We start from the raw sequence: 230,686 nt of genomic DNA, 5'->3' as shown, positions 1-230,686 counted from the left end.
GGGTGTAGTATGTCCTGCTGGCCTTGCCGAGTGAGTCGGTGTTGCTGGTCGGCCGGCCCAGCGCGTCGAAGGCCGCCCGCGTGGTCACCGTGTACTGCGGCACGCCGTTGCGCCACTCGTCGAGCGTGTCGACTCGGGTCGCCTTGCCCTTGCTGGGCACCGCGCCGTGTGTGTCCGAACCGTCGTAGTAGGTCTTGACGTCGGCGACGACGTCGGCCGGCCTGGACACGGTCGCGCCACAGGCCTTGGACACGGTCTCGCTCCGCGACACCAGCCCGCGCAACCACAGGCCGTCGTTCCGCACGTACGTGTTACGGGTGCACGACTCGTCGCCGGTCTTGCCTGTGTCGCCGAGTTCGTACGCGACCTCGGCGTAGCCCTCGTCGTCGTACGTCGTCCGGGTCTCGCTCTGCTCCCAGGTTCCGGGTGCGAGCAGCCGGCGCTCCTTCTTCACCGACGGGGCGATCTTGTACGCCCGGTCCGATCCGCCGGTACGCGTGCGGGTCGCGGTCTGCTTGACCCAGTACGACGTGATCGACGACTCGACGACCGCTGTGCCGTCGAGCGAGGCCACCTCGAGCGTCGAGCCGGCCAGCGCGGGCTGGTCGACGTAGCTGTTGCCGGCCGAGTCGGTGACCTGCACGCTGCGGGTCGTGTCGCCGGGCAGCGGCTGGTCGTCGAGGCCACGGAAGAACTGCTTGCGGGTGACCAACGGGGCCTGCGTGCCGCCCACCGTGGCGGTCACCCTGGAGTAGCCGCGCCACTGACCGTACGTGCGGTGCTTCTTCTTGGTGAACTCGCCGTCGTCCCAGCCCCAGAGCACGTTGGTGTTGGTGCCCTCGTTCGAGTACGCGTAGCGGGTGGTCACCGGCGGCTGGTCGGCGGTGCGCTCGTACGTGGTGACCGCCTTGACCACGTACTTGCGGAACCAATCCCTGGTCGGCTCCCAGTAGCCGTCTGGGGTCCAGTACACCGGGTAGCAGAGCCGGCTGTTGTTCTCCACGGCCGGCAGGTCGTTCGCGTCGCAGTCGGCGTCCGAGTAGTTGACGAAGATGTCCGCGCCGGACTCGGTACGGATGTTCTGGATCCGCCAGCGGGAGAAGAACTCGGTGCCGGCGATCGCGTTGACCTGGTTAGCCAGCTCGACGCCGGTGAAGACCACCGGCGGATCGGTGACGGTGCCACCGACGTGCCCCGCGTGCGTGATCGACTTGAGCCACAACGACGCGGAGCGCGCCGACTTGGGCGCCTTGAACTCTTGATCGAGCGTCCATGACTCGACCGGGTCATATCCCGTCGCGCTGGTGCGGATCTCCGTGGTGATCTTGGTGAGCCGCTTGATGGAGTAGAAGACCGGTGCGAGCTTGTCGGTGCACGGCTCGGCGGCGCACTCCTTGTCCCACGGCACGTCCGGCCAGTTCGCGGCGACCGGCTTGCCGTCGGAGTAGCATTCGCTCGCAAAGCACCGGTTCGCCGTACTGAACAGGATCCGGCCGGTGGCCGCGACGTCTGGGTGCGCCGTGTGCAGGCCGTACTCGATGCGCTCGAGGTTGCCGCCACGGTCGAACGAGACGCGGTTGTTCTTGTCGTCGGCCGCGCCGTAGTGCCCGGTCTCCTTCTTGTAGAAGTAGCGGGTCATGTTGCCGTGGACGTCGATCTGCTTGTCCAGCAGCCAACGCCAGACCTGCTGACAGGACGAGTCCTTGAAGGTTGCGGCGTGGCAGTCCTCGCCGTCGTGGTTGCCGAAGACCGGCACCGACCACCGCGAGTTGGACGTGCCGACCTCGGCGGCGAAGAAGTTACGGGTGCCGTCCGGGGTCGTGATGATCCACCGCTCGGTGGCCGCGGTGCCCTTTGTGGCGGTCGAGCCCTCCAGCTGGACCTTCCAGTTGGCGTCCGCGGCGGGCCGCCAGGTGTCCGTCGCGTCGTCCTTGACCAGCGCCGTGTTCGTGCCGCTCAGCGAGACGGTGATGTTCGGCGACTTGTCCTTCCAGCACTGGTCGAGGGTCTTCTTGTCCTTGTTGTTCGGGTCCTTGCCGGCGACCTTGTCCACGTCGTCCTGGCAGGTGACGTAGCTGCGCTCGATGTAGCCGGGGGTGTAGTCCCAGCCGTCGCCGGCCCAGGACGCCTGGTTGTTGTTGCCCGCCATCCGACCGTCGACCATCTGCGACGAGTAGTTCAGCGCGACGGCCGGCACCGGGCCGGGCGCCGGCGGCACCTTGATGGCGTTCGAGTAGTTGAATGCCCCGGAACTGTCGCCGGCCGTCCACGAGCCGGACGCCTGCAGGTCGCTGGCCTTGTAGTCGCCCTCACCGGACTCGGTGTCCGCGACCAGAGCGAGCATGGTCGGCCCCGCCGCCGTCAGCGTCATCGGCGCCGCCAGCGTCGTCGCCTGCTTCGCCGTGTTCAGCGGCACCGCGTCCTGACACTCCGCCTTCTGTGGGGTCGTCGCTGCGCACGCCGGCAAGCTGCTCAGGTTGAGCCGGCTCGCCCAGCCGCCGCCGTACAGCTGGCTGAAGCTGTCGGTGTCGACTTCGGTTTCCACGTCGCCGGGCCGGTCGCCCTCGACCGCGAGCACCGGGCCGCTCAACCCCAGCTTGGTGGACTGCTCCTCGGGCAGGGTCGTGACCCGCACCCGGTCCGGCGCTTTCGTGCCGGGTACGGCCTTGACCCGTACCTTGATCGAGCCCGCCCTGCCCTCGACCGCCCGGCCGGCGGCGCCGGCCAGGACGATCTCGGTGGAGCCGGCGGCGGGCCAGCGGCCCTTCTCCGGTCCCTTCCAGGCGCCACCGTCGGTGGGCAGCGGGACCGGGTCGACCTTCACAGTGCCGAAGTTGGTGGCGGCGACGGACTGGCTGTCCCGCTCGCCGTCCAGCATCTCGGCGACCCGGTTGTAGGTCAGGAACGAGGTCAGCATCAGAGCCGAGGCACCGAGGGCGAACCCGCGCCGGCCCGATGAGAAAAACTTCTTCTTCTCAGTCATGAACGTTCTCCGGTCAGGCGTGGGCGAAGGTGCCGAAGAGGTCGGGGTCGACCGTGGAGGTCCAGACGCGGACGTCATCGACGATGCCGCCCAAGTAGTTGGAGCGGGGGCCGCCCGTCAGGGCGAGACAACCGACTCGCAACGGGGAGGACCCGGGCCACAGCGGGCCGGTCAGCGTGGCGCCCTCACCCTGCGGCTCACCGTCCACATAGAAGGTCAGCTCGTTGGTCAGTCCGTCGAAGACCGCCGCCACGTGCGTCCAGACGCCGGCTACCGGGGCGGCCAGTGAGCGCACCTCCGCGGTCGATGCGCTCGCGGAGTCACCGCCGGTCATCACCACCCGCAACCGGCCGATGCCGGCCGCGTACTCGATGAGGAAGCGGTGCCTGACGCTGCCCGACTGCGACAGCACGGTGCGGTTTCCGGTCAGGTCGTCCAGGGATACCCAGGCGGCGACCGAGAAGGACTCGTTCGCCTGGATCACCGGCGCACCGGTCTCGGCACACGAGCCATCGTCGAGGGCCAGCCCCAGCGCGCCGTTGCGGCTGGCGAACCGGTCCTGCTCCCAGTGCGGCACGCCAGCGGCCATCGAGAGGTGCCGGGCGTTGCCGGAGCGGTCGTCCAGGTTGGTCGGCTCCGCGGCCCGTGGCCCCTCCAGCGGGTACCAGGCCTGCACGCTGACCGGCGGGTTGGCGTTCTTCACGGCGGCTGCTGCGGCATCGGTGAGCGCGCCGCGCCACACCTTCACGTCGGTGATCGCGCCCCGGAAGAAGTCCGTGTGCGTGCCGGCGTACTTGGCGCAGCCGAGGCTGAACGCACCGGACGCGCTCCAGTTCGCGCCGGTCGACCGCACCACGGACGCCACCTTCGCGCCGTTCACGAACAGCGACATCGTCTTGGTGGTGGCGTTGTAGGTCGCGGTCAGGTGCGTCCACTTGCGGACGGTCGCGGCGAACGCGTCGGTGCTGCCACCCGCCCACTCCGAGGCCGAGGTCTCGGAGTCTGAGGCCTTCATCATGAACGACCAGAACGGTTCGCCGGCAGCATTCGTGCGGGCACCGAGGTACCAGCCGCTGACCCGATTGCCGTCGGTGCCGATGATCGTCTGGTTCATCGCGCTCGTGTCGTCCAGGCGGGCCCAGACGGCGAGCGTGAACGACTCGTCGCTGCGGATCACGTTCTGCTGCGTGGTGGCGCACCGGTCACCGCTGACGTACCAGGCGGAGTCCGGCCGGCCGTACGCGTCGTCGGTCCACTCCATCGGAACCGTCGGTGCCGGGGTCGGCTCGGGCGTCGGTTCCTCGGACGGATCCGGCAACGGCTCCTCGGGCACCTCGGGGCTGCCGGTCGGATCCGGCTCGTTCGGGTCGCCGGTCTCGGTCGGCTCGGGCGCCGGCTCCTCGCCCGGCGGCGTGGTCGGGACACCGCCCGGATCGGGTGCCGGGTCGTCGGTGACCTCGGGCTCCGGGGTCGGCTCGGGCGTCGGCGGCGTCGCCGGGGCGGGCACGGTCAGCGTGTGGCCGTGGTCGCTGGCGTCGTCACCGGTGCCGCGCAACTTCCAGGCCGCAGCGACACCGGCGGCCGGTAGCTCGTCGCGCGCCGTGGCGATCTGCGCGTCGCTGAGCAGACCACTCCACACCGCGACGTGGTCCACCGCACCGATGAACTGCGCGTTGGTCACGCCAGCGGTGCCGCCGCAGCCGATCAGGGTGCGGGCGGTGCCGCGCCACGGCAGGGCGCTGATCGCGGTGGTCGACTGCACCGCGCCGTCCACGTAGAGCCGCAACGTCTTGCCGATCGGGTCGACCGTGGCCGCCACGTGATGCCAGCCGTTCAGCGTCGGGGAGGTGGTGCCGCGGGCGATCGTCCAGGTCGCCGTCGCCGAGTCAGCGTTGGTGATCGCCGTCTCCCAGCGGTCGCTGGCCTGGTGGTAGGAGAGCACGAAGGCCGGCGCGTTGGTGCCGGCGATGGCGAGCACGGTTCGGTTCGAACCGGCCGCCTTGCTGGTCAGCTTGACCCAGGCCACTGCGGTGAATGGCGCGTCACTGCGCACCACCGGGATGGTGGTGGCGCAGCCCGTGCCGGTGAGGTTGAGCGCGGTGCTGCCGCGGTTCAGCCGGTCCGCCGAGTATGTCGGCGTGCCGGAGACCGTCCACCGCAGGTCCTTCTCGGTAGCCGACTCGCTGATGTTGCCCTCGTCGTCGATGGTGCCGGAGTCGTCACGCAGGTTGCTGGTCATCCGCCAGACGGCCATCGGCTCGATCGGTGTGATCCGCCCGGTGAAGATGTTGTAGATCGCCCGCGACGAGTAGTTGAGGGCGACGTCCCGGGCCCACACGTAGATCTGCGTCCTGCCGCTGTCCGCGGTGAAGGTCACCTCCGCCTTGCCGGCCGACGCCGCGACGTTCGACGACTTCGCGTCGACGCCAATGCCGTAGTCGAAGCGCCCGACGCCGGAGAGCGCGTCGGTCGACGAGAAGGTGAGGGTCACCGGCTTGCCCAGCTCGGGCGTCGGGGTGCCGGTCTTGCGGGCGATCACCGGCAGGGTGGGCGGCGTGTGGTCCTGCCGGAAGTAGCAGGTCTTGCTCCAGCCGGTCTTGTCCGTGCCGTCGGTGGCGTGGACCTTCCAGTTGTAGCTGCCGTCCTTGAGCACCGGGGTGGTCCAGGTCGCCTCCTTGCCTGAGGCCACCGCATCGGAGGTGTGGTCGGCCGGAACGGTCGGGCCGTTCACGTCGAAGACGAGCCGCACCGAGTTGTCGGCGTCGGTCGCCTTGGCGTACAGGGCCGGGGTGCTGTCGTTGATCCACGGACCGGGCGACGTGGCGCAGTTACCACCCGGCGCGGTGCGCACCGGCACCGGTGAGGTCGGCTTCGACTGGTACTCGACGACCAGCTTAATCTTGCCGCGCTCGGCCTTGACCCAGTGGCCGCCGCTCTCGGTCGGCACCCGCAGGCCGAACGTGATGCTGCTGTAGTCCATGTCGGCATGCCGCTGTACGTGGGTCTTCACACCGCTCGCGTTGAACTTGACCCAGGCCGGCTTCTGGCCGCTGCAACCGCTGTTCACCTTGACCGTCTTGGTGTGGATCGCCTTGCCGTGCAGCCACTTGCCCTTCATGCCGTTCCAGGTCGGGGTGTTGCCGTCGATGGCATTGGTCTGCCAGAGCGCCAGCGACTCACCGCCGCACCAGGCGCTGTGCGTCAGGTAGGCGTCGACGCTGGGCGTCTTGATGACCCGCTTGCCCTTGAGCGCGCTGACGTCGAACTGCATGTGCGCGCGCCACACGTCACCGTAGTTGTCGTAGTTGGACCCGATCCGGATAACCTCACGCGGCCAGTCGTTGCCGGATACCCACTTGGTGTCCGGACGAGAGTCGTTGACCGGTATCCACTTCGCGTAGTACTTGGAATAGGTCGGGTCGATGTAGACGGGAAATGTCGACCGCGCGGACAGCAGGTTCTCGTCGACGCTCACCGTCAGCGTCTCGTCGGAAACCCGTACATCCAGGACGGACCGGCGGGCGAACTCGCTCGGTGCCTCGGCGGTGGACGGCTCGGCCACCCGCAGCGGGGCGAGGCCGCCGGGATCCAGCCGGCGCAGCGCGGCGGTCTGCGGCTCGCGGATCTGCCGGGTCGAGTCCCAGGCCATCGCCTTGGGAGCGCCGGCAATCACACCGGCCGGGCCCTTCACGACGATCCCATCGTTGGTCTCGGTCACGGTCGCCGAGCCGCCGATGACGTACGCGGTCTCGCGCACCTCGGGGTTCGCGGCAGCCTCGGCGTTCTTCACCACGAGCACGTGCGAGAAGCCGCCAGGCACGGCACGCACCACCAGGTCCGCGCCCGGGTGGACCTCCGGGTACGTGACCGAGTCCCCGCGGACGACGCCGAACGGCAGCGGCGCCGGCCAGGTCAGCGTGAAGTCGGCGCCACCCTCGCGATAAGTCGCCAACGGGCCGGTGCCACCGGCCGAGAACGACACGTCGGCCGCGGCCCTGGGCCGGAACCGGCCGTCCGCACCGCGCTCGAGATTCGTGTCCAGCGCGATCCAGCGGTCGTCCCGCTTGACGCGCTGCGGCTCCAGATAGGTCTCGAGAGCGAAGTCACCGCTGGGCAGGGCGACGACCTTGGTGGTCTCGTCGGCTTCATCGAGGACCTCGACGGGCTTGTCACAGAGTTCCGCGAGATGCTTTGCCGCCGCCTCGGTCTCGGCGGCCGGCTCGTTCTCGGCGGCCACTCCGGACGGACAACCTGCGGCATGAGCGGTGCCAGGTAGTGATGTAGGAATTGAGAGTAACGTCGCCAGGGTTGCCAGAACGGCGCCCTGCGCGATGCGGGCATGCGCCATCGTCACTTGTGTTGCCCCCCGTGAACCATGCGATGAATCGTTTTCGCGCAGGGTTCGACGGCTGCCCATCTGCCCCCGTATAGCAAAGCGCGTGGACGGGACGATAGGCGACAATGGCGACCTTAGTCAATACTGAAGACCATCAAACTTTCAGCAATCGCTCATCGGCACCACGAGAACCGCCTCGGTGCCACCGCCCGGTCGATTGCGCAGCTCGATGCTGCCGCGAAGCTCGCCAGTGGCGAGCGCGCGGACGATCTGCAGGCCGAACGCTCCGGCTGGCAGGCGTACGACACCGCCGAACACGGCATCGCCCAGCGATACCTCACCCTCGCCCTGGACTTCGCCCACACCGCCACAGACGACGGCCTCGGCGCGGAGATCCTCGCCGCCATGAGTTACCAAGCCACCTACCTCGGCCACACCACCACCGGCCTCGACCTCGCCCACGCCGCCGGCCAAACCGCACGCCGCGCCGGAATCACCGTCCTGACCGCCGAAGCCCACGTCATGGAGGCCCGCGCCCTGGCCAGAGCCCGCGACGAACGGGCCTGCGCCGCCGCCCTACACCAGGCAGAACAGGCCCTCGACCGGGCCGACCGCAGCAGCGACCCGCAATGGCTCAGCTACTTCGACGAGGCATACCTGTCCGCCAAATTCGGCCACTGCTTCCACGCCCTCGGCCGCAACACCCACGCCGAACGCTTCGCCACCCGATCCCTGCACATGAACAACCACCCTCCCGAATCGGCGCTTGGCTGCGCGAAGCGCGGCAATCCGCCTACCGTGCCGCGCATAGGCTGCACCGGTGTCGGAGGGACTGCACCCGGTTTGGTTGACTCCTGACCTGTGAGGATGTGTTCCTCGCAGGAAGGATGTCTGTCATGCCGAAAGCGTTTCCGCCGGAGTTCCGTCGTGACGTGGTCGCGGTCGCCCGCAAAGGGTGAGGCACCGTTGCGGCAGATCGCGAAGGACTTCGGGATCTCCGAGGGCTGTCTGCACCGCTGGCTCAAGCTCGCCGACGTCGAGGACGGTGTCCGTTCCGGGACCACCAGTTCCGAGTCGGCGGAGCTGCGGGAGTTGCGTCGGCGTGACAAGCTTCTGGAGCAGGAGAACGAGATCCTGCGGCGGGCGGCGGCGTTCTTCGCTCGGGATATCTCCCCAAAATTATGTACCCGCTGGTCGGTGACCTGGCCGCGGACGGGATCCCCGTCGCGGTGACCTGCCGGGTGTTGGGGTTCAGTAGGCAGGCCTACTACGCGTGGCGCGCCGAGCCGGTGTCGCGACGTGACGTCGACGACGCGTATCTGATCAACGTCGCTCTGGACATCCACCACGATGATCCGGCGTTCGGGTACCGGTTCATCGCCGACGAACTCCCCGCCCACGGCATCACCGCCGGCCGGAACCGGGTCTCCCGGCTGTGCTCACAGCAGCGCATCTGGTCGGTGTTCGCCACGCGTAAGGGGCTCACGCGGCGGGCCGGACCGCCGGTGCACGACGACCTGGTGCACCGCCGCTTCACCGCCGACGCCCCGAACCGGCTGTGGTCGACCGACATCACCGAACACCCCACCGCCGAAGGCAAGCTCTACCTCTGCGCGATCAAGGACGTGTACTCCGGCCGGATCGTCGGCTACTCCATCGACACCCGGATGAAAGCCTCTCTGGCCGTCGCGGCGCTATCCAACGCCACTCGGCTGCGGAACCCGGCCGCGACGATCGTGCACTCCGACCGGGGCAGGCAATTCCGGTCCAGGAAATTCGTAAAGGCATTGCACCACAACGGTTTGATCGACTCGATGGGCCGCGTAGGCGCCTGCGGCGACAACGCCGCGATGGAATCGTTCTTCGCCCTACTACAACGCAACGTCCTGGACCGCCAACGCTGGACCACCCGCCACGACCTACGCCTAGCAATCGTGACCTGGATCGAACGGACCTACCACCGCCGACGCCGGCAACAACGCCTCGGCCGCCTCACGCCCATCGAGTTTGAGACAATCAACCAGCCCACACACACGCCCTGAACCACTCAACCCCCCGAGTCAACCAAACCCGGGGCAGTCCCCAATAGGTTCGAAAAGGCCGCTGAAGTCGCCAGTGGTGGCGGAGGGAGCTACACGTGTTAAGGGTGCGAGTGGTTATCCTTTCGATAGGGATTTCGCTACTGATGGCCAGCTGTGGTGTCCTGCTGCCCAGCCATGACTACTATGCCGTCGGCGTAGCGCGGATCGGCGATCGAATCCACATCTACGCGCCGCTCTGCGACGGTGAGCAGGTGGTGGGGGTCGAGGCGATCGACAACCAGGCGGCTGCGAAGGTGCCGGACTTTGATCCTACGTCAATGCGGTTTACCTACTGGAAGGTCGCGGATCCAACGGAGGCGCCCATCGCCGAGGGGTGGATCACGCTTGGCGACAGCAGCGGCTATCGTACGACGACCATCGAAGCGGGCTCGAACATCGGACTCCCCGAGTTCGTTGGTATCACTCTGCGTCTCAACGTGAAGGGGGGGGGCAGCACACGGTGGCGGACGTGATAGTGATCTCCCAGGCGCCCGAATACCCGGCTGATGCTGACCCTCAAGTTGTCAAATACACCTATCGCGATGAGAGCGGCGGAGAGGGTCCGCGTAACGCACAGGAGATCCGTGAGGATTCCGGGTGCGCTGCAAACTATCCAGCGTGACGTGAGTGACCCGCCTGACCGGGGAAATCGCCGAGGTCAGGACCGCAGCGACCAACCTGGGGCAGTGGCTACAGGCAGGAAGGGAACTCGCCGACGCCCACCGGGAGGCGCAGCACCACCTGCACCTGTCGGAGTTCGCCGACACCGTGGCAGCGCGGGCCGCAGCCCTGACCGACCCCGAGATCGTCGACCTGCAGGAGCGTATCGACGCTTTCGACGGCGAGTACCACCAGGCCGCAGGACGAGCACAGGACCCCACCCTGCTCGCCGCCGCACACCAACCATCACCGGACGTTGAGGGCAGCGAACAGACCTACCAAGCCGCCCGACTGCGGGCCACGGAGCTGCACGCCCAGCATGGCCTCGCCGTCGAGCAACACGACCGGCTGAAGCAGCTGGGCCCGGATCTGGTCAACGCCCTCGCTCAGTGGAGACCCATCCGCGCCGAGTACGAGATCGCCAACCGCCTCGCCCAACTCGTCGAGGGCAAGAGCAGCGACAGCGGTACCCGGATGACCCTCTCTACCTATGTGCTGACCCACCGGTTCCGGCACGTCGTCACGGCGGCGAACACCCGACTCGGGCAGGTCACCCACAACCGCTACCTGCTGCGCCATGTCACCGAGTCGGACACCGGCCGCCGAGCCGGCCGCAATGGGCTCGGCTTGTCCGTCGTAGACGCCTGGACCGGCCAGGAACGCCGCCCGGCCACCCTCTCCGGCGGGGAAACCTTTCTGGTCTCGCTGTGCCTGGCGCTCGGCCTCAGCGATGTCGTCCTGGCTGAGGCTGGCGGCACCCAACTCGGCAGCCTCTTCGTCGACGAAGGCTTCGGGACTCTCGACCAAGAGGCACTCGACCAGGTACTCGACGCCCTCGACGGCCTGCGCTCAGGTGGCCGTACCGTCGGACTGGTCAGCCACGTCGCGGAACTACGTCGGCGGATTCCATCCCGCCTCTACGTCCGTAAGACAGCCACCGGCTCCACCGTGGCCGTCGAAACCCAAGCAATCGACTGAGGACACTTTGTCTACGCCTGTTCCTTCCGGTCAAGCTCAGCTACCAGGGCTTTAACGACTCCGGTTGGTCAAGCCACTACCACCAAACAACGATCGACCTGTAGGGGTCGGCAGTAGCCCCGCCGCCGGTGCTTGCCGGGCGGCGTTGCCCTGTCCTGCGGCGGGCGGCACAAGCAAAGCGCGGTGTACCTCCGCGCACGATGATCAGCAACCGGCCGTGCCAGCCATTCCGACGGCGTGCTCAGCGAGGAGATCGGCGTGGATGTCGACGTCCACGGTGTCGTAGTGGCAGCGCGCAAGGAGCCGGTAGAGTCGCTGGGCGATCTCGTCCGAGGCGAGGTCGAGGCGTTCACACAGGTCGCGGTGCGCGCCTACGAGCGGCTCGGCGATCTCCTGCGGTTCGGTGCGGGTGATGTCGTAGGCGTCGCGGAGATGACCGGACAAGTCGTCCCAGACGAGGATTGCTTCCTCGACCAGGTCGAGCGCGGCAGGGGTAGCGGGGTGGGCGCAGAGGATCTCGACTTCGGCGGCCAGGCGGTGCCCCGTGGTTTCCACGTCGGAGATCTGCCACTTGCTGCCGGCGGTCACGGTCGACGCGTCCCGGACCGCAGTGCGCAAGTCGGCGAGGCCGGAGGTGTCGGCGGCGCCGAGCATGCCGGCCTCGCTCAGCAGCAGGGTGGCGAAGAGGCGGTCCCGGGCCGCGTGCCGCGCCACCAGTTCGGCGAGTTGGCGGGGCGACAGCCGCTGCACGGCTTGAAGGTAGCGGGCGTGTTTGGGCGCGCCGGGAGCGGCGTCGGGCGGGGTGGCGGCGCCGGAGAAGTCCGAAAACTCCGCGATCACCCACTCCCTGAACGGGAAGATCCTCCGCATCGCCACCGAGGGCTCCATCCCCGAGGACAACCCCGGCGACTCCCCGGTCTACTCCAGCGGCCACCACAACGTCCAAGGCATCGCCTTCGGGCCAGTGGGCGGGCCGTCAGGCGCGGCGTCGCGAGCGAAGTCGCATGCAGGCCCGGGGGCTCTGACCGGAGCGATGTGGCCTCGTGGCGAGATCAGCTGAGCGTCGTGAAGGCCGTGACAGTGAGGAACTGCAGCGCCTCGGCGTCTGCGGACCCGGCGGGTGCCGTATATGTGACGACACGGAGGTCAGCGCCGGGGACGGTCAGAACGTCGCAGTCGAGGGTGAGCGGGCCGGCGGCCGGATGCTGGATGGTCTTTCGCTCAGACCGATGCTCGGAGACCGCACCACTGTTCCAGGCCGCGTCGAAGGCGGGACTGGTCGTGCGCAGATCAGCGATGAGGGTCGTCAAGTCCGGGTCGTGGGGGTATCGACCGCGCACGGCTCGCAGGTCGGCGACGAACGCGGCGGCCACGTCTTCGGGAGCGCGATCGGATGTGATGGGCCAGGGCGTCAGGTCCCCGTCGGCGAAGATCGCACGCAGGACATTGCTGTCCACGCGCCGATCCTCCTGATCGCCCACGAGCGCCCGCCACGGCCGGTTGGTGACCAGCAAGGTCCAGTGCGCCGTGAACACGGCGACCGGGATCTCCCCGAGACGGGCGATCAGGCGCTGCACCCCGGGAGGCACATGCCGCGGGATCCGATCGTGGGTAATCTGCGCGAGGCCCGCCACACGGAACAGGTGTTCGCGCTCGGGTCCGGTGAGCTGGAGCGCGCGGGCGAGGGTCTCGACAACCTGCGGTGACGGGCGGGTAGCGCGGCCTTGTTCAAGCCGGACCAGATAGTCCACGGACAGGCCGGCCAGCTCAGCGACCTCCTCGCGCCGCAGTCCGAGCGTACGACGTCGACCGCCTACCGGCAGGCCGGCGTCGCGCGGGGAGAGCCGATCCCGCCAGGCACGCAACGCGGCTCCGAGCTCCGGATCGTCGTTCGTCTGCCGCGGGTGTCTGCTCCCTGAATCGCGGCGAGGGCTGTTCATGCGCGTTCTGCTGCCTCGACGATGTTGGCGATCGTGCGCCGCATGAAGGCACGCCACAATGGCGTGAACGGCCCAGCCAGGATCCAGCGCCGACCCCGCTTCGGCTGGAACTCATAGGTCCAGCGGATCATGGTCCCGGCTCCGTCCGGGGTGAAGGTCCATTCCCCACGGATGCCGATCGTGAGCCGGCGTAGGAGGTTGGTGAACTCCGTGAGTTGATAGGCGAAGCTGTGCCCGGTGGTGTACTCGGTGAGCTGCTCGAACGCCTGCGACCCGTCGCTGAACTGCGGGTACCGTGAGGCTCCCGCGTGGTCCCAGACACCTGACTGCTGCTCGACGCCCGTGATGGACGGGACACCGGGGATGCGCGGGAAGACGCTGGCCAGGTCGATCGGCACGACGATGGCGAACGCCTCCGCAGGTGTGAGCGAGCTTCGCTGCTGAACGGTGACGGGCACCGAACGATCATCGCGAGTAATCAAGGGGGCTGTGGTCATGTTTCGATTCTCCGCCCGGAGCGAGTGCCTATCCAGAGACTGCAAGTACCAGGCAGCACTGACCTGATTTCAGCGACGCAAGTGTGTTGATTGGCGCGACAGGGACGAAGCCGGTGAAGTCGGGCGATACTGGACGAGGACGTGGGGCCCTCGGTAGGCAGTTCTCACCACAAGATTCACCCACCAGCGAGGACCCCACGTGATCACCTATCGTGCCACCCTCGACCCCTCGAGGGGACTCGTGCAGTACCTCGCCCTACTACTCGCCGCCGACGGCTGGTCCCACGCCATCCTCGACGGCTAACTGTTCGACTGCGACCGTCTCACCGGCCCGGCGATGCCCGGACACCTGCACGACGGGACCATCTGACCCACTTCGAATAGAACACCTACCCGAAAGTCAGTGATCATTGGCTGTCCTTGCGTAGCTGGTCGCGGGCGTCCATGAGCGCGAAGCCGAGCAGGTTGTGGCCCTGCCACCGTGCTGGGTCGCCGGCGCGTGGATCGTCGGCGGCCATTCCGATGCCCCAGATCCGGTCCACCGGGCTGGCCTCCACCAGTACCCGGTTGCCGGTACCGAGCAGGCACGAGCGTAGGCCGGGATGCTGTCCGAACTTGGCCATGTTGCCGGCGACCACGATCGCGTACCGGCGGGCCTCCCAGATGGTCTGGTCGAAGCCGCGGACCTGTCGCCCCAGTGTCTTCGCGCGATGCGGATGTGACGCGGCAAGGATCTGCCCGGCGACCTCGGTGTCCCCGAACAGCATCGCCTTGGACCACATCATGTAGTGCTCGGCGGTGGCGAACGTGCGTCTGTCGACGGTGAACACGGCCTGCCACCACTGGCTCAAGCAGCCAGTGCCGACGCTGCCATCCGGCTGCGGCTGATGCCCCCAGAAGTGCAGGAACTTGACCTTCTCGCCGGAGGCAACGAGGTCGACCACGTCGGCGATTGTACGGGCGAACACGCGGCTACTCTGTCCGTCCGGTCCACGCCCGCGCCACCGATATGTCGCTCGTGGCAGCCGGTCATTCCACCCGCAGGGTCCCCCTGGACGGGCCCGTGTCGAGGTGCTGAACTCGTCGAGCACCGATCTCACCGGCTGTCAGGATGGGAGTCCGGCCCGGGGCCGGGGCCGGTGCTGTGCCGAGGTCGCCCGAATCGCGCTTCACGACGATCGCGGCCGCGCACCCCTACCTCTGTCATGGCACGGGTGCGCGGGTGTCGGCGGCCTCGCCTCGCCTGCTCGACCTGCCGCAGCTTGGACTGTCCGGAACTCGTTTGCTTCAGTCGTGATAACCGCCAACACGCCCAGAGGCCGGACAGCGGGAGACACATCATGCGGATGAGCACAGCGATGGCCTCACGCTCACCACACTCGCAGTTGCCGGAGCCGTGCTTGTCAGCGGTCCCTGCGGACCTCGTGGGCCTGCACGGACCGAATCACTGGACAAGGTCATCATCGTGATCGAGCCATCCACGCAGATGCCACCGCCGAGCCTGGACGAGCCTTCCCACCGGTCGGCATCGATGGGCGTGTGCACGGGCACCGTCTCCGCCGGGCATCGGTCCAACTCGCCGCCTCCCGCTCTCGGACAGGAGTGATACGCCGGCACCTCCGACTGCGGATACCTGCCCGCCGACGGCTTTTGCTTGTTCTTGCCGGGCAGCGCAGACAACCACTCAGACTGACCATAGCCGGCGGCAGGGTCGGTCACCTCGACCGAGACTTCCCACAGCTCAGTCGACAGACGAGGCGGTACGGGACCTGGAGCCGGACCGCCTCTTCTGTCCGTAGGGTGGTGGGAGTCGCCCCCGCAGCGGGCCGGCTGTCCGTTCCTCGTTCACGCCGTGGGAGAGACAGCATGACATCCACGTCTGTCCGACGGTTGACGGGTGCGGTCGGCCAGGTCGTGTTGGGTGTGATGCTGCTCGTTGCCGGCGCCGCCCACCTGACCGTCGCGCGCGAGGAGTTCCGGGCGCAGGTGCCTTCCTGGCTCCCGCTCGATGCCGAACTCGTCGTCGTCGCCTCCGGAGTGGTCGAGATCTGTCTGGGGCTGGCCCTGCTCGCCGCTTGGAGGCAGCCCGTGCGTGGCCTCACCGGAGCGGTCGTAGCGGCCTTCTTCGTCGCGGTCTTCCCGGGCAACATCGCTCAGTTCGCTGAAGGGCGTGACGGATTCGGCCTGGACACCGACGCGGCACGGGCGGTCCGCCTGCTCTTTCAGCCGCTGCTCGTGCTCTGGGCGCTCGCCGCCACCGACGCGGTTCCCGCGCTGCGTTCACTGCGCCGTCGCCCCGAATCCTGACGTCCCGACCAGGTCGAGGGCTGACCCGAGCCTCGGGCCAGCCCTCGACGCTGTAGCGGCCGAGTCGCCTTCGGTGGGGTGGAGGTCCGGGAGCGTAGGCCGGTAGCTGGATCGCGGTCAGCTGTGGCCGAACGACGATTGGGGCGTGTATGTGGTGGCTGACGCGGGTGTTGAGGATGCCCAGATCAGGAATACCGGCGTACGCCCTGAGCGGTCCGCGGCGGCAGTCCGCGCCTATGCTAGCATTGCTCTCATTGCCTGAGGTGAGGAGGAGTGATGGCAGCGCTCAGCATCAGGGATCTCGACGATGCGGTGCGGGAGAAGTTGCGCCGCCGCGCTGCGCAGCATGGCCGATCCATGGAAGCCGAGATCCGCGACATCCTCACCAGAGCAGTCGCCGAGGATGCGCCGACAAGCGACCTATTCAGCGCACTCACTGATCGATTCGCCAGACTCGGCGGCGTCGAACTGGAGCTGCCGTCTCGGTCGACGTCACCCCGCGCAGCGAGCCTGCCCGAATGATCATCGTCCTGGACACCAACGTCGTTTCCGAACTCATGCGGGCCGAGCCCGCACCGGTGGTACTCGCGTGGATCCAGCAGAACTCGCGTGCCGGCCTCTACACCACGGCGATCACTGTCGCTGAGATCCGCTACGGCATCGCGCGGCTGCCGGCAGGGCAGCGCCGGGAGTCACTGCATCAGGCTGCCAACGAGATCTTTGCCGCCTTTCCCCGCCAAGTGCTGCCCTTTGACCTCGGCGCAGCCAGCGCCTACGCCGACGTCGTCGCCGGGCGGGACAGACTCGGCCGCCCGATCGACGGGTTCGACGCCCAGATCGCCGCCATCTGCCGCGCCCAAGCTGCCACCCTCGCCACCCGTAACACCAAGGACTTCACCGACACGGGGATCGGCGTCGTCGATCCCTGGCAGGAAGCGACCACCTGAAACCACCACTTCGCCTGCCGCCGTCAGCGGTCCGCGTTCAATCCTGAGTTTCGTCTCGTGTCTCTCTCATGCGTCCACGCGAGGTAGCGGTGCGGGTGAAATATGCGGGCCGACGGCCAGAGGGCGTGTCCCACCAGGGGGTCGATGCTCTGTCGGTAGGACGCGAGTACGCGGTGCTTGAAGTATCATCGCTTGCCGATCGACCCTCCTACTTTCGAATTGAGGTCGTCAGCGGTGAGCCTCCAGCTCTATTCGATGTACGCCTATTCGAAGTCACATCGCCAGTAATTCCCCCAAACTGGATGTGTTCGCTCGATGAGTCCGGGCTGCTGACAATCGGGCCTAAGGCTTGGAGGGGGCGCGATTTTTGGGAGGCGTATCTAGAACGACGGGAGTGGGCAGTGGCCGTATACGAGAGAGAGTGCGAGGCGATTCTGTCAGCGCGGACGGAATGATGCTGTGGGAATCGGTCACTTGGTCGCGTCTGGCGCAGTATTCTGCTGCGCGCAGCTTGAGTGGGTCTGGTCACCGACCGTGACTGCTGGATGTGCGGGTCGGTGGTCGTCAACTCGGGTTGCCGTCACGGTTGCCATTAGAGAGCAAGACGCATGGTAATAGACCGATCAGTGTCGGGCGGACGCAGCGGGTAAGTGGCTACGCGGTGCGGCACCGATCCCCGGAAGCATTCGCCGTGGGTGGTTGGTGAAGGGATCGTCACGGCCTCGGCCGGTGGATCGGTCGGGCTCGGGACTGGATGGTTCGGTGTTCGTGGGCGTGCGCGCGGGGCCGTAGGCTGTAGCGCCTGCGCGCGGCCAGGCTCTGCCGGACCGTACTTGATCCTGTAGAGCAGTTTTGAGCCAGTCGAATCTTGGTCGAGCGCCTTGATCCGGCTGGCTTACTGCTTGGGGTGCGCTTAGATCGCGGGTCGCTGGCGGTCGACACCGATGGCTGCCGATGAGCGATAAGGTTCGGCGGTGTCTGCCAGCGAGGGCCTGTTGATCTTTGTCGACATCGACGGCGTGCTTATCCCGTTCCGGGCCCGGCCGTCTGATTCCAATTGTCAGCACGGCGGCAGCGTGGGAGACCGTCCTGACTGCTCTGGCAATCCTCTGCTGGATCGTCTTGATCCCGATGATGGTCGCCGGCTGCTGGCCTTGCCGGGTGACCCGGTGTGGGCGAGTACGTGGATGGCCGAGGCGAACGAGGTGGTGGCACCTCGACTCGGCCTTCCTGCGCTGCCGGTGGTCGACTGGATCGACGGTGATGAGGAACCACCACGTGGCGTGCACTGGAAGACCGCCTCGTTGGCGCGGTGGGCGGTAGGTCGCCCGTTCGTCTGGCTCGATGACGAGATTACCGACGTCGACCGGCGATGGGTCGCCGCGCACCATCCGAACCCGGCGCTGCTGCACCGCGTCGATCCGCTCGTGGGACTGGCCGACATCGACCTCACGGCGGTGCGTCGGTGGCTCGACCACCAGAACGAAGGCGCTTGAGTCGCTGCGCCATCCATCACGGGATCGGCTGGTGCGCTCTTGGCCGCCCTGTGCAGTGTCGGCCTGCTGGCGTTCGTGGTCGAGACGGGTGAGTCGGCGGGGTGGGATGATCCTGCGGTGGTGACGGGGTCGGGCTGGTCGATCGGGAATTGGGTCGGTGTGGTTGATCGGCCGGAACTGGTCGACGATCTTATCGATCGGGGCGACCGGTACGCGGCGGCTGCCCTGCTGGCTTTGACGCTGCACCACGATGACCCCGGCCACCCTGCGCCGGGCGAGGATCGCAACCGCATCTCCTACTGGGGTGACGCGGACGGCAGCAGGGGCTGCGCCCGGCCACTGCGCCGGGCGAGGATCGCAACGAGGCAGGCGAATCCCCGGCCCGACACCCTCCGACCAGCTGCGCCCGGCCACCGCGCCGGGCGAGAAGCGCAACTGCCTGGTCAGAGCGGCCACGGGGGAGCCGCTCTGACCAGCAAGGTCCGTACGGTACGTGCCGCTGTGGTTACTGGCAATGGGTCAGGGGTGTCACCGCCGTGCAGACGCTGTCGCGGCGTAACCGCACCCACTGCACTGCCAGTGGTGAGCAGAAACGCAAGACGTTCGTCATCGACTTCGTGAACAAGCCTGAGGACATCCGGACTGCGGTCGAGCCGTACTTCACCAACGCCACCCTGGGGACCGAGACCGACCCGTACATCGTCGTTCACCTCTTCAACAGGCTCGCCCAGATCGACAAGACGTCTCGGATGCGGCTGCTGGACACCGTGGGCGGTCCTCACTTGGTGGCCGCCTGGGGGCTGCTCGCGCCCGGTGGGGTGCTGCACAGCACCGGCTGGGCTTCCGGCGAGTGGGCCGTCTTTTCGGTGAACGCCACCTTCGCACCGGACGCTGCGGCCCTTCGGTGACGCCAGCGCGTCGGCCGCTGATCTGGCACTGCTGGTGGACCTCGTGGCCCGAGGGGCGCTGCGGGCGCAGATCGGCTGGCGCGGCTCGTGGCATCGTCTCGGGGAGGCGATCGAGGCGCCGCGTGCCGGGCAGGGCCGTGCTCGATGTGGACTGAGCCGGCGACCGGCGACGTGCCCGGCGGGTCGATCCCGGCCCGGTACGAGTCCCGGTCGACCCACCGGACAGGATCCCTTCAAACCCTATAGCCTTAGTAGGGATTGCGTCAATGAATCGATGGCCTTGCGTGCGATAGCCGACATCCCTCAGCCGATTCGTTGACACTGCGGGGCGGGAGAGGTGGACTCGGCGCATGTCCAGCGGGCTGCGGCTGACGATCCGCGGCCACATCGACTTCGGTCGGGTGTGGTCGAGTTCCTGTCTGGCCTGACCGGCACCCGGCCACCCGGCCTGCCGTACCGGTAAGCCGGGGTGGGGCTCACTGCCGAGCCGACCGCCGAGCCATCAGCACCGACACCGCGACCGACCCACGCCACCCGCGCCGGGCCGGGTGTCGGCGTACCCGAACCGCCTGCCTGGACGGGAGACACCGCCATGCCCGCCGACCGTCTGCGAACTCTCGCCACCCTGGCGCTCGCCCCGCTGCTCGCCGTCGCCGCCGGCTGCTCCACCAGCACCACGCCGGCCGCCGACGCCGCCGGTCAGCCGCGCTTCGGCGGCAGCCTCACCTGGGCAGTGGAGACCGAGCCGATCACCCTCAACCCGCACCAGTACGCCCAAGCCAAGGCGCGCCTGCTGGTCTGGAACACCTTCGAGTCCCTGCTCACCTACGACAAGCAGGGCAAACTGGCGCCGTGGCTGGCCACCGGCTGGCAGGTCGCCCCGGACGGGCTGTCGTACACCCTGACACTGCGCGACGACGTCACCTTCTCCGACGGCACACCCCTGGACGCGACGGCTGTGCAGGCGAACATCGACAAACTGCGCGAACCCGGGTACGCCCCCGCCGTCGCCGCCGTGCAACTGCGTAACCTCAAGGCCGTCGAGGTCGTCGACCCGCGCACCGTACGACTCACCCTCACCGCACCCGACGTGCTCATCCTCGACTTCCTCGCTTCCCCACAGGGTGCCCAGGTCTCCCCGAAGTCGTTGCGCGAGGCGAAGAACCTCAAGGCCGGCGGCGTCGACGTGGTCGGCACCGGACCGTTCGTGCTGGACCGTTACGTCGCCGGACAGGAACTGCACTACCGGCGCAACCCCGCCTACGACTGGGCGCCGCCCACCGCGACCCACACGGGCCCGGCCTACCTCGACGAGGTCACCTACCGCTTCCTGAAGGAGTCGGCGGTGCGCGTCGGCGCCCTCACGTCGGGCCAGGTGCAGGTCATAGAGGGGGTGCCCGCGACCGACCAGCCGTTGGTCACCGGCAACCGGGCGCTGCGCCTGAGCCGGGAGCTCAACTCCGGCTCCGCCTACTCCTACTACTTCAACACCTCCCATCCACCCGTCGACGACCTGCGGGTCCGCCAGGCGTTCCGCGAGGCCGTCGATGTCGACACCGTGCTGCGCTCGGTCTACCGGGACACCGCTACCCGCGCCTGGAGTGTGATCAGCCCGTCCAGCCCGCTCTACGACAAGCGACTCGACGGCAACGAGTACAGCGGCGACGCCACCAGGGCGAACAGCCTGCTCGACCAGGCCGGCTGGACCGCCCGCGACGCCGACGGCTATCGAGTGAAGGGCGGCAAGAGACTCACCCTGCGGCTCGTGCAGTCGGCGCCCTTCGTTCGAGACCGACGCGACGTGCTGGCTCAGGCCGTGCAGGCGGCCGTCAAGCAGAGCGCCGGCATCGACCTGAAGGTGTCGCTCGTCGACCAGGGCACCGCCACCGACGCCATCCAGCGCAACGAGTACGAGGTCTTCGACAACTCACGGGCCGACACCGACGCCGGTGCGGCGCTGAACCTGCTGCTGCACTCGAAGGGCGGCATCAACCGCACCCAGATCAACGACCCCCGGATCGACCAACTCCTGGAGGCCGGTCAGGCCACGGTGGACCCGACCAAGCGGGCAGGCATCTACGCCGACCTGCAACAACGGGTCGTCGTCGAGCAGGCCCTGCTACTGCCGCTGTACGCGCCGGCCGACCAGATCGCCGCCAGCACCCGAGTCGGCGGGGTGCGCTTCGAACCCACCGCCGGAGTGCCCGCGAGCGCGTACGACCTGTGGATCAGCGAGTGACATGAGCAGACCAACCGTGCGTGCCGTAGCCCGTCGACTCGGCGCCGGCCTGGTCGTCCTGTGGGTCGCCGCCACCGCCGCCTACCTGGCGCTGCTCGCCGCCCCCGGTGACACCGTGGACAACATCGTCGGCGACGGCGCGGACACCCCACAGATCCGCGCCGCCATCATCGCCGAGTGGGGCCTGGACCGGCCGGCCGTCCTGCAGTACCTCGACTACCTCGGGCGCTTGGGCGGCGGGGATCTCGGCCGTTCGTACCTCCTGCAACGTCCCGTCAGCGAGGTGATCGGGGAACAGGTCGCCCCCACCCTGCGGCTCGCGGTCGCCGCCGCCGGGCTCGGTGTGCTGCTCGCCCTGGTCATCGCGGTCGCGACCGCCGGGAACCGGCGACCGTGGCTGCGCCGTCTCAGTTCGGGCACCGAGTTGCTGCTGGTATCCACCCCCTCGTTCCTGATCGGGCTTCTGCTGCTCAGTGTGTTGTCGTTCCGGTTCGGCCTCTTCCCCGTCTCGGGCGACCGGGGCATCGCCGCGCTGGTGCTCCCCGCCGTCACCCTCGCGCTGCCCGTCGCCGGGCTGCTCGCACAGGTGCTGCGCGACGGCATCGACAAGGCCCTCGACGAGCCGTTCGTGCTCACCGCCCGATCCCGAGGCGTACGGGAACGAACGGTGTTGGCGCGCCACGCGTTGCGGCACGCCCTCCTGCCAGCGGTCAGCCTGGCCGGCTGGATCTTCGGCATCGTCGTCAGCGGCGCCGTCATCGTGGAGCAGGTCTTCGGCCGCCCCGGCCTCGGCCAGGTCACCCTCTCCGCGGTCACCACCCGGGACATGCCGGTGGTGCTGGCCGTGGTCACCCTCTCCGCCGCCGGCTACGTCGTGGTCAACACCACCGCCGACCTGGCGTATCTCCTGGTCGACCCTCGTCTGCGAAGGAGCTGACCGATGACCGTCACCCTTGGCCCCCCGATCACCGACGCGCCCGCCCGGATCCTCGTCGACCCCACCGGGCCCGTCGTACGCCGACGGTCCCGGCCGGGACCTGGCTTGCTCGCCGCCGGGGCGTACCTCATCCTTCTGGTCGGCGCGGCGGCCTGGCCGGCGGTGCTGGCCCCCGCCGACCCGCTCGCCGCCGACCCGCTCGCGGTGCTGACTCCGCCCGGGGCCGGACACTGGTTCGGTACCGACCACCTCGGCCGCGACGTGTTGACCCGGGTGGTGCACGGCGCCGGTCACTCGCTCACCATCGGTGTCGCCGCCACCGCGATCGCGGTGACCGGTGGTGTACTGCTCGGCCTGCTCGCCGGCCTCACGCACCGGGTCGCCGACGAGGCGCTCAGCCGGACGTTCGACGCGCTGTCGGCGTTTCCCATGCTGTTGCTGGCCCTGCTGTTCATCGCCATCGCCGGCCCCGGCACCACCAGTCTGATCGTGGCCATCGGTATCGCCACGCTGCCGCACCACGCCCGGGTGGTCCGTGGTCAGACGCTGGTCGTGCGCCGCTCCGGCTACGTCGAACAGGCTGTCACCTTCGGGCAGTCCCGACTTCGGGTGGTGCTGCGGCACGTGCTGCCCAACGTCGTCGGTCCGGTGCCGGTACTCGCCGTGATCGGGCTCGGTGAGGCGATCCTGGCCGCCGCCGGCCTCAGTTTCCTCGGCATGGGTCCGCAGCCACCCTCGCCGGAGTGGGGGGCGATGCTCTCCGAGGGACGCAGCTACCTCCAGGTGGCCTGGTGGATCAGCATCCTGCCCGGCCTGGCTGTCACCGCCACCGTGGTCTCGCTGACCGTGCTCGGCCGGCACTGGCAGGCCCGCTTCGACGGACGGCGCCGCTGATGGCGCCGCTGGTCACGGTCGAGGACCTGCACGTCGACTTCGAGGCGCCGACCGGTCGGGTCGCCGCAGTGCGCGGGATCAGCTTCACCGTCGAGCGTGGCGAGTGCGTGGCCGTGGTCGGGGAGTCCGGCTCCGGCAAGAGCGTCACCGCCCGTACCCTGGTCGGTCTTGCCGGCCAGGACGCACGGGTGCGCGCCGCACGGCTGGATGTGGCGGGCGAGGACGTGCGTGCGTACCGCCCACGGGACTGGCGGCGGGTCCGGGGCCGCATCGCCGGGCTGGTCCTGCAGGACGCGCTGGTCTCCCTCGATCCGCTGCGGTCGGTGGGTGCCGAGGTCGGCGAGGTGCTCACCACACACGGCATCGTCAGCCGCCGGGAGCGGGCCGGTCGGGTCGCCCACCTGCTCGACCTGGTCCACCTGCCGGAGCCGGAGCGCCGGGCCCGGCAGTACCCGCACCAGCTCTCCGGCGGGCTGCGGCAGCGTGCGTTGATCGCCTCGGCGATCGCCGGAGAACCGGCGCTGCTCATCGCGGACGAACCGACCACCGCGCTGGACGTCACCGTGCAGGCGCAGATCCTGCGGCTGCTCGCCGAGCGGCGGGCCAGCGGTGTGGGCCTGCTGCTGATCAGCCACGACCTGGCGGTGGTTGCCCAGGTCGCCGACCGGGTCCTGGTCATGCGCGACGGCCGCATCGTCGAGCGGGGGCCCACCGGCCGCCTGCTGCGGGCCCCGGAGCATCCGTACACCCGGCAGTTGCTGGCCGCCGTGCCGTCGGCGTCGTCCCGGGGTCGCCGGCTCGCCGCGCCGCCCCCGGCCGCGGGTGTCCGGGCGGCCCTGCCCGTCCGCGACGAGGTCCGCCCGGACGACCGGGTACTCGACGCGCGTGGCCTGACCAAGAGGTACGGCGAGCACACCGTCGTCGACGACGTCTCCTTCTCCGTGGCACGTGGCGAGACGCTCGGGCTGGTGGGGGAGTCGGGCTCCGGCAAGAGCACGGTGGCGCGGATCGTCGCCGGTCTACTCGATCCCGACGCCGGCACCGTCACCTTCGAGGGCACGCCGTGGTCCGCCACCCGTGAACGGACCCGTCGCCCGATGCGCCGCCGGCTGCAACTGATCTCGCAGGACCCGCTGAGCTCCTTCGATCCCCGCTACACCGTGGGCCAGGTGATCGGCGAGAACGTCGATCGGGACGTCGCCCGGCGGGACCGGCCTGCTCGCGTCGTCGACCTGCTTCGCCGGGTCGGCCTCGGCCCGGATCTGCTGGACCGGCACCCGCGACAGCTCTCCGGCGGGCAACGGCAACGGGTCGCCATCGCCCGCGCGATCGCCCCGCGACCGAGTCTGATCGTCTGCGACGAGCCGGTCTCCGCTCTCGACGTATCCGTCCAGGCGCAGGTCCTCGACCTGCTGGCCGAGCTACGCGCCGCCGACGGCACCGCGCTGCTGTTCATCTCCCACGACCTGGGCGTGGTGCACCACCTCAGCGACCGGGTCCTGGTGATGAACGACGGCACGGTGGTCGAGCAGGGGCCGGTCGGCGACGTCTTCACGTACCCCCGGCACGACTACACCCGATCCCTGCTCGACGCGCTGCCCACGCTCGTCGTCGCCGGCCCACCGCAGGAGGAACGTTCATGACCGAGAAGACCCTGCACCTGGCAGTCGCCCTCGACGGCCTCGGCTGGCACCCGGCGGCCTGGCGGCTGTCCCGCGCCGGCGCGGCGGCGCCGCTGACCGCCCGCTACTGGGCCGCCCTCGCCGGCGAGGCCGAACGCGCGGCCCTGGACCTGCTCACCCTCGAGGACAGTCTGGACCTTCAGTCGACGCTTCCGGACGGCCCCGACGGCCGGGTCGACCTGCTCCGCGGACGCCTCGACGCGGTGCAGATCGCGGCCCGGTTGGCCCCGCTGACCCGGCACATCGGGCTGGTGCCGACCACCAGCACCACCCACACCGAGCCGTTCCACCTCGCCACGGCGGTGGCCACGCTCGACCACGTGAGCGGCGGTCGGGCGGGCTGGCGGCCCCGGGTCTCCGCCCGGCGCGCCGAGGCCGATCACTTCGGCCGCCGGGAGATCCCCGCGCTGGATCCGGCACGGCTCGACGATCCGGAGGTCGTCCGGCTCGTCGGTGACCTCTTCGCGGAGGCCGGCGACGCGGTGGAGGTGGTCCGCCGGCTGTGGGACAGCTGGCAGGACGACGCCGAGATCCGGGACGTCGCCAGCGGGCGCTTCGTCGACCGGGACCGGCTGCACTACATCGACTTCGTCGGCCGATGGTTCTCGGTCAAGGGTCCCTCCATCGTGCCTCGCTCCCCGCAGGGCCAGCCGGTGGTGGCTGCGCTGGCCCACTCGTCGGTGCCGTACACCTTCGCCGCACGGCACGCCGACGTCGTCTTCGTCACCCCGACCGGCGCCGCGCACGCCGCCGCGATCGTCGCCGAGATCCGGGCCGCCGAGGCGACCATCGGCCGGACCGACCCGCCGCTGCGAGTGCTCGCCGACCTGGGGGTCCTGCTCGACGAATCGCCGACCCCGGCCCGTCGGCGCCGCGCCCGCCTCGACGATCTGCACGGCGGCGAGTCCAACTCGGACGCGGCCACCTTCACCGGGACGTCGGCCGATCTGGCCGACCTGCTGGCCGAATGGCACCGCGCGGGCGTCGACGGCTTCCGGTTGCGACCCGCCGTGCTGCCCCACGACCTGACCCTCATCACCCGCGCGTTGGTTCCGGCGCTGCGGAGTCGGGGTCTGTTCCGCGTCGGCTATCCCGGTGGAACGCTGCGTGACCTGCTCGGCCTGCCCCGACCGGCCAGCCGGTACGCCGTCGCGGCGACCGCCTGAACCCTGGAGACCGTCATGCCCAAGCAGATCATCCTGGCGGCACACTTCCCCGGCGTGAACAACACGACCGTGTGGAGCGACCCAGACTCTGGCAGCCAGATCGACTTCTCCTCGTTCGTGCACCTGGCCCACACCGCCGAGCGCGGCAAGTTCGACTTCTTCTTCCTGGCCGAAGGGCTGCGCCTGCGCGAGCAGCGCGGCCGCATCCACGACCTCGACGTGGTGGGCCGTCCGGACACGTTGACCCTGCTGGCCGCCCTCGCGAGCGTCACCAGCCATCTCGGGCTGGCCGGCACCCTCAACACCACCTTCCGCGAGCCGTACGAGTTGGCCCGCCAGTTGGCCACCCTCGACCACCTCTCCGGCGGTCGCGCCGCCTGGAACGTCGTGACCACGTCCGACGCGTTCACCGGGGAGAACTTCCGCCGGGGCGGCTACCTCGACCGCTCCCTGCGGTACGAGCGGGCCGCCGAGTTCGTCCGCACCGCCCGCGAGTTGTGGGAGTCCTGGCCGGCGGAGGCGATCGTGGGGAACCGCGACGGCGGACGGTACGTGACGGACGCGGACCCGGGCGCGTTCGCCCACCACGGCGACCAGTTCGACATCGCCGGGCACTTCACCGTGCCGCGCAGCCCGCAGGTACACCCGGTGATCCTGCAGGCCGGCGACTCGCCCGACGGACGCGAGTTCGCCGCGTCCAGCGCCGACGCGATCTTCTCCCGGCACGGCACTTTCGAGGACGGCCAGGAGTTCTACCGCGACGTCAAGTCCCGGCTCGCCCGACACGGCCGCCACCCGGATGACCTGAAGATCATCCCCGGTGTCACCTCCGTGCTCGGCGACACCGACGCCGAGGCACAGGAACGCGCCCATCACATCCGTCGCCAGCAAGTCAGCCCGCAGACCGCGATCCTGCTGCTGGAACAACTGTGGAACCGGGACCTGTCCGCCTACGACCCAGACGGCCCGTTGCCCGCCGAGGACCCGGACGTCACTACCGACGCGATCAGCCGGGGCCGGACCGACATGTACCCGGATCCGGTCGGCACCGCCCGCCGGTGGCGCGCCCTGGCCGAGGAGAAGGGCCTCGGGATCCGTGACCTGATCATCGAGGTGACCGGCCGGCAGTCGTTCGTCGGGACGCCGCAGCAGGTCGCGGACCGGATGGACCACTTCGTCCAGTCCGACGCCGCCGACGGCTTCATCCTGGTGCCACACCTGACCCCCGGCGGTCTCGACGAGTTCGTCGACCGGGTCGTCCCGCTGCTGCAGGAGCGCGGGGTCTTCCGCACCGAGTACACGGGTACCACCCTGCGCGACCATCTCGGTCTCGGCCCCGCCTGCCCGGTCGGCCACTTCGGTGCGGCGTGAGCATGCCCGTCACGGTCTGCCGCCGGCGCTGGGACGATCCGGACGCCGTCGCCCTACGGGCGGCAATGACCACCGAGTTGCGCCACCGTTACGCCGACCGGCCCGCCGACCCGATCCACCTGCCCACCGCCCAGGTGCTCGTCGCGACCTCGGTGGCCTGGACCGGGGTGGCGTACACCGTCGGGGCCACGCCGGTCGGGCACGCCGCCATGCGGTGGCACGGTCCCGACCTGGAGCTCAAGCGGATGTACGTACCACCGGCCTACCGTGGGCACGGCATCGCCGGAAGCCTGCTCGACGCGGCCCGGGAGGCCGCCGGCCAGCTCGGCGCGGTACGGATCGTGCTACAGACCGGCGACCGCCAAGCCAACGCGATCCGCCGGTACGAGCAGGCGGGTTACCGGCCGATACCGGTCTTCGCCCCCTACGACACGCTGCCGTACTCGCGCTGCTTCGCCCTGGCGGTACGCCGCCCATGACCCCTGCGCCGGAAGTGACGGTTTCCGCATGAAGTTCCTGCTGATCACGCTGATCGCCCACCTACCCGACCCGGTCACCGGTCGACGGCGCAGCACCAGCGAGCGGTTCCGGGAGGTGGTCGACACGGCGGTGCTCGCCGAGGAACTCGGCTTCGACGGATACGGCGTCGGCGAGCGGCACGAGCGGCCGTTCATCTCCTCCTCGCCCCCGGTGGTGCTGAGCCACATCGCGGCCCGCACGTCCACCATCCGCCTCTTCACCGCCGTCACCACCCTCAGCCTGCTCGACCCGGTCCGCGCGTACGAGGACTACGCCACCCTCGACCACCTCGCCGGTGGGCGGCTCGAACTGATCATCGGCAAGGGCAACGGTGCCGCGCAGGCCCAACTGTTCCACGTCACCGCCGATGACCAGTGGGACCGCAACCGGGAGGGCTACGAGCTGTTCCGCCGCCTGTGGCGCGAGGACCGGGTCACCTGGACGGGAAAGTACCGGCCGTCGCTGAACGAGGCCGAAACTTGGCCCCGCCCGCTGCAGCAACCGATCCGGGTCTGGCACGGCAGCGCCACCAGCCGGGAGTCGGTCGACCTGGCCGCCCGCTACGGCGACCCACTCTTCTCCGCGAACGTCACCAACCCCATCGAGCCATACGCCGAGCTCATCCGCCACTATCGGGACCGCTGGGCGCACTACGGACACGACCCTGCCGCCGCCCTCGTCGGCGCCGGCTCGGCCGGCTTCCACGTGACGCGCACGTCGCAGGAGGCGATCGAGCGCTACCGACCGATCTTCGACGCCCGGGTCGCCGCGTTCGCGCGGCTCGGCGTTCCCACCGTCTTTCCCACCTTGGAGGACGCCATCGAACGCAGCTCCATCCTGGTGGGCAGTCCACAGCAGATCACCGAGAAGGTGCTGCGCTACCACGAGCAGTTCGGCCACGAGGTCATGCACCTCCAAGCCGACCACGACGGGCTGACCGACAGGCAGCACCGCGAGAGCCTGGAGCTGTTCCAGGCCGAGGTGGCGCCGGTGCTGCGTCGCGAAATCCCCAGTCGCCCCTTCACCCCGGCGGTGACCGCCGCAGCCACGGTCTGAGCAGAAACGGGATCCCACCATGCCATCGACGCCACTGTCCGTCCTCGACCTGTCGCCGGTGCCCGCCGGAGGCAGCGTCGCCGACGCCCTGCGCAACACCGTCGACCTGGCCCGCCGGGTCGAACAGTCCGGTTACCACCGCTACTGGCTGGCCGAGCACCACCTCGCCGCAGGCGTCGCCAGCTCGGCCCCGGCGGTGCTCATCGGACAGGTCGCCGCCGCCACCAGCGTGCTGCGCGTCGGCTGCGGCGCCGTCCAGGTCGGTCACCGCACCGCCCTCTCGGTGGTCGAGGAGTTCGGCACCCTCGCCGCGCTGTACCCCGGGCGGATCGACCTCGGGCTGGGCCGTTCCGGACAATGGCGCGTCGAGGCGGCGCGGGCACTCACCGCTCCCACGACCGCTCCGCCCGTCGAGGCCCGGGTCGTCGACGGACTGCTGATCCCGCGGCCGTTCTCCTACGCCAGCGTGCTCGCCTCACCGCGCTTCGCGCTGGCCAGCGCGCTGCTGCACCAACCGGGCGCGCAGCCGCCGGCCTTCGCCGACCAGTTGGCCGACATCCTCGCTCTCCTGCGCGGCGACTACACCGACGAGAACGGGCTGGACGCCCACGCCGTACCGGGGGAGGGCACCGACCTCTCGGTGTGGCTGCTCGGCAGCAGCGGCGGCGAGAGCGCCCAACTCGCGGGCGCGCTCGGGCTGCCGTTCGCCGCGAACTACCACGTCAGCCCCGCCTCGGTGCTCGACGCGGTGGCCGCCTACCGGGCCGCGTTCCGGCCCTCGACCGTGCTGGCTGCGCCATACCTGGTGGTCTCCGCCGACGTGGTCGTCGCCGAGACCGACGAGGCGGCCCGCCGACTCGCCGCACCGTACGGGCCCTGGGTGCGCAGTATCCGCAGCGGCGACGGCGCGATCCCGTTCCCCCGTCCGGAGCAGGCCGCCGCGCTGCCGTGGACCGACGAAGACCGCGGGCTCGTCGCCGACCGGGTGGATACCCAGTTCGTCGGATCACCCGGAACGGTCGTCGAGCGGCTGCGCGTCCTGCGTGACGTCACCGCCGCCGACGAACTGCTGATCACCACGATCACCCATGCGCACGGCGACCGGGTCAGCTCGTACGAACTGCTCGCAAAGCAGTGGCGGGACTGACGTGTCACCAGGGGGCGCACCAGCGGTCGGTGGCGATAGCGACGGCTGACTGACCGTTCTGCTGTTGCCGCAGCGCACCAGGGGCTGGTCTACGTGAAGGTCACCAGCACCGGACCTCAGCGGCGACCCATCTCTTCCGGGCGGAACGCCATGCCCTCCACAGAAGCGTCCACATTTCCTCAGAAGAACCTCACGACTCCGTTGACGTTTCGCGTAGGGCGGCGTAGCTCCCCATGTGACAGAGCAGGGGGGCGCCTGGGCGGTGGCTGCCGGCCAGTGGCTCTGCGAGCACGATGGCGTGGTCCCCGCGAGTACGCGTTCGGTCACCCGGCACAGGGACCAGGCGACCGGCTCGCGCAGCAGCGGCACTCCGTATGGGCCGTACCGCCATTGGGGGAGGCGGCGAATCGGTCGATGCCGCTGGTGGCGAAGGTTCGTGCCGAATCCTGTTGGTTCTCGGCGAGTAGATGCACCGCCACGTGCTGCGCGACGGCGACGGTCGGCCAGCTCGATGACGACCGGGCCAGGCAATCCGCGAGCGTGGTCAGTTCGCGGATTCGGCGGGAGAGATGTTCGCGGAGCCGGTCGACCAGTTGGGCAGCAACGCGGTTCTCGTAGGAGTCCAGGTGCTCCCGGTAGCGCATGGAGGCCAGCCGGAGCGGATGGATCTGGCCGTGCTCCACGCCCGCCCAGCCCTCAGTGTGCGTGGCCAGCCTGGTGAGCCCGCCGGGAGGAACCCGACGGGCCAGGCTCGCCCGCGCCACCACTATCGATCATGAAAAGGCCGTGGGCTCCGACGTGAGAGGTCGGCCGGTCAGGTCAACGCGGTCACGTCGGATACGCCGTCCGGCAGGAGCTTCGCGGCCTCGCCGATCTGCTCGGGCGTGACCTCCTGGCGCCCGAAAATGAGAACCGCCTCGTAGTAGACCCAGGCCAGGGCATAGCATGCCGGCTGCACCGCCTCGGGGTAGTTGGCGCACACCCGTCGTAGGTCTTCATAGAAGGCGAGGTCCAACCGCTCCTTGTGCTCCGCGAACAGATTGATCGCCTTGTAGTTGCGGTAACCGAAGTCATGTCGGGCGCAGGCCGACTCGAACGTGAAGCCGAGCGGGTTGTCCGGCGCTCCCGTGCAGAGATCGTTGGACCAGTCGAACTCGTACGCCGCGTAGGTCGCCGGATAGAAACGCCCGATGTTCCAGGCGTCGTAGCTCGCGGAATCGGTCGAGGTCAGGCGCCTTAGCACGTCCAGCCGATCCCTCGGCATGCCGGTGGAGAAGACGCCGGACCCGACCGAGACAGAGACGGTGTCGGTGCCGAGGCCGTAGCAGGGGCTCAGGTAGCGCATGCCCGGCGGAAGCGCAAAGCAGCCGGCCCAGTAGCCCCCGTAGACCTGCAACGCCAGGTTGAACCCGATTTCCATGTCGAAGCCGCCGTTGTAGTAGCGGCCGTCGATGGTTACCGCGCCGTGGCTGTAGCCGTAGTAGCCGTTGACGAACGAGAAGACCGGTGCCGCCGCGACAACCTGCCCGTTGTACGGCGAACCGGACGACCGCTCGATCAGGTACGCCTGCCCGGCGCCTGCGAGATAGAAGTTGCAGACGATCTCCGCCAGGTACTCGATCCGTACCCGCATGCCGCTCGTAGTGGCCCACGCACTGATGTAGGGCGTGCAGTTCAGGTTCTGCTGCTGCGCCCCGTCGACCATCCGCGGTGCCTTGCCGGCGGCCGGGGAGCCGCCCGCTGGCGGACTCAGCGTGATCACGGGACCCTTCGTGACGTCGGCCGCCGATTGTGGGCCCGCGGGTCGCCGGGCGGGGCTCGGCTTCTGCGTGGCGATGCCGGGTGCCGCGGTGACCACCTGATCGGGGAGGCTGGGAGCGTCCGTCGTCGGCGCGGCGTGTGCCGGGAGCGCGTTTCCCAGCATGCCGCCAAGCACGAGCGTGATGGCCGCCGTCAATGCCGAAACCCTGCTGATGGTGCTTCTCGATCTCATTACCACTCCGTCCGGTCGACTGGTGTGGGCAGCTTCTCAGGAGCGGCTGGACGAAATCTGGTCTCATCTGGATATGCCAGGCTTGAATCCGGCGACGTGCCCCAGAACAATGAAGAACCTCGATTGTTCTCGAGGAGGCGGCCGGTTGCTCGTTATCCAGGTCCTCGGTCCCATTCGATGCTGGCGTCACGGCGACGAGGTCAGGATCGGTCCGCCTGCCCGACGCGCCGTGCTCAGCCTGCTCGTGCTCGCCGGCGGACGGCCGGTGTCAGGTGCCCGCATCGCCGATGTGCTCTGGGGCGAGCACGTGCCGCGCAGCGCGGCCAATGTGATCCAGACCCATGTCAAGCATCTGCGCCGGCTACTCGAACCCGACCGTCGTGCCTACGCGCATAGTGGAATGCTGCCGTCGGTGGGGGCCGGGTACGCGCTACGTCTGCCGGACGGCACCGTCGACCTCGACCGGTTCCGCAGCCTGCTCCACGTCGCGACAGAAGCCGATCACCGCGAACAGCCGCAGGAGGTCGCGGCCCGCCTCGCCGCCGCGCTTGACCTGTGGCACGGCGAGCCGTTCGCCGACGTGCCCGCGCTGGCCGGGCATCCGACGGTCCGTGCCCTGCTCGACGAACGTCGCGCGGCGGTGGCCCGCTACACCGACCTGATGTGTGCACCGGACTCCGCCGGACGGACCCTCCCGTTGCTACGCGAGGAGGCGGCGGCGCACCCGCTGGACGAGGCGATGCACGCCCGGCTGATCCGGGCGTACCACGCTCTCGGCCGGCGTGCCGACGCGCTCGCGGCCTACGACGTCGTCCGCCGGCACCTCGCCGACGAACTCGGTGTCGGTCCCGGACCTGACCTCGTCGCGGCCTACCTGCGGGTACTCGACAAGGCGCCCACACCGGCGGTCGACCCGCCAGCCGGCGGCCCCACCGCCGCGCCACCGGTCAACCAGCTCCCGGCCGAGGTCGCCGGCTTCACCGGGCGGGTGACCGAACTGGCCACGCTGGACGGCTGGATCACAGACGGCCGCGGCGGGGACGGCTCGATCACGGACGGCCGGGTCTCGGACGGCGGTGCGGTGCGGATCGGCGTCGTCTGCGGCACCGCCGGCGTCGGCAAGACGGCGCTGGCCCTGCGCTGGGCGCACCGCACCCGCCACCGGCACCCCGACGGGCAGCTCCACCTGGACCTACGCGGCTTCGACCCGCACCGTCCGGTCCCGGTCGGCACCGCGCTCGGGCACCTGCTGGAGTCCCTCGGCGTCCCGGTCGCCGAGATCCCCGACGACCTCGACCGCCGGGCCGCCCGGTATCGGGCCGTGACCGCTGGCCGAAGCCTGCTGATCTTCCTCGACAACGCCGCCTCCGTCGACCAGGTCCGGCCATTGATCCCGGGAACGGGTGCCACCACGGTCCTCGTCACCAGCCGCGACAGCCTCGCCGGCCTGGTGGCCCTGTACGGCGCGCACCGTCTCGTGCTGGACCTGCTGCCCGAGCCGGACGCGGTGACGCTGCTGCGTTCGCTCGTCGGCGCACGCGTCAACCAGGAGCCGGAGGCCGCCGCCGCGCTCGCCCGACAGTGCGCCCGCCTCCCGCTGGCCCTGCGGGTCGCGGCCGAGCTGGCGGCGTTCCGGCCGGAGGAAACCCTGGCGGCCTTGGTCGATGAACTCGCCGACCGGCGGCTGCGGTCGCTGGATCCGGGCGGGGACCTGCGGTCGACCGTGCGGGTGGTCTTCTCGTGGTCCTATCTGCAGCTCCCGCCGCAGGCGGCCCGGCTGTTCCGCCGCCTCGGGCTGCATCCCGGCCCCTCGTTCGCCGCCGACACCGCCGCCGCGATGGCCGACGCGCCCCTCACCGATACCGTACGGCATCTGGAACTGCTGGCCCGCAAACATCTCTTACGCGCCGACCGGCCGGGACGGTACGGCATGCACGGCCTGCTGCGTGCGTACGCCGGCGAGCTGGCCGCCGCCAACGAGGCCGGTGCCGCGCTGGACCGGCTGCACACCCACCTCCTCGCGACCGCCGCGGCGGCGATGGACCGGCTGCACCCGGCGGACCGCGCCCACCGCCCCGCCGTGACCCGCGCACCGGGCTTCACCGACGACGCCGCCGCCCGGAACTGGCTGGACGCGGAACTGTCCGGCCTCGTCGCGACCGCCGCTGCCGCGCTGGAACACGGCCGACCCCACTACCCGGCCGACCTCGCCGCCACGCTCTACCGCCATCTTGAGGGCGGCCGGTACACCGACGCCGAGGCACTGCACGGCCACGCGCTTGAGGCGGCCCGGCACAGCGGCGACCCGGTGCGGCACGGCCGCGCGCTGACCGACATCGGTGCCGTGCACCGTCTGCGCGGTCGCTACGAGCTCGCCGAGACGCACCTGGCCGAGGCGGTCGCAATCCTGAACCGGTGCGGCGACGCGCTCGGCGTCGCCCGGGCACTGTCCAACCTCGGCATCGTGCATGAACGCCTCGGCCGCGACGCCGACGCCCTCCAGCGGGCCGCGCTCGCCGCCTACCGCCAGGCGGGTGACCGGTACGGCGAGGCGTCCGTGCTGGTCAACCTGGGTAACGCCGACAACCGCCCGGGTCACCTGGGTGAGGCGTACGACGAACTGTCCAGGGCCGCCGTGCTGTTCCGGGAGGTCGGCGCCACGGTCGGCGAGGCGATGGCCCGAACGAACCTCGGTGACGTCTGCGCCAGCCTCGAGCGGCACGACGAGGCGGCCGGGCACCTGGCGGCGGCACACGAGATTTTCCGGGCGACCGGGCACGTCTACGGCGAGGCCGTGGCGCTGAGCAACCTGGGCCGGGTGCGGGGCATCCGTGGTGACCACGCCCGCGCGGTCGATGATCTGACGGAGTCGATCCGCATCCTGAATTCGATCGGGCACGCCTACGGGGAGGCGAGCGCGCTCAACAATCTCGGCGACGTGCTGGCGGCAATGGGCCGCACCGCCGACGCCGTGGCCCGGTACGCTGCCGCGTTGTCGATCGTCACCGCGACCGGGGACCGGGACGAGCAGGATCGCGCACACGACGGCATCGCCCGCGCACAGCGGCAGACGGCACGCGCCGCGAGGTAGACGGGGACCCCTCGGTCAACCGGCTCTGCGGAGGCATGCCTCGTCGTCGCGACAGTCAGCCTGAGGCGGTGGGCCGAATCGCACCGATCGAGGGCACGGCTGAGAGGTGTGGCCGTTGCGACGATCCGTGACCCGGGAGGATGGACAGGGGTCGTGGTCGCGTCCGGAGTCGGTGGGGCGGCGACACCATTCTGACGGTGGAGCCCTGCCTGCTCGACGACATCGCATACGTGGATTCTCAGGAAGACCCGTGACAACGCCCGGGAAGGAATCAGTATCCCGCGCGGCACCAGAGTCGTCGATGTTGGCCATGGCCGCATGCACAATGCTCGGTCACGGACCGCTCATCGCAAAGTCCCCCACCTCAATCGACACTTCGCGGCTGTCACAAAGGCTGCCGGGCCACGCCGAGGAAACACTGTTTCCCGCGCCGACCGTCACCGTAGCGGCTTGAATACCGGTATGCAGGTCAACAAGGACGGGCGGCAGTGGCGGATCGGCACCGCCGCCGAGGTGGAGTGGATCGCCGGTCACACCACTGCCGGCATCTCGATCACCACCGCCATCCCCCGATCTTCGACGCCTACGCCACCACCCACCAGCCCGACGGCGTCACCGTCGCCGCCTATGAACACGCCCTGGTCCAGGACCTCACCGCACAGACCCCCGGCCAGCACTGGTGGCTGGCCTATCTCGACACCGGACCCCACGACATCGTCTTCCCCCACGCCCCCAGGGTGTCGCTCTACTGGAACTGGTCCTACGTGCTGGTCGAGGCCGGACCCGAGCAGGCCCTCACCTGGCGGACCGGTCACATGCGCCACGGTGACGGATCACTACCCGACCTGTTCTTCCCCGCCGATCGGTCATGGCTGGTCTCCGCACTCTGGGACGACACCTGGACCTGCGTCGGTGGCCCGGAACCGCTGATCAACACCCTCCCACAGAATCCTCTGGCCAACGCCCGCCGGGTCCGACCCGACGAAGACGCGCTACCGCCGGGACTCACCCGCGAGTGACACCCCACACCTGCGTTACCCTGGCGCGTGATCGTCCCGTCGACTCATGCATCGGGCGGACAACTCATGCCTGATCAACGGGCTCCGATCACTGCGCGCTGGCGGAGCACCGCTTGGAGTTGTGCGACGTCGAGGTGGCGGGGGTTCGTGCGGTGCCGGACGGCCAGGGCCGCCGCCGTGCCGGCTGCTTCGCCGGTGGTGAAGCAGGTGGCGGTGATCCTGGCCGAGCCGTTGGCCTCATGGGTGCTCGACACGCATCGGCCGGCGGCGAGGAGATTGTCGTGGTCGTGGCCGACGAGGATTCCGTACGGGATGTCGTAGGCGGCGGTCAGGCCGTCGGTGTGGGAGAGCCCTGGCGAGTTGCTGTCGTGCACGTCGATGGGGAAGGCTCCCTGCCCGATGCTGTCGGGACTGCGGCGACCGCCTTTGACGTCCTCCTCGCGCAGGGTGGTGAGTCCCTTGATCCGCCGCGATTCCCGCACTCCCACCCGGTCTGATACGTCGACCAGGTATGCGTCGGACCCGCCGGGTACGTATCGACGAAACCAGTCCACCGTCTGCATGACCTGTTCGGCGAGCGTCAGGTAGGCGTCGCCGAGACGACTGCCGGCGGGGTCGATCGGAGTGCGGGTCAGGTTGAGTACCGCCTCGGCACGCCTCGGCCAGCCGGCCAGGTGGAGTTCGGTGCGCCGCCAGGAGAGCCGTCCCTCGCGGTGGCCCTGGTCGAGCAGGCGGCCGAAGCCCCAGAGGTTCACGTGTTCGTCGCTGGGCGTGCCGATGTGGCTATCGGGACGGAAGTCGTCGGCGTTGTCCCGCGCGTACGTCAGCAGCGGCGCGTACTGGACGCCGCCGAGCTTGAGCAGTAGGGACGCCGGCTGGGTGGAGCTGATGCGGTCGGTCTGGAAGCTCGCCCCGGCGAGTGCGAAGACGACGGCGTCGCCGGAGCAGTCCACGACCACCTCCGGACGGATCAGGGCGCGCCCGAGGCCGGCTGACTCCACCACGACCCCGGTGACCTGTTTACCGTGCTCGCCCTGCGCGGTCTGCGCGGCGACGACGACCGTGTTGAGCAGGAGCCGGACTCCGGCTCGGCGCAACAGGATGGCCTCGCACATGGACAGTTCGGCGTGGTTGACCGGGGTGCGGGTGGCGGTGTACTTGACGTCGTCGGGGATGTGGCCGGGTGAGCCGCCGTACTCCTGGAGCAGGGCGATGATCCGCTGGCCGATGCCGCCGGTGACCTGGTTACCGGCGGCGTCGTGGAAACCGGCGCTGTGCTCCAACAGTTGGCGTGCCAGGGTGCCTCCGACGTGGCCGGTGGCCTCGACCAGCAGGGTGTCGGCGCCGGTCTCGGCAGCGGCGATCGCGGCGGCGGTGCCGGCCGAGCCGGCACCGACCACGAGGACCTGAGGGGTGAGGACGTGATTCTCGGGTGACACGCTCAGCCTTTCACGCTGCCGGCGGTGAGGCCCTTCTCGTAGTAGCGCTGGAGTACGAGGAAGAGTCCCACGACGGGGATCGTTACCAGAGTGCTGAGGGCCATGATCGCGCCCCAGCGGATGTCGAACGAGGTGACGAAGCCGGCCATCGCGACCGGGGCGGTGACGTTGCGACCCTGGGCGATGACGCTGGCGAAGAGGTACTCGTCCCAGGAGAGGATGAACGAGAACATGGCAGTGGTGGCCAGGCCGGTGCGCAGCAGCGGCAGCGTCACCGTGAGGAAGGCGCGCAGGTAGCCGAGACCGTCGACCCAGGCGGCCTCCTCCAGCTCGCGGGGGACCGCCTCGACGAACGACTTCATCAGCCAGGTGGTCAGCGGCAGTGTGATGGTCAGGTGGGCGATGGTGACGCCGACCAGGCCACCTACCAGCCCGAGTGCGGACAGCGCGAGGTACAACGGGACCAGCAGCAGGATGGCCGGGAACAGGTACGACACGCTCAGACAGACGAGTAGGACTCGGCGGCCGGGGAACTGGAAACGGCTGACGGCATAGCCGGCGGTGGTGCCGACGAGCAGGGATATGACGGTGGTGGCCACGGCGACGAGGAAGCTGTTGAGGAACCAGCGCACCGCCTCGCTGCCCTCGAAGACCTCCCGGTACCAGTCCGCGGTCAACTGTGACGGGATCAGTGACGGGTCACTCTGGAACAGTTCCGTGGCCGGCCGGACCGAACTCAGCGCCATCCAGAGCAGCGGGCCGACCGCGAAGAAGACGATCAGGGTGAGGGCCACCACCCGTCCGGCGACGGCGGCGACCCGGCCGGGAGTGGGTCTGCTGTTTCTAGGCATGGCGTCTCCTGGTGCGCATGACGAGCCAGCCCGCCAGGCCGGCAGCGGCGAGGAAGAGGCCGACGGAGGAGGCGATGGCCGCGGCGTAGCCGATCTGGAATTCGCCCATCAACACCTTGTAGATGTAGGTGGAGAGCACCTCGCTCGCCCCGGCCGGTCCGCCACGGCTGAGCAGCCAGACCAGCTCGAAGTACATCAGTGTCCAGATGCCGCGCAGCGCCAGGAGCGCGAGCGTGGCCGAGCGTAGGTTGGGCAGGGTCACGTGCACGAACTCCCGCCAGGGGCCGGCGCCGTCGACCCGCGCCGCCTCGTACTGTCCCTTGTCGATGCCCTGCATCCGGGCCCAGTAGACGAGCATCGCGAACGGGAAACCGCGCCAGATGTTGACCAGGATGACGGTGAACAGCGCCGAACCCTCCAGGCCGAGGGGAGTCGCGCCGTCGGGCAGCCACCCCCAGGACTGTAGGTTGCCGCTGACGATGCCGTAGTGACCATCGAGCATCCACTGCCAGATCAGGGCGGTGGCGATGACCGGAACCACGTACGGGATCAGCAGCAACTGGCGGATCCACCGCATGCCACGCCAGTCCGCGTCGATGAGCAGCGCCGCTATCAGTCCGAGGCCGAGCTGGCCGACGAGGGAGAGCACTGTCCACAGCAGCGTGTTGCCGATGGTGGTGAGCAGCGGCCGGTCGCTGGCGATCGCCGTGTAGTTGTCGAGGCCCACGAACTCGGCGTCGCCGGTCAGCAGGTTGATGGAGAACAGCGAGGTGCGGAAGCTCTCGAAGATCGGATAGGCCAGGATCGCCGCGAAGAGCAGTGCGGCGGGCACGGCGAAGGCCATGCCCGCGCGCTGCTGCCGTCCGGTGAGCGTCCGCGTGAGGAATACGGGAGTCATCGGGATCGGAGCACCAATCAGCTGACGTTGGCGAGACGCTTCATCTCGGCGTTGATGGCGTCGAACGCCTGTTCCGGAGTGATGGTGCCGGCGGCGGCCGACTGGAGTTGGTCGCCGACGAAGGTGGTGGCCTCGATCTGGCCGGCGAGCTGGTTGAGGCCCGCCTCCATGCCGTATCGGTACCACTCCGGCAGGATCTGCTCCCGGATCGTCTGGATCTCGGTCTGGAAGCGCAGGACGGTCTCGTTGCCGGTGTAGGTGGTCGAGGCTGCGGCGCTGTTCGTCGCGGGCAGGGCGAAGACCGGACGGGTGTTGACGCGTTCCGCTGCCAGGTCCGGCTGCATCATGCACTGGACGAGGGTCTTGGCGGCTTGTTCGCGACGGTCGTTGCTCTTGCCGACCATGTAGAAGTAGCCGCCACCGATCGAGCCCCGCGGCGCGGTCGCCTGGTTCGGGCCGGGCAGGGGGAAGACGCTCATCTTGTCGAGCATCTGCGGGTTCTGCTCGGCGGCCAGACCGACGACGGCGCCGAAGTCGAGCACCATGGCGAGCTTGCCCTGGGCGAAACTGGTCCGGAAGTCGTTCCATGACCAGGTACGCGACTCGGGCGGGGAGGCCGCGGCATAGAGGTCGAGCATGAACCTGGTGGCCTCGATGGCTTTGGCCCGGTCGCGGTCGAGCGCGTACTCACCGGTCTGCGGATCGAAGGTGTGCACACCGTTGGCGTAGAGGAACTGGTAGTAGGTCTGCGGGGCGACCAGTGCCGAGCCCATCGGTACGGCGAAGCCGCGCACGCCGGCCGCCGGGTCGTCGAGCTGCTTGGCGGCGGCGAGCAGCTCCGGCCATGACCGGGGGATCGCGATGCCCTTGGCCTGGAAGAGATCCTTGCGGTACCAGACCTCCTGGTGCAGGGCCCAGTCGGGTACCGCCCACGTCTTGTCGTCCTTGCTGACGGCACGCAGGTAGGAGGGGATGAAGTCGTCGCGGCCGTGCCTGTCCACGACGTCGTCGACGGGGACGATGAAGTCGCCGGCCTGTGCGGCGGCCACGCCTCCCTCGATGGTGTTCATGATGTCGGGGCCGTTGCCCGCTTTGAAGCCGGTGACCATCTTCGGATACATGCTGTCGAAGGGGACGGCTTCGAAGGAGACGGTGACGTCGTCCTGGTCGGTGGCGCACTTCTCGGCCTGTCGCTGCACGGCGGCGGCCTGGGTGTTGACCGTCAGGTTGGTCCAGAAGGTCAGGGTGATGGGGCCGCCGTCGTCGCCGCGGGTGTTCTGGCCACCTGCGGTGGGTGGGCTACAGGCGGCGAGCAGCGCGAGCCCTCCGGCCATCGCTGCGGCGGTGACGGCAAGCCTCGCTCGGTGGTGATTGCGGCTCATGGTCGTCCTCGGGGGTTCGGGGTGGATGAGCGGATATCCGGGGAACCGATGCGTCGGTGAGCAGGAGTGTTATCGGTTACACGATCACGTCAGGTTCCGGCGGATGTCAAGAGCAGACGCGAAAAGAGCACGTCACGAGCCCTTAACGCGGTGGTTGACATCCGCGCTCGGATGGATAAAGCTCCCATTGCTGTAACCGGTAACATCGCTCGCTGAGAGAGGTCGCACATGGCTCAGGCCGCCACCCCCCGCTTCACCGGGATCATCCCGCCGCTCGTGACACCGTTCGACGCGGACGAGAACATCGATGTCGAGGCACTGCGCGGGGAGATCCGCTTCCACCTGACCGTTGGCGTACACGGACTGTGCGTGACCGGCTCCACCGGCGACGGGCAGATGCTCTCCATCGACCAGTCGGTCACCGTCGCCCGGATCGCCGTCGAGGAGACCGCCGGTGCCGTACCGGTCATCGCGGGCATCATCCGCGACTCGACCGCCGAGGTGATCCGTTACGGTCTCGCGCTGAAAGAGGTCGGGGTCGACGCCCTGCAGGTCACCCCGGTGCACTACCTGTTCCAGCCCGACGAGGACACCACCGTCGAGTACTACCGGCGGATCAGCGAGCAGACCGGACTGCCGGTCATCATCTACAACGTGATCCCGTACGCACTGATCCCGGCCACCACGGTCTACCGGGTCATCCAGGAGGTCCCCGGGGTCGTCGGCGTCAAGCAGTCCGGTGGAGACATCCACCAGCTCGCCGACCTGCTCAAGGCGGCGCCGACCGAGGGCGTCGTCTTCACCGCCGTCGACGACCTGCTCTATCCGGCCTACCTGCTCGGTGCCGGCGGAGCGATCAGCGCGACGTTGACGGTCGTCCCGCAGCTCTGCGTCGAACAGTGGAACGCGGTGCGGGCCGGCGACCACAAGACGGCACTGGACATCCACAACAAGCTGCTGCCGATCTGGCGGGCCGTCGACGGTCCGAACATGACCGTACGCATCAAGGCCGCACTACGGATGCAGGGACGCGACGGTGGCCTGGGCGCACACCCCCTCACGCCGGTCAGCGCGGCGGAGGAGACTGCGGTCCGGGGCGCGCTGGTAGAAGCCGGTGTCCTCGCCGAGTGATTGACGGGCGTCGCCCGCACGTTGTACCTGTGGGAACTCCCCACAGACTGGAACAAGGAGCCTTCTGGTGGCAGGAATCCGGGACGTGGCCAGATTGGCCGGCGTCTCCACCGCGACCGTGACCCGCGCCCTGCGGGACGAAGTGTCGGTGACCGACGCGACGAAGGCCAAGGTCAGGGAGGCGGCGCGACGCCTGGACTACGTACCCAGCGCCGCCGCCCGTGCCCTGTCGCGCGGCCACTCCAATCTGCTCGGCCTCTTCGTCCCGGACATCACCAACCCGTTCTACGCCCAGGTCGCGCAAGGGCTTGAGGACCGTGCCGCGCAGGCGCGCTATCACTGCGTCATCGCCAGTTCGCACCTCAATCCGGAACGGGAACGCCACCTGCTCACCTCGTTCCAGGACGGGACCCTCGCCGGTCTTGCCGCCACGACCGTCGGCACCGACGAGCGGTTCACCGCAGCGCTCGGCGCCACCCAGGGGCCGCTGGTTCTCGTCGACCGGCGGCCCCGGGGCATCAAGGCCCCGCTGGTCCGCACCGACAACCGTAAGGTGACCCGGGGCGCCATCGGGGAACTCCTCGACATGGGGCACCAACGGGTCGCGATGATCTCCGGTCCGCGTGACTTCGACACCGCCTGCCAGCGCCTGTCCGGGTTCCGGTTGGCATACCGCGACGCCGGGCTGAGCCTGCCCGACGAGTACATCCGGCACGGCCACCTCGGCGAGGAGGGTGGGCTCCGGGCCATGGACGAACTGCTCGCGCTCGACCCACGGCCGACCGCCGTGTTCTGCTTCAACAACCTCGTCACCGTCGGCGCGCTCAAGGCGATCCGGCGGGCCGGACTGCGCATCCCCACCGACATCAGCCTGCTGGCGTTCGACGACATGACCCTCTTCCCTCTGGTGGACCCGCCGATCAGCGCCATCGACCAGCCCGCATACGAGATGGGCCGATACGCCGCCGACCTGTTGTTGCGGATGCTCGACGGCGAACAGGACCTCGGCGACGTCGTGTTGCCGGCCAAGATGATCATTCGCGGGTCGATGGCCCCTCCGGGCACCCCGCCGAACCCCACCCCGCCGAACGACGGCCGCGCCGTCCCGTCGTCACGACGGGCCGACACGGCGCAGCCGGCGGGCCGGAACTGAGAGACCAGGACATGGCCGAAGCCTTCTTCACCTCCAGGGCGGACTACGTCGACCGAGCGCTGCTCGGCTTCGCCCACGCCCACCGCGACATCGTCACACTCCACCCAGAGCCCGGGTACGTGGTCGCGGTCAACCGCGACCCACGCCGCCGAGTCGGCATCGTCTCCGGCGGCGGTTCCGGTCACGAACCCCTGCACGTCGGACTCGTCGGCACCGGAATGCTCGACGCCGCCGTGCCCGGCAAGGTGTTCGCCTCGCCGCACAACCGGCAGATCTACGAGGCGAGCCGAGCGGTGGCCGGTCCCGACGGTGTGTTGCACGTGGTCAAGAACTACACCGGTGACCGGATCAACTTCGGCATCGCCGCCGAGCGGCTGCGGCACGATGGCATCCGGGTCGAGCGGGTGCTCGTCGACGACGACGTGGCCACCGACAGTGACCAGACCGGTACGGGCCGGCGCGGCACCGGTGCGACGGTGCTGACCGAGAAACTACTCGGTGCCGCCGCCGACCAGGGTCTCGACCTCGATGCGCTGACCCGGCTCGGACGCGCCGTCGTGGCCCGCTCGCGCAGCATCGCCGTCGCCTCCGCCGCGCACACCTCCCACGTCACCGGCGAACCCGGCTTCGTCCTGCCACCCGGCCAGGTCGAGTACGGCGTCGGCATCCACGGCGAACGCGCCCGACGCAGCATCGCCCGACCACCGCTGGAGGAACTGGTCGATCGCATGGTCGACGACGTGCTCGCCGGCCTCCCGGCGGGGGACCGAGCCCTCGTCCTGGTCAACGGGCTCGGCGGCACCACCGCCATCGAGCTCTACAACGTCTTCGCGCGCACCGTCGACACCCTCGCCGACCGTGGCGTCTCCACCACCGGCAGCCTCGTCGGCACCTGGTCGCCGGCGTTGGACATGCGCGGCTTCTCCATCACCGTCACGCTGCTGGACGACGACTGGGCCGAACTCTGGAACGCCCCAGCGTGGACCGCCGCCCTCCGGAAATGAGACCGACGATGCTGATGCGGACCTACCTCGACGCGGCCGAGGCCGCACACGCCGAGCTGACCCGAATCGACCAGGTCGCCGGCGACGGCGACTTCGGTGACAACCTCCGCGACGGGCTGCGCGGCGCCGTCGCCCGGATACCCGACGACGCGGACCTCGCCACCGAGGTCAGCATCGCCGCCACCTGGTTCCTCGACCACGTGGGTGGCACCAGTGGTCCACTCATCGGGCTGCTGCTACAGGCGATCGCCCCCCACCTCGCCGAACACGGCGACACCGACACCGCGCTCCGCGACGGCCTGGCCGACGGGCTCGCCGCGATCGAGCGTGTCGGTGAGGCCAAGGTCGGCGACCGCACCATGGTCGACTGCCTCGCGCCGACCCTCGCCGATATCCGCGACAAGCCCGTACCGCTGGACTGGCCCGCCGTCGCCAGGTCGGCGGCGCGGCACGCCCACGCCACCGCGGACTTGCGGCCCCGGATGGGACGCGCCAGCTACGTGGGGGACCGCGCCGTCGGCACCCCGGACGCCGGAGCCGTCGGGATCGCCCTGCTGTTCTGGGCGCTCGCCGTGCACCGCGACCCCGGAGAGCGCGAGCTGCTGCCCGACCCGGCCCGCCTCGCCGAGGGCGAGGAGCAGCCGTGACCGCACCCGGGAAGATTCAGCTGACCGGCGAGATGTTCATCGGTGCCGACCGGGTCCGGGGCCAGGCAGGGGCCCGCCGCTCGCGCAACCCGCACAGCGGCGAGGAACTCGACCCGCCGTACGGCATGGACGACGGCACCGCCGTGACGGAGGCATGCCGGCGGGCGGAGGCGGCCTTCGACGCCTACCGCGCCACGCCTGACCGGCACCGGGCCGCCTTCCTCACCGGCATCGCCACCAACCTGGAGGAGCACAGCGCACAGATCGTCAGCGCCGTCGTCCTGGAGACCGGCCTCGCCGAGGCACGTGCCCGCACCGAACTGGCCCGCACCGCCGGCCAGCTACGCATGTTCGCCAGCCTGCTCGGCACGCCCGAATGGCGCGACCCCCGACACGTTCCGGCCCAGCCAGACCGGACCCCGCTGCCCCGACCGGAGCTGCGGTCGCGGCTCATACCGCTCGGCCCGGTCGCGGTCTTCGGCGCCTCCAACTTCCCGCTGGCGTTCTCCGTCGCGGGCGGTGACACCGCATCGGCGTTGGCTGCCGGTTGCCCTGTCGTGGTCAAGGGACACCTCGCCCACCTACGCACCAGTGAGCTGGTCGGCGCCTGTGTCGCCGACGCCGCGCGGCAGGCCGACCTGCCCGACGGCGTGTTCTCTCTGGTGTTCGGTGACGGCAACGAGACCGGCGCGCAGTTGGTCGGCGACCCACGGATCGCCGCTGTCGGGTTCACCGGATCCCGTGCCGGTGGCACCGCCCTGACCAGCCTGGCCCAACGCCGTCCCATCCCCATCCCGGTCTACGCCGAGATGTCCGCCATCAACCCGGTCTTCCTCCTGCCGCACCGCCTCGCCGCCGCCACCGACCACATCGCCGCCGGATACGTCGCCTCGCTCACCGCCAGCGCCGGCCAGTTCTGCACCAATCCCGGCCTGGTGCTCGCCGTGGAAGGATCCGAACTCGACGCCTTCCGCGAGACGTTGGTCGAAATGCTGCGCGAGCAGCCCGCGCAGACCATGCTGACCAGCACCATCGCCGAGGCGTACCGGGCCGGACAGACGGAACTGGCCGGAATCCCGGAAGTCAGTCTGCTCGCCCAGGGAACCGCGAACCCCACCCACGCCGCCGGCGTACCCGCCATCTATCACACCGACGCCAAGACGCTGCTCACCGAGCCGCGTCTGCAGGAAGAGGTCTTCGGCGCCACGTCCGTCCTCGTGAGCTGCGCCAACCCCGACGATCTGATCCAGGTGGCCCGGCACCTTGCCGGGCAGCTCACCGCCACCCTGCATGCCGACCCCGACGACCACGCGCTGGCCGCGAGCCTGCTGCCGGTACTCGAGCGCCGCGCCGGCCGCATCGTCTACAACGCCTGGCCGACCGGCGTCGAGGTGGGACCGGCGACGGTGCACGGCGGCCCGTACCCCGCCACCTCGGACGCGCGCTCCACCTCCGTCGGAACCATGGCGATCAACCGCTTCCTCCGCCCGGTCGCCTACCAGGACCTCCCCGAGAACCTGTTGCCGACCTGATGACAGCGGTCGGTGCCGTTGATGCCGCACCGACCGCCACCGCCGCCGTGGACGGGGCGACACGGCACCTGTCGCCCCGTCCCGGTGCCGGCTCAGACGACCGAGACCCCCAGAAGCGTGCCCGGCGGGTCATCCCGAAGCAACGGACTGAAGTGGTAGCGCCGTGGGTGGTGGCAGCAAGACGCGCCTGGCCGGCTCCTCCCGGCTCGAACGGTTCGCCCTTGGCTAGGGGTGGCGAGACCTCTGACGAAGCGGGTCTTGGACGCGTGTCGGTCGGCTCGTGCTGTGGATCAGGGCTGGGACGCCACGGTGAGCTTTGCGGTGTCTGGGGCGTAGACGGTCATCCAGTGCGGATGCAGCCGGTAGTAGACCACGTCGTTGTCCCAGTCGAAGAGGTCGTCGCCGTAGAAGTCCTTCAGGTACGCGAGTACGTCCGGCCAGTCCGTGGCCTGGTCGCCGTTGCGGGGGTTGAGGATCTCCACCGTGCCGTGCGTGAAGACGCCGAGGTCCTCACCGCGCATGTGTGCGGCGCTGACGGCGGGCCGCGCCGCGAGATGGCGCGCCTTGGCGGCGTCGGGCGCCGTGCCGAAGTGCCACCTGCCGCGCAGGAAGTGCCCGTCCACCCCGCTGATCCGTGGCTCGCCCTTCGCCGTCACGCTCGCCAGAGCGAGGGTGCACATGCCGGTGAGGACCTGGGTGAGCTGCTCCGCGTTCAGTGTGCGGGCGGTGTTGATGATCGAGCGGAGGTGGGCGGTGGAGGCGGCGAGGGAGGCGTCCAGGAGGGCTTGGAGCTTTTCGAGATCTTCTGGGGTTTCGCGCATGGAGGTCCTTGTCTCTCCGTATCTGTTCGGTGCCTGGTCCGCGCCTGTCACCGGCGCCGACCGATGAACCCATGCTCCACCCAAATCCTGACACCTTGTGTCATATTTCTTCTCCTGGCTCGCGCCCGCCTGCGGGCCACACGGCCGCCGACGCGACGTGAATCTCCCGGCCGGCGACGATCCGCCGGTGCGCCCGCGGACACACGTCGCCTGAGGCCGGTGCCGGCGCCGGGCTCACCGCTGCGGCGGAATCCGGAGCCAAGTTCAGTCCCTGCGCAACTGTCCGGCGGTGCGTCGTAGTCGCCGCTACACGACCTGCGTTGGTGACGCTGACGCCAACTGGCGGAAGGGCTGGAGTGGTCCGGAGGAGTGTGCCCCCTCTGTTGGCTTTTGTCCCAGAGGGCGCGGCGGCGGCACGTATCGATCCATAGAAGCGACGAATCTCGTCGTTTCTGAACGGTTATCCGACGAAGGTCTTAGGTCTATAGACAGGAAGTGGCGTCACTCGTAGGGTCACAGCATCTTTTCGATGATCCTGGAGATGACGTGAACACTGCTGCCACGCACACTTCCGCAGTCTCGGCGACCGAGCTGCACGCCACTGCCACCGTGGTGGACGGCAGCACCGTCATCGAACTGAGCGACGCCCACCTCGACCGGATTCGGCGAGGCGGCGTCACCGCCGTCAACCACACCGTCACCAGGCCGTACGCCGACACGGTAACCGCGCTGCGGGAGGTGAACCGGTGTCGTCGGTGGATCGACGAACACCCCGACGACGTTCTGCTCGCACTGACCGTCGACGACATCCATCGGGCCAAGGCCGAAGGCAAGGAGGCCGTCATCTTCGGCCCGCAGGACACGGAGATGATCGGGGTCGACCTCGACCTGCTGGGCACCTTCTACGACCTGGGTGTCCGCATCCTGCAACTGACCTACCAGCGGCAGAACCTGCTCGGCGCGGGCTGTGGCGAGGAGACAGACGCGGGCCTGACGCACCGGGGTCGTCGCTTCGTCCAGGCCATGGACGAGCTGGGCATCCTGGTCGACGTCTCACACTGTGGCGAGCGCACCGGCCTGGACGCCATGGAGACGTCCAGCAAGCCGGTGGTGGTCACCCACTCCTTCTGTGACGCCATGTCGCCGCACATCCGGGCCAAGTCCGACGACTATCTGCGCACCCTCGGGCAGCAGGGCGGCGTCATGGGAATCACCACCTTGTCAGGGTTCCTGTACTACCCGGAGGCCCCGTCCCGGCGTCCGGATCTGGTCCGCTTCGTCGAGCACGTCAGCCGCGTGGTGGAGGTGGCGGGCGTGGACCACGTCGCCATCGCCACCGACTACGACGAGACGTGGACCGAGCCGATGCGGATCGCACAGTTGAAAGCCATCGCGCAGTCGAACTCCAGGGAGCAGCAGAACCTCCTCGGCGACTTCGGATGGAACGAGCGGCGTGCGATCGGCATGGACGACGCCGGTGACTTCCCGAACTTCACCACCGCGTTGCTCGACGGCGGCTTCTCGCCGGAGGACGTGACCAAGATCCTCGGCGGCAACTGGCTTCGGGTCTACGGGGAGACGTGGAAGCCGGCCTGACCTTGAGCGCTGATTGTGATACCAGCGAAGGAGACTCATGCGTACTCGAATTTTGACCAAGGTGCTGGCAGTGGGCGTCATCTCGGCGCTCGCCGCCGGCTGCGGGGGTGGTGAGCCTCCGTCCACCAACGGTGACAGCGGATCCAACGACGGTCTGACCGCCAACGTGCGCCTGGAGGATGACTCTCAGCCGTCCGGTACACCGAAGTCCGGTGGCCGGCTGCGGGTCATGATCCGGCTCGACGCCAACGAACTCGACCCGCACCGGATGTCGGAGACCTCGGCCTTCGTCATCAACGAGCAGATCTACGAGTCACTGGTGCAGTCCTACCGGGGCGAGATCAAGCCGGCTATCGCCGAGTCGTGGGAGCAGAGCGCCGACGGCCTGACGGTGACGTTCAAGCTGCGCGACAACGCGTTCTTCCACAGCGGGCGCAAGGTCACCGCGGCGGATGTGAAGTACTCGATCGAACGGATCAAGGACCCGGCGACCCGGGCGCCTCGCGCCCGAAGCTACGAGAGCATCGCCTCGGTGCAGGCGCCCGACGAGCGCACCGTCGAGATGAAGCTGTCGGCGCCGAACGCCGCCATCCTGACCCTGCTCTCCACGGCGGCGTCCTCCATCGTTGACCGCACCGTGGTCGAGGCCGGTGGCCTCAACGGCAGCGTCGACGGCGGTAGCGGGCCGTTCAAGCTCGCCTCGCGGGTCACGGGCCAGGCGATCAAGCTCGACAAGCACACCCAGTACTGGGAGCAGGGTGTTCCGTACCTCGACGGGATCGACTTCACCTTCAACCCGGACGACAACGCCCGGGCGGCGGCGGTCCGCAGCGGGACGGTCGACTTCCTCTGGCGTCCGGCGCCCGAGTTCATCGACGCGCTCAAGAGCGACGAGAAGCTCAAGTGGTACGGCGGCTCCGGCTCGCTCTCCCTGCACCTGCGGCTCAACACCTCCAAGGCGCCGTACGACAACGTGAAGGTCCGGCAGGCCATCTTCCTGGCCCTCGACCGGCAGGAGATCCTGAACGTGGCCAACTCCGGCTACGGCACCCCGCTGAACGCGGGCTACCTGCCGCCGGACCGCTTCGGCGCCGTGCAGGACCCGATCTACGGCCAGGCCGATGTGGAGAAGGCCAAGGCCCTGCTGGCCGAGGCGGGCTACCCGGACGGCTTCGAGGCCAAGCTCATGGTGATCGCCACCTCGGCGTTCCAGGTGCGCTCGGCAGAGGTCGAGCAGCAGCAACTCGCCAAGATCGGGATCAAGGTGACCATCGAGTCGGTCGAGTCGACCATCGCCGACACGAAGACGAAGTCCGCCGACTTCGACATGTACCAGTCCGGCTTCGGCCTGACCTATGACCCGGATGAGCGCTTCACCGCCAGCTTCCTGAAGGGCGGCGGCCTCAACTACGGCAACTGGAGCGACGACGAGTACGAGGCCCTGGTCGTCCAGGCCCGCTCGGAACTGGACAAGGACAAGCGCGCGGCGCTCTACCAGCAGGCCGAGAAGATCCTGGCCGAGCGTGGGCCGGTCGCGATGACCTTCCTGAACGCGGACTTCGACGTGGTGCAGGCCGACGTCATGGGCTACAAGGGCGACCCGACCCCGACGTACCGCTTCTACCGCAACATCTGGCTCGACCGCTGACGGGTCGTGGCGGGGGTGCCGGCACACCGACGCCCCCGCCACCCCCTGTGACGAAAGGCAGCTCATGACGTCCGTACCACTGACCGACCGCTACATCATCGCCGCCCGACTCAAGGGCTACCTCAACAAGCACGAGGAATCGGTGGCTCTGCTCACCGAGGCGCTCGCACAGGAGCCGGGCAGCGCACGACTGCTGCGCTTCCGGGGACACCGCCGCATCTCGATCGGCGACTACGCCGGGGCCATCGAGGACCTGCGCGCTGCGGCCGATCAGCTCCCCGGCGTCGAGGACGAGTACGAGATGTACCAGCCCGAGGTCGAGAAGGACGTCGTCAGCCTGATTCTCGGCCGACCCGAGCAGGTACGCCCGCAGCACCTCACCGACACCATGGCTGCCCGGAACCCCGACGTGCTCGACCGGTACAACACCACACTGCACGCCGGCATCTGGTATCACCTCGGCGTCGCCCAGTACCTGATCGGCGACTTCGAGGGCTGCCTGTCCAGCTTCCGGGCCGCCGAGGAGTCATCGCGCCACCAGGAGGGCATCGTCGCGTCGCAGGACTGGCAGTACATGGCCCTGCGTCGCCTCGGCCGGCCGGCCGAGGCCGAGGAGGTCCTCGACCGTTTCCGGGCGATCTCCCTGGTCCAGGAGGACCACCTCGTCGGCTACGAGGGCCGGATGCAGCTCTACACCGGGGACGTCACCCCCGACCAACTCTGGGCGATGTGCGACGGCAACGACCTGAAGACCGTGACCCAGGGTTACGGTCTCGGTAACTGGTACTACCACGAGGGCGATATCGACAAGGCCCATGAGGTGTTCGACGGTGTCCTGCGCACCGGCGTCACGCACGCCTTCGCCTACCTGGCGGTCAAGTCCGAGTACGCCAACAACCCCGACTTCGCCAGCGCGGCGTCCGCGGCGACGACAAAGGAGAACTGAGATGGCCATCATCCGTGCCGAGATCGGCAAGCGTGACCAGGAGACCAAGGACGCGATCATCGCCGAGCTGACCGACGTGCTGGTCAAGTACGGTTCGCCGCGCGAGAACACCCACGTCCTGCTCTACGAGGTCTCGTACGACAACTGGGCCAAGGGCGGCCTGACCTACAACGAGCGGAAGAAGCGGGCGCAGGAGTCGTCATGACCGTCGCCACGCCGGGACCGCACGTCCTGATCACCCCCAACCTGGACACCTTGCTGCCGCAGCTCCGCGAGCGGTACCCGCAGTGCCGGTTCACGCCGGTGCCGGAGGACGAGCCGGTGCGCGAGGAGTACCTCGACGCCGAGGTGATCCTGCGCAGCGCGATGAACGAGGACACCTTCGACGAGTTGCTGAGCAAGTGCGACGGGCTGCGCTGGATCCAGATCACCGCCGCCGGGTTCGACTGGGTGGGCGGCGACATCATGCGCCGCCGCCTGGCGGAAGGGCTCGTCTACACCCGCTCGGGGAACTCCTACAACGTGCCGATCGCCGAGTACATCATCGGTGCGGTGCTGCTGCACCAGCGCGGATTCCCGGCGCTGCGTGAGGCGCAGGAGCGTCAGGAGTGGGTACGACTCGTCGGCCGGGACCTGATCGGCAGCACCATGCTGGTCTTCGGCACCGGCGGGATCGGGCGTGAGGTCGCCTGGCGAGCGCGGGCACTGGGTGTCACCGTGATCGGGGTCAACCGTGCCGGCACCCCGGCCGAGGGCTTCGACCGGGTGGAGCCGTACGCCGATCACCTGGCGCTGCTGCCGGGGGCCGACTCGGTGGTGCTGGCCATGCCGCTGACCGAGGAGAACCGGTACTTCTTCGACGCCGAGCGATTCGCGGCGATGAAGGAGACCGCGATCCTGGTCAACGTCGGGCGGGGCGCGCTCGTCGTCGAGGACGCGCTCGTCGACGCGATGCGGCAGGCCCGGATCGCCGGTGCGGTGCTCGACGTGTTCGAGGAGGAGCCGCTTCCCGCCGAGCACCGGTTGTGGAGCCTGCCGAACACCACGGTCACCCCGCACACGTCGTTTCGTGGTTCGGGCAATCTGCAACGGCTCTACGCCGACTTCTGCGACAACTTCGATCGGTATCTCGCCGGGGAGCCGCTGACCGGCCAGAAACGCCAGCCGGCGTTGGGGTACTGACCCGCACCATCCACGACGCGACGGCGGTCCCCCAGCACGGGCGGACCGCCGTCGCGTCGTGCTGGTGTGCCAGGGACGGCGGGTCGGATGGGGCGGCAACCAGGACGCCGGCAGTGGACGCCAAGGGTGCGGCCCACCCGTCCCGGACCGGGTGGGCCGCCGTCGTGACGGTGCGGCCGGGAGGTCAGGCCCGGCCGAGCAGTGCGCGGGCCGCCGCCAGCACGTCGTCCTCGCCGAGCAGGACCGCGTCGGCGGCCGGACCCAGCGGGACGTAGCTGTCGACGCTGTTGACCCGGGAGATCGCGCCGGTGAAGCCGCCGTCGACCAGCGCGGCCACCACGGCCTCGGACACGCCGCCACTGATGCGGGTCTCGTCGACGACGAGGACCCGAGGGATGCCGTCGAGGGCGGCGCGCAGGCTGGCGGCCGGCAGCGGCGACAGCCACTGGAGGTCGATGACCCGTGTGCCGGCCTGCTGGTCGCGGGCGAGCCGGTCGGCGACTCGCAGGCTCATCGGCAGGCCGTTGCCGAAGGTCACCATCGCCAGGTCGGTGCCCGGGCGGACGGTGCGAACCTGACCCAGCGCGGTGTCCGTCGTCGCCCACTGCGTCGGCGTCGGATAGCCGGCGAGCCAGCCGCCGTCGCCATCGACATGCAGGTCACGCCGGTGATAGAGGGCGATCGGCTCCAGGAAGACGCAGACCCGGCCCTCCTGCTCGGCCAGAGCGAGGCACTGGCGCAGCAGATCGGGTGCGGTGGCCGGGTGCGAGGCGACCGCCAAGGCCAGACCGGGGATGTCACGCAGCACCGCCACCGAGTTGTCGTTGTGGAAGTGCCCGCCGAACCCCTTCTGGTAGGCCAGGCCGGCGATCCGCACCACCATGCCGTTGGCGTACTGCCCGTTGGAGAAGAAGCGCAGCGACGCGGCCTCGCCGCGGAGCTGGTCCTCGGCGTTGTGCAGATAGGCCAGGTACTGGATCTCCGGGATCGGCAGTGTACCGGCCAATGCTCCGCCGAGCGCCACCCCGAGGATGGCCTGCTCATCGAGGAGCGTGTCGAAGACCCGCCTGGCGCCGAAGACTTTGCGCAAGCCTCGGGTGACACCGTAGACGCCGCCCTTGCGGGCCACGTCCTCACCGAAGACCTGAGCCTGCGGCCAGGTCAACAGGGCGTCGTGCAACGTCGCGTTGATCGTCTGAGCCAGGGTGAGTGGGCCACGCGACTCGGGAAGTCTGCCGCCGAAAGCCCGTTCGCGTCCGGTGCCGCCGCGGCAGGCGGCGGCACGGACCCGATCCACGTCGCGGGCGGTCAGCGGTGCGGTCACCGCCGCCGCGTCGGAGAGCCGCTCGATCCGGCCCGACATCAGGTTGGCCTGTTCCATCACCTGCTTGCGGGCGTGCTCGTAGCGGGTGAGGGTCTCCGTCGGACTGAGGATCTGCCGGTGCGCCAGCAAGGCGGCCGTCGCCAGGATCGGATCGCGGGCGTAGTCGGCGATGATCTCGGCCTGGGTCCGGTAGGCCAGTTCGGCGTCCGAGCCGGCGTGTCCCATGAACCGCACGGTGCCCAGGTGCAGCACTGCGGGCCGACGGTGGGTGCGTACCTGGTCCACCAGGTCGGCCGCAGTGGTCAGCAGGCCAGCAGGGTCGGTGCCGTCTGCGTATGCGTAGTCCACGCCGGGCAGGGCCGACAGCATCCGTCGTACCCAGCCGTGCGGGGAGCGGGTGCTGATTCCGATGCCATTGTCTTCGCACACGAACAGCAGAGGTACCGGAATGCGCTGGTGAGCGCTGTAGCCCACCGCATTGAGCGTGCCGGCGGCCGTGGAGTGGTTGGCCGAGGCGTCGCCGAAGCTGCAGACCACGACCGCGTCGGCAGGATAGTCGCTTGCCGCGCCAGCCCGTTCCAGTGCGAACGCCATGCCCATCGCCCGGGGAAGGTGCGAGGCGATCGTCGAGGTCTGCGGGATGATGTTCAGGGCCCGGTGACCGAAGACCTTGTGTCGACCGCCGGAGATCGGATCGTCCCGGGAGGCGGTCGCCGAGTGCAGGACGTCCGCGATCGGTGTGGAGCCGGTGACCCGACCGGCTCGTGCGGCGTAGAAGCCACCGGAGCGGTAGTGCAGCAGGGCGGGGTCGGTCGGCCGTAGCGCCAGTGCGACGGCGGCGTTGCTCTCGTGTCCACTGGAGCCGATGGTGTAGAAGCCCTCCCGCTGCGTCTGCAACCAGCGCAGCGCGAAGTCGAGGTGTCGACTCTGGATCTGAGCGTCGAGATAGTCGATCAGCAGGTCGGAGTCGACGTCGATGTCCGGAGAGGTCTGCGCGGGCGCGGGGTGGCCCTGCGACCACTCCGTGAGCCGGCGAACGACGTGGTCGTCGATGGATTCCACGCGGTTGTGCTCCTTGCGGGTCAGCGACTGGAGCGGCCCCGCAGCCGCGGGTCCAGGACGTCGCGGAGGGTGTCCCCCAGCAGGTTGAAGCCGAGTACGGCGATCACGATGCAGACCCCTGGCACCACCGAGGGCCAGATCGACAACTCCATGAACGACTTGCCGTTGGAGAGCATCGAGCCCCAGGACGGTTGTGGAGGCTGCACGCCGAGCCCGAGGTAGCCCAGCGAAGCCTCGATCAGGATCGCGTAGGCGATGCTCGTGGTGAACTGCACCGCGATAGGTGCCACCGAGTTCGGCAGGATGTATTTGAGGATGAGTCTGGTGTTGCTCAGCCCGACCGCCTGACCGGACTCCACGTACGGCTCACGCCGCACCGACATCGCGGTGCCGCGCACGATCCGAGCGAAGCTGGGGATGAAGACGATGACCAGGGCGAGGATCAGGTTCTCGGTGCCCGGGCCTCGGGCGGCCACCACCGCGAGCGCCAGCAGCAGGGTGGGGAAGGAGAACATGATGTCGGTCGCCGGGGTGATGATCGCGTCGAGCACGCCCCGGTAGAAGCCGGCGAGCAGCCCGAGCAGTACGCCGATGGCACCGGCGCAGGTGACCACGATCAGGCTGACCGTCAGCGAGGTACGTGCGCCGTAGAGTGCCCGGCTGAGCAGGTCGCGACCGGCCTCGTCGGCGCCGAGTGGGAAGTCGCCGCCGGGCGGCGCGAGCCGCTGGTTGCTCATCGCGGTCGGGTCGTAGGGCGAGATCAGGGGAGCCAGCGCCGCGGCTGCCACCATCAGCACGACGATGACCAGTCCGACCAGTCCGACCTTGTCCCGCGTGATCAGCTTGAGCAGGTGACCACCGCGCCGACCCGTCGGCTTCGGCTTGGCGACGGGGGACTGCTGCTTGCTGCCCTCGGGGTGACCGTGCACGGCTTCAGTGACCACTGCGCAACCTCGGATCCAGGTAGGTGTAGAGCAGGTCGACGAGAAGGTTGACCACGACGTAGAAGAAGGCCAGGAAGAGCAGCGTGCCCTGGACGACGGGGTAGTCACGCTGGCTGATCCCGCGGATGACCATCGTGCCCAGCCCCGGCCAGGCGAAGACCTGCTCCACGATGACCGTGCCGCCGAGCAGCGCTCCGGCCTGGATGCCCAGCACGGTCACCACCGGGATCAGCGAGTTGCGCAGGGCGTGCCGCACCATGACTCCGCGTTCGCCCAGCCCTTTGGCTCGGGCGGTGCGGACGTAGTCCTGGTTCAGCACCTCCAACATGCTGGAACGGGTCATCCGCATACTGATCGCGGCGAGGCTGGCGCCGAGGGTGACCGAGGGCAGGACAAGGTATTTCAGGCTGCCCAGGAACCCCTCGCCCTCCCCGGCGCCCTGCGACGGGAGCCAGCCGAGCGCGACCGAGAAGACGTACACCAACAGGATGCCCAGCCAGAAGTTCGGCAGGGAGAGCCCGATCAGCGAGGCGACCCGGGTGCTTGCGTCGAGCAGGCCGTTGCGCTTGGTGGCGCTGAGCACCCCGAGCGGGATGGAGATGAGGATCGAGACCAGCAGCGCCGAGACCGCCAGCAGCAGTGTGGACGGGAAGCGCTGCATGATCTCCTGGAGAACCGGCTGGCCGGTACGCATCGAGGTGCCGAGGTCGCCTTGGACCAGCGCCCCCAGCCACCTCAGGAACTGTTCCCAGACGGGCATGTCGAGACCGAAGTAGCGGCGCATCTCCGCCTCGATCGCGGGGTCGCCGAAGTCCTGCCCCATGATCGAGCTGATCACGTCACCGGGGATCATGCGGATCACCAGGAACGAGATGACCGAGATCCCGAATAGGACCGGAATAACCGATATAAGGCGGATCAGCGTGATGCGCAGCATGGCGTGTCTCTCTCGGTCAGGTCAGGTTCAGGAGCCGGGTGTGTGTGGCTCCGAGTCCGCGTGGGCGGACTCGTCGTCGCCGGTGACGGCGATGTCGCGGGCCCATTCGTGGGCCCGTTTGGCGACCCGTAGCACCATCACCGAGCGACTCTCCATCACGCCGTCGAGGTGACCCAGTCGCTCGGTCCAGAACCGCCGCATGGCGTTGCTGGAGGCGAAGTAGCCGACGGCGATGATGTCGAACTGCCCGGTGACGTGATAGACGTAGGCGATCTCCGGCATGCCCGCGAGCTTGTCGATCAGTTGATCGGTGCTGCCGGGAGCGCTCTGGATCTCGAACAGGGTGTGCACCGGGCGCCCCATGAAGGCGGCGCTGGGGATCGCGGCGAACTGCAACAGGCCGCCGCTGACGAGCCGTTCCATCCGCCGTCGGACCGAACCTTCGGAGAGTCCGACCTTGACGGACAGCGCCACGTTTGTCTGCCGGGGGTCCTGGACGAGTTCCCGGATGATGCTGCGATCTTTTTCGATCGAGTCCTTGGATGCCAACGTTGCTCCAACTGGATTGGTGGCGGTATTCGTCGCAGACGGGAGCCTAGACGACGAACATCGTCTGTGCAACACTCCTGGTTGACGGATAGCGACGCTCTAGCGTCCCGAACTGCGGGGGGTCCGATGGCCTTGTTGGAGGTGCGCGACCTGCGTACCGAATTCCGTGCCGCGCGCGGCACGGTGACGGCGGTCGACGGCGTCTCGTTCACCGTCGACGCGGGCGAGACGGTGGCCCTGGTGGGGGAGTCCGGCTGCGGGAAGTCGGCCACCGCACAGTCCATCATGGGCCTGATCGTTCCCCCAGCCGGCGAGGTGACCGGGGGACAGGTGCTCTTCGAAGGGCGGGACCTGCTGCGGCTGCGCCCCCGCGAACTGCGGGCAGTCCGCGGCAAGGGCATCTCGATGATCTTTCAGGACCCGATGACCTCGCTGAACCCGGTGCTGACCGTGGGCAAGCAGCTCACCGAGACCCTGGAACTGCATCTCGATCTGAGCCGCCGCGCCGCGCGGACGCGAGCTGTGGAACTACTGGAGATGGTGCGCATTCCCGCCGCCGAGACCCGACTGAGCTCCTATCCCCACCAGCTCTCGGGTGGGATGCGGCAGCGCGTGATGATCGCGATGGCGCTCTCCTGCAACCCCCGACTGATCCTCGCCGACGAGATCACCACCGCGCTCGACGTGACCATCCAGGCGCAGGTCCTGGATCTGCTCCGCGAGCTGGCCCGGGAGACACGTACCGCAGTCCTGCTGATCACCCACGATCTCGGGGTCGTCGCGGGCATGGCCGAACGGGTCAACGTGATGTACGCCGGCCAGATCGTCGAACGGGCCGAGACGGTCGACCTGTTCCACCGTCCGCAGATGCCCTACACCTGGGGGCTGCTCGGCTCGGTGCCCCGGCTCGACCTGGTCCGCGGCGGCAAGCTCCGCCCGATCGCCGGCCGCCCGCCGGAGCTGTCGGAGATGCCGGACGGCTGCCGGTTCGCACCGCGCTGCGCACACGTGCGCGAGACCTGCCGGGGTCGCGCACCCGATCTCGTCACCACCTGGGAGACGCCCGACCGGGGTCAGTTGACCCGCTGCTGGGGAATGCGGTCCGTCGACGAGGGCGGCTGGCTCACCACCAAGGACCGGCACCCCTACCTCTCGACGAAGGAGAGCTGATGTCGCAGGCTGCTGCCACCACACCCGAACGGCCCCTGCTGCAGGTGCGTGACCTGGCGGTCGACTTCAAGGTGCCGGTGCGCGGCAAGCTGCGACCGGCCCGCCTGCGGGCGGTGTCCGGAGTGGACCTCGACGTCCGGCGAGGCGAGATCATCGGTGTGGTCGGCGAGTCCGGCTGTGGCAAATCCACCACCGGACGCGCCATCCTCCAACTCCTCAAGCCCAGCAGCGGCACGGTGACCTTCGACGACACCGAGCTGACCACCCTGAGCCGAAGCCGGATGCGGGCGATGCGCCGCCGGATGCAGATGATCTTCCAAGATCCCTACGCCTCGCTGAACCCGCGCATGACCATCGGCGAACTCATCGAGGAACCGCTCCTGGTACACACCGAGCTCTCCGCAGCCGGGCGGCGGGCCAAGGCGGTCGACACCATGCAACTGGTCGGGCTCAGTGAGCAGTGGCACGACCGCTACCCGCATGAGTTCTCCGGTGGTCAGCGCCAGCGGGTGGGCATCGCCCGGGCGCTGGTCAGCAACCCGGACTTCATCGTGGCCGACGAGCCGGTCTCCGCGCTGGACGTCTCCGTGCAGGCGCAGATCGTCAATCTGTTGGAGCAGTTGCAGGACGATCTGGGCCTCACGATGATGTTCATCGCGCACGACCTGGCCGTCGTACGGCACCTCTGTGACCGGATCGCCGTGATGTACCTCGGCACCGTCGTCGAGGTGGGCGAGTGCGAGGACATGTACCGCCGGCCGCAGCACCCGTACACCAAGGCGCTGCTCTCGGCGGTCCCGATTCCCGACCCGCTGGTCGAGACCGAGCGCAAGCGCCTCATTCTCACCGGAGACGTGCCGAGCCCACTCAGCCCGCCCAGCGGATGCCGCTTCCGGACCCGATGCTGGAAGGCACAGGAGATCTGCGCGACGCAGGAGCCCGCGCTGGCCACTGCGGTGGGCAGCGGTCACCAGGTGGCCTGCCACTTCCCCGAGGCGGCCGGCCCGACCGACCAGGCCCTCGTCACCGTGACCGGTGGCGACCGGTGACCGGGACGATGCCGCACCATCTCAACCTCGTCGACGGGGAGTGGGTCGACGGCGAACGCCGTGCCAACCACAACCCGGCGCGTCCCGGCGAGGTGGTCAGCGAGTACGCCCTGGCCGACCGGGACACCGCGCGCGCGGCTATCGAGGCCGCCCGCCGGGCCCAGCCCGGCTGGGCCCGGCAGCCGGTCGCGGCCCGGATGGAGATCCTGGACCGGATCGGTGCCACCCTGCTGCGCCGGACCGAGGAACTCGCCGTCCTGCTCGCCCGGGAGGAGGGCAAGCTCCTCGCCGAGGCCCGGGGAGAGATCGTCCGGGCCGGCCAGACCTTCCGGTACTACGCCCACCAACTCCTGCAACCGCAGGGCGAGGTCTACTCGTCCACCCGTCCGAACGTGCACGCCGAGGTCCGGCGTCGGCCACTCGGCGTGGTCGGGATCATCACGCCGTGGAACTACCCGCTCGCCATCCCGGCGTGGAAGGTCGCACCCGCGCTCGCCCACGGCAACACGGTGGTGCTCAAACCGGCCGAGCTGGTGACCGCCTCGGCCGGGGAACTCGCCCGGATCGTCGCCGAGGCCGGAACGCCACCCGGCGTGTTCAACCTCGTCATGGGTGCAGGCCGGGTGGTCGGCGAGGAACTGCTGACCTCGACCGCAGTCGACGGTGTCTCGTTCACCGGCGGCACCGGCACCGGCGCACACGTCGCGCGGCAGTGCATCGCCCACGGCAACAAGCGGTTCCAGCTCGAGATGGGCGGCAAGAACCCGTTGGTGGTGCTCGACGACGCCGACCTGGAGGTGGCGGTCCGCTGTGCGTTGGACGGCAGCTTCTTCAGTACCGGCCAGCGCTGCACGGCGTCGAGCCGACTGATCGTGCAGGCGAACATCCACGACCGGTTCGTGGCGGCGCTGGCCACAGCGGTCAGCGCACTACGGGTCGGCGACCCGCTCGACCCGCGCAGCGACCTCGGTCCGGTGGTGAGTCCCGAACAACTCGCCCAGAACCTCGACTACGTCCGGATCGGACGGGACGAGGGCGCCACCGTGGTGGCGGGCGGGGAGCACCACCCGGACGAGGGGCAGTTCATGCGCCCCACCCTCTTCACCGACGCTCGCAACACCATGCGCCTGGCCCGGGAGGAGATCTTCGGTCCGGTCTCCTGCGTCATCCGCGTCAACGATCTCGACGAGGCGATCGACGTGGCCGGGGACACCGACTTCGGGCTGTCCGCCGGGATCGTCACCACGTCCCTGTCCGCGGCCGAGCGGTTCAAGCGGGACGCCCGCGCCGGCATCGTCACCGTCAACCTGCCCACCGCCGGCACCGAGTTGCACCTGCCCTTCGGCGGCACCGGCGCCTCCAACCACGGCCCACGGGAGCAGGGTGGCTACGCGCGCGACTTCTACAGCGTGCCGGTGACCTGCTACACCGGCTGGTGAGGACACCTCAATGACACCGAAGATCCTGCTCACCGAGCCGATCGCCGCAGCCGGAATGGACCTGCTGCACGCCGCGGGCGAGGTGCACGTCGCCCACGCCACCGACCCGGAGACCCTCGCCGGACCCCTGGTCACGGCCGACGCCCTGATAGTGCGCTCCTCGGCCGTGACCGCCGGGATGCTCAAGGCCGCCCGGCGGCTGAAGGTCGTCGGTCGGCACGGCGCCGGCGTGGACGGCATCGACCTGGCCGCCGCCGAACGCCTCGGCATACCGGTGGTCAGCACACCGGGCGCCAACGCCGAGTCGGTGGCCGAGTTCGTCGTCCTGGCCGCCCTCACCCTGGCCCGCCAAGCACCGGCGGCGGCATCCTCGTTGGCCGGCGGTGTCTTTCCGGCCGGCCGCTCACTGCCGTCGGCGGTCGTCGCGGCCGGGCTGACCGGGACCATGCTCGCTGGCCGCACGCTGGGCCTGATCGGGCTCGGCGCGATCGGCCGGGGCGTCGCCATCCGCGCTCAGGGACTGGGCATGACCGTCATCGGCTACGACGTCGCCACCACCACCCCACCACCTGGGGTACGCCTGGTCGGGCTGGAAGACCTGCTGCGCGAAGCCGACGTGGTCAGCCTGCACGTACCGCAGACTCCGCAGACGACCGAGCTGATCGACGCCGCCGCGCTCACCCGGATGCGGCCGGACACCCTGCTGGTCAACACCGCACGGGCGGGTGTCGTGGACAGCGCAGCCGTGCTGGCCGCACTCGACGCCGGGCGGTTACGCGGCTACGCCGTCGACGTGTTCGCGCCCGAACCACCCGCTCCCGACGACCCGTTGCTGCACCATCCCAGGGTCTTCGCGACCCCGCACATGGCGGCGATGACCTACGACGCGCTCGACGCGATGGCCGTCGCCGTGGCACGTGGCGTGATCGCGCACCTGCAAGCCCCGGAAGGAACCGAACCGTGACCCTGTCTGCCCCCGTGTCCGCGCTCGCGTCCGTCGGCGTCGACACCCTCGTCGACGACGACAGTCGGGACCTCCAGGCCGCCGTCCGTGGCTTCGTCGACCGGCGGATCCGCCCGCACATCGCCACCTGGTACGAACAGGGCGGCCTGCCCGTCCAGGAACTGGCCCGCGAACTCGGCGACCTGGGCGTGCTCGGTATGCACCTGAGCGGCTACGGCTGCGCCGGCACCTCCGCCGTGGCGTACGGATTGGCCTGCTTCGAACTGGAGGCGGGTGACTCCGGGCTCCGCTCGTTGGTCTCGGTGCAGGGCTCGCTGGCCATGTTCGCCATCTGGCGATTCGGCTCCGAGGAGCAGAAGCAGCAGTGGCTGCCCCGAATGGCCGCGGGCGAGGCGATCGGCTGCTTCGGGCTGACCGAGCCGGACTTCGGCTCCGACCCGGGTGGTATGCGGACCCGGGCCCGCCGCGACGGCGACGACTGGGTGCTCAACGGCACCAAGATGTGGATCACCAACGGATCGGTGGCGGACGTCGCCGTGGTCTGGGCACACACCGACGAGGGAGTGCGGGGCTTCCTCGTGCCCGCCGGCACCCCCGGTTTCACCGCCCCGGAGATCAAGCGCAAGCTCTCCCTGCGCGCCTCGGTCACCTCGGAACTCGTCCTCGACGACGTGCGGCTTCCCGCCGACGCGATGCTGCCCCAGGCTGCCGGCCTCTCCGGGCCGTTGTCCTGCCTCAACGAGGCCCGCTTCGGCATCGTCTTCGGCGCGCTCGGCGCGGCGCACGACTGCCTGGAGACGACCATCGCGTACTCCCGTAGCCGGCAGATCTTCGACAAGCCGCTCGCCGCCTATCAGGCCACCCAGCTCAAACTCGCCGACATGGGTCTCGAACTGGGCAAGGGCATGCTCCTGGCGTTGCAGCTCGGCGCACTCAAGGACGCCGGGACTCTCGACCACCGGCAGATCAGCCTGGGCAAACTCAACAGCGTGCGGGAGGCGATCGCCATCGCCCGGGAATGCCGGACGATCCTCGGCGCGGCCGGAATCACCCTCGACTATCCGATCATCCGACACGCAGCGAACCTCGAATCGGTGCTCACCTACGAGGGCACCTCCGAAGTGCACCAACTGATCATCGGGCAGATGCTGACCGGACACGCCGCCTTCAAGTGAGGGCCGCCACCTGTCTGCTCGCCCCGAGCCTCAGAAGGACTCGACTACGACTACACCCTGAAGCCACCGGCCGCCGGCCGTATGGGGAAGGCGGCTGAACAATTGGTCGCGGCGTTCTGCATCCTTGTGACGCGATGGGCCCGCAACGAAGATCACGATCGCGAGACTGCTTATCGGACAGTCATCGCCGGTGTCACGGTCTCCGGAGGGTGACCAGAAGACACCCCAGATCCCGCTCGCCCGCCAGCGCGGCGGCGCCGGTGTCGTCCAGACCGTCCACCGCAGCGTCCGGCACCACGCTGCGATCACCTGCCGCCATCCGGTCACTGAGCTGTCGTAGGGTCTTCCACAACACGTTCTCGCTCACGTCGAGCACCTCCACCACCTCCAGGCCGGCGTCGGCGGCGAGACCGCCGTAGTCGTCCCGACCGATCAGCGGGCTGAGCAACCAGAACTCGGCGAGACCGTGAATGATCGAGTGCCGGCCGGCCGAGCCCGCGGTGCGGTCGTACAGGTCGGTCAACACCACCCGGCCGCCCGGACGGATCACCCGGGCGATCTCCCGCAACGCCGCACGCCGGTCCATATGGATGAGGGACTCCAGGGCGAACGCGGCATCGAACGAGCCGTCGGCGAACGGCATCGCCGTCGCGTCGACGAGCTCGAAGCGGACCCGGCCGCCGAGCCCGGCCGCGGCGGCGAGCTCGCCAGCCCGCCGGACCTGCTCGCCGCTGACGGTGATGCCCAGGATGCCGACGCCGGCGCGGGCCGCCATCCGCACCGCAGGGACGCCGAGCCCACAGCCGACGTCCAGCAGCGACGCGCCCGGCGCCAGGCGCAGCTTCTCGGTGACCACGTCGGTCAGGCGATCGGCGGCCTGTTCCAGGGGTTTCTCGTCGTCGAGGCTGTCCCACCAGCCGAAGTGGAGAACACCCTTGTTGTCGATCGTGTCGTAGAGCTCGCCCACGGCACGCGGGTCGGGCACGGTGTCCGGCGGCACGGTGGTCCCCTCTCGCCCGGGTTCGCCAACGCCCGGCCGGCGCTGACGAACCGTCTAGGCCGTGATCACTTGACGACGATCGACAGCGCCGTCGCCGGAGGCAGGTACGGCGTGCAGACCAAGTGCTGGCCCAGCCAGTTGGTCGTCTCCAGGACACCGGGGGTGAACGTCAGGACGCCCCGCGACGCCGGGAACACGGTGGCCGCGCCGCCGGTGAGCGTGAGCAGCTGCCCGGCCGGCACGACCGTGGCGTTGGTCAGGCCGGCGGCGCTGACGACACCGCTGCCCGCACCGCCGAGCACCGCTTGCACCGAACCGGACACGCCGTTGGCCGGCACGTCGATCGGAATGGTGACCGAGGCGGCGACGGTCGCCTTGAGGGTGAACTTCACACCCACGCGCACCTTCGACGGGGCGCTGAACGTGACGTCGAACGAGGTCTGACCGCCTGGGTACGGATCTTCCACGCAGTTGTAGGCGACACTGCTGGTCCCGGAGACGACAGGGTGGGTGCTCAAGACGTCGGCCGACGCGGCCGACGGGACGGAAACGAACCCGAGTACGGCTGCCGCGACGGCAGCGAACCCGGCGAGCACGCGCGAGCGCTTCATACGGTTCCTCCGTGATGGGTGAGCGGGCCGGATCGGCCCGGGATCGAACGTAGGTGACCGCACGAGCGCCGATAACCCCTAATCAACGGCCGTTGGCAGCCCTTGTCAGCAGGGCGGTGACCTCCGCGCTGCGGGCACGGAAACGCTCCTCCAGGAGCTGCGCCATGCCCGATTCCACGATGTCGGCCAGCAGCCCGAGCTGAATGGCGACGAACGCCTCGGCCATCGGGTCGGCCAGCCGCCACCCGTCGCCGTCGGGCACCAGCGCGGTCTCCGCCGAGTTGATCACCACTTCCGGCGCCGGCACCACGATGTTGCGCATCCCGGTGAGCAGGCTCTGCGCGTCGCCCAGGCTGCGGTATCCCAGCGCCCGGCCCGACGTGGCCACCAGCACAAGGACGGCCTTGCCGCTCAGCGGCGGCGCCTGCACCGGCCGCGATGCCCAGTCGAGCGCGTTCTTCACCACGCCCGGCAGGCCCCGGGAGTACTCCGGAGTGGCCAGCACGATGCCCTTGTGCGCCGCGACGGCCGCACGCCAGCGGACCACCGCCGGCGGCGGGTCGACCTCCAGGTCCTGGTCGTACGGTGGCACCGCACCCAGATCGGTGAAGTGGTCGAACGCCATGCCCGCCGGGGCGAGCTTCGGCAACGCCGACAGCAGAGCACGGTTATACGAGTCCCGGCGCAGCGATCCCGACACCGCCAATATCCGCATCTCACCCATTCCTCAGATGCAATCGGGACGCGCGACCGGTGAAAACCCCTGCCCCACCCTTGACTTCTCCGTGCCGGATAGGGGTAGCGCCCGCGGTGCCCAGTGAATTCGTCGCCTGGTCGACGATGCGGCCCGTCCACCCACCGGCCCGTGGGCCCGGGATGCGGCGATGGGCCGGACGCTACTCGGCCGGGAGAGTCGTCGAACCCCTATGTCCACCCCTAGGAACGAACCGTTCCCACCATTCCACCAGGCCCTTCGGTAGCGTCCTTCCCGACTCCTTTCGTCAACGGTTCGCGCCGCTTTCCTAGCGATTGTTGAAGCCGCGATTGTTGATGCGCGAAAGAAATGAGGACATCAATTATGGGCCGGTTCGCCTATTACAGCAGCTCCACCCGCCAGCCCGAGCCGGTGCTGAGCGACATCGAGATCACCGTGACCACTCCGGACCAGGTGCGCGCCGGCGAGACGCTGAACATCGAGGTCACCTTGCGAACCCTGCACGGCACCATCAAGGACCGCCCGGCGGGTGACATCAAGGGCGAGGTGACCGTCCTGATCGGCGGCCCGGCGGAGCAGAAGGTCGTCGCGGTCGGCCTGACCAACGCCAACTACGTCTTCACCGGCAAGAACGTCCTGCTCACCGGCGGACACGCGGAGATCGTCGCGACCGAGCCGGGCACCTACACGTTCGCACCGGGCGAGATCACCGTCACCACCTCGGACTACCCGCTCACCAGCGTCCCCAAGGACCCGAACCCGGCCGACAGCAAGACCACCGTCGTCTGATGGTGAGCTGGGACCACCTGCGGGCCGGCCTCACCGGCGACCTCGTGCTGCCCGGCGACGACGGCTACCCGGCCGCGCGCCAATTGCAGCTGGCCGAGTTCGACGCGGTGTGGCCGTCCGCGATCGCCTACTGCGCCGACGAGGCCGACGTCCGGGCCTGCCTGACTCTGGCCCAGGCGGAGGGCCTGCACCTGACCCCGCGCAGCGGCGCGCACAACTTTGCCGGCTGGTCGACAACCACGGGGCTGGTCGTCGACCTGTCCCGGCTGAACACCGTCGGCCTGACCGAGCGCACCGTCCACCTGGGTCCCGGCGCGCAGGCCGTCGACGTCCTGCACGAGCTGGCGCCGCACCGGCGCCAGGTCATCACCGGCGTCTGCCCGACCGTGTGCCCGGCCGGTTTCCTCACCGGCGGCGGCCTCGGCTGGCAGACCCGTTCGCACGGCGTCGGCAGCGACCGGCTGGTCTCGGCCCGGCTGATCCTGTCCGACGGGCAGGCCGTGACCTGCTCCGCCGACCGGGACCCGGACCTCTTCTGGGCCCTGCGCGGTGGCAGCGCCGCCAACTTCGGCGTCGTCGTGGACCTGGAGGTGGAGCCCATCCAGGTGCCCCGCCTGGTCAACTTCACCGTCCTCTGGGCCTGGGAGCACGCGCTCGACGTCCTCGACCAGTGGCAGCACTGGATGACGGCCGCGCCGAACGAACTCGCCTCGGAGGTCGGCGTCGTACTTCCCGACGCGGTGCCGGGCGCCACCGGGTTCGTCATGCTGCACGGCGGGTTCGCCGGGTCGCAGGAGCGGTTCGACCAAGCCCTGGCGGCGCTGTCGCAGTCCGTCGGCGCCGCGCCGCGCTCCGTCGACGCCACCGAGCTGCCCTACCTCGACGCCATGCTCAAGCTGTACCGCTGCGAAGGCATGACACCCGCCCAGCGTCGGCGCGCCGGCAGCAGCCACGAGGCGCTGCTGCCCCGGCAGGGTTTCCTGCGCGAACGGCACCGCCTGTTCACCGAGCCGGTGAGCCGATCGGTGCTCGAGCAGGCGCTGGCGGTCTTCGACGGTGACCGCCGGGCCGGACAGTTCCGCTACTTCGCGCTCGCCGCGCTCGGCGGCGCCGCCAACGAGATCGCCGCGACCGACACGGCGTACGTGCACCGCGACGCCCGGTTCCTGGTGAAGTACACGCTCGTCGGGGAGAGCGGGACTCCGGGCGAGGAGGAGGCCGCCGCCGCCGATCAGTGGACCGGCCGCGGCTTCGACCTGATCGACCCGCACTCCAGCCGGCACTCGTACATCAACTACCCGGACCCGGCGCTGGACGACTGGAAGTGGTCGTACTTCGGCGAGAACTACGAGCGGCTGGTGGAGGTGAAGAAGACGTACGACCCCTCCGCCTTCTTCACCCACCCGCAGAGCATCGGCAGTTGATCGCCGCGCCGGCCCCGGGCACGGTTCCGGAGGTGCTCCGGGACCGGGACCCGTTGTCATGCACAGGTGTTCTCCACGACCATGGCGTGGAAGATGCCGCCCAGGCCAGCGCCCAGCACCAGGATGTGCCGCCAGGACACCTTCTCGACGTTGACCAGGTGGTCCAGTCCGACCAGCGGGTCCGCGGCGCCGATGTGCCCCACCCGCCGAGCCAGCTCCCACGGGATCTGGCTCATGTCGAGCGACAGCGGCTGGAGGAACTGCCTGACGATCTGGTCGTGGCCGATGAACGGGCTGACGAAGTGGTCCAGCTGGGACATGTCGATGCCGGCTTGGCGTACCGCCTCGGACACCACACCCTGCACCACCTTGACGACCGCGCTCAGCATGGCCGACGGGTCCCCGCCCCGGCCGCCCCGGTTGCGCAGCACGACCGGCTCGACGTGCCCGGCGCCGTCCGCCGTGTAGGGGTCGTAACCCCGGTTGATCGGCTCCAGGAACGGCTCGCTCAGCGAAGCGGCGCCGGCGATCCGCGCGAAGCCGTCCCGGTTGGACAGTACCGCCGCCACGCCGCCGTCACCGAACGGCGTGGCGGCGGTGCGCCAGCGGTCGACCATCGGGAACCGCCAGCAGTCGGCGGCCGTGACCAGGGCGACCTCACGCTCCTCGCGGACACGCAGCATCGCCGAGGCCATCTGGATGCCAATCAGGGCGGTGGCGCAGCCGGCGTTGAGGTCGGTCGCCGTGCACGCGCCGGCCGGCAGGCCGAGCTGCCGGTGGATGTACCCGGCGGCGTGCCACAGCGGCATCGGCGGGGCCAGCATGGCGTGCAGCAGCACGGTGACGTCGGCAGTGCCCGCGCCCGCCTGACGCAGCGCCCGGCGCGCCGCGTCGATGGCCAGGTCGGGCGACTCGGTCCCCTCCGGCGCGACCGTGACCGCCAACTGCCGGGTCTTCGCCGCGGATTCCGCGTCGTACCGCCCCGCGGCCACGGCCTCGTCGGCCGCCTCCGCCGGCGGCAGGACCGCGGCAATCCCGGCCAGATACACATCACGCATGAAGCGCTCGCTTTCTTGAAGGACACCGGACACCAGAAACGTAAACCAGGGCGGGACATTCTTCGCATTTGTTAGGGGCGACGTAGGGGTGTCCGGGTCGGCGCCCGCCCGCCGACCATGGCGGGGTGGCGAACTATCTCGTGAGCGGCGGGACCGACGGCGTCGGCCGCGCCGTGGCGCTCGACGCCCTGGCCGCCGGTCACCACGTCCTCGTCGTCGGCAGCACACCGGCCAAAGGGGACGCGTTCCTGGCCGCGGCCGAACAGGCCGGCGCCGCCGGACGTGCCGAGTTCCTCCGCGCCGACCTGCGGGTGATGAGCGCGAACAGCAAGATCGTCGGTGCCGTGCGGGACCGCTTCGACCGGCTGGACCGGCTGGTCCTGTGCGCCCAGCGCTACCTGACCCGGCTCGGGCACACCGCCGAGGGCGTCGAACGCAACTTCGCCCTGACCTGCCTGAGCCGGTTCGCCCTGACGTACGGCCTGCTGCCGCAGCTGCGCCGGGCCGACCGTCCGCTTGTGGTCAACGTCTGCGGCACCGGGACACCGGCCGGGCGGATCCGCTGGCACGACATGCAGTTCACCGCCGGTGGCGGCGGTTTCCGCGCCCTCGCCCAGGCCGGCCGCGCCACCGACCTGCTGGGTGTCGCCTTCGCCCACCGCGGCGATACCACCACCGTGCCGTACGTCCTGTTCAATCCGGACGTCGTCCGCACCGGGCTGCAGCGCGAACTCGGCCAGCCGTGGCGGCTGCTCGCCGGCGCGACCCTGGCCCTGCACGGCAAACCGGTCGACGTCGGTGTCGCGCCGCTGCTGCGCCTGCTGGCCGATCCGCCCGCCGACCGGGTCAGCGCCTTCCGTGGCCGGCGCCGGATCGACATGACCGGGCGGGTGTTCGCCGCAGGGTACCGCCCGGCCGACGCCGCCCGGCTGCACACCGAGATCGCACGGCTGCTGACCGGGATGGGGCGGGCCGACCTGCTGCCGTGACCGCGGTCAGACGACCGTGGTTTTGCTGTCGGCCGGGTGCGGCTGCTTCGGGATGCTCCGCAGCGGATAGGCGGATGTGGTCACCGTGATCTCGCCCGGCGCGAACGTGTAGGTGCCCTCCGTCGCCGGCACGAACTGCGCGTGCCCGCCGGTCATCAGCACGTTCTTGCCCTGGAAGACGTAGTTGGCGTTGGTCAGCCCGACCGCGAGCAGCGTCCGCTCCTCGGCCCCGGCGACCACGATGGTGACCTCACCGACGATGTCGCGGGTGGGGAAGTCCTTGAACACACCTTCCAGCGTCAGCAGGGTCACCTCGACGTTGAGGGTCTCGCCGCGGCGCACCTCGGCCGGAGTCGTGATGGTGATCTCAATTTCCTTCTCCTCCGGTTCGGGCTGACGGCCGGAGGTGCTGACATAGGCGAAGCGCCCCATCCTTCACACATCCCTTTGCATTAGCGACATTCGAGCTACCGCCTCGACGCTAACCGCCGGCCGACGCATCCCCGACCCTTGTCCGACCCCTGATACGGCGGCGCGGACGAACGGCGCCCACGAACAAAAAGGTGCGTACCCCACACCAGTGTGCGTTCTTCCCAAGGTCGCGGCCACGGACCACAATTTTGGGAGCATACGTACCAACCGGATCAACGGGAGCCGAAAAAATGCCGCAGCAGGCAGGTAGCAGAACCATCGTCATCGCGGGCGGAACCGACGGCATGGGGCGCGGCACGGCCCTTGCCCGGCTCGAACGCGGCGACACCGTGGTGGCGATCGGCACCAAACCGGCCAAGGGCGCGGAGGTCGCTGCCGAGGCCGCCCGGCTCGGCGCGGCCGGACGGTTCCACTTCATCCCGGCCGACCTGAGCTCCATCGCCACCGTCGAGAAGGTCGTCGACCAGATCGCCGCCGCACACCCGGCTGTGGACGCGCTGGTGCTCTGCGCCAATCGGCAGAACGCCAAGCGCCTGGAGACCGCCGAGGGCCTCGAGTTCACCTTCAGCCTGTACTACCTGGCCCGCTACCTGCTCGGGCACGGCCTGCGGGCACAGTTCGACGCCGCCGCCGACCCGGTCATCATCAACGTCGCCTCGCCCGGCATCAAGGTCGGCTCGGTGAACTTCGACGACCTCCAGGCCGAGCGTAAGTACAGCCAGCTCAAAGCGCAGACCCAGTGCGGACGGGCCAACGACCTGTTGGGCCGCGGTTTCGAGCAGGCGCCCAGCAGCAAGGCGCGCTACGTCCTCTACCACCCCGGCTTCACCGCCACGTTGGGCAGCATCGGCGAGATGAAGCAGCCGATCCGGGGCCTCATCACGCTGGCGAGCAAGTTCGCCGCGAAGTCGATCGACGAGGCGATCGCCCCGATCGTCGAGCTGATCGACAACCCGCCCGCGGAGCGGCTCACCGCCATCGACCGCGGCAAGAAGGTCGACTTGAGCATCAAGACGTTCGACCCGGCCACCGCACGCCGGCTCGCCGACGTCTCCCGGGAGCTGGTCCTGAAGAACTACGGCGCCACCCGGCTGCTGCCGGAGCTCGACACCACCACTAGGTGAGCAGGTCCTCCCACAGCACCCGTTCTTCAACGGTGCGTGCGGAGGGGGCCGCCGGGATCCGCTCCGGGTGCCCCACCGGCACCCGCGGCGGATCCACGGCGGGCCGCTGTGTCCCGGGCGCCGTCACGGCGGGCAGTCGGCCGAGCCCCTCGAGCCAGAGGCGCAGGGCGGTCCGCAGCCGACGGAGCAGAAATTCGCGCATAGCCTCGCCTCGGCAGAATGGGGATCTCCCTCAACCTAGGACGGCCCAGAACCGCGGCCAACCCTTAAAACCGACCCCTACTCGGTCACCGTCTCCACCCTTTTCGGCGTACGCCCAGGTCCGCGCAGCCCTCTGGGTTGGCCGGTGCAACCGAACCGGGACCGCTACTTCAACGCTCTGCGGGCCGTGGCGATCGTCCGGGTGGTGCTGTTGATGCTGCACCACAGCTGGCCCGACCACCCGTCCTGGCCGAAGCTCCTGCTCCAGCTGGTGCCGATCGCCGACCCGCCGCCCAGCGAGTTCGGCTGGTCAGCCGCCGGCGTCCCGTGGCATCGCGTGACCTACCTCTGGCTGGTGCTGCTCCTCGCGCTCTGCCGGCGCGACCACCTGGCGACCCTCCTGCTGCCACTGGCCGGGCTGGTCGTCCTCACGATTCGACCCGGGGCGCTCGGCGACACGGCCGGCTGGTGACACCGAAATCCATCGATCAACCTCTATCCACCGCGAACCCGCAGAACGATCTCCAAACGGACCCAATGCATAGATATAGCTAAACGGATGCAATCGCCCTCTGGCGGCGAGTGGGATCATGTCTGGTCGCCGAACGTCGATCTCCATAGCACTGTCCTCTGTGGACTCCAGGTCATGTGGCGCTCACCGATTCTTGTCAATGTTGTCATCATTCGGTGGTAGGTTCGCGACAGTCTGTATCGCTTCGGGTAGGGCGTCCGCCGATCGCGCGGCCTCGGACACGAGGTCGTACGCAAGGGTTCGCGGCGGTGCACACGGCTGCGGGGGATTGCATGTCGTCACTGGTCGACCGGCATCAGTATTCGGAACTTCTCGATACCATGTACAGCGATTGTGTCGGTGGAAAAGGCGGCGTTCTGGTCGTCGCGGGCCCGGTCGCCACAGGCAAATCAAAACTGTTGCAAGATTTCGCCGGCCGGGCTCTCAAATCCGGGGCGCTGGTGCTGAGTGCGAACGCCTCGCGGGCCGAGCGGGCATTGCCGTTCGGGACCCTCGCCCAGATCTTCCAGCCGCTCACCCGATCGCCGCACCATCGCGACGAGGTCGGCCGGTTGATCAGCTCCGACGTGGCGTCCATGGTAATCGCCGGCGCGGACGCCGACGACGTCGAGCGGGAGTACGTGCGGGTCTTCCACGACCTGTGGCGGCTGCTCTCCCGGGAGACGGCCCAGCAGCCGGTGGCGATCGTCGTCGACGACGTGCACCACACCGACGAGAGCTCCCTGCGCGGCCTGCTCTATCTGGCCCGGCGGGTCCAGTTCACCAGTTGCCTCATCGTGATCTCCGAGCAGGTCGGTCTCCCGCACTCCCAGCACCCGCTGTTGCACGCCGAGCTGTTCAACCAGCTGCACTGCCGTCGCGTCCGCCTCGGCCCGCTCACCCCCGCCGGGATCCGGGACCTGCTGGTCACCCGGGCCGTCGCGCACGAGGCCGATGCTGCGGAACTGGCCGCTCAGTGCCATGCCCTGACCGGCGGCAACCCGCTGCTGGTCACCGGCCTGCTCGACGACCTCGCCACGGCCAGCGCCGCGGGCACCCTGCCGCCGGTCGCACACCTCGTCAACGGCGCCTTCGGCGAGGCGGTCGTCTCCTGCATGCACCGCAGCGTGCCGGAGGTCCAGCAGGTCGTCACCGGCGCGACCATCCTCGACAACCCCACCACGGAGCGCCTGGCCGCCCTGCTCGACCTCGACGAGAACACGGTCCTGCGCTGCGAGCCGACGCTGGTGGCGGCCGGTCTTACTCCCGACGGGTGCCTGCGTCATCCGGCCACCCGTCATGCCGTGCTCAGCCTGTTGAGCCCGCGGGAGAGCGGGCGGCTGCACACCCGTGCCGCCGAGGTGCTCCGCGACGAGGGGATGCCGGCCCGAGTGTCCGCGGCCCACCTGCTGGACGCCGGAGTGCCGCTGCCCGGCTGGGCGGTGGCCGTGCTGCGGGCCGCGGCAGCCGAGTCACACGCCGACGGCCGGACCGAGGAGGCCGTCCGATACCTCGAACTGGCCCGGGAGACCACCGCCGACGCCGCTGAGAACGCCGCGCTCCTGTCCCGAATCGCGTTGATCGAGTGGCGCGAGGACAAGTTCCTCGCGGAACGGCGCTTCCCGCCGCTGATCGAGGCGGCCGACGCCGGGCAGCTCTCCTGGTCCGACGCCGTCGCGCTGGTATATCTGCTACTGAGCCACGGCCGCATCGGCGACTGTGAGAGAGCGCTCCAGCAGCTCGCCGCCCGGCCGATCCCGACTCCGGCTGCGGCCGGCGCCGTCGGCCTACTGCGCGCCTGGCTCACCATCACCTACCCGCGGCTGGCCGCCCACCTGCCCGACGCCGTCATCGACGGCGGGGCCCGCGGCCCGCTCTCGCCGCAGGGCCCGGTACGCGCCGCGCTCGAGATCTGCGCCGCGCTGAAGGAGGGTGAGCTCGACGAGCGGTGCCTGCACCACGCCGAGCACCTGCTGGAGAGCTGCGACCTGGAGAACGCGACCCTCACGCCGACGTTGATCGCGCTCACCGCGCTGATCTACGCCGACCGGCTGGACGTCGCCGCGCGGCACTGCGACGAACTGCAGCGCCGCGCGGCCGTGCAGGGAGCGTCCACCTGGCACGCCGCCTTCGCGGCGTTCCGCGCCGAGATCGCGCTGCGCGAGGGAGATCTGGAGCTCGCAGTCCACCAGGCGCAGCTGGCGCTGGCCGACTCCGCCGCCGAGCAGTGGGGTGTGACCGACGGTTGGGCGACGTCCGTGCTCCTGCTCGTCGCGACCGAGTCCGGTGATCTCGACCTGGCTGGCGGCGTGGTCCTGCAACAGCTCCCCGAGGCCGTGCTGGAGAGCCGGGCCGCCGTGCACTACCTGTACGCCCGCGGGCGTTACTTCCTCGCCCGTGGCCGGGTGCACATGGCGATGGACGACTTCCGGCTCTGCGGCGAGCTGCTCACCGACTGGAAGATCGACCTGCCGGCACTCGTCCCGTGGCGGCTCGGTGTCGCCGAGGTACACCTGCGCGCGGGTGAGACCGAGCAGGCCCGCGAGTTCGCCCAGGAGCAGCTCGACCTGGCCCGCAACGTCAGCCCGCGGGTTGCCGGAATGGCGTTGCGGCTGCTCGCGGCGACCGCCTCCCGGCACATCGACCGGATCAAGGTGCTCGAGGAGGCCGACGTGGCGCTCTCCACCACCGGCGACCTGCTGCACCGGGCCAAGGTCGTGATGGACCTGAGTCGGGTGTACGCGCGTGCCGGCGCGGTCAAGTCGGCCCGCGCCGTGGAGGCACGGGCCCGCGAAATGGTGCGGCACTGCGAGCCCGGGACCCGGGTGGCCGAGGCCCTCGCCGAGCCGCCGTGGCCCGAACTCGACGTGGTGCGCGAGCACGTCGCGGCCGACGACGAGCCCGTCCTGGAGGACCTGAGCGAGTCCGAGCGGCGGGTGGCGGCGCTGGCCGCGCAGGGGCACACCAACCGGCAGATCGCGCGCCGCCTGTTCATCACGGTCAGCACCGTCGAGCAGCACCTGACCCGGACGTACCGCAAGTTGAAGGTGCACCGACGGGCGGACCTGCCGGACAGCCTGACGCTGGTCAGCATCGAGGGCTGACCAGCGTCGAGGGCGCGCGGCGCTTACCGCGCCAGCCAGCGCGGCGGCCGCTTCGCCGCGAACGCCCGCGGGCCCTCCTTGGCGTCCTCGCTGTGCATCCGGACCTCCTCGGCCGGATAGCGCGTGGCGATCGCCCGCTCGACCGAGAGTTCGGCCGAGCTGAGGACCGCCTGCTTCACCGCACGGACGGCCAGCGGCGCGCAGGCCAGCAGGTCGTCGGTCCAGGCGCGGACGCAGTCGTCCAGCTTCGCGGCCGGCACCACCTCGTTGATCAGCCCCAGCTCGTACGCCCGGGCCGCGCCGAGCTGCCGGCCGGTCATGAGGTGGCCCAGCGCGGTGCGGACCGGCAGTTGACGGCTGAGCCGGAACACGCCACCGGCACCCGCGATGAGGCCGAGTCGAGCCTCAGGGAGCCCGAACCGGGCGTCGTCCGCCGCGATGATCAGATCGCACGCCAGGGCGAGTTCGAAGCCGCCGCCCAGGGCGTATCCCCGCACCCGGGCGATCAGCGGCTTGGTCAGGCCGAACCGCTCGGTCAGCCGTGGCCAACCGGGCTTGCCGCGGCCGCCGAAGGTGGAGGGTCCCGCCTCACCTGCTTCCTCCCGGGCCGCCAGCTCCTTGAGGTCCTGACCGACCGAGAATGCGCGGTCGCCGGCGCCGGTGAGCACCGCCGCCCAGATCTGGTCGTCGCGTTCGAAGTCGTCCCAGATCTCGGCCAGCTCCGCGTGCATCCGAAGGTTCATGGCGTTGAGCACGTCGGGACGGTTCAGCGTAATCGTCGCCAGGTGACCGTCCTTGCGGTACTGCACCGTCTCCGGCATCAGCCGGCGCCCGGGAGGGTCAGCCACTGCCACTGGGTGAACTCGTCGGTGTTGCGGCCGATCCCATGGCGATGGCCGTTGCCGGACGCTCCGCGGCCCCCGAACGGCACGAACGCGTTGTCGTCGATCGTCGGGTCGTTGACGTGGACGATGCCCGTGTCCAGCCGGCCGGCGAGTGCCGCTCCCCGGGACACCGACCCGGTGTGCACCGAGGCCACCAGGCCGTACTCGGTGCGGTTCGCCACCCGGACCGCCTCGTCCTCGTCGGCCACCACGATCACCGGCGCCACCGGGCCGAAGATCTCCTCCCAGAAGGCCGGCTGGCTGGGTGTCACCCCGGTCAGCACCGTCGGCCGGTACATCAGCCCGTCGTGGCCGCCGCCCTCGCGCAGCACCGCTCCGGCGGCCACCGACTCGCGCACGATCCGGTCGACCCGGTCCCGCTGGGCCACGTCGATGAGCGGGCCCAGCGTGACGTCGTCGGTCCACGGGTCACCCACCGTCGACTGAGCCGCGTGTCGGCACAGCGCGTCCACGTAACGGTCGGCGACCGACTCGACGACGATGTGCCGTCCGGCCGCCATGCAGACCTGACCCTGGTGGAAGAAGGAGCTCCACGCGCCGGCCGCAGCGGCCGCCTCCACGTCGGCATCGTCCAGGACCAGCAGAGCGTTGTTGCCGCCCAGCTCGAGTGAGACCCGCTTGAGCGCGCCGCCCGCCTCAGCCCCGATCTGCCGGCCGACCGCCGAGGAACCGGTGAACGCAATCATGTCGGTGCCCAGGTTCCGGACGAGTGCCGCGCCTGCCTTCGGGCCGCCGGCGAGCACGTGCAGCACGCCCCCGGGAAGCCCGGCCCGTTCGAAAACGGCCGCGACCAGGTGCCCGCCGCTGATCGCGGTGCGCGGGTCCGGTTTGAGGACGACGGCGTTGCCGAGCACGAGCGCCGGTGCGACCGCCCGCAGCGCCAGCAGCAGCGGCACGTTCCACGGGCTGATCACCCCGACGGTGCCGAGCGGGACCCGGCGGGCGGAACTCTGCCGGCCCGCCGGGTCGGGCAGCAGCTCCCCGTGCGGGAACATCGGCAGGGCGGCGGCGGCCCACAGCTCGTCGACGGTGGACGCCACCTCGTACTCGGCCTTGCCGCGGATCGAGCCGCTCTCGCGGATCAGCCACTCGGCGGCCTCGTCGCGGTGTTCGGTGAGTACCGCGGCGGCGCGGCGCAGCACGGCGGCCCGCTCCAGCGGCGGGACGGCCTGCCACGCCGGCTGGGCGATTCCGGCGCCGCGGACCGCTTCGTCGATGTCGTCGGCGTCGGCCACGCCGACCTCGGCCAGGACGGCGCCGGTCGCCGGTTCGACCACCGCTGCGGCGCCGCCGGCCGGCTCCCGCCAGCCGCCGCTGAATACTCTGCCGCCGGTGCGCGCGAGGTCGATCAGACGGGTCACGGGTGCTCTCCTTGCCGGTGGCCGAGGATGGGAACGTCGATGAGCAGCGGCCGGTCGCGGTGCGTGGCGCCGGCCACCAGATCGACGAGCTCGTCGGCGTGCGCAACTCGGCGCGCCTCGATGCCGAAGAACGTCGCCGCGGCCCCGAAGTCGAGCGGCCCCAGGTCGAGTCCGGGATACTGGCCGGCGTGGGTGGCCCGGCTGTCCCAGTTGTCGAGGGTGTCCTTGAGCGTGCGGTACTCGCCGTTGTTCATCACCACGAACGTCACCGGCACGCCGTACCGGGCGGCGCCCCACAACCCCTGCAGGCCGAACATGGCGCAGCCGTCGCCCAGCACGGCGACGACCGGGCGGTCCGGGTCACCCATCGCGGCGCCGATGGCGGCCCCGATGCCGAAACCCAGCCCGCCGCCGACGGTGTGCACCAGCGAGCGGGGCCGTTCTAGGCGCAGAAAGCGGCGCAACAGCACCCCGGTCGTGATGGCCTCCTCGACCACCACCGCGTCGATCGGCAGCCCGGACGCGACGGCGTGCGCGGCGGCCACCGGCTCCAGGGGCGCCGGACCGTACGCCTTGAGCGCCGCCGTCTCCGCGGCGGCTCGCGCACCGAGGTGCCGTTCCCGCAGCTCGACGCGGCGGTGTCCGACCTCGGGCCGGAGCTCCCGCAGTCTCTCGGCGATACCGCGCAGAGCCGGCTCGATGGCCCCGGTCAGGCCGAACTCGACAGCGAAGTTGCGGCCGATCTCGGTCGGGTCTGAATCGACCTGCACCACCCGGGTGCCCGGCGCCAGGGCGGGACCGGGGGAGTAGTGGTGCGGCATGAACGCGTGACAGCCGGCGATCAGGACCAGGTCGTACGGGGCCAGCGTCCGGCGGATCTCGGCGTTGACCGGGGGGAGTGCGCCCGCGTACAGGTCGTGCCCCATCGGGAAGTCGACGCCGTCGTGCATAGGCTGGTGGTAGACGACCGCGCCGACCGACTCGGCGAGGGCGACCAGCGCGTCGACCCCGCCCTCGCGGCCGACGCCGTCGCCCGCGACGATCGCCGGGCGCCGCGCGCGGGCCAGGAGGGCGGCGGCGCTGGCCATCCCGGTGGCGGCCGGCGGCGCCGCGACCGGCGCATCGAAGACGTCGACGTCGGTCTCCTCGGCCAGCAGATCCATCGGCACCGACAGGAAGACCGGGCCGGCCGGCGGCAGGACGGCGAGGCGGAACGCCCGGCGCAGCATGACCGGAAGGTCGTGGGCGTGCTGGACGTCGAAGGTGGCCTTGACGGCCGACCGGGCCAGCTCGACCAGGTTGCCGGAGAGCATCGGATCCTGTGCCAGGTGCCGGCGGTCCTGCTGGCCTGCGGTGACCACCATCGGCGTCCGTGACCGGCTCGCGTTGAGCAGCCCGGACAGCCCGTTGGCCAGGCCTGCGGCGACGTGCAGGCTGACGAACGCCGGTCGGCCGGTGGCGCGCGCGTAGCCGTCGGCCATCGCGACGACCGCGCCCTCGTGCACGCCGAGCACGTAGGGGATGTCCGGGGCCGCGACCAGGGCGTCGAGGAACGGCAACTCGGTGGTGCCCGGGTTACCGAAGACGCGGGTGACACCCTCCTCGCGCAGGATGCTCAGCATGGCCTCGATCGGCGTCATCGGCGCTCTCCCGTGCTCCAATTGGCGCCGACCTTGGCCAGCACGTCCGCGCTGTACAACCGTTCGCCCTGGACGAGGGCGAACTCCGTCAGGTAGTCGAGGAAGGCGCTGGGCGGCTCGTCGGCGAGGTTGAGCATGTGCCGGTTGGCGACGACGGCCGGCGCGGTCAGCCGCTCGGCGGCCCGGTCGGCGGCCGTGCCGACCTCACCCGAGTCGACGATCTCCTCGCAGAGCATGCGCGCCTCGGGTTCGCTCGCGTACAGCTTGCGCCCGTTCAGGATGATGTCGCGGGCCAGCCGGGCGCCGACGAACCGTCCGAGCCGCAGGTTGGCCACGCCGGGCACGATGCCCTCCTGCGCGGCCGGCAGGGTGAAGTAGGCGTCCGAGCCGGCCACCACTCGGTCGCAGGTGAGCAGCATCTGCATCCCGCCGCCGATGGCGAACGTGTCGACCGCGGCGACCCAGGGCTTCTCCGCCGGTGTGCCGTCGTCGGTCCGCAGACCTCGGACGATCTTGTTGAGAACGCCCATCTCACGGCCGAGAAGGAAGTCGACGTACGAGATGCGGCCCTGGTGCAGGTGTTTGAGGTTGATGCCGGCGCTGAAGACGCGGCGCCCCGCATAGCGGGGATGGGTGATGGTGGCGCCGCGCAGCAGCCCCGCCCGGATACCGTCGTCGAGCAGGACCAGGTCGACGGCGGTCTCCAGGTCGGCGACGAGCTGGTTGTCCTCGGCGTTGAGCGCGTGCGGGTTGGCCAGGGTGACTCGGCCGATGTCGCCGTCGCGCTCCAGCCGGACGGTGGCGAACTCCGTCAGCCCGCCGTCCCGGAAACCGGGCAGCAGGTCGAGGGCGCGGGGTGTGGGACGCCGCATCGCGTCGAGCACGTGCCGCCCCACCGCCGGGACGCTCAGCAGCCGGTGGAAGAAGAGCGCCTGGTCGATTTCCCGGGCCTCCTTGTCCTGCTGGCGGTGCCGGCGCTCGTGGTCGAGCTGGTCGCGGGTGGGCACCAGGCCGGGGAAACGGCCGGCCGCCGCGGAGGCCAGCTCGGCGATCCGCAGCCACAGTGTGCTGTCCTCGGTCAGTTCCGCGTAGACCGCCGGTGCATGCGCGGCCAGGAAACGGGACCGGGTGGCCCGGCTCGACGAGTGCAGCCCGTCCGCGGCCTGTTGCTGGTCCGGCGTGCGCTCCGGCTTCGCGGGCAGGTCCGCCAGCCGGGCGTCGTCCCGCTCGGTCCGATACCGCAGCGCGGCGGCGTCGGCACGCAGATCGCCGGTCATGCGCGGCTCGCGCACCGGCACGGCGACGGTGCTCATGCCGGTTGCGTTCCCTTCATCCGCCGCAGGGTCCGATCGCACGCCGCGAGATGGGTGCCGAGGGCGTCCTCGAAACTCACCGCGCTCGCCTCCATCAGCAGGCGCCGGCGGATCGCCAGCTCACTGCCGACGAGATCGCGGGTCGCCGCGGTGCGCCGTGCCACCGCCTCGTCGAGTTCCGTGGTGACCTCGTCGATGAGCCCCAGCGTCGCCGCTGTGGTGGCGGTCCACTCCGCTCCGAAGAGCACCAGACCACGGGCGCGAGCCACACCGAGCTGGTTGGCGACGCGATGCACGGCCATACCCGGCCACGGATCACCGGCCTCCGGCGAGAACCGCAGGAGCAGATCCGGGCCGGCGATCCGGTAGTCCGCGGCGAGCAGCGCCTCCAGGGCGGGTCCGGCGCAGAGGCCGTCGGCGACCGCGATGGCGACACCGTCGAGGCGTTCGAGCCGGCGCAGCGCCCGCTCCCACCGGTTGACCGTGTGGATGCTCAGGTCGGTGTCGGTCGTTGCGGGCCGGCCCCCGGTGAGTCGTAGGACGACCGTCACACCGGGCAGATCCTCGGCCCGGGCGCAGGCCTGCTCGACCTGCGCGACCAGCTTGGGGCCGATCGGCTGCGCACTGCTGATCGACAGGTGTACGACCTGCCGCGTTCCGGGCTCCGATATGTCCGTCAACGTGCACCGCCTTCTCGAATGTGGTCAGCGTCAGAGGAAATCAGAAACGCAGTAGGGCGGATTCGATGGTCGACCCGGGGCCCATGGTCATCAGGACGCCGTACTCGCCGGGCCGGGTGACGCCCTCCTCGAGCAGCCGGCCGTAGGAGAACAGGAATGAGCCGCTGGAGAGGTTCCCGTAATCGCGCAGCACGCCGGTGGTGTGCCGCAGCGCGTGCCGGGTGAGGCCGAGGTTGACCATCACCGAGTCGATGACCTTCTTGCCGCCGGAGTGCACCACCCAGTGCGCTATGTCGCTGCGGCGCAGCCCGGTGTCTTGCAGCAGGCGGCCGATGACGTCCTCGGCGTGCGCGCCGACGACGTAGGGCACCTCGCGGTCCAGGAAGAAGCTGAACTTGCCCTGCTGGTCGTCCCAGTCGTAGCGCATCGCGTCGACGGCCTCGGGGATGATGCAGCTCGCGAACTTCAGGACGGTGGGGCCGGGTTCGAGCCCCGCCTCGTCGGTGATCAGCGCCGCGGCGGCCGCACCGTCGCCGAACAGACTGTTGACCACCGAGCTGCGCATGGTGCCGTCGAGCACGTACGCGGCGGAGCACGCCTCGACGCAGACCATCAGCGCGAGTCTGCCCGGGTGCGCGCTCGCCCAGCCCGCCACGGCGTTGAGGCCGTTGAGGCCGGCGTTGCAGCCCATGCCGACCACGTCGAGGCGGCTCGTGGTGACGCTGAGCCCGAGCTCCTTGATGAGCAGGGCGCTGAACCCGGGCGTCAGGAACCCGGTCGTGGTGATGCAGCACAGGTAGCCGACGTCGTCGAGCTCGTAGTCGGAGTCCTTCAGACAGGACAGGATCGCCCGCTTGCCCATGTCGATCCCGGTGACCTTGTGCTTGCGCAGCAGTTCACCCTGCGTCTCGACGGCCCGGGTGCCCTTCGGCAGCTCCGGCGGCAGACTCAGGAAACGGCGCTCGATGGCGCTGTTGCGGAAGACCGACCGGATGCGCTCGTCGGTGATCCCATAGACGTCGAGGATGTCCTGCTGCGAGTACGAATCGGGCGGCACCGCGGTGCCGACACTCACGATCTTCGACGGCAGATGGGTCCGGTTCGGGGTGGGCACCGGTGCGAGCGAGGTGAGCGTCATGAATCTTCTCCGGGTGAGAGAGGAATCGGCGATATTGTCGAATGTTGGCTGGCCCATGACAGCACGTCGTCTCCTCCGTTGGACAGAACATCAGCCCTAGTCAGGGGTGGTCCGGTATTCGTCCGGGCCCCAGGCGGAAACGCGGGCCAGGGGTACGACAGGGGTATTGCCGGTGATGGCCGTCGCGTAGCGTGCCGCACCCCTGCTGAAGTGTTTCCCTGCCCTGGTATAGGGGGCTGGATCGCCGCCGTAGGGGTGTCCGGTGTGGTCGGCTCCCGCATACGTTCGGCGTGGATTCGTGCGTGTATTCGGCGGCCCCCGCCCCACCCGGGCCCGGCCCGCGCTGCCCTCCGGCCGGCGACGAGAAACGGGAGATCCCATGACGACATCGACTGAGCAGCTGGTCGAAGCGCTGCGGGCATCGCTGAAGGAGAACGACCGCATCCGCCAGGACCACCACCGGCTCACCGCGGCGGCGTCGGAGCCGATCGCGGTGGTGGGTATGGGTGGCCGGTTTGGTGGTGGTGTCGATTCGGTGGCTGGTTTGTGGGATCTGTTGGTGTCCGGTGGGGAGGTGGTGGGTGAGTTTCCGGCGGATCGTGGTTGGGATGTGGAGGGCTTGTTTGATCCGGATCCGGGGGCGTTGGGGAAGTCGTATGTTCGGTTCGGTGGATTTGTTTCCGGTGTCGCTGATTTTGATGCCGAGTTTTTCGGTATTTCGCCGCGTGAGGCTCTCGCGATGGATCCGCAGCAGCGTTTGTTTTTGGAGACGGCGTGGGTGGCATTGGAGGATGCGGGTTTTGATCCTGCGGATCTGCGGGGTTCCCGGACCGGGGTTTTTGCCGGGCTGAGTGGGCACGATTACGGCGGTTCTCCGGGTGAGGTGATGGAGGGTGTCGAGGGGCATCTGGTGACGGGGAATGCGGCGTCGGTGCTGTCTGGTCGGCTGTCGTACTTCTTCGGTTGGGAAGGGCCTGCGGTCACGGTGGACACGGCTTGTTCGTCGTCGTTGGTGGCGTTGCACTTGGCGGTGCAGGCGCTGCGGCAGGGTGAGTGTGGGTTGGCGTTGGTGGGTGGGGTGTCGGTGATGTCGACGCCGGCGTTGTTCCTGGAGTTCTCGCGGCAGCGTGGTCTGGCTGTTGATGGTCGGTGTAAGGCGTTCTCGGCGGACGCGGACGGGATGGGTGCTGCTGAGGGTGCTGGTGTGTTGGTGGTGGAGCGGTTGTCGGATGCTCGGCGTAATGGTCATCGGATTCTGGCGGTGGTGAGGGGTTCGGCGGTCAATCAGGACGGTGCGTCGAATGGGTTGACCGCGCCGAACGGGCCGAGTCAGCAGCGGGTGATCCGGCAGGCGTTGGTGAACGCGGGTGTCGACGCGGCGGGTGTGGATGTGGTGGAGGCGCACGGGACCGGGACCAGACTCGGTGACCCAATCGAGGCCCAGGCACTCCAAGCGACCTACGGCAAGGCGCGCGGTGACGGCGATCCGGTCCTGCTCGGCTCGGTGAAGTCGAACATCGGCCACACGCAGGCCGCGGCCGGCGTCGCCGGTGTCATCAAGATGATCCTGGCGATGCGGCACGACCTGCTCCCGCGCACCCTGCACGCCGACGTGCCCTCGCCCGAGATCGACTGGTCGCCCGGCACTCTGCGCCTGCTCACCGAAGCCCAGCCGTGGAAACGCAACGGGCATCCGCGGCGGGCCGGCGTCTCGTCGTTCGGGATGAGCGGCACCAACGCCCACGCCATCATCGAGGATTACACCGAGGCGGAAACGGTCATCGACCCCGGCCCGCCGTCGGCCGCGCTGCCGCTGGTGCTGTCGGCGGCGTCGCCGGCCGCGTTACGGGAGCAGGCGGCGCACCTGGCGGACCTGCTGGCCGACGCATCCCTGACGGACGTGGCGTCGTCCCTGGTCCGCACACGCGGCGTGCTGGCCGAGCGCCTCGTCGTGGTGGCCGCCGACCGGGCTGCGGGCGAGGCCGGCCTGCGATCGTTCGCCGTCGGGGCGCCGGGACCGGACGTCGCCGCCGGCAACGCGCCCGGCCGCGACGAACGGGTGGTGTTCGTCTTTCCCGGCCAGGGCGCCCAGTGGGCGGGCATGGGTGTTGCGCTGATGGCCGAGTCGCCGGTGTTCGCGCGGCGGATGGCGGAGTGCGAGCAGGCACTGGGGCCGTTCGTGGACTGGTCGTTGACCGAGGTGCTCGGTGACGAGCGGGCGCTTGAGCGGGTGGAGGTGGTACAGCCGGCGCTGTGGGCCGTGATGGTGTCCCTTGCTGCCGTGTGGCGGTCGTGGGGTGTCGAGCCGTCGGCGGTCGTCGGGCACTCGCAGGGGGAGATCGCGGCTGCGTGCGTGGCGGGAGCGCTGACCCTCGAGGACGGCGCACGCGTGGTGGCGCTGCGCTCGGCGGCAATCGTCCGGCTCGCCGACACCGACGGCGGCATGACCTCGCTTGCTCTACCGGCGGACGAGGTGCGGCTCCTGCTGGGACAGGTGCCCGGCGTCCAGATCGCGGCGGTCAACGGCCCGGCGGCGACCGTGGTCTCCGGCGCGGTGACGGGCCTGGCCGACCTCGAGGCGCGGTGCGAGCAGCGGGACATCCGCGTACGCCGGGTGCCGGTGACGTACGCGTCGCACTCGGACCGGATGGAGGCGCTCCGCGACGAGCTCGCCGACCTTCTCGCACCGGTACGCCCGCGGACCGGTGATGTCCCGATCTTCTCCACCCTGCGCGGCGAACTCGTCGACGGTGCCGACCTGGACGCCAGCTACTGGTTCGCGAACCTGCGGCACACCGTCCAACTCGAACCGGTCATCTCGCAGCTCGCAGCCGACGGCGTGGGCGCGTTCGCTGAGATGAGCCCGCACCCGGTGCTCACCGGTGCGGTCACGCAGACGGTGGAGGCGGCTGGCGCCGCCGCCGTCGTGTCCGGCTCACTGCGCCGCGACCAGGGCGGACTGAGCCGCCTGCAGATGTCGGCAGCCGAACTGTTCGTCCAGGGCGTTCCGATCGCGCTCGACCGGTGGGTGCCGACGGGCAACCGGGTCGACCTGCCGGCGTACGCATTCCAGCGGCGGCGTTTCTGGCTGGGCTCACCCGGCGGCGCGGACGTCCGGGCAACCGGCCTCACCGCCGGCCGGCACCCGCTGATCGCCGGGTCGATGCGGCTGGCCGACGACGACGGCGTCGTGCTGGTCGGGCGTCTGTCCCTGCGGAGTCACCCCTGGCTGGCCGACCACGCGGTGGGCGACAGCGTCCTGGTGCCTGCGACGGCCTTCGTTGAGCTGGCGGTCCGGGCCGGGGACGAGGCCGGGTACGACCACATCGACGAACTGACCCTGCACACGCCGCTCACCCTGCCGCGCCGTGGGGGAGTGCACGTCCAGGTGGTGCTGCGGGCGCCCGACGACCAGGGCCGTGGCTCGCTGACCATCCACTCGCGGCCGGACGACGCCGAGCCGGACGAGCCGTACGTCCGGCATGCCGCCGCGGTCCTGACCGCCGGGGAGCGGGCGCCCGTTCCTGCCCGGTCCGGGTCGTGGCCACCGGCGGGCGCCGAGCCGATCGAGGTGGACGGGGTCTATGAGCGGCTGGCCTCCGGCGGCTACCACTACGGGCCGGTCTTCCAGGGCCTGCGGGCGGCCTGGCAGCAGGACGGCAACGTGTATGCCGAGGTGGCCCTCGCCGAGGGCACCGAGGTCGACGGATTCGCGCTGCACCCGGCGTTGTTCGACGCCGCTCTGCAGGCGGTCGCACTGGTGCTGGGCGGGGACGCCGGTGACCGGCCGCGGCTGCCGTTCGCCTTCACCGGTGTCACCGTGCGCGCCGCCGGCGCGACGAGCATGCGGGTCCGGCTGACCCGCGACGGCGACGACACGATGACCCTGTACGCGACGGACCCGGCCGGCGCGCCGGTCGTCACCGTCGACGCGCTGGTGACCCGGCCCGTCGCCGACGTCGACCCGGGCGTGGACGACGCGCTGTTCCGCGTCGACCTGGTGCCGCTGGAGCTGCCGCCGGCCGCCGACGTCCGGATCGTGGCCTGGGACGAGGCGATCACCGGCCGGTCTGTCGAAGCCGACGTGGTGGTGTACGACGGCGGCCGCGGCGACGGCGGTTCGCTGCCTGGCGCCGTGTGGGACAGCACGGTCAGGCTGCTGGACGTCGTGCAACGGTGGCTTGCTGACGAACGGTTCGCGGACGCGCGACTGGCCGTCGTCACCCATCAGGCGCTAACCCTGGACGGTGAGACGCCGGACCTCACCCGGGCCGCTCTCGTCGGTTTGCTGCGGTCTGCGCAGGCCGAGCACCCCGGCCGGTTCGTGCTCGTCGACACCGGTGTCGCGACCGCGGCGCCGGACGCGGCGCTGGCCACCGCCCTCGGCACCGGCGAGCCCGAGATCCTGCTGCGCGGTGAGACCGCGTACGTGCCTCGCCTTGTCCGCGCGCCTGCTCCTTCGCTGCCGGTTGGGTTGTGGCGTTTGGACGTGGGTGTGGGTGGGTCTGTGGACAGTTTGGCGGTGGTTTCGACTGAACGTCGTGGTCTTGCCGCGCGGGAGGTGAGGGTTGCGGTGCGGGCGGCTGGGGTGAATTTCCGGGATGTGTTGTTGAGTCTGGGGATGTATCCGGGTGTGGGCAGCATTGGTGGTGAGGCTGCCGGTGTGGTGCTGGAGGTCGGTGATGAGGTGACTGGTTTGTGTCCCGGTGATCGGGTGATGGGTTTGTTTATCGGGGCTTTCGGTCCGGAGGCGGTTGGTGACGAGCGGATGTTGGTGGGGGTGCCGGATGGCTGGTCGTTCGCGGAGGCCGCGACGGTTCCGGTTGCTTTTGCCACGGCGTGGTTCGGGTTGCGTGATCTTGGTGGTTTGCGTTCTGGGCAGCGGGTTCTGATTCATGCCGCGGCGGGTGGGGTGGGTCAGGCGGCGGTGCAGTTGGCCCGGTACTGGGGTGCGGAGGTGTTCGGCACCGCGAGTGCGGGCAAGTGGGAGGTGCTGCGTGGGCTGGGCTTGGACGACGGGCATATCGGTAGTTCGCGGGATCTGTCGTTCGTGGAGCGTTTCCCGGCCGGTTTCGATGTCGTGCTGAACAGTCTGGCGGGTGAGTTCGTCGATGCGTCGCTGGGTTTGCTCGCGCCGGGTGGTCGTTTTGTGGAGATGGGTAAGACGGATGTCCGTGAGCCGGAGGGTGTGGACTATCGTGCCTTCGACCTTGCCGAGGCGGGGTTGGATCGGACGCAGGAGATTCTGGCCGACGTCGCTGGTCTGATGGCCTGCGGTGCGTTGCGGCCGCTGCCGCTGCGGGCGTTTGACATGCGGCGTGCCTCGGATGCGTTCCGGTTGATGGTGCAGGGCAGGCATGTCGGGAAGGTGGTCCTCACGCCGCCGCGTGAGGCGGTCTCGGGGTCGGTGGTGGTGACCGGCGCGACCGGAACCCTCGGTCAGTTGGTCGCGGAGCATTTGGCGGCTGCGGGCGTCGGGCGTCTGCTGTTGTTGAGTCGCAGTGGTGAGGTGGCGGGGTTGCGGGAGCGGTTGACCGCGCTCGGGGCCGAGGTCACTTTCCGGGCCTGTGACGTGGCGGATCGGGAGGAGTTGGCGGCGGCGTTGGCCGGGGTTCCGGTCAGCGGGGTTGTCCATGCTGCCGGTGTTCTCGCTGACGGGGTGTTGGAGTCGATGACACCCGAGCAGGTCGAGGTGGTGCTGCGCGCGAAGGTGGACGCTGCGGTGCACCTGCATGAGTTGACCGTGGGCGCGGATCTGTCGATGTTCGTGCTGTATTCGTCGGTGGCCGGGGTGTTGGGTGCGGCGGGGCAGGCGAACTATGCGGCCGCGAATGCTTTTCTGGACGCGTTGGCCGTGCATCGTCGGGGTCTTGGTCTTGCGGGCACGTCGTTGGCGTGGGGTTTCTGGAACGAGCGTAGTGCGATGACCGGGCACCTCGACGGCGGCGACCTGCAGCGTCTGGCCCGTGGTGGCATCGTGGGCCTGACCCGCGAACACGGCCTCGCCCTCTTCGACGCGGCTGTCACACACACCCACGCCGCGCTTGCACCCGTCCGCCTCGACCTGCGTGTGCTGTCTCGGGAGGAGACACCCCCGATCCTGCGGAGCCTGCTACGGACCCCGGCCCGCCGCACCGCCCGCGCCACCGCCGGATCCGCCGGCATCGGCCTCGCGGCCCAGCTCACCGCCATGTCCGCCGATGAGCGCGACCAGCACCTGCTCGCCCTGGTGCGGTCCAGCGCCGCGGCGGTCCTCGGCCACCAGGGTGCCGACGCGATCGACGCCCACCGGGCCTTCAAGGACATCGGCTTCGACTCGCTGACCGCCGTCGAACTCCGTAACCGCATCACCGCCGCCACCGGACTGCGACTGCCCACCACCCTCGTCTTCGACCACCCCAGCCCCACCGACCTGGCCCGCCGGCTGCGCACGGACCTCGTCGGCGACACCGACAAAGCCGTCGCCACCCCGGTCGCCTCCACCGCGGCGGCGTCGGAGCCGATCGCGGTGGTGGGTATGGGTGGCCGGTTTGGTGGTGGTGTCGATTCGGTGGCTGGTTTGTGGGATCTGTTGGTGTCCGGTGGGGAGGTGGTGGGTGAGTTTCCGGCGGATCGTGGTTGGGATGTGGAGGGCTTGTTTGATCCGGATCCGGGGGCGTTGGGGAAGTCGTATGTTCGGTTCGGTGGATTTGTTTCCGGTGTCGCTGATTTTGATGCCGAGTTTTTCGGTATTTCGCCGCGTGAGGCTCTCGCGATGGATCCGCAGCAGCGTTTGTTTTTGGAGACGGCGTGGGTGGCATTGGAGGATGCGGGTTTTGATCCTGCGGATCTGCGGGGTTCCCGGACCGGGGTTTTTGCCGGGCTGAGTGGGCACGATTACGGCGGTTCTCCGGGTGAGGTGATGGAGGGTGTCGAGGGGCATCTGGTGACGGGGAATGCGGCGTCGGTGCTGTCTGGTCGGCTGTCGTACTTCTTCGGTTGGGAAGGGCCTGCGGTCACGGTGGACACGGCTTGTTCGTCGTCGTTGGTGGCGTTGCACTTGGCGGTGCAGGCGCTGCGGCAGGGTGAGTGTGGGTTGGCGTTGGTGGGTGGGGTGTCGGTGATGTCGACGCCGGCGTTGTTCCTGGAGTTCTCGCGGCAGCGTGGTCTGGCTGTTGATGGTCGGTGTAAGGCGTTCTCGGCGGACGCGGACGGGATGGGTGCTGCTGAGGGTGCTGGTGTGTTGGTGGTGGAGCGGTTGTCGGATGCTCGGCGTAATGGTCATCGGATTCTGGCGGTGGTGAGGGGTTCGGCGGTCAATCAGGACGGTGCGTCGAATGGGTTGACCGCGCCGAACGGGCCGAGTCAGCAGCGGGTGATCCGGCAGGCGTTGGTGAACGCGGGTGTCGACGCGGCGGGTGTGGATGTGGTGGAGGCGCACGGGACCGGGACCAGACTCGGTGACCCAATCGAGGCCCAGGCACTGCTGGAGACGTACGGCCAGGACCGCGAACGGCCGCTGTGGCTCGGCTCGGTGAAGTCGAACCTCGGGCACACCCAGGCTGCCTCCGGTGTCGCGGGCGTCATGAAGATGATCCTGGCGATGCGGCACGACCTGCTCCCGCGCACGCTGCACGCCGACGTGCCGACCCCAGAGGTGGACTGGACGGCCGGGAACGTGCGCCTGCTCACCGAAGCCCAGCCGTGGAAACGCAACGGGCATCCGCGCCGAGCCGGCGTCTCGTCGTTCGGCATCAGCGGCACCAACGCCCACGTGGTCCTGGAGGAGGGCGAGCCCGTCGAAGCGGCCGTGCCGCGACGGGACGCTTCGGGCGTCCCCCTGCTGCTGTCCGCCGCGTCTCCTGCCGCTCTGCGTGACCAGGCCCTCCAGCTCGCCGAACTCCTCGCCGAAGGCGACGTGTCCCTGCACGACGTCGCATCGTCCCTGGTCCGCACCCGTGGGCTGCTCGCCGAACGCGCCGTGGTGGCCGCAGCCGACGCGGTGACGGCGCGGGACGGACTGAGTGCGTTCGCCGCAGGCATCGAGGCGCCCAACGTAGTCGCCGGCCATTCCGCCGGCCGCGACGAACGGGTGGTGTTCGTCTTTCCCGGCCAGGGCGCCCAGTGGGCGGGCATGGGTGTTGCGCTGATGGCCGAGTCGCCGGTGTTCGCGCGGCGGATGGCGGAGTGCGAGCAGGCACTGGGGCCGTTCGTGGACTGGTCGTTGACCGAGGTGCTCGGTGACGAGCGGGCGCTTGAGCGGGTGGAGGTGGTACAGCCGGCGCTGTGGGCCGTGATGGTGTCCCTTGCTGCCGTGTGGCGGTCGTGGGGTGTCGAGCCGTCGGCGGTCGTCGGGCACTCGCAGGGGGAGATCGCGGCTGCGTGCGTGGCGGGAGCGCTGACCCTCGAGGACGGCGCACGCGTGGTGGCGCTGCGCTCGGCGGCAATCGCCGGATTGGCCGGCACCGAGAGCGGCATGACCTCGGTGGCGATGTCGCGGGCCGACGTCGAGGAACTGCTGGAACAGATGTCCGGCGTGTCCGTCGCCGCAGTCAATGGACCGTCGGCCACGGTGGTCGCCGGCGAGGTGACCGGTTTGGCCCAGCTTGAGGCCGCATGTGAGCAGCGTGGTGTCCGCGCCCGCCGGGTGCCGGTTACCTACGCGTCGCACTCGGCGCAGATGGAGTCGCTGCGCGAGGAACTCGCCCGGGTGCTGTCGCCGGTCCGGCCCCGCATCGGGGCGATCCCGTTCTTCTCGACCTTGCGCGGCGAGGTCGTGGACGGGGCGGAGCTGCACGCCGACTACTGGTTCGCGAACCTGCGGCACACCGTGCTGCTGGAACCGGTCATCACGCGGCTCACGGGCGACGGTGTGGGCGCGTTCGTGGAGATGAGTCCGCACCCGGTGCTCACCGTGCCGGTCACCGAGACCGTGGAGGCGGCCGGCGGGCGGGCCGTGGTGTCCGGCTCCCTGCGCCGCGACGAGGGCGGACTGGACCGGCTGCTGCTCTCGGCCGGTGGGCTATTCGTCGAAGGAGTACGCCTCGACCCGCACACCTGGGTGCCCGAGGGGAACCGGGTCGACCTACCGGCGTACCCCTTCCAGCGCCGGCGTTTCTGGCTCGCGGCCGCCGCCGGCGACGTCCGGTCCGCAGGTCTGGCGGCGGCGCGGCACCCGCTGATCGCCGGGACGATGCGCCTGGCCGACGGCGACGCGGTGGTCCTCACCGGGCGGCTGTCCCTGCAGAGCCATCCGTGGCTCGCCGACCACGCCGTCAACGACACGGTGTTGGTCCCAGGCACGGCCTTCGTCGAGCTGGCGGTCCGGGCCGGCGACGAGGCCGGGTACGACCACATCGAGGAACTCGCCCTGCACGCGCCGCTGGTCCTGCCGCGCCGCGGGCACGTGGCGCTCCAGGTCGTGCTGCGCGACGGCACGGCTGACATCTACTCCCGTCCCGACGACGGGGACGACTTCACCCACCACGTGACGGCGACGCTGGCCCGGGGCGGCGCGGATGCGGACGCGGCGCCGGCGTCGTGGCCACCCGCCGGCGCCGAGCAGCTACCGGTGGACGGCATGTACGAGCGGCTCGCCGACGGCGGATACCGGTACGGGCCCGTCTTTCAGGGGTTGCGGGCCGCGTGGTGGCACGACGGCAGCGTCTATGCCGAGGTGGCTGTGCCGGAGGGTGTCGAGACCGCCGGGTTCGCCCTGCACCCGGCGCTGTTCGACGCGGCCCTGCAGGCGATCTCGCTCGTTCCGGCGGCGGCCGGTGGGGAGCCGCGGCTGCCGTTCGCGTTCACCGGTGTCACCCTGCATGCCGTCGGCGCCACCCATCTGCGGGTCCGGGTGACCCGCCACGAGCAGGGCGACGTGACGGTGCACGCCTTTGACCCGGCCGGGGCGCCGGTCGTCACCGTGGGCAGGCTGGTCACCCGGCCCCTCACCGGCGTCGCCGCCTCCTCCGGCTCGGTGGACGGGCTCTGGCGAGTCGAATGGACCGCCGTGACCTCGGCCGGCGAGCACGACGTGACCGTGGTCGAGTTCGCGGAACTCACGGCGCTGCTCGACGGGTCCGGCGCGGTGGCAGAGACCATGGCCGTGCTGCTGCCGCCGGCTTCCGGGGGGAATCTGGCCGCGCGGGCGCACCGAGCCACCGTCGACACCCTGGATCTGCTGCAACGGTGGCTCGCCGACGAGCGCACCACCAACTCCCGGCTGGTGCTGGTCACCGACGGCGCGGTGGGGCCCGGCCTGACCGATCCCGCGCACGCGGCGGTGTGGGGCCTGGTCCGTTCGGCGCAGGCCGAGCACCACGACCGGTTCGTCCTCGTCGACGGATCCGCGGACCTTCTCCCGGCGGCCGTCGCCACCGGCGAGACCGAGATCGTCGTACGCGACGGTCGACTTCTCGTTCCCGGTCTGGCGCGCCCGGCGCCTGCTCCTTCGCTGCCGGTTGGGTTGTGGCGTTTGGACGTGGGTGTGGGTGGGTCTGTGGACAGTTTGGCGGTGGTTTCGACTGAACGTCGTGGTCTTGCCGCGCGGGAGGTGAGGGTTGCGGTGCGGGCGGCTGGGGTGAATTTCCGGGATGTGTTGTTGAGTCTGGGGATGTATCCGGGTGTGGGCAGCATTGGTGGTGAGGCTGCCGGTGTGGTGCTGGAGGTCGGTGATGAGGTGACTGGTTTGTGTCCCGGTGATCGGGTGATGGGTTTGTTTATCGGGGCTTTCGGTCCGGAGGCGGTTGGTGACGAGCGGATGTTGGTGGGGGTGCCGGATGGCTGGTCGTTCGCGGAGGCCGCGACGGTTCCGGTTGCTTTTGCCACGGCGTGGTTCGGGTTGCGTGATCTTGGTGGTTTGCGTTCTGGGCAGCGGGTTCTGATTCATGCCGCGGCGGGTGGGGTGGGTCAGGCGGCGGTGCAGTTGGCCCGGTACTGGGGTGCGGAGGTGTTCGGCACCGCGAGTGCGGGCAAGTGGGAGGTGCTGCGTGGGCTGGGCTTGGACGACGGGCATATCGGTAGTTCGCGGGATCTGTCGTTCGTGGAGCGTTTCCCGGCCGGTTTCGATGTCGTGCTGAACAGTCTGGCGGGTGAGTTCGTCGATGCGTCGCTGGGTTTGCTCGCGCCGGGTGGTCGTTTTGTGGAGATGGGTAAGACGGATGTCCGTGAGCCGGAGGGTGTGGACTATCGTGCCTTCGACCTTGCCGAGGCGGGGTTGGATCGGACGCAGGAGATTCTGGCCGACGTCGCTGGTCTGATGGCCTGCGGTGCGTTGCGGCCGCTGCCGCTGCGGGCGTTTGACATGCGGCGTGCCTCGGATGCGTTCCGGTTGATGGTGCAGGGCAGGCATGTCGGGAAGGTGGTCCTCACGCCGCCGCGTGAGGCGGTCTCGGGGTCGGTGGTGGTGACCGGCGCGACCGGAACCCTCGGTCAGTTGGTCGCGGAGCATTTGGCGGCTGCGGGCGTCGGGCGTCTGCTGTTGTTGAGTCGCAGTGGTGAGGTGGCGGGGTTGCGGGAGCGGTTGACCGCGCTCGGGGCCGAGGTCACTTTCCGGGCCTGTGACGTGGCGGATCGGGAGGAGTTGGCGGCGGCGTTGGCCGGGGTTCCGGTCAGCGGGGTTGTCCATGCTGCCGGTGTTCTCGCTGACGGGGTGTTGGAGTCGATGACACCCGAGCAGGTCGAGGTGGTGCTGCGCGCGAAGGTGGACGCTGCGGTGCACCTGCATGAGTTGACCGTGGGCGCGGATCTGTCGATGTTCGTGCTGTATTCGTCGGTGGCCGGGGTGTTGGGTGCGGCGGGGCAGGCGAACTATGCGGCCGCGAATGCTTTTCTGGACGCGTTGGCCGTGCATCGTCGGGGTCTTGGTCTTGCGGGCACGTCGTTGGCGTGGGGTTTCTGGAACGAGCGTAGTGCGATGACCGGGCACCTCGACGGCGGCGACCTGCAGCGTCTGGCCCGTGGTGGCATCGTGGGCCTGACCCGCGAACACGGCCTCGCCCTCTTCGACACCGCCGTCCACTGCCCCGAGCCCGCCCTCGTCGCCGCCCGCCTCGACCTGCGTGCCCTACACCGCGACGACGTCGTCGTGCCGCCGTTGATGCGTGGCCTGGTCCGTGCGCCGGCACGGCGTGCCGCCGCCGCCGGCACGACCGCGGCCGGGTTCACCGGCCGGCTCGCCGCCCTGCTCGCCGACGACCGGGAGCAGCACGTGCTCGACCTGGTCCGAGCGGCCGCCGCGGCGGTCCTCGGCCACCACGGTGCCGACGCGATCGACGCCCACCGGGCCTTCAAGGACATCGGCTTCGACTCGCTGACCGCCGTCGAACTCCGTAACCGCATCACCGCCGCCACCGGACTGCGACTGCCCACCACCCTCGTCTTCGACCACCCGACCCCGGCCGCGATCAGCGCCTTCGTGCTGGCTGCGACGCTCGGCACGGCGACCGAGCCGAACTCGCCCGCCCCGGTCGTGACCGCGGCGGACATTGCTACGGACCCGATCGTCATCGTCGGGATGAGCTGCCGGTTCCCCGGCGGGGTCGGCTCACCGGAGCAGCTGTGGCAGCTGCTCGTCCGCGGCGGCGACGCGGTGGGCCCGTTCCCCACCGACCGTGGCTGGGACCTGGAGCGGCTCTACCACCCCGACCCGGAGCACCCAGGCACCACGTACACGCGGGAGGGCGCGTTCCTCGGCGGCGCCGCCGACTTCGACCCCGGCTTCTTCGGCATTTCGCCGCGCGAGGCGATCGCGATGGACCCGCAGCAGCGCCTGCTGCTGGAGGTCTCCTGGGAGGCCCTCGAGAACGCCGGGATCGACCCGGCGACGCTGCGTGGCAGCCGCACCGGAGTCTTCGCCGGCGCCAGCGGCCAGGACTACACCGGGCTGCTCGCCCGCGTCCCGGAGCGGGTCAAGGGCCACCTGATGACCGGGAACACCGGCAGCGTGGTGTCCGGCCGGATCTCGTACACCTTCGGGCTGGAGGGCCCGGCCATGACCGTGGACACCGCCTGCTCGTCGTCGCTGGTCGCGCTGCACCTGGCGGCCCAGGCGCTGAGGCAGGGCGAGTGTACGCTCGCGCTCGCCGGCGGTGTCACGGTGATGTCCACCCCCGGCTTCCTCCTCGAGTTCAGCCGGCAGCGCGGCCTGGCCCGCGACGGGCGCTGCAAGGCGTTCTCCGCGGACGCCGACGGCATGGGCGCCGCCGAGGGCGCCGGCATGTTGCTGCTGGAACGCCTTTCCGACGCCCGCCGGCACGGCCACCAGGTCCTTGCCGTGATCCGCGGGTCGGCGGTCAACCAGGACGGCGCGTCGAACGGGCTCACCGCCCCGAACGGGCCCAGCCAGCAGCGGGTCATCCAGCAGGCGCTCGCGGTGGCCGGCCTGCGACCCGCCGACGTGGACGCGGTCGAGGCGCACGGTACCGGCACCCGGCTCGGCGACCCGATCGAGGCGCAGGCGCTGCTCGCGACGTACGGCCAGGACCGGGAGCAGCCGGTCCGGATCGGGTCGATCAAGTCCAACATCGGGCACACCCAGGCGGCGGCCGGCGCGGCCGGCGTGATCAAGATGGTGCTGGCGCTGCGGCACGGGTTGCTCCCGCGGACGCTGCACGCCGCCGAGCCGAGCCCGCACGTCGACTGGTCGGCCGGCGCCGCCGAGCTGCTCACCCGGCCGCAGCCCTGGGAGGCGGACGGCCGTCCACGGCGCGGCGGGGTGTCGTCGTTCGGGATCAGCGGCACGAACGCGCACGTGATCCTGGAGGAGGCTCCGAGCGTACCTGCGGAAGAGGAGCCCGCGCCGGACGGCCCGGCGTCGACGCTGGTGCCCTGGATCCTGTCGGCGAAATCGGCGGAGGCGTTACGGGATCAGGCGGACCGGCTGGCGGCGGTGGGCGGCGACCCACGCGACGTGGCGCACGCGCTGCTGACGAAGCGGGCGTTGTTCGACCATCGCGCGGTGGTGCTCGGCCGGACCTCCACCGACCTGATCGCCGGCCTGCACGCGCTGCCGGCAGGGGTGCGCCGGGACGGGAAGCTGGCCCTCACCTTCACCGGGCAGGGTGCCCAGCGCGCCGGGATGGGCCGGGAGCTTGCGGCGACGTTCCCGCTGTTCAGCGACACTCTCGACGAGATCTGCGCGGTGTTCGACCGGCACCTCGGCCGTCCGCTGCGCCGGGTGATCGACGGCGAGGCGGACCTGCTCGACCGCACCGAGTACACCCAGCCGGCCCTGGTCGTGCTGGAGATCGCCCTATACCGGCTGCTCGGCACGTTCGGAATCCGGCCGGCCGTGCTTGCCGGGCACTCCATCGGGGAGTTCACCGCCGCCCACGTCGCCGGCATCCTCAGCCTGGACGACACGGCGGCGCTGGTGTGCGCCCGGGGCCGGCTCATGCAGGCGCTGCCCGAGGGCGGCGCGATGCTGGCGCTGGCGGTCACCGAGGCCGAGGCGCTCACGGCGATCGACGGCCGGGCGGGCATCGCGGCCGTCAACGGCCCGTCGTCGGTGGTCATCTCCGGTGACGCCGGCGCGGTCGAGGCCGTGGCGCAGCGGTTCGAGGGGCGCCGGCGCAAGCTGCTGCGCACCTCGCACGCCTTCCACTCGCCGCTGATGACGCCGATGCTGGACGAGTTCCGCGCGGTCGCGGAGTCGGTGACGTACGCGCCGGCCGGCCTGCCGATCGTGTCCACGGTGACCGGGCGGCTCGCCGAGGGCGACGACCTGCGGTCGGCGGACTACTGGGTACGCCACGCCGTCGCCCCGGTCCGGTTCCACGACGCCGTCCTGCGTCTGCACGAGTTCGGCGCCGGGTTCCTGCTCGAAGTCGGGCCGGACGGGACGCTCACCTCGATAGCCCGCGACCTGCTGCCGGACGACGCCGTGCTGGAGCCGGCGCTGCGCCGCGACCGCCCCGAGGAGGACACCCTGCTGGGCGCCCTCGCCCGGCTGCACACCGCCGGTGTCCCGGTCGACTGGCGCCCGGTCGTCCCGCTCGGCCGCCGGGTCGACCTGCCGACCTACGCCTTCCAGCATCGGCGTCTGTGGCTGACCGACGCGATCACCGGTCTCGACCTGGGTGATCCGGTGGTGATCGCCGGTGACGGCGTGCTCTTCGACGCGGTGCTGCCCCGGGCGGGCGGCGTGATCCTGGAGCTGCTGTTGCGGGCCGGGGACGAGGTGGGCTGCGACCTGATCGAGGAGGCCGAGTTCCTGGCGCCGCTGCCCGCGGTGGCGGGCGGCACGCGGGTGCAGATCCGGGTGCGTGCAGCGGATCCGGAGGGGCGCCGGGCGGCGAGCATCTCGTCGTACGACGGCGGGCACTGGACGGTCAACGCGACCGCGATCCTGGCGGCCGATGTCGCGGCGGATCTGGCCCTCGATGAGGGCGAGATCATCGCCGACGTGGCGCTGGCCGACCCCGAGCAGGCCGGGGACTATCTGCTGCACCCTGATCTGCTGGAGGGGCTGCCGTTCACCGGGTGGCGTGGTGTGCGGCTACACGCGACCGGCGCCCACCACCTGGTGGTCCGGCTGTCGGGTGAAGCGCTGGTCGCGACCGACACGGAGGGCGAGCCGGTGCTGACGGCCTCGCAGGTCACGGTCGGCTCTCTTGGGCCCGAGTCGTTCTCCGAGCCTCTGTCCGCGCCTCGGCCGGTACGCCGGGCGGTCCGTCCCGCCGAATCGGCCGCCGTGGCCGGTTTCGACCCGGCCACGGCCCTGGACCTGGTCCGCTCCTCGGCGGCTGCGGTGCTCGGCCACGAAACGGCCGACGCCCTCGACGACCAGCGCAGCCTGCTCGAACTGGGCTTCGACTCGCTGACCGCGACGGAGCTGCGACGGCGGCTGGTCGCGGCGACCGGGGTACCCCTGGAACCGACCGTCGTCTTCGACGAGCCGTCCCTGGCCGCACTCGCCCGGCACCTCGCCGCGCGGGCCGCCGGGCCCAGACCGGAGGCGGCCGGCACGGTCAGTTCCCTCTACTGGCAGGCCTGCGTGCGGGGCCGCCTCGACGAAGGGCTCGCGCTGGTGCAGGCGGCGGCGCGGCTGCGGCCGGCCTTCGACGTGGCCACCGCCGAGCAGCACGTGCCCGGCCCGGTACGGCTGGCCTCCGTCTCTTCCTCTGGTGGCGGCCTGCCGCTAATCTGCCTGCCCAGCTTCAGCGCGGTCGCCGGGCCGCACGAGTTCGCGCCGTTCGCGGGCGCGCTGCGCGGCAGCCGGGACGTGTGGGCACTGCCCGAGCCCGGCTACCTCGAGGGTGAGGCGCTGCCGGAGTCGCTCGACGCGCTGGTGCGGATGCAGGCCGAGGCGGTGCGCCGGCTGGCGGCCGGCGGGGACGGCTTCGTCGTGGTGGGACGGTCGATGTCCGGGATGCTGGCGTACGCCCTCACCGCCCACCTCGAATCGGTGAACCTGCCGCCGGCGGCGGTCGTGCTGCTCGACAGCTCCACCCCGGCGTCGATCCGGCGCCGGCCGTGGCTGTCGTCCGGGCTCGCGCAGGCGGTGGCCGACCGGGAGAGCGGGATGGGACTGCGCAGCGACACCCGGATCACGGCGATGGGCCGCTATCACGAGATCTTCGCGGGGTGGGAGCCGGCGCCGGTGGCCACGCGGACCCTGCTGGTGCGCGCCACCGAGCCGTGGTCTTCGGTGGAGGCGGGCGCCGGCGGCTGGGGCGCCGAGTGGGATCTGCCGCACGAGACGGTCGACGTCCCCGGTGATCACTTCACCATTCTGGAGGCGGCCGCCGCCTCCACCGCTCTGGCGGTGGACGGGTGGCTAGGGGGCGGCGAATAGGGGTCTGCCCGCCATCCGAGAGGGGTTCTTCACACCCTGCGGGCTCATTAGCTTCAACGGCGGAGACACGGTTCTTTCGGGCCGCGACAGACGGGTTGCGTGAATGTCGAACGAAGAAAAGACCGTCGAATACCTGAAACGGTTGACGGCAGATCTGCAGCGGACCCGGCGGCAGTTGCGCGACGCCGAGGAACGGGACCGCGAGCCGATCGCGCTGGTCGGTATGGCCTGCCGATTCGCCGGCGGGATCTCCTCGGCCGGTGACATGTGGCGGCTGCTGGAGAGCGGCGCCGACGCGGTCGGCGAGTTCCCGGGTGACCGGGGCTGGGACCTCGGCGCGCTGTTCGACCCGGACCCGGAGCGGACTGGCACCTCCACCACCCGCCACGGCGCCTTCCTCACTGCGGCCGGCGACTTCGACGCCGCCTTCTTCGGCATCTCGCCGCGCGAGGCGATCGCGATGGACCCGCAGCAGCGGCTGCTCCTCGAAACGAGCTGGGAGGCCCTCGAGGACGCCGGGGTACGTCCCGACACGTTGCGCGGCAGCACCACCGGCGTCTTCGTCGGCAGCAACAGCCAGGACTACGCCTCGGTCGCCACGAATGCGCCGGAGGAACTGGAGGGCTACATCGGCACCGGCACCGCAGCCAGTGTGCTCAGTGGCCGGCTCTCCTACACGTACGGCTTCCAAGGCCCGGCCGTCACCGTCGACACCGCCTGCTCGTCGTCGCTGGTCGCGCTACACCTCGCGGTCCGGTCGCTGCGCGCTGGCGAGAGCACCCTGGCCCTGGCCGCCGGTGTCACCGTGATGTCCACCCCCGGAGCCTTCCTCGAGTTCAGCCGGCAGCGAGGGCTGGCGCCGGACGGCCGGTGCAAGGCGTTCGCGGGCGCGGCGGACGGCACTGGCTGGGGTGAGGGCGCCGGTGTGCTGGTGCTGGAGCGGCTCTCCGACGCGCAGCGGCTCGGCCACCGCGTGCTCGCCGTGGTGCGCGGTTCGGCGGTCAACCAGGACGGCGCCTCCAGCGGTCTGACCGCACCTAACGGCCCGTCGCAGCAACGGGTGATCCGGCAGGCCCTGGCCAACGCGGGTGTGGAGGCCTCCGGGGTAGACGTGGTGGAGGCGCACGGCACCGGGACCCGTCTCGGTGATCCGATCGAGGCGCAGGCGTTGCTGGCGACGTACGGCCGGGACCGGGACCGGCCGTTGTGGCTGGGGTCGGTGAAGTCGAACATCGGGCATACACAGGCGGCGGCAGGCGTGGCTGGCGTGATCAAGATGGTCCTGGCAATGCGTCACGACCTGCTGCCACGCACCCTGCACGTGGACGAGCCGACGCGCGAGGTGGACTGGACGTCGGGGGAGGTACGGCTGCTGACCGAGGCGCAGCCCTGGCAGCGCAACGGCCACCCGCGCCGGGCCGGGGTGTCCTCGTTCGGGATGAGCGGCACCAACGCCCACGTGATCCTCGAAGAGGCGCCTCCGGCTGAGGCTCTTGCCGAGGCCGCCGTACCCGCCGTCGCGCCGCTCCCGCTGTCCGCCCGCTCCGAACCGGCCCTGCGCGAGCTGGCCGCCCGGATGGCCGCGCTGCCCGACGTCCCCGTCGCGGACCTCGGCCACTCCCTCGCCGTCGCCCGCACCCCGCAGCCGGCACGAGCGGTCGTCGTGGCCGCCGACCCCGGCGCGGCCCGGGCAGGCTTCGCGGCGCTGGCCGGCGGGGAGATCACCGCCGACGTGGTCAGCGGTACCGCCGACGCGACCCACGACGGCGTCGTCTTCGTCTTCCCCGGCCAGGGTTCGCAGTGGCCCGGCATGGCGGCCGAGCTGCTGCGCACGTCGCCGGTGTTCGCCAAGCGGATGGCCGCGTGCGCCGACGCGCTCGCCCCGCACGTCGACTGGAAACTGCTCGACGTGCTCACCGGCGCGCCGGGCGCACCCTCCCTGGACCGGGTCGACGTGGTCCAGCCCGCCCTTTTCGCCATGATGGTGTCGCTCGCCGAGGTGTGGCAGGCCCACGGCGTCCGCCCGGCTGCGGTGCTGGGACACAGCCAGGGCGAGATCGCCGCCGCCTGCGTCGCCGGCGCGCTCTCGCTGCCGGACGCCGCCCGCCTCGTGGCGCTGCGCTCCCGGGCGCTGCTGCGGCTTGCCGGCCAGGGCGGCATGCTCTCGCTCGCGCTGCCGGTGGCCGACGTGCGCGAGCGTCTCGCCCGCGACTTCCCCGAGCTGTCGGTGGCCACCGTCAACGGACCGTCCTCCACGGTGGTCTCCGGCCCGCCCGGCCCGCTGACCATGCTGCGCGACGCCTGCGAGACGGCCGGTGTCCGGGCCCGCATGATCCCAGTCGACTACGCCTCGCACTCACCGCAAGTAGAGCAGCTGCGCGACGAGCTGACCCGGATCGCCGCGCCGATCACGCCGCGCGACGGCGACGTCCGCTTCTTCTCCACGGTCACCGCCGGTTTCGCCGAGCACCGGTCGCTGACCGCCGGCTACTGGTACCGCAACCTGCGCGACACCGTCGAGTTCGAACCGGCGGTCAGCGCCCTGCTGGCCGCCGGTTTCGGCGCGTTCGTCGAGGTCAGCCCGCACGCCGTGCTGACCCTGAGCATCGAGGAGACGAGCCAGGCGGCCGGTGTCGACGCGGTGGTCGTGGCTACGCTGCGCCGCGACGAGGGCGGGCTCACCCGCCTCTACCGCCAGCTCGGCGAGGCCTGGGTGCGTGGTGTCCCGGTCGACTGGACCACGATCTTCCCGGATGCGCGGCGGGTGGACCTGCCCACCTACCCGTTCCAGCGCCGCGCCTTCTGGGCGAGCCGCCCCCGTGGCGCCGGTGACGTCGGGGCGGCCGGTCTCGGCCCGGCGGCGCACCCGCTGCTCGGCGCGGTGGTGCCGGTCGCCGGCGAGGACACGGTGCTGCTCACCGGGCGGCTCGCCGCCGACACCCAGCCCTGGCTGGCCGACCATCGGGTGCGCGACGAGGTCCTGCTCCCCGGGACCGGGCTGTTGGAGCTGGCCGTCCGCGCCGGCGACGAGGTGGGCGCCACCGTGGTCGAGGGGCTCACCCTGAGGGCGCCGCTGGTCGTACCGGCGCAGCTGCAGGTCGGTGTCACCGCGGCGGAGGCAGGCCGCTGGTCGGTCGTGGTGCACTCCCGTGCCGCCGGCCGCTGGATTCGGCACGCCGAGGGTGTGCTGAGCAGCGCCGCGGTTCCGGCGCTGTCGACCGTGGTGTCGTGGCCGCCCACCGAGGTGTCCCCGGTGGATCTCACCGGCCTGTACGACGATCTGGCCGGGCGTGGGCTGGAGTACGGGCCGTCCTTCCGGGGACTGCATCGGGTGTGGACGGGCGACGACGCCGTGTACGCCGAGGTGCGCCTGCCCGGTGACGGCGCCGCTGACTATCTGCTGCACCCGGCCCTGCTCGACGCCGCCCTGCACGCCGCCGGAGCAGGCGGCCTGCTGCCAGACGACGGCGCCGCCCGGCTGCCGTGGAGCTTCCAGGACGTGCGGGTGCACGCTGCCGGCGCCGCCGAGTTGCGGGTCCGGCTGACCTCGGCGGCGCCCGGGACGCTCGCCCTGACCGCCACCGACACCACCGGGGCCCCGGTGGTGTCGATCGGCTCGCTGACACTGCGCGCGCCAGCGGCAGCCCCCGCCGCAGCCCCCGACGACGACCTGTACGCCCTGGAGTGGACGCCGGCCGCCCCTGTCGCCGCGGCGACCGATGTGGTGATCACCGAGTGCCCGACCGGCGACGTCCGCACGGTTCTGCTCGCCGTGCACGAGCAGCTCACTGCCGAGCTGGCCGGCGCCGACTCCCGCCTGGCGATCGTCACCCGCGGCGCGGTCGCGGTGCAGGACCGCGACGAGGTTCATGACCTGGCCCATGCGGCAGTGCGCGGCCTGGTCCGCAGCGCCCAGTCGGAGAACCCCGGCCGGTTCGTGCTCGTCGACGTCGACACCCTGGACCCGCTGCCGGCCGGCCTGATCGACGGGGCCCACCCCGAGGTCGCGATCCGCGGCGGCAAGGCCTGGGTGCCGCGCCTGCGCCCAGTCGCCGGTCGCGCCCTGCGGACGCCCGCCGAGCCCGGCCCGTGGCGTCTGGACGCCACCGGCGCCGGATCGGTCGACGGCCTGGCGATCCGGCCCGCTCCGGAGTCGGCGGCCGCCCTGGAAGCCGGCCAGGTCCGGGTGGCCGTCCGCGTCGCCGGCGTCAACTTCCGCGACGTGCTCATCACCCTCGGTATGTACCCGGACCTGGCCCTACTCGGCAGCGAGGCCGCCGGCACCGTCCTCGAGGTCGCGCCGGACGTCACGTCGCTCGCGCCGGGCGACCGGGTCACCGGCCTGTTCACCGGCGCGTTCGGGCCGACGGCCGTCTCCGACCACCGGATGCTGACCCGTATCCCGGACGCCTGGTCGTTCACCCAGGCCGCGTCCATGCCGATCGTCTTCCTCACCGCCTGGTACGCCCTGCACGATTTGGCCGGGCTGCGAGCCGGCGAACGGGTTCTGGTGCACGCGGCCGCCGGTGGCGTGGGCCAGGCCGCGGTACAGCTGGCCCGGCACTGGGGCGCCGAGGTCTACGGCACCGCGAGTGTCGGCAAGTGGGACGTACTGCGCGGGCTGGGCCTGGACGACGAGCACATCGGCAACTCGCGGGACCTGTCGTTCGCGGAACGCTTCCCAGGCGGTCTGGACGTGGTCCTCAACAGCCTCGCCGGCGAGTTCGTCGACGCGTCGGCCGGGCTGCTCGGCCCCGGCGGCCGGTTCGTCGAGATGGGCAAGACCGACCGGCGCGATCCCGGCTCGCTCGGCGGCGCCCGGTACCGCTCCTTCGACCTGGTGGAGGCGGGACCGGACCGCATCCAGGAGATGTTCACCGAGCTCGTGCGGCTGTTCGGCGACGGCACGCTGCGGCTGCTGCCCGCCCACGTCGGGGACGTGCGCGAGGCACCGGAGGTGTTCCGCCGGATCAGCCAGGCCCGGTACGCCGGCAAGGTGGTGCTGACCCTGCCGCAGCCGTGGGAGCGGCACGGCACCGTCCTGATCACCGGCGGGACCGGCACCCTCGGGCGGCTGCTCGCGCGGCATCTCGCCGACCGGGGCGTACGCCATCTGCTGCTGGTCAGCAGGTCCGGCGCCGACGCGCCGGACACCGCCGAGCTGGTCGCCGACCTCGCCGGACGCGGCGCCACCGCCACCGTCGTGGCCTGCGACGCCGCCGACCGGGACGCGCTGACGGCCCTGCTGGCGGCGATTCCGCCGGAGCGCCCGCTCACCGGCGTCGTGCACGCCGCAGGCATCCTGCACGACGGGTTGGTGGGATCCCTGACGCCGGCCGCCTTCGACGCGGTGCTGCGGGCCAAGGTGGACGTGGCGGAGAACCTCGACGCCTGCACCCGCGACCACGACCTCATGGAGTTCGTGCTGTTCTCCTCCGCGGCCGGCCTGCTCGGCGCGCCGGGCCAGGGCAACTACGCCGCCGCGAACACCTACCTGGACGCCCTCGCCGTACGCCGGCGGGCCGCCGGCCGGCCGGCGACCTCACTCGCTTGGAGCCTGTGGGCGCAGCGCAGCTCGATGACCGGGCACCTCGGCGACACCGACCTGGGCCGCCTCGCCCGGGGCGGTGTGGCGCCGTTGACCAGCGACGAGGGCCTGCGGCTGTGGGACGCGGCGCTGCGCCACGCCGACCCGGTCCTGGCGCCGCTGCGGGTGGACCTCGCGGCGCTGCGCGACGACTCCGGTCCCGGCGTGGTGCCCGCCCTGCTGCGCGGGCTGGCCGGCGCGGCGGCTCGGCCGACCGCCCGGTCCGGCGGCGAGCGGGTCCCGGCCGAGACGTCCGGGCAGCGCTACCGTGGGCTGGCACCGGCCGAGCGGGCCCGGGTGCTGCTGGACCTGGTCCGCTCCTCGGCGGCTGCGGTGCTCGGCCATGCCGACACCGGTGAGATCGGCGCGGGGCGGGCGTTCAAGGACCTCGGGTTCGACTCGCTGACCGCCGTGGAGCTGCGCAACCGTCTCACCACCGCCACCGGGCTGCGTCTGCCCGCGACGCTGGTCTTCGACAACCCCAGCCCCGGCGCGCTGGCCGCCATGCTCGACCGCGAACTGCGGCCCCCGGCGGAGGCGCCCGACGTCGACCCGGCCACCGCCGATTTCCACCGGCTGCTCGCCACCATCCCGCTGCAGCGGTTCCACCAGGCCGGTCTCTACGACGCGATCGTCAGCCTCGCGGCCGCGCCGGACGTCCCCGCGGCCACCGCGCCGGACGGCGCCGACATCGCCATCGACGACCTCGACGTCGCCGCGCTGATCCAGCGGGCGATGGACCCCTCGCAGACCTGATCCGTTCGAGCACCTCTGGGGAGAGACGATGAAGGCGGTAATCATCGGCGCTGGCGTCAGCGGCACGCTGACGGCGGTCGGGTTGGCCCGTGCCGGGCACGACGTCGAGGTGTACGAGCGCGCGACGCAGCTGCGCGACGGCGGCAACGGCGTGATGGTCTGGCACAACGGCACCGGCATCATGAAAGACCTGGGGCTGCGGCTGGACGGGCTGGGGCAGCGCATCGACGCGGCCGACGTCTGGTCATACGACGGCCGCCCCCTGATGCGTACCGACATGACCGCGATCGCCGACGATCTGGGCACACCCGGCCTGGGGGTGATGCGGGGCACCGTGATGGAACGCGCCGTCGAGGCCCTGCCTCCCGGCGTGCTGCGGTTCGGCAAGCGCTGCGTGCGGATCGAGGAAACCGCGTCCCGTGCCGTCGCCCACTTCGACGACGGCACCACGGCCGAGGGCGATGTGCTGATCGGCGCAGACGGTTACCGGTCGGTGGTGCGCCGCCACCTGATGGGCGACGTGCTGCCGCGCGCCATGGGCCTCGCCTCGTGGCACGGCACCACAAAAGCGCCCATCACCATGGATTCCGAACACGTCGTGCCCACCTACTACGGCAAGGTCGGGCTCTGCACCATCCACCCGGTCGGGCCGGGCCTGATCCACTGGGCGTTTGAGGTGCCGTGGACCGGCGCGCTGCGGCACATCCCCGCCGGGCGGGAGACGGCCGACGCCGCCGAGGGTACGTCCAGCGGCTCCCGGCTCGCCGCGCTGCGTCGCGATTTCGGCGGCTGGGCCGCACCCGTGCGGCAGCTACTCGACGCGCTGACCGAGGACGACATCGCCATCGCGCCGCACCTGCTGCACCGGGTCGACCGGCCGTGGGGCCGCGGACGTATCACGCTGGTCGGCGACGCCGCCCACGTGGTGCCGCCCCGCATCGGCATGGGCGTCAACCAGGCACTCGAGGACGCCTGGGTGCTCAGCCGTACCACCACCGCGGCGGCCGCCGACCCGCAGGGGGCTCTGCGCCGGTACGAGCAGGTCCGTCGGCCGCGCGCCAAGCGCATCCACTCCACCGCCCGGATGATGCAGCGCGCCAACCCGCTGCTGCTCCTGCTGCGCCGCACCCGCAAGGGCGTCGACGGCACTAAGATGCTGCGCTCCAACATCGTGCGCGGCAGCAGCTTTCTCAACGACGACGTGCGCTGAGCCTCTTTCCGCTTCGACCATCGGGAGACCCAGGTGCCGCGTTCCGAGCCGACCCGAGCACTGCCGCAGCTGCTGCTGGCCAACGCCGGGCGCTTTCCCGGCAAGGTGGCCTACCGCGACGACACCCGCAGTGTCGGGTACGCGGAGCTGGCACAGCGGACCGGGCGGGCCGCGGGGCACCTCGCCGCGCTCGGGCTCCGCCGAGGGGACCGGGTGGTGCTGATGCTCGGCAACACCGTCGCGCAGGTGGAGGCGTACCTGGCCGTGCTCCGTGCGGCCGGAACCGGTGTGCCGGTGAACCACCTGGCCACGGTGGACGAGCTGGCGTACCTGGTCGCGGACAGCGGTGCCCGCCTGGTGTTCGCCGAGGCGGGACGGGCGGCCGAGGTGCGTGCGGCGCTGCCGGCCGGCGTGACCGTGGTGTCCGGCGGCGCCGAGTTCGAGCGGCTGGCCACCACCGATTCCGGCGTGGCGCCCCGCGACGACCTCGGCCTCGACGAGGTGGCGTGGATGCTCTACACGTCGGGGACCACCGGACGGCCCAAGGGTGTGCTCTCCACCCAGCGCAGCTGCCTGTGGTCGATCCGGTCGTCGTACGAGCCGCTGCTGGGCCTGCACGCCGGCGACCACCTGCTGTGGCCGCTGCCGATGTTCCACAGCCTCTCGCACATCCTGGCCGTGGTCGGGGTGACCGCGGCCGGCGCGTCCGCGCGGATCCTGCCCGGGTTCGCCGCCGAGCAGGTCGCCGCCGAGCTGACGACCGGCGGCTACACGGTGCTGGCCGGGGTGCCGACCATGTACCACTACCTGACGCAGGAGGCCCGGCGCGGCGCGGTCCGGGTGGACGGCCTGCGGGTGTGCCTGTGCACGGGCGCCGTGGCGAGCGCCGCGCTGCGGGCGACGTTCCTGGATGCGGTGGGCGTCCGGCTGCTCGACAGTTACGGCAGCACCGAGACGTGTGGCGCGATCACCATGTCGCCGCCGCAGGCGCCGGTGCCGGACGGCTCCTGCGGTCTGCCGGTGCCGGGCCTCGACGTGCGGATCGCCGACCCGGAGACCGGCGCGGAGGCGCCGGCCGGGGCGGAGGGTGAGGTGTGGGTGCGCGGACCCAGCCTGATGCTCGGCTACCACGAGCGGCCCGAGGCGACCGCGGAGGCGCTGCGCGACGGCTGGTACCACACCGGTGACCTGGCCCGCCGGGACGCCGCGGGGCACCTGACGATCAGCGGCCGGATCAAGGATCTGATCATCCGCGGTGGGGAGAACATCCACCCCGGAGAGATCGACGAGGTGTTGCGCGAGATTCCCGGCGTGACCGACGCGGCCGCCGCCGGCGAACCCGACGAGGTGCTCGGCGAGCAGCCGGTCGGTTACGTCGTGCTCGACGCCGCCGAGTTCGACGTGTCCGCGGCGTTCGCGACGCTGCGGGCGCGGCTGTCCTACTACAAGGTGCCGGTCGCGCTGTACGCCGTGGAGGCGATCCCGCGCACCGTCTCCGGCAAGATCACCCGGCACCGGTTGGCCGGGACACCCGCCCGCCTGCTCGGTGTGCACGGCCGTACCGACTCGTTGTTCCGGCTCACCTGGACGCCGGCCGAACCGGCCCGGGGCGCCGCCGCGGTCCGTGCCGGTGACGTCCTCGACCTGACCCCGGCGCCCGATCCGGCCGGGGTCCGCGACATCGTCCTGCGTGCCGCCGAGCTGCTGGAGCAGCGACTGGCCGGCGCCACCGGACGGCTGACCGTGGTGACCCGCGGCGCCGTCGCGGTCCGGCCCGGGGAACTGCCCGAGCCGACCGCCGCCGCGGTGCACGCGATGGCGGCGGCGCGCGCGGGCACCGTCGGCGACCGGATGGTCCTGGTCGACGTCGACGACCCGGACGCCGCGGTCGCCGGGCCGGCCGGCGAAGCTCGGCTGGCCGTCCGGGGCGGTCATTCCTACGTGCCGCGCCTGGTGCGGGCTGCCGCTGACGGCATCCCGGCGTTCCCGCCGGACGAGACCGTAGTGGTGACCGGCGCCCGTCGCCGGGAGGTCGCGCAGCACCTGGCGGCCCGGCACGGCGTGCGCCACCTGGTCGTCGACGGCGAACCGGACGGCGTGGCGGACGCTCTCGCCGGCCTCGGCGCCACGCACGGCCGGGACGCGAACAGCCGGGTGGCGGCGATCGTGCACACCTCCGCCGACGAGGACCCGGACGAGGTGTGGGAGCTTCACCGGGCGCACAGCGAGCCCGGCGGACCGGCGCTCGTGCTGTTCACCACCGCGGCGCCGGCGCTGGGCGTCCCGGCGGAACCGGAGCGGGCGGCCGCGGCCGGTTTTGCCGGCGCGCTCGCCGTCCGCCGCCGCGCCGCCGGACTGCAGACCGTCACCCTGGCCCGGGGCCCGGCGCCGGACGACGATCTCGCCGCCTGGCCCGGCGGGTGCGCGCCGCTCACCCCGGCGCAGGCCCTGTCGCTCTTCTCGGTCGCCATGATGTCCCCCGAACCGGAGCTGCTGCCCGTCGCCATCGACGTCGCGGCCCTCGGCGAGGTGGTGCCACCCGTCCTGCGGGCCCTCGCGCCCACGGTGGCCGACCGGCTCGGCGACCTCTCCGAGCAGCAGGCCCTCACCGTCGTACTGACCGAGACGTCCGCTGTGCTCGGCCTGTCCGGCCCGGCGGACGTACAGCCCGGCCGGACCTTCCAGGACCACGGCCTCACCTCGGCGACTGCGGTGGAACTGCGCAACCGGCTGATCGCCGCGACCGGCCGGCCCCTGGCGGCGACGGCGGCGTTCGACCACCCGTCCCCGCAGGCGCTGGCCCGGCACCTGGCCGGCGGCGAGTCCGCGACCGCGCCGGCCGAGCCGCCGGCCGACCCGGCGGAGTCGATCGCCATCGTGGCGATGAGCTGCCGTTATCCCGGTGGGGTCGGCACACCCGAGGAACTGTGGGAGCTGATCACCGAGGGCCGGGAGGCGATGACGGCCTTCCCCGGCGACCGCGGCTGGGACGTCGACGCGCTCTACCACCCCGATCCGGATCACCCGGGCACCAGCTACGTGCGCACCGGTGGTTTCCTGACCTCGGCCGCCGCGTTCGACGCCGAACTGTTCGGCATTTCCCCGCGCGAGGCCCTCGCCATGGACCCGCAGCAGCGGCTGCTGCTGGAGATCAGCTGGGAGGCGTTCGAACGCGCTCGGATCGATCCGCTGAGCCTGGGCGGCAGCGGGGTCGGCGTGTTCGTGGGAGCGATGTTCCACGACTACGCCACCCGGCTGGACCGGGTGCCCGGCGACGTCGAGGGCTTCCTCAGCACCGGCACCGCCGGGAGCGTGCTGTCCGGCCGGATCGCGTACGCCTTCGGCCTGCAGGGCACGGCCGTCACCGTCGACACCGCCTGCTCGTCGTCGCTGGTCGCGCTGCACCTCGCCGCTCAGGCGCTGCGGCAGGGCGAGTGCTCGCTCGCGCTGGCCGGCGGTGTCGCCGTGATGGCCACGCCCGCGCCGTTCCTGGAGTTCAGTCGGCAGCGCGCGCTCGCCGCCGACGGCCGGTGCAAACCGTTCGCGGCGGCCGCCGACGGCACCGCGTGGGGCGAGGGCGCCGGCATGATCGTCCTCGAACGGCTCAGCGACGCGCAGCGTCACGGCCATCCGGTCCTGGCGGTGCTGCGCGGGTCGGCGGTCAACCAGGACGGCGCCAGCAACGGGCTGACCGCGCCGAACGGGCCCGCGCAAACCCGGGTGATCCGGCGGGCCCTCGCCAGCGCCGGGCTGGAGGCGGCGGACGTGGACGCGGTGGAGGCGCACGGCACCGGCACCCGGCTCGGTGACCCGATCGAGGCGTCGGCCGTGATCGCCGCCTACGGACCGGGCCGGCCGGCGAACCGGCCGCTACGGCTCGGCTCGGTGAAGGCGAACATCGGGCACACGCAGGCGGCCGCGGGCGTGGCCGGCGTGATCAAGATGGTGCTCGGCATGCGGCACGGGATCCTGCCGCGCACGCTGCACCAGGACGCGCCGACGCCGTACGTGGACTGGTCGGCCGGTACCGTGGAACTGCTGCCGGAGACCGTGTCGTGGCCGGTCACCGGCCGCCCACGCCGCGCTGGTGTCTCATCGTTCGGCGTCAGCGGCACCAACGCGCACGTGATCCTGGAGGAGGCGCCGCAGGATCACCCCGCGACCCCCACGGCCCCCGCAGACCTCGCACCGGAACTGTCCGGGCCGACCGCGTGGATGCTGTCCGGCAACTCGCCCGAAGCGTTGCGGGCACAGGCCGAGCGGCTGGCCGCGTTTGCCGGGACCGGATCCCCGGATCTCGCCGGCATCGCGGCGACCCTGACCACCGGCCGGGCCCGTTTGGAGCACCGGGCCGGTGTGATCGGCCGTGACCGCGAGGACCTCGTCGCCGGGCTGCGCGCTCTGGCGGCCGGCGCGGAGGCTCCCGGCGTCGTCACCGGCGTGGCGACCCGCACGCCGATCGCCTTCGTCTTCCCCGGCCAGGGCACACAGTGGCCAGGCATGGTGACGGAGCTGCTGGCGACCTCACCGGTGTTCCGGGCCAGCGTCGAGGAGTGCGACGCCGCCCTGCGCGAGTTCCAGGACTGGTCCGTGCGGGACTTGCTGGCCGGTGCGGACGGCGCGCCGTCGATGGAGCGTACCGACGTGGTCCAGCCGGTGCTGTTCACCACCATGGTGTCGCTGGCGGCACTGTGGCGGTCCGTCGGGGTCGAGCCGGCCGCGGTGGTCGGGCACAGCCAGGGCGAGATCGCCGCGGCGTACGTGTGTGGCGCTCTTAGCCTGCGCGACGCGGCCCGCATCATCGCGTTGCGCAGCCAGGCCGCGCAGCGGGCGATGGCCGGCGCCGGCAGCATGACCTCGATCCTGGCCCCCCGCGAGGAACTGGAGCGGCGCCTACCGCAATGGGCGGGCCGGCTGTCGATCGCGGCCATCAACGGTCCCGCGGCCGTGACCGTCGCGGGCGACCGGGACGCGCTCACCGACCTGGAGGCCGAACTGGAGGCCGACGGGATCCGGGCCCGGCGCATCCGCGGCATCGACCTCGCCGCTCACTCCCCGCAGGTCGACGCGGTGCGCGAGGAACTGCTGCGGGTGCTCGCCCCGGTCACGCCCGGCCCCGCACCAGTGGCCTTCTACTCGACCGTGACCGGCGGGCCAGGGGACACCACCGCGCTCGACGGCGACTACTGGTTCCGCAACATGCGAGAGATCGTGGAGTTCGACCCGGCCGTGCGGGCGCTGGCCGCCGACCGGATCACCACCTTCCTGGAGATCAGCACCCACCCGGTGCTGCAGGCGTCGATCGAGTCGGTGCTCGACGACGCCGGGGTGCGCGGGCCGGTGCTGAGCACCCTGAAACGCGACGAGGGCGGCCTGGCCCGGGTGACCGCCGCGCTGGCCGAGGCGGACGTCGCCGGTGTCGACGTGGACTGGACTGCTCTGCTGCCGCCGGACACCCGCCGGGTGGATCTGCCGACCTACGCGTTCCAGCGGCGCGACTACTGGCTGCTGCCGGCGCCGGCCGCAGGCGACGCGGCCGGCCTGGGCCTAACCGCCGCCGGCCACCCGCTGCTCGGCGCGGCCGTCGAGCAGGCCGGCGGGCGGGGAGTGCTGCTGACCGGCCGGCTCTCCGCGGCGACCCACTCCTGGCTGTACAGCGAGCCGGCGCCGGTCGAGGTGCTCGTCGAGATGGCGCTGCGCGGCTGCGACGAGGCCCACTGCGAACGGCTCGGCACGTTCACCGTCGAGGCGCCGCTGCCGTTGAGCCCGACGACCGCCACACGGGTGCAGGTGACCGTCACCGAGCCGGACGACGACGGCCGGAGCACGGTGGAGATCTTCGCCCGGCGCGACGACGACACGGCGTGGACGCGGCTGGCGCACGGGATGGGGGAGCGGCACACCGGACCGGTCGCTGCGGCGGGCGAGGGCGACACGATCGAGGTGCGCCTGCCGGACGACGTCGAGCCGCCGGCCGGTTTCGGCATCCACCCGCACCTGCTCGCGGCCGCTCTTCGCGCGGCGACGCCCGATCCCGGCGCGGTGGCGACCGAGTGGCGCGACGTCGTGCTGCACGCCACCGGCGCGACCGATCTGCGGGTGCGGCTCACGCCGGGCCAGGCCGGTGGCTGGTCTCTCACCGCCACCGACGGCGCCGACCAACTCGTTCTCACCGCTTCGGCGGTACGCCTGGGCACGCTCGCCGCGGCCGATCCCGCCGTCAGTGGCCTGTACCGGGTGGCCTGGACCGCCCTGCCGCAGGTCACGCCGGGTGAGCCGCCAGCCGTCACCGACGTGCCCGCCCTGCTTGCCGACCCCGCCGCGGAACTGCCCGCCACCGTGGTCCTCGACGTCCCGGCGCGCCCCGACGACGAGGTGGCGCCCGCGGTGCACGAGGCGCTGCGCGTGATCCAGACCTGGCTGACCGACCCGCGAACCACCACCGTGCCCCTGGTGGTGCTGACCCACCGCGACGATCTGCCCGGCGCCGCGGTCGGTGGCCTGGTGCGCTCGGCGCAGTCGGAGGAGCCGGGCCGGCTCGTGCTGGTCGACATCGACGACACCCCGGCCTCCCGGGTGGTGCTGCACGCCGTCGTGGGCACCGGCGAACCGGAGCTGGCGCTCCGTGACGGTGTGCTGACCGTGCCGCGCCTCGTCCCGGTGACAGCAGCCGACGATCCGGCGCCGGCCCCGACCTCGGAAGGCGGCCCGGCTCCGGTGGACGGCCCGGCTCTGACAGGCGGGACGGCCCTGATCACCGGTGGCACCGGCGCGATCGGCCGCCTGGTGGCCCGCGACCTGGCCGCCCGCGGAGAGGTGGCACACCTGCTGCTGGTCGGACGTCGCGGCGCCGACGCGCCCGGCGCGCCGGAACTGGCGGAGGAACTGCGCGACCTCGGCGTTGGCGTCACCGTGGCCCGGGCCGACGCCGCAGACCGTGCCGCGCTGGCCGCCGCGATCGCCGCCGTCCCTGCCGAGCACCCGCTGACCGTCGTGGTGCACGCCGCCGGCGCCCTGGACGACGGCGTCGTCGGCGCTCTGACCCCGGAACGGGTCGACACCGCACTGCGCGCCAAGGTCGACGGCGCGCGGCACCTGCACGAGCTGACCGCCGGGCTCGACCTGCGCGAGTTTGTGCTGTTCTCGTCGATCGCCGGCACCGTCGGGACCGCCGGGCAGGCCAACTACGCCGCCGCCAACGCGTTCCTGGACGCCTTCGCCCGGTCCCGCCACCGGCAGGGCCGGCCGGCGTTGGCCGTGCCGTGGGGGCTGTGGGCCGAGCGCAGCGAGCTGACCGGGCACCTGTCCGCGTCGGACCTGCGCCGCATCGGTGGCGGCGGCATCGCCCCGCTGACGGCCGACCACGGTCTGGCGTTGTTGCGCGCGGCCCGGGCCGGCGCCGAGCCGGTCGTGGTGGCCGCCGACTTCGACGTCGCCGAGCTGCGCGAGCTCGCCGCGGCGGGGACGCTGCCGGCGGTGCTCAGCGACCTCCCCGGCACCCGTGCCCGGCGGGTCGCGGCGGCCCGCTCGACCGCCGGCCCCGGGCTGGCCGACCGGCTGGCGGCGCTGCTGCCGGCCGAGCGGCGCGCACCGGTCGAGGACCTGGTCCGCGAGCATGCGGCGGCGGTGCTCGGGCACGACTCGCCGCGCCGGCTGTCGCTTACCCGGACGTTCAAGGACCTCGGCTTCGACTCGCTGACCGGCGTGCAACTGCGTAACCGGCTGCGCGCCGCCACCGGCCTCACCCTGGGCGCCACCCTGGTGTTCGACCACCCGACCGGCGAGGCCCTGGTCGCCCACCTGCTGGGCGAGCTGACCGGCGCACCGGCCGGCGCCGCGGCCCCGGTCCCGGTCACCGTGGCGGACGCCGACGACCCGATCGTGATCGTGGCGATGAGCTGCCGTTTCCCGGCCGGTGTCCGGTCGCCGGAGGAGCTGTGGCAGGTGCTGGACGACGGTGTGGAGGCGGTCGGCGGTTTCCCCACCGACCGTGGCTGGGACCTGGACAGCCTCTGGTCGACCGAGCCGGGCCGGCCCGGGACGACCACCACCCGGACCGGGGCGTTCCTCTACGACGCCCCGGACTTCGACGCGGAGTTCTTCGGCATCTCCCCGCGCGAGGCCACCGCGATGGACCCGCAGCAGCGGATCCTGCTGGAGACCGCCTGGGAGGCCGTGGAGCGGGCCGGCATCGACCCGGTGGCGCTGCGGGGCAGCCGCACTGGCGTGTTTGTCGGCGCCAACGGGCAGGACTACGTGACGTTGATGCAGGGCGCCGAGCGCGGTGGCGAGGGCTACCTGATCACCGGCAGCGCCGCCAGCGTGATGTCCGGCCGAATCGCGTACCAGCTCGGTCTGGAGGGCCCGGCCGTCACCGTGGACACCGCCTGCTCGTCGTCGCTGGTCGCGCTGCACTTGGCCGCGCAGGCGCTGCGGGCCGGCGAGTGTGACCTGGCCCTCGCCGGCGGCGTCACGGTCCTGTCGACGCCCGGCGCGTTCATCGAGTTCAGTCGGCAGGGCGGGCTGGCGCCGGACGGGCGCTGCAAGACGTTCGCCGCTGCCGCCGACGGCACCGGCTGGGGTGAGGGCGCCGGGATGCTGCTCGTCGAGCGTCTCTCCGACGCCCGCCGGCGTGGCCATCGCGTCCTGGCCCTGCTGCGCGGCTCGGCGGTCAACCAGGACGGCGCCTCAAACGGCCTGACCGCGCCGAACGGTCCTTCACAGCAGCGGGTGATCCGGCAGGCGCTGGCCAACGCCGGACTCTCCACGGCCGACGTCGACGCGGTCGAGGCACACGGCACGGCCACCGTTCTCGGCGACCCGATCGAGGCGCAGGCGCTGCTCGCCACGTACGGGCAGGACCGGCCAGCGGACCGGCCGCTGTGGTTGGGCTCTGTCAAGTCGAACATCGGGCACACCCAGGCCGCGGCGGGCGTGGCCGGCGTGATGAAGACGGTGCTGGCGCTGCAGCACGGCGTGCTGCCCCGCACGCTGCACGTGGACGAGCCGACCCCGCACGTCGACTGGTCGGCCGGGGCGGTCAGCCTGCTGCGGGAGGCGGCGCCGTGGCCGGAGACCGGCCGCGCGCGCCGGGCCGCCGTCTCGTCGTTCGGTATCAGTGGCACGAACGCCCACGTGATCCTGGAGCAGGCAGGCCCGGCCGAGGACCCCGAGGCGGCGCCGGAGCCGGTCGACCGGCCCCTTCCGTGGGTGGTGTCGGCGGCGACCCCGGCGGCGCTGCGGGACCAGGCGCGGCATCTGCTGCGCTACACCGTTGGGGACAGCCCACACCGGCCGGTGGACGTCGCCCTGGCGCTGGCCACGACCCGGACCGGACTGCGGCATCGCGCCGCGGTGACGGCAACCGACAGCGTCGGCCACCGGGCCGGGCTGATGGCGATCGCCCGGGGTGAGTCGTCCGGCGGGGTGGTCACCGGAACGGTGGAGGAGGAAGCTGGTCCGCTCGGGTTCCTGTTCACTGGGCAGGGCAGCCAGCGCGCCGGGATGGGGCGGGACCTGGCCGCGGCCTATCCGGTCTTCGCGGCCGCACTGGACGATGTGCTGACCCACGTGGACGCGCACCTCGACCGGCCGCTGCGGGAGCTGATGTTCGCGGACGAGGAACCGCTGCTGGACCAGACCGTGTACACACAACCGGCGATCTTCGCGTTCGAGGTGGCGCTCTACCGGCTGCTGGAGTCGCTGGGCGTACGACCGGCGCTGCTGGCCGGGCACTCGGTGGGCGAGTTCGCCGCGGCGCATGTCGCCGGAGTCCTCTCCCTGGCCGACGCCGCTCTGCTGATCACGACGCGGGCCCGGCTGATGCAGCGGCTCGACCGGGCCGGTGCGATGGCCTCGGTGGCGGCGACCGAGGCGGAGGTCCACGCCGACCTGCCGGCCGGCGCGGACGTGGCGGCGGTCAACGGCCCGGAGTCGGTGGTCGTGTCCGGCGACAGCGACGTGGTGGACGCCGTCGTCGCGCTCTGGTCGGATCGTGGCCGGCGCACCCGGCGGCTGCGGGTCAGCCACGCCTTCCACTCCTGGCACATGGACGAGATCACCGAGGAGTTCCGGGCCGTCGCACAGACCGTGGCGTACGCCGAGCCGGCCGTCCCGATCGTCTCCACCCTGACCGGGCGCCCGGCCACCGGCGACGACCTGCGGACCGCCGACTACTGGACGCGGCACCTGCGGCTCGCCGTCCGATTCGCCGACGCGGTCCGGGCCGTCGAGGCTGCGGGCGTACGCACGTTCGTCGAGGTGGGCCCGGACGCGATCCTGTCCGGGGCGGTCGGCGCCTGTTTGACCGGCGCGGAGCCGGCCGTGGTGGTTCCGGCCCAGCACCCCCGGCAGCCGGAGGCCGTCGCGGTCGCGGCCGCACTGGCCCGTCTGTGGGTGCACGGCCACGCCTGGGACACCGGCGCGGCCTTCGACGGGCTCGGCGCGCGGCCGGTGGAGCTGCCGACGTACGCGTTCCAGCGGCGCCGCTACTGGTGGGCGACACCAGCGGCTGCCGCTTCCGAGAACGAGCCGTGGTGCTACCAGGCGCTCTGGCGCCCGCTGCCGGAGCCGGTCGGTCTCGCCGCCGAGGGGACCTGGCTGGTCGTCGCCGAGGACGGCGGACTGGAGCCGGCCACCCGGGCGCTGACCGCCGCCGGCGCCCGGGTGGTCACCGACCCGGCCGACGCCGAACCGCTGGCCGGCGTTCTCTGTGCGCTGGACCTGCCGAAGACCGTCGCGCTGTTGCAGACCCTGCACGACGCCGGATCGACGGCGCGGGTCTGGTCGGTGACGTTCGGCGCGATGTCCACCGGAGCCGGTGACCGGGTCGCAGACCCGGTGGCCGCGCAGGTGTGGGGGCTGGGCCGGGTGGCCGCCCTCGAACTGCCGCAGCTGTGGGGCGGTGTGGTCGACCTGCCGTCCGCACCGGGCGAGCGGGTCTGGCAGCGGCTGATCGCCGTGGTGACCGGCGGCGCTGGCGAGGACCAGGTCGCAATCCGCGACGCGGGCGTCTTCGGGCGGCGCCTGGTGCGTACGCCCGCCTTCGCCGAGCCGGAGCCGACGCCGGTCCGCCCGGCGGCCACGGATGATGAGCGCCAGGCACGGCGGGTGAACGGGACCATTCTGATCACCGGCGGCACCGGCGGGCTCGGCGCTCAGCTGGCCCGCCGGCTCGCCGCGCACAGCACCCAGCACCTGCTGCTGGTCAGCCGGTCCGGGGAGGCGGCGCCCGGCGCGGCCGAGTTGCGCGCCGAGCTGACCGGGCTCGGCGCCGCGGTGAGCGTCGCCGCGTGTGACGTGACCGACCGGGAGGCGGTCGCCGCGCTGCTGGCGTCGATTCCGGCGGACCGGCCCCTCGCCGCGGCGGTGCATGCCGCGGGCGTGCTCGACGACGGGGTGATCACGTCGCTCACCCCGGAGCGCCTGGACCGGGTGCTGCGGGTCAAGGTGGACGGCGCCCGGCACCTGCACGAGCTGACCGCCGGGCAGCGTGTGGGCGCGCTGGTCCTGTTCTCCTCGTTCGCGGGCGCGGTGGGCGGGGCCGGCCAGGCCAACTACGCCGCCGCGAACGCGTACCTGGATGCCCTGGCCGAGCAGCGTCGCGAGGACGGCCTGCCGGCCACCGCCGTGGCCTGGGGGCCGTGGGCGGGCGCCGGCATGGCGGCGGGCGCGGTCGGCGAGCGGCTGGCCCGCGACGGGGTCCGGCCGATGCCGCCCGAGCGCGCCCTGGCGGTGCTGGAGCGCCTCGTGCAGTGGGGCGGCCCGTCGACCGTGGTCACCGACCTCGACGTGGACCGGTTCGCGGCCTCGTTCACCGCGGTGCGGCCGAGCCCGCTGCTCGCCGAGCTGGCGCCGGCAGCGGCGGCGCCGCGCGTCGAGGAGACCGCCGTCGTCCGTCCCACCACGGCGGCGGAACTGCTCGCGCTGGTGCGGTTCGAGGTGGCCGCAGTGCTCGGGCACGGCGGGCCGGGCGACGTGGACCCGAACCGGGCGTTCCAGCAGATCGGATTCGACTCGCTGACCGCGGTGGAGCTGCGCAACCGGCTCGCGACCGCGCTCGGCCGAACGCTGCCGGCGACCGCCGTCTTCGACTATCCGACCCCGGCGGCGCTGGCGGACTTCCTGCACCGCGACGGGGACGATGGACGGCAGACGGCCACGGCCGTCGCGGTGCTGGTCGACGAGCCGATCGCCATCGTGGGCATGGCCTGCCACTTCCCGGGCGGGGTGCGTACACCGGACGAGTTCTGGCGCCTGCTGAGCGGCGGCGGTGACGCGATGGCGCCGTTCCCCGCCGACCGTGGCTGGGACCTCGACACCCTGTTCGACCCGGACCCCGACCACCCCGGCACCACGTACGCCACCGTGGGCGGCTTCCTGCACGGCGCGGGCGAGTTCGACGCCGGGTTCTTCGGCGTCTCGCCGCGTGAGGCGATCGCGATGGACCCGCAACAGCGGCTGCTCCTCGAAGCCGCCTGGGAGGCCGTCGAACAGGCGGGCATCGACCCGGCGACGTTGCGGGGCACCGACACCGGCGTGTTCGCCGGCACCAACGGCGGGCACTACGCGGCCCGGCTGCGCGACGTGCCGGCGGAGGTGGAGGGCTATCTGGGCACCGGCAACTCGGCCAGCGTGACCTCCGGCCGGATCGCCTACACGCTCGGCCTCGAGGGGCCGGCTGTCACCATCGACACGGCCTGCTCGTCCTCGCTGGTGGCGATCCACTGGGCCGCCCAGGCACTGCTGCGCGGCGAGTGCCGGCTCGCCCTGGCCGGCGGCGTCACCGTGATGGCCTCGCCGGAGCCGTTCGTCGACTTCAGCCGCCAGCGAGGGCTGGCGCCGGACGGCCGGTGCAAGGCGTTCGCCGGCTCGGCGGACGGGACCGGCTGGGGTGAGGGCGCCGGGGTGCTGGTGCTGGAGCGGCTCTCCGACGCGCAGCGGCTCGGCCACCGCGTGCTCGCCGTGGTGCGCGGCTCGGCCGTCAACCAGGACGGCGCCAGCAACGGCCTGACCGCGCCGAACGGCCCGTCCCAGCAGCGGGTGATCCGGCAGGCCCTGGCCAACGCCGGTGTCGAGGCTTCCGGCGTGGACGTGGTCGAGGCGCACGGCACCGGCACCCGCCTCGGCGACCCGATCGAGGCACAGGCGCTGCTGGCGACGTACGGCCAGGACCGTGACCGGCCGCTGTGGCTCGGCTCGGTGAAGTCGAACATCGGGCACACGCAGGCTGCGGCAGGCGTCGCCGGCGTGATCAAGATGGTCCTCGCCATGCACCACGACCTGCTGCCGCAGACGTTGCACGTCGACGAGCCCACCACCGAGGTCGACTGGACCTCAGGGGAGGTGCGGCTGCTCACCGAGGCGCAGCCCTGGCAGCGCAACGGCCACCCGCGCCGGGCCGGGGTGTCCTCGTTCGGCATCAGTGGCACCAACGCCCACGTCATCCTCGAGGAGGCGCCTCCCGCCGAGGCTCCTGTCGAGGCCGCCGACCGGCCGGTGCCGGTGCTGCTGTCCGCGCGCACCGACGACGCGCTGCGCGCTCAGGCCGACCGCCTGCGCCGCCACCTGCTCGACCGGCCCGACCTGCCGCTGACCGGCGTCGCCCGGGCCCTGGCGCTGACCCGCTCGGCGTTCGACCGGCGCACCGCGATCACCGCCGCCGACCGCGACGAGCTGCTCTCCGGCCTGCGTACGGTCGCCCGCGTCGGGCGGGGCGCCACCGTGGCCGGTGCCCGGGTGGCGGTCCTCTTCTCCGGTCAGGGCTCGCAGCGGCCGGGCATGACCCGGGAGCTGTACGCCACCCAGCCGGTCTACGCCCAAGCCCTCGACGAGGTCTGCGCCCGCTTCGACGAGGTGCTCGACCGGCCCCTGCGCCCGGTGATCTTCGAGGAGGGGGCCCTGCTCCACCAGACCGCCTACACCCAGGCGGCGCTGTTCGCCGTCGAGGTCGCTCTCTACCGTCTGATCGAGTCCTGGGGCGTCGTGCCCGCCTACCTCGTCGGCCACTCGATCGGCGAACTGACCGCCGCCCACATCGCCGGGGTGCTCGACCTGCCGGACGCGGTCCGCCTGGTCGCCGCCCGCGGCCGGCTCATGCAGGAACTGCCGCCCGGCGGTGCCATGGTGGCGGTGCAGACCACCGAGGACGAGGCGAGGGCTCTGATCGGCGACGACCCGCGGGTGAGCGTCGCGGCGGTCAACGCCCCGTCGGCGATCGTGCTCGCCGGCGAGGAACAGGCCGTCCTGCCGATCGCCGAGCGGCTGACCGCGGCCGGGCACAAGACCAAGCGGCTCACCGTCAGCCACGCGTTCCACTCCGCGCTGATGGACCCGATGCTCGAGGAGTTCCGTCGGGTCGCCGCTGCGGTGGCGTACGCCCAGCCGTCCCTACCCGTCGTGTCGAACGTCAGCGGCGCACTCGCCGGGCCGGGCGATCTGACCACCGCCGACTACTGGGTCCGGCACGTGCGGAACACGGTGCGGTTCGCCGACGGGGTCGCCGCCCTGGACGCCGAGGTCTACCTGGAGATCGGCCCCGGCGCCGCGCTCACCCCGATGGCCGCCGAGACCCTCGACGGACGGGACCGCCTCGTGCTGCCGCTGCTGCGGGCGGACCGCCCGGACGGGGTCGGCGTCGCCGAGGCGGTGGGCCGGCTGTGGTCGCACGGTGTGCCCCTGGATCTCGCCGCCGTGCTGCCCGCCGGCGATCCCGCGCCCATCCCGACGTACGCCTTCCGCCGCGAGCACTTCTGGCTGCTGCCGGACGCGGGTGGGCACTCGCTGCTCGGCGCGCCCGTCGCGCTCGCCGACGGCAGCGTGGTGCACTCCGCCCGGATCAACGCGGGCTCCTGGCTCGCAGACCTCACTGTGGACGGCCGCCCGGTCCTACCCGCCGGCGCGACCACCGATGCGCTGCTGCACGCGGCTGCGGAGGCCGGCTGCACCGGGCTCGCCGACCTGACCGTGGAAGCGCCGTTCGTGCTGTCCGCCCGGGGCGGCGCCGAGCTGCAGATCCGGGTGATGGAGCGGGACGAGGGCGGGTACCGGGCGGTCAGCCTGTACGCCCGCCGCAGCGGTGTGGACGGGTGGACGGTGTGCGCTTCCGGTCGGGCTTCCGCGGTTGCGCCCACCGTGTCCGCTGATACCGGGTGGCTGCCCGCCGGCGCCGTGCCGGTCCCGCTGGACTTCGAGCACGACCGTGTGGGCTGGGGGCCCGCCCAGCGGATCGTCACCGCGGCCTGGCGCGCCGGCGACCGGGTCTACGCGGACCTGAGACCCGGCGGCGCGCCCGGAGCGGCGCTCACCGCGTTGTCCCTGCTGACCGGCCGTGGCCTGGTGGGCAGCGGGCAGGAACTCCAGCGGCTGTCCACGGCCGCGCCGCAGCGGCTGCGGTTCCGGGTCGTCGGCGACGCCGTCACCGACGTGGAGCTGCTCGACGACACCGGCCGGCTCGTGCTGCGCGCGGCCCGGGTGACGTTCGCCGAGCCCCCGTCCGACCTGGCCGGCGACGACGGCCCGGAATGGCTGTACCGGGTGAGCCTCGTCCCGCACCGGCTCGCCGGGCCGGTCGCGGACGCACCGACCGCGGTGACCGTCGAGGACCCGGCGGCGCTCGATCCGGCCGCTTCCTTGCTCGTCCTGCCGGTCGGGACGGCACCGGGTGAACCCGGTGCGTCCGCGGCGCGCGAGGCGACGACCACGGTGCTGTCCGTCGTGCGCCGTCTGCTCGCCGACGACGGTCGAGCAGGCACGCACCTGGTCGTGCTCACCCGCGACGCGGTCCCCGCCGCATCCGGCGCCCCGGTCGACCCCGCCCACGCCGCGGTCTGGGGCCTGATCCGCGCCGCCCAGGCCGAACAGCCCGGCCGTTTCTCGCTGGTCGACGCCGACGACACGGTGCCGGCGCACGATCTGGCGGCCGCGCTCGCCGACCCGGAACCGCAGCTGGTGCTGCGCGGCGGGCAGGCGTTCGTGCCGCGCCTGGTGCCGGCGCCGGTTCCGGCGGCGCCCGCGTTCACCGTCGACCCGGCAGGCACGGTGTTGATCACCGGAGGCACCGGCGGCCTCGGCCGCGAACTTGCCCGGCACCTGGTCGCCTCGGCCGGGGTGCGCCGGCTGGTGCTGGCCGGCCGACGCGGGGCCGACGCCCCCGGCGCCGCCGAGCTGCGCGACGACCTGACCGCCCTGGGCGCCGAGGTGACCCTGGCCGCCTGCGACCTTGCCGACGCCGCTCGGGTGCGCGAGCTGGTCGCCGGGATCTCGGCCGACCATCCGCTCACCGCCGTCGTGCACGCCGCCGGCGTCAACCGGGACAGCGTCATCGCGGCCATGACCGACGAGCAGGTCGACGAGGTGTTCCGCGCCAAGGTCGATGCCGTGCTCAACTTGCACGCGGCGACCCTGGACGCCGACCTCGGCGCGTTTGTGCTGTTCTCGTCGGCCTCCGGCATCCTGGGCGGGCCGGGCCAGGGTAACTACGCGGCCGCGAACGCCTTCCTGGACGCGTTCGCCCAGTACCGCGCGGCGCAGGGCCGGCCGGCGCTGTCGCTGGCCTGGGGTCTGTGGGAAGCCCGGGCCGGGATGGCCGGCAAGCTCACCGACGCGGACCTGCGCCGGATGCGCCGTGGCGGTATCGCGCCGCTGGCGACCGCCGACGGCCTGGCCCTGTTCGACCGGGCCCTGCGGACCGGTGAGCCGGCGCTGGTGCCGGTCCGGCTCGACGTGGCGGCGCTGCGTTTCGCCGCCCGCACCGCGCCGGTCAGCCCGCCGCTGCGCGACCTGGTCCCGCACCAGCTCGCGCCGGTCGTTTCGTCGGCTCCGTCCCTGGCCTCAGCTCTTGCCGGGCTGTCGGCCGCTGACCGGGACCGTGCGCTGTCCGATCTGGTCCGCACCTGCACCGCGACCGTCCTGGGGCACGCCGGCCCGGCCGCGGTCGACCCGGACCGCGGCTTCCTGGAGCAGGGCCTCGACTCTCTGACGGCGGTGGAGCTGCGCAACCGGCTGGCCGTGGAGACGGGGCAGAAACTGTCGGCGACCGTGGTGTTCGACCATCCGTCGCCGGCCGAGCTGGCCGCGCACCTCGGCGACCTGCTGCCCCGGGGGGCGGCGGACCCGGTCGGCCCACTGGACCTGCAGTCCGCACTGGACCGGATCGCCGTGGCGCTGGGAACGGCCGAGCCGGGCGAGCCCGCAGAGATCACCCGGCGTCTCGAACAGCTGCTACGGGCCTGGGAAGGACGGTTCCCGCAGGAGACGGCCATCGACCTGGAGTCGGCATCGCTGGACGAGGTGCTCGGCTTCATCAACGACGAGTTCGGTTACTCTCAGTGAAATTCGCTGGGCGTGCGTTGGGTCGGTGTTGTCCTGGTTCGGCGGCTACCATGTCGCTACAGCGAGCAATCTTCGTCGTGCCCCGCGATCGAGGGAAGAAGGTCGTCCGATGTCCGCACCGAGCACCGCAGTGACCTCCCTGGCGAGCGCCGATCTGCCGATGCCCGTGCCCGCCGAGGAGTACGACCGCTGCCCCGTCACCGACGTGGTGCGGTTGATGAGCGACAAGTGGTCGATGATCGTCCTGGTGCTGCTGGGTCGCCGGCCGCACCGCTTCAACGAGCTGCAGCGCGGCATCGACGGCATCAGCCACCGCATGCTCACCCGCACCCTGCGCGGCCTGGAATCCTCGGGTCTGGTGCACAGGCGGGTGCACGCTACCGTCCCGCCGCGCGTGGAATATGCGCTCACCCCGTTGGGGGAGAGCCTGCTCGAACCCTTGTCCGGCCTCGCCGACTGGGCGGTCCGCAACTGGCCGGAGATCACCGCCGCACGCAGCCGTGTCCCGGTGAGCTGACTCGGGCTTCTCCCCGTCATCGGGTGTCGTAGGTGCTCCGTGCCCGCTCCACCGCTGGGAGACGACCGAGCACGCGATCTCGGGGTCCGCTGATCGTTGCAGGCGCCCTCCGCCACGCTGGACGATCCTGTGCCCCGGCGGCTTGGCCTACAACGCCTTCGCCTGGGCCGACCCGGTTCGGTACGGCCGGACGGTGGCCGCACCCTTCGGCGACGTCGGCCCGCCGTCAGATGCTGGCGTTCATACCACCGCCGCCGGTGGTCGGAGGCACCCTGGCGATCCTCAGCGTCCCGGCTGGACGCGAGCAGCTGATCAGCCCCGACGTGACGCAGGTGCTGGGCCGGCCTCCGCGGCCTTCGCCGAGTGGGCCGCGCGCACCATCGACGCCTTCCGCTGACGCGCGGAAGACCTAGAGAGTCAGCGACCGGGCGATCACGTCGAGGACCACCGGGCGGTGGTCGTTGAGGTAGAAATGCCCGCCCGTCATCGTGTGGACGGTGCCGCCCGCCGTCGTGTGGTGGCGCCACGCGTCGGCCTCGTCGGCGGTGGTCCTCGGGTCGGCGTCGCCGGTCAGCACCGTCACCGGGGCGGCGATCGTCACGTCCGGGGGGCAGCGGTACGTCTCGATCGCCCGATAGTCGTTACGGATCGTGCGCAGCACCAGCGCCCGCATCTCCGGGTCGGCAAACGCCCGGCTGTCGTACCCGTCCAGCGCCGTCAGCTCGGCGATGACACCGGCGTCGTCGAGCGTGTGCACCCGCTCGTCGCGCCACCGTGACGGTGCCCGCCGCCCGGAGGCGAACAGGCGGCGGGGAGTGACCCCGAGACGCTGCTCCAGCAGGCGTGCCACCTCGAAGGCGACCGCGGCGCCCATACTGTGCCCGAACAGGGCGACGTCGTCGCCGAGGTCCGGCTCTGCGGCGAGCGCCGTGAACACCCCCTCGGCGAGCCCGGCCACCGAACCGGCGAACGGCTCGTGACGGCGGTCCTGGCGGCCCGGGTACTGCACGGCGAGGACCGCGACCCGCGGGGCCAGGCCGGCCGAGAACGGGAAGAAGAAGGTGGCGCTGCCACCGGCGTGCGGCAGGCAGACCAGCCGCGGCGCGCCCGCCTTCGCGGGATGGAAACGGCGGATCCAGGAGGTCATGCCGTCAGGATGCCGCGCACCGCTTAACCGGCCGGTTAGGGGTGGCAGTGGGGTTGTTCACCTCGTGAGCCGCTCCCTAGCGTCTCCCGCATCGGGGAGAGAAACCGAGGGGAAGACCATGCGCTACGAGGTGCTGGGTCCGCTGCGGGTCCTGGGCGCGGCGCCGGGCACGGCGCTCAACGCCTACAAGGTCAGGGTCCTGCTCGGCGTGCTGCTCACCCGGGCCGGGCACGTCGTCGCCATGGACCGGCTCATCACCGACATCTGGGACGGCGGCCCGCCGCGTACGGCCGTCGGCGCGGTGCACGTCCACATCTGCCGGTTGCGGCGGCAACTCGGCGACGGCGCGATCACCACCACACCGCGCGGCTATCGGATCAACGTCGACGAGTTCGACCTGACCCTGTTCCGCGATGCTGCGAAACGGGGCCGGGACCACGCGGCGGCAGGTCGCCACGCGCAGGCCGTCGACGACCTGGGAACCGCGTTGGCGCTGTGGCGGGGGCCGGCGCTCGACGGGCTCACCGACAACATCGCCCTCGGCGGGTTCAGCGCCTCCCTCGACGACGACCGGCTGGCCTGCGCCGAGGCGTACGCCGACTCCGGTTTGATCTTGGGACGGCATCGGGAGATGGCCGGCACGCTGCGACAGCTCGTCGTCGAGCACCCGCTGCACGAGCCCCTACACCACCGGCTCATGATCGCGTTGCATCTCTCCGGACAGAAGACGGAAGCCCTGATGGCGTACGCCTCGGCGAGCGCGATCCTGCGTCGCGAAATTGGCCTGGAACCGGGCCGGGAACTGCAGTCGCTGTACCGCGAGATCCGCCACGAACTCGTCCCCGCCGCCTGAGCCGCGGCCCACACCACGACAGCAAGGCGGTCGCCGACATGACCCCGCTCAGCGAGCCTCCGGTCACGATCGACCCGCGTGACCCGGTGCTCCGGACGGAGCAGCGGCTCGACCCGGGCACACTCGGAGGCGCACGCGCTGCGGCGGGCCGGGCAGATCGTCGGCCACCTCGCCTCGCCCGGCTGGTTCGACCGGGCCGCTCGGTCGGCGTGCCGCTGCGGGTCCTCGTGGACGTGCCCGGCTACCTGCCCGGCGTCGCACAGGAGTGGTGCGGTGGGGCGCGAAGCTGCTCTACGCGTTCGGCGAGGCGGTAGTGCCGCCGGTCACGCTCGTCACCGGCAAGTCGTACATCTCGATGGACTCCCGGTCGCTCGGCGCCACCGGCGTCTCGCCTGGCCGGAGGCCGAGGTGGCGGTGATGGGCGCGCAGGCGGCGGTCGGCGTGCTGCACCGCGAACGGCTCGCCGCAGCCGAGCCCGAGGCGCGGGAGGCGCTGCTGGCCGAGCTGGTCGCCGCACACTAGCGCGAGTCGGGTGGGGTGACCCACGGTCTCGCCGTCGGCGTGGTCGACGAGGTCATCGTGCCGGTCACCAGCCGCCGCCAGATGGCGCAGGAGCTGGCGGGGCGCGCCGGCCGGGCGCCGCCGGCACGGGAACATCCCGCTGTGACCGCATCGTAGGGGTTGGGCCTAGGGGGATCGACGCCCTACGTTTTCGAGCACGGGCAACACTGGTCTCCAGTCGGGAGTGGGTCAGTGGCACAGCATGTCGGGGTGCTCGGCACCGGTTCGTACGGTCCTGATCGCGTCGTGACCAACGAGGAGGTCGGTGACCCGGTCGGGGTGACCTCCGACTGGATCACGCGTAAGACGCTCATCCAGTCCGGCCGGTACGCCGCTGAGGACCAGGCCACCTCGGACCTGTCCGCGCGGGCGGCCGAGCGGGCCCGCGAGGGCAGCCACGCGCTGGTCGTCGGCGCCGACCTGCGCGGTCTCGGCTCCGAGCACGAGATGGTCGGCGTGCGTGCCGGGGGCAGCCGGGTGCCGGCAAGCGCCGAGACGGTCAACGACGGCGACCACTACTTCCGGATGCGGGGCCGTGACGTGCGCCAGTTCGTCAGCGACCACGTGCCGCAGTTCCTGGCCGAGCTGCTGGACGCTCACGACACCACCACGTCCGAGATCGATCACTTCGTGCCGCACCAGGCCAACGGTGTGATGCTGGGGGATCTGGCGAAGGCGGCCGGGCTGGCCGGCGCGCAGACCCACCTCACGGTCGGGCACTACGGCAACACCGGGGTGGCGTCGATCCCGCTGACGCTCGACGAGGCCAACCGGCACGGCCGCCTACGACACGGTGACCTGGTGCTGCTGGCCGGGTTCGGCGGCGGCATGTCGCTGGGCGCCTGCCTGCTGCGCTGGTGCGCCCCGAACTGACCGCGCGGAATCCCGGTCGCCGATGCTGCGAACCGATCTGATCAGGCCGCTGCCCGAACTGCTGCGCGGGCACTCCGCGGCGGCCGGCGACAAGGTGGCGTTCGCCGACGACCGGCGTGCCGTGACGTACGCCCAGCTGGAGCAGCGCACCGCGCGCCTCGCCGGGCATCTCGCCGCCGCAGGCGTCGAACGCGGTGACCGGGTCGCCGTGCTGCTCGCCAACAGCGTCGAGGTGGCCGAGAGCTACTTGGCGGTCAACCGTGCGGCCGCCGTCGCCGTCCCGCTCAACCCGGCCGCCACCGACTCGGAGCTGACCTATCTGCTCGAGGACTGCGGTGCCGTCGCGGTGATCACCGACCGCCGGCATCGCGCGCAGGTCGAGCGGACCGCCGGGCGCCGGCCACCGATGCTGATCGTGACCGGTGCCGGTCCGCGAGCCGGCGGCCCGGCGCTCGGTTACGAGCGCCTGGCCGGCGCCGAGTCACCCCGGGCGGCCCGTGACGATCTCGACCTGGACGCCGCGGCATGGATGCTCTACACCTCGGGCACCACGGGCCGGCCGAAGGGTGTCGTGTCGTCGCAGCGCATGTGCCTGTGGTCGGTGGCCGCGTGTTACGCCCCGATCCTGGGACTGTCGCCGGACGACCACCTGCTGTGGCCGCTGCCGATGTTCCACAGCATCGCGCATGTGCTGTGCGTACAGGGTGCCGTGGCGGTCGGAGCCAGCGTGCGCATCATGGCCGGATTCTCCGCCGACGAGGTGCTGGAACGCCTCCGACAGGAGCCTGTGACGTTCCTGCCGGGCGTGCCGACGATGTTCCACTACCTGTTGCGTGCCCTCGGCGGCGAGCGGCTCACGGCCCACCGCCTGCGTCACTGCCTGGTGACCGGCTCGGTAGCGAGCGCGGCGCTGCGGTCGGCGTTCGAGTCGGCGGTCGGCGTGCCACTGCTGGACACCTATGGCGCCACCGAGACGTCCGGCGCGATCACCGCGAACTGGCCGACCGGCGCCCGGGTGGCCGGCTCCTGCGGGCTGCCAGTGCCCGGGCTGGCGGTCCGGGTGGTCCACCGCGACAGCGGCGCAGACCTGCCACCTCGGCAGGAGGGCGAGGTCTGGGTCCGCGGGCCGAACGTCATGCTCGGCTACCACAACCAGCCCGGCGCGACCGCGCAGGTGCTGCGGCACGGCTGGTACCGCACCGGCGACTTGGCGTACCTGGACGAGGCCGGATATCTGACCATCACCGGACGCAGCCGAGAGCTGATCATCCGCGGCGGCGAGGGCATCCATCCCGCGGAGATCGAAGAAGTCATTCGCGCCGTGCCCGGTGTCGCCGACGTGGTGGTCGCCGGCCGCCCGCACGAGATCCTCGGCGAGGTCCCGGTCGCCGGTCTCGTGCCCGCCGGGCACGGGTCGATCCACCCGGAGGCGGTGTTCCGGGCATGCCGGGAGCGTCTGTCCGCATTCAAGATCCCGCAGGAGCTGCACGAGATCACCGACGTGCCGCGCACCAGCTCCGGCAAGCCCCGCCGGCATCTGCTCAACGACCGGCAGACCCAGATCTTGGCCGTACGCCTAGGCGGTCATGACCCGCTGTACCGCCTGGAGTGGTCGTCAGCCCCGGTGTCGCCGGCTCGTGCTTCGGCGGTGGACAGGCCGTCCGTCACAGTGTCGCCGGGGGTTGTCTCGGCGGCGGGCTGGGTCGCCGTCGGGCTCGACCCGGCGACCGTGGCAGCGGCCGGCATCGGGGCGACCACCGACGATCTGCGCGCTGTCGTGCACGGCCACGAGACGCCAGCGGTCGTGGTCACCAGCGCCGACCAGGACTGGGCGGCAGTGCCCACCGGCGCCGACCGGGCTGCGGCGGCAGTGCCCACCCGGCTGGTCGTGGTCACCCACGGCGCGGTGTCCACTGGTGCCGGCGAGGGCGTACCGGACCCGACCGGCGCGGCTGTCTGGGCCCGGGTACGATCATTGCCGGCCGACCAGCGTGACCGCGTCACCATAGTCGACCTCGACGACAATCCGGTGTCGGCCCGGATGCTCACGCTCGCCGTCGCCCTCGGCGAGCCCGGCGTGGCGATTCGAGCCGGCGCCGTCCTCGTGCCGCGCCCTGCGCCGGCCCGCACAGCAGCCGAGGTGATCCTCCCGGTGCTGCACCGCAGCGGCGCTGCGCTGATCACCGGGCGTTCGGCCGACCTCATGATTTTCGCGGCGCACAGGCTCGTGCGGGCACACGGCATCCGGCACGTCAGCTTCGTCACCACCACAGCGATGGCGGACCTCGACGACGCCACCGTGTCGACCCACCCGAGCGTCGCCGAGGCGCTCGCCGCGATCCCCGTCGACCGGCAGTTGACCGTCGTCGTCCACACCGACGTACACGCCACCGACGAACTCGCCTCCCTGCACCGCCAGACCGAAGACATCGACCTCGCCGGCTTCGTCGTGTTCTCCGCCGCGGCTGGCGTCCTCGGCGATCCGACCCACCCGGAGCTGGCGGCGGCCGCCGCGCACGCCGACGCGTTCGCCCAGAATCGCCAGGCCCGTGGCCTACCCACCGTAGCGATCGGCTGGGGCAGCCGAGGCATCAGCGGCGCCGAGGCCGCCGCGGTGTTCGACGTCGCCCGTGGCCTCGGCGGGGTCGTCACCGTAGCCGAAGCCTCCCCGAAGACCCCACGGTCAGACCGACCCGTCGACCGCCCCGGACACGCCGACCAGTCGTCGTCGCCCGAGCCGCCCGCTACCGCCGGACCCGCCACAACCGTGGCCGTCGGTCCGGCCACCACCACCGGGGCACCCGCCATTGCCCGGCCGAAAGCGATCGGCCTGGGCTGCCGCTCTGCTGGTGACGCCGATGGCCCGGCGGCACTGCGACGGCTGCCAGCCGAGGCCGGGCGGCCGGACGACCCCATCGCGATCGTCGGCCTGAGCTTCCGATCGGCCGTCACCACGGACCTGTTCGACGGCGACGTGGCCGATCCGCGGCTGCGCCTGCTGCTGGAGCGTTCCTGGCACGCCCTGGAGTCCGCCCGGATCGACCCGTCGTCGGTGCGCGGCACCGGCACGGCGGTGTTCGCCGCCGCCGACCTGGCCGGCCCGCTCACGCAGGGCTCGGGACTGGTAGGCCCGCTCGCGCGCACTCTGGGCCTCGTGGGCTCGGCGCTCACAGTCGCCGTCGGCTCGTCGACGCTCGTCGCGCTGCACCTGGCCCGGCGCGCCGTCGAGGCGGGCGAGTGCGACCTCGCGCTGGTGGCCGCCCCCGACGGCGTCCTGGTCCTCGAGCGGCACTCCCGGGCCCGGCGGCACGGACACGCAGCACTGGCCATGATCAGAGGCAGCGCGGTCGTCCACCCGAACCGACGGCCGGACCGGTCCGCGCTCAACGACGCGGGCTTGGTCGACCATGCGGGCTTGGCCGAAGATGCCGCCCCGGCCGATGGTGACGCGCCGGCCGGTGTCGCCGACCTACACACGGCTGTCCTCGCGGTCCGGCGCGGCACCCCACGCGGATTCCCGCACCGGCGCGAAGTCTCCTCGGGCAGTGCCACCATCGTCCTGGAGCAGGTCGCCGCAGACGTGTGCCGGGCACCGGCCGCTCCCACCCGGCCGTTGCCCTTGGTGCTGTCCGCCCGCACCCCGGCCGCCCTGCGCGCCCGTGCCGGCCAGCTGCTCGCCATCGACCTACCAGTGGCCGACCTGGCGACATCGCTCGCCACCACCCGGGCCGTCCTCGCGCACCGGGCAGTCGTCGTCGCGCAGGACGCTGCCGCGGCCCGCGCCGGCCTGACCGCGCTCGCCGCTGCCCGATCCGCCCCTAACCTGATCACCGGCCCTGCGCGTCCGACCGAACCAGGCCTGTTCACCGACGCCACGGGCCGACCCGCTATGGCCTTCCTTTTCGCCGGCCGGGGTGCCCGGCCCGAGCTCGGCGCCGACCTGCACCGCGCCCACCCCGTGTTCGCCGCCGCGCTGGACAGCGCGTGTGCCGAGCTCGACCGGCATCTCGACCGACCCGTCCGTGAGCTGATGTTCGCCGCGCCCGGCACCCCGGCGGCGTACCTGCTGGACCGGGCCGGCTACGCCGAGCCGGCCCTGTTCGCCTTCGAGGTCGCGCTGTTCCGGCTGGCCGACTCCTGGGGTCTGCGGCCGGACTTCCTGCTCGGCCACTCGGTCGGTGAGATCGTCGCCGCTCACGTCGCCGGATCGTTGTCGCTGCCCGACGCCGCTCGGCTGGTCGCGGCGCGGGCCCGGCTGGTGCGCGGGTCCGGCGGTGCGGCGGCAGTCGTCCACGCCTCCGCGACGGAGGTTGCCGCCTCCCTGAAGCACCGGGGGCCCACTCTGGCGGTCGCCGCCGTCGACGGACCGGAAGCCACCGTCGTGGCCGGTGAGGAACAGGCCGTCGAGGAGGTGACCGCGCTGTGGCAGGTGCGGGGACGCCGTACCCGGCGCCTGCCGCCTGGCCACGTTCCCGGGCCCGACTCGGCAGCCGCTGATCTCCGCGCCGTCGCCGCGGAGATCAGCTTTCGCGAGCCGGCCATTCCGGTGGTCTCCACGGTGACCGGCCGGCGGATCGACCTGGCCGAGCTTCGGACTGCGGACCACTGGGTGCGACACCTGCGGCAGACGGTGCGCTTCGCCGACGGGCTCGCCTGGCTGCGCGACCACGGCGTCGGTGCGTTCGTCGAGCTGGGGCCGGACGACGCGCTCACCACGCCGCTGGACGGGGCCATCCGCGTGGCGCTGCAGGACGGGCAGAGCACTGAGACGTTCGCTCTCGCCGCCGCGTGTGGGCGGCTGCACGTGGCGGGGGTGCCGCTGGACTGGGCCGGGCTGCTCGCCGGAACCGGTGGGAGTCCGGTCGACCTGCCGCTCTACCCGGGCGTACCCCTAGACAGCGGATAGGGGTCGGCTCACGCGGATTCGTCCCAGAGCGACTCGGCCGAGCCGAGCAGTGCCTCGGACAGGCTGGCCCGGCTGTTGACCGCGAGTTTGCGGTAGATCCGGGTCAGGTGCTGTTCGACGGTGCTGATCGTGATGTAGAGCTTGCCGGCGATCTCCCGGTTGGTGTGCCCGTACGCGGCCAGCGAGGCGACCCGCCGCTCCGCGTCGCTCAGCGTTGCGGCGACCGGCATGACCTGGGGGGACTCCGGAGCGGGCGGGGGCAGCAGCTCGTCGCTGAGCCCTGCGGCGCCGCACTCCTCGGCCAGCCGGCCGGCCCGGTGCACGGTGGTGCGGGCCTTCGCCGAATCGCCCAGGGCGTGATAGGCGCGGCCCAGGTCGGCGAGCGCGTACGCGGCGCCCAGCCGGTCGCCCTGTTCGCGCAGCAGCCGGACCGCGTCGCGCAGCTTGGCCGGCCGTCCCCGCAGGTCGGTGGCGGCCGCGAGCAGCACCAGCGCGTATCCGCGGGTGCGGGTCTCGGTACCGGTGAGCAGGGTGAGCTGCTCGTCGAGGTAGGCCCGTGCCTGCGGGATACGCCGCAGTCGCAGGCAGCTGTCCGCAGCCCCCAGACGCCAGGCCGCGACGCCGGGCCGGTCGACGTTCCAGCCGCGCATCAGGTCCCCGCAGGCCAGGAAGTCACTGAGGGCGGCGTGCGGCCGGCCGGCGGCGAGGTGGTGACGGCCACGGGCGTCGAGGAAGTGCAGCCCGAACAGCGTGTCGAACATCGGCGCGGGCAGCGGTGTACGGACGTGTTCGTCGGCTTCTCGATGTTTGCCCATCAGGGTCTGCGCAGTGAGCAGTGTGGACAGTGGTGCGCCGACCGCCAGGCCCCAGTCGTGGCGGGACATGGTGTCGAGGGCGGCGGTGGCGAGGTGTTCGGCAGCGGGCAGGTTGCCGGCGCGCAGTGCGATCTCGGCGCGCAGGGCGCCGAGCAGCGCCCGCCAGGTGGGAGAGAGGTCGCCGGTCGGCGTGGCCGACCACCGGACGGCGCGTTCGACGTGTTCGCTGTAGAGCAACGCGGCCACGGCGCCGGCGGTCGCGGCGGCAGTGGAGTCCTGCACGGTGGCTGGCAGGATCTGCTCGGACGCCGGGTCGGTGGGCTCGCCGCGTAGCGCCGCGATCAGCGCGCCGCCGGGGAACTCTACGCCGGCCGGCAGGTCCGCGAGGTGAGCCGGAGCCAGGCAGGCGACGATCAGTCTGCTCAGCGACAGCGCCGCGTCGGCGTCGCGGCCGAGATCCGGGCGGCGTACGCCGAGCCGGTTCAGCAGGCGTTGCGCCTCCGCGCCACGGCCGTACCAGGCCAGGTAGCGGGGCAGCAGGATCGCGTCGGCGAGAGGGATGCGGTCGTTGCCGTCCGGTGCGAGGTCGATCAGGTGCACCAGCGCGCCGGCCGGCCCGGCCCGCCACTGCACCTCGGTCAGCGCCGTCGCGAGGGACGCGCGCCGGCCCTCGTCGGCGGCGATGCGGTGGGCGAGACCGAGGTAGCGCACCGCCTGCCCGGTGTCACCGTCGGCGACGCTGTGGTCGGCGGCCGCGCGCAGCACCGGCACGGCCCACTGCTCCTGCAGCGGTGTCGCGGCCGCCAGGTGGGCGGCGACCACCGGTACGGCGGCGCCGTTCCGGTGCAGCAACCGTGCGGCGCGCCGGTGCAGGTCCGCACGGTGTTCGGCGGCCATGCCGTCGAGGACGGCTGGTCCGGCGAGCGGGTGGCGGAAACGGCCGCCGTCGTCGAGCAGTCCGGTGCGGGCGAGCAGGGCGGCGGTCCGGTCGACGTCGGCGGCCGGTAGTCCGCCGAGGCGGCCGGCTAGCGCCGTCGAGGCATGGTCGCCGAGCACCGCGAGGCAGCGGGCCATCTGTAGCACGGGCGCTTCGAGACGGTAGAGGCAGTCGTCGACCGCCCGGGTGAAGCCGGCCGCCGAATCGGCGAGCAGCCCGCGCAGCAGTGCCGGGCTGCCACCGGTGAGACGGTGGTACTCGGTGGCCGGCGAGAGAAGCCCCGACCGACGCCCGCCGAGGATCCGTGCAACGCCCGCCTGGCTGAGCGGCCGCAGGTCGATCCGCCGGGTGTGGTGCCGGCTCAGAAGTTCGGTGCGCAGCACCGGTTCGGCCGGCGACAGCACGTCGCAGTCGGCGCCGACGACCACCACCGGGATCGCCGCGATACGCCGGGTCAGGTACAGCAGCCAGCGCAGCGACGACCGGTCGATGTGCTGCAGGTCGTCGACGCACAGCGCGAGGGGACGGTCCCGGGCCAGGTCGCCGGCCGCGCGGAACAGGTCGTGCAGCCACCGGTCGCCGAGGTCGGCCTCGGCGACGAGCCCGGCGCCGTGGTGGCCTGCGGGGTCGCTGTAGAACAGCTGGCTCAACACGCCGAGCGGCAGGGTGCTCTCGGCCGGTGATCCGGCGGCTTCCAGGACGGTGAATCCGCGTGCGGTGGCGTCGGCGGCGGCGGATCGCAGCAGCGCGGTCTTTCCGCTGCCGGGCGGTCCGGCGATGATCACGGCGCCTCCGCGGCCGGCGCTGCCGTCGTCCAGCAGCCGCCGCAACGGGACGAGGTCGTGATCGCGTTCGACCAGTCCCGTGCCGGAAGCCACAGCCGTGCCGGAGGGAAGTTCCATGCCGGAAGTCTGCGCCATCGACGTCGCTCATCCGCGAGATGAGCGCGGTAATAGGGGCTGGGATACGGGTGCCCAGGATCGTCTGCGATGCCCCAGCATCGTGTGCAGTCAGCCCCGCACGGGAGGTGCACCCGATGGATCTCACACGACGCATCGAGGCCACGCTGGTCGGCGGCCCGTCCGACGCGCCGATCTCGGCGATGATCGACCGGCACACCGAGATTGACAAGATCAAGATTGACTTTCTGGGTGGGTACGAGCACTTCGAACGAGAGATCGGCACGGATGTCACCGCGCCGGTGTACCGCTGGACCATGCGGACGAAGATCGCCGAGTAGGGCCGGGTGGTACGAGGACCACGGTCACGACCAGGCCTGCGGCGACGAGGTAGCGGCCGTGCATGGTCCGTGGCACCGGCCCGGCGGCGGGCGCGGTGATGTGACCGGCGAACGTCCGGCCGGCCGGGTCGATCGCGAGCCGGGCGTCACCGAAGTCGAGCTCGTGCCGGGTTAGCGGAAACCACGCCTTGTAGATCGACTCCTTGGCGCTGAACAGCAGCCGGTCCCAGTGGACGGCCGGGTCGGTGTGCCGCAGGCGGCGCAGCGTATCCCGCTCGCCTGCGGTGCTGATCGACGCGGCGACGCCGCCGGGCAACGGCTCGTGCGGCTCGGCGTCGATGCCGAGCCCGGCCGCGTGCCCGGCGAGGGCCACGGCCGCGGCGCGGTAGCCCCTGCAGTGTGTGATGCTGCCGGTCACCCCGGCCGGCCACCGCGGGTCCCGGCGCGGGCCGGGCAGCAGGGGCGCCGGCGCGAAGCCGAGCTGCCCGAGCGCCGTGCGGGCACAGCGGCGGGCGGTGACGAACTCCGCACGGCGGCCCGGCACGGCCCGGGCGATCAGGTGTTCCTCACCGGGAAAGCACGACTCGCCGGCCATGTCGGCGAACGCCTCGGCGCAGGCCACCGGCGCCGGCAGCAGCAGCTCGATCACGGCCGCCCGGCCAGGATCCGGCGCAGCGGGTCCGCCCCTGTTCCCCGCCGGCGCCACTCGCGGGGACAGCCGAGCGACACCTGCTCGAAGCGGACCCCGTCGTGGTGAATGGTGCGCGGGAGGCGCAGGTGGCCGTCGTCGTCTTCCGGCGTGTGGATGCCGTGGTCCGGGCACACGTCGACGAGCGCCCGGTAGCGGTCCACCCCGCGCAGCCGGACCGGATCGCGCGGATGGGTCCGCAGCTCGTGGTTGCCGGGCGACCAGAGCGCCTCCCGAAAGCGGCCGCGCAGCCGGCGCAGGGTGCATTCGGCGTCGGCGTCGATCGCACCGACGTCGCCGGCGACGATCAGCCAGTCGTCGTCGGACTCCGGCGCGAGGCGGTCGGTGATTTCACGATTTTCGGCGTACGCCACGGGCAGGTCACTGACGGCGAAAAGGGAACCCGGCATCGCCTCGATGCTGTCAGCACCGATCGTCCGCGGCACCCCCTATTCCGCAGCGACTGGGGTATCCACGTCACCGCCGGGCTCGGCATGTTGGGCGGCATAAGACGGCACCTCGCCGACCAGTGGCGCCGCCGGGCTCTGGCCGCACTGCGCCGGTCGGGTGACGCGGACGGGACCATGCCGCCGGAGCGGGTGTGCGGCAACACCACGACGGCGCCGAGCCCGCCGAGGTCCGTGCGGCGGTTCTCGACGACCTGGTGAACCGCGCGACCTCGATCTGGTTGATGCTCGGCGGCGCGGCCCTAACGACAACTCAGCCCCACCACTGCGAGATCGAGAACGCGAAGAACCTGGTCGAAGCCGCCGGTAGCCGAGTTCGGATCGTCGGGGAGGCCCAGGTCGACGTCCGCAGCAACCGGGACGGGCGGGGCACCCCGGCCGTCACCGACCGGATCCTGCGCTTCGCCCCGCGCCGACCTCCGGCCGGACCGGACGAGCCCCCTCCCGGCCGGGCCCCCGACGGGGGCCCGGCCGGGAGGGGATCAGCTGGTGGCCGCCTCCCAGACCCAGGTCTGGATCGGTCCCGGGCCGGAGGGGTCGACGGTGAGCTGCTGGCCGTACCCGTGCTCGGTGAGGTACAGGTCGGTGGGCACTCCGTTGACCTCGGTCCGGTTGGCCAGGGTGAAGGAGGCCCCCTGCTGCCGCACGCACCACAGGTACTCGTCGGTGTCCGGGCGGAAGTCCTCCAGGGTCACCCCCGCCCCGAAGGTGGCGTTCCCGGTCGCCGAGGAGCTGAGGTACCGGCCGCCGTTGACCAGGTAGTAACAGGGGGTGTCCCCGGTGGACCCGGCGGGGATCCGGGTGAACCGCTGGTTGGGGCCGTCGGTCTCCTGGTACAGGATGATCGGGGTGCCGACGCTGGTGCTCTCCCCGGAGACGTCGGCGACCAGGTCGTGGGTGCCCTCCACCGGGTAGTGGGTGATCTCCTGCAGGTCGGTCATCTCGGGCTCGGACTGGAGGAAGAAGCGTTGCCGGGCCGACCCGTCGGGGTCCCGGCCGGCGAGCAGCCCCAGCTCCGGCACGACGGTCAGCAGTTGGTCGGTGACCCGGTTACGCAGGGTCCAGGTGCCGTCCTCCTGCGGATCGGGCCACCACAGTTGGTCCAGGGCCTCCTGGTGCCACTGGACCACCCAGCCGTCCCGGGCCCCCTCCGCCTGCCCCATCAGGCTGCCGGTCAGCAGGTTCATGATCTGGTAGTACCCGGGGTGCTCCCCGCTGCGGATCAGGGACCACTTCTGCTGGAAGCCACTGTGGTACGGGGCGTCCACCAGGAAGTGGCTGCTGCCGCCGTGGACGATGTCGACGACGTTGGTGGTGCCCGCGCTGCGCAGCAGGATCCCCTGCCCGGAGGGGGGCTCGGCCACCGGGGGTCGGGGCTCGGCTGCGGCCTGGAGCACCAGGTCGAACCGCACCGGTAGGTGGTCGGAGGTGCGGATCTCGGTCACTACCGTGCTGCCCGTGACCCGGGGCGCCCCCACCCCGCGGGGTACCACCGCGTAGTCCAGCAGTGCGGTCGGGTTCGTGCTGGGGTGGGTCGCGGCTGCGGGGGTGTGGACCGCGAAGTGGGCCGCGTCCAGCACGGCGGCGAGGGTGTCCGGGTGCCGGTTGAAGTCCCCCATGGCCACCCAGTCCCGGGGGGTGTTGTTCGGCCCGGCGGTCAGCATCCGGACCCGGATGGCCTCCAGCAGCCCCGGCACGTCGTTGCCGCCGCCGGAGAATCCGTGCAGGCTGAAGAAGACCGTCCCGCCGACGGTGACTCCCAGGGCGGGGCGTCCCCCCAGCGGGTTGGCCACCACGACGATCCCCGCCGGGTCGACCTGCTGCCGGGTGGCGATCGCCATGTTCACCCGGCCCTCGTTGACCTGGCTGGTGTCGGTGTGCAGCCAGTAGAGGTACCCCCCGGGGCGGGTGACCGTGCCGCCGTACCTGTACTCCACGACGTCGGGGGCGACGAGGCCCTGCGGGCTCTGGCGCACGAAGTCGTTCTGCGGGTGGTCGGCGAGGTGGGTCGCTCCCCCCGGTGGGGTGCCGGCCTCCTGCAACGCCACCACCTCCGCGTCGCGCAGTAGGGGCAGCAGGCCGCTGGTGTACTTGTTGTCGTACGAGCCGCCGGCGTTCGACCCGGCGCCCTGCATGTTCCAGGTGGCCGCCCGGTGGGCCTCGTCCTGCCGGGGGTCGAGCTGCCCGGCGTCGCGCAGGAACAGGGAGGGGCGGCGGGCGTCCGCCAGGCGGACCACCCCCTGGCCCCCGGAGTAGTCCAGGGTCTCCCGGCCGGACCAGTCGGGGATGACCGCACCGGACTGGGTCAGGTGCCGGAACCGGGCGGGGTGCGCCGGGTCCGAGCCGAACTGGTGCACCGCGTCGGCGGGCACTCCGGGGCTCTGCGCCGAGTAGGGGGTGTAGGGCGCGAAGGGCCCCCCGGGGGTGGCCTGCTTGGTCAGGGTGTTGCCGTGGAAGACGTTCTGCGGACCGGTGGAGCCCGACCACTTGATCGCCTTCGGCCCGGCCCCCCACCAGATCGGATACCAGGTGCCGTCGTCGAGTTCACCCCCCTCCCCGCCGCAGTTGGCGGTGCAACTGCCGGAGCGGTGCTCGTAGGGCACCCGCACGGTGTTGCCCTCGAAGAGGTTGTACCGTTCCCAGCCGCCGTGCAGGTTGAGGTCGGAGTCCAGGTCGTTGCGGAAGGCGACGTTCCGGCTGGCCGACCACTGGAAGGTGAAGTGCCGCAGGTTGCGGCTGGTGTTGTACGCGTACAGGGAGTCCCAGACCCGGCTGCCGCGCAGGTACCCGTTGCCGCCCTTGCCCTTGTTCCAGGCCCCGTCGAAGGTGTTCCCCTCGATGTGCAGGTTCCGGGCGACCTCGGTGACCAGGGGGTGGGAGCCGGTCATGGTGCCGTTGAGGCCCCGGGCCCAACTGTTGGCCGCCCACTTGAACAGGACGCCGTGCATGGCGTACTCGGGCGCCAGGTTGCCGTAGTTGTGCACCGCGTCGGCGGGGGAGAGGGCATAGCTGCCGCCGCCGACCTTGGGCAGCCCGGTCATGTCCTGGGTGAAGGCGAAGTCCTCGAACCCGACCCCCTCGACCACCTTCAGGGGGGTCACCTTGCTCTGGAAGGGGGTCTCGGTCAGCAGCGGGGCGGAGCCGTCGGAGACCGAGTCCACCGGCAGGTCGAACTCCAGGGGCCGGTCCAGGGTGATGGTCTTCGCGCTGCCGGAGACACCGACCACCCGGAACATCTGCTGGCGCATGTGCAGGTTCTCGAACATGCTGCCGTGCTCGGCGTAGCTGAGCCCCTGCTCCTCGTAGAACTTGATGCTGTTGGCCGCTCCCACCCAGACGTGCCCGCCCAGGCTGAACTTGCCCATGTCGGCGTTGCTCACCAGTTGGATCACGCTCTGCCCGGCCCGGGCGGAGAACCCGGGGTCGGTGGAGCGGGCGGCGACCCGGATCCCGGAGACCCAGTGCTGGTTGACCGAGCCCTCGAAGAGGTCCTTGCGGTTGGCCGGGGCGGACTGCCACTCGTCGACGTACCGGGTGGCCACCTCCCGGTTCTGCACCTTGAACAGGGCCCGGCCCGGCCAGATCCAGCCGCCCCGACCGGTGTCGTTGCCGCTGCCCCAGGTCATGGTGGTCGGTTCCCAGCGGCTGCCGTCGGAGCTGAGGGTGTCGTACCGGGTGTTGGTGTCCGGGCGGAACACCACCCGGGTGCCTCCGGTGCCCGAGCCCTGCCCCTTGAGCAGCAGGAAGCTCGCGTCGACGGAGATCTGCCGGGAGACGTCGATCCGGCCGGCGGGTAGCTCGATCAGGGAGAGCCGGTAGTGGCTGGCGGTGGGGGAGCAGTCCGAGCGGATCGTGTCGATGGCCTGTTGCAGGCCGGCGCTGTCGTCCACTCCGTCGTCGGGGACCACCCCGAACTGGCTGGCCAGTCGGGCCGGTTCGATTCGGCAGGGGGCCGCCCCGGTGACGTATCCGGCGGACGGGACCTGGCCGCCCAGGTATCCGGCTCGGGACCAGTCGGGCAGCCCCTCCCCGGCGACGAACCGGTTGGCCACCCCCAGGTCCGGCTGGCCGGGTGGGTCGGCCGTCGCGGCCGAGGGCAACGTCCGGGTCGGGGTGCGGGCCTCGGCGGCGGAGGCCGGGGTCGCCACCCACGGCGGTACGAGCATCGCGACGGTCAGGACCGCGGCGAGCGTGGTGCGATCGATTGTCACCCATGAAGGATCGGGCAGTCGGGACTGATTGTGAAGGGTCGGCGACTATGGGTGATCCCACAGCCGGATCGGTGGGCTCCCGGGTGCGAAGCGCGATGGCGAACGTCGCCCCCAGTGCCCTCGCCGGGGCCGGGTCGCTCATGTGGAGCACAAGGCGGGGCCGTGGGTGCGACGTGCTTGCGATCCACGCCGGTTTCAGCGCGTCGGCGAGTGCCCTAGCCGGCAGGTCAGGCCGGAAGCACCGTTAGATCCACACTCCCGGCCGTGGTGCGGTCGTGGTTCCGAGGATGTGTTGATGACAGCTTGCGAGGGTGTGGCTGGCCAGGACCTGCAGGATCGCCTCTTCGGCCTGGTCGTGTACCTGGGTGAGGAACTCGCGGCCGTGGCCGGTGTTGAGGTAGCTCTGGCACTCGGTTCGCCGGTTGTCCCACAACGGTTTGTCGCCCACGGCGGCGAGGTAGATGTCGCGCAGCGTGATGCGGTCGGGGGGTGTGGCCAGGTGTAGGCCGCCGTTTCGGCCATGGGTCGAGGTGAGCAGTCCGGCGCGGATCAGCGGGGCGGTGAGGCGTCGGACCAGTACGGGATTGATGTCCAGTGCCTCGGCGAGTTCGGCGGAGCTGCGCACCGGGCGAGTGTCCTGATCGGCGGCGGCGAGCGCCATCATGACGTCGAGTAGTGCGGGAAACCGCAGGTCCGGCAATGTCTGGCCTCCCTCCTACCGTCCGTGCGAAGTGTAATCCATGGAGTAGCGGTTTGTGGGTTTATATGTCACTCTTGGAGTGTCATATTGGTGGTGGCTCGCTCGGCGCCACGGTGCGAGCACGGGAGGAACTATGCGAGCGGTCGGTTTCACGGACTTCGGCGGGCCCGAGGTGATGCAGATCTTAGAGTTGCCGCAGCCGCAGCCAGGTCCGGGTCAGGTGCGGATCAAGGTCGCTGCCGCCGCCGTCAACCCGGCGGATCTGAACATTCGGTCCGGCGTCGCCCGCCGGAAGTATCCGAATGCGTTCCCGCTCTCCGATGGCTACGTGGTGGGCGGCGACGCCGCTGGTGTGGTGGACGCGGTGGGCGAGGGTGTGCGGCCCGAGCTGGCTGTGGGCACGGAGGTGATCGCGGTCCTGCCCACACGCAAGACCGAAGGGGCTCAGGCCGAGTACGTCGTCGCCCCGGCGGAATCGGTGGTGCGCGCCCCGGCGGGGGCGGATCCGATCGCGGCGTCCACGCTGTTGATGAACGCGTTGACCGCCCGGATGGCCCTGGACGCGCTGCACCTCGCACCCGGCCAGACGGTCGCGGTCACCGGCGCGGCCGGTGCCGTCGGCGGCTATGCCGTGCAGCTTGCCCGGGCCGACGGTGTGACGGTGATCGCAGACGCCTCCGACCGTGACCGCGACCTGGTGGCCGGTTTCGGCGCCGACCACATCGTGGCCCGCGGCGCCGGGTTCGCCGACCACGTGCGCCGCATCCGGCCGGACGGGGCTGACGGTGTGATCGACGCGGCAGGGCTCGACGGCGCGGTCGCACCGGCCGTACGGGACGGCGGCACCATCGCCTCGGTCACCCTGCACAGTGGCACCACCGAACGGGGCCTGCGCTGGTCACCCGTCGTGGTCTCCACCCGGTTCACCGACACCGAGACTCTCACCCGGCTGCGCGATCAAGCCGAGTCGGGCGTGCTCAGCCTGCGGGTCGCAAAAACCTTCCCCGCCGAACACGCCGCCGAGGCGCACCGCTATCTCGCCGCTGGCGGCGTCCGCGGACGCCCCGTCCTCACCTTCTGATCGCTTACGGACAGTCGGGCCGGGCGCGCCCCGGGTCGTGCCTGATGAGGCTCAGCGGCCGGTGGCTGTGCGGACGAGGTCGGCGAGTGCCCGGGAGCGGCTGTGTGGCGGCCAGGCGATGACGGTCGTCACGGTCGGCGCGTCGAGAACCGGTACGGCGGCCAGGCCCTCGAGCAGGTTGGGGCGACAGGACTCGGGCAGGACCACGGTGGTGCGGCCAAGCGCGTACCTCTGCGCCAGTGCCCTCGGGATAGGCGCCGCCGGGGCCGGGCCAGCGGGCACCTGAGGACGGCCGCTGTCCACGAGGGCCTGTCTCACCTTCGGCGGTGACGGAGGGTCCAGGCCGAGGCCGAGGCCGCGGGTGAAGGCGTGCAGGTGGGGCAGGTCCGTGGTCAGCCGGGTGGATCGATGTTGCCCAGTTCGGCGCTGATCGCCGCTGCGGTCCGCTTGAGCTGCTGTGCCAGCGGCGAGTCCGTGCCTTCGGGTACGGACGTGGTGGTGCCCACGATGGCGATGGCGGCCACGAGCGTGGCTCCCCGGAACACGGGGGCGGCGATGCTGCGTACGCCGTTGGTGGAGGGGGTGTTCGCGGAGATCCCCTCGTGCCGGATCTTCTTGATCTCCTGGCGCAGTTCCTCGGAGCTCTGTAGGTCGGCGTCCAGTCCCGGGATCTCCTCGGAGGGGAGGTGGGCGCAGAAGACCCGGCCCTGGGCGGACTCGGTGCGTGACAGCCGTGAGCCGGTGCGGACGCTGACCCGGATCACCCGGTCGGTGTTGTCGTCGGCGCGGACCACCACGGCGGTGTCGCCGTCCCAGACGCTGAGTACGACGGTCTCGTCAACCGCGCGAACCAGTGCCTGCATGTACGGGCCGGCGATAGTGATCACCGGCAGGCCGGCGCGGGCGGCGGCCGACAGGGTGAGAATCTGCGGCCCCAAGGAGTAGAGCCCTTCGCGGTCGTCGTAACGCAGCAAGTTGCTCTCGCGTAGCGCCTTGGTGTAACGGTGGGCCGTGGCCTTGCTGGTGCCGAGGCTGGCGGTGAGTTCGTTCAGGGTGAGTCTGGGGCGGCTGGCGGTGAACGCACTGAGGATCATCGCGGCGCGTTGTACGGTCTGGATTGCCGGCGTACCCGGCTCGGTCGGGCCGGGGCCGGGAGTGGCCACCACGTCGTCGGCCATGCAGGGCCCTTTCTCTCGTCGGACCGCAGCCTGCCGCCCCACTGTTTCGTTCTGCGAGACATCATTCTGGCATGTAATACGCTAGCGGTCGACTGCCGTGCGTCCGACAGTCGCGTGCCGCAGCAAGATGTGAGCGTAGAGACGGGCAAAACGCACGAGATCCGACACGGCGAGCACGTCGACGCGAGGGTCTTGCGGGTCGGTTCCGGGGCGGGGACCCACCCGGGCCGTGTCGATCCCGGCCGCGCGCAGGGCCGCGCCGTCGGTGGAGCCCTTCCAGCCGGAGATCGGCGCGGGTGGGGTCTGCTGGGTGAGCCGCCAGGCGGCGTGCGCGTGCCTGACCACGGGACGATCCGGTGCGGTGCGGCCGGCAGTCTGCACGACGTGTCGGTCAACCGTGATCGCGCAATCGGCCAGCGGCCCGTTGGCGAGCCCCCGGACGAGTCGGGTGTGGATGTCGCGGCGGATGCGATCGGGATCGTCGCCGCTTGCGGTGATCACGTAGAGGTGCAGTTCGACGATGCCGGGCAGGATGTCCGGCTTGCCGGCCAGTCCGGAGTGCACCGCGCCCACCGCCGCCTCGGCGGCCATCTGCCGGTCGCCCGGTCGCCGGGTTCGGACGTGGTCGATCCGCCACCGCTCCAGGATGCGAAGCACCGCGCCGAGGTGGGCGAGCGGACCCCCGGCGGGCGCTGCCTGGTCGCGGGCGAGCACCGGCCGCATGCGGGTGCGAAGCGTGACCCGCACGAACATGGCTCCGGGCTCCTCGTGCAGGATTCCCGCCGGGCCGCTCTTGGCCACCACCGCGGCTGCCGGGCGGTCGGTGTCGAGGTAGTGCGCCAGGCCCGACGGCGGGACATCGGATCCCTGCGGGCCGTAGGGCGAACCGTGTGTCCCGGCGCTGGCCAGCAGGAGAGTGAGCTGGTGCGGCAGGCGGGCCTGGCGGACCGCTCCGCTGGCCGCCGCGAAACCGACCAGCGCGGCGGCTGCCGGGCCGCGTGCCACGCCGAGGCCGAAGCCGGCCAACCGGTCCCCACGCCGGTCGACGACCAGGCGGGGTGGTGGGGTGTCGATGCCGGTCACTGCCCGGTCCGTCGCGCCCTCGCCGGTCAGGGACGTGTCGAGGTGGGAGTAGATCAGTAGTTCGTCGGCGACGTCGCGCACCGAGCGGCAGCGCAGGTTCGCGCCGGTACGACCGACGGGATCAACCTGCCAGTCGAGATCCGGCCACCGCAGTCGCGACCAGCGGGCCAGCCGTTCGGCCAGGGCGCGTTCCCGGCCGCGAGGGCTGGCCCGCCAGGACATGGCGCGGAGCGCGGCAACGACCGATCGGGCATCGATCGTTCGGTCGGCGCTGCGTTGGAGCGACGTCAGGTTCGGGTCCGCCACCCGACTAGCGTAACCTATGCGAGATGCCATCTCGCATGTTGACATGGTTCGGTGATCTGCGGTTGGCTACGACGAGACGGCCCACGCCGTGGCTGAACAGGGAGGAACCATGGTCTACGTCGTGACCGACGCCTGTCTTGACATTCAGGACCGGTCCTGCGTCGAGGAGTGCCCGGTCGACTGCATCTACGAGGGCGACCGGATGATGTACATCAATCCGGACGAGTGCGTGGACTGTGGCCGCTGTGAGCCGGTCTGCCCGGTCACCTCGATCTTTCACGACGGGGACCTGCCGGCCACGGCCAGCAGGTTCGCCCGCGTCAACGCCGAGTTCTTCGGTGACATCGGTTCGCCCGGCGGGGCGCGGAAGATCGGCCGGATCGGCCACGACCATCCGGACGTCGTGGCCGATGGTGGCGTGTGAGCACCGCAGCCGGGCGGTACGAGGTCGACCTGGCGATCGTCGGCGCCGGCCCGACCGGTCTGTACGGCGCGTACTACGCCGGGTTCCGGGCGATGACGGTGGCGGTCATCGACTCCCTTCCACTGCCGGGTGGGCAGATCGCCGCCCTGTACCCGGAGAAGGAGATCTTCGACATCGCCGGGATTCCGGCGGTACGTGGCCAGAGCCTGGTCGACGCCCTGGTGGCGCAGGCCGGCACTGCCGATCCGCACTGGGTGCTGGGCGAGAGCGTGGTCACCTTGCGGACCGGTCCGGACGGGGTGGAGTTGGGGACCGACGCGGGAACCGTGGTACGGGCCAGGGCGGTGCTGCTCACCGCTGGCATCGGTACGTTCACACCTCGCGAGTTGCCGGTCGGGTCTGACTACGCCGGTCGGGGACTGCGCTACTTCGTACCCCGGCCGGACGAACTGTCCGGCGCCGACGTCGTCGTGGTGGGCGGCGGGGACTCCGCCGTGGACTGGGCGTTGGCGCTGCACCCGATCGCCCGATCGGTGACCCTGGTGCACCGTCGTCCGTCCTTTCGCGCCCATGAGCGCAGCGTCGCCATGCTGAAAGCGTCCCCGGTGCGGGTACTCACCCCGTTCGAGGTGGTGGGACTGGCCGGCGATGATCGGGTGACCGGGGTCGCCCTCGCCGAGACGGGTGCCGGGCGACAGATCACGGTCGAGGCCCAGGAGGTGGTGGCGGCGCTCGGCTTCATCGCCGATCTAGGGCCGATGCGCGACTGGGGCCTGGAGTTGGGGCGCCGGCACATCCTGGTGGATCGGTCGATGCGCACCAACCTCGACCGGGTGTACGCGGCCGGTGACATCGCCGACTACGAGGGCAAGGTGCGGCTGATATCGGTGGGCTTCGGGGAGGCGGCGACCGCGGTGAACAACCTCGTCCCGCTGATCGACCCGACGAAGAGCACCGTCCCCGGACACTCCTCGGACGCCTGATCCGTCGGCCCGCAAGGAAGCCGCAACGGTGTCGCGGCGCCGTGGTCGGCCGGGAGTAGAGTCATGGCGACGACGATTGCGCGGAGGCGGTGCATGGCACGGCGACGAGCCGACGACCCGACTGCGGACGGGCCGGCCATCCAGACCGTGCAACGGGCCGCGCTCATCCTCGGTGCGTTCACCCCGGCCCGGCCTCGACTGAGTCTGGCCGAGATCACGGAGGCGATGGCGGTCAGCAAGGCGACCGCCCACCGGTACGCCCGCGCCCTGCGGGCCGCGAGCCTGCTGCGGTACGACCCGGCCGAGTCGCGCTACTCGCTCGGTCCGCAACTGCTCGCGCTGGAAGCTGCGGCGCGGGCGGCGTTGCCGATCGTCACCGCCGCCGAACCGCACATGCAACGGCTGCTGGCCGAGGCCGACCACACCGTCGTGCTCAGCGTCTGGAACGGGGAGAGCCCGGTGGTGGTCCGGTGCGTCGACAACACCTCCGGTGACGTGCGGCTCAGTGTGCGGACCGGCGTGCAACTGGACCTGCTCCGTTCCGCCCAGGGTCGGGTGTTCACCACCTTCCTGCCCGGTGCGGAGCTTCCGGCGTCGGTCCGACGGCTGCGGCCGTCGGCGCAGGCGCGCCAGGTGGCAGAGGAGATTCGGCGGGCCGGTGTGGCCGAGAACTCGCCGGAGGACTTCGGGGTCCGGGTCTTCGCCGCCCCCGTCTTCGAGCGGGGCCAGGTCGTCGCCGCGATGGCTGTGCTGGGCACGACGGTCAGCCTGGAGGGCGGCGCGCTCAGTGCGCCCGTCGAGGCGTTGCGGCGGGCGGCTGCGGCGCTGTCCCGCGAACTCGGCGACCTTTCCGACTGACAAGGTTCCGGCACACCGGCCGGTCCGCCGGTGTCGGCGGTCGTGCGTACCGACGATGCGGGCCAGCCGGCGAGGTTGGCTGCCCGGGTGCCCTTCCGTGCCTGCTCCGGCTGCGCCGCCCCCGGGTCTGAGCCCTGCCGGTGGCCGTCCAGCACGTTGCCATCGTTTCACTTGACAAGATGGCATCTCGAATAAAAAGATCCCTGGCATGAACCTGGTAGCGACCGGACACGGTCTCGGCCTGCTGGAAGGTGCCGAGGTGGCCCTTCTCGATCTGCCCTACCCCGACGTGGCGGCCATGCTCGCGATCGGGGAGGGGTGGGCCCCGGTACGGGCGGCCCGGGTGCGCGAGCGGTGGCCGCTCGACGGGCTCGGGTCGGCACTGAGCTGTCCGCTGGCCAGTGCTCGGGCCTTCTGGGGGGTGGGGCTCAACTACCACTCCAAGGTCGCGCAGACCGGTCGGGCCGTACCCGAGAGTCCGGTGCTCTTCCTGCGGTCCCCGGCTGCGGTGTCGGGACCGGGCGCCACCGTGACGCTGCCCGCGGCCAGTCGGCAGGTGGACTACGAGGGTGAACTGGCCGTCGTGGTCGGACGCCGGATGTCCGGTGTTCCGGCGGCTGACGTCTGGTCCTACCTCGCCGGAGTGACCGCGGCGAACGACCTGACCGCCCGCGACGTCATGGCGGTCACCGGCAACCCGAGCCTGGCCAAGAGCTTCGCCGGCTTCGGCGCCCTGGGCAGCTCCGTTCGAGAGCTGACCGGCCCGCTTCCCGGCGCGAGCACCAGCGTGTCGACGTGGGTCAACGGCGTGCTCCGGCAGCACTCCCGCATCGACGACCAGATCTTCCGGGTGCCCGAACTGCTCGCGCGGATCTCCCACTACAGCGTCCTGGAGCCGGGCGACGTGGTGCTCACCGGTACGCCGGCCGGCACCGGACAAGACCGGTCCGACTTCCTGCGCGACGGGGACGTCGTGGAGGTGTCGGTCACCGGTGTGCTACCGCTGCGCACCTTGTTCGCCGCCGGCGACGCCGACCAGGGGAGCGGTCCCGTCGTGCGGTAACCACGACGAGGCGCATCGGGCCTTCGGCGACCGGCCGCCGGGTCCCCCATTCCGGCCGGTCCGACGGCCACTCACAGCGAAAGACGGGACTAACCCATGAAACCCGAACCCGACCTGTTCGATCTCGTTCTCGCCGGCGGTACGGTCCTCGACCCGGCGACCGGCGGCCGGCAGGTCGCCGACGTCGCGGTCTCCGGCGACCGTGTCGAACGGATCGCCGTCGGCCTGGACCGCAGCCGTGCGACGCAGGTGATCGACTGCACCGGCCACTGGGTGCTGCCCGGACTGGTCGAGGCGCACACCCACATCTTCGCCCACGTGTCGAAGGTGGGCGCGCCGCCGGACGAGGCGCACCTGCGGAGGGGCGTGGTCGCCGCAGCCGACGCCGGTACGGTCGGCGCGTCGACCTTCGCCGCGTTCTCCCGGTTCGTCGTCGCGCCCGCCGAGATGCGGCTGGTCAACTTCCTCAACGTCTCCGTGCTCGGCCTGATCGACTTCCGTTTCGGTGAGCTGCTCAATCCGGACACACTCGTGCCGGAGGACGCGCTGGACGTGGCCCGCGCGAACCCGCAGACGGTCCGCGGTTTCAAGATCAGGCTGTCCGAGGACGTCCTTGGCGGTGCGTGGCGGCGCCTGCTGAAGATGTCCCTGGAACTGGCCGCGGAGGCCGGGCTGCCGTTGATGGTGCACATCGGCGAGACCGAGGAGCCGCTGCCGGCCGTGCTCGACCTGTTGCGCGCGGGTGACATCGTGGCCCACTGCTACACCGGCAAGCCGCACGGCATCCTGCAGGACGGCCGGGTGCTGCCCGAGGTCCGGCGGGCCCGGGAGCGCGGCGTGCTCTTCGACTCCGCGCACGGCCGCAGCAACCTCAGCTTCGACGTGGCCCGGGTCGCCATAGCCGAGGGGTTCCTGCCCGACCTGCTCACTTCGGACACCAGTGCCCGCAACTGGCAGGGGCCGGTATTCGACCTCGTCACCAGCGCCGCCAAGCTGCGGGCACTGGGCATGAGCATGGAGGAGATCGCGCCGCGGATGACGCTGCGTCCCGCCCGCCTGCTCGGCCTGGACACCGAGGGGTACGGCACGCTGGTGGAGGGCGGTCCGGCACACGTGACAGTGCTGGCCGACACCGAGGAGACGGTGCTTCCGGACGCGGCCGGAAACCAGTTGTCCGCGCCACGCCTGGAGCCGGTCGTCGTGCTGCACCACGGGCGTCAGGTCGAACCGGCGCCCTGGCGTGGGTCGCGGCGGCAGGTCTGAGGCCGGGATGTCCGCCCTGGGCGTCTGGGAGTGGCGCCGCCGACTGCGTGACCGACTGGCTACCGGGGACCGGGTCGTGGGCACCTTCGTCAAGCTGCCCACCGTCGACTCCGTCGAGTTGGCCCGCCTGGCCGGCTTCGACGTGGTGGTGATCGACGCCGAACACTCGTCGCTGTCCGACCGGGACGTGCTCGGACTGGTCCGCCACGCCGCCGGCATCGGGCTGCCCGCGTTGGTGCGGGTCGCCGCCCTCGACGCCGGTGAGATCAACCGGCTGCTCGAAGCGGGTGCCGTCGGACTGCACCTGCCGATGCTGCGCACCGGGGCCGAGATGCACGGTCTGCGGGCGGCCACCGCCTACCCGCCGGTCGGGGAGCGCAGCCTGAGCCTCGCCCATCCGGCGGCGGCGTACGGATTGGTCGGTCTGGACGAATACCTGCGCCGGGAGGCGGCGGACCCGCCGGTGCTGGTCGGTCAGATCGAGACGGCGACCACCGTCGACCCGCTGGACGAGATCGTGGCCGGACTCGACGTCGTGTTCGCCGGTACCACCGACCTCGCCGCGAGTCTGCGGGCCGGCGGGCAGGACCGGACCGCGCTGCCGGGGCGGCTGGCGGAGATCGCGTCCGCCGCCACCCGGGCGGGCGCCGCGTTCGGCGCGTGGTCGGCCACCGCCGAGCCGGACCAGTTGCGCCGGCTCGGTCCGGCCCCGGTCCGCTACCTCGTCGTCGGCTCCGACCTGCAGGCACTGGGGTCGTCGCTGCGTCATCTCGCCGAGCCGCTGTACGCCGACCGGCCGGTCACCCTCGACGGCGCCGCGCCGTCCCGGCCGGACGAACCTCGATGACTGTCGGCCCCGGCCGACTGGAAGGAGCACGATGCGCAACGACCCGCTCTATCACGTCGCGGTCAACTGGGACGACATACCGGCGACCGACCTGCGACCCGGGGTGCGACGAAAGATCTACGCCACCGACGAGGTGCTGTTGTCCTGGCATGAACTACAGGTGGGCATGCAGGCGAATCCGCACCGCCACGAGGACTTCGACCAACTCGTGTTGATCCTGCGGGGCAGGTGCAACTACCACGTCGATGGGGTCGCACATCCGTTGGGACCGGGTGGGATCCTGCTGGTCCCACGAGGGGCGCTGCACCACATCGAGCCGACCGAGGGGCCGTGTGTCAACGTCGACGTGTTCGCGCCACCCCGTGGCGACCTCGCCGACGCCGCCTGGCGGCCGGGCTCGTGACGTCGGAGTCCGCCGAGATCGTCGTGGTCGGCAGCCTGAACCTCGACGTCGTGGTGCCGGTCCGGCACCTGCCGGCGCACGGACAGACGGTCACCGGTGGTGAGTCGACCCGCGGATGTGGGGGTAAAGGCGGCAATCAGGCCGTCGCCGCGTCCCGGCTGGGCCGTTCGGTGGCGATGGTGGCGGCGGTCGGCGAAGACCCGGACGGTGACTGGTTGCGTACGGTGCTCGACCGGGAGGGAGTCGACATCTCGGCGGTGCACCGCACGGCGGAACGCCGTACAGGGCAGGCGGTGGTCCTGGTCACCGCAGACGGCGACAGCACGATCGTGGTGAGCCCCGGGGCGAACGGCTGGCTCTCGCCCGGACACGTCGCGGCGGCGTCGCGGCTGTTCGTCGGTGCTCGGTGTCTCCTGCTGCAGCACGAGGTGTCCACCGAGGTCGTCGCGGCGGCGGTCGGCCTGGCCGAGGGGCTGGTGCTGCTCAACCCGGCGCCGGCCCGGCCGGTCGACGCCGCCATCCTGCGGCGGGTGGACCTGCTCGTGCCGAACCGGGGCGAGTTGGTGCAGTTGGTCGGTGCCGGGCGGCCGGACGGGGCCGGCTGGGAGGGTGCGCCCGGATTCGACGCCCTCGCGGCGATGGCACGATCCCTCGGCGTACGCGGCCAGGTCGTGGTGACGCTCGGCGCGGACGGTGCCCTGGTCGTGGACGATTACCGGTACGAGTTGGTGCCGGCGGAACCGGTCGAGGCGGCGGACACCACAGCGGCCGGGGACGCGTTCTGTGCGGCGTTGGCCGATGCGGTACTCGACGGCGCGTCGGTGGTGGAGGCGGCGCGCTTCGCCAACCGGGTGGCCGCGCTGACGGTGACCCGACCTGGGGCGATGGACAGTCTGCCGCACCGGCGGCGGCTGTTCCCCGGCGAGCCCGACCGTCTCATTGGGCAAAACGTCATCTCTCTTGACGAGACAGATGGCCATTGTTATGGTCCGCGTTAAGCGGTACCTCCAGTCCTCGGCCGTAGCTGAACCCGCACCCGCTGCCCTGGTGGCAGCGCTGCGGTCGGCGACAACTGAAAGGGCGCCCCGTAGGGCGCCGGAAGCGAGGCGAGTAATCATGCCAACTCATGTGGACCTCCCGCCCGTGGCCGGGCCTGCCGCCTGGCGCGGTGACGAACTGGAAAACGACACGAGCTGGATCTACCAGCTCTCCGCCGCCGAGATCGCCGAACTCGAGGAGGTGGGGCGGCGCTTCGTGGCCGAGAACCCCGATCTGCGTACGGTGACCGCAGCCGAGTACCCGCTGCCGGTTTCGGCTGCCGGACTCGCCCGGGTCGGCCGGGACCTCGACGCCGGTCGGGGCTTCACGCTGGTGCGGGGCATCCCGGTGCAGGACTATCCCGACGAGTTGTCCGGAGCGATCTTCTACCTGATGGGGTTGCACCTGGGCGTGCCGATGCGGCAGAACGAACTCGGCGACGTCCTCGACCACATCCGGGCCACCTCGGACAAGACCCGTAAGGAGGACCCGACCGCGCTCGGCTCGCGGATTCGCGACGGTCTGCGGTTCCACTCCGACAGTTCCGACGTGGTCGCGCTGATGTGCCTGCGGGCGGCGAAGGAAGGTGGTGCGAGCAGTCTGGTCAGTGGTGCCACCCTCTATCGCGAGGTCGCCCGCCGCCGGCCGGATCTCGCGCCACTGCTGTTCGAGCCCTTCTATTTCGACTGGTACAAGCAGGACCACGACGCACCGGAGAAGTTCTACACGTCTCCGATCTGCAGCTACGTCGACGGGGTCTTCAGCATGTACGCCGGCAGCCCGATGATCTTCTCGGCGCAGGACTATCCCGAGGTCCCGCGTCTCACGCCCGAGCAGATCGAGTTGCTGCACCTGCTCGACGCGATCACCCTGGAGCCGGGAATCGCCCTGCACATGGACTTCCAGCCGGGCGACGTGCAGTGGCTGCTCAACTATGCCGCCCTGCACTCCCGGACGGAGTTCGTGGACCATCCCGAGCCGGAACGCCGCCGACACCTGCTGCGGCTGTGGCTGCAGCGCGACGTCGGACGCCCCCTGGCCCCGCAGTTCGGTCGGCATGTGGTGGTGTCGCGGGACGCCACGCGGGACGGCAGTGCGCTCGACGACCTCGGCCACTTTCGTATCGGCCAGGCGACCACCCCGCGACTTGACTGGGGGAACTGACCCCGGTCAACCGGGTGAAAGCGCGCGGATGATCTGTCGAACAGCAGGCCAGGCGCGGTTTCAGGTTGGTTAAACCTGCTCTGCTCCCCAGTGCGAGCGTTGACCCAGCGTTCCGCATGTCGCTACGTTGTATCGCATTACGAGAGAGGCGGCCGTGGTCAACATTCCGGATCCGCCTGCCGGCCATGTCGGCCGTGCAATCAGACACCACCACCACTGAGCACCATCCCACGCGGTTCCGGTGACGGCGGGGCGAATCCCGCCGCCGGACGTCCGCGTTTCGGCAAATGCCTATAAAGAGGAGAATTCAGTGATAAAGAATCGCATTCTGCTCGCTGGTGGTGTCGCGGCTGCGCTGCTTGCCGTCACCGCCTGCGGATCGTCCGAGCCGGACGCCGCGACGGGCGACGGGCCGGTCCCGCTGCGGCTCACCACACTGTCGCTGTGTAACGAGATCGCCCAGTACGCGCTGGACACCGGACTGTTCGCCGAGCACGGGTTGGCGGTCGAACTCATCAAGACCAACGGCGGCTCGGCCGGTCTCGCCGCCGTCCAGTCGGGCTCCGCGGACATCGCCTTCGTCAATCCCGTCACCACCCTCACCGCCATAGCCAAGGGCGTACCGGTGCAGGTCGTCTCCGGCAGCGGCCTGACCACCGCCGACACCCACGGCGTCATCGTCGCCAACGACTCGGGCATCAACGGCCCCGCTGACCTGCAGGGCAAGCGGGTCGCGGTGAACGAGTTGGGCGGCTCCGGCCAGTTCCTCACCACCAAGTGGATCGAACGGCACGCGGGCGCGAAGGTCACCGCCGAGTTCGTCGCGCTGCCCTTCCCCGAACTGGTGGCAGCCGTCGAGGGGGGACAGGTCGACGCGGCGCAGGTCTCCGCGACCCAGGTCGCGCAGATCGTCGGCAGTGGCAAGGGCCGCTCGATCGGCAACCCGATCTTCGACGGCACCGGCCCCACCCCGACCGCGGTCTACCTGGCCACCAGCGATTTCATCGGTAAGAACGAGCAGACCGTACGGTCCTTCGTCGCGGCGATGGAACAGGCCGCGGTGGCCGGCAACGATCCCGCCAACGACACCGAGAAGTTCCAGATCATGGAGAAGTACTGCAAGACCCCGGCCGGGACCCTGGCCAGCATCCCGGAGCAGGAGTACGAGGGCCTGGTCAACATGGACGCCATGGCGACCATCGCCCGGGTGTCGCACGAGGGCGGCCTGCTGGACAAGGGCATCGACGTGACGACCATCGTCCCGGAGTTCTCCCGGCGGACGGCCACCGCTGCCACACCGGCCACCTCGCCGAGCGCCGGCTGACCGATGCGGCGAGCAGGTCGCGTGGGAGGGAAGTGAATGGTGTCGACGATGGTCTACCGGATCCGGTCGATCTGGCCGGCGGTGCTCGGGGTCGGCAGCCTGGTGTTGCTCTGGGCGGTGGCGAGCTATCCCGAGCTGATCAATCCGACTGCGCTGCCCCGGCCCGAACTGGTGGTGGCCGCGATCGCCGACGTGCTCGGCGACGGTGACTACCTGAGCGGGCTAGGCGACACGCTCTGGACGTGGTTGCTCGTCCTCACCCTCACCACCGCGGTCGCCGTACCGATCGGGGTCCTGATCAGCGCGACGCCGGCGCTGTCCCGGGCGGCGATGGTCTGCGTCGACGCCGCGCGGTCGGTGCCGTCGACCGCGATGATCCCCATCGCCATCCTGATCTTCGGGCTCGGCCAGCAGATGAAGCTGGCGGTGGCGTTCTACGCGATCCTCTGGCCACTACTGATCAACACCGTCTACGGCCTGGCCAGCACCGATCCGAAACGGATCGACGCGGCCCGGTCGTTGCGCTGGGGGTGGGCGCGCCGGCAGGTCTACGTGACCGTGCCGAGCGCGCTGCCCTCCATCCTCACCGGCATCCGGGTGGCGTCCGGCATCGCCCTCGTGGTGATCGTCAGCGCCGAGTTCCTGGGCGCGAGCACCGGTGTGGGAGTGGTCATCGTCCAGTACCAGCAGGCACACCGTGCCGACATCGTGTACGCCGGCGTGCTGCTCGTCGCCGCGATCGGTGCGCTGCTGCACGCGGCCCTGATCAGGGCCGAGCGCCGGATCGTGAGGTGGATCCCCGTTGAGTAGCCTGACCGTACCGCAGCAGACCCCCACCGGCCTGCCCCTGCCGGGGCGGCCCGCCCCGGCCTCCGCGCCGCCACCGGGGGATCCGGGGAGGCGGTGGCGGTGGGTGGGCCGGGCGGCCCGCCGGATCGCCGATCTGTGGCTGTTGCTGCTCCTGCTGCTGCTCTGGGAGGTTGTCGCCCGAGCCGATCCGACGCTGTTCTTTCCCCCGCTGTCGGCCGTGCTGAGCCGGTCGGTCGAGTTGTTCCTGGTCGCCGAGCCCGGTCAACTGCTGCTTTCGGACCTCCTCTGGAGCAACGCGTCCGCAAGCCTGTCCCGGTTCCTGCGCGGCTGGGGTGCGGCGATCGTGCTGGGCGTCGCGTTCGGCGTCCTGCTGGGTCGGGTCCGGCTGGCCAACCGGATGTACGGCCCGATCGTGCGGTTCTTCATGTCGCTGCCCAAGGTCGCACTGCTGCCGATCGCGGTGCAGATCTTCGGCGTGACCGACTCGATGAACATCTTCCTGATCTTCATCGGCACCATCTGGATCATCACCATCAACACCTGCGACGGCATCCGCAACGTCGACGAGGCGTGGTTGCGCAGCGCACGTAGCCTGCGGCTGCGCCGCATCGACCTGTACCGCCGAGTGTTGCTGCCCGCAGCCAGCCCGCAGATTCTGGCCGGCATCCGGGTGAGCCTCGGCACCGCACTGATCCTGATGGTCGTCTCCGAGCTGTACGCCACCACGAGCGGGGTCGGCTACCAGATCGTCTACACCGAGCGCACATTCTCCTATGTGGACATGTGGGCCTGGTTCCTCGTGGTGGGTGTCATCGGCATCATCCTCAACCGCCTGTTCGTCTTCGTCGAGGCGCGCCTGCTGCGCTGGGAGCGCCGTGCCGGGCTCGGCGAACTCTAACCCGTCATCGGGAGGTCAGATGGAACTACGACTGGAGTCGGTGACCAAGACCTACGGCAGCGGCACCGCCGCCCGCCAGGCCTTGACCGAAACCTCGCTCACGGTCGGCGGACGTGAGTTCGTGACGGTGGTCGGGCCGTCGGGCTGTGGCAAGTCCACGCTGCTGATGATGGCGACCGGGTTGCTCCCGCCGACCAGCGGACAGGTGCTGCTCGACGGTAACCGGGTCACCGGCCCACCACGGGGATTGTCGGTGGTCTTCCAGGACTACAGCCGCTCGCTGTTTCCGTGGCTGACGGTTCGCAAGAACCTGACCCTCGGGGCCGCCGCCTACAAGCTGCCCAAGGCGGAACTGTCCAAGCGGGTCGAGCACGCGCTCGCGGCGGTGGGACTGGCCGGCAGCGCCGCGCTCTATCCCTGGCAGATGTCCGGCGGCATGCAGCAACGCGTGGCTATCGCGCGGGCCCTCGTGGTCGAGCCGGAGGTGATGCTCATGGACGAGCCGTTCGCGGCGGTCGACGCGCAAACCCGGGCTGACCTGGAGGACCTGGTGTTGCGGGTCCGCGACGAGTACCGGATGACGGTGGTGTTCGTGACCCACGACATCGACGAGGCTGTCTATCTGGGGGATCGGGTAGTGGTGATGGCAGCCAACCCCGGCCGGATCATCGCCGACATCCCGGTTGTTCTGCCGGGACCCCGTGACCAGGTCGGGACCAAGATGGAGGCACGCTTCACGGAACTGCGTGGTGAGGTGTTCGGTCTCGTCATGCGCCCCAGAGCCAGCCAGGAGGACGAGCCGGCCGTCGCTGGAGCGCCACCCGCGACAGACAGTTCCACCCCGGCCCCGTCGACGGTGGGTACGAGCCGATGAGCATCATCGATCTGGCCGGACTGAGCCCGGAACGCCGGCAGGGCCTGCTCTCCCAACTGGTCGTGCCGCGGCCGATCGCCATGGTGACCACCGTCGACCGGTCGGGCGCCGTGAACGTGGCACCGTTCAGCTACTTCATGCCACTTACCGGAGAACCGCCGTTGCTCGCCATCACGATCGGTGGCGCCCGCGCGGCCGACGGTCTACCCAAGCACACCTGGCTCAACATCGAGGCCACCGGTGAGTTGGTGGTCAACCTGACCACCCGGGCGCTCGCCCCGCACATCGAGACCGTCGCCCGTGAGTATCCGCCGGGCTCCGGAGAACTCGACGCGACGGGATGGCGGTGCCGCCCGTCGCACGTGGTAGCTCCGCCGTCGCTGGTGGAGAGCCCGGCGCAGATGGAGTGCCGGGTCACCGAGGTGATCGAACGTGGTCAACGGGCCGACGGGACGGCGGTGTTCCGCATCGTGCTCGTCGAGGTGGTCTGCGTCGATGTCGACGACGCGTTGCAGACCTCACCGGGGCGGATCGATCCGACCCGGGTCGACGCGGTGGGCCGGCTGGGTTTCCCCTGGTTCGTGGTGGCCACCGCCGAGTCGATGTTTCCGCTGGAACGGGTGCCGTACCAGGCGTAGCGAGGCCGGCCGAGGCGGCGGGCGGACCCTCGGGTCCGCCCGCCGTCGTCACACCTGGGCCGCGAAGTCCGCCTTGCGGATCATGCAATGCACTCCCTTGACCGCATCGACTACCTGGCTGATCTCGAAGTCGGCCGCGGCGCTGAGATAGGCCATGGCGGCGGCCCGGTCCATGCCCTGGGTCTGCGCCAGGAACTCCACCGCCGCGCGTACCGCCCGGCGGGCCGCCTCGTTCAGGTCCTCGTGCAGCCCGATCGGCAGCCAGTGGGTGGCCGTCTCGGCGAACGGCCCGCCGAGCGTGCCGAGTACGCCGCCGGTCTGAGCCCGGGGCACCACGGTCAGCCGCAGGGTGGCGCGCAGGGGTGCCTCCAGAGCGGTCAGGGCGACTTCCCCGTCCCCCTGGGCGTAGTGCGGGTCACCGGCGTAGAAGCCGGCCCCGGGCAACTGCACCGGCAGGTACAGCGCGGACCCCACCTGGAGTTCGTTGATGTCGAGGTTGCCGCCGAAACCACCCGGTGGCACGGAGTGCACCGGCTCGTCGGTGTCGACCGCGACACCCATCAGACCGAGGAACGGGGCCAGCGGAAAGTAGGCGGCCCGCTCGCCGTTGTCGAACGGTATGGCGCCGTGGAGCCGGCCGGCCCGCTCGGTCACCCGAGTGAAGGTGAAGACGCTGTGGTAGTCGCGGGAGCCGTCGGGGCGGACGCCGCTGTCCGGCGGGGTCTGCGGGAACTCGCCGGGTAGCGCGCCGTAGCCGTGCCGGCTGCTGACGAACCCGTACGGCGCCCGGGTCAGCAAGCTGAGCACCTCGACCCGGAGTACGTCGCCCGGCTCCGCGCCGGCGACCCGGATCGGGCCGGTCACCACGTGCGGGCCGTCCCTGTCGTAGTCGTGAGCCACGCCGGACGCGGCGAGGTCCCGGGAGTCGTCGAGGACCTGGCTCCCGTCGACCCCGTACCCGGCGAGGAAGGCGAGCGGGTCACGACCCTGGTCCTCCAGGATGCCTTCGTGACTGAGCGTATCGATGGTCACCGTATCGCCGGAGGCGACCTCAAGCACCGGGGAGTGCGTCCGGTTCGGTAGGTAGCCCCACAGACAGGTCTCCGGGGTGGTCTGCAGGTAGTGCGCGCCATCGATGCGCCCCTGCTTGGGCTGCAGCATTGTGCCTCCGGTTGCGATTCGGGGGTTGGCCACGTGAGTGGTCCGCAGTCACTGGAAACAAGCCCAGCCGGCCTCGTTGCCGGACGGGCAGGCGGGACGGTGTCACGCGGCTGTTAACCACGCGTAACTGGGGCGATGGATGGTGGGGTAGCTCTTGACACCCGCGAGCGCACCGTAGCAGCATCACATGGCGAGACGCTATCTCGAATAGAGAACCAAGATCTGTGGAACAGAAGGGCCCGGCGAGATCTATGACTCTTCCCGCGCAGATGCCCGCCGCCGGCGCCCTCGGCCATCTGGTCGACGAGGACCCGGCCGCGCTGACCTTCCGGGTGCACCGCTCGGCGTACCGCTCCGCAGAGGTCTTCCAGCGCGAGCGGGAGCGGATCTGGGCACACACCTGGCTCTACCTGGGGCACGAGTCGGAACTGCCCCGCCCCGGTGACTTCAAGACGCGATCGCTCGGCGGACGCCCACTCATCTTCTGCCGGGACTCCGCCGGGCAGATCCAGGTGTTCCTCAACGCCTGCACCCACCGCGGCACCATCCTGTGCCGGCACCCGGAGGGCAACAGCAAGTTCTTCCAGTGCTTCTACCACGCCTGGGCGTTCAGCAACTCCGGCGAACTCGCCGCCCTACCCGGCGACGACGCGTACGCCGACGTCGAGGCGTTCAAGGAGCGGATGCGCCTACGATCGGTGCCCCGGGTCCAGAGCCACGAGGGCTTCGTCTTCGTCGCCTTCGACCCGGACGTGCCGGACCTGATGACGCACCTCGGCCGCGCCGCACACTACATGTCGCTCACCGCCCAGATCGGTGCCGACGGACTGGAGACCCTGCCCGGCGTGCAGCTCTACGGAGTGAAGGGAAACTGGAAGCTGGCGGTCGAGAACGCCATGGACGGCTACCACTTCGCGCCGACGCACAACACATTCGTCGGGTACCTACGCGAGACGGGCTTCGCCGTCACCGACGACGACCAGTACGCCTACGACCTCGGCGATGGCCACGGTCTGCTCGTCCTCACCGGCCACAACGGTAGGATCGGAATGGTCTGGGAGCCGCGCTTCGGCCCCCAGGAGAAGGAGCGTACGACAGCCAAGCGGCGCGAGATGGTCGACCGGCTCGGCGCCGAGCGCGCGGCCGAGGTCGCCGACGCCAGCCGCATCCTGTTCGTCTTCCCGAACCTGCTGCTGTTCGATCTTGAGGCGCTCACCATCCGCCAGCTCGAACCCGTCGAGGCCGGCCGGACCGACGTACGGGCGTGGCAGCTCGTCGAGGTCGGCGAACCGCAGGTCACTCGGGAACTGAGAGTCCGGACGATGGTCAGTTTCGTGGGTCCGGGCGGCCTTGCCACCCCCGACGACATCGAGGCGTACGAGGCGGTGCAGCGCGGCATCGAGGCCACCGCCGGCGCGGCCGACCCCCGCCACGACTGGAGCGACATGTCTCGCGGAATGGACAACGAGCGGCTGGGAAACCAGGGCCGCTCGATCGACGAAGGCGCGATGCGCAGCTTCTGGCGGCACTGGGCCGGACTGGTCGACGAGCCGTCCCCACCGGAGACAGGGTCCTGGTGAGAGCGCAAGGCAGGGAAGGAGTGCCCACGGTGAAGGGCCGGACGGTAGGCCGGGCGGAGGTCGAGGACTTCCTCTACGGCGAGGCGCTGCTGCTGGACGAGTGGCGATTGGACGAGTGGCTGCAACTGTTCGAGGAGGGTGCCCAGTACGAGGTCCCGACCACCGACAACGCAAGCGGTGCGATCGCCTCGTCCGGCTTCTTCGTCTGTGACGACCATGCGCTGCTGCGGGCCCGGGTCAAACGCCTCAAGAGCCGGATGGCACACGCCGAGAACCCGCACTCACGGACGCACCGGATCGTCTCGAACGTCGTCATTCTCGAGCACGGCGACGAAACCGTGTGGGTGACGGCCAACTTCCTCGTCACCCGCTTCCGCGACGGTGGCACGTACACCTACGCCGGCCGCTACGAACACGTCCTCGTCGTCGACGAGGACAGTCTGCGGTTCCGGATCCGGCGTGCCGTGCCGGTGATGGAGTCGATGGCCCCCGGTGCCCGGCTGAGCTTCATCCTCTGAGGTCGTGATGATCCGCCATACCGTACTGTTCCGCTTCCGCCCCGACGTGCCGCCGGAGACGGTGACCGCGGTCCTGGCCGAACTGGAGACCTTCCCCACCCGCTACCCGGCGATGCGCAACTGGGTCAGTGGTCCCAACGTCAGCAGCCGCGACGACTCCATGTCGCACGGGTTCGCCGTCGACTTCGACACCGAGCAGGATCTACTGGACTACCTGGGCAGTCCGTCGCATGAAGAGTTCGTGCGCACCCGCTGGCGGCCGGTCATCCTGCGACAGGCCATCGCCAGCCTGCACCGCTGATCCGTCACGCACACCGACAGAGACGAGGCCCGCCATGGACCAGCAGACCGGCAGTGTACGCAGCCGAGCGCCGTACGGCATGGAGTACGCCCGAATCGTCGTCCCGGACATGGCGGCGACCATCGAGTTCCTGCAGTACCACGTCGGGCTCCAACTCGAGCAGCACACCGAGGATCACGCCTACCTGCGGGCCGACATCGAACACCACAGCATCGAGCTGATCCACGATCCCACCCGCAGCACGGCAGAGACCGTCGCGGTCGGCTTCAGCGTCGAGTCCGACGCCATCCTCGACGACCTGAGCGCGCGGGTCAGCGCGGCAGGCCACGAGATCCTCCCCTTGGACGAGCGGATGAAGGGGTTGTGCAGTCGGGGTTTTGCCGTACGCGACCCTAACGGGCTCGTCGTCGAACTCTTCACCGAGTTCCTGGAGTACGCCGAGCCGCCGCTGCTGGAACTGCGCCCACGCGACCTGGTTCATCCCTTCCTCGCCACCGACCGGTACGACGAGTGTCTGGAGTTCTACACCACGGTGCTCGGCTTCCAGGTATCCGACCACGTCGGCGACGTGACGGTCTTCCTTCGTTCCGAGGACCGGTACCACCACAGCCTCGCCCTACAGCGCAACAAAGAGTACTACGTCGCCCACCTGTGCTTCATGATGAAGAACTTCGACCACGTGATGCGGGCCCGCGCCCGGGCCCAGTACCGCAACGTGCCCATCGCCTCGGACCTTGTCAACCACTCGGCGTCGACGTCGATCGCGTTCTACCTGTTCGATCAGCGGCACGGTCCACGATTCGAACTGTGCGACGGACATCGGGTCCTGACCCCCGAGGAGCAGGAGAACCACCGGCCGAGGCGGATGGCCGTAGACCCGCGCAACATCGACGTGTGGCGCCCGGCCGCCGACGACTGGGGCCGCTTCTGACGTTCTCGCAGGGCGAAGCCCCAGCCGCCCGACCAGCGCGTCGGTCGGACCGATACTCGCCCGGCCCCGCAGGACCCGATGGACGATGCGCCACCACCGGCCGTCCGCCGTCGCCGTGACATCGGCCTGGATAGCCATGCCTGTTGCCGTCGTGACGAGTTCGACGATCTCCAGTTCGAAGCGCGACCGGGCTGGGACGCCGATGGGCCGGGCCCTGCGGCCCGGCCCATCGGGGTCGCGCGTCAGATCGACGCGCTGACCTGTTCGGTCAGCTCAGCCGGTGAGCGAGGCCGGTGGTGGCGCCGCCGTGCTCGTACGAGACGAGCAGCGACGTGCCGGCCGGCAGGCGCCCGGTCAGCGGCAGGACCAGGGTGTGGCTCTTGCCCAGGGTGGCCGTGGTCTGTGCCAGGACCCGCTCCCCGTCCCAGATGAAGGCCCGGGCGGTGCCGCGCTGCTTCACCTGGAGGTCCACCGAGACCTTCGAGGAGGTTCGGACGACCTTCTTGATCTTGACCGTGTTGCCCGGTAGTGCCGCGTAACCACCCGGCGCCACTCCGTCCGAGACGGACTGCAGGATCGTCTGCGGTGATTCGACGCTCAGCGCCGCGGTGTCGGGCATGACCGGAGCCTTCGGCGCCGACGGCAGCACCGGCAGACCCGGCAGGGTCGCGACGCCCCAGCGCCATGGGTCGGCCCGCACGCCGCTCCAGGTCGACCAGCCGACCCGGGTTTGCGCGGTCAGGTCCTGCGTGTCCGAGTCGTTGACCAGGATGTTCAGGCCCATCCGCGCCGGGTCGACGGTGTCCGGCAGCACGTCGAACGGCACCTTGACCTCGATCCGGTAGCCGGTGTACGGGTTGTTGGTGACGACAGAGGCGATCTCAAGACCCGGTGCGGTCTCCGGGCCACCCTGGTGGTTGTCCCGCTCCCGGGCGAAGCACGGCGGGTTGCCGTTGGCCGGGTCGTCGGTCGCCGGGAAGAGTGCCACGTTGAACACCGTGGAGGTGTTCGCCGAGTTGCCTCGCGGGTCGATGCCGAACTCGATGTTGTCGTTGCGGCGCGGACGCTTGCAGTCCTCGGGAGGCAGCACGGTGCCGAGTACGTCGTCGGTGATGGTGAAGATGGCGTACAGGGCGTCGTCGGTGTAGGTGAGCTGCGCGGTGCCGGAGATGTCCTGCGGCGGTGCGTCGGTGCCCTCCCAGCGGGTGGAGATGTCGATGACCTCACCGGTGTACTCGCCCGGTGCGGCCGTGCCGTTTACGGACGGCGCGGTGGAGGCCCGCGGGATCGTGGTGACCGGCACCAGGTTGAACGCCCCCGGCTCGGTGGCGCTGCCACCGTTGTAGCTGGTCTCGATCCGCACCCGGTACGCGCCGTTGTCCGGCGCCCGGTTGGCGGTCGGCAGCGACGTGTCGGTGTTGGTGACCGTGAAGGTCACCGAACCGCGGGCGCCCGGCCGCAGCCCGGTGTACGGCAGTTGCTGCTCCGCCACCGAGAAGCCGGCCGGCACCTGTAGCTTGACGGTCCCGGACTGGACCTGGTCGCTGTGGTTGGTCAGGTCGACCCGGACGCTGCGGGTGGCACCACTGGGGATGTTCAGCAGGGACTCGATGAGCGCGTCGAGCTGCTGGGTCTTGTTGCGCAGGGTCCACGCCCGGAAGTCGGCGATCTCCGGCAGCGGCTCAAGGGTGCCCCGGACCGGAGCGGTCGCCTGCACCCGTGCGCTGCTGGTGCCGCTGCCGTCCATCCGGCTGGTCATCGTGGCCTCGATGCGGAACCGCGTACCCACCTCGAGCCGCGCGGGCGGGGTGACCGTGAAGCTCTTCACGACCTGCTTGCGCGGGGTGAGCGTGCCGACGTCGCCGTTGCCGCTCACCTTCCAGCCGGCCGGAACCTTCAGGGCGACCTTGGCGCCCGGGACGGCCCGCTCGGCGTACAGGACCGTGTCCACGCGGATGGGCTGTCCGGCGAGGACCTCCCAGTTCTGCGGCCGTACGTGGACCTCGGTGCCGAGTGGCAGCCCACCGGGCGCACGCAGGGTGGCGCCCTGCAGCGCCCCGATGCCAGCACCCACGTTGGGGTCTGGATAAGGGGTGCGGCTGTCGATCAGGTTCAGCCGGTTGCAGCCGATGCTGGCCGGGTCGGTCGTCGGAAAGGAGCTGTTGCCCCAGCCCTGCGACACGTACTCCCGGCGGGCGAAGGTCTGGACCGTGTTCCACCGCTTGCCGTCGTGACGCGCCGACTCGTAGCCCTGCCAGGTGCCGAAGATGACGTCGCTGGCCTCGGTCGGCGTGAAGGTGGTCTCGCAGGCGGGGCCGCTGCTGCCGGAGCCGCTGCCGCCGGTCTGGAAGATCCGGGAGACCCGCCAGGGCTTGAGCCCTTCCTTGGTGATCTGTTCCGGGAATGCCTTCGGGTCGGCGGCGGCGTAGAAGGCCTCCACGGCCAGCATGGCGGCCTTCTGGTGGTTGCCGTGGTTGCCCTGGGTGGCCGAGGGGTTCATCGTGAGGATGACCTCGGGTTTGGTGGTGCGCAGGACGCGCACGATCCGGGACAGCGTCTCCTCGTAGCCCCAGACCTCCTCGGTCAGGGGAGCGCTGGCGGTGTACCAGAAGTCGAGCGCGTCCAGGTTGTAGATGTGGTCGATACCGGACCAGGCCACCGCCCGCCGCTCCTCAGCCTCCCGCAGGATGCCGAGTGCAGGGCCTTCCTCGAGGCCGACGGCGTTCCCGCCGCCCTCGCCGCGGGTGGTGGTGATGACGCCGGCCTTCATCCCCCGGTACTCGTTCCAGTACCCGAGCATGCCGAGCTGGCTGGCCTCGTCGTCGGGGTGCGCGCCGATGAACATGATGTCCAGGTCGACCGGCTTGTCGGACTTCTTGGACGGGCTCTTCACTGTGGACTCGGGCGATGAGCCCTCGGAATGGGCCTGAACCGGACTGGCCAGGCCCAGCGACAGCAGACCGCACATGGCGATCGTCGCTGTGGTGCGCCATCTCATGGGCATACCTCTCCCTGTGGGGACGAGTACTGCGTCTGGGGCGGGCTACCGGCGGGCCGAAGGTCGACAGACGCTTGACTCGCGCCGGGCCTCGATCGCGGACCGCTGTCCGCTGGAGACCGGAAACGGCCTCCGTGCGTCGTGGTTGCTAGACGGTGGTGGTGCGCGTGCCGTCGCGGACCGGACGGTACGCACGATGGGGATAGCGGCTGATCCACCGTAGAGGTTGATCAATCGGAAGGCCTTCGGGCGGTAACGCTAGGGATGCGTCAGATGCATAGTCAAGAGTTTCCAGCGACTTTCTTCCTTCTCTGAAGAAACGATCGCAGTGGGGCGACGCCTGCGGCGGCCCAGCCACACGAGTTGATAAGCAAGCTTTGCCGGTATTTAACCCTTTTGATGTCGAGGGTGATCCCCGATGCGCCGGTCGGGCTGGCGTGCGTCGAGACAACCCCGTTACTTGACGCCGCCTTTTCTTCTCAGTAAGAAGTAAGGCGTGTCCAAGGTAGCGCCGACCAGCCCGGTCAGCCGCGAACGCTCCCGGGAGATCAAACGCCTCTCGGTGATCGTGGCCGCCCGGCAGGCGCGGCTGCTGTCCCGAGTGGACCTGGCCGAGACGACCGGTCTCTCCGCGGCCACGGTGACCGCCCTCGTGCGGGAACTCATCGCCGAGGGTTACCTCATCGAACGGGGGCCGGGTGCTTCCACCACCGGGCGGCCCCGGGAGATGCTGGAGTTCAACCCACGCGCCGAACTCGTCGCCGCGGTCTCGCTCGAACCTCCGCGGATCAGTTGCGAGATCGCCGACAGCGAAGGCGTCCTCATCGCGCACCGCACCGCGCGGCTCGGTGGTGACGTGGTCGACACCATCTGCGCGTTCGTCCTCGAACTGGTCGGCAGCAACCTGCCGGCGCTGCGCGGGGTCGCGATCGCCGTGCCCGGAGTCTCCACGAACGGTGCGGTACGCCTCGCGCCATCGGTGGGACTGGTCGAGGCATGGCCGATCGGCGAGTCGGTGCAGCGGCGGCTCGGCGTACCCGTCGTCGTCGACAACGACGTCAACCTCATGGCTGCCGGCGAGTGCCTTGCCGGCGCCGGGGCGGACGTCACCGACCTGCTGCTGATCCACGTGGCCGACGGCATCGGCGCGGGGCTCGTCCTCGACGGCAGGGTCCGCCGGGGCGCCAGCGGCGCGGCGGGCGAGGTCGGCTTCCTGCCCCTGGACGGCGCACCGAGACGCAGTCACCGCGGTGTCGGCGAGTTCGAGGCCCGGTGGTCGGCGAACGCCATCGCGGAACGGGTGGTCGCCCTGCATCCGGGACACCGACCCGACTCGCCGGTACGGGAACTGATCAAGCTGGCCGCCGCGTCCGAACCGGCCCGCGACTATCTCGACGAGGTCCTCGACGCCTGGGCCCGGCTCATCCTCTCCTGTGCCTGTGTGGTCGATCCGGGGCTGGTGCTGCTCAGCGGTGCCGCCGCCGAGCTTGACGACGCGCGGCTCGCACAGATGCAGAGCCTCGTCTCCGCCGGCACCCCGGCGCCCACCCAGGTACGCCGAGCCACCCTCGGCGACCAGGCCGTGCTGCATGGAGCGATCAGCTACGCGCTGTCGGCCGCGCTTCCCGTGCCCGCGCGGCCGTGACTGTGGGCCGCGAAAGCGGAGCGGCAGGTGTTCACACCGGTGCCGAGTTCGGTCTACGCCGACGTCTCGCAGTCTCGCCTGGTGGCGATCCTCAGTCGGTGTCGTGGTGCGACGAGTGTTGCCGGGCCTAGCCGTTCCCCGCGGGCACGGATCTACCTGAGCGCGGCGGTCGGTGGTGTGCGGGCTGCTCGCAGCGCGGGGTACAGGCCAGCGATGGTGCCGACCGCGAGAGTGGCCCCGATGGCGACAACGATGGCGATCGGGGGGAGAGCGAACGGCCACCCGTTGATAGTCGCCATGATGATCGTTGCGCTGGTGCCGACGGCGCTGCCGAAGATTCCGCCGAGGGCGGACAGGAGCAGCGCTTCGCCGAGGAACTGGACGAGGATGTGGCGGCGGGTGGCGCCGAGGGCTCGTCGCAGTCCGATTTCCCGACGGCGTTCCAGGACGGAGATGATCATAGTGTTGGCCACGCCGATGCCGCCCACCAGGAGTGCGATGGAGCCGATGCCGAGCAGCAGACCGGTGAAGGCCTGGTTCGCGGCGTGGCGCGCCGCGAGCGCGTCCGAAGGGCGGGAGACCTTCACTTCCTCGGGTGCCTGAGGGGAGATGGTCGGGGCGAGGAGGTCGCGGATGCGGTCGACGGACGCGTCATCGGAGCGTTCGTACACCGTCGTCGGGCTGCCGTCGAAGCCGAACAGGGAGGTCGCGACGGCTTCTCCGACAAGCGCGGCGGTGTCCAGTTCGGGCGCGAGAGCGACGGGTTCGAGGATGCCGACGACGGTGAAGTAGCTGCCGCCGAGCCAGACTTGTGTGCCGGGAGTGACGATGCCGAGCCGCTTGGCGGCGGTATCGCCGAGGGCAACGGTCGGGAAGCTCCCGGTGGCGGGATTGAGCCAGGTGCCGGACCGCACTCCTCCCGAGACGACGGTGAGGAGATTCTGCTCGGCCACCATGGCGGAGATCCCGCCGGTGGCCGCAGGGTCGGATAGTTCGCTTCGGTAGACGGACTCGGTAAGAAGAGCGGTCGAGCTCGCGTCCAGGACGTCGTCGATGAGACGGAGCTTGTCGACGGTGTCCACGGGGAGCCTCGACTGCTCTCCGGTCAAGCTCGTCCCGGCCGTGGCGGTGAGCAGGTTGGTACCGAGGCGGTTGAGTTCGTGGTTCAAGCGGGCCTGGCTCGAGGAGGAGATGCCGACCACGGCGATCATCGCTGCGATGCCGATCGCGATCCCCAGCGCGGACAGGATGGCTCGGGTCGGCCGGGCCCGGAGGCCCGTCGCGGCCAGCGAGAGGATGTCACGGCCGCGCAGGGCAGAGCGTGGCGGACCCGGGTCGCCGGGCGGGGCAGGTGGCCGCTGTGTCACGGTGGTGGTCATGAGGTGAGTTCCTTCTGTTCGTCGCGGAGAATCCGTCCGTCGCGAATGGCGATCCGGCGGGGGAACTCCGCGGCGAGTTCGCTGTCGTGGGTGATGACGACGACGGTCGTGCCTTGCTGGTTCAGTTCATGGAGGAGTTCGACGATCGCGGCGCCGGACGCGGTGTCGAGGTTTCCGGTGGGTTCGTCGGCGAGCAGCAGCGGGGGCTCTCCAACAACGGCGCGGGCGATGGCGACGCGCTGCCTTTCGCCGCCGGAGAGCTGGTGCGGACGATGATCCAGACGGTGCCCCAGTCCCACGCGTTTCAGTGCGACGACGGCGCGTCGGCGGCGTTCGGCTTTGGGGACACCGACGTAGAGAAGTCCATCTGCGACGTTGTCGACCGTGGTGGTGCCCTCCGCGAGATGGAACTGCTGGAAGACGAATCCGATACGGTGCGAACGCAGTGCCGACAGGGAACGGTCATCGAGTTCGTTGACGTCGATCCCGTCGATACGGGCGATTCCCGAGGTGGGTGTGTCGAGCGTGCCGATGAGGTTCAGCAACGTTGACTTGCCCGATCCGCTGGGACCGACGATGGCGACGAGTTCGCCGCGATGGATGTCGACGGTGACGCCGGCGCACGCCTGTACGGGCGGGCTGCCGTAGGAGCGATGGACATCAGTGAGCGACACGAGCGGGTTCATCGCCGCGGCACCACGACACGCTGACCGGCCTCGATACTGTCCCCGCTGATCTCGACCCGGCCGCCCGCGAACATTCCCGTCGTGACCGGGGCCTTCGTCGTCGATCCGTCGGAGTCGACGATCTCGACACCGAACTGCTGCGGGGTGATCGCGATGAGAGCCTCGACCGGCACCGACAGTACAGCTTCTCGCCTCTCGCTGGGGATGCTCACCGACACGGACGCCTGCTGGAACGCTGCGGCCTTGGCCGGGTCATCCAGCGAGACCACGATCGGGATGACCGTCTGTCTCTGCCCGTTCGCCCCGTCGATCTCGGTGGGGGTACGCACGGAGGTGATCTTCCCCGTCGTGCTTCCCCCTCCGGGCAGCCGCACGGTCACGGGGGTGGCCGGCGCCGCGAGCTGCTGATCGCCAAGCTTGACGTTCGCCTCGACCACCTGGCTGGTGGCCGTGGCGTCGTACAGCGTCGTGCCCGGCCCCACGCGCGTTCCTGTGCCGCTGCTGATCTCGCCTACTCGCAGGTCACCCCTGGTGAAGACCACGGAGCCCAGCGGGAGCGTGCCCGTTCTGGGCAGTCCGTTCGCCTCCTGCCAGTTCATGATCGCCTCGGCCGTGGCCCATCTGAAATGCTTGTCCGGTTCGTCGCTGAAGTGGCCCAGGTCGCGGAGGTTCTGTTCGAGCTGTGTCACGTCGGGCCCGTCCTCCATGCCGCTGGCGAAGTCACGCCAGGCCGGTAGCGCGCCGCTCAGGAGAAAGGACGGCACGTCGTCGACGGCGTACAGGCGGTCGCCGCGTTTCAGCACCGAGCCCGGCTCGGGAAGGGCGGTCACCGTCCCGTCGGCGTTCGCCTGAATCGCACGCGAGCCGGAGAACTTCAGCGTGCCGGTGACCGTGGTGTCGCCCTGCAGGTCGCCCAGGACGATCTCGTCGGTGGTGCGGGTGGAGGCGCGACCGTTCGAACTGTCCTCGTTCGCGGTCGCGTTGGCGGAGTACATCCAGAAGACGCCTGCGGCGATCAACGCGACGATCGTGACCAGGCCGAGGGAGACGAGGACGCACCGACGTCGTGAGGGAGGCGGAGCGTGTTCGGTCGGAGTATCGGTTGCGGCGCTGCTCATCGTCAGTTGCTTCCGGTCGCGGCGCCGCCAACGCCGTTAGGCGCGCAGGTCTCGAACGCGTCCACGGGCACATCGCTCGGGATCGCGAGATCCTCGCCGGGCGCGGGGTCGGGAACGTCCACGCCGTGCTCGCGCAGGCACTTGGCGATCTTCAGGTGTTCTTCGCGCAGCCTGTCCGCCGAGTCGCCCCCGAGGCCGGGGTCGCCCTCGCGGGCCGGCGGCCGGCCGATCTCCGACTGGCAGGCCTTCGCAGCTTCCATGAACCCATCGTCGGCTTGACTGATCGACTGGCCGCCGTTGTTCGGGTCTGCCATGTCGATGCCTTTGCCACGCATGCACTTCGAGAACGCCAGCTGGTACTCCTCGAACGACTCGAACGACTGAGTCTGGTTTCCCCCTGTGGCGGGAGCCGACCCGGTGTCGGCAGTGCTGCAGGCGGTCAGCCCTGCGATCAGCGGCGCGGCCAGCAGCATGGCGGCGATGTGACGGGACTTCTTCGAGGTCAGCATGGGTGGCCCCTTGCGGTGTAGCGCCACGGACTCTCCGTGGGTGAACACCAGTGCACCGGCCCCGCCGTTGTCAGCGCGTTCAAGGTTTCTTTTACCTTTTCTCAACGCTCGGTGTGCTTCCCTGGACGGCAGGTCGGCGACGAGAGGAGCACACGTGCGCGTCCTGATCGTCGAGGACGATCCGTACATGGCCGATGCCGTCCAGACCGGTCTGCGGCGGGAGGCGATGGCCGTCGACCTCGCTTCGACGGGCGAGGAAGCACTCGAACTGATCGCCGGGAACGGGTACGATCTGGTGGTCTTGGACCGAGACCTTCCCGGCATCCACGGCGACGAAGTCTGCAGGGTCATCGCCGCAGATCATCCCCGCGTGCGGGTCCTGATGCTCACTGCGGCCCGGACCCTTGATGAACGTGTGACAGGGTTCGAGACCGGCGCAGACGACTATCTCTCCAAACCGTTCGAGTTCCCCGAACTCGTCGTGCGCATCCGGGCTCTGGAACGTCGGACCGAGCCGGCGCGCCCGCCCGTCCTCGAAGCGCACGGGGTGCGGCTCGACCCGTTTCGGCGAGAGGTCTACCGCAACGGACGCCTGGTTCGCCTCTCCCCGAAGGAGTTCGCCGTCCTGCACCTCCTGATGGCCGCCCAGGGCGGCGTGCTGAGTGCGGAGACTCTGCTGGAGAAGGCGTGGGACGCCAACGCAGATCCATTCACCAACACCATCCGCGTCACCATCTCCAACCTCCGCAAGCGGCTCGGCCGCCCCTGGATCATTCAGACTGTCCCCGGTGCCGGCTATCGATTCGGCGACTGACATGCGTGGTAGGAAGACCGTTCGCAACGGGGCCGGGCGGCGGCTCACCCTCCGAACCCGCCTCACCCTCAGCTACGCCGGACTCATCACCGGCTCCGGCGCCGTACTGATCACGCTCGTGTACCTGTACATGAGGTTCGTGCCGAGCTACCACATCGTCAACGACCGTGCCCCGACTCTTCCCGAGCAAGGGCCCACCGGTGCTTCCCAGCCGACCAGCGGGATTGCCGTCGCCACCGCCGACGACTTCCTCGACAACCTCCTCATCGCGTCGGTCCTCGCGCTCCTCGTGATGGCGGTGATCGGCGGCATCGTCGGATGGCTGATCGCCCGACGCATCGTCAAGCCGCTCAGCGAAATCGGAGACGCCGCACGACGCGCGACAGAAGGATCACTCGATCATCGTGTCGGACTCAGCGGTCCGCCGGACGAGATTCAGAATCTGGCGGACACGTTCGACCAGATGCTCGCCTCACTCGAACGTTCCTTCGCGGCCCAGCGCCGATTCACCGCCAACGCCTCCCACGAATTGCAGAGTCCGCTGGCGACGATCAAGACGATGATCGATGTCGTTCTGTCCGGGCCGGCGCCTGACGTCGACGATCTCCGCACCGTGATCGCTCGCATCGGCGAGGTGAATCAGAGCAGTATCGAGACCGTCGATGCGCTGCTGGATCTCGCGACGGCAGAACACGCAACCGTCCTGCCAGAGGCCGTCGACCTCCGTGCGGTCGCGTCGGAGATCGTGGCCGACCTGCGCGAGGATGCCGCCCGCGCCGGAGTCGAGATCACCGGCCCGGATGGACAAGCCGTGGCGTGGGGGAGCCGCGTCCTCGTACGACAGGCCGCATCGAATCTCATACGCAACGCGATCCAACACAACCATGAAGGCGGGCGAGTGTCGTTGACTCTCTCGTCGACGGAGAAGCACGCCTCCCTGACCATCATCAACAGCGGCACCGTTCTGTCGCCGGCCGATACGCCCATGCTCACCGAGCCCTTCACCCGCGGCACGGGGCGCTCCTTGACGCGGGGTAGCGGTCACGGCCTCGGCCTCGCCATCGCTCGGGCGGCTGTCGAGGCTCACAGCGGCGACCTGGTGCTCGCACCGAACGCCGAAGGCGGACTCACCGTGCGGGTGGAGCTGCCAGCCACATCCGACCCGGACCGCGACAGACCGTCTTCGTGACCACGATTCACTGCAAGCCGGTCCGTCCGATGCCGATAGCCGGCTGCAACTCACCGGATTCGGTGGTAGCCGTCCCGACGGACACGCACCAGCCCCGCTGGCGCACGGATGAGATCGAGGCGTAGCTACGGCACGTCGCGGCTGGCGCCTACGGAAGTGACGACCCGCCGCAGTCCAAGGCGCTCGTGCACAAGGTGATCGTGACGGAGGACGCGGAAGCGGCCGCCGCAGGAATCCGTGCCGAACTCGGCATGACCTTGGCCGAACTACTGGCCACGCCCTTATGTTGATCGGCGCCGAGGCAGAGATCAGGTCCGCTTGCGGCTCGCGATCTCGTCAGCGAGCTGCTGCACGTGGGCGGGGTCCGCGTCCCGGGCGAGGGCGACATAGTGGTCCATGACGGCCGGCCGGTAGCGCACGGGCAACGTCTGCCCTGGGGCGAGTCGGGTCAGCTCGGTGATCGTCAGGTCTTCGTCTGCGATCCCGCGGAACGAGACGCCGTCAGCGGTTTCCACGTCGAGCTCAGGAGCGGGTTCGGTGCGATGCCCGGGAAGTCGGGCCCGACACCGAGCGATTCCCGACTCAGGTCGGGCCTGAGCTGCGCCACCAGATCGTTGAGCTTCTTCTTCCAACCGAACATCCTGACACCCCTCTCACACCGGGGCCTGCATCTCGGCCTGGCGCTTCGCCCTCACCGCGATCATGGGTCGCCGGCCATTCTCGTCCGGCCCGATCGGGCGTCGGCAGTAGTAGACCATCGCCGGCGGCACGTTGGCCCAGACCGTGCGGCCGACGACGACCTCCTCGAATCGAGATCGCAGTGATCGCAGCATCCGCAGGGCCGGTGGAGCCCACCGGGCGTGGACATAGGCGAAGGTGGTGAAGACCGCACCCGGATGCATGACCGCGAGCACCTCTGACAGAACGTCGTGCTGGGACTTCTCGTCGAACGCCGCCCAGGGGAGACCACTGACGACGACGTCGACCTGGTCGACGCTGCGCTGCGTGAGCACTTCCCGGAGCGAGATGGCATCCGCGATCGCGACGTCGACCGCCGGGTAGAGGGCGGCCAACTGTCGGGCGAACCGAGGGTTGACCTCGACGGCGATATGCCGGCCAGAGCCGGCCAGGCGCTGCTGGATGGTCCGGGTGAACGCGCCGGTACCAGGGCCGAGTTCGAGGACGGTGGGACAGCCGGTCAGCGGCACTGCTGCCGTGGCTGCCTTCCCCAATGCCGACCCGCTCGGTAGGACGGCGCCGACCGTCATGGGGTTACGCACGAACTCAAGGAAGAACGACACAGTTCAGATCTCCTGTCCCACCGCGCTGCACGCGGTCGCGGAAACGGCCGTCGTCGATCAGCGGATGCGGATCCGCTGGTACGGCGCGCGCTACTGAGAATCGGGCATCACCGAAAGGTCATCCAGGCTCTGCTGATCCGGGGATCGGCAGAGGCTCCGCCAACGCCGTGGTGCAGGGCGGTGACGTGGCCGCCGGGTACGACACCGACGCGCGATGAGACCCCGCGTGGCGAGACCTGTCGTCCCAGCCTGGGATCGACAGACCCTGGTTGCCATCACCTGCGGTCGTCAGGGTGAGGGAGTACGTCCCACCCGACGTCTATCCGGGGAGGTCCGATGAATTCAAGCGACGACGATGGCGAGTGCCGGTCGGGTGTGTCCCGGCGAAGTGTTCTGGGTGGCGGTGTCGTGGCGGCGGTGGCGATACCGCTGCTGGAAGGAGGGGCGCAGGCCGCGCCGGCAGCCGAGGTGGCGAACGCGGATCTCGTGACCGTCCAGGCCGAGGTCAACGGCAGGCCGGTCTCGGTACGGGTCGACCCGCGACTCACGCTGCTCGACACGTTGCGGGAGGAGTTGGGGCTCACCGGTACGAAGAAGGGGTGCGACCGTGGTCAGTGCGGGGCCTGCACTGTGCACGTCGACGGCCGGCGGGTGCTGTCCTGTCTGACGCTGGCGGCCACGGTCCATGAGCGTGAGGTCACCACGATCGAGGGTCTGGCCCGGGGCGATCTGCTGCACCCCATGCAGCAGGCGTTCATCGAGCGCGACGGCCTACAGTGCGGCTTCTGCACGCCGGGGCAGATCATGTCGGCGGTCGGCATGGTCCAGGAGGGCCATGCGCGCTCCGACGAGGAGATCCGCGAGCGCATGTCGGGCAACATCTGTCGGTGCAGTTGCTATCCGTCGATCGTGGACGCGATCCGGGACGCGCAGAGGGTGATGCGCTGATGCGGCCCTACACGTTCACCCAGCCGCGCGCTGTTCGCGAGGCCCTCGCGAACGCCGGCACGGACACGGCCTTCCTGGCTGGCGGCACGACCCTGGTGGACCTGATGAAGCTCGAGGTGATGGCGCCGACTCGGGTCGTGGACATCAACCGGTTGCCGCTGCGGGGCATCAAACTCGACCGGGACGGGCTGCACATCGGTGCGCTGGAGCGGATGAGCGATGTCGCCGCTGACCGTAACGTGCGTCGGGACTATCCGATGATCGCTCGGGCGTTGGAGTTGAGCGCCTCCGCTCAGCTCCGCAACATGGCGAGCATCGGCGGGAACCTGTTGCAGCGCACCCGGTGCGGTTACTTCCGTGACGTGAGCACCGGCTGCAACAAGCGGAATCCCGGCAGCGGCTGCTCGGCGCTGGCCGGGATCAACCGCACGCATGCGATCCTCGGCACCAGCGACGCCTGCGTGGCGACGCATCCCAGCGATCTGGCTGTCGCGCTGGTGGCACTCGGCACCGACGTGCATCTGGCCACTGAGCAGGGCACTCGTACAGTGCCACTCGACAGGTTCTACGCCCTGCCCGGCGACACTCCTCACGTCGAGAACGTGCTGCGACCGGGTGAACTCGTCACCGGCATCACCGTTGCGCGTTCCATGTGGGCACCGAACTCGGTCTACCTGAAGATCCGAGACCGGCAGTCGTACGAGTTCGCCCTCACCTCCGCGGCCGTCGCCATCGAGTGGCGTGGCCGCACCATCAGGCAGGCCCGGATCGCCGTCGGCGGGGTCGGCACCAGACCCTGGCGGCTGCCGACGGTCGAGAGCGCCCTGGCCGGTCGGCGGGCCACCGCCGACGTCTTCGAGGCCGCGGTACGCACCGCCGCGGACGGCGCCCGACCGCTGACGCACAACGCGTTCAAGCCCGCGCTGCTGCGACGGACGCTGGTCCGAGCCCTCACCGATCTGGCGGAGCGCCGATGAACAACCAGCCCAAGGCTTCGACGGCACCGGCGTGCGGCGATGGTGCTCATGCTTGAACTCGCCACCGAACTCCTCGAACGGTTCCGCAGCCGGACACCCTTCGTGACCGCCACCGTCACCCGTGTGGACGGCAGCGCACCCCGCCAGCCCGGCGCGTCACTGGTCGTCGACGCGGACGGAACCGTGCTGGGCAACGTCTCCGGTGGCTGCGTCGACTCCGCCGTCTACCAGGCCTGCCAGGACATGCTGCTCGGGGATCACGACCCGAAGACCCTGCGGTTCGGTTACACCGACGACGACGCCATCGGCGTCGGCCTCACCTGCGGCGGAACGATCGAGCTGTTCCTGCGCCACCACGACCCGAGCATCGAGAGCGCTCTGGAAGCGGCGTACGTCGACGCGGCCCAAGACGAGCCGGTCGCCGTCGCCACCGTAGTCTGCGGCCCGGACACCCATCTCGGACGGGTCATCGTGGTGCGCCCCGTCCGTGATCGCGAGGGAACCCTCGGCGACGAACGGCTCGACGAGATAGCCGCCGCCCACGCGACCGGTGTCCTGCACGCCGGAACGAGCCGCACCGTGGACATCGGGGTGGCCGACGGCTACTGCCAGGAGTCGATGACCCTGTTGGTCGAATGCACCACCCCCGCACCACGGATGCTCATCTTCGGAGCGATCGACCATGCGGCGGCACTGGCCCGCCTGGGCACCTTCCTCGACTACCGGGTGACCGTTTGCGACGCGCGCGCCACGTTCGCCACACCCGACCGATTCCCGTACGCCGACGAGGTCGTCGTCGACTGGCCGCACCGCTATCTACGGGCACAGCGCCTCGACGGCAACACGGTCATCTGCGTACTGACCCACGACCCGAAGGTCGACGTACCGTTGCTCACCGCGGCCCTGCGACTGCCGGTCGGCTACGTGGGGGCGATGGGATCACGGCGCACCCACGAGCAACGCCGGGCGCGGCTGCGCGAGGCCGGCCTGACCGACCAGGAACTCGACCGTCTGCACTCGCCGATCGGGCTCGACATCGGCGCCCGTACTCCACAGGAGACGGCACTGTCGATCGCGGCGGAGATCGTCGCCCACCGCCACGGCGGCACCGGCGTGCCGCTACGCACCGGGGTGCCCATCCACCGTCGCGCCGACCGCTCACCCTCCACCGTCCCGCCGGCCTGGACGGCGGACCACCTCGGCCACAGCGCTGGCATCACCCGGCCACGGTCCTCTTCCCACACCTAGGAGTCACGATGACCGTCTCCCCACTCGGGCGCGACATCGATCGCGTCGACGGCCGGGCGAAAGTCACCGGCACCGCCCGGTACTCGGCCGACTATCCGGCCTCGGAGCCTCGCGCGAAGGTGGCGCACGCCCACCTGGTCGTCAGCACCATCGCGCGGGGTTCGATCTCCGCGATGGACACCGTCGCGGCGCAGAACGCGCCGGGCGTCATCGGCGTCTACAGTCCGTTCCACAAACTCGGGCTCCAGCCGGTGCCCGGCGCCGGGGAGAACTACGCGCCCCTGCAGGACACCCGAGTGCGGTTCCGGGGGCAGATCATCGGCATGGTCGTCGCCGAGACCTCCTGGCAGGCGCGGGAGGCCGCAGGGCTGATCACGACAACCTACGACGAGCAGCAGCCCCGTACGTCGCTCGCCGACGAGCCTCGCGTACCGGCCGCCGTGGCGCCCGGCCAACCCCCGGCGAGCGCCACCGTCCTCGCTCCGGGTGTCGCCTCGATCGAGGCGGCGTTCGCCGCCAGTGACGTCGTGGTGGAGGCGTCCTTCCATCAGCCGACGCAGCATGCCGTCCCGATGGAGCCCCATGCCGTTCTCGCCGAGTGGAACAGCGACCACACCCAGTTGACGTTGTACAGCGGCGCTCAGTTGCCTCACATCGCCGCCTTGGGGGCAGCTATCCGACTCGGCATCCCGCCGACCGGGGTGCGGGTGATCACCCCGTACGTCGGCGGTGGGTTCGGCAGTCGCGTGATTCCGTGGTACGACGTCCCCCTGGCCGCGGCCGCGGCCCGTGAGCTGAACCGTCCGGTCCGGCTGGTCCTGCCCCGGGAGCAGGTCTTCACCGTGATCGGCCACCGCAGTGCGGTCGACCAGACCGTCAAGCTGGGCGCCTCCCGGGACGGCGTGCTCAACGTGGTGAGTCACGCCAGCGACGCCGTGATGCCGTTCGTCGGCTACTGGTCGATGCGGCCGGCCATCGAGACCTCGGCCGTGCTGTACAAGACTCCGAACCTGCATTTCGACGAGCGGCAGGTCCTGCTCGACGTGCCCCCCACCTGCGCCATGCGGGCACCCAACGAGGCTCCGGGCGCCTTCGCGCTGGAGACCGCGATGGACGAACTCGCCGTCGCCACCGGCATCGACCCGGTCGAGCTACGGCTGCGCAACTACGCCACCACCGTGCCCGGCACGGGCGCACGTTGGTCGAGCAAACATCTCGACGACTGTTACCGCGTCGGCGCCCGCCGATTCGGCTGGTCGGCCCGACGCGCCAGGCCGGGCAGCCGGGTCGACGGGCAGTGGCTGGTCGGGATGGGGATGGCCACGGCCATCTACCCGGGACGCCGGATCCCGGATCCCGTCCAGGCCCGGGTCCGGCTGCTCGACGACGGCACCGCCCTGGTCTCCTCCGCAACCGCTGATCTGGGCACCGGCGCGACGACTCTGCTGGCGATCACCGGAGCCCACGAGCTGGGCATCCCGCTGCGTCGGGTCAAGCCCGAACTGGGTGACACCGCCCTGCCCCAGGGGGCACCGGCTGTGGGTTCCATGGCCACCGCCAGTACCGTGCCGGCGGTCGAAGCCGCCGTCCACGCTGCGGTCGCCGAACTCGTACAGGTCGCTGTCACGGATCCGCGGTCACCGTGGCACGGTGCGAACAGCGAGGAACTGGCGTACGAGAAGGGCCAACTGCGGGGGAGGGGCCGTTCGATGCCCTTCGAGCGTCTGCTGCGGACGGTCGGTCGTCGAAGCGTCGAGGCAACCTCGACGGTTCAGCCCGGCTCGGAAGCGACCGAGTACATGTACCACAGCTTCGGCGCGCACTTCTGTGAGGTCAGAGTCAACAGGTACACCGGGGAGCCCCGCGTCACCCGCTTCACCACGGTGGTGGACGCGGGCCGGATCGTGAACGCCCAGGCCGCCCGGAGTCAGCTCGTCGGAGGCGTCATCTTCGGCATCGGTCACGCGCTGCTGGAGGACAACCCGCTCGAACTCGACACCGGGCGGTTGGCCGGCAGCAACCTGGCGGACTACATGGTCCCCGTCAACGCCGACATCCCCGCCATCGACGTCCACTTTCTCGACCGTCCCGACCCCGTCATCAACCACCTTGGCGCTCGGGGTCTCGGCGAGCTCGGCACCGTCGGCTCCGCAGCCGCTGTGGGCAACGCGATCTACAACGCCACCGGCAAGCGGATCCGCAGTCTGCCCATCACCCTCGACAAGCTGCTGTGAGGCACTCAGGAAACCCAAAGCGAGGCGCCATTGCAGAACGATACGGATCAAGCTTTGGCCTCGCTGCGGACAAACGTGTGGTGGGCTGGGGGCCTTGTCGGGCACACTCGTGATCATGCTGGCGTCAGGTCGTAGCGTCACGGATCTGGTCACTGCGTACGCGCGGGGAGAGCGGAGCAGGCTGCTGTTCTTCTGGGGGCACCAGCCGGAGCGCGACGGCCGCGTCGGCGCTGGATGCCTGAGCCAGTGGTGGCCATCGCCTTTCACCGTCGACGGGATCGCATTCGCGACCGCTGAGCACTACATGATGTGGCGCAAGGCCACCTTGTTCGGTGATGAGGGGATAGCCGAGCGGGTACTCGCCGCGCCGCACCCGCACGCGGCCAAGTCGCTCGGCGGCCGGGTCGCCGGCTTCGATCAACGGACCTGGGACGAGCACCGCTTCGACATCGTGGTAGCCGGCAACCTGGCCAAGTTCCGGCAGCACGCAGCACTGCGCACATTCCTGCTCGCAACCGGACGACGGGTGCTCGTCGAGACCAGCCCGGTGGACCGGATCTGGGGCATCGGGCTGACTCGAGACGACCCTGCCGCCGCCGATCCTGCCCGGTGGCAGGGCCTCAACCTGCTCGGGTTCGCGCTCATGCACGTGCGCGACGCCCTCCACGAGGAGTCGCGGCGGTAATCGTCGACCGCCGTCGTCCCGGCCAGAGCGGCGACGAGATGCCGCACCCAAGGCCCGTTGGTGGCCCCGAGGGAGGAAACCTACCGGTACGCCGCAGCCAGCCGAACGAAGCCTTCATCGAGCGTCACCTGCGGTGACCAGCGCAGTGCCTCGCGGGTCCGGCGTTGGTCGAACCAGTGTGCGGTGGACAACTGCTCGGCCAGAAACCGGGTCATGGGCGGTTCGTCGGTGCGCCCAAGCGCCGACCACAGCCACTCCACTGCGGAGCCGCCGGCCTTGGCTGCCGCCACCGGCACCCGAAGTCTCGGTGGCGTCGTCCCGGCGGCGACGCAGATCCGCTCGACGAGTTCGTGCACCGTCCGTGGCTCGCCGTTGGTCACGACGAAGGCCCGCCCGTGTACGTCCGCCTCGGGCACCCGGTCGAGTGCGGCGACGAGGGCGTCGACGGCGTTGTCCACGTACGTCGTGTCGATCATTGCGGTTCCCTGACCGACCAGCGCCAGCCGGCCGGCCCGGGCCCGCTCGACGATGCGGCCCACCAACTGGGTGTCACCCGGTCCCCAGACCAGGTGGGGGCGGACCGCGACCACGGCGAAGTCGGGCGAGTCGGCGGCCAGCGCGAGCAATTCCGCCGAGGCCTTGCTGCGGGCGTAGTTTCCCCGGGCCCGCTCGGGGTCGGCTGCGCCGGCGTCGACGCCGACCAGACCAGTGCCATGATGAGCGACCGACGGCGAGGACACGTACACGAATCGCGTCACTCCGGCTGCCCGGGCGGCGGCGAGCACGGTGGCGGTACCACTGATGTTGATGTGCTCGAACTGTCGCCACGGGCCGGTCATCGACACCTTCGCGGCCAGGTGGACCACGGCGTCGACCCCCTCCGTGGCCGCCCGTACGGCCTCTGGATCGGTGATGTCGCCGCAGCGCTCGTCGACCCCGACCAGGCCGCTGGGTCGACGTTGCAGGACGCGCACCTCGTCGCCGCGCATCCGCAACGCGGTGGCAGTGGTGCCGCCGAGCATGCCGCTGGCACCGGTGACCAGGATTCTCACAGCCCGGTGACCCTTCCGCCGGCGAGCACTCGTTCCGCCCAGCCCCGTAGCCGCGTGCGGTCGATCTTCGAGTTGTGGCGGATGTCGGTGGGCAGGGACGGGACCACCAACACGGCCGCGACCGGCGGCACGGCCGCGGCACGTACCGCGTCGGTCAGTTCCCGGCTCGCCAGTCGGGCATGGCGGGTCCCGGGCAGGGTCTCGGCGATGACCACGACCTTCGCCACACCGGGCGGCCCCACACCGACCACTGCGGCCCGCGCGATCTGCGGCACCGATTCGACCTGCTGCTCGATCCCGACCGGGGCGAGCACGCCGTCGGAGGTGAGCAGGATGTGGGCCAGCCGACCCTGCACCCACAGCCGGCCTTCGGGATCCAGGTAGCCCACGTCGCCCGTGCGGTGCCAGCCGGGATTGCGGGAGCTGTCCCGCTCGGTCAGCCAGAGCCCGTCGTACCGATCCTTCACATGCCCGGCCCTGACGAGGATCTCGCCGGTCAGCCCAGGAGCGCAACCGGCGTGCTCGGAAGGCGTACCGGTCGAGTCCAGGGCCGCGATCGCCACCTGAACGCCCGGCAACGGCCGGCCGACGCACACACCGTCACCCGGCTCGGCATCGACGATCTCGTCCAGGGTGATGTCGGTGACCGGGAGGACCTCGGTCATCCCGTAGGGCGTGTGCGGCTGGGCCTTGGGCATCAAGGCCCGCATCTGTGTGAGCAGCGCGGCGGGCACCGGCGCGCCCGCGCTCAGCAGCAACGTCACCTCCTCCAACGCGGCGCGCTGGCGATCGTCCACCACGTCGCCGGTGTCGACCACGTTGCGTAGCGCGGCCGGTGAGGCGAACACCGCCGTCGCGTCGACTGCGGCCACCGCCTCGGCCAGAGCGGCGGCGGTCAACGTCCGTGGGGCGGTGACCCTCATGTCCGGAATCGCCGACGGGGCACCGAGAGCCGGCCCGAAGAGTGCGAACGGCGCGAAAGCCGCCACGATTCCGGCGTCGGCGTTCACGCCAAGGCCGAACAGCGCGTCACGCATCGCGGCAAGCTGGCGGTGGGTGTAGACCACACCCTTCGCCGGCCCGGTAGAACCGGACGTGAACAGCACGGCCGCGTCGTCGTCCGGCTCTGGCGCGGCCGGCAGGTCCCGGACATCGGCACCGAGGCGGGCGAGCTTGCCCAGGGTGAGCGCGCCCAGCACGGCGGCGCCAGGTCCGGCCCCGAGTGGCCTTCCGGGCCAGCGCAGGGCGCGGGCGAGAGCGAGTCCGGGGCCGACGGCCACGAGGTGCGAGGGGTCCGCGCTGCGCAGCGCTCGGCTCATGCCGCCCAGTCCCAGCCCCGGATCGGCCACCACGATCACCGCACCGATGCGAAGGCACGCGTAGACGGCGGCGGTCAGATCGGCGCCGGGCGGTACGAGCAGTGCCACCCGATCGCCGCGACGCACGCCGGAGGCGGACAACCCGGCCGCGATCTCCCGAATGCGTCGCCACAGCAAGGACCAGCTTATCTGCCGGCCGTTGTTCGCCAGCTCGACCAGAGCGACCGACCGGTCCTCGGCACGCTCTGCCAGTGCCGCCCACAGCGGGCGGCACGGCACCGCCGGTTCCGGCGTCGCGATCGGCTCGGCAGGCCGGCGGTCCAGGTCGCCCAGCCACTGCACGACCGCACCGGCGACATCGGCGTCCTCGGTGAGCAGGTGACCCGCGCCTTCGAATCGGTGTACCTGTGCATGCGGCAGCCGGTCGCGCAGGTCGCGCAGGTGCACCTCGCCGAAGACCGGGTCGCGTGGTCCCCACAGCAGCAGTGTCGGTATCCCCGCCAGCGTGTGCAGACGCTGCGCGACTCCTTGCAGTGCCCGCCAGCTCGGGTGCTCGGGACCGAGTGGGATGTCCGCGACGAAGCCGCCGATCGCCGCCCGTCGCTCCACCCCGCGGTACGGAGCGAGATAGCCCTCTCGGACAGGCTTCGGCAGCCACGGGTTCGCCAATGCGAGGGTGGCCTGCAGGAACGTCTGCGTCCGCACGGTCACCGCCGGCAACACGCCGGGCAGCCGGGCCAGGCGAATCAGGGCGGGCGCCGGCGACCCACTCGGCTGGTGCACCGCGGTGTTGGTCAGCACGACACCACGTAGCTGATCACGGTGACGCAGCGCCCAACCCAACGAGATGGACCCGCCCCAGTCGTGCCCGACTGTGACGACCGGCCCGGTGATGCCGAGCGCGTCGGTGACCGTGGTGAGGTCGTCGATCCGCTGCGCCAGCCCGCGTACGGTGCCAGTCCGCTCCGAGAACCCCATGTCCAGGTGGTCCACGGCGACCACCCGCCATGACGGAGCGTCAGCCCGTTGGAACCGGGCCAGCAGGTGCCGCCACAGGTATGACCAGGTGGGATTGCCGTGCACGCACAGCAGCGTGCCGATGGGCGGGATCTCGCTACCCGAGTCCGTAGCGGCGGTGTCCAGGACATGCCAGGTGCGCTGCACGCCCTGACTGTCCGTCGCAGTGACCCACCGGGACCAGGCACTGTCCAGACCGGGTAACCCGAGCGGCGGCGCTGCCCGTCGACTGCTCACCACACGACCTCCAGCGCGCACGTGTTCAGGCCGGAGCCGACCCCCATGCACAGCACCCGGTCACCGGAGTGGAGCGATCCGGCGTGGTGGGCCAGGGTCATCGGTAGCGACGCCGGGCCGACGTTTCCCCACAGCGGGAACGTCGCCGGGACCCGCCGCGGGTCAAGGCCGAGCCGCCTGACGACGCCATGCGTGTGGGCTGCCGAAACCTGATGCATGACGTAGAGGTCCATGTCCTGCCAGTCCCACGACCCGGCATGTGCCCAGGTCGCCTCCGCGAGGTCCACACCCGCGTCGAGGAGCCCCTTCGCATCGGTGCGCATCCGCGTGTTGTCCCCGACGCACAGCTCGTGATGCTGGGTGGCAGCCCTGCTCACACCGCCGATCAGCCGGTGCTCCTGTTGATGGCTGCCAGCGGCGGCCAACACCATCGCGGCCGCGCCCGAACCGAGGGTCAACGTGGCGAACTGCTCCCGGACGTCGTCGCGGGTGGAGTCGGATCTCCGTAACCGCTCGATGGTCACCTGTTGGGCCTCGCGGGAACTCTCGCCGGCCACGACCAGCGCGTACCGGATCTGCCCGGCGTCGATCATGTTGGCAGCGACCTGGATCCCGTTGACGAATCCGAGGCAGGCGTTGGCGATGTCGAAGTTCAAGGCCGACGGCGGCAGGTCCAGAGCGTGATGGATCGAGACCGCCGTCGATGGCTCCAGATGTGCGCGGGACACCGACGTGTTGATCAACAGGCCGACGTCACGCGCGTCGACACCCGCCTCGGACAGCGCCTTGGCCCCGGCTGTCGCCGCCGCCTCGGCGAATCCGTAGCCCTCCGGCCACCAGCGCCGCTCCTGCACCCCGGCGATCCGCTGAAGCATCCCTGGGCGCAGTCTCAGCCGCCGGAAGGTCTCGCTCAGCTGCTCATCGAACTGATCAGAGGTGACGATGACCGGCGCCTCCAAAGCCGTAACCGACAGTATCGCCGTGTTCGCGTAGCGATACTCAGCGTTGCCATGCGTCATCCAGCCTCCGCCCGTCGCTCACCCTGAGGGCTCGAAGCTATCCACTCGGCCCCCCGCGCACCAACGGTCAGTCGGCATCGCGGCGAACGTCACTCACCGCCGCGCACCGTCGACAGGACGCGGTCCGCCCGTTCGCCCGCGAGGGGCGACTGCGACCCGCAGGTGCACGCGCTGCGTCCGGCCATTGCGCCCGTCGTCGAGGATCTCGCGGCAGTTTGGCGCGCACCGGCCGGTGTTGTGGCGGGGGCAGCGGGTGTGGGCGTCCCCCAACAGCGGATCGACCGAGCGGCGTCCGCCGACATCGGCCCGGTGCACGCCGCCGAAGGCCCCGTGGCGGGACCTGCCGCAGCGTTACGGGCCGTGGAAGACCGCGCATGAACGACTGCGGTAGCTCGCGCCCATTCTGTTGACGGTGCCCGGGAACTCGGTAAGCGGGTCGGCGGGTTTCAGGTGATGGTGACGCTGATGCTGTGCCAGCCTGTGGCGCCGTCGGGGTATGGCGTCCTGCGTCGCTCCGGCTGGGTGGCGCCGGTGCTGTCGGATGCGCGGACGCGGATGGTGTGACTACCGGGTGTGGCTGGCCAGCGGTACGCCCATTGCCGCCACAGGTCCGGTGACGGTCCTGCGGCGAGGCGTGCGGCCTGCCACGGCCCGTCGTCGACCTGCACCTGCACGGCGGTGATGCCGCGACGTTGGGCCCAGGCGACCCCGGCGATCATGACCGGTCCGGCGGGGCGTCGGGCGAAGGGTTTGGGGGTGTCGATGCGGGAGGCGGTCTTGACCGGTGCGTCGTGTGCCCAGCCGCGTTCGACCCAGTACGTGTCGAAGGCGTCGAACGTGGTGACGGTCATCGCGGTGAGCCACTTGCAGGCGCCGACATAGCCGTAGAGGCCGGGGACGAGCATGCGTACCGGGAATCCGTTCTCCAGGGGGAGAGGTTCGCCGTTCATGGCGACGGCGAGCATGGCGTCGCGGCCGTCGAGGATCGCCACGAGTGGGGTGCCGATGGTCATGCCGTCGACGGACCGGCTGACGAGTTGGTCCTGGCCGGGTCGGATGCCGGCCTCCCGGAGCAGGGGAGCCAGCGGCACTCCGCTCCAGCGGGCGGTACCGATGTAGGGACCACCGACCTCGTTGGAGACGCAGTTGAGGGTCAAGTCACGTTCCATCAGTCCCCGGGCCAGCAGCTCGTCGAAACGCCACGTCCGAGGCCGATCGACGGCGCCGTCCAGGGTCAACCGCCAGCGGTCGACGTCGACTTGCGGGACGGCGAGGGCGGTGTCGACGCGATAGAAGTCCCGGTTCGCGGTGATGAACGGTGCCACGCCGTTCACCCCGGCGGACGTGTCGGCGGGCAGCCTCGCCGCGGGCTGGATCGGTGCGGGAAGGACGACGGTGGCGCGGGAGCGGCTGCCGGCGGCGTTGCGGGCGGCGAGCGTCGTCCCGGCGGTGGCCGCGCCGGCCGCGGTCGCGGTGGTGCCGGCGGCTGTGGCGAGGAACTGACGGCGGTTGAGCAGCCGGGGTCGTCCGACGGTGCCGGGGGAACTGGTCGTGGCGGTGCGGAGCAGCAACAGCATCGCGGCGGCGGCGACGGCCGCGCCGCCGAGTGTCGGCAGGGTGTCCAGTGCGGTGGCGGTGGGGCGGGTGAGGATCGCGGTGACGCCGATGCCGGTGAACGCGGCCAGTCCGAGCAGGCCGTAGCGGCGCCTCTGGAACGCCGCCACCCCGATCGCCGCCGCCGCGGCGGTCAGCACGGTGTAGACACCAGTCAGAAGGACGAGCTTGTCGGCGGTGCCGAAGGTGCGGATCGCCCAGGCCTTGACGGGTTGGGGGGCGGTGTCGATGGCGGTGGCGCCGACGGCCAGCACCGGATCGGAGGCCGGGCCGAGGAACGCGGCGGCCAGCCGGGCGACGCCCAGTGCGACGGCGGCGGCCAGCACGCCGACCAGGACGGCGCGGGGATGCCACCGGTGGGGTCTGGGGCGCGGCCCCGACCGGCGGTCCACCGGTCGGGGCCCGGTCTGTGTGGACATCGTCAGCTCGTCGGCATCAGGACGGTGTCGACGATGTACACGGTGGCGTTGGCGGTGGAGACGTTGCCGCAGACCACCGTCGAGGTGTCGTTGACGGTGAACGAGGTGCCGCTGCCGGTCACCGTGATCTCTCCGCCCTGCATGGTCTCGTGTGTGCCGGCGATGGTGTCCGGGGACAACTGACCTTCCACCACGTGGTACGTCAGCACGTCCTTCAGGGTCGCGTCGTCGGCGAGGACCTTGTCCAGGTCGGCCTTGGGGATCTTGCCGAACGCGTCGTTGGTCGGCGCGAACACCGTGATGCCCTGCGCACTGTTGAGCGAGTCGACCAGGTTGGCCTTGTCCACTGCGGTCACCAGCGTCGACAACAGAGGGTTACCCGAGGCGGCGGTCGCGACCGGCACCTTGGCCATGGCCTCGAAGCTGCCCGGGTTCGCCGTGTCGGTGGGCACGGCGGCGCAGCCGGGACCGAACTGCGCCGCCGCCGCCGACGGTGACGCCATGGGGGCACTGGCCGACATGCTCGGGGCGGTGCCGGTGTCGGCGGTGTCGGTACCGCTGTCGCCGTCACCGCAGGCGGACAGGGCAAGAACGGCGATCGCGCCGACGGCGACGAACGTACGCCGAGACATATGAGCTCCTCACATCCGGGGTTGGTGGTGCGTTCACCGGTGCTTCGGAGCCCGACGCCGAGCGGATGGCCGCCGAACGCCAATTTCTTTCTGCCGGCTCGTCCACGGTGTCTCAGGCCAGTGCCGCCCCGATCACCGCAGCGCCACCTGGACGACGACGTCTGTCGGTGCGGGCGAGCCGGATGCGGGCTCGTTGGACACGCCGAACGCCGCGACGTCGGTCAGCGGGCCGACGAGGGTGGTCGTGGCCGTGCTTCCGGCGGGGAGCAGGCCGACCTCACGCGGTGCTCCGGCCGACGGGATCAGCCACAGTTGATAGGCCCGGCCGGCACCCGGATCGGGTAGCTCCCGCAGCACGGCAACTGCCTGGTCCCGCTGCGCGGACGACACCACGGTGGCGCTGCCGCCGCCGTCGATGGCCTCCTGGTGGACACGCGCGTCGCCGGCAGCGACCACCTCGGCGATCTGGCGGGTACGGTCGTCGACCGGCTGCTCCTGCCGATCGCGGTCGTCGACGACCGTCCAGGTGACGATGCTCGCGCCGGTCGCTGCGACGGCGGCAATCGAGGCGGCGGCGACCCACTGCCGCCATCGCGGCGTCGACGCGGTGCGGCGGCTCTCGACGGCGGTGACGCGTTCCTGCGGAGTCCGGGCCACCTGCGCCAGGGTCCGCTCTCTGAGTCCTGCGGGCAGCGCCGTGCCGTCGGGTGTGTCGTCGGCGAGTCGGGCGGCGGTCTCCCGCAGTTCGGCCACCTCCAGGCGGCAGGTGTCGCATTCGCTGAGGTGCCGCTCGAACCCGGCCCGTTCCACCTCGTCGACGGCATCGAGGGCGTACGCGCCGGCGAGGGTGTGGATGTCGCTGTTCATGCCCGCTCTCCCATCGTGACGCCGAGGCAGTCGCGCATCCGGATCAGTCCGTCCCGCATGCGTGTCTTCACCGTGGGTAGTGGTGTGTCCAGCCGCTCCGCGACCTCCCGGTAGGTGTAGCCGCCGTAGTAGGCCAGCGTCACCGCCTCGCGCTGCAGGTCGGTCAACCGCCCCAGGCACCGGCGGACCTGTTCCCGGTCCAGCCGGGCGCTGACCGCCTCGGCCACCTGGTCGTGTGGCACCTCCACGTCGGTCGCCGCGACGCGCTGCGTCCGGTCGGCCAGCGCCTGCTCCGAACGGACCCGGTCCACCGCCCGCCGGTGCGTCAGCGTCAACACCCAGGCCAGCCCGGATCCCCGTTCGGCGTCGAAGCGGGCTGCGGTACGCCACACCTGCACCATGACCTCCTGCGCGACCTCCTCGGCGAGCTGCGGGTCGCGCAGGATGCGGCGGGCCAGGCCGAGAACTCTGCCCGCCACCGCGTCGAACAAGTGGGCGAAGGCCGTCTCGTCGCCTCGCCCGACCTGTCGCAGCAGGTCTTCCACGCTCGGGGCTTGTGGCGGAGTCACCGACACCGGTCGCCATCGCCGAACCCGTTCAGGGCCCGATTCCGCCATCGTCTGTCCCCTCTCCGTGCGCGCATACCGCTCCCGTCTTGTTCGAGGCGGCATGCCCGATCGGATGGGTCGCCACCACATGCCGCACCATCGGTCGCGGCAGGGTCACTCTCCGCCACATTCTTCCTGATGGGCTCGACGTGACCTCGACACCCATCCGGCTGGCCACCGGCTACGAAGACGTCTCGTGATGGAGGATGCGCAGCTTATCGGGCGGTACCGGCTGATCCGATGCATCAGCCGGGGTGTCGCGGGCCGGTTGTGGCTGGCCCGGGACGAGTTGTTGGACCGCGACGTCGCGGTCAAGGAGGTGCTGTTCCGCGTCGGGCTGACCGAGCGGGAGGGTGCGGAGCTGCGGGAGCGGACCCTGCGGGAGGCGCAGGCGGCGGCCCAGTTGGTGCACCCGAACGTGGTGTGGGTCTACGACGTGATCACGGTCGAGGACCGGCCGTGGATCGTGATGCAGCACGTACCCTCACGATCCCTGCATCGGGTGCTCACCGACGACGGGCCGCTGCCGGTCGACGCCGTGGCGCGGATCGGCGTCGAGTTGGTGGGGGCGTTGGGCGCCGCGCATCGGGCGGGGGTGCTGCACCGCGACGTCACCCCCCGCAACGTGCTCATCGCCCGCGACGGGCGGGCCCTGCTGGGAGGCTTCGGGTCCGCGGTGATCGAGGGCGAGGCGGCGGTCAGCCAGTCGTGGGGGATCACCACCTCGCCGCAGTACGTGGCACCGGAGCGGGTCCGCGACGGCGTCTCCTCGCCGGGGGCGGACCTGTGGGCGCTCGGAGCGACCCTGTACGCCGCCGTGGAGGGCCGCCCGCCCTACAGCCGATCCGGGCTGGTGCAGACGCTGATGGCGCTGGCCACCGATCCGCCGGACCGGATGCAGCGGGCCGGACCGCTTGCGCGGGTCATCGAGGGACTACTCGAACGGGACGTACGCCAGCGGATGAGTGCCGCCGAGGTGACCCGCAGGTTGCGGAAGATCACTGGGCCGATGGTGGCGCCGTCGTACCCGCACGCGAGAGGCGTCGCACCCGCCGGTGACCCTGGCCGCCAGCGGGGGCTGCCGGACGCCGCCCACGACGCGACCCGCACCCTGCCCACCACGTGGCCGGCCGACCGCACCCGGGTACTTGGTGCCGACACCGGGTCCGGCGACACGACGCAGGTGCCACCCGCGAGCGACACTCCGGCCGACCGAAGGACACCGGCGGCGCGGCTGCGAGCACTCGCCACGGCCGACGGTCGGACGGGCCTGCGCAGCGCGATGACCCTCGTGGCCGCGGTCGCGGCCCTGGCGGCGGGTAGCGGCCTGGCCGTGGTCGGTGCGCAGCGCACCCTCGACGGCTTCCACGGTGCCGTCACCGGAACCGGCGGCGGCACACCCGTCGGCGGCGGGCAGCCACCGGTCGGCACCTCGGCGAGCACGATCCCGGCGGCAGCGTGTCTGGCCCCACCTCAGCAACCACCTCGCGTGGTGTCCGAGGATGCGTCCGCACGCGGCGACCGTTCCGTGCCGCCGGACTGGTCGTGGCACGCCGACGAGGAGGGCTTCGGCATCGCGGTGCCACCAGGGTGGCTCCGCTTCACCGACGGTGACGTCGTCTGCCTCCAGGATCCACACCAGGACCGACTGCTGGCCGTGGACCTCACGGTGCGGAGACGGACGATCCCGAGCGATCACTGGAGCGCCGAGGCCGACCGCCTGACCGAGGCCGGCGCGCTGCCCGGCTACCTGAAGATCAGCATCGGCCCGCTGATCCGGCCCGGCGGCGCCGCCGAGTGGGAATACACCTGGGACAGCCCCGACGGCCAGCGGCAACACGCCCGCCGGCTGCTCGTCAACGGCACCGACCCAGGACAGGCGTACGCACTGACCTGGACAACCCCCGACGCCACCTGGACCGACAGCGAATCCGTCTACCGCGTCCTGTCCGGCAGCTTCCGCCGCTCCGCGTGAATGCTGGGCGGGATCGGACCCATCCGACCCTCGCGTCGCATCGAATACCCGCCGACGACATCCCGGTGCCGCCTCCGGGACCACCTGATAGGAGATCTGCCGTGAGACTGTCCCGTAGCCTGCTCGCCCTGCCCACGGTGGCAATGATCCTCGCCTTCCCCGGGACGGCGTATGCCGACGAAAGCGTCCGGGTGAAGCTGCTGGACCTCAACGAAACCGGCGCCACCGGCACCGCGACGCTGACCGCCACCAGCGGCGGCGACCTGAAGGTCCAGATCAGATCGCAGGGCATGACACCGAACTCGCCACACGCGCAGCACATCCACGGCGCGGCCAACGGCATGGACTTCCACTGCCCCGACAAGTCCGCCGACGCCGACGGCAACGGGTACGTCAGCACCGAGGAGGGCCTGAAGATGTACGGAGACATCTTCATCTCCCTCACCACCACCGGAGACACGACCAAGGCCAGCGGCCTGGCCGTGGACCGCATGCCCACCGCCGACGCCGACGGCAACCTGACCTACGAACGCACCATCCCGGCGGCGGATCTGCCCGCCGGGACCATCGAGCACCTCAAGGACCTGCACATCGTGCAGCACGGCATCGACGCCAACGGCAACGGCAAGTACGACATGGAGGCCCTCGGCGAGTCGACCTTCGCCAAATCGGTCGGAGTCGACGGCATCCCGGCCGAGGCCACCGACCCGGCCACCTGCGGCATGGTCAGCGGGGCCGCCGCCGGTTCCGTGCCCGCCGGCGGCGTCGCCACCGGCGACGGCAGCACCGGCCTCAGCACCGGAGCCCTCGGCCTGTACACGGCCGGCGGTATGGCGCTACTCGGCCTGACCGGCGTGGCCGTGACGCGTCGCCGCCTGGCCCGGCAGCGCTGACCCGGCGGACACGATGACCATCACCCGACCCGCGACACGTGGCAGTGGCCGCCGGAAACGCACGTCTCCGGCGGTCGCCGCCATCGTCACCGCGATCGCCGCCCTCGGCGCCGGCGCCTGCGCTTCCGGCGGTCAATCCACCGATGTCCCGCCGCCGACCGCCGACACCCCCGCCTCATCCGGCGGTCAGCGCGACGAACTCACCACCGGTCCACTGATGCCCAGCTCACCACCAACCCGGGTGTCCATCCCGTCGCTGAAGGTCAGCGCCCCGACCGTGCCGCTCGGCCTGCAAGCTGACGGCACCATGCAGGTGCCCGACAGCGCCACCGACGTCGGCTGGTACACCCGGGCACCCACTCCCGGCGCCCTCGGGCCCGCCGTACTCGCCGGCCACGTCGACTGGAGAGGCCACGACGGCAGCTTCCACGACCTCGCAGACCTCGTGCCGGGCGCCACCCTCACCGTCGACCGCGAGGACGGCAGCCGAGCCACGTTCACCGTCACCAAGAACCAACGGCACCCCAAGGACGACTTCCCCACCGAAGCCGTCTACGGACCCGTGGACCACGCCGCACTGCGGCTGATCACCTGCGGCGGCCCGTTCGACACCGAACGCGACAGTTACCGCGACAACATCATCGTCTACGCCACACTCACCCGCGCACACCCCGCATAGCCACCCCCGACCCTGACGCGCGCCGTGCTCCGGCCGCTTCCGCGCGTCCGGGCACCACGGGACAGGCCGTGGTGCCCGGACGCGGCTGGTGGTCAGGGTTTGAGGACGACCTTCTCGCAGTTGTCCTGCTTGTTCTTGAAGATCTCGAAGCCGCGTTCCGCCTCGTCGAGCGGCAGGGTGTGGGTGATGACCCGGGCCGGATCGAGCTGGCCGCGTTCGATGCGCTCCAGCAGCGGCTTCATGTAGCGCTGCACGTGGCACTGACCGGTGCGCAGGGTCAGCGCCCGATTCATCCAGGCGCCGGCGGGGAACTTGTCGAGGAAGCCGCCGTACACGCCGATCACCGACACGATGCCGCCGCTGCGGCACGACGTGATCGCCTGCCGCAGCGCGTGCGGGCGCTCGGTCTCCGCACGGACTGCCTGCTTGACCCGGTCGTAGGCGTGGACGTGCGCGGCACCGTGGCTGGCCTCCATGCCGACCGCGTCGATGCACTTGTCCGGTCCCCGCCCGCCGGTCAGTTCCAACAGCCGCGACCGCACGTCGACCTCGTCGAAATTGATCGTCGTGTGGCCCGCCTGCTCGGCCATCTGTAGCCGGTACGGCTCCTTGTCGATGGCGATGACCTTCGCGGCGCCGAGCACCCGGGCGCTGTCCATAGCGAACTGGCCGACCGGGCCGGCACCCCACACCGCCACCACGTCGGTGGGCTGGATGTCACACATCTCGGCACCCATATAGCCGGTGGGCAGGATGTCCGAGAGGAACAGCACCTGCTCGTCGGCCAGATCGGACTCGATCTTCAGTGGACCGACGTCGGCGAACGGCACCCGCGCGTACTGTGCCTGACCGCCGGCGAATCCGCCGGTCAGATGCGAGTAGCCGAAGATCCCGGCGACGGGGTGACCGAACATCTTCTCCGCGATCCCGGCATTCGGGTTGGAATTCTCGCAGCAGGAGTACAGCTCGGCGGCGCAGGCGCCGCACGCGCCGCAGGCGATCGGGAAGGGAACGACGACCCGGTCCCCGACGCGCAGCCGAGCGGGGTCGACGCCCCGGCCGACCTCGATCACTTCGCCCATGAACTCGTGCCCCATGACGTCGCCGTTCTGCATCGTGGGCACGTAACCATCGACCAGATGCAGGTCGGAGCCACAGATCGCGGTGGAGGTGATCCGTACGATGGCGTCGCGCTCGTTCAGGAGCCTGGGATCCGGTACGTCACGGACCTTCACCTTGTTGCGGCCCACCCAGGTGTTCGCCCTCACGCGTCCGCTCCCTTCGCGAGGTCGGAATCCGACGGCGGTTGCGCCGGACGCTGCGGGAACTCCTTGCGGGCCCGCTTGCCCCACGGGGCGCCCTCGGATCGGACCACCTGGCCGGTCTCCAGGGCCTGCTTGAGTCGGCGCAGGTCGTCGTCGAGCTGCTGGTGTGGCTCCTCGCCGAAGTACCTGGCCACCGCCTTGCCGGCCGCGCCGCCCGGGATGTCGTACGACATGACGATGTGCACCTCGGTGCTGACACCGTCCGGGGCGGGCATGAACCGGACCGTGCCGGAGTTCGGCACGTCGGCGTCGCCGGTCGACCGCCACGCGATCTTCTCACCGGCCACCTCGTCGACGATCTCCGCGTCCCACTGGACGTTCTTGCCGAACGGCGCGCTGGCGGACCAATGGCTCGTACGGTCACCGGTGGTGCGGATCTCCTCCAGGTGGGCCATGAACGTCGGGAGGTTGTCGAGGTCGCGCCAGTACGCGTAGACCTCCGGCGGAGGTTTGCGGATGGTCGTCGTGGCTGTCAGCTCCATGAATCCTCCTTCGCGCGAGCCCCGTGCCGCCCGCCCTGACGACCGGGTCGCCTGCGCGGCTGTCAGCAGGTCGACCACCGTGATTCCGACTATGGCGCCCGTGACACCGATGAGGCGGCGCCGGCGGCGCCCGTCGCGGTGAGCGATGGCAATTCCGAGCGCGGCCAGGTCCATCGCATCGCCCATGACCCGCGTCCACGCCCAGATTCCCTTTCGCCGGCTCGTCAGGAGCCCGGCCGCGTGTACCAGTTCCCGCGCCCCGACCAGCCGCACCACCGCCCGGGACGTCGAGGAGTCGTCCACGCCGCTGATCCGGCGCACCGTCTCCGGCGCCGCCAGCTGAGCCACGCCCAGACCCAGACTCACCCAGCCGAGCCCGCGTCCCCGCCGTTGGACCTCGTCCTGCCTGGTCTTGATTGCCTCTCTGGTTGCTGGTCGCGTCACCGGTAGCCTCCGCATCCGGTCGTACCCCGGCCGAGCATTCGACGACGGTCCGGGGCACGACCCGTAGGGGCGGGGGATACCCCTCGGAAACCACCTCACGCCGCTCATCGGCCGCTGCGTGGTACGGCGGCGATCCGGTGCCGCTGCTCGACACGATGCCGTGGCCGCGATGGCCATGATGGGTGTGGGGATCTGCGTCGACCAGCCGCGCCCCGGCCAAGCGGTGGCACACCGGCCGGCGGGTGACCGCCGCAGGGCTCAGGTCCGGCCTGGCTCTCTCGACCCTGAGCCCCACCGGGTCAGGCCGTCGCCATGTGGCGGACGTCTTCGCCTTGGGCGAACTGCTCGACCATCGTGGCGCAGAAGGCCGGAAGGTCGCTGGGATTGCGGCTGGTGACCAGTCCGTTGTCGACCTGGACCTGCTTATCCACCCAGGTCCCGCCAGCGTTGCGGATGTCGGTGCGCAGGCTGGGAAACGAGGTGACGGTCCGGCCGTTGACCATTCCGGTCTCGACCAACGACCAGGGTCCGTGGCAGATCGCTGCCACCGGCTTCTGTTGCTGGAAGAACGCCCGGACGAAGTCCATCGCCGGTGGGCTCATCCGGAGCCGGTCGGGGTTGACCGTCCCGCCCGGCAGCAACAGGGCGTCGTAGTCGGCCGGATCGGCCTCGTCCACGGTCCGGTCCACCCGATAGCGGTTGGCCGGATCGATGTCCTGGTTCATCGACTGGATCTCGCCGGACTGCAACGAGATCAGGTGGACCTCGGCCCCGGCCTGCTCCGCGGCGGCCCGGGACTGGGCGTACTCCACATCCTCCACCCCATCGGCGGCGAGGCACGCGACCCGCTTGCCAGCCAGTGGCTGCTGACCCTGCGCCATCTCTGCGGCCCTCCCTTCGCGGCACCGCCCCTCGGCGGCGCATCGATCGAACGTCGTCGCCTTCCCGGTGCGGGCATGGGCAAACGGACCAGCGAACGTCAGTCGAGGCCGCAAGTGCGTCCCCCTGCGCCCTCTGTACAGCGGAGAAGGTCCGCGCCACGAGGTGTGCTGCCTGCCGCAGCGGGTAACGCAGGCAACTCACTGGTACCCATGCTCCGGGAAGGTCACGACATGACCCTCGCTGCCGACGCGATCGAGTTGCCGTCCGGCCAGACGATGCCCGTGCTCGGCCAGGGCACCTGGTACCTGGGCGAGCACCCCGAGAGGCGACAGGACGAGATAGCCGCCCTACGCACCGGGCTCGACCTGGGCATGACAATGATCGACACTGCCGAGATGTACGGTGACGGCGCCGCCGAAGAACTCGTCGGCGAGGCGATCGTCGGACGACGCGCCGACGTCTTCCTGGTCGACAAGGTGCTTCCGTCCCACGCCAGCCGACGGGGTACCGTGCAGGCCTGCCGCCGTAGCATGCAACGACTCGGCGTCGACCACATCGACCTCTACCTGCTGCACTGGCGTGGCACGAATCCACTCGCGGAGACGATCGAGGCGTTCGCCGAACTCGTCGACGCCGGCGACATCGGGCAGTGGGGCGTGAGCAACTTCGATCTCTCCGACATGAAGGAGCTCTTCGAAGCAGGTGGCAGCGCCTGCGCGACCAACCAGATCCTGTACAACCTCACCCGGCGCGGTCCCGAGTACGACCTGCTGCCGTGGCTACGCGAGCACCACATCCCGGTGATGGCGTACTCGCCGATCGAGCAGGGTCGACTACTCGGCCACCCTCAAGTCGCCGAGACCGCCGCCCGGCACGGGGTCACCCCCGCTCAGGTGGCGCTGGCCTGGCTGTTGCGGCAGGCGAGGGTCGCGGCCATCCCTCGGTCGTCCAAGCCCGCACACACCCGGGAGAACGCGGAAGCGCGCGACCTGCGACTGAGCGAGGAGGACGTGGCGGCACTCGACACGGCGTTCCCGCCGCCGGCCGAACCGCAGCCGCTGGAGATGTTGTAGCGTCGCCGACCGTTTCGGTGGACGGCGCTGGTCGAGGTCGGCGGCCCGCTGTCCTTCTCCACCACCACGGGTGTCGAGGCCACCCGGCGGTGACGGGGGAGGGGTCGGAGATGGCGAGGTCAGCAGATGTCGGCGATGAGAGTCATCCGGTCGACCGCCGTTGCCCGGTGGGCGGTCAGGCCGTTTCCGTCAGTTCCGTGAGCGTGTCGGCGATGGCATGCTGATAGTCGGACATGGCCTGTCGGCACTGTGGCGTATCCGCGATGATCCGGTTCAGATGGATGCCGGAGGAGTTTCGATAGAACCACATGTTGCCGGTGTTGGTGTGGGACGCCTGTGGGATCGTGGTGGGTCGCCAGACGTCGTACTCGGACGCGTTCGGCATCTTCCGGTAGTCGATGAAAGAGAAGAAGTTGACCGGAAACGGCCATGTGCGCAGATGGTAGTACTGCGGTGCGAGTAACTCCCACGCCTTGACGAATGGCACGTCCACATGCCTGATCAAGGAGTGGAAACCGGTGCGTACGGAGTCGAGTATCTCCGGGAAGGAGAGCGATTCTGAGATCGGGAAGGTGATCGGCATGGTGTTGACGAACCAGCCGAAAGACTCGCGCCACCGGGGGTCGCGCCGTTCGCTGATCGGCAGAAAACCGTGGTACGTCGTCGCGCCGGACACCCGTCGTAACGCGATTCCCACCGCCGCCAGAAGTCCCATGAAGAGCTTTCCGCCGTGTTGTGCGCACAGGTGCTCGAACGCCGTCGCATCCTCGTCGTCCAGCAGACGGACCGTGAGGTTTCGGGCCGGATACATGCGACCAGGCTCGACGCCTAGGTCAAGGGGGATCGGGGGAAACAGTCCGCCGGACTCGTCGATGAAGGATCTCCAGTACGCCAACTCCGGACCATCCGCTGCTATCCCGGAATATCGCCCTCGTTGTGACTCGGCGAAATCCAGATAGCTGCCTGCGGGCTCGGTAGGGAGCTGTTCACCTGCGGCGAGGGCAGCGTACGACCGCTGAATGTCGTCGACCGCGACCGTGAGGGATATCCCGTCACACACGATGTGATCGAACGCCAGGAAGACGGTGGAGTGATCACCGCCGACCACGACACCCATGCGGAAGAGCGGCCACGTCAGGGTGTTGATCGTCTCGTTGAACGTCGTCTCCAGGTGGCTGAGCGCGGCAGCCGCTGTCCTCTCGCCCACGTCGGTGTGCTCCAACACGATGTCAGCCGGTGACATGACGTCGCACCGCAGGCCGCCGACCAGGTGCTCGAAGCCGCACCGCAGAACCTCGTGGCGTTCGACGAAGCGGTGCAGGGCAGCCTCCAGCGTGGTCAGGTCGACCTGACCGGGAATCTGGAAGGTCATCGCTACCCAGTAGTCCTCGGAAGCGTGCTCCCGGCGGGCGGAGACCGCTGCCATGAAGTGCTTCTCTTGATTGAAGGAGGCAGCTTTCGTGCCAAGGGTGACGGGGTCGAGCGTTTCCGGTGCACGCAACCGCCACTCATGAATGTGTCCGGGCGTCAAGTCGAGATCCGAGAGTGGGATTTGCCGCACCTCAGTCCACCAATCTGGGTCGAAGAAACAGGTAGGAAACATCCGACCGGAGATTGCCCTTGCAGCGTCCGACTGACTTTCAGTCACTAGCGCCGAGTGTATCCGTGAGCCGTCCGTATGCCTCCTTCCTCGCCGCCGGTTTCGGACGATAAGACCGGGTTCGCACAATTGGCGGGTGACGGGCTGTGGAAATTCCATCAAAAGAAGAGTGGTGGGCCGGTTGTTGCCGGATGAGAGGGTGGAAGTCGTAACGTGGAAACCGGTTGCGAGTCAAGCAGAGAGCCGGACGATGATATTGGTATTGGTGACACTCGGGTCACGGGGAGATGTGGCTCCCTTCGTCGCACTCGGGCAGGCGCTCGTCGAAGCAGGACACGAAGTCCGGCTGGTCACCCAGAGCGAGTTCGGCAGCCTCGGCCGGAACACGGGTGTCGGCCTGCGGCTGATCGACATGGACGACAGCCGAGAGCTCCTCGGCCTGCCCGCAGCTCGCGCGGCCCTACGAAGAAACTACGACCCACTGGCGATAGCACGACTGATGTCGGCGCTGGCACCGCAGTTCGAGCGCGTCTACCGAGTCACGCTCGCCGCCGCAAGAGACGCGGACGCGGTGCTCTGCCACCCGATGACGTTCCCCGCCCTCGACGTGGCCGACCGGCTGCGGCTGCCCGTCATCCAAGTGCACCATGTGCCCGCAGTTCCGACCCGCGCGTTCCCCTGCGCCCTCGGGCATCGTATCGGCCACACGCTGGGGCCCGTCGCCAACCGGCTTTCGTACTCCGCCGACGGCTGGCTCGCGTGGGGTCTGACCGGAAGGATCATGAACCGGCTCGGCGGCGACATCCTCAACCGTCCGCCGATCTCCACCCGGCAGGCCCTGACCCTCCGGCGCCGACGAGCTGGAGTGGTCGTCGGCGTGAGCCCGCAGGTCCTGCCGCGCCCCGCAGACTGGCCGGCCGACGTGGTGACCACCGGCTACCTACGGACCGCCGCCCGAGAAGGCGTTCCGCTGGACTCCGCAACCCGTCGGTTCCTGGCAGACGGTGCTCCGCCGGTGCTGGTCACACTCGGCTCGACGCCGGTGCCGAACCCGGAAAGGACCAGTCGGATCATGGTTTCTGCCGCTCGCGCTGCGGGACTACGGATCATCCTGCAGCGTGGCGTCGCAGGGCTCGACCACACCGATGATCCCCATTCCCTTCACGTGGTCGACCAACTCGACTACGACCAGATCCTCCGTCAGGTCGCGGCAGTCGTGCATCACGGTGGGGCAGGCACCCTCGCCCAGGTCCTGACCCATGGCAAACCGTCACTCGTCCTGCCCAGCTTCGCCGACCAGTTCTTCTGGGCACACCGCGTGCCCGCCATCGGCGCCGGCCCCCGGCCGCTGCCCCTGAAGTCGCTCACCGAGGTCACACTGACGCGACGACTCCGGGAACTGGCTGACGATCCCCGCTACGCATCCCGCGCTCAAGCGATCGGCGCAAGGATCAGCGAAGAGGACGGTCCGCGCAACGCCACCACGGCGATCAACGGCTTCTTGGCGTGACGCCGACACCGCGCCCACGACGACGGCGCAAACGTCCACCACGGCGAGCTGCTCACGACCCACGGCCGCAAAAGGCAAGGTCGCCGTGTCGGCCTTGGCGAGGCCCGATCCGCGTCACGGTCGCACCGGCCCGGTGCGGGCCAGGGAGTACGTCAGAAGCTGCTGACCAGCTTCACGAACGCCTCGTCGATCGTGGCGGGATCGGTGGCGTCGTAGGCCTTGCCCGACGATGCCTTGGCGATCTTGTCCAGGGTGGCGAAGTCCGACTCCCGGTCGAAGGCGATGCAGAACACCTTCACCGGACGCTGCGGATCCAGGGCGACCTCGTCGAGCAGGCGGGCCAGGTCGTTGTCCTTGGTGTACTCGTTCTTGCCGTCGGTCAGCACGACGATCGCGTTGATCCGCTGCGGGTCGTACCGGTCGAGCAGCTCCCGGTGGGCGGCCCGGACCGTCGCGTAGAGCGCGGTGCCGCCCTCGACGTGCAAGTCGTCGATCTTGCGGGTGAGCCGCTTCTGGTCGAACGCGCCGAGCGGAACCTCCTCACGGTAGGGGCTCTGCGGCCGTTTCGAGGTCTCCGAGGAGAAAGACCAGAGCCCCACCCGGTCTTCGCTGTTGAGCAACGCGAGGCCCTTGCCCGCCGCCGCCGAGGCGACCTGGAAACGGGTACGCGTGCCGATCATGGCCTGCATCGACCCCGACGTGTCCAGGGCGATCAGGATGTTGGCCTTCTTGCGGAGGGTGCGCCAACCGTCCAACATCGCACCGACCACCTGCGGGTCCGGGGGCTCGAAGTACGTCAGCCCGCCGGTCGGCTCGTCGCCGACGCTGGCAAGCAGCTCCGCCGAGGCGCGGCGTTCGTGGTCCCGGAAACCGAGGCGGGTGAAGCTCTCCTGCTGGGCGTCCTCGGTCAGAAAGGCATGGAAGTCGGCTGCTGCCGCGCGCTGCCGCTCATCGGCGGAGGGCAGCACCACGAATGGATGGTCCAGGTTGAACGTGCCCTCCTTGGGGTGGACGGCGACCAGTGGGACGTTCGGACGGCGGCCCCGCTCCTGCCCGTCCTGCCGAGGGCTCAACGCACCCGTGTTGTAGAGGTCCACCAGTTCCTCCTGCAGGACGATGGCACTCATGTCGTCCGTACGGCCTGCCAGGTCCGCCTCGGCGAGGCTGCGCAGCAGGTCCACCGAGTCGTCGCTGTAGTGCGCCACGTTGGCCTCGATCCGCCGCACGAACTGGGTGACAGCGGGTTTGGCCAGGTCGGATCGGGTCAGGTCGCTGGACCGTTGCACCGCCGCGTAGTAGGTGGCGATGGTCGCCGCCAGCCCGGAGGTGGACAGGTTCGGGTTGTCCTTGCCGAACGTGAACCGGCCCCATTCCGGCTTGCCGAAGCCCGCCCACCCGTCCCGCCCGGACAGGCCCAGGATCTCTCCCCAACCCAGCGGCCCGCGCTGGCGTACCAGCTCGGCCTTGGGCTGCGGCATCGCGATCACCAGCGGGCTGTTGGCGATCGACGGGTAGCGGTCCGGTGTCTGCGGTGCCCGCCCGGCGGCCTGGTCGAGCAGCCGGAGCTGACCGGTCCACAGACTCGACGTCGGCAGCCAGACCTGCGGTTGCGGCAGGCCGGTGTCAGCCCATCCGGTGGCCAGCGCCTCGGTGGCCTTCCCCGAGTTCAACGCGCTGACGTGCACCTGGGCGCAACCGCCGTCGACCGACCGGGTGCTGCGGTTGTAGCGCTCGGCCAGGTCGACCAGCAGCGCCGCCTTCTCCGTGGAGGAGTTGACCTGGAGGGCAATGTCGCAGTCGGTACGGGGTCCCTCGTCGCCCGCCTCGCGCTGTTGCACGAACACGAACGCCCCGACGATGACCACCAGCCCGGCAGTGAAGGCGGCGGTGTAGGGCAACCACTGCCGCGTACGCGTAGCGGATGGGGTCATCGGGACGTCCTCCTCAGCATGCGGCTGGTGGCAGTCAACCTATCGATCCGGCGCCAGCCGGCCTCCCAGGCACCCCACACCGTAGCGAGTCACCCGTGGTCGGACCGTCCCCCGACCGCCACGGCGACGAGTAGCCGCACCAGGTAGACCACGACGAAGGTGACCGCCCCGGCCGCGGCGGCCGGACCGATCGCGCTCGACGCGATGTAGCCGGCGGCGGCGCCCACCGCACCGAGGAAGAGTGCGGTCGAGATGCCCCAGGCGTCCGAAGCCTCGTGACGCAGCCGCCGTAACGCGCCCTCAGGCTCGGCACCGACGCCGGGCTCCGGCACCGGAAGGTGTGCCGGCTGCGACGGCCGGGACTGGGCCGGCACCGTCGGCTGGGTCGGAGTCTGCGGCAACGTCGGGCGTGGCTGCGGTGTCGTCGGCGTGATGTGGGGGAGCGGGTGGTTCGGTGTCGGCGCGCCCGCTGTCTCGTTGCCGACCTCGAGCAGGTTCTCCCGACGTAGTGGTGTGGTGATTGTGGCGTCCTGTCGGAGCAGCCGCACCAGCACACGTTCGGCATCCGGCCGATCCGCCGGATCCTTGGCCAGGCACTCCCGAATCAGCTCCTCCAGCGCGGCCGGAAACGTGGGCAGCTCGGGTGGGTCGTGCAGCACTCGGTGCATCACCGCGAAGAGCGAATCGTTGCCGAACGGCGGCTGACCGCCGGCAGCGAAGGCGATCGTGGCCGCCCAGGCGAAGACGTCGCAGGGCGGACCGACCGCGTCGTTGCGGAACCGCTCCGGCGCCATGTACGCGGTGGTCCCCATGACTCGGCTGGACGCGGTCTCGGTGACTCCCAACGCGCGTGCGATGCCGAAGTCGATCACCCGAGGACCGTCCTTGCCGAGCACGACATTGTCCGGCTTCAGATCGCAGTGCACCACGCCGGCACCGTGGATCGCGGCGAGCGCGGTGACCGTGCCGACGGCGAGCCGGTGCAGGGCGTTACCGGTCACCGGGCCGTGCTCTCGGACGTGTCGGTGCAGGGTGGGACCCTCGATGAACTCACTGACCACATAGGGCTGCTCGCCGTCCAGTTCGGCGAAGAGAACCTGCGCGGTGCAGAACGGAGCGACCCGGCGTGCGGCGGCGATCTCCTTCACGAACTGCGACCGCGCCCGTGGATCGCTCAGATCGACGTTGATCATCTTGACCGCGACCCGGTCACCGGCGTCGTCCTCACCGAGATAGACGACCCCCTGTCCACCCGCGCCCAGCCGGCCGACCAGGCGATACGGGCCGGCGGTGACCGGATCGTGGGTCCACAGCTTCGTCAAGCCCGGCACCGGGGTGCCGGCCAGTTCTGACATCCCGACTCCATCAGCGTCGTGCCCGGCCACTGGCGGCGCAGGACACGGGTATCGTGCCATGCCCGCCGTCGGTGACCGAGAACGTCGGACCACGGGCTTCGGTTGGTCGGCAGACTCCGGTTCGGTGTCGGCGTCGCGAAGTGCGACCAGCGCCATCGACCGGAATGAGCAGTGCCCGCTCGGCTGTCGACCCCGCACACTTGACGCCGCCGAGTGTCTGCGGGATGGCGGCTCGTGCGCGTTGCGGCGGCGTGTCGGACTTGGGCGTGGCTCGGTGTCGTTCACCCGCTCACACTGCGTCTACCAGGGGATTCGCGTCCAGAAACAGCCTGTGCCGGGCCTCTTGACGGGTCATTCATGTTACGGCTACGTTTCCGTCTACCGTACACCGTCGACGATAAGTCGCCGGACTTCATCGAGTCCGGGCCCCCTCCGGAAGGTTGTCGCATGGTCAACTCGGCCGAATCCGCATCGTCCGTCGCCGCGCTGCGCGTGCCCCAGAAGGTCGTGCTCAGCGAGTCGACCTACGACGTGCTGCGGACGGCGATTCTGGACGGCACACTGCCGCCGGGCACCCGGATCGTGGAAGAGTCACTGGCCCGGCGACTCGGCGTCAGCCGTGCACCACTGCGCGAGGCCATCTGGCTGCTCAAGCGGGACGGCCTGCTCGTCGAGGAGTCCGCGCGTACCACCCGCGTCGTCCAGTTGACCGAGGACGACGTTCATGAACTGCACATGGTCCGTACCGTGCTGGAGACCCTGGCCTACCAGCAGGCGTCACCACGGCTGCAACCGTCCGACGTCTCCGACCTCGAGGATCTGATCTCTCAGATGCACGAGGCATCCGCGGCCGGTGACACCCGCCGGATCGCCGACCTGGACTACCGGTTCCACCGCACCCTCTGCGCGCCGTGCGGCCTGCCCCGGATCATGAAGGCCTGGGACGAGCAGCACGTGCTTTTCCGACTGTGGCTCAACATGGTCGGTCCGACGCTGGGCGTGCAGGACATCGCGGAGTCGCACCGGATCCTGCTCGACGTGGTGCGCGGCGGTGACGCCGAAGCCATCTCCGAGCAGGTGATCCACCACGTCTACCTGGTCGGCGGCGTGATGGCCGACCAGCGCAGCCGCTGGGCGGCCGCCCAGCCCCGTCTCTACTTCCCCCAGGGCGTCCCGGGCGCCTGAGCCCTGCGCCGGACCCCGGCCGCCGGACCGACGCCCGGACCGCACCGAGAGATAGCGAGGCCCGATGAAGACTGTCAACCTGACGCTGCCGCTCTATCCGTTCATGCCGGTCGGAAACGTCTGGGCCTGGGACTCCCCCTTCCAGCTCACGCCGGTGACGACGCACGGACGGCAGGGTGTCGCGACGCACCACATGAGCTTCCACAGCGAGGCCGGGACCCGGCTCATGCTCGGCGCCTGCTACGACGACGACGCGCTCAGGATCCACGAACTCGACTACGGCACGCTGGTCGACCGCGAGACGGTCGTCATCGACATCCCGAAACAGGCCGGCGAGGAGATTGAGGCCGACGACATCGAGCGCGCCGTCGTGGGCGATCCCGACTACCGCGACGGTGACGCCGTGTTGCTGCGCACCGGATGGGGCGACGACGAACGCTACCGCACGCTCGGTGACGAGTACGCGACCACCACTCCGCACTTCTCGCTGGACGGCGCGAAACGACTGGCGGAGGTGATGACCGAACGCGGCAGCGACCTGATGCTGACCGACTGCGCGTACATCGGCAATCTCGGTGAGGGCTTCATGTTTCCGGAATGGGCCTCCCGCAAGCCGTGGGATCGCCCGCCGTTCCCCTCCCCGCAGGCCCGCACCTACATGCGGCACTACACACCGGAACGCGGCGCCGGTGGCGGCGCTCCGGACTGGGGGTCGTCGGTCGTCCTGCATCTCGCGATGTCACCGGTCGCCGCGGTGGCCAACTGCGGCGCGCTGCGCAGCAAGCGTGTCCGGGTCACCGTCCTGCCCCTGTTCCTCGCGGGAGCCGAAGGAGCCCCGTGCACCGTGCTGGCTGTGGACGGCGACGAGGCGGGAGAGGCCCGATGACCCTGCGCACCATCAACCTGACCCGCCCGATCACCACCGAGTCACCGGCCGGCAGCTTCTTTCCCTGGGAGGCGCCGTACCGGACCGAGGAGATCGCGACGCTGACCCACAACGGCGCGAACCTCTTCCACATCACCATGGGCAGCGGTTCCGCGACCCGATTGCTGGGTCCCGCGCTCGGTTCACCCACCGGAGCCACCGTCGACCAGTTGCCGCCGCAGCGGCTGCTCGGTCGGTCGGCGATCGTGCTGTCGTGCCAGGCCGGACCGGGCGGCGAGATCGCCACCGACACCGTCCGTGCCGCGCTTGACGACGCCGACCTGCGTACCGGTGACGCGGTGGTCCTGGCGACGGGCTGGGGTGACGAGCCGGATCGCTTCGGAGAAGCGGCGTACTACCTCGACGGGCCCTACCTGAGTGTCGCGGCGGCACAGCTCTTGGTCGAGCGGCTCGGCGCCAACTCGTCGGATCTGCTGCTCACCGACTGCCTCTACCTCGACCGGCCGGGTGGCGACCACGCCCGGACCGAGTGGACCGCACTACAGCCCTGGCTTCGCCCGTCGTACCCGTCGGACGCCGCCACGATCTATCTCACGCATTACCGGCCGGAGAAGGTGCGGCACGACTGGGCCGCCACCCTGACTCTGACCGAGTCCATCTGGACCGTGGCCGGACTGGTCGGATGTGGTGCCCTCGCCGGGCACCGGATCCGGCTCACCCTCGCCCCGCTCAATGTGCAGGGCGTCGGCGAGGTGCCCTGCACCGTGGTCGCTCAGATGTCCGGCGACGACGGTGCGCCCGACACACCGGTCTTCTCGTCAGGAGAACCGACATGAAGCAATCCTTTCGATCGATAACACGGACCCTCGCGATAGCCCTGACCGCGACGCTGGCCGTCACCGCCTGCGGCGGGGGCGGCGCCGGGAACCAGGGCCCGGAATACACCGGCGACACCTTCGACTGGAAGCGCTACGACGGCCAGTCGATCAAGGTCTACGTGGCCGACACCGGTCAGGTGGAGAGCTTGCGGGCCGGGCTCGCCGAGTTCACCGACCTCACCGGCATCACCGTCGAGATCGAGGGGTCCGACGTCACCAGCTACCGGCAGAACCTGCCGGTACGGCTCACCTCGCGGGCCTCGGACTTCGACGTCATGGCGACCTTTCCCGAGGTCGACGGCCTGCAGTTCGCCAAGAACGGCTGGTACACCGACCTCGGCCCGTACCTGACCAACCCGGGGACCACCAACCCGGAGTACGACTTCGAGGACTTCGGGGCCGGCATCCGCAAGGCGATGACCGTGGAGGAACAGACCGTCACCGTCCTCTGGGAGATGCAGACCGATCTGGTCTACTACCGCAAGGACCTGCTGGAGAAGGCCGGTCTGGAGGTGCCGACCACGTTCGCCGAGTGGGACGCCGCCGCAGCGGCCGTACACGACCCCGGCAACCGGGTGTTCGGTTTCGCACTGCGCGGGATCCCGTACCAGACCACCACACCGTTCTCGTCCTTCCTCTACGCACACTGCGGCGAGTGGGTGACCGACGGCAAGGCGGCGATCAACACGCCGGAGGCGCTCAAGGCGTACGAGGCGTACGGACGACTCGGCACGAAGTACGGTCCGCCGGGCATCGCCGGATTCGACTGGCCGGTGCCCTCCCAGCAGTTCGCGCAGGGCAACGTCTTCGCCTTCCTGGACGTGAACCTGTTCGTCAAGGACCTGGAGGATCCGACGAAGTCCCGGGTGGCCGGCAACGTCGGATACACCACCGTCCCCCGCGCCGACTGCGACGCCGCGCCGTTCATCGGCGGCTGGGGCTACGGGATCAACCCCTTCTCCGAGAAGGGTGACGCCGCCTGGTACTTCATCCAGTGGGCCACCAGCAAGCAGATGAACCTCGACCTGAAACTCACCGGCTGGCCCAGCCCGCGCGCGTCGGCCTGGGAGTCGCCGGAGTTCAAGCAGGCCGACAAGACGCCCGAGTTCACCCAGGTGGTGCTGAGCAGCACCCAGACGGCACGGGCCCGGATGAACCCGCCGGTGACCCCGGGCGTCGAGGCCCGCGAGATCGCCGGACTGGTCGCCAACAAGGGTCTGGAGGGTCAGACCGGCGACGCCCTGAAGCGGACGGCCGACCAGCAGAACGACAAGCTGCAGGGCCTGCTCGACGCGATGCGCTAGTGATCGGCCGCGGCCGGAGGCCACTCCTCCGGCCGCGGACCTCGCAAGGGAGGACCTGGTCCCGATGGCTCCGCTCACCCAAAGCCCCCCACGGGCTGCGCGCAAGCCCCCGCAGCCCGCACCACGCCGCACCTTGCTCGACGTTCTCGACCGATACGACCGGTACATCCTGCCGGCCCCGGCACTGATCGTCGTCGTCGCGATGTTGGCGTTCCCGATCGGATACACCGTCTATCTCAGCTTCCACGAGTGGTCCGGCGGGCTACGGCCACCGGAGTTCGTCGGTCTGGACAACCTGACCCGCTCGCTGACTGACGGCCAGTTCTGGGGCAGCATCTGGCGCACCATCTACTTCGTCACCCTGTCGGTAGGGCTGCAGGTCGTCCTCGGCGTCGGGGCGGCCCTGCTGTTCCACCAGCGCTTCCCCGGCCGAGGCGTGGCCCGCACCCTGTTCATGTTCCCCATGATCGCGACACCGGCCGCAGTCGCCCTGGTATGGAAGATGATGTTCGACCCGACCATCGGCATCCTCAACTACCTCGTGCAATCCGTCGGTGGACCGACCCTGCTCTGGATCAGTGACGCCAACCTCGTCATCCCGGCGCTGGCGATCGTGGACACCTGGATGTGGACGCCGTTGGTGATGCTGATCGTGCTGGCCGGGCTGGCCGCGCTTCCGCAGGAACCGTTCGAGGCGGCCAAGGTCGACGGCGCGGGGCCGGTGCGTACCTTCGTCAGCGTCACGCTGCCGTTGTTGAGCCCGGTCATCCTCGTCGCCGCACTGTTCCGACTCATCGACGCCATCAAGACGTTCGACATCATCAAAGTCATCACGGACGGCGGTCCCGGAACCGCCTCGGAGACCCTCAACCTGTACGCCTTCAAGCAGGGCCTGTCGTACCTGCACTTCGGGTACGGGTCGATGCTGCTGGTCTGGCTGACCCTACTGGTCTTCGTCGTGGCGATCGTCTTCACCCGCCTCCGGGCGCGGACCGACCAGGGGTGAACCGATGTCCGAGACCCTGACCGCCACCCGAGCCACCGCGACACCGCCGACCCGACCGGCGGCCAGACCTCGCCGACGGCGATCGATCCTCGGTCGGATCGCGCTCGCCGTCACCGTCACCGTCGCGCTCGCCCCGGCCCTGTTCGTGTTCTTCTGGATGCTGACCTCGTCGTTCAAGCAGCAGGTCGACATCTACACGATCCCGCCGAAGTGGTTCGACTTCACTCCCACCCTGGACAACTACCAGGCGGCACTGACCCGCACCCCGTTCGCGCGCTACATGACGAACAGCCTGATCGTCGCCGCCTCCTCCAGCCTGCTCGGGCTGCTCATCGGTGTGCCTGCGGCCTACAGCATCGCCCGCTACCGGCAGACGAAGCTCTCGCTGTCGCTGTTGACCGCCCGGCTGCTGCCCGGAGTGGCCTACCTGGTGCCGTTCTTCGTCGCGTTCACCGCGCTGCGAATGGTCGGCACCTACCCGGCACTGGTCCTGTCGCACGTCATCATCACGTTCCCGCTCACCGTCTTCATCATGGTGAACTTCTTCGCCGCCCTGCCCGACGAGGTCCACGACGCGGCCCAGGTCGACGGATGCGGGAAACTGGAGACGTTCTGGCGGATCGCCGTACCACTGACCCGGCCCGGCATGCTCACCGCCGGGATCCTCGCGTTCATCTTCAGTTGGAACGACTTCAAGATGGCGCTGATCCTCTCCGACGGCGACAGCCGCACCCTGCCGGTAGCCGTCTTCAACTTCGTCCACGAGGCGTCCCTGGACTGGGGGCCGATGATGGCCTACGCCTCGATCATCATGCTGCCCGTCTTCCTCCTCACCCTCGCCGCGCAGCGGCACATCGTGACCGGAATGACGATGGGCAGCGTCAAGTGACCAGCACCTCGGGAGGCACCATGACCAGCACCGTCCCCGCCGTCGTCAGCCGCGCCGCCGGCAACGGCCGCGTAATCGCCGCGAGCATCAAGCCCGGCGCCCAGTTGACCGACTCGATCGAGCAGGTGTGCCGCGATCACGGCGTGCACACCGCCGTCATCCTCTCGGTGATCGGCACCATCCAGGAGGTCTACCTGCGCAACCCGCGAGACATCACCACGCTGCCGATCCACCGCGAGCACGAGTTCGCTGACGAGATCGACACCGTCGTGCTGCAACGCCCGATGGAGATCCTCTCCATCCAGGGCAACGTCACCACCCTCGACGGCAAGCTGTGGGCGCACTGCCACGCCCTGTTCTCCGAGGCGGGTGGCAACGTCCGTGGCGGACACGTCTTCCGGGCCACCGTCTGGAGCCAGGGTGAGGTCTTCCTGCAGGAACTGACCGACATCCGCATCGACCGCGAGTACGACCGGGAGGTCACCGGTCTGCCGCAGATCCGTCTGCACGGCTGCGACGCAGGACCAGCCGATGACCGGTGACCCCTGCCTGCTCGGCGTCGACATCGGCACGTCGAGCAGCAAGGGCGTCCTCACCGACCCGGCCGGGGCCGTACTGGCCACCGCGATCCGCCCGCACCGGGTGTCGCGGCCCCGGCCGGGCCACGTGGAGCACGACGCCGAGACGGTCTGGTGGTCGGAGTTCGTCGCCATCGTGCGGGACCTGCTCGCGGCGGCTCCCGGGCCGGTCGCCGCCGTCGCGGTCAGCGGCATCGGTCCGTGCGTCCTGCCGACCACCGAGGAGGGACGGCCGCTGCGGCCCGCGATCCTGTACGGCGTCGACACCCGGGCGACAGCGGAGATCGCCGAACTGACCGACGTCATCGGCGCCGACGAGATCGTTCGGCGCGGCGGCAACCGGTTGACCAGTCAGGCCGCCGGTCCGAAGCTGCGGTGGGTCCGGCGACACGAGCCGGAGGTCTGGGCCGACACCCGTCGGTTCTTCATGGCCAGCTCGTTCCTGGTGTTCCGGCTCACCGGCGAGTACGTCCTCGACCACCACTCGGCCAGCCAGAGCGACCCGCTCTACGACCTGCACCGGCAGTCCTGGATCGACGACCTGGCCACGCAGATCGCCCCGGGGCTGGAGTTGCCGAGGCTGCTGTGGCCTACCGAGATCGCCGGCCGGGTCTCGCGGGACGCCGCACGGATCACCGGCCTGCCCGAGGGCGTCCCGGTCACTGCCGGCACGGTCGACGCCTGGGCCGAGGCCGCCAGCGTGGGTGCCACTCGCCCCGGCGACCTGATGCTGATGTACGGCACCACCATGTTCCTCACCCAGGTGGTGACCGCGCCGGTCGTCCACCCCAGGATGTGGGCGACCACCGGCCTCTTTCCGGGCAGCTTCTGCGTCGCGGGAGGCACCGCCACATCGGGTGCCGTGGTCGAGTGGCTGCGAGAGCTGGTCGGCGGAACCGACTACGCGCGGCTGACGGACGAGGCCGCAGCGGTTTCCGCAGGCGCGGACGGCCTGGTGATGCTGCCGTACTTCGCGGGCGAGCGGACTCCGCTGTTCGACGAGAAGGCGCGCGGTGTCGTCGCCGGCCTGACCCTCGACCACGGGCGCGGGCATCTCTATCGGGCGGTGCTGGAAGCGACCGGCTACGCGGTGCGGCACCACCTCGACGAGATGTCCGGTCTCCTGACGCCACCGGAGCGGGTCATCGCGGTGGGCGGAGGCGCCCGATCGTTGTGGACACGGATCGTCTCCGACGTCACCGGTCAGCCGCAACTGATCCCCGAGCAGACGATCGGGGCCAGCTACGGCGACGCGTACCTTGCGGGCCTCGCGGTCGGGCTGGTCGACCGTGAGGACGAGTGGACACGGTGGGCTGCCCGGGTCGAACCGGATCCGTCGACCACCGACGCCTACGACCGTGGCTACACGGCGTACCGCTCCCTGTATCCGGCGACCCGGACGATCATCCACGACATGACGTCACCGTTCAGATAGTGGCTCGCCGGACCGAACCGGAGGCCGAACTCTTGCCTGCCCGCAAGGTAGGTGGCGGGCGGGGTTCGCTCGGTTTCCCCAGTACCGACGCCCGGTTCCTGGTCTCCTGCCGTGCTCAGGGCCGGTACCGGGCGATCATGGTCTGCACCGCCTCCTCCACGGCCCGCTCGATCGCGGAGCGTTCGGGTGCCCAGTCGGTGAGCAGGAGAGTGGGCCAGAAGACGAAGTTGGAGATCATGCCGAGGAACTGGGTCGCCGCGAGGGTGGGGTCCTCGACCTTCGCGGAGCCGGCGGCGTGTGCGGCGGCCAGGTATCGGCTGACCGACTCGAAGTAAGGCATCTTCCCCTGGCTGAACTGGGCTTCCCCGAGTTCGGGGAAGCGCGGCAGCTCGGCGATGACGATGCGGAACAGGGCGGTCATCCCCGGACGGGTGAGCAGTTCGACGTAACGGTGGCCGATCGCGGTCAGGCCGGTCCGGAGGTCGGTGGCGGACGGGTCCGGGCCACCGGAGTCCTCGACCTTCCAGGAATCGGTCACGATGGCGTCGAAGAGGGCCGCCTTCGTGGGGAACTGCTTGAAGAGGGTCGCCTTCGAGACCCCCGCCGCCTCCGCGATCCTGGCGAGCGAGGTGCTGTCGTAGCCGGAGGCCAGGAACAGGTCGGTGGCGGCCGTGAGGATGGCCGCGCGCTTCTCCTCTGCCACCCGTCGGTGGTACGCCGAGGGTTCGGTGCTCATGGTCCCAGTATGCCTGATGGCGAGGTGAGTCACTTGACTCGCCATGCCGGGCCTCGGTAGCGTCCAGTGGTGAGGTGAGTCGGTCAGCTCACCCAGCCAGCCTTCTCAAGGAGTGCACATGCCACGCTTCGCGGACCAGACCGCCCTGATCACCGGCGGCACCGGCGGACTCGGCGAAAGCCACGTACGCGCCTACCACGCCGAAGGCGCCAACGTCGTCATCGGCAGCACGACGGGTGGTCTGAGCAAGGCCACGGAGCTCGCCACGGAACTGGGTGAACGTGCCCTCGCGGTCCACCTCGACGTCACCAGCGAGGACGACTGGGCCGCCGCCGTCGCCGCCACCGAGCAGACCTTCGGCGCGTTGACGATCCTGGTGAACAACGCCGGTGTCCAGAACTCCGCCGTCACCATCGACGCCACCGACCAGGCCCGCTGGGACCGCACCTTCGCGATCAACGTGACCGGCCAGTTCCTCGGCATCAAGACCGTCGCCCCGGCGATGCGGCGGGCCGGCGGCGGCTCCATCGTCAACATCGGATCGACCATGGCGTACGGGGGGACCGCGCTCTACGCCTCGTACGTCGCCAGCAAGTGGGCGACCAGAGGCTTGACGCTGAGCGCCGCCCTCGAACTGGGCCGCGACAACATCCGGGTGAACACCATCCACCCCGGCGTCATCTCGACCAAGCTGATCCACGAACCGGCCGCACCGGGTGAGCGGCCCATCTCGGACTTCTACGACCCGAAGCCGTTCGCGATCCCCCGACTCGGCGCCCCGACGGACGTGAGCGCGGCACTGCTCTACCTGACCTCACCGGAGGCATCCTTCGCCACCGGCACCGAGCTGGTGCTCGACGGTGGCCTGCTGCTCGGCCCGGCGCTGCCGGTGGGTGTCGCCGAAGCCGCCTGAAGACATCCGCACGTACGGCCCGTGTCGCGATCACGCAGGGCTGGCCCTTGGTGGTGACGGCCGAGCAGCGTGCGGTCGGCCGCGCCGGTCCCGATAAATGACTGTGATCGATGTCGATGCGCCTTCTAGGGTGAGGCCACTGGGTATATCGCCGCCGTTCTCGCTGCTGCGAGCAGTCGCCGTATGGGCGGGGACGACCACGAGACAGGGAGTGGCAGATGAAACTGACCACAGCCGCACGCCTGACCGCGTGCGCCGTGGCCCTCGGCCTGCCGGTCGTGACCGCCGGCCCGGCGATCGCGCAGGCCGCCCCGCAGACCGCGACAGAATCGACCACGGCGATGGCACCGCGCTGCGGCTGGCTACCCGGCGCCAACGAGCCGTACAGCGTCGGTTTCTCGGGCGCCGGAATCCGCCTGCGCAGCGGCCCGTCGACGACCTGCACCGTGCTGGGCCTGGGCTACGTGGGCCAGAGCGTGACCCTGCGGTGCGGCGCGGTGGGCGACGACGGATGGGGCTGGTACTACGTCAGGAACAACAGCACCGGCGTCACCGGCTTCGTCCGCGGTGACGGCCTGACGGGCGTACCGATCTCCACCCTGGCCTGCTGACCACGGCGGAGGCCGGCACCGGCCTCCGGGCTGCGGCGGACACCTGCCCGCCGCAGCCCGCCGCCTGCCTGATCCGGCGACCAGAGTCCGGCAGGTCGGGCTTCGCGTCAGGGCCTCGGAAGATTGAGCCGGTGCAGTCTCGCCCGGTCGGCGAGGGAGAAACCATGGATCGAGGGCATGGAGGAGGTGCTCGGCAGCGACTTCTACTTCGTCCACTTCAACCGGCAGCCGGGCGTCGCGGACGCCGTGTTCGAGGAGAACACGCACCAGTTCCTCCGGAACCTGTACCGCAAGGACGTGCCCCTCGCGGAGCCACCGCCCGGCACCACGTTGATCGACCTTGCCCGGATGGAGACCCCGCCGGGTGAGCCTGTCATGAGCGACAGCGAACTGGTGGTCTTCGTCTCCGCCTTCGAATCGACAGGCTTCACCGGCGGCGTGAACTGGTACCGGAACCTGGACCGCAACTGGCATCTGCTGGCGGACGTGGATCCCGTCATCCGCCAGCCCACCCTCATGATCTACGGCGATCGCGACACGGTGGCACGGTCTGAGAGCCCGGCAGAGTACGTGCCGAACGTGAAGGTGGTCAGCCTGGACTGCGGTCATTGGATCCAGCAGGAGAAGCCGCAGGAGACGAACCAGGTGATTCTCGCCTGGCTCGGCCGGCCGGATGAGCCGCCCACTACCTGCGGAGTGTCACTCTCTCGTCACCGTGGACCGGCCGACTGACGGCAGAGCGCAACACGGCCACCGCTGTGCCGCCGTCGAATCGAATTCGGTGGACCGTGAGTGACGGCGCTGGCGGTGGTTCGGTGGGCTGCCCTGGCGGCCAGCGGCCTGTCGAGCAGGCGGTCGGTCAGCGGCGACCGGTGGCCAAGGCGACGAGGTACTGCCCGCCGCCCGCGTCGACGCTCGCGGTCACCGGCAGTCCGGGCACCAGCCGGGAGAACCGGTCGACCAGCCATTCCGCCGCCTCCTCGGCATCCTCCCGACGTGGACAGCGGGCGACCAGTTCGCGGCCACCCTTGCGTTCGAGTCGCTCGGCGACGGCGATCAGCGATGCCGGTTCCACCACGTGCAGACGCTCCGGCCAGGCAATGACCACCTTGACCGCGCCTTTGCGGGTGTTGCAGGCACGATGCGCGAGCCGCTCGGCGACCCGGGCCTTCTTGTCGGCGGTACGGCTGTCGACGCTGGGACCACGCGGGTCATTCACCGACATGTGGGGGTCGACCGACTCGTCGCAGACCCAGCATCGCCAACCGTCACGCCTCGCGACGTCATCGAGGGAACTCATCCGAGCAAACTAGCCTGGCAGCCCTCGGCGAACGGCAGCACGGGCCACGGCGAGCACCAGGTGGGGCCGGCCTGTCGCGGCTTGTCCGCCGTGACCTGGTGCTCGCCGTCAGTCGGATGCCGTCCGGCCTACAGGAAGCGCTCCGGGTCGAAGTCGTCGAGGTCGATGATGCGAACCCGAGGAAGCACGTTGGTGAAGCAGCCCGCGTCCTCCTCGAGGTCGAACACCTGCAGGCCCGGCAGGTCGGCGAAGCCGGCGTTGAGGAACTCCTTGAACCCGACGACCGCGACCTGATGGTCACCGTGCAGGAGCTCCCCGATCTGCGGGAGGAAGTCGCCGTCGTGGCTGGCGAGCATCACGTTGCCAGGGCGTCGGGCGATAGCGTCCAGCGTTCGCTGGATGCCGATGTCCACCACCTTCTGATCCGACGATCCGGCGAGCGGGATGGGCCGGTATTCCATGCTCAGGAGGGCCCGGACGAAGGGCATCGGCAGACCGCCACCCGAGGCGTTGAGGAAGAACAGCCCCTTCACCGGCCGCTGCCACGTGTCCCGTGCGAAGTCCCGCAGACGCTCCCACCGCGGTCGCTCCGCAGGTGCCGGTCGGCGCTCCAGAACACTGTTGCCGAGAGTGGCATCGATGTTCTCCCCGTCCACGATGAGGTACGTGACGGGCTCCGTCGTATCGGGCATAGGAGTACCTCTCGGGTCGAGCAGCGGGCGCGGGCCGGTCGAGCCCGAGCGTTGACGTGCCTGCGGAAGCTGTGCTCGTGGTCAGGGTATGCCTACCAGCGAGGGGGGACGGCATCGGCGTGGATGAGGCGGGGTCCTCGCGGCGCTTCAGACGGCCTTCTTCCACGTCACCAGGACGCTGACGATGACGTCGAGCACCAAGGCGAGGAGACGATGTACGCGGTGAGGACTCGTTCCTCTCAGCCGGCCTGCGGGCCGGAGGCGTCGGGTGACCGGAACCTGACGTCGGCGCCGCCACCCGGCGGGCGGCTGGCCGCCGGGTGGGGGAGGGCATGGGCGGGGTGCCGCGCTGTGCGGCCGGGCCTTCGAGCTGCTTGGCGGAGGTTGTCCCCGGGGTCAGCGCCGATCACCAGGCGCAGGGCGCGTAGTCCTTGAGGAAGCAGCCGTACAGGTCCTCGCCCTGTTCGCCGCGGACGATCGGGTCGTAGACCCGGGCCGCGCCGTCGACCAGGTCCAGCGGGGCGTGGAAGCCGTCCTCGGCCAGCCGCATCTTCGTCGGGTGAGGCCGTTCGTCGGTGATCCAGCCGGTGTCGACGCTGGTCATGAGGATGCCGTCGGCCAACATCTCCTGGGCACTGGTCCGGGTCAGCATGTTCAGCGCGGCCTTGGCCATGTTGGTGTGCGGGTGACCTGCCCCCTTGTAGCCGCGGCCGAACTGGCCCTCCATCGCCGACACGTTCACCACGTACTTGCGGCGGGCGGTCGCTGCGGCCATCGCCGGTCGCAGTCGGCTGACCAGTACGAACGGCGCGGTCACGTTGCACAGTTGCACTTCGAGCAGTTCGACCGGGTCCACCTCGTGCACCCGCTGCACCCAACTGTTGACCGGGTCGAGGTCGGGCACCAGACCGCCGGCGTCGATGGCGTTGGCTGCCGCGATCCGTTCCGGTGAGGCGGAGCCACTGGTCAGCGCCAGCGCGGTGAGCGCGTGTGGCGTGATGGTGGGCGAGGTCGGTGCCGCGATCAGGCTACCCGCCGGTTCGCTCCGGCCGGCCGGTTTGGCGAAGGTGATCATCTCCGGTAGCGGACCGTCCGGCAGGGCCGCCGCCTCTGCGGCGACGAGATGCGCGTACGCCGCGGGCGTGCGGCGGACGGTCTGCGCCGCGTTGTTGATCAGGATGTCGAGTGGTCCCTGGTCGCTGACCGAGTCAGCGAGGGCGATCACCTGGGCGGGGTCGCGCAGATCGATCCCGACGATCCGGAGGCGGTGGAGCCAGTCCCCGCTGTCGGGCATCGCGGCGAATCGACGGACCGCGTCGTGGGGAAATCGGGTGGTCACCGTGGTGTGCGCGCCGTCGCGCAACAGCCGCAGTGCGATGTACATGCCGATCTTCGCCCGGCCGCCGGTGAGCAGCGCGCGCCGACCGGTCAGGTCGGTACGGGCGTCGCGGCGCTCCCGGTTCAGGGTGGCGCAGGTCGGGCAGAGCTGGTGGTAGAAGGCGTCCACCTCGCGGTAGCGCTGCTTGCAGATGTAGCAACCACGCGGCTTGTGCAGGACGCCGGCGGTGGCACCCACGGTGGGGGAGACGAGCGGGTTGCCCTGGGTCTCGTCGTCGATGCGGCCCGGGGCACCGGTGGCGGTGGCTGCTGTCACCGCGCGATCGGCTGCCGCGATGGCATCCCGTCGGTCCTCACGTCGCCGTTGCTTGATCATTTTGTAGAGCTTCGCGGTGGCCCGCTGCACCCGCACCACGTCGGGATGATCGGGAGGCAGATCCTCCAACGCCTCGAAGACGCTGAGACAGGTCTCCAGTTGGGTCGGGTCAATGCGGTATTGACCGTTCTTCGCAATCTTGTCCGCCGTCATGCCGTCGATGTCCCGTTCCCTGCGCCGGATCCGTCCGGTCGACCCCACGTCCGACCCGGAACTGTACGCACCGGGCGGGCTCCGACGCATCCCGCGCCTGTTCGCCGGCCCGAAGACCGTCGCCACCCGTGACCCTCCGCGATGGAGGCACCGGCGACGCAGTCGCGCAGCGCGACGATGAGCGCCTCGATGTCGTCTGCGCCGAGCCCGGTGTCGCACCGCAGGCGGAGGTACTTGCCTGCCTCCGAGGAGTTCACGACTCCCCCCGGCGGGGGTACGGCGATGTCCGGTGGCGGGCAGCCGCACGAACTCCGGGTGATCCTGCCCTCGTTCACCAGCGGATCGACGGGGTGTGCTGCAACGATGCAAGGCGTGGGAACTGTGAAGACTGCGCCGCCCGCCATCTCGCCCCTCGCCGGCGAGCCGATCAAGCGTGCCGACGCCGAACGGCTCGCGGGGGTGCTGAAGGCGTTCGCCGACCCGGCCCGGCTACGACTGCTCAGCCTGATCCAGTCGGCTCCCGAGGGAGAGGCGTCGGTCAGCGACCTCACCGAGCCGCTCGGACTCTCCCAGCCGACCGTCAGTCACCACCTGCGGATCCTCACCGAGGCCGGCCTGCTCGAACGTGACAAGCGCGGCGTCTGGGCGTACTACCGCCTGGTGCCGTCCGCGATCGCCGCGGTCGCCGACCTGTTGACCCCACCGCGCAAGCGAGCAGCGAAGAAGTCTCGCTGAGTTCGTCTCTGATCCAGGCGGTGCCGGCACCCCACCACCGCTGTGACACCGGGACCTGAGACGTTTCGAGGCGTCCTGGTGCGACACCGACGCTCGGTTGCACCGTCCGCCTGAACCCGCGTGCACTCCCGACCATGATCTAGGCCACGGTGACGGTGCTGCCTGCTTTGGTTAGGGTGGCCTCGCCGTGGTGTTCGGGAAGCCGGTGTGAGACCGGTGCGGCCCTCGCCACTGTGATCGGGATGCTGGAGGCCACGCAAGGTCACTGGGCGTAAGCCTGGGAAGGCCGGCCACCGGCGCACCACCCGTCAGCCAGGAGACCGGCCACGGCACCCGTACGACCGTCCACGAGGTGCTGGAAGGTGGTCCCGCTATGCGGTTCCCTGCGTCCTGGCGCGTTGCCGCGCCGCTCTCCATCGTGCTCGCCCTGCTCGGCGGATGCGCCACGACCGGCGACAGCGAGCCGGCTGCCACGGCCTCCGCCGCCGGGCCCGTCACACTCACCAACTGCGGCACCCCGGTCACGGTCCCGGGCCCTCCGGCGCGGGCGGTGACGATGAACCAGTCTGCCACCGAGATCATGCTGGCGCTCGGCCTGCAGGACCGGATGGCCGGCACCGCCTACCTCGACGACGAGGTGCTGCCCGAGTACGCCGCCGCGTACGCGCAGGTGCCCGTGCTGGCCAAGGAGTACCCGTCGAAGGAGAAGCTGCTCGACCTCGCCCCGGACTTCGTCTACGCCTCCTTCTCCAGCGCGTTCGGCGACGAGGGAGCAGGTGACCGCGCCGATTGGCAGAAACTCGGCGTGACCACGTACCTCTCCACCGCCGGCTGCCCGAAGGACACCCGGCCGGCGAAGCTGGCGATGGACGACGTGTTCACCGAGATCCGGGAGATCGCCGCGATCTTCGGCGTCGCGGAGCGGGCCGAGACGCTGATCGCCGACCAGAAGCAACGCATCGCGGACGTGTCGGCGGGTGCGAAGGGCGCGCGGGTGCTGTGGTGGGACGGCGGCAACGACGCGCCCAGTGCCGGCGCCTGCTGCGGCGGCCCGGCCATGATCATGTCTGCGGCCGGGGTCACCAACATCTTCGACGACCTGACCGGCAGTTGGGCCGACACCAACTGGGAGGCCGTCATCGAGCGCGACCCGGACGTCATCGTGCTCGTCGACGCGAGCTGGGACACCGCCGCCGCCAAGCAGGCGTTCCTCGAGAAGCACCCGGCGCTCAAGGACCTGCCCGCCGTCAGGGACAAGCGGTACGTCACCGTACCCTTCTCCGCCACCTCCGCCGGCGTGCGCAACGTGCTCGCCGTGGAGGCACTGGCCCGGGGCGTCGGCGGGATGAGCAACTGACCACCGTCACCACCCGGCCGGCACCGACCCCGCCCAAACCGACCCGGACGGTGCGACCGGCCGCCGCCGTGGTCGTACTCGCGGGTGTCCTGCTGTTGTCGGTGGCCGCGGCCGTGACGGTGGGGCCGGCAGACCTCTCACTGGGCACCGTGTGGCGGGTCGTCACCGGTCATCTCGGCCTGGCCAGTTCCGACGTGCCGCTGCTGCGCGACCACATCGTGTGGGAACTGCGGCTGCCGAGGGTCCTGGGCGCCGCCATGGTCGGGGCCGGCCTCGCCGCCTGCGGCGCCGTCATGCAGACCGTCACCCGCAACCCGCTCGCCGACCCGTACCTGTTGGGTGTCTCCTCCGGCGCGTCGCTGGGGGCCGTCGCCGTCCTCGTCCTGGGACTCGGCGCGGGCGCGGCGGCGCTCACCGGGGGAGCGTTCGTGGGGGCGCTCGCCGCGTTCGCCGTCGTGGTCGCCGCCGCCGGCCGGCGAGCGGTGCTGCGACCCACCCGGGTGGTGCTGGCCGGCGTCGCCGTCGCGCAGATGTGCGCCGCGCTGACGACATTCGTGATCATCTGGGCGGCCCAGCCGCACGCGACCCAGAGCATCACCTTCTGGCTGTCCGGCTCGCTCGCCCGCGTGGACTGGACCGCCCTGGCGTGGGCGACGCCGCTGCTCGCGACGGGGTTCGCCGTGATCCTCCGGTTCGCCCGCGCGCTCAACGCGTTCGCGTTCGGCGAGGAGGCCGCCGCCGCCCTCGGCGTGGACGTGCGGCGTGTCCGATGGCTGCTCCTGGTCACCACGGCGCTGCTGACCGCCGTGCTGGTCTCGATCAGCGGCGCGATCGGGTTCGTCGGGCTGATCCTGCCGCACGCCGTGCGGCGGTTCACCGGCCCCGATCACCGGCGGCTGCTGCCGGTCGTCGTCCTCGCCGGAGCGATCTTCCTGATCTGGGTGGACACCGCGGCCCGGACCCTGTTCGACCCCCGCGAGCTACCGGTGGGCGTGCTGACCGCCCTGATCGGGGTGCCCGCGTTCGTGCTACTGCTGCGCCGAGGGGACCGGAGCACCTGATGCTGGAGATCCACGACGTCTCGTGGTCGGTGCCGGCCGCTCGACTCCTCGACGGGGTGACCTGCTCGGCGCCGCGCGGCACCCTGGTCGGACTGCTCGGCCCCAACGGGTCCGGCAAGACCACCCTGCTGCGGGTCGTCGCCGGGTTGATCGCCCCCGGATCCGGAACCGTGACCGTCGCCGGCGACGACGTGGCCGGGCTGCCGCGTGCCACCGCCGCACGACGGATGGCCCTGCTCGCCCAGTACGCCGAGACCGACCTCGACCTGACCGCACTCGACGTGGTACTGCTCGGCCGCACTCCGCACCGCCGCTCCCGCTGGTCGGACACCGACACCGACCGGGCCGCCGCCGCCGACGCCCTCGACCGCGTCGACATGACCGGCTACGCCCACCGCCGGTGGCAGACGCTCTCCGGTGGGGAACGCCAGCGGGTCCAACTCGCCCGGGCACTGGCCCAGGAACCGCAACTGCTCCTGCTCGACGAACCCACCAACCACCTCGACATCGGCCACCAGCTCCAGTTGCTGGGCCTGGTCCGGCGCAGCGGCGTCACCACCCTCGCCGCACTGCACGACCTCAACCTGGCCGCGATGTTCTGCGACCTCGTGGTGGTGCTGCGCCAGGGCCGGGTCGTCGCCTCCGGACCCCCTGCCGAGGTGCTGACGCCCGCGCTGCTCGCCGACGTGTACGCCGTGGACGCCGACGTCGCCCTGCACGACGGACGCCCGGTCATCACCTACCGGGCACCGGTGGCATGAACGTCCTGCTCGTCTCGCGCGGAGCGACGCACCACGGCGGCCACGACGCGATCCACCGCCTCGCCGCGCAGGTCGCCGAGGCCACCGGCGTGCCGGTGCGGGCCTGCTTCCTCGACGGCGCCGAACCATCGCTGCACACCGCCCTCGACGCCGTACCGGAGCACGGAGAAGTCCTGCTCGTGGCCGCGCACCTACCGCCCGACCGGTACCTCGACACCTGGCTGCGCCGCGCGGTCGCCCACTGGCGTACCACCCGGAGTCGGCAGGTACGAGTCCTCCTCGCCCCACCACTGGCGACACGCCCCGCGCTGGTCGCCGCCGTCAGCGACGCCATCACCGGCGAACACGCCACGCTCGACGGCAACCCCGGACCGTTCCGCAGCCCGGCCTGGTCACGGATCACCCGACACCGCCGACACGTACTGCTCTGCCGTGGGCCCCGCTGCACCGCGTACGGCGCCGGCCAGGTCGCCGCCGCCCTCGGCAACCGCCTCAAGGAGCACGGCCTCGGCGACGACGACGTCCTGGTCACCCCGACCGGCTGTCTGTTCCCCTGCAACCTCGGCCCGCTCGTCGTCGTCTATCCCGACGACACCTGGTACGAGCACGTCGACGCGGACCTCGCCGTCCTCATCGCCGACGGACACCTGCGCGACGGCGCACCGATCGACGGCGGACGCCGCCGCGACTCGTGACCGCGAAGCCACGGCCCACCCGCCCGCAGGCCCGCTCCGGCCTCAGATCAGCAGCAGGGTCTTCCCCACGGCGGTACGGTTCTCGATCGCGGCGTGCGCGTCGGCGGCACGGTCCAACGGGAAGGTCTGCCCGATGACCGGCCGGACGACCCCCGCCGCCGCCTGGGCGATCATCTGCTCGACCCACCGCACCATCTCCGACCTGAAGCCGGACAACTGCGCGATGCCGATCACCTCGATGCCCCTACGGTGTGCCTCGGCGGGCTCGACGAGCGTGCCCCCCGCCGCTGGCGGCGCCGTGCATCGAGAAACGGCCGCCGCGGGCCGTCCCCTCGAACGCGGCCCGCCCGATCTGACCGCCGACACCGTCGAACACCACATCCGGTCCGGCACCGCCGGTCGCTTCGCGTGGTCCAGTCCGGTTCGGAGTAGTCGACCACCACGTCGGCGCCCAGTTCCCGGACCACGTCGAGCTTCCGCGAGCCGCGGGCGGCTCCGACCACCCGCGCCCCGGCCGCACGAGCGAGTTGCACCAGCAGACTCCCCACCCCACCCGCCGCCTCGACGAGGACCCAGTCGCCGGCGTCGATCCTGGCGTGCTCGGTCAGCCCCTGCGCCGTGCTGCCGTCGCTGAACAGGGCGGTCGCCTCCGGCAGACCCAGGCCGTCCGGTACCGGAAACAGGACTCCGACCGGTGCCACCGCCCGCTCGGCGAAACCGCCGGGGCCAGGACTCGCCGCCCCCGCCAAGCCGGATCCACCTGCGCTCCGACCGCGCTCACCAGCCCGGCCACCAGACCCGGTGACGTGGTGGCGCTGTCCGCGGCCTGACGCCTCTCATTCGTTCGAGGACTGTCGATCAATCGTGTGACCGTCCACAATGGTGCAACGTGTCGATCCCGAACCGGTCGTCGGTCCGCTCGTCGAGAGGTGATCCGTTGTCTGATCTTGTGCTTACCGAGAAGCGTGGTCTGACCACCGGCCCGGAACCGATCGGCGCCGCACTCCAGCGACAACGGGCGAACTTCCTGCGCCTCGTCATGCGCCTCGATCCGGCGGGCTGGACGGCGAGAACCCGCTGCACCGAGTGGTCGGTGCACGACGTGGTCCGACACGTGGTCAACGTGGCAGAGCTGCACGTCGCGCTGCTCAGCGGCAGCCCGGAGATCGCACGGTTCCTGCGTCACGGGCCCATCCACCCCGCCCGCACACCGGCGCTGTGGCTGGCGGACTCGCCGAAGCAGAGCCCGGACCAGACCCTGCGGACCCTGGGGGAGTTGGTCCAGCGGGAAGGGGAACTGTTCCAGGCGCGGGCCGCCGGACCGGAAGGTCCCTTGCTGCCGGCACCGAGCGGACGCCACGTGCACTGGTCGACGCTCTCCCTGCACATGCTCTGGGACGCGTGGATCCACGAGCGGGACGTGGCGCTGGCGCTCGGGTCGGAGCCGGAGTCGAGGATCGAGGACTTCCCGCTGGTCACCATGTACGGTCTGCTGATCGCCGGGGGGATCGGCGTGCTCACCGGCAACCCGCCGGCCACCACGCTCGCGCTGCGGGCCAGCATCGAGTCGCGGTACGAGATCGGTGTCGCCGAGGACGACGTGTTCGTCGCAGCGGGTGGTGTCGACGATGTGCAGGGGCACGGTACGGCCGACGATGTGCTGGACAGCCTCACCGGTCGTGAGCCGGATCTCGCCCTGGCGCTGACGGCCCCGGCCCCGGTCCTCGCCTCCCTGGGTGGACTTCGCCAGGTGATGTGACGGCGTGCCGTGTGGTGCGAACACTCTCACCTCCTGATCAGCGGTAGCGGCCTGCGCGGCGGCCCGGTCTTCCGGGCCGCCGCGCCGGCTTTCCGGTAGTCGGTGTGCCCGGCGGAGACGGGTGTCGTCACCGCGAGGGCTGCGCCTCGACCACTGGGCGCAACTCGATCGGATGGTTGAGGGGATGCGCCGAGGTGCCGGGTGCGGCGGAGAGGAGAGCGGCGATCTCGATGGCGCGCCGGGGCCCCGTGCAGTCGATCAGCCAGTAGCCGGCCAGAGCGCGGGCGCCGAAGGAGCCCACCACCGCCGACGACCCTCCGGTGTCGGCGCGGACGATCAGCGACCGTCGGTGATGAGCCAGGGTGTGGCTGCTCACCAGTTCCCCGGTCGTGGTCAGGGTTTGGTGCAGGTCGTCGAGGTACCGGAAGTGCGTACGGAGGTCTTCTGCGCTCCAGTTCCTGGTGCCGGGTACGGCGATGCTGTCGTGGTCGAGCCAACTGAGCATGATGAACCGCACGGTGACCTCCCTGACGGTGGTGGCAGCGGACCTCGCATGATGGGTCGAAGCTCGCCGTGCGGTTCTCGACATCCACCATCGTGGAACGGCTGCGGTATCGGCGGCCGACGCGGCGGCGGTTATCGCAGACTGCCGTACCTGGCGGGGATAGGCGGGGCAAAAGCGGCATACCTCGTTTGTTGCCGTACGAGGGTTCACTGTCTGATGCACGATCGAGCGATGACTGGCCTCAGAGATGTGTGTGCCCGCGCGCGGGACCGGCTGCCGTGGATGACCACTCGACTTCGTGACCTTGTCGCCTGCGAGTCGCCACCGGGAGCCGCCGACGAGTTGACCGCGTGCGCGGATCTCCTTGAGGACTGGGGCACCGCTGCCCTCGGCAGGCCGGCGCGACGGATCTGGCTCGACGGTCTGCCCCATCTGTTGTGGCCTGCCGAGCGGCAACGGGTCCTGCTGCTCGGGCACTACGACACGGTGTGGCCCGCCGGCACCGTACGAGACTGGCCGTTCGCGATCACCGGGACCGTCGCCACCGGCCCAGGGGTCTGCGACATGAAGGCCGGCATCGTGCAGATGCTCGCCGCCGTGGAGCTGCTGCCCGACCCGTCACCGGTGGGGCTCCTGCTCACCTGCGACGAGGAGAGCGGCTCGCCGGCCTCGCGTCCACTTATCGAACAACAGGCGGCCCGCTCCGGTGCGGTCCTGGTGGGCGAGCCGAGCACCGAGTCGGGTGAAGTCAAGATCGCGCGTAAGGGCGGATCGGTGTACCAGTTGACGGTGCGGGGCCGAGCGGCACACGCGGGCGTCGAGCCGCATCGCGGCGTCAACGCGGGTGTCGAACTGGCCCACCAACTGCTGAACGTGGGGACGTTGGCCGGTGACGGCACGAGCGTCACGCCGACCGTACTGACCGCCGGCACGATGACCAACGTGGTGCCCGAGGCGGCCGTGATGCACGTCGACGTCCGGGCGTGGAGCCGCGACGAGCTGCACCGAGTCGACGAGGCGCTGCGGAGCCTCGTACCGCGGCTGCCCGGCGCGACGCTCGTCATCGAGGGCGGTGTCAACCGCTACCCGATGCCCGAGGCGATGGGTCGTCCGTTGCTCTGGCAGACCCAGGCGGTCGCTGCCGAACTGGGGTTACCGGCCGTCGACGGCGCGTACGCCGCCGGCGCGTCGGACGCCAACTTCACCGCCGCGCTCGGCGTACCCACCCTCGACGGGCTCGGCGGTGTCGGTGGGCACCCGCACGCCCGAGGCGAGTACGTCGATCTGGCGCGGGCGCCCGAACGGGTCGCACTGCTCGCCGGGCTGATCACGCGGCTTCTCGCCGCGCGTGACACGCCCCTGACGACCGTCGGACCGTAGCCTGACGGCGGGCCGCGACGACGTGGCACCGCCAGGTGACGGGAAGGCGGCACAGGCGTGTCTCACCAGCGGAGCAACGGCTCGGACGACGCACCCGGCGTCCGGATCGGGGTGGAGGAGGAGTTCTTCCTGGTGGACGGGGAGAGCCGGGCGGTGGCCCCGGGCGCCGCCCGCGTCGTGGCGCGGGCCCGCGAACAGCTCGGCGATCGGGTCTGTGGGGAGATCACCACCGTGCACGTGGAGACCCGGACCCGCCCGGTCACCTCCATGCGTGACCTGATCGACGATCTGGTCGAGGCGCGCCGGGTGGTCGCCGGCTGCGCGGTCGACGCCGGGCTCCGTCTCGTCGCTGCCGGCACGCCGGTCATCCAGCCTGACGGCCCGGTACCGATCGTCGAGGGTCCGCGGCCGGCCAGGGGCACCGCGATGTTCCGTGGCCTGCACGACGATCTGGCCGTCTGCGCCCTGCACGTGCACGTCGAGATGCCCGACCGCGAGTATGCGGTGCAGGTCAGCAACCATCTGCGGGCACACCTTCCGTTGCTGATCGCGCTGACCGCGAACTCGCCGTACTGGCGTGGTCGGGACACCGGTTACGCGAGCTGGCGGACCGTGATGTGGTCTCGCTGGCCGGTCGCCGGGCCGCCGCCACGGTTCACCTCCGCCGCGCACTACGCGCAGACCGTGGAGGCCGCCACCGCCGCCGGTGCCACCGTCGACTCCGGCACGCTGTTCTGGGACGTACGTCCCTCGGTCACCCACCCGACGCTGGAGATCCGGGTCGCGGACGTGCCGGTGACGGCGGAGGAGTCGGCGCTGTACGCGGCGCTGGTCCGGGCGCTCGTGGTCCGCGCCGTGGCGTCGGTCGAGCGGGGTGAGGCGGACCACGACGTACCGGCGGAGCTGTTGCGTCTGGCGTACTGGCGTGCTGCCCGAGACGGGCTCGACGGTGACCTGATCGATCTCCGTACCGGGCGCCTGATGCCCGCGACCGCCCTGGTCACGGGGCTGGTCGGTGCGTTGCAGCCGGTGCTGGAGCAACTCGGTGACCGCGGGTTGCTGGACCGACGGCTGCGCCGCCTGCTGGCGGCCGGCAGCGGTGCCCACCGGCAGCGCCGCGCGGGCCGTCGCCGGGACCGGCCCGCCGACGCCGTGGACTACCTGATCGCCCAGACGGTGCGCGGCACCGCCCTCGACGAACCCGTCGAAGAAGGCTCTCTGCCGTAAGCGGCGACCGGCTCGGACGGGGATGCTGGGTTGGTACCCGAGGGCAGGAGAGGGTCGATGGAGGCGAGAGGCATGGGTCAGCAGCCGGTGAGACGTGACGAGACGGAGACGGTCGGGGTGAGCCGAGCCTTCGCGGACCGGATGGCCACGAGACGGTCGGTGCGGCACTTCTCCCCGAGGCCGGTGCCGATGGAGGCCGTCGAGCAGGCCGTCCGGGCGGCGGCCACCGCTCCGAGCGGTGCCAACGTGCAGCCGTGGCGGTTCGTCGTGGTCGCCGATCCGGATCGCAAACGACGGTTGCGCGCCGCCGCCGAGGCCGAGGAACGGGAGTTCTACGAACGACGGGCCACCGCCGAGTGGCTCGCCGCGATCGCGCCGCTGGGCACCGACTGGCGCAAGCCGTTCCTCACGGACGCTCCCGTGGTGATCGTCGTCTTCGAGGTGCACCAGGGACCGAACTCACCCAAGCCGTATTACGTCAAGGAGTCCGTCGGGATCGCCGTCGGTGTGCTCATCACGGCCCTGCACCACGCCGGACTGGCCACGCTGACCCACACACCCTCGCCGATGCGCTTCCTCAACGAGGTCTGTGACCGTCCCGCCGAGGAGCGGCCGTACGTGGTGATGCCGGTCGGTTACCCGGCACCGGGGGCCACCGTGCCGCACCTGGACCGCAAATCACTGCGGGAGGTCCTGGTCCGGCTCTGACCCGCCGCGGCGGGACCGACCGAGTTCCCGGGTGAAGTACCGGTGCAGCGGCTCGATGTGCCGGTCGGGGCGGCGCCACTGCGCGAGCAGATCCTCCAGCAGGTGGAGTTCGTCCACCTGCGTCCGGCCGTGGTAGCGGCGGATGACGGGGTGGATGAAGGCGCTCTCCGCGGCGCGGTCCGGCTGTGGGTGCCGTTCGATGGCGAAGACGTCGCGGTAGTCCTCGCGTCCCCACCGCAGGCCGAAGGTGTAGTAGTGCGGCTGGTCGTGGAAGCGCTCCCGGGCGTAGTCCTCCGGCAGGTCGGTGTAGTGCCGCACGCTGCCGGCGACGTCGTCGACGACCAGGGCGTCGCAGAGGTACTCGAACTGGGTCCACAGGGCCGAGCTCCAGTTCACCCGGTCCAGCACCAGCGAGGTCAGCGCGTCGGGAGTGCGCAGGACGGTGCGGTGCGGAAGGGGGACTCCCTCGTACCGCTCGCGGAGCAGCGCCGTCAGCGTCCGCAGATTGTAGCGAAATCCATCTATGAAAGCCGACGATGCCCGCTTGAAGTCACGGGCCTGGGCGATGGTCCCGGCGAAGTAGAGCCCGTCGACGTTCGTCGACTGCCAGTCCGGCCGGGTCGCCGGCATGCGACCGCTGGGCACCAACTCGGGGCGACATCCGTCGGTGAACAGGCTGGTGTCCATGGCGAAGCCGGTGCACCTCAGCACCGACTCGTACGGCAGCACCGCCGTCTCGCCGTCGGCGTGGGTGTAGGTCAGCCGGACCTCGTACCGGGAACCGTCGCGCCGGATCTCGTCGATGACGCAGTCGAGCACCGCGTGCAGCGTCTTGAACTGGTAGCTGTCCAACACCGCCCCGTGATGGCCGCGGACGTCTCCCGGATGCTTGGTGTTCCAGGCCAGCCGAATCGACCGAGGACTGGCCAGGTGCACCATCGCGGCGTGGCCGAGGATGGCCGAGGCGGTCTCGAACGCGGAATTGCCCTTGCCGATGATCAAGACCCGTTGACCCGCATAGCGACTCGGGTCGACGTCCAACTCCTCGTAGCCGACGGCGTGCTCGATCCCCGGTATCGGCGGGACGTTCGGCCGACCCCAGCCGATCGCCACGACGACGCAGCGGGCACCGATCGGGCCGGCGGTGGTGTGCACGACGAATCCGTCCCCGGTCGCCTCGATCCGCTCGACCGCGGTGTCGAACCGGATCCGCAGCTCGTGGTGGCGGTGGAAGTCGTCCAGGTAGCGCACCATGTCGTCAGCGTGCGGAAAGTACTCCTGGCTGTACTTCGGAAAGGGCAGCTCAGCCGGCTCCTGAAGCAGCGAGTTCCAGTCCCACCGCAGCCGGATCTCCGGGTCGTCGCTGACCGCGTGCACCTTGTTCAGGGAGATCAACCGGCGGTGCCGCGGATAGTGGCGGAAGAAGGCCGCCGGTGCGGACTCCCGCTCCACCGTCAGGTAGTCGCAGCCGGCCCGGTGTAGATAGTAGCTGAGCTGCAGGCCCGCCGGCCCTCCACCGATGATCACATAGCGGTGCTGCGCGCTGACGCCGGAACCGGTGTCGTCCATCCGCCACGCCTCCACTTCGCCGGTGCCGAGAACACGACGGTCCCGATCCGGACGGGGTGCTGTCAACGGCCTCGGACACGCCAGAGCCGGGCCGATGGGCCCGATACTCGGAGAACGGCGATGGACGGCGGGAAATTGAGCACGTTCGAAGAAGTCCACGACCGCTGCGCGTGCCACCATCCGATGACCGCAGGCGTCCGAAGGCCGCCGGAGAGCCACACCGTCCACCTGAGAGGTGACCTCATCGCGCACATCGATCTCGGCCTCGACGAGGCGAAGCACCCCGGCATCGTCGGCCTGATGCGGTACCGCCCCGAGACCGCCAAACCCCTCAACGAACTCGCCGAGGTGCTGCTGCGCGGCCCCAGCTCACTGAGCCGGGGAGAGCGGGAGCTGATCGCCGCGTACGTCTCCGGCCGCAACGAGTGCGAATTCTGCTGTACCTCGCACTCGTTGTTCGCCGCCGCCCAACTGGACGAGGGCCTGCCGCTGGTGGAGCAGGTCCGCGCCGACCCCGAGTCCGCGCCGATCTCGGCCAAGCTCAAGGCCCTGCTGGGCATCGCCGCGGCGGTGCAGCGGTCGGGCCGTGACGTCAGCGGCGAACTGGTGCGGGCCGCCCGCGAACAGGACGCCACCGACGTCGAGATCCACGACACGGTGTTGATCGCCGCCGCATTCTGCATGTTCAACCGATACGTCGACGGACTGGGCACGGTGGCACCGGAGAGCCACGACGGATACGGCGACTCGGTACGTCGGGTGGTGACGGAGGGCTACGGCACCTGAGGCCGTCCGGAGACTACGCGGCCTTCCTGGCGCGAGGCCGGCGCGGCGCGGGTTGCGCCGGCACGACCTCCGACGGCGACGCTGACGTTGCTCCGGCGTCAGCGGCCGGAACCGACGCCACCGCGCCCTCCGGGGTGCCGCCGACCTTCGTGGCCACCAACGCCAGCACCGCGGCCCGGTGTTCGTCCCGCTCGTCGTCGGGATCGAACCGGTCGGTCATCGCGTCGACGAGCGAGGTCGTGCGGGCGAGTTCCGGCGCCGGCACCACCACCGGGGAGGACAGGAACGGGAACTCCGGGACGCGCAACTCGTCCGGCCAGACCATCGTGTGCATGACGAGCATGTCCTCGCGTACCCGGATCGCCGCCAGACGCTCCACCTGACGCAACGTCACCCGCGCGAGGGCCGCACGACCACTGCCGCGCAACGCGTCACGCAACAGCGTGTACGGCAGCACCGCGATGTCGTCCGGCTCCAGGAAGTACGTCCGGTCATAGAGGACGGGGTCGATCTCGTCGACGCGGACGAACCGGCCCACCTCGATGGCGCGCGATGCCGGCGGACGCAGCGCGGCCAACTCCTCGTCGCCGACGACGACCAGCAGCCCGTCGTCGGTCTCGTACCCCTTGGCGACGTCCTCGTAGGCCACCTCACGGTCGCAGTCGTCACAGAACCGGCGAATGCCGATCCGGCCGCCGTCGTCGCGGTGCACCTGCCGAAACCGTACGGTCTTCTCCTCCGTGGCGGCATGTACCCGCACGGCGATCGACACGAGACCGAAGGAGATGGCGCCTTTCCACATTGCCCGCATTACC

At 70.6% G+C, this 230,686-nt stretch carries 170 protein-coding genes, 3 pseudogenes and 1 riboswitch (1 of these 174 cut by a window edge); of the genes and pseudogenes, 105 read left to right on the top strand and 68 right to left on the bottom strand.

Annotated elements, in window-relative coordinates; translation table 11 throughout:
- Both ACQVFL_RS20260 and ACQVFL_RS20255 read right to left on the bottom strand, forming a co-directional pair.
- Positions 1–2,983, bottom strand: partial view of an RHS repeat-associated core domain-containing protein gene (locus tag ACQVFL_RS20260; protein WP_431727338.1) — the start only. It extends 3,749 nt beyond the left edge of the window; 2,983 of the gene's 6,732 nt are visible here — the first part of the coding sequence; it begins with the start codon at positions 2,981–2,983; its stop codon lies beyond the left edge, outside the window.
- 13 nt (positions 2,984–2,996) lie between these two features.
- Positions 2,997–7,331, bottom strand: a complete 4,335-nt coding sequence (locus tag ACQVFL_RS20255; protein WP_431727337.1) for a LamG domain-containing protein — start codon at positions 7,329–7,331, stop codon at positions 2,997–2,999.
- A 264-nt stretch (positions 7,332–7,595) separates the two neighbouring features.
- Here ACQVFL_RS20255 and ACQVFL_RS20250 point away from each other — a divergent pair.
- The 4 genes and pseudogenes from ACQVFL_RS20250 to ACQVFL_RS20235 all read left to right on the top strand — a co-directional run.
- A pseudogene (locus ACQVFL_RS20250) lies at positions 7,596–8,066 on the top strand (XRE family transcriptional regulator); the annotation flags it as partial.
- A 149-nt stretch (positions 8,067–8,215) separates the two neighbouring features.
- Positions 8,216–9,361: pseudogene (locus ACQVFL_RS20245) on the top strand (IS3 family transposase).
- 143 nt (positions 9,362–9,504) lie between these two features.
- Positions 9,505–9,873, top strand: a complete 369-nt coding sequence (locus ACQVFL_RS20240; protein WP_431727336.1) for a hypothetical protein — start codon at positions 9,505–9,507, stop codon at positions 9,871–9,873.
- Positions 9,874–10,027: 154 nt separating this feature from the next.
- Positions 10,028–11,038, top strand: coding sequence for an SbcC/MukB-like Walker B domain-containing protein (locus ACQVFL_RS20235; RefSeq protein WP_396699780.1), 1,011 nt, complete (start codon positions 10,028–10,030; stop codon positions 11,036–11,038).
- A gap of 204 nt (positions 11,039–11,242) precedes the next feature.
- Here the strand turns inward: ACQVFL_RS20235 and ACQVFL_RS20230 are convergent, their stop codons facing one another.
- Positions 11,243–11,908 (bottom strand): hypothetical protein, encoded by a 666-nt coding sequence (locus ACQVFL_RS20230; protein WP_431727335.1) that lies wholly within the window; start codon positions 11,906–11,908, stop codon positions 11,243–11,245.
- Here ACQVFL_RS20230 and ACQVFL_RS20225 point away from each other — a divergent pair.
- Positions 11,841–12,098: a PQQ-dependent sugar dehydrogenase gene (locus ACQVFL_RS20225; RefSeq protein ID WP_431727334.1), complete on the top strand. Its 258-nt coding sequence runs from the start codon at positions 11,841–11,843 to the stop codon at positions 12,096–12,098. The genes ACQVFL_RS20230 and ACQVFL_RS20225 overlap by 68 nt on opposite strands.
- Here ACQVFL_RS20225 and ACQVFL_RS20220 read toward each other — a convergent pair.
- The 3 genes from ACQVFL_RS20220 to ACQVFL_RS20210 form a co-directional block, all read right to left on the bottom strand.
- Entirely contained in the window at positions 12,091–12,978 is an 888-nt protein-coding gene (locus tag ACQVFL_RS20220) for a helix-turn-helix transcriptional regulator (RefSeq protein ID WP_431727333.1), read from the bottom strand. The genes ACQVFL_RS20225 and ACQVFL_RS20220 overlap by 8 nt on opposite strands.
- Positions 12,975–13,475 (bottom strand): SRPBCC family protein, encoded by a 501-nt coding sequence (locus ACQVFL_RS20215; protein ID WP_396699784.1) that lies wholly within the window; start codon positions 13,473–13,475, stop codon positions 12,975–12,977. The genes ACQVFL_RS20220 and ACQVFL_RS20215 overlap by 4 nt, the downstream gene beginning before the upstream one ends.
- A 407-nt stretch (positions 13,476–13,882) precedes the next feature.
- Entirely contained in the window at positions 13,883–14,443 is a 561-nt protein-coding gene (locus ACQVFL_RS20210; protein WP_431727332.1) for an NADAR family protein, read from the bottom strand.
- Positions 14,444–15,341: 898 nt separating this feature from the next.
- Between ACQVFL_RS20210 and ACQVFL_RS20205 the strand changes: the two genes are divergently transcribed.
- The 14 genes from ACQVFL_RS20205 to ACQVFL_RS20140 all read left to right on the top strand — a co-directional run bounded on the left by ACQVFL_RS20205 (position 15,342) and on the right by ACQVFL_RS20140 (position 30,144).
- Entirely contained in the window at positions 15,342–15,782 is a 441-nt protein-coding gene (locus ACQVFL_RS20205) for a DoxX family protein (RefSeq protein WP_431727331.1), read from the top strand.
- A gap of 276 nt (positions 15,783–16,058) precedes the next feature.
- Positions 16,059–16,304 (top strand): FitA-like ribbon-helix-helix domain-containing protein, encoded by a 246-nt coding sequence (locus ACQVFL_RS20200; RefSeq protein ID WP_431727330.1) that lies wholly within the window; start codon positions 16,059–16,061, stop codon positions 16,302–16,304.
- Positions 16,301–16,729, top strand: coding sequence for a type II toxin-antitoxin system VapC family toxin (locus ACQVFL_RS20195; protein ID WP_431727329.1), 429 nt, complete (start codon positions 16,301–16,303; stop codon positions 16,727–16,729). Before ACQVFL_RS20200 ends, ACQVFL_RS20195 begins: the two co-directional genes overlap by 4 nt.
- A gap of 995 nt (positions 16,730–17,724) precedes the next feature.
- Positions 17,725–18,225 carry an HAD domain-containing protein gene (locus ACQVFL_RS20190; protein ID WP_431729857.1) on the top strand — a complete coding sequence of 167 codons (501 nt, stop codon included), beginning with the start codon at positions 17,725–17,727 and terminating at the stop codon, positions 18,223–18,225.
- Between the two features lie 536 nt (positions 18,226–18,761).
- Positions 18,762–19,133 carry a hypothetical protein gene (locus tag ACQVFL_RS20185; RefSeq protein WP_431727328.1) on the top strand — a complete coding sequence of 124 codons (372 nt, stop codon included), beginning with the start codon at positions 18,762–18,764 and terminating at the stop codon, positions 19,131–19,133.
- Positions 19,134–19,725: 592 nt separating this feature from the next.
- Entirely contained in the window at positions 19,726–21,372 is a 1,647-nt protein-coding gene (locus ACQVFL_RS20180; protein ID WP_431727327.1) for an ABC transporter substrate-binding protein, read from the top strand.
- Position 21,373: 1 nt separating this feature from the next.
- A complete protein-coding gene (locus ACQVFL_RS20175) occupies positions 21,374–22,309 on the top strand; it encodes an ABC transporter permease (RefSeq protein ID WP_431727326.1) in 936 nt (311 codons plus the stop codon).
- Positions 22,310–22,312: 3 nt separating this feature from the next.
- Positions 22,313–23,203 (top strand): ABC transporter permease, encoded by an 891-nt coding sequence (locus tag ACQVFL_RS20170; RefSeq protein ID WP_431727325.1) that lies wholly within the window; start codon positions 22,313–22,315, stop codon positions 23,201–23,203.
- Entirely contained in the window at positions 23,203–24,846 is a 1,644-nt protein-coding gene (locus tag ACQVFL_RS20165; protein WP_431727324.1) for a dipeptide ABC transporter ATP-binding protein, read from the top strand. Before ACQVFL_RS20170 ends, ACQVFL_RS20165 begins: the two co-directional genes overlap by 1 nt.
- Positions 24,843–26,051 carry an LLM class flavin-dependent oxidoreductase gene (locus ACQVFL_RS20160; protein WP_431727323.1) on the top strand — a complete coding sequence of 403 codons (1,209 nt, stop codon included), beginning with the start codon at positions 24,843–24,845 and terminating at the stop codon, positions 26,049–26,051. Before ACQVFL_RS20165 ends, ACQVFL_RS20160 begins: the two co-directional genes overlap by 4 nt.
- A gap of 15 nt (positions 26,052–26,066) precedes the next feature.
- Complete coding sequence (locus tag ACQVFL_RS20155; RefSeq protein WP_431727322.1) at positions 26,067–27,422, top strand: NtaA/DmoA family FMN-dependent monooxygenase; 1,356 nt, start codon at positions 26,067–26,069, stop codon at positions 27,420–27,422.
- Positions 27,423–27,424: 2 nt separating this feature from the next.
- Positions 27,425–27,901, top strand: coding sequence for a GNAT family N-acetyltransferase (locus tag ACQVFL_RS20150; RefSeq protein ID WP_431729856.1), 477 nt, complete (start codon positions 27,425–27,427; stop codon positions 27,899–27,901).
- 28 nt (positions 27,902–27,929) lie between these two features.
- Positions 27,930–28,997, top strand: coding sequence for an LLM class flavin-dependent oxidoreductase (locus ACQVFL_RS20145; protein ID WP_396696952.1), 1,068 nt, complete (start codon positions 27,930–27,932; stop codon positions 28,995–28,997).
- Positions 28,998–29,016: 19 nt separating this feature from the next.
- On the top strand, positions 29,017–30,144 hold the full coding sequence (locus ACQVFL_RS20140; RefSeq protein WP_396696954.1) for an LLM class flavin-dependent oxidoreductase: 1,128 nt from the start codon (positions 29,017–29,019) through the stop codon (positions 30,142–30,144).
- Between the two features lie 323 nt (positions 30,145–30,467).
- On the opposite strand, the gene ACQVFL_RS20135 is transcribed toward ACQVFL_RS20140, so the two are convergent.
- A complete protein-coding gene (locus tag ACQVFL_RS20135) occupies positions 30,468–30,827 on the bottom strand; it encodes a flavin reductase family protein (RefSeq protein ID WP_431727321.1) in 360 nt (119 codons plus the stop codon).
- Between the two features lie 131 nt (positions 30,828–30,958).
- Complete coding sequence (locus tag ACQVFL_RS20130) at positions 30,959–32,137, bottom strand: phospholipase (RefSeq protein ID WP_431727320.1); 1,179 nt, start codon at positions 32,135–32,137, stop codon at positions 30,959–30,961.
- Positions 32,138–32,210: 73 nt separating this feature from the next.
- Here ACQVFL_RS20130 and ACQVFL_RS20125 point away from each other — a divergent pair, with 73 nt between their 5' ends.
- Positions 32,211–35,228, top strand: coding sequence for an AfsR/SARP family transcriptional regulator (locus ACQVFL_RS20125; protein ID WP_431727319.1), 3,018 nt, complete (start codon positions 32,211–32,213; stop codon positions 35,226–35,228).
- Positions 35,229–35,746: 518 nt separating this feature from the next.
- A complete protein-coding gene (locus tag ACQVFL_RS20120) occupies positions 35,747–36,247 on the top strand; it encodes a hypothetical protein (protein WP_431727318.1) in 501 nt (166 codons plus the stop codon).
- A gap of 74 nt (positions 36,248–36,321) precedes the next feature.
- Here the strand turns inward: ACQVFL_RS20120 and ACQVFL_RS20115 are convergent, their stop codons facing one another.
- The 4 genes from ACQVFL_RS20115 to ACQVFL_RS20100 are packed head-to-tail and all read right to left on the bottom strand — an operon-like array spanning position 36,322 to position 40,817.
- Entirely contained in the window at positions 36,322–37,686 is a 1,365-nt protein-coding gene (locus ACQVFL_RS20115; protein ID WP_396696964.1) for an FAD-dependent oxidoreductase, read from the bottom strand.
- A 2-nt stretch (positions 37,687–37,688) separates the two neighbouring features.
- The gene (locus tag ACQVFL_RS20110; RefSeq protein ID WP_396696966.1) at positions 37,689–38,537 is read right to left on the bottom strand and encodes a carbohydrate ABC transporter permease; all 849 of its coding nucleotides are present in this window, start codon (positions 38,535–38,537) and stop codon (positions 37,689–37,691) included.
- Entirely contained in the window at positions 38,530–39,435 is a 906-nt protein-coding gene (locus tag ACQVFL_RS20105) for a carbohydrate ABC transporter permease (protein WP_396696968.1), read from the bottom strand. Before ACQVFL_RS20105 ends, ACQVFL_RS20110 begins: the two co-directional genes overlap by 8 nt.
- A gap of 17 nt (positions 39,436–39,452) precedes the next feature.
- The gene (locus ACQVFL_RS20100) at positions 39,453–40,817 is read right to left on the bottom strand and encodes an ABC transporter substrate-binding protein (protein ID WP_431727317.1); all 1,365 of its coding nucleotides are present in this window, start codon (positions 40,815–40,817) and stop codon (positions 39,453–39,455) included.
- A gap of 228 nt (positions 40,818–41,045) precedes the next feature.
- Here ACQVFL_RS20100 and ACQVFL_RS20095 point away from each other — a divergent pair, with 228 nt between their 5' ends.
- From ACQVFL_RS20095 to ACQVFL_RS20075, 5 genes are all read left to right on the top strand, one after another.
- Complete coding sequence (locus ACQVFL_RS20095; RefSeq protein ID WP_396696972.1) at positions 41,046–41,948, top strand: dihydrodipicolinate synthase family protein; 903 nt, start codon at positions 41,046–41,048, stop codon at positions 41,946–41,948.
- 67 nt (positions 41,949–42,015) lie between these two features.
- Positions 42,016–43,101 (top strand): LacI family DNA-binding transcriptional regulator, encoded by a 1,086-nt coding sequence (locus ACQVFL_RS20090; protein WP_396696974.1) that lies wholly within the window; start codon positions 42,016–42,018, stop codon positions 43,099–43,101.
- Between the two features lie 11 nt (positions 43,102–43,112).
- Positions 43,113–44,105 (top strand): dihydroxyacetone kinase subunit DhaK, encoded by a 993-nt coding sequence (locus ACQVFL_RS20085; protein WP_431727316.1) that lies wholly within the window; start codon positions 43,113–43,115, stop codon positions 44,103–44,105.
- Between the two features lie 8 nt (positions 44,106–44,113).
- A complete protein-coding gene (locus tag ACQVFL_RS20080) occupies positions 44,114–44,752 on the top strand; it encodes a DAK2 domain-containing protein (RefSeq protein ID WP_431727315.1) in 639 nt (212 codons plus the stop codon).
- On the top strand, positions 44,749–46,284 hold the full coding sequence (locus ACQVFL_RS20075; protein ID WP_431727314.1) for an aldehyde dehydrogenase (NADP(+)): 1,536 nt from the start codon (positions 44,749–44,751) through the stop codon (positions 46,282–46,284). Before ACQVFL_RS20080 ends, ACQVFL_RS20075 begins: the two co-directional genes overlap by 4 nt.
- 290 nt (positions 46,285–46,574) lie before the next feature.
- Here ACQVFL_RS20075 and ACQVFL_RS20070 read toward each other — a convergent pair whose 3' ends face one another.
- On the bottom strand, positions 46,575–47,105 hold the full coding sequence (locus ACQVFL_RS20070) for a pyridoxamine 5'-phosphate oxidase family protein (RefSeq protein WP_431727313.1): 531 nt from the start codon (positions 47,103–47,105) through the stop codon (positions 46,575–46,577).
- Positions 47,106–47,651: 546 nt separating this feature from the next.
- Here ACQVFL_RS20070 and ACQVFL_RS20065 point away from each other — a divergent pair.
- From ACQVFL_RS20065 to ACQVFL_RS20045, 5 genes are all read left to right on the top strand, one after another.
- On the top strand, positions 47,652–48,701 hold the full coding sequence (locus ACQVFL_RS20065) for a dipeptidase (RefSeq protein ID WP_396696985.1): 1,050 nt from the start codon (positions 47,652–47,654) through the stop codon (positions 48,699–48,701).
- A 37-nt stretch (positions 48,702–48,738) separates the two neighbouring features.
- On the top strand, positions 48,739–50,349 hold the full coding sequence (locus ACQVFL_RS20060; protein ID WP_396696987.1) for an ABC transporter substrate-binding protein: 1,611 nt from the start codon (positions 48,739–48,741) through the stop codon (positions 50,347–50,349).
- Between the two features lie 64 nt (positions 50,350–50,413).
- Positions 50,414–51,295, top strand: a complete 882-nt coding sequence (locus ACQVFL_RS20055; protein ID WP_431727312.1) for a tetratricopeptide repeat protein — start codon at positions 50,414–50,416, stop codon at positions 51,293–51,295.
- Position 51,296: 1 nt separating this feature from the next.
- Complete coding sequence (locus ACQVFL_RS20050) at positions 51,297–51,500, top strand: tautomerase family protein (protein WP_387256669.1); 204 nt, start codon at positions 51,297–51,299, stop codon at positions 51,498–51,500.
- Positions 51,497–52,477 (top strand): D-2-hydroxyacid dehydrogenase, encoded by a 981-nt coding sequence (locus ACQVFL_RS20045; RefSeq protein WP_396696991.1) that lies wholly within the window; start codon positions 51,497–51,499, stop codon positions 52,475–52,477. The genes ACQVFL_RS20050 and ACQVFL_RS20045 overlap by 4 nt, the downstream gene beginning before the upstream one ends.
- A 184-nt stretch (positions 52,478–52,661) precedes the next feature.
- On the opposite strand, the gene ACQVFL_RS20040 is transcribed toward ACQVFL_RS20045, so the two are convergent.
- Genes ACQVFL_RS20040 through ACQVFL_RS20025 form a run of 4 tightly spaced genes read right to left on the bottom strand, consistent with a single transcriptional unit; the run spans position 52,662 to position 57,293 of the window.
- A complete protein-coding gene (locus ACQVFL_RS20040) occupies positions 52,662–54,863 on the bottom strand; it encodes a thiamine pyrophosphate-dependent enzyme (protein ID WP_431727311.1) in 2,202 nt (733 codons plus the stop codon).
- A 20-nt stretch (positions 54,864–54,883) separates the two neighbouring features.
- A complete protein-coding gene (locus ACQVFL_RS20035; protein ID WP_396696995.1) occupies positions 54,884–55,807 on the bottom strand; it encodes an ABC transporter permease in 924 nt (307 codons plus the stop codon).
- Positions 55,797–56,744 carry a nickel ABC transporter permease gene (gene nikB, locus ACQVFL_RS20030; RefSeq protein WP_396696997.1) on the bottom strand — a complete coding sequence of 316 codons (948 nt, stop codon included), beginning with the start codon at positions 56,742–56,744 and terminating at the stop codon, positions 55,797–55,799. Before nikB ends, ACQVFL_RS20035 begins: the two co-directional genes overlap by 11 nt.
- Positions 56,745–56,771: 27 nt before the next feature.
- Positions 56,772–57,293 (bottom strand): Lrp/AsnC family transcriptional regulator, encoded by a 522-nt coding sequence (locus tag ACQVFL_RS20025; RefSeq protein ID WP_387256677.1) that lies wholly within the window; start codon positions 57,291–57,293, stop codon positions 56,772–56,774.
- Positions 57,294–57,419: 126 nt separating this feature from the next.
- On the opposite strand from ACQVFL_RS20025, the gene ACQVFL_RS20020 reads away from it, so the two are divergent.
- The 5 genes from ACQVFL_RS20020 to ACQVFL_RS20000 are packed head-to-tail and all read left to right on the top strand — an operon-like array spanning position 57,420 to position 63,090.
- The gene (locus ACQVFL_RS20020) at positions 57,420–58,463 is read left to right on the top strand and encodes an ABC transporter ATP-binding protein (protein ID WP_396697001.1); all 1,044 of its coding nucleotides are present in this window, start codon (positions 57,420–57,422) and stop codon (positions 58,461–58,463) included.
- Complete coding sequence (locus ACQVFL_RS20015) at positions 58,463–59,512, top strand: ABC transporter ATP-binding protein (protein ID WP_431727310.1); 1,050 nt, start codon at positions 58,463–58,465, stop codon at positions 59,510–59,512. The genes ACQVFL_RS20020 and ACQVFL_RS20015 overlap by 1 nt, the downstream gene beginning before the upstream one ends.
- On the top strand, positions 59,509–60,951 hold the full coding sequence (locus tag ACQVFL_RS20010) for an aldehyde dehydrogenase family protein (RefSeq protein WP_431727309.1): 1,443 nt from the start codon (positions 59,509–59,511) through the stop codon (positions 60,949–60,951). The genes ACQVFL_RS20015 and ACQVFL_RS20010 overlap by 4 nt, the downstream gene beginning before the upstream one ends.
- A gap of 10 nt (positions 60,952–60,961) precedes the next feature.
- Positions 60,962–61,915, top strand: a complete 954-nt coding sequence (locus tag ACQVFL_RS20005) for an NAD(P)-dependent oxidoreductase (RefSeq protein WP_431727308.1) — start codon at positions 60,962–60,964, stop codon at positions 61,913–61,915.
- A gap of 14 nt (positions 61,916–61,929) precedes the next feature.
- Positions 61,930–63,090, top strand: a complete 1,161-nt coding sequence (locus ACQVFL_RS20000) for an acyl-CoA dehydrogenase family protein (protein WP_431729855.1) — start codon at positions 61,930–61,932, stop codon at positions 63,088–63,090.
- Between the two features lie 193 nt (positions 63,091–63,283).
- On the opposite strand, the gene ACQVFL_RS19995 is transcribed toward ACQVFL_RS20000, so the two are convergent.
- The 3 genes from ACQVFL_RS19995 to ACQVFL_RS19985 all read right to left on the bottom strand — a co-directional run bounded on the left by ACQVFL_RS19995 (position 63,284) and on the right by ACQVFL_RS19985 (position 65,416).
- On the bottom strand, positions 63,284–64,090 hold the full coding sequence (locus ACQVFL_RS19995; protein WP_431727307.1) for an SAM-dependent methyltransferase: 807 nt from the start codon (positions 64,088–64,090) through the stop codon (positions 63,284–63,286).
- A 65-nt stretch (positions 64,091–64,155) separates the two neighbouring features.
- Positions 64,156–64,701, bottom strand: a complete 546-nt coding sequence (locus ACQVFL_RS19990; protein WP_431727306.1) for a hypothetical protein — start codon at positions 64,699–64,701, stop codon at positions 64,156–64,158.
- Positions 64,702–64,783: 82 nt separating this feature from the next.
- A complete protein-coding gene (locus ACQVFL_RS19985) occupies positions 64,784–65,416 on the bottom strand; it encodes an NADPH-dependent FMN reductase (RefSeq protein WP_431727305.1) in 633 nt (210 codons plus the stop codon).
- A 363-nt stretch (positions 65,417–65,779) separates the two neighbouring features.
- Here ACQVFL_RS19985 and ACQVFL_RS19980 point away from each other — a divergent pair, with 363 nt between their 5' ends.
- On the top strand, positions 65,780–66,205 hold the full coding sequence (locus tag ACQVFL_RS19980; protein WP_431727304.1) for a hypothetical protein: 426 nt from the start codon (positions 65,780–65,782) through the stop codon (positions 66,203–66,205).
- Positions 66,205–67,629 carry an FAD-binding oxidoreductase gene (locus tag ACQVFL_RS19975; RefSeq protein ID WP_431727303.1) on the top strand — a complete coding sequence of 475 codons (1,425 nt, stop codon included), beginning with the start codon at positions 66,205–66,207 and terminating at the stop codon, positions 67,627–67,629. Before ACQVFL_RS19980 ends, ACQVFL_RS19975 begins: the two co-directional genes overlap by 1 nt.
- Before the next feature lie 56 nt (positions 67,630–67,685).
- Here ACQVFL_RS19975 and ACQVFL_RS19970 read toward each other — a convergent pair whose 3' ends face one another.
- A complete protein-coding gene (locus ACQVFL_RS19970) occupies positions 67,686–68,687 on the bottom strand; it encodes a ketoacyl-ACP synthase III family protein (protein ID WP_431727302.1) in 1,002 nt (333 codons plus the stop codon).
- A gap of 125 nt (positions 68,688–68,812) precedes the next feature.
- On the opposite strand from ACQVFL_RS19970, the gene ACQVFL_RS19965 reads away from it, so the two are divergent.
- Entirely contained in the window at positions 68,813–69,676 is an 864-nt protein-coding gene (locus ACQVFL_RS19965; RefSeq protein ID WP_431727301.1) for an SDR family NAD(P)-dependent oxidoreductase, read from the top strand.
- Positions 69,677–69,682: 6 nt separating this feature from the next.
- Here ACQVFL_RS19965 and ACQVFL_RS19960 read toward each other — a convergent pair whose 3' ends face one another.
- Positions 69,683–70,108, bottom strand: a complete 426-nt coding sequence (locus ACQVFL_RS19960; protein WP_431727300.1) for a hypothetical protein — start codon at positions 70,106–70,108, stop codon at positions 69,683–69,685.
- A gap of 230 nt (positions 70,109–70,338) precedes the next feature.
- On the opposite strand from ACQVFL_RS19960, the gene ACQVFL_RS19955 reads away from it, so the two are divergent.
- Positions 70,339–71,232, top strand: coding sequence for an SDR family NAD(P)-dependent oxidoreductase (locus ACQVFL_RS19955; RefSeq protein ID WP_431727299.1), 894 nt, complete (start codon positions 70,339–70,341; stop codon positions 71,230–71,232).
- On the opposite strand, the gene ACQVFL_RS19950 is transcribed toward ACQVFL_RS19955, so the two are convergent.
- A complete protein-coding gene (locus tag ACQVFL_RS19950) occupies positions 71,225–71,434 on the bottom strand; it encodes a hypothetical protein (RefSeq protein ID WP_431727298.1) in 210 nt (69 codons plus the stop codon). The two genes, ACQVFL_RS19955 and ACQVFL_RS19950, sit on opposite strands and share 8 nt — an antisense overlap.
- A gap of 144 nt (positions 71,435–71,578) precedes the next feature.
- Here ACQVFL_RS19950 and ACQVFL_RS19945 point away from each other — a divergent pair, with 144 nt between their 5' ends.
- Together ACQVFL_RS19945 and ACQVFL_RS19940 are read left to right on the top strand one after the other, a co-directional pair.
- Positions 71,579–71,905, top strand: a complete 327-nt coding sequence (locus tag ACQVFL_RS19945; protein WP_431727297.1) for a hypothetical protein — start codon at positions 71,579–71,581, stop codon at positions 71,903–71,905.
- Positions 71,906–72,237: 332 nt separating this feature from the next.
- The gene (locus ACQVFL_RS19940) at positions 72,238–75,048 is read left to right on the top strand and encodes an AAA family ATPase (RefSeq protein WP_431727296.1); all 2,811 of its coding nucleotides are present in this window, start codon (positions 72,238–72,240) and stop codon (positions 75,046–75,048) included.
- Positions 75,049–75,071: 23 nt separating this feature from the next.
- Here ACQVFL_RS19940 and dpgD read toward each other — a convergent pair whose 3' ends face one another.
- From dpgD to dpgA, 6 genes are read right to left on the bottom strand one after another with little or no spacing between them, the layout of a single operon-like run.
- Positions 75,072–75,896, bottom strand: coding sequence for an enoyl-CoA-hydratase DpgD (gene dpgD, locus ACQVFL_RS19935; protein ID WP_431727295.1), 825 nt, complete (start codon positions 75,894–75,896; stop codon positions 75,072–75,074).
- Entirely contained in the window at positions 75,869–77,314 is a 1,446-nt protein-coding gene (locus tag ACQVFL_RS19930) for an aldehyde dehydrogenase family protein (RefSeq protein ID WP_431727294.1), read from the bottom strand. The genes dpgD and ACQVFL_RS19930 overlap by 28 nt, the downstream gene beginning before the upstream one ends.
- Positions 77,311–78,954: a thiamine pyrophosphate-binding protein gene (locus tag ACQVFL_RS19925; protein ID WP_431727293.1), complete on the bottom strand. Its 1,644-nt coding sequence runs from the start codon at positions 78,952–78,954 to the stop codon at positions 77,311–77,313. The genes ACQVFL_RS19930 and ACQVFL_RS19925 overlap by 4 nt, the downstream gene beginning before the upstream one ends.
- The gene (gene dpgC / locus ACQVFL_RS19920) at positions 78,951–80,267 is read right to left on the bottom strand and encodes a (3,5-dihydroxyphenyl)acetyl-CoA 1,2-dioxygenase DpgC (protein WP_431727292.1); all 1,317 of its coding nucleotides are present in this window, start codon (positions 80,265–80,267) and stop codon (positions 78,951–78,953) included. The genes ACQVFL_RS19925 and dpgC overlap by 4 nt, the downstream gene beginning before the upstream one ends.
- Positions 80,264–80,947, bottom strand: a complete 684-nt coding sequence (gene dpgB / locus ACQVFL_RS19915) for an enoyl-CoA-hydratase DpgB (protein WP_431727291.1) — start codon at positions 80,945–80,947, stop codon at positions 80,264–80,266. The genes dpgC and dpgB overlap by 4 nt, the downstream gene beginning before the upstream one ends.
- 40 nt (positions 80,948–80,987) lie before the next feature.
- Positions 80,988–82,142 carry a 3,5-dihydroxyphenylacetyl-CoA synthase DpgA gene (gene dpgA, locus ACQVFL_RS19910; protein ID WP_431727290.1) on the bottom strand — a complete coding sequence of 385 codons (1,155 nt, stop codon included), beginning with the start codon at positions 82,140–82,142 and terminating at the stop codon, positions 80,988–80,990.
- A 322-nt stretch (positions 82,143–82,464) separates the two neighbouring features.
- On the opposite strand from dpgA, the gene ACQVFL_RS19905 reads away from it, so the two are divergent.
- The 5 genes from ACQVFL_RS19905 (at position 82,465) to ACQVFL_RS19885 (ending at position 124,260) form a co-directional block, all read left to right on the top strand.
- Positions 82,465–98,859, top strand: a complete 16,395-nt coding sequence (locus tag ACQVFL_RS19905) for an SDR family NAD(P)-dependent oxidoreductase (RefSeq protein ID WP_431727289.1) — start codon at positions 82,465–82,467, stop codon at positions 98,857–98,859.
- 103 nt (positions 98,860–98,962) lie between these two features.
- Positions 98,963–105,202, top strand: coding sequence for an SDR family NAD(P)-dependent oxidoreductase (locus ACQVFL_RS19900; RefSeq protein WP_431727288.1), 6,240 nt, complete (start codon positions 98,963–98,965; stop codon positions 105,200–105,202).
- Positions 105,203–105,230: 28 nt separating this feature from the next.
- On the top strand, positions 105,231–106,412 hold the full coding sequence (locus tag ACQVFL_RS19895; protein ID WP_431727287.1) for an FAD-dependent oxidoreductase: 1,182 nt from the start codon (positions 105,231–105,233) through the stop codon (positions 106,410–106,412).
- A gap of 33 nt (positions 106,413–106,445) precedes the next feature.
- Positions 106,446–123,743: an SDR family NAD(P)-dependent oxidoreductase gene (locus ACQVFL_RS19890; protein ID WP_431727286.1), complete on the top strand. Its 17,298-nt coding sequence runs from the start codon at positions 106,446–106,448 to the stop codon at positions 123,741–123,743.
- Between the two features lie 109 nt (positions 123,744–123,852).
- Positions 123,853–124,260 (top strand): winged helix-turn-helix transcriptional regulator, encoded by a 408-nt coding sequence (locus ACQVFL_RS19885; RefSeq protein WP_431727285.1) that lies wholly within the window; start codon positions 123,853–123,855, stop codon positions 124,258–124,260.
- Between the two features lie 409 nt (positions 124,261–124,669).
- Here ACQVFL_RS19885 and ACQVFL_RS19880 read toward each other — a convergent pair whose 3' ends face one another.
- A complete protein-coding gene (locus ACQVFL_RS19880; RefSeq protein WP_431727284.1) occupies positions 124,670–125,407 on the bottom strand; it encodes a thioesterase II family protein in 738 nt (245 codons plus the stop codon).
- Between the two features lie 118 nt (positions 125,408–125,525).
- Between ACQVFL_RS19880 and ACQVFL_RS19875 the strand changes: the two genes are divergently transcribed.
- The 4 genes and pseudogenes from ACQVFL_RS19875 (at position 125,526) to ACQVFL_RS19860 (ending at position 132,600) form a co-directional block, all read left to right on the top strand.
- Positions 125,526–126,260, top strand: coding sequence for an AfsR/SARP family transcriptional regulator (locus ACQVFL_RS19875; protein WP_431727283.1), 735 nt, complete (start codon positions 125,526–125,528; stop codon positions 126,258–126,260).
- A gap of 110 nt (positions 126,261–126,370) precedes the next feature.
- Positions 126,371–126,927 (top strand): annotated as a pseudogene (locus tag ACQVFL_RS19870) (carboxyl transferase domain-containing protein); the annotation flags it as partial.
- Between the two features lie 140 nt (positions 126,928–127,067).
- Positions 127,068–127,694, top strand: coding sequence for a 3-oxoacyl-ACP synthase III family protein (locus ACQVFL_RS19865; protein WP_431727282.1), 627 nt, complete (start codon positions 127,068–127,070; stop codon positions 127,692–127,694).
- A gap of 22 nt (positions 127,695–127,716) precedes the next feature.
- Positions 127,717–132,600: an AMP-binding protein gene (locus tag ACQVFL_RS19860; protein WP_431727281.1), complete on the top strand. Its 4,884-nt coding sequence runs from the start codon at positions 127,717–127,719 to the stop codon at positions 132,598–132,600.
- An 8-nt stretch (positions 132,601–132,608) separates the two neighbouring features.
- Here the strand turns inward: ACQVFL_RS19860 and ACQVFL_RS19855 are convergent, their stop codons facing one another.
- Positions 132,609–135,254: an AAA family ATPase gene (locus tag ACQVFL_RS19855; RefSeq protein WP_431727280.1), complete on the bottom strand. Its 2,646-nt coding sequence runs from the start codon at positions 135,252–135,254 to the stop codon at positions 132,609–132,611.
- Positions 135,255–135,388: 134 nt separating this feature from the next.
- Here ACQVFL_RS19855 and ACQVFL_RS19850 point away from each other — a divergent pair, with 134 nt between their 5' ends.
- A complete protein-coding gene (locus ACQVFL_RS19850) occupies positions 135,389–135,592 on the top strand; it encodes a DUF5988 family protein (protein WP_431727279.1) in 204 nt (67 codons plus the stop codon).
- Here the strand turns inward: ACQVFL_RS19850 and ACQVFL_RS19845 are convergent.
- The 4 genes from ACQVFL_RS19845 to ACQVFL_RS19830 form a co-directional block, all read right to left on the bottom strand.
- Positions 135,543–136,241: a 4'-phosphopantetheinyl transferase family protein gene (locus ACQVFL_RS19845; protein ID WP_431727278.1), complete on the bottom strand. Its 699-nt coding sequence runs from the start codon at positions 136,239–136,241 to the stop codon at positions 135,543–135,545. The two genes, ACQVFL_RS19850 and ACQVFL_RS19845, sit on opposite strands and share 50 nt — an antisense overlap.
- Complete coding sequence (locus ACQVFL_RS19840) at positions 136,238–136,690, bottom strand: metallophosphoesterase (protein WP_431727277.1); 453 nt, start codon at positions 136,688–136,690, stop codon at positions 136,238–136,240. The genes ACQVFL_RS19845 and ACQVFL_RS19840 overlap by 4 nt, the downstream gene beginning before the upstream one ends.
- A gap of 539 nt (positions 136,691–137,229) precedes the next feature.
- Positions 137,230–140,958 (bottom strand): endonuclease/exonuclease/phosphatase family protein, encoded by a 3,729-nt coding sequence (locus tag ACQVFL_RS19835; protein WP_431727276.1) that lies wholly within the window; start codon positions 140,956–140,958, stop codon positions 137,230–137,232.
- 244 nt (positions 140,959–141,202) lie between these two features.
- Positions 141,203–141,622 (bottom strand): RrF2 family transcriptional regulator, encoded by a 420-nt coding sequence (locus ACQVFL_RS19830; RefSeq protein WP_431727275.1) that lies wholly within the window; start codon positions 141,620–141,622, stop codon positions 141,203–141,205.
- 91 nt (positions 141,623–141,713) lie between these two features.
- Here ACQVFL_RS19830 and ACQVFL_RS19825 point away from each other — a divergent pair, with 91 nt between their 5' ends.
- Positions 141,714–142,739, top strand: a complete 1,026-nt coding sequence (locus ACQVFL_RS19825; RefSeq protein ID WP_431727274.1) for an NADP-dependent oxidoreductase — start codon at positions 141,714–141,716, stop codon at positions 142,737–142,739.
- Positions 142,740–142,790: 51 nt separating this feature from the next.
- Here ACQVFL_RS19825 and ACQVFL_RS19820 read toward each other — a convergent pair whose 3' ends face one another.
- The 3 genes from ACQVFL_RS19820 to ACQVFL_RS19810 all read right to left on the bottom strand — a co-directional run bounded on the left by ACQVFL_RS19820 (position 142,791) and on the right by ACQVFL_RS19810 (position 145,306).
- Entirely contained in the window at positions 142,791–143,057 is a 267-nt protein-coding gene (locus tag ACQVFL_RS19820; RefSeq protein WP_431727273.1) for a hypothetical protein, read from the bottom strand.
- A gap of 74 nt (positions 143,058–143,131) precedes the next feature.
- Positions 143,132–143,917, bottom strand: a complete 786-nt coding sequence (locus ACQVFL_RS19815) for an IclR family transcriptional regulator (protein ID WP_396697015.1) — start codon at positions 143,915–143,917, stop codon at positions 143,132–143,134.
- An 81-nt stretch (positions 143,918–143,998) separates the two neighbouring features.
- Positions 143,999–145,306, bottom strand: a complete 1,308-nt coding sequence (locus tag ACQVFL_RS19810) for a hypothetical protein (protein WP_431727272.1) — start codon at positions 145,304–145,306, stop codon at positions 143,999–144,001.
- A gap of 109 nt (positions 145,307–145,415) precedes the next feature.
- Here ACQVFL_RS19810 and fdxA point away from each other — a divergent pair, with 109 nt between their 5' ends.
- The 14 genes from fdxA (at position 145,416) to ACQVFL_RS19740 (ending at position 157,893) form a co-directional block, all read left to right on the top strand.
- Positions 145,416–145,730, top strand: a complete 315-nt coding sequence (gene fdxA / locus ACQVFL_RS19805) for a ferredoxin (protein ID WP_396697019.1) — start codon at positions 145,416–145,418, stop codon at positions 145,728–145,730.
- On the top strand, positions 145,727–146,713 hold the full coding sequence (locus ACQVFL_RS19800; RefSeq protein ID WP_396697021.1) for an NAD(P)/FAD-dependent oxidoreductase: 987 nt from the start codon (positions 145,727–145,729) through the stop codon (positions 146,711–146,713). The genes fdxA and ACQVFL_RS19800 overlap by 4 nt, the downstream gene beginning before the upstream one ends.
- A 93-nt stretch (positions 146,714–146,806) precedes the next feature.
- A complete protein-coding gene (locus ACQVFL_RS19795; protein WP_396697023.1) occupies positions 146,807–147,571 on the top strand; it encodes an IclR family transcriptional regulator in 765 nt (254 codons plus the stop codon).
- 208 nt (positions 147,572–147,779) lie between these two features.
- On the top strand, positions 147,780–148,634 hold the full coding sequence (locus tag ACQVFL_RS19790; protein WP_431727271.1) for a fumarylacetoacetate hydrolase family protein: 855 nt from the start codon (positions 147,780–147,782) through the stop codon (positions 148,632–148,634).
- Between the two features lie 96 nt (positions 148,635–148,730).
- Complete coding sequence (locus ACQVFL_RS19785; RefSeq protein WP_396697027.1) at positions 148,731–149,897, top strand: hypothetical protein; 1,167 nt, start codon at positions 148,731–148,733, stop codon at positions 149,895–149,897.
- Between the two features lie 7 nt (positions 149,898–149,904).
- Positions 149,905–150,744, top strand: a complete 840-nt coding sequence (locus tag ACQVFL_RS19780) for an HpcH/HpaI aldolase family protein (protein WP_431727270.1) — start codon at positions 149,905–149,907, stop codon at positions 150,742–150,744.
- Between the two features lie 31 nt (positions 150,745–150,775).
- Positions 150,776–151,147, top strand: a complete 372-nt coding sequence (locus ACQVFL_RS19775; RefSeq protein WP_396697031.1) for a cupin domain-containing protein — start codon at positions 150,776–150,778, stop codon at positions 151,145–151,147.
- Positions 151,144–152,145, top strand: a complete 1,002-nt coding sequence (locus ACQVFL_RS19770; protein WP_431727269.1) for a ribokinase — start codon at positions 151,144–151,146, stop codon at positions 152,143–152,145. The genes ACQVFL_RS19775 and ACQVFL_RS19770 overlap by 4 nt, the downstream gene beginning before the upstream one ends.
- A gap of 118 nt (positions 152,146–152,263) precedes the next feature.
- Positions 152,264–153,349, top strand: coding sequence for a TauD/TfdA family dioxygenase (locus ACQVFL_RS19765; protein ID WP_396697035.1), 1,086 nt, complete (start codon positions 152,264–152,266; stop codon positions 153,347–153,349).
- 310 nt (positions 153,350–153,659) lie between these two features.
- The gene (locus ACQVFL_RS19760) at positions 153,660–154,673 is read left to right on the top strand and encodes an ABC transporter substrate-binding protein (protein WP_396697037.1); all 1,014 of its coding nucleotides are present in this window, start codon (positions 153,660–153,662) and stop codon (positions 154,671–154,673) included.
- Between the two features lie 36 nt (positions 154,674–154,709).
- On the top strand, positions 154,710–155,483 hold the full coding sequence (locus ACQVFL_RS19755; protein WP_431727268.1) for an ABC transporter permease: 774 nt from the start codon (positions 154,710–154,712) through the stop codon (positions 155,481–155,483).
- The gene (locus ACQVFL_RS19750; RefSeq protein WP_396697041.1) at positions 155,476–156,381 is read left to right on the top strand and encodes an ABC transporter permease; all 906 of its coding nucleotides are present in this window, start codon (positions 155,476–155,478) and stop codon (positions 156,379–156,381) included. The genes ACQVFL_RS19755 and ACQVFL_RS19750 overlap by 8 nt, the downstream gene beginning before the upstream one ends.
- Before the next feature lie 19 nt (positions 156,382–156,400).
- Complete coding sequence (locus tag ACQVFL_RS19745; RefSeq protein WP_396697043.1) at positions 156,401–157,255, top strand: ABC transporter ATP-binding protein; 855 nt, start codon at positions 156,401–156,403, stop codon at positions 157,253–157,255.
- Entirely contained in the window at positions 157,252–157,893 is a 642-nt protein-coding gene (locus ACQVFL_RS19740; RefSeq protein WP_396697045.1) for a flavin reductase family protein, read from the top strand. Before ACQVFL_RS19745 ends, ACQVFL_RS19740 begins: the two co-directional genes overlap by 4 nt.
- 48 nt (positions 157,894–157,941) lie before the next feature.
- Here ACQVFL_RS19740 and ACQVFL_RS19735 read toward each other — a convergent pair whose 3' ends face one another.
- Positions 157,942–159,054 carry an acetamidase/formamidase family protein gene (locus ACQVFL_RS19735; RefSeq protein WP_396697047.1) on the bottom strand — a complete coding sequence of 371 codons (1,113 nt, stop codon included), beginning with the start codon at positions 159,052–159,054 and terminating at the stop codon, positions 157,942–157,944.
- Positions 159,055–159,305: 251 nt separating this feature from the next.
- Between ACQVFL_RS19735 and ACQVFL_RS19730 the strand changes: the two genes are divergently transcribed.
- From ACQVFL_RS19730 to ACQVFL_RS19715, 4 genes are read left to right on the top strand one after another with little or no spacing between them, the layout of a single operon-like run.
- Positions 159,306–160,634 carry an aromatic ring-hydroxylating oxygenase subunit alpha gene (locus ACQVFL_RS19730; protein WP_431727267.1) on the top strand — a complete coding sequence of 443 codons (1,329 nt, stop codon included), beginning with the start codon at positions 159,306–159,308 and terminating at the stop codon, positions 160,632–160,634.
- 29 nt (positions 160,635–160,663) lie between these two features.
- Positions 160,664–161,152: an aromatic-ring-hydroxylating dioxygenase subunit beta gene (locus ACQVFL_RS19725; protein WP_396697051.1), complete on the top strand. Its 489-nt coding sequence runs from the start codon at positions 160,664–160,666 to the stop codon at positions 161,150–161,152.
- Between the two features lie 7 nt (positions 161,153–161,159).
- The gene (locus ACQVFL_RS19720; RefSeq protein ID WP_396697228.1) at positions 161,160–161,453 is read left to right on the top strand and encodes a Dabb family protein; all 294 of its coding nucleotides are present in this window, start codon (positions 161,160–161,162) and stop codon (positions 161,451–161,453) included.
- 34 nt (positions 161,454–161,487) lie between these two features.
- Entirely contained in the window at positions 161,488–162,384 is an 897-nt protein-coding gene (locus ACQVFL_RS19715) for a VOC family protein (RefSeq protein WP_431727266.1), read from the top strand.
- 268 nt (positions 162,385–162,652) lie between these two features.
- On the opposite strand, the gene ACQVFL_RS19710 is transcribed toward ACQVFL_RS19715, so the two are convergent.
- Positions 162,653–165,382 (bottom strand): PIG-L family deacetylase, encoded by a 2,730-nt coding sequence (locus ACQVFL_RS19710; protein ID WP_431727265.1) that lies wholly within the window; start codon positions 165,380–165,382, stop codon positions 162,653–162,655.
- Positions 165,383–165,878: 496 nt separating this feature from the next.
- On the opposite strand from ACQVFL_RS19710, the gene ACQVFL_RS19705 reads away from it, so the two are divergent.
- On the top strand, positions 165,879–167,027 hold the full coding sequence (locus ACQVFL_RS19705; protein WP_396697057.1) for an ROK family transcriptional regulator: 1,149 nt from the start codon (positions 165,879–165,881) through the stop codon (positions 167,025–167,027).
- A 152-nt stretch (positions 167,028–167,179) separates the two neighbouring features.
- Here ACQVFL_RS19705 and ACQVFL_RS19700 read toward each other — a convergent pair whose 3' ends face one another.
- From ACQVFL_RS19700 to ACQVFL_RS19685, 4 genes are all read right to left on the bottom strand, one after another.
- Positions 167,180–168,406 (bottom strand): ABC transporter permease, encoded by a 1,227-nt coding sequence (locus ACQVFL_RS19700; RefSeq protein ID WP_396697059.1) that lies wholly within the window; start codon positions 168,404–168,406, stop codon positions 167,180–167,182.
- Positions 168,403–169,092 carry an ABC transporter ATP-binding protein gene (locus tag ACQVFL_RS19695; protein WP_431727264.1) on the bottom strand — a complete coding sequence of 230 codons (690 nt, stop codon included), beginning with the start codon at positions 169,090–169,092 and terminating at the stop codon, positions 168,403–168,405. Before ACQVFL_RS19695 ends, ACQVFL_RS19700 begins: the two co-directional genes overlap by 4 nt.
- On the bottom strand, positions 169,089–170,111 hold the full coding sequence (locus ACQVFL_RS19690; protein WP_431727263.1) for a peptidoglycan-binding protein: 1,023 nt from the start codon (positions 170,109–170,111) through the stop codon (positions 169,089–169,091). Before ACQVFL_RS19690 ends, ACQVFL_RS19695 begins: the two co-directional genes overlap by 4 nt.
- A gap of 101 nt (positions 170,112–170,212) precedes the next feature.
- Entirely contained in the window at positions 170,213–170,719 is a 507-nt protein-coding gene (locus tag ACQVFL_RS19685; protein ID WP_396697065.1) for a hypothetical protein, read from the bottom strand.
- Positions 170,720–170,873: 154 nt separating this feature from the next.
- Between ACQVFL_RS19685 and ACQVFL_RS19680 the strand changes: the two genes are divergently transcribed.
- Both ACQVFL_RS19680 and ACQVFL_RS19675 read left to right on the top strand, forming a co-directional pair.
- Positions 170,874–171,533 (top strand): response regulator transcription factor, encoded by a 660-nt coding sequence (locus ACQVFL_RS19680; protein WP_396697067.1) that lies wholly within the window; start codon positions 170,874–170,876, stop codon positions 171,531–171,533.
- The gene (locus ACQVFL_RS19675; RefSeq protein ID WP_431727262.1) at positions 171,508–172,722 is read left to right on the top strand and encodes a sensor histidine kinase; all 1,215 of its coding nucleotides are present in this window, start codon (positions 171,508–171,510) and stop codon (positions 172,720–172,722) included. Before ACQVFL_RS19680 ends, ACQVFL_RS19675 begins: the two co-directional genes overlap by 26 nt.
- 308 nt (positions 172,723–173,030) lie before the next feature.
- Here ACQVFL_RS19675 and ACQVFL_RS19670 read toward each other — a convergent pair whose 3' ends face one another.
- On the bottom strand, positions 173,031–173,237 hold the full coding sequence (locus ACQVFL_RS19670) for a hypothetical protein (protein WP_431727261.1): 207 nt from the start codon (positions 173,235–173,237) through the stop codon (positions 173,031–173,033).
- 138 nt (positions 173,238–173,375) lie between these two features.
- A complete protein-coding gene (locus tag ACQVFL_RS19665; RefSeq protein WP_431727260.1) occupies positions 173,376–174,023 on the bottom strand; it encodes a class I SAM-dependent methyltransferase in 648 nt (215 codons plus the stop codon).
- Between the two features lie 486 nt (positions 174,024–174,509).
- On the opposite strand from ACQVFL_RS19665, the gene ACQVFL_RS19660 reads away from it, so the two are divergent.
- From ACQVFL_RS19660 to ACQVFL_RS19640, 5 genes are all read left to right on the top strand, one after another.
- Positions 174,510–174,971 (top strand): (2Fe-2S)-binding protein, encoded by a 462-nt coding sequence (locus ACQVFL_RS19660; protein WP_396697230.1) that lies wholly within the window; start codon positions 174,510–174,512, stop codon positions 174,969–174,971.
- The gene (locus ACQVFL_RS19655) at positions 174,971–175,948 is read left to right on the top strand and encodes an FAD binding domain-containing protein (RefSeq protein ID WP_431727259.1); all 978 of its coding nucleotides are present in this window, start codon (positions 174,971–174,973) and stop codon (positions 175,946–175,948) included. Before ACQVFL_RS19660 ends, ACQVFL_RS19655 begins: the two co-directional genes overlap by 1 nt.
- Before the next feature lie 39 nt (positions 175,949–175,987).
- Positions 175,988–177,196, top strand: a complete 1,209-nt coding sequence (locus ACQVFL_RS19650) for an XdhC family protein (RefSeq protein ID WP_431727258.1) — start codon at positions 175,988–175,990, stop codon at positions 177,194–177,196.
- 8 nt (positions 177,197–177,204) lie between these two features.
- A complete protein-coding gene (locus tag ACQVFL_RS19645) occupies positions 177,205–179,430 on the top strand; it encodes a xanthine dehydrogenase family protein molybdopterin-binding subunit (protein WP_431727257.1) in 2,226 nt (741 codons plus the stop codon).
- A gap of 115 nt (positions 179,431–179,545) precedes the next feature.
- The gene (locus ACQVFL_RS19640) at positions 179,546–180,115 is read left to right on the top strand and encodes an NADAR family protein (RefSeq protein WP_431727256.1); all 570 of its coding nucleotides are present in this window, start codon (positions 179,546–179,548) and stop codon (positions 180,113–180,115) included.
- An 80-nt stretch (positions 180,116–180,195) separates the two neighbouring features.
- Here the strand turns inward: ACQVFL_RS19640 and ACQVFL_RS19635 are convergent, their stop codons facing one another.
- The 7 genes from ACQVFL_RS19635 to sigK all read right to left on the bottom strand — a co-directional run bounded on the left by ACQVFL_RS19635 (position 180,196) and on the right by sigK (position 188,908).
- Positions 180,196–181,167: an NAD-dependent epimerase/dehydratase family protein gene (locus tag ACQVFL_RS19635; RefSeq protein ID WP_396697080.1), complete on the bottom strand. Its 972-nt coding sequence runs from the start codon at positions 181,165–181,167 to the stop codon at positions 180,196–180,198.
- On the bottom strand, positions 181,164–183,650 hold the full coding sequence (locus ACQVFL_RS19630) for an alpha/beta fold hydrolase (protein WP_396697082.1): 2,487 nt from the start codon (positions 183,648–183,650) through the stop codon (positions 181,164–181,166). Before ACQVFL_RS19630 ends, ACQVFL_RS19635 begins: the two co-directional genes overlap by 4 nt.
- Positions 183,651–183,736: 86 nt before the next feature.
- Entirely contained in the window at positions 183,737–184,759 is a 1,023-nt protein-coding gene (locus ACQVFL_RS19625; protein ID WP_396697084.1) for a 3-oxoacyl-ACP synthase III, read from the bottom strand.
- Between the two features lie 446 nt (positions 184,760–185,205).
- On the bottom strand, positions 185,206–186,792 hold the full coding sequence (locus ACQVFL_RS19620) for a molybdopterin-dependent oxidoreductase (RefSeq protein ID WP_431727255.1): 1,587 nt from the start codon (positions 186,790–186,792) through the stop codon (positions 185,206–185,208).
- A 2-nt stretch (positions 186,793–186,794) separates the two neighbouring features.
- Positions 186,795–187,424, bottom strand: a complete 630-nt coding sequence (locus tag ACQVFL_RS19615) for a fasciclin domain-containing protein (RefSeq protein WP_396697087.1) — start codon at positions 187,422–187,424, stop codon at positions 186,795–186,797.
- 132 nt (positions 187,425–187,556) lie between these two features.
- Positions 187,557–188,291, bottom strand: coding sequence for an anti-sigma factor (locus ACQVFL_RS19610; RefSeq protein WP_431727254.1), 735 nt, complete (start codon positions 188,289–188,291; stop codon positions 187,557–187,559).
- Entirely contained in the window at positions 188,288–188,908 is a 621-nt protein-coding gene (gene sigK / locus ACQVFL_RS19605) for an ECF RNA polymerase sigma factor SigK (protein WP_396697091.1), read from the bottom strand. The genes ACQVFL_RS19610 and sigK overlap by 4 nt, the downstream gene beginning before the upstream one ends.
- Positions 188,909–189,098: 190 nt before the next feature.
- Between sigK and ACQVFL_RS19600 the strand changes: the two genes are divergently transcribed.
- From ACQVFL_RS19600 to ACQVFL_RS19590, 3 genes are all read left to right on the top strand, one after another.
- Entirely contained in the window at positions 189,099–190,874 is a 1,776-nt protein-coding gene (locus ACQVFL_RS19600) for a serine/threonine-protein kinase (RefSeq protein ID WP_431729854.1), read from the top strand.
- A 101-nt stretch (positions 190,875–190,975) separates the two neighbouring features.
- A complete protein-coding gene (locus tag ACQVFL_RS19595) occupies positions 190,976–191,767 on the top strand; it encodes a hypothetical protein (RefSeq protein WP_431727253.1) in 792 nt (263 codons plus the stop codon).
- Positions 191,768–191,780: 13 nt separating this feature from the next.
- Entirely contained in the window at positions 191,781–192,446 is a 666-nt protein-coding gene (locus ACQVFL_RS19590; protein ID WP_396697097.1) for a class F sortase, read from the top strand.
- Between the two features lie 92 nt (positions 192,447–192,538).
- Here the strand turns inward: ACQVFL_RS19590 and ACQVFL_RS19585 are convergent, their stop codons facing one another.
- From ACQVFL_RS19585 to ACQVFL_RS19575, 3 genes are all read right to left on the bottom strand, one after another.
- On the bottom strand, positions 192,539–193,714 hold the full coding sequence (locus ACQVFL_RS19585) for a zinc-dependent alcohol dehydrogenase (RefSeq protein ID WP_431727252.1): 1,176 nt from the start codon (positions 193,712–193,714) through the stop codon (positions 192,539–192,541).
- On the bottom strand, positions 193,711–194,253 hold the full coding sequence (locus ACQVFL_RS19580) for an SRPBCC family protein (protein WP_431727251.1): 543 nt from the start codon (positions 194,251–194,253) through the stop codon (positions 193,711–193,713). The genes ACQVFL_RS19585 and ACQVFL_RS19580 overlap by 4 nt, the downstream gene beginning before the upstream one ends.
- 743 nt (positions 194,254–194,996) lie before the next feature.
- A complete protein-coding gene (locus tag ACQVFL_RS19575) occupies positions 194,997–195,578 on the bottom strand; it encodes a type 1 glutamine amidotransferase domain-containing protein (protein WP_431727250.1) in 582 nt (193 codons plus the stop codon).
- 231 nt (positions 195,579–195,809) lie between these two features.
- On the opposite strand from ACQVFL_RS19575, the gene ACQVFL_RS19570 reads away from it, so the two are divergent.
- Positions 195,810–196,652 carry an aldo/keto reductase gene (locus tag ACQVFL_RS19570; protein ID WP_431727249.1) on the top strand — a complete coding sequence of 281 codons (843 nt, stop codon included), beginning with the start codon at positions 195,810–195,812 and terminating at the stop codon, positions 196,650–196,652.
- A gap of 175 nt (positions 196,653–196,827) precedes the next feature.
- Here the strand turns inward: ACQVFL_RS19570 and ACQVFL_RS19565 are convergent, their stop codons facing one another.
- A complete protein-coding gene (locus tag ACQVFL_RS19565) occupies positions 196,828–198,300 on the bottom strand; it encodes a condensation domain-containing protein (RefSeq protein ID WP_431727248.1) in 1,473 nt (490 codons plus the stop codon).
- Between the two features lie 202 nt (positions 198,301–198,502).
- Between ACQVFL_RS19565 and ACQVFL_RS19560 the strand changes: the two genes are divergently transcribed.
- Positions 198,503–199,762 (top strand): glycosyltransferase, encoded by a 1,260-nt coding sequence (locus tag ACQVFL_RS19560; RefSeq protein WP_396697109.1) that lies wholly within the window; start codon positions 198,503–198,505, stop codon positions 199,760–199,762.
- Positions 199,763–199,914: 152 nt separating this feature from the next.
- Here the strand turns inward: ACQVFL_RS19560 and ACQVFL_RS19555 are convergent, their stop codons facing one another.
- Entirely contained in the window at positions 199,915–201,693 is a 1,779-nt protein-coding gene (locus ACQVFL_RS19555) for a substrate-binding and vWA domain-containing protein (protein WP_431727247.1), read from the bottom strand.
- Positions 201,694–201,782: 89 nt separating this feature from the next.
- Positions 201,783–203,048, bottom strand: coding sequence for a serine/threonine-protein kinase (locus ACQVFL_RS19550; protein WP_431727246.1), 1,266 nt, complete (start codon positions 203,046–203,048; stop codon positions 201,783–201,785).
- Positions 203,049–203,495: 447 nt separating this feature from the next.
- Between ACQVFL_RS19550 and ACQVFL_RS19545 the strand changes: the two genes are divergently transcribed.
- The 8 genes from ACQVFL_RS19545 to ACQVFL_RS19510 all read left to right on the top strand — a co-directional run bounded on the left by ACQVFL_RS19545 (position 203,496) and on the right by ACQVFL_RS19510 (position 211,209).
- A complete protein-coding gene (locus tag ACQVFL_RS19545) occupies positions 203,496–204,233 on the top strand; it encodes a GntR family transcriptional regulator (RefSeq protein WP_396697115.1) in 738 nt (245 codons plus the stop codon).
- Between the two features lie 64 nt (positions 204,234–204,297).
- The gene (locus ACQVFL_RS19540; RefSeq protein ID WP_431727245.1) at positions 204,298–205,119 is read left to right on the top strand and encodes a cyclase family protein; all 822 of its coding nucleotides are present in this window, start codon (positions 204,298–204,300) and stop codon (positions 205,117–205,119) included.
- Entirely contained in the window at positions 205,116–205,955 is an 840-nt protein-coding gene (locus ACQVFL_RS19535; RefSeq protein ID WP_431727244.1) for a cyclase family protein, read from the top strand. Before ACQVFL_RS19540 ends, ACQVFL_RS19535 begins: the two co-directional genes overlap by 4 nt.
- Positions 205,952–207,301 carry an ABC transporter substrate-binding protein gene (locus tag ACQVFL_RS19530; protein ID WP_396697121.1) on the top strand — a complete coding sequence of 450 codons (1,350 nt, stop codon included), beginning with the start codon at positions 205,952–205,954 and terminating at the stop codon, positions 207,299–207,301. The genes ACQVFL_RS19535 and ACQVFL_RS19530 overlap by 4 nt, the downstream gene beginning before the upstream one ends.
- 133 nt (positions 207,302–207,434) lie before the next feature.
- Positions 207,435–208,307: a carbohydrate ABC transporter permease gene (locus tag ACQVFL_RS19525; protein ID WP_396697123.1), complete on the top strand. Its 873-nt coding sequence runs from the start codon at positions 207,435–207,437 to the stop codon at positions 208,305–208,307.
- A 4-nt stretch (positions 208,308–208,311) separates the two neighbouring features.
- Positions 208,312–209,196, top strand: coding sequence for a carbohydrate ABC transporter permease (locus tag ACQVFL_RS19520; RefSeq protein WP_396697125.1), 885 nt, complete (start codon positions 208,312–208,314; stop codon positions 209,194–209,196).
- Between the two features lie 20 nt (positions 209,197–209,216).
- Entirely contained in the window at positions 209,217–209,738 is a 522-nt protein-coding gene (locus tag ACQVFL_RS19515; RefSeq protein WP_396697127.1) for a PPC domain-containing DNA-binding protein, read from the top strand.
- A complete protein-coding gene (locus tag ACQVFL_RS19510; protein WP_396697129.1) occupies positions 209,728–211,209 on the top strand; it encodes an FGGY-family carbohydrate kinase in 1,482 nt (493 codons plus the stop codon). Before ACQVFL_RS19515 ends, ACQVFL_RS19510 begins: the two co-directional genes overlap by 11 nt.
- 115 nt (positions 211,210–211,324) lie before the next feature.
- Here the strand turns inward: ACQVFL_RS19510 and ACQVFL_RS19505 are convergent, their stop codons facing one another.
- Positions 211,325–211,945 carry a TetR/AcrR family transcriptional regulator gene (locus ACQVFL_RS19505; RefSeq protein WP_396697131.1) on the bottom strand — a complete coding sequence of 207 codons (621 nt, stop codon included), beginning with the start codon at positions 211,943–211,945 and terminating at the stop codon, positions 211,325–211,327.
- A 118-nt stretch (positions 211,946–212,063) separates the two neighbouring features.
- On the opposite strand from ACQVFL_RS19505, the gene ACQVFL_RS19500 reads away from it, so the two are divergent.
- The 3 genes from ACQVFL_RS19500 (at position 212,064) to ACQVFL_RS19490 (ending at position 214,201) form a co-directional block, all read left to right on the top strand.
- The gene (locus tag ACQVFL_RS19500) at positions 212,064–212,858 is read left to right on the top strand and encodes a glucose 1-dehydrogenase (RefSeq protein ID WP_431727243.1); all 795 of its coding nucleotides are present in this window, start codon (positions 212,064–212,066) and stop codon (positions 212,856–212,858) included.
- 218 nt (positions 212,859–213,076) lie between these two features.
- Positions 213,077–213,469 (top strand): SH3 domain-containing protein, encoded by a 393-nt coding sequence (locus tag ACQVFL_RS19495; RefSeq protein ID WP_396697135.1) that lies wholly within the window; start codon positions 213,077–213,079, stop codon positions 213,467–213,469.
- 177 nt (positions 213,470–213,646) lie between these two features.
- Complete coding sequence (locus ACQVFL_RS19490) at positions 213,647–214,201, top strand: alpha/beta hydrolase (protein WP_431727242.1); 555 nt, start codon at positions 213,647–213,649, stop codon at positions 214,199–214,201.
- A 127-nt stretch (positions 214,202–214,328) separates the two neighbouring features.
- Here ACQVFL_RS19490 and ACQVFL_RS19485 read toward each other — a convergent pair whose 3' ends face one another.
- The 3 genes from ACQVFL_RS19485 to ACQVFL_RS19475 all read right to left on the bottom strand — a co-directional run bounded on the left by ACQVFL_RS19485 (position 214,329) and on the right by ACQVFL_RS19475 (position 217,328).
- Positions 214,329–214,694 carry a hypothetical protein gene (locus ACQVFL_RS19485; protein WP_396697139.1) on the bottom strand — a complete coding sequence of 122 codons (366 nt, stop codon included), beginning with the start codon at positions 214,692–214,694 and terminating at the stop codon, positions 214,329–214,331.
- 203 nt (positions 214,695–214,897) lie between these two features.
- Positions 214,898–215,461 carry an NYN domain-containing protein gene (locus tag ACQVFL_RS19480; protein WP_431727241.1) on the bottom strand — a complete coding sequence of 188 codons (564 nt, stop codon included), beginning with the start codon at positions 215,459–215,461 and terminating at the stop codon, positions 214,898–214,900.
- A 406-nt stretch (positions 215,462–215,867) separates the two neighbouring features.
- Positions 215,868–217,328, bottom strand: coding sequence for an SDR family NAD(P)-dependent oxidoreductase (locus ACQVFL_RS19475; RefSeq protein WP_396697143.1), 1,461 nt, complete (start codon positions 217,326–217,328; stop codon positions 215,868–215,870).
- Positions 217,329–217,691: 363 nt separating this feature from the next.
- Here ACQVFL_RS19475 and ACQVFL_RS19470 point away from each other — a divergent pair, with 363 nt between their 5' ends.
- The 5 genes from ACQVFL_RS19470 (at position 217,692) to ACQVFL_RS19450 (ending at position 221,937) form a co-directional block, all read left to right on the top strand.
- The gene (locus ACQVFL_RS19470; protein WP_396697146.1) at positions 217,692–218,063 is read left to right on the top strand and encodes an ArsR/SmtB family transcription factor; all 372 of its coding nucleotides are present in this window, start codon (positions 217,692–217,694) and stop codon (positions 218,061–218,063) included.
- Positions 218,064–218,214: 151 nt separating this feature from the next.
- Positions 218,215–218,406: riboswitch (cobalamin riboswitch) on the top strand.
- A 30-nt stretch (positions 218,407–218,436) separates the two neighbouring features.
- Complete coding sequence (locus ACQVFL_RS19465; protein ID WP_431727240.1) at positions 218,437–219,420, top strand: ABC transporter substrate-binding protein; 984 nt, start codon at positions 218,437–218,439, stop codon at positions 219,418–219,420.
- A gap of 50 nt (positions 219,421–219,470) precedes the next feature.
- On the top strand, positions 219,471–220,481 hold the full coding sequence (locus ACQVFL_RS19460) for a FecCD family ABC transporter permease (protein ID WP_396697150.1): 1,011 nt from the start codon (positions 219,471–219,473) through the stop codon (positions 220,479–220,481).
- Positions 220,481–221,242 (top strand): ABC transporter ATP-binding protein, encoded by a 762-nt coding sequence (locus tag ACQVFL_RS19455; RefSeq protein ID WP_396697152.1) that lies wholly within the window; start codon positions 220,481–220,483, stop codon positions 221,240–221,242. The genes ACQVFL_RS19460 and ACQVFL_RS19455 overlap by 1 nt, the downstream gene beginning before the upstream one ends.
- Positions 221,239–221,937: a CbiX/SirB N-terminal domain-containing protein gene (locus tag ACQVFL_RS19450; protein ID WP_431727239.1), complete on the top strand. Its 699-nt coding sequence runs from the start codon at positions 221,239–221,241 to the stop codon at positions 221,935–221,937. Before ACQVFL_RS19455 ends, ACQVFL_RS19450 begins: the two co-directional genes overlap by 4 nt.
- Before the next feature lie 42 nt (positions 221,938–221,979).
- Here ACQVFL_RS19450 and ACQVFL_RS19445 read toward each other — a convergent pair whose 3' ends face one another.
- Together ACQVFL_RS19445 and ACQVFL_RS19440 are read right to left on the bottom strand one after the other, a co-directional pair.
- Complete coding sequence (locus ACQVFL_RS19445; RefSeq protein ID WP_431727238.1) at positions 221,980–222,171, bottom strand: zinc-binding dehydrogenase; 192 nt, start codon at positions 222,169–222,171, stop codon at positions 221,980–221,982.
- Positions 222,168–222,440: a hypothetical protein gene (locus tag ACQVFL_RS19440; RefSeq protein WP_431729853.1), complete on the bottom strand. Its 273-nt coding sequence runs from the start codon at positions 222,438–222,440 to the stop codon at positions 222,168–222,170. Before ACQVFL_RS19440 ends, ACQVFL_RS19445 begins: the two co-directional genes overlap by 4 nt.
- A gap of 434 nt (positions 222,441–222,874) precedes the next feature.
- Between ACQVFL_RS19440 and ACQVFL_RS19435 the strand changes: the two genes are divergently transcribed.
- Entirely contained in the window at positions 222,875–223,696 is an 822-nt protein-coding gene (locus tag ACQVFL_RS19435; RefSeq protein WP_396697158.1) for a maleylpyruvate isomerase family mycothiol-dependent enzyme, read from the top strand.
- Between the two features lie 127 nt (positions 223,697–223,823).
- On the opposite strand, the gene ACQVFL_RS19430 is transcribed toward ACQVFL_RS19435, so the two are convergent.
- Positions 223,824–224,213 (bottom strand): YciI family protein, encoded by a 390-nt coding sequence (locus tag ACQVFL_RS19430; RefSeq protein ID WP_396697160.1) that lies wholly within the window; start codon positions 224,211–224,213, stop codon positions 223,824–223,826.
- 219 nt (positions 224,214–224,432) lie between these two features.
- Here ACQVFL_RS19430 and ACQVFL_RS19425 point away from each other — a divergent pair, with 219 nt between their 5' ends.
- The 3 genes from ACQVFL_RS19425 (at position 224,433) to ACQVFL_RS19415 (ending at position 227,516) form a co-directional block, all read left to right on the top strand.
- Positions 224,433–225,581, top strand: coding sequence for a M20 family metallopeptidase (locus tag ACQVFL_RS19425; protein ID WP_431727237.1), 1,149 nt, complete (start codon positions 224,433–224,435; stop codon positions 225,579–225,581).
- A 57-nt stretch (positions 225,582–225,638) separates the two neighbouring features.
- Positions 225,639–226,808: a carboxylate-amine ligase gene (locus ACQVFL_RS19420; RefSeq protein WP_431727236.1), complete on the top strand. Its 1,170-nt coding sequence runs from the start codon at positions 225,639–225,641 to the stop codon at positions 226,806–226,808.
- Positions 226,809–226,880: 72 nt separating this feature from the next.
- Positions 226,881–227,516, top strand: a complete 636-nt coding sequence (locus ACQVFL_RS19415; RefSeq protein ID WP_396697234.1) for a nitroreductase family protein — start codon at positions 226,881–226,883, stop codon at positions 227,514–227,516.
- On the opposite strand, the gene ACQVFL_RS19410 is transcribed toward ACQVFL_RS19415, so the two are convergent.
- The gene (locus tag ACQVFL_RS19410; protein WP_396697166.1) at positions 227,487–229,085 is read right to left on the bottom strand and encodes an NAD(P)-binding domain-containing protein; all 1,599 of its coding nucleotides are present in this window, start codon (positions 229,083–229,085) and stop codon (positions 227,487–227,489) included. The two genes, ACQVFL_RS19415 and ACQVFL_RS19410, sit on opposite strands and share 30 nt — an antisense overlap.
- A 243-nt stretch (positions 229,086–229,328) precedes the next feature.
- Here ACQVFL_RS19410 and ACQVFL_RS19405 point away from each other — a divergent pair, with 243 nt between their 5' ends.
- On the top strand, positions 229,329–229,871 hold the full coding sequence (locus ACQVFL_RS19405; protein WP_396697236.1) for a carboxymuconolactone decarboxylase family protein: 543 nt from the start codon (positions 229,329–229,331) through the stop codon (positions 229,869–229,871).
- Positions 229,872–229,884: 13 nt separating this feature from the next.
- Here the strand turns inward: ACQVFL_RS19405 and ACQVFL_RS19400 are convergent, their stop codons facing one another.
- Positions 229,885–230,682: a Ku protein gene (locus tag ACQVFL_RS19400; protein WP_431727235.1), complete on the bottom strand. Its 798-nt coding sequence runs from the start codon at positions 230,680–230,682 to the stop codon at positions 229,885–229,887.
- Positions 230,683–230,686: the final 4 nt, after the last annotated feature.

Source organism: Verrucosispora sp. TAA-831 (genome assembly GCF_050780145.1).
Taxonomy (GTDB): domain Bacteria; phylum Actinomycetota; class Actinomycetes; order Mycobacteriales; family Micromonosporaceae; genus Micromonospora.
This window is presented reverse-complemented; position numbering and strand designations above follow the sequence as displayed.

Excerpts from the sequence above, each read along its gene's own strand:
- ACQVFL_RS19425 (WP_431727237.1), top strand. The coding sequence starts at position 224,433 with ATGACTGGCCTCAGAGATGTGTGTGCCCGCGCGCGGGACCGGCTGCCG.
- ACQVFL_RS20145 (WP_396696952.1), top strand. The coding sequence starts at position 27,930 with ATGAAGTTCCTGCTGATCACGCTGATCGCCCACCTACCCGACCCGGTC.
- ACQVFL_RS19645 (WP_431727257.1), top strand. The coding sequence starts at position 177,205 with ATGACCGTCTCCCCACTCGGGCGCGACATCGATCGCGTCGACGGCCGG.
- ACQVFL_RS19745 (WP_396697043.1), top strand. The coding sequence starts at position 156,401 with ATGGAACTACGACTGGAGTCGGTGACCAAGACCTACGGCAGCGGCACC.
- ACQVFL_RS19615 (WP_396697087.1), bottom strand. The coding sequence starts at position 187,424 with ATGTCTCGGCGTACGTTCGTCGCCGTCGGCGCGATCGCCGTTCTTGCC.
- ACQVFL_RS19905 (WP_431727289.1), top strand. The coding sequence starts at position 82,465 with ATGACGACATCGACTGAGCAGCTGGTCGAAGCGCTGCGGGCATCGCTG.
- ACQVFL_RS20240 (WP_431727336.1), top strand. The coding sequence starts at position 9,505 with ATGGCCAGCTGTGGTGTCCTGCTGCCCAGCCATGACTACTATGCCGTC.
- ACQVFL_RS19550 (WP_431727246.1), bottom strand. The coding sequence starts at position 203,048 with ATGTCAGAACTGGCCGGCACCCCGGTGCCGGGCTTGACGAAGCTGTGG.
- ACQVFL_RS19885 (WP_431727285.1), top strand. The coding sequence starts at position 123,853 with ATGTCCGCACCGAGCACCGCAGTGACCTCCCTGGCGAGCGCCGATCTG.
- ACQVFL_RS19600 (WP_431729854.1), top strand. The coding sequence starts at position 189,099 with ATGGAGGATGCGCAGCTTATCGGGCGGTACCGGCTGATCCGATGCATC.
- ACQVFL_RS20140 (WP_396696954.1), top strand. The coding sequence starts at position 29,017 with ATGCCATCGACGCCACTGTCCGTCCTCGACCTGTCGCCGGTGCCCGCC.
- ACQVFL_RS19410 (WP_396697166.1), bottom strand. The coding sequence starts at position 229,085 with ATGGACGACACCGGTTCCGGCGTCAGCGCGCAGCACCGCTATGTGATC.
- ACQVFL_RS20165 (WP_431727324.1), top strand. The coding sequence starts at position 23,203 with ATGGCGCCGCTGGTCACGGTCGAGGACCTGCACGTCGACTTCGAGGCG.
- ACQVFL_RS19415 (WP_396697234.1), top strand. The coding sequence starts at position 226,881 with ATGGGTCAGCAGCCGGTGAGACGTGACGAGACGGAGACGGTCGGGGTG.
- sigK (WP_396697091.1), bottom strand. The coding sequence starts at position 188,908 with ATGGCGGAATCGGGCCCTGAACGGGTTCGGCGATGGCGACCGGTGTCG.
- ACQVFL_RS20070 (WP_431727313.1), bottom strand. The coding sequence starts at position 47,105 with ATGCGCGAAACCCCAGAAGATCTCGAAAAGCTCCAAGCCCTCCTGGAC.
- fdxA (WP_396697019.1), top strand. The coding sequence starts at position 145,416 with ATGGTCTACGTCGTGACCGACGCCTGTCTTGACATTCAGGACCGGTCC.
- ACQVFL_RS19575 (WP_431727250.1), bottom strand. The coding sequence starts at position 195,578 with ATGGCGCAGGGTCAGCAGCCACTGGCTGGCAAGCGGGTCGCGTGCCTC.
- ACQVFL_RS19990 (WP_431727306.1), bottom strand. The coding sequence starts at position 64,701 with ATGAAGCGCTCGCGCGTGCTCGCCGGGTTCGCTGCCGTCGCGGCAGCC.
- ACQVFL_RS19555 (WP_431727247.1), bottom strand. The coding sequence starts at position 201,693 with ATGACCCCATCCGCTACGCGTACGCGGCAGTGGTTGCCCTACACCGCC.
- ACQVFL_RS19475 (WP_396697143.1), bottom strand. The coding sequence starts at position 217,328 with ATGACGGCGGACAAGATTGCGAAGAACGGTCAATACCGCATTGACCCG.
- ACQVFL_RS19765 (WP_396697035.1), top strand. The coding sequence starts at position 152,264 with ATGCCAACTCATGTGGACCTCCCGCCCGTGGCCGGGCCTGCCGCCTGG.
- ACQVFL_RS19830 (WP_431727275.1), bottom strand. The coding sequence starts at position 141,622 with ATGATGGCGCTCGCCGCCGCCGATCAGGACACTCGCCCGGTGCGCAGC.
- ACQVFL_RS19620 (WP_431727255.1), bottom strand. The coding sequence starts at position 186,792 with ATGTCCACACAGACCGGGCCCCGACCGGTGGACCGCCGGTCGGGGCCG.
- ACQVFL_RS19505 (WP_396697131.1), bottom strand. The coding sequence starts at position 211,945 with ATGAGCACCGAACCCTCGGCGTACCACCGACGGGTGGCAGAGGAGAAG.
- ACQVFL_RS19735 (WP_396697047.1), bottom strand. The coding sequence starts at position 159,054 with ATGCTGCAGCCCAAGCAGGGGCGCATCGATGGCGCGCACTACCTGCAG.
- ACQVFL_RS19685 (WP_396697065.1), bottom strand. The coding sequence starts at position 170,719 with ATGCTGACCTCGAAGAAGTCCCGTCACATCGCCGCCATGCTGCTGGCC.
- ACQVFL_RS20055 (WP_431727312.1), top strand. The coding sequence starts at position 50,414 with ATGACGTCCGTACCACTGACCGACCGCTACATCATCGCCGCCCGACTC.
- ACQVFL_RS19860 (WP_431727281.1), top strand. The coding sequence starts at position 127,717 with ATGCTGCGAACCGATCTGATCAGGCCGCTGCCCGAACTGCTGCGCGGG.
- ACQVFL_RS19570 (WP_431727249.1), top strand. The coding sequence starts at position 195,810 with ATGACCCTCGCTGCCGACGCGATCGAGTTGCCGTCCGGCCAGACGATG.
- ACQVFL_RS19640 (WP_431727256.1), top strand. The coding sequence starts at position 179,546 with ATGCTGGCGTCAGGTCGTAGCGTCACGGATCTGGTCACTGCGTACGCG.
- ACQVFL_RS19840 (WP_431727277.1), bottom strand. The coding sequence starts at position 136,690 with ATGCCGGGTTCCCTTTTCGCCGTCAGTGACCTGCCCGTGGCGTACGCC.
- ACQVFL_RS19655 (WP_431727259.1), top strand. The coding sequence starts at position 174,971 with ATGCGGCCCTACACGTTCACCCAGCCGCGCGCTGTTCGCGAGGCCCTC.
- ACQVFL_RS19540 (WP_431727245.1), top strand. The coding sequence starts at position 204,298 with ATGAAGACTGTCAACCTGACGCTGCCGCTCTATCCGTTCATGCCGGTC.
- ACQVFL_RS19520 (WP_396697125.1), top strand. The coding sequence starts at position 208,312 with ATGTCCGAGACCCTGACCGCCACCCGAGCCACCGCGACACCGCCGACC.
- ACQVFL_RS19850 (WP_431727279.1), top strand. The coding sequence starts at position 135,389 with ATGGATCTCACACGACGCATCGAGGCCACGCTGGTCGGCGGCCCGTCC.
- ACQVFL_RS19515 (WP_396697127.1), top strand. The coding sequence starts at position 209,217 with ATGACCAGCACCGTCCCCGCCGTCGTCAGCCGCGCCGCCGGCAACGGC.
- ACQVFL_RS19470 (WP_396697146.1), top strand. The coding sequence starts at position 217,692 with ATGCAAGGCGTGGGAACTGTGAAGACTGCGCCGCCCGCCATCTCGCCC.
- ACQVFL_RS19560 (WP_396697109.1), top strand. The coding sequence starts at position 198,503 with ATGATATTGGTATTGGTGACACTCGGGTCACGGGGAGATGTGGCTCCC.
- ACQVFL_RS20100 (WP_431727317.1), bottom strand. The coding sequence starts at position 40,817 with ATGAGCCGCAATCACCACCGAGCGAGGCTTGCCGTCACCGCCGCAGCG.
- nikB (WP_396696997.1), bottom strand. The coding sequence starts at position 56,744 with ATGCTGCGCATCACGCTGATCCGCCTTATATCGGTTATTCCGGTCCTA.
- ACQVFL_RS19455 (WP_396697152.1), top strand. The coding sequence starts at position 220,481 with ATGCTGGAGATCCACGACGTCTCGTGGTCGGTGCCGGCCGCTCGACTC.
- ACQVFL_RS20020 (WP_396697001.1), top strand. The coding sequence starts at position 57,420 with ATGGCCTTGTTGGAGGTGCGCGACCTGCGTACCGAATTCCGTGCCGCG.
- ACQVFL_RS19740 (WP_396697045.1), top strand. The coding sequence starts at position 157,252 with ATGAGCATCATCGATCTGGCCGGACTGAGCCCGGAACGCCGGCAGGGC.
- dpgC (WP_431727292.1), bottom strand. The coding sequence starts at position 80,267 with ATGAGCACCGTCGCCGTGCCGGTGCGCGAGCCGCGCATGACCGGCGAT.
- ACQVFL_RS20125 (WP_431727319.1), top strand. The coding sequence starts at position 32,211 with ATGCCAGGCTTGAATCCGGCGACGTGCCCCAGAACAATGAAGAACCTC.
- ACQVFL_RS19940 (WP_431727296.1), top strand. The coding sequence starts at position 72,238 with ATGTCGTCACTGGTCGACCGGCATCAGTATTCGGAACTTCTCGATACC.
- ACQVFL_RS19950 (WP_431727298.1), bottom strand. The coding sequence starts at position 71,434 with ATGCGCGAATTTCTGCTCCGTCGGCTGCGGACCGCCCTGCGCCTCTGG.
- ACQVFL_RS19880 (WP_431727284.1), bottom strand. The coding sequence starts at position 125,407 with ATGACCTCCTGGATCCGCCGTTTCCATCCCGCGAAGGCGGGCGCGCCG.
- ACQVFL_RS19535 (WP_431727244.1), top strand. The coding sequence starts at position 205,116 with ATGACCCTGCGCACCATCAACCTGACCCGCCCGATCACCACCGAGTCA.
- ACQVFL_RS19710 (WP_431727265.1), bottom strand. The coding sequence starts at position 165,382 with ATGAGATGGCGCACCACAGCGACGATCGCCATGTGCGGTCTGCTGTCG.
- ACQVFL_RS19980 (WP_431727304.1), top strand. The coding sequence starts at position 65,780 with ATGGGCCGGTTCGCCTATTACAGCAGCTCCACCCGCCAGCCCGAGCCG.
- ACQVFL_RS19720 (WP_396697228.1), top strand. The coding sequence starts at position 161,160 with ATGATCCGCCATACCGTACTGTTCCGCTTCCGCCCCGACGTGCCGCCG.
- ACQVFL_RS20205 (WP_431727331.1), top strand. The coding sequence starts at position 15,342 with ATGACATCCACGTCTGTCCGACGGTTGACGGGTGCGGTCGGCCAGGTC.
- ACQVFL_RS20150 (WP_431729856.1), top strand. The coding sequence starts at position 27,425 with ATGCCCGTCACGGTCTGCCGCCGGCGCTGGGACGATCCGGACGCCGTC.
- ACQVFL_RS19755 (WP_431727268.1), top strand. The coding sequence starts at position 154,710 with ATGGTGTCGACGATGGTCTACCGGATCCGGTCGATCTGGCCGGCGGTG.
- ACQVFL_RS19580 (WP_431727251.1), bottom strand. The coding sequence starts at position 194,253 with ATGGAGCTGACAGCCACGACGACCATCCGCAAACCTCCGCCGGAGGTC.
- ACQVFL_RS20215 (WP_396699784.1), bottom strand. The coding sequence starts at position 13,475 with ATGACCACAGCCCCCTTGATTACTCGCGATGATCGTTCGGTGCCCGTC.
- ACQVFL_RS20110 (WP_396696966.1), bottom strand. The coding sequence starts at position 38,537 with ATGCCTAGAAACAGCAGACCCACTCCCGGCCGGGTCGCCGCCGTCGCC.
- ACQVFL_RS19400 (WP_431727235.1), bottom strand. The coding sequence starts at position 230,682 with ATGCGGGCAATGTGGAAAGGCGCCATCTCCTTCGGTCTCGTGTCGATC.
- ACQVFL_RS19610 (WP_431727254.1), bottom strand. The coding sequence starts at position 188,291 with ATGAACAGCGACATCCACACCCTCGCCGGCGCGTACGCCCTCGATGCC.
- ACQVFL_RS20195 (WP_431727329.1), top strand. The coding sequence starts at position 16,301 with ATGATCATCGTCCTGGACACCAACGTCGTTTCCGAACTCATGCGGGCC.
- ACQVFL_RS19975 (WP_431727303.1), top strand. The coding sequence starts at position 66,205 with ATGGTGAGCTGGGACCACCTGCGGGCCGGCCTCACCGGCGACCTCGTG.
- ACQVFL_RS19900 (WP_431727288.1), top strand. The coding sequence starts at position 98,963 with ATGTCGAACGAAGAAAAGACCGTCGAATACCTGAAACGGTTGACGGCA.
- ACQVFL_RS20155 (WP_431727322.1), top strand. The coding sequence starts at position 26,067 with ATGCCCAAGCAGATCATCCTGGCGGCACACTTCCCCGGCGTGAACAAC.
- dpgA (WP_431727290.1), bottom strand. The coding sequence starts at position 82,142 with ATGGGCCAGCCAACATTCGACAATATCGCCGATTCCTCTCTCACCCGG.
- ACQVFL_RS19465 (WP_431727240.1), top strand. The coding sequence starts at position 218,437 with ATGCGGTTCCCTGCGTCCTGGCGCGTTGCCGCGCCGCTCTCCATCGTG.
- ACQVFL_RS19985 (WP_431727305.1), bottom strand. The coding sequence starts at position 65,416 with ATGCGGATATTGGCGGTGTCGGGATCGCTGCGCCGGGACTCGTATAAC.
- ACQVFL_RS20045 (WP_396696991.1), top strand. The coding sequence starts at position 51,497 with ATGACCGTCGCCACGCCGGGACCGCACGTCCTGATCACCCCCAACCTG.
- ACQVFL_RS19955 (WP_431727299.1), top strand. The coding sequence starts at position 70,339 with ATGCCGCAGCAGGCAGGTAGCAGAACCATCGTCATCGCGGGCGGAACC.
- ACQVFL_RS19500 (WP_431727243.1), top strand. The coding sequence starts at position 212,064 with ATGCCACGCTTCGCGGACCAGACCGCCCTGATCACCGGCGGCACCGGC.
- ACQVFL_RS19715 (WP_431727266.1), top strand. The coding sequence starts at position 161,488 with ATGGACCAGCAGACCGGCAGTGTACGCAGCCGAGCGCCGTACGGCATG.
- ACQVFL_RS19970 (WP_431727302.1), bottom strand. The coding sequence starts at position 68,687 with ATGCGTGATGTGTATCTGGCCGGGATTGCCGCGGTCCTGCCGCCGGCG.
- ACQVFL_RS19495 (WP_396697135.1), top strand. The coding sequence starts at position 213,077 with ATGAAACTGACCACAGCCGCACGCCTGACCGCGTGCGCCGTGGCCCTC.
- ACQVFL_RS19960 (WP_431727300.1), bottom strand. The coding sequence starts at position 70,108 with ATGGGGCGCTTCGCCTATGTCAGCACCTCCGGCCGTCAGCCCGAACCG.
- ACQVFL_RS20095 (WP_396696972.1), top strand. The coding sequence starts at position 41,046 with ATGGCTCAGGCCGCCACCCCCCGCTTCACCGGGATCATCCCGCCGCTC.
- ACQVFL_RS20180 (WP_431727327.1), top strand. The coding sequence starts at position 19,726 with ATGCCCGCCGACCGTCTGCGAACTCTCGCCACCCTGGCGCTCGCCCCG.
- ACQVFL_RS19700 (WP_396697059.1), bottom strand. The coding sequence starts at position 168,406 with ATGACCACCACCGTGACACAGCGGCCACCTGCCCCGCCCGGCGACCCG.
- ACQVFL_RS19785 (WP_396697027.1), top strand. The coding sequence starts at position 148,731 with ATGAAACCCGAACCCGACCTGTTCGATCTCGTTCTCGCCGGCGGTACG.
- ACQVFL_RS19490 (WP_431727242.1), top strand. The coding sequence starts at position 213,647 with ATGGAGGAGGTGCTCGGCAGCGACTTCTACTTCGTCCACTTCAACCGG.
- ACQVFL_RS20230 (WP_431727335.1), bottom strand. The coding sequence starts at position 11,908 with ATGCGGAGGATCTTCCCGTTCAGGGAGTGGGTGATCGCGGAGTTTTCG.
- ACQVFL_RS19625 (WP_396697084.1), bottom strand. The coding sequence starts at position 184,759 with ATGACGCATGGCAACGCTGAGTATCGCTACGCGAACACGGCGATACTG.
- ACQVFL_RS20160 (WP_431727323.1), top strand. The coding sequence starts at position 24,843 with ATGACCGAGAAGACCCTGCACCTGGCAGTCGCCCTCGACGGCCTCGGC.
- ACQVFL_RS19590 (WP_396697097.1), top strand. The coding sequence starts at position 191,781 with ATGACCATCACCCGACCCGCGACACGTGGCAGTGGCCGCCGGAAACGC.
- ACQVFL_RS19650 (WP_431727258.1), top strand. The coding sequence starts at position 175,988 with ATGGTGCTCATGCTTGAACTCGCCACCGAACTCCTCGAACGGTTCCGC.
- ACQVFL_RS20085 (WP_431727316.1), top strand. The coding sequence starts at position 43,113 with ATGGCCGAAGCCTTCTTCACCTCCAGGGCGGACTACGTCGACCGAGCG.
- ACQVFL_RS20175 (WP_431727326.1), top strand. The coding sequence starts at position 21,374 with ATGAGCAGACCAACCGTGCGTGCCGTAGCCCGTCGACTCGGCGCCGGC.
- ACQVFL_RS19510 (WP_396697129.1), top strand. The coding sequence starts at position 209,728 with ATGACCGGTGACCCCTGCCTGCTCGGCGTCGACATCGGCACGTCGAGC.
- ACQVFL_RS19480 (WP_431727241.1), bottom strand. The coding sequence starts at position 215,461 with ATGCCCGATACGACGGAGCCCGTCACGTACCTCATCGTGGACGGGGAG.
- ACQVFL_RS19730 (WP_431727267.1), top strand. The coding sequence starts at position 159,306 with ATGACTCTTCCCGCGCAGATGCCCGCCGCCGGCGCCCTCGGCCATCTG.
- ACQVFL_RS19775 (WP_396697031.1), top strand. The coding sequence starts at position 150,776 with ATGCGCAACGACCCGCTCTATCACGTCGCGGTCAACTGGGACGACATA.
- ACQVFL_RS19530 (WP_396697121.1), top strand. The coding sequence starts at position 205,952 with ATGAAGCAATCCTTTCGATCGATAACACGGACCCTCGCGATAGCCCTG.
- ACQVFL_RS20050 (WP_387256669.1), top strand. The coding sequence starts at position 51,297 with ATGGCCATCATCCGTGCCGAGATCGGCAAGCGTGACCAGGAGACCAAG.
- ACQVFL_RS19695 (WP_431727264.1), bottom strand. The coding sequence starts at position 169,092 with ATGAACCCGCTCGTGTCGCTCACTGATGTCCATCGCTCCTACGGCAGC.
- ACQVFL_RS20130 (WP_431727320.1), bottom strand. The coding sequence starts at position 32,137 with ATGAGATCGAGAAGCACCATCAGCAGGGTTTCGGCATTGACGGCGGCC.
- ACQVFL_RS20005 (WP_431727308.1), top strand. The coding sequence starts at position 60,962 with ATGACACCGAAGATCCTGCTCACCGAGCCGATCGCCGCAGCCGGAATG.
- ACQVFL_RS19780 (WP_431727270.1), top strand. The coding sequence starts at position 149,905 with ATGTCCGCCCTGGGCGTCTGGGAGTGGCGCCGCCGACTGCGTGACCGA.
- ACQVFL_RS19795 (WP_396697023.1), top strand. The coding sequence starts at position 146,807 with ATGGCACGGCGACGAGCCGACGACCCGACTGCGGACGGGCCGGCCATC.
- ACQVFL_RS19450 (WP_431727239.1), top strand. The coding sequence starts at position 221,239 with ATGAACGTCCTGCTCGTCTCGCGCGGAGCGACGCACCACGGCGGCCAC.
- ACQVFL_RS20255 (WP_431727337.1), bottom strand. The coding sequence starts at position 7,331 with ATGGCGCATGCCCGCATCGCGCAGGGCGCCGTTCTGGCAACCCTGGCG.
- ACQVFL_RS19485 (WP_396697139.1), bottom strand. The coding sequence starts at position 214,694 with ATGTCGGTGAATGACCCGCGTGGTCCCAGCGTCGACAGCCGTACCGCC.
- ACQVFL_RS20200 (WP_431727330.1), top strand. The coding sequence starts at position 16,059 with ATGGCAGCGCTCAGCATCAGGGATCTCGACGATGCGGTGCGGGAGAAG.
- ACQVFL_RS20105 (WP_396696968.1), bottom strand. The coding sequence starts at position 39,435 with ATGACTCCCGTATTCCTCACGCGGACGCTCACCGGACGGCAGCAGCGC.
- ACQVFL_RS20060 (WP_396696987.1), top strand. The coding sequence starts at position 48,739 with ATGCGTACTCGAATTTTGACCAAGGTGCTGGCAGTGGGCGTCATCTCG.
- ACQVFL_RS19925 (WP_431727293.1), bottom strand. The coding sequence starts at position 78,954 with ATGACGCCGATCGAGGCCATGCTGAGCATCCTGCGCGAGGAGGGTGTC.
- ACQVFL_RS20220 (WP_431727333.1), bottom strand. The coding sequence starts at position 12,978 with ATGAACAGCCCTCGCCGCGATTCAGGGAGCAGACACCCGCGGCAGACG.
- ACQVFL_RS19875 (WP_431727283.1), top strand. The coding sequence starts at position 125,526 with ATGCGCTACGAGGTGCTGGGTCCGCTGCGGGTCCTGGGCGCGGCGCCG.
- ACQVFL_RS19855 (WP_431727280.1), bottom strand. The coding sequence starts at position 135,254 with ATGGAACTTCCCTCCGGCACGGCTGTGGCTTCCGGCACGGGACTGGTC.
- ACQVFL_RS19815 (WP_396697015.1), bottom strand. The coding sequence starts at position 143,917 with ATGGCCGACGACGTGGTGGCCACTCCCGGCCCCGGCCCGACCGAGCCG.
- ACQVFL_RS20170 (WP_431727325.1), top strand. The coding sequence starts at position 22,313 with ATGACCGTCACCCTTGGCCCCCCGATCACCGACGCGCCCGCCCGGATC.
- ACQVFL_RS20015 (WP_431727310.1), top strand. The coding sequence starts at position 58,463 with ATGTCGCAGGCTGCTGCCACCACACCCGAACGGCCCCTGCTGCAGGTG.
- ACQVFL_RS19545 (WP_396697115.1), top strand. The coding sequence starts at position 203,496 with ATGGTCAACTCGGCCGAATCCGCATCGTCCGTCGCCGCGCTGCGCGTG.
- ACQVFL_RS20080 (WP_431727315.1), top strand. The coding sequence starts at position 44,114 with ATGCTGATGCGGACCTACCTCGACGCGGCCGAGGCCGCACACGCCGAG.
- ACQVFL_RS19790 (WP_431727271.1), top strand. The coding sequence starts at position 147,780 with ATGAACCTGGTAGCGACCGGACACGGTCTCGGCCTGCTGGAAGGTGCC.
- ACQVFL_RS19895 (WP_431727287.1), top strand. The coding sequence starts at position 105,231 with ATGAAGGCGGTAATCATCGGCGCTGGCGTCAGCGGCACGCTGACGGCG.